The following is a 230,686-nucleotide window of genomic DNA, read 5'->3' on the forward strand; positions in this document are numbered from 1 at the left end:
GCTCGTTGTGCAGCACGGGCACGCCGCCGGAGTCGAGCAGCACCAGGCCGATCGGGCTGGCCTGCAGGACGGCGGTGGCCGTGGCGCGGGCGTGCTCGGCGCCGCGCTGGGCGGACTCGGCGCGCAGCACCGCGCGGGCCGACTCGTGCAGCGCGGCGGCGGCGACGGCCATGCCCGCCAGCGGCATCAGCAGGGTGGGCAGCAGCTCGGGCTGGATCACGTCCCGCGACAGCGCCGCGCCGAGGCCAGCGAGGTAGCAGCCGACGACCACAACGGCCTTGGCCCAGAAGCCGGTGTCCTCGGGGTAGAGGGCGCGGCGGACCGTGGCGCCGATCACGAAGCCGACGACGACCTGCGGGTCGGGCAGCAGGAGCAGCGAGGCGAACGCGACCACGCCCTCCAGCGGCGGGATCCACCAGGCGTCGCGGGGGACCCGGAGCCAGCACGCGAGGACGCCGACGACCAGCGCGGCCACCCCGATCGGGAGCGGCCCCTCACCGGTCGCGACGAGGCTGCCGATCGTGAGGACCCCGCCGAGCCAGGCGAAGACGGTGGTCAGCAGCCTGATCCGGTGCAGCGTCCTGCGACCGGTTCGGTGCGCCGAGCCCGAGGCGGGAGGCACGTCCGCGGCCACGGGAACGGGTGGACGTTTCACGCGAGCTTCCCCCAAGCCACGGCTCGTAGACCGAGTGCTCTCACATGCGGCGAAGTTGGCACTATCTGATCCTCGCACGGGCGCGACAACCGCCATCCGGGTGAGTCGACTGACCCGGTCGGCCCGATTTCCGTCCACTGTGGACCGGGCGGGGCCGTCAACCGGGGGTTCGAGCTTTTGCATCGTTGTAAGGCGGGGGTGAGGTGGGGGTGGCGGGAGCGGCGGTCCACTGTGGACTTCCGGGGCGTTTTCACCTGCGGAAACACGAACTTCTTGCGTGCGCCCGTGACAGAGTGTGCCCGGTGGGCGTGGACGCGTGACGATCGAAGCGCCCGACCGGTCGGCGGCCATGACGGTGACCCGCTAGGGCGGTGTGGGACGGAGGTGGGTGGTCGGAGACGAGGTGGCGGCAGTGCTGACGTGAAGCCGCAGAAGTGTGGTGACGGGCCAGCAGGACGAGGACCCGCTACCCGACCTGTTCTGACCGCCGCGCCAACTCCTCCAACAACGGCACCGCAGCAGCCGGTTCCGGCAACCCCAGCATCTCCTCCCGCACCGCGAGAGCCGCCTCCCGGTGCGCCCCCGCCAGCACCCCGACCACCGCCTCCCGCACCCCCTCCGGCGTCACCCCCACCGGATCCAGCCCGACCCCCACCCCGAGCCGCTCGCACCGCTCCGCGTTGTGCGGCTGGTCCGCGCCCATCGGCAGCAGCACCAGCGGAACCCCGTGCCCCAGCGCGCCCATCACGCTGCCCGAACCCCCGTGCGACACCACCACGTCGCACCCCGGCAGCACCTGCGACTGCGGCAGGTACCGCTCCACCCGCACCCGCTCCCCCACCCGGAACTCCGCCGGGTCCACGTGCTCCCCCACCGTCGCCACCACGTCCACCGGCAACCCGGCCAACCCCGCCAGCACCCGCGCGAACAGGTCCCCCGACTCGCTGTTGAACACCGTCCCCAGCGTGAAGCACACCGCCGTCCCCGAGGAGCGGCCGACCGGACCGACGACCGGGCGCACCGGGAAACCCGTTCCCGGCAGCGGGAAAGCCGGGTCGCGGAAGCTCGGGGGGAACGGGGACAGCAGCAGGTTCCGGCTCAGCATCAGCAGGTCCGGGTCGGCGGGCAGGCCGTGCGCCGCGCGCAGCTCCGCCAGCGGCTCCCCCACCACCTCCGGCCGCACGAACGACCCCGCCGCGATCACCTGCGCGTTGACGTGCGGCACCCCGGCGCGCTCGGCCGCGACCACGCCGCCGAAGTCGACCTCCTCGCACACCACCACGTCCGGCCGCCACGCCGCGAGCAGCTCCAGCAGCAGCGGCGCCCGCCGCCCCGCCTCGCGCCGGGCGAAGCCCTCGCGCAGGTCGTGGTCCTCGCGCTCCCGGTCCGGCGCGAGCAGCGGCAGCCGGGGCGGCGCGGCGGTGCTGCCGCCGAGGTCGAACACCTCGAACCCGGCCGCCCGGACCGCCCGCCGCCGGGCCGAGGCGCAGGCGAACGCGACCTCGTGCCCGGCCGCCCGGACGGCCGAGGCGGTGGGCACGAGCGGGAGGAAGTGGCCGAGGCCGCCGACGAAGGTGAACAGCACGCGCACCCGCGCCAGCGTAAGCGCTCAGGCCGCGAGCACCACCGGTTCGGTCGCGGGCTCGCGGACGCGGCAGGCCGTCCACAGGTTCGCCATCGCCACCACGACCACCATCGACCCGAGCACGTGCACCACCACGAGCACGGCGGGCACCCCGGTGAAGTACTGCGCGAACCCGACCGCGCCCTGCAGCAGCACCGCGACCAGCAGCACGAGGTACGGCTTGCGCACCCCGGCGCCGCGCAGCGCCCACCCGAGCGCGGCCAGCACGGCGAGGAACGCGTAGAGCAGCACCGAGTGGGCCTGGGCGAGCGACTCGACGGACGCGTCGAACCGGGCCACGTCGGCGTCACCGGCGTGCGGCCCGGCGCCGGTGACCATCGTGCCGACGACCATCAGCGCGGCCAGCACCATGACCGACGCGACCAGCAGCCGCTGCGCGAGCGCGCCCGCGACCGGCCGGGCGGGACCGTCCTCCTCGTCCAGGGAGCGCCAGAGCAGCACCGCGTACCAGGCGAGCACGGGCGAGACGACGAAGTGGAAGGCGACGGTCCACCACAGCAGCCCGAGGTTGACCGTGATGCCGCCGATCACGGCCTGCGCGAACACCCCGCCGGTCATCACGGCGGACAGCAGCAGCACGCGGGTGCGCAGCGGCCGGGACCACCAGGCGGCGAGCAGGCAGAGCACCCCGATGACGCCGACCACCACGGCGAGCAGCCGGTTGCCGTACTCGATCCACTGGTTGAGCATCGCCAGCTCGGGGTGCTCGACGGGCACGAAGCTGCCGGGCAGGCAGTGCGGCCACTCGGTGCACCCGAGCCCGGACCCGGTCACCCGGACGGTGGACCCGGTGCCCGCGATGACGACGTTGGCGACGACGGCCGCCACGGCGAGACCTCGGTGGGACTGGACGATCCGCTGCTTCCAGGTGGGCTGCACGACGGGCAACCTACGTGACCGGAGCTGAGAACGGACAAATGGGGTCCACGGGCGTTGACTTCGCTCTACACTGAAGGAATAAATGGAATCAAGCAGATCCGGCACTGGACCAGGCACTGGATCCGGCGCTGATTGATCCGAACAGGTGAATCGCTCAAGAGGCCCTCAAGGAGCGGCGATCGAGCGCCGATGTTCAGGTCAGCGCAGCGAAGAGGGGTCCGGAGAACCGGGCCCCTCTTCGCCGTTCCGGGGCCTTCACCGTTCCTGGACCGCCCAGGCGTCAGCGCTTGAGCGCGTCGAAGTGCGGCTTGAGCGCCGGGTAGTAGTCCTCGAACGAGGGCGCCTCGCCCCCGTCTCGCGCGGCCACCAGCAGGTCCAGGTAGTACTCCCACCCCGGCCCGATCTCGCCGATCCCGCTGTCGTCCCCCAGGTGGTGGACCAACCGCAGCTCGGTCTCCCCGCCGTCACCGGGCACCACCAGCAGCTCGATCGGCCACGTCGCCCCGGTGCCCAGCATGGTCAGCACGAGCCTGCCCGGCGCCTCGCAGGCCTCCACCCGCAGGTCGCACGTGGGCCGCCCGTCCTCGAACTCCAGCCGCACCCGCACCGTCCCACCCGCTCTGCCCTCGCCCTCCCACGGCCCGAACCAGCGGGCCGTCCGGTCGGACTCGGTGACGGACGCCCACACGTCCCCGGCGTCCGCGCGGAACGTCCGGGTCAGCACGAGGTCGACGCCGCCGGGCGTCTCGGCGAGCGTTCCGGTGGCGGTCGGGGGCATGGTGCTCCTGTTCGTCGGGCTGGGAAGAGGGGGCCACGAGCCGGTCGCGACGAGCAGGGTAACCAGAGCGGTCGCGGGGGTGTGGGAGGGCGCGCGGGGCTAGTCGGCCGCCGCGAAGTCGTGGCCCTCCTGCGGCTGGTCGACCGACCGCAGCTCCCACACCGCGACGCCCAGCGCCACCACGACAGCGCCCGCCGCCGTCCAGATCGCCAGGGACACCGCCGTCCCGTAGTCCTCCCCCGTGTCCGCCAGCACCAGGTAGAACAGCCCGGCCAGCGCGGCGCTGCCGATCGCCGCGCCGATGCGCTGGCCGGTCTGCAGGGCGCCGCCCGCCGCGCCCGCCATGCGGACCGGCACGTTGCGCAGGGTCAGGGTGGTGTTCGGGGAGATCACCCAGCCGCCGCCGATCCCGCCCACCAGCAGTGCGCCCGCCGCCCACCACCCGGCCAGGTGGGGCGGGGCCAGGCGCAGGAGCAGGCCGGTCGCCACCAGGCCCGCCACGACCAGGGCCAGGCCGAGCACGGTCAGCTTGCGGCCCCAGCGGCTCACCAGCCTGCCGCCGACCAGCGCGGACGCCGCCGAGCCCACCGCGAACGGGGTCACCGCCAGGCCCGACTCCAGCGGGGTGTAGCCGAGGCCGGTCTGGAAGAACAGGGCGAACACCAGCCAGATGCCGCTGAAGCCGACGAAGTAGCAGGTGCCCAGCAGCAACCCGGAGGCGTAGCCGGGGACGGCGGTCAGCAGGGTCACGTCCAGCAGCGGGTCGCCGCCGCGCGCGGCCGTGCGGCGCTCCCACACCACGAACGCCGCCAGCAGCGCCGCGCCCAGCGGGAACAGCCACCACAGCGCCGTCAGTCCGCCCGACTCGGCCAGCACCAGCGGCAGGAGCACGGCCAGCACACCGGCACCGAGGAGCAGCACGCCGAGCAGGTCCAACCGGCCGCGTCGACCGCCTTCGGCCCTCGGCAGCAGCCTGGCCGCCAGCACCAGCGCGACCAGTCCGATCGGGACGTTCACGTAGAACACCCAGCGCCACCCGTCGTCCTCGCCCGCCACGGCCAGGATCGCGCCACCGGCCACCGGGCCGACCGCCGTGGAGATGCCGACCACCGCGCCGAAGAAGCCGAACGCCCGCGCCCGCTCCGCGCCACGGAACAGCTGCTGGATCAGGGCCGAGTTCTGCGGGGCGAGCGCGCCCGCCGCCGCGCCCTGCAGCAGCCGGGCGACCACCAGCACCTCGGTGGTGGGCGCCAGCCCGGCCAGCGCGCTAAACCCGATGAACCCGGCCAGCGCCAGCAGGAACACCCGGCGCCTGCCGTACGCGTCACCGAGCCTGCCCGCCGTGACCAGGACCAGCCCGAACGCCAACGCGTACCCGGAGACCACCCACTGCACGCCCGCCGGTGACGTGCCGAGACCGCGCTGCATCGACGGCAGGGCGACCGAGACGATGCTGACGTCGAGCAGGCCCATGAACCCGGCCACGAGGCTGACGGCGAGGGCTTTCCAGCGGCGCGGATCGGGTTCGGTCACCTGGCCTGTCTACCCGGTTTCCCCGGAACGACACCGGAACGGCACCGAGCGGCACCGAGCGGCACCGAGCGGGCGGCGCACCCGGCGTTCGGGTGGCCGCCCGCTCGGGAAGAGGGGCGCGGTGGAGGGGATCAGGTGGTGGAGCCGGAGCCCGTGCCACCGGTACCGGAGCCGGTGCCCGTGTCGGGGGTGGTCTGCTGGCCGCCGCGACCGGTGCGACCGCCGGGGAGCTGGCCCGCGCCGGACTGCCCGTCGCCCATGCCGGAGAACTGACCGGCGCCGCTCTGCCCGTCGCCTGTGCCGGGGAACTGGCCGTCGCCGGGGAACTGCCCGCTCGGCGCCTGCTGGCCGGTACCCGCGCCGCCGTCGCCGACCGCGAGGCCGACGCCGAACCCGCCGAGACCGGCGACCACGGCGACGCCCAGCGCGCCGACGACCAGCGCGGCCCGGCCCCTGAGCCACGCGGGGCGCTTCGAGGCGACCGGCGCGGGCGGCGGCGCGCCCCACGTCGGCGCGGTGGCGGCAGCGGTCTCGTTCGTGGCGCCCGCCCCGGTCTCGACCTGGTCCTGCGGGCGGCTCATCTGCTCGGTGCTCACGGTGGCTCCTGCCGGTTCGGGACTCCCCTGCTCCGGGACCACCCCGGTGGGACACCACCAACGATCGGCCGGGACCCTGTGGACTTCACCAGCGACCGCTGTGCGTCTCCTGTGAGCGCCCCGCGCCCGGACCGCCGCCACCCGCCCGCGCGAGGGGCGGCGGCGGTCCGGGGTCGCGGGCGCCGTCACCGCGTCCCGGCCACCGCGTCGGCGACCAGCGACCCGCGCGCGGTGGTGTCCCTGGACGCGAACAGCCTCGGGTGGGCCTCCCGGATGCCGCCGACGACCCGCTCGTACGGCACGTCGTCGAACTCGCCGTGCGAGCGCACGAACTCCATGTGCCTGCGCCCGTCCTCGTCGAACGGGTGGTACATGCTGTCGGTGACGCCGTCGAAGTCCAGCGGCTTGATCCGGTACAGCGCGCACAGCATCTTGTTGAACACCGGCGTCGCCCGCACCCACCTGCCGCCCAGGTGCACGGTGGTGAGGCTGTGGTAGGTGAAGATGTTCCCGCCCATCAGCTCTTCGAGCTTGGGCGACGCCAGGTGGTTGCGCACGTCGCCGTAGTAGATGCGGCTGGGCACCCCGACCGCGCGCACCGCCGCCGCGTAGACGATCGACTTGTGCACGCAGAACCCGGTGCCCCTGGTGATGGTGGAGCTGGCCCTGAGCCCGTCGCGGGACAGGTCGGCGCCGTACACCTCGTAGTGGATGCCGTCGCGGACCGCGTAGTACAGGGCGATGGCGCGCTCGGCCGGTGTCATCGACTCGGGGTCGGGCAGGGCCTTGGCCACGAGCGCCCGGACGGCCTCGTGGTCGTGGTCGAGGAACTCGGTGGCGGCCAGCAGGCGCTCGTCGGGCGCCTGGGGCTCCGGGGCGGCCGGGACGAACGCGGTCGCGGCGAGCAGCTCGGCGACCGGGCTGGGCTCGACCGCCGGAGCTGCGGGGGTCGGGGCGGCGGCGGTCAGGACGGGGGTGGTCTCGGTGCTGGTCATGGCTGCTCCTCAGAGTCCGATCATGCTGGCGATGCGCTGGCGCTGGACCTCGGACGTGCCGGAGTAGATCGTCCCGGCGACGGCGTTGCGCAGGTCCTTCTCCAGGCCGTACTCGGTGGTGTAGCCGTACCCGCCGAAGACCTGGACGGCGGCGAGCGCGGAGGCGAGGTTGCCCTCGCTGGCGACGAGCTTGCTGATGGCCAGGTCCACCGTGACGTTGCCGCCGTCCTGGAGCTTGCGGCCGGTGTCGTACAGCCACTTGCGGGCGCTGTCGACGGCGATCCGCATCTCGACGAGCTTCGCGGACACCGCCTGGAAGGAACCGATCTTCTTCCCGAACTGGGTGCGGGTGCGGGCGTACTCCACGCAGCGCTCCAGCCGGTGCTGCATCTCGCCGACGTTGATGATGAAGGAGCAGAGGATCTCCCACTTCATCACGTGGTCCATGATCAGGAACCCGGCGCCGACCGAGCCGATCACGTTCGCCGCGGGCACCCGGCAGTCGTCGAAGAACAGCTCCGACAGCGGCGAGGTGCGCAGCCCCATCTTCGAGACGGGCCCGCCGACCACGAGCCCCGGCGTGTCCCGGTCCACCAGGAACGCGGTGATCGCGGCCGGGCTGCCGCGCTTGCCGGTGCGGGCGTAGACGACGAACACGTCCGCGACCGGGCCGTTGCTGGTGAACGCCTTGCTGCCGTTCAGGACGAAGTGGTCGCCGTCGCGGACCGCGCTGGTGCGCATGGACATCACGTCCGAGCCGCCCTCGGGCTCGGTGATGGCGTGCGCGCCGATCACCGCGCCCTCGCACACCTTCGTCAGGTAGCGGTCCTTGAGGTCGTCGCTGCCGAACCGCTGGAGCGGCACGCCGGTGGACACCACGTGCGTGGACACCGAGAAGTTGAACCCGCCGTCGCGGCAGGCGTAGCCGAGCCCCTCCAGGACGTGCATGGTGGTGAGCAGGTCCTGGCCGAGGCCGCCCCACCTCTCGTCGAACGGCAGGCCGAGCAGCCCGGTCTCGCGCAGCGACTTCCACGCGGTCTCGGGGAACTCGGCGCGCGCGTCGCGCCCGATGTGGTCCTCGCCGAGGGCGGCGCCGATCTCCTCGACGGCGGCGCGCAGCTCCCGCTGGTCCTCGTTCCACTCGATCATGCGGTCACGTCCTCTCCTTGGTCGCGGTCGAACCGGTGGCCAGCAGGGCCCTGCGGTCGACCTTTCCGGTGGTGGTGCGGGGAAGGGCTGCGTCGCCGACGTCGAACGCGCCGGGGATCGCGGTGCGCGGCAGCGCCGAGGCGCAGTGCACGCGCAGGTGCAGGCCGTTGAGCCGGGAGTCGGGGGCGCGGCGGACGACGGCGCGCAGCACGGAGCCCGCCAGCTCGTCGGGCACCGCGACCACGGCGGCCTCCAGCACGTCGGGGTGGTCGAGCACGACCCGCTCGACCTCGGCGAGGTTGGTGCGCACGCCGCGCACCTTCACCTGGTGGTCGGTGCGCCCGCTCAGGTGCAGCAGGCCGCGCTCGTCGCGGCGCACCAGGTCGCCGGTGCGGAACCAGCCGTCGCTCCAGCGCTCGCGGTCGAGCGCGGCGTCGTGGTAGCCGAGCGCGCGGAACGGGGTGCGCACGACCAGCTCGCCCTCGGCGGGGCCGGTCAGCTCGCGGCCGTCGAAGTCGGTGACGCGGACCTCGACGCCCGCGATGGGCGCGCCGATCGGCAGGGGCTCGGTGGAGGCGGGGTCGATCCGGTGCAGGAAGCTGTCGTTGGTCTCGGTGCAGCCGTAGACGTTCCACAGGCGGGCCGACGGGAACGCCTCGGCGATCTCGCGCAGCAGGGCGGCCGGGGTGACGTCGCCGGTGAGGAGGACGTCGCGGACGCCGGGGAACGTGCCGCCGGTGGCGGTGACCTGGCGGAAGAACAGCGGCACCGCCTGCACGACGGCGGGCTCGCGGTCCCGGCACAGCGCGGCCAGGTGGGCGCCGTCGGCGGCGTGCGCGGGGTCGACCAGGTCGACGCGGCCCCCTGCGGCGAGGGTGGCCCACACGTCGAGCAGGCACAGGTCGAAGTTGAGCGGGGCGTGGTTGAGCACGGCCGTGCCCGGCTGGATCGAGAACGCGGCGGCGGCCCAGGCGAGGAACGCGTCCACGCCCTCCTCGGCCAGCACGACGACCTTGGGGGTGCCGGTGGAGCCCGAGGTGGTGAGCAGCAGGCCGGGACCGGGCAGGGTGGTCGGGGCGAGGTCGGTGGCGATGGCGCTGGGCGCGCCGCCGGGCGCGTCGGCGGCGGTGAGCACGTGCGGGCAGCCGACCTGCTCGCACAGCCTGCGCAGGGCGTCCGCGCCCAGCTCCGGGGAGGGCAGCAGCACCCTGAGGCCCGCGCGGAAGCAGGCGATGAGCAGGGCGATCGTCTCCGGGGACTTGGTGGCGGGCACGCACACCGGGGCGCCGGGCGGCAGGCCCGCCAGGAGCGGTTCGGCCTGGTGGGCCAGCGCGTCCAGGTCGGCGTAGCCGAGCTCGCGGTCGTGCCAGGTGAGGGCGGGGGCGTCGGGGGTGGTCGCCGCGGTGGCGGCGAAGGCGGTGAGGAAGGCGCGGGTGGGCATGGTCGGGTGTCCTCTCGCGGTGGGCCGCGGTGGGGAGGCAGGGGACGCGCGGGAGCCGCGCGGGTGGGCGGGCTCGGCGCGCGGGGCGGGCGCGGTGGCGCGGGAGAAGTGGCGCCGGGGAGGGGCGCGGGGCCCGCGCGGGCCCGGACGGGGGCCGCGCGGCGCCGCGATCGGACCGGGGCGGCGGGAGCGGGGTCCCGCCGGGCCGGTCACGGGGTGGCGCCCGCCGCAGGGTGGCGGGCTCCGGGTGGTGGCCGACCGAGCGGGTCGGCCACCGGGGGTTCAGCCGGGTCGTCTGGGGGGTGGGGCAGGCGGGTCAGGGCAGGCGGGTCAGGACGCGGCGGCCAGCAGGGTTCCCCCGCCTGGCACGGTCGCGCTCACCCCCGCCAGGTCGAGCAGCCGCCACAGGCAGGCCTGGTTGCCGGTCACCACCGGCACCCCGAGGCGCTGCTCCAACCGCTCCACCGCGCCCCACGAGCGGAACCCGCTGCCCGGCATGAGCAGGCTGTCCGCGTCGGCGGGGAACGCGTCGGCGACCTGGCGGCACACCTCGTCCGGGTCGACCTCCCAGCGGGCGCCCCGGTCGAACGCCAGGTGCGCGACCACCGAGTCCCAGTCCCGGTCGAGCCGGTACTGCACGAGCCCGGCGGGCGGGAGGCCCGCGCGCTCCAGGTAGGCCGTGGTGGCGGTGAACGTGGGCGCGGTGAACCAGGGCGGCGCGACCACCAGCGGCCTGCCGACGCCGAACCGGCGCAGCGCCTCGACCACCGCCTGACCCGCCGTGTACACCGGCACGCCCGCCAGCTCGGTCCCTGCGGCGCTGAAGCCCTCGTCGAAACCGGGTTCGCCCAGGAAGCTCGCGGAGGCGAAGCACAGGCAGATCGCGGTGGCCCCGAGCTGGCCCAGCTGCACCAGGCCCCGGCGCACGTCCGGCTGGGCGATCAGGTGCTGCCAGGTCTCGGTGGTGTACTCGGCCCCGGTGCTGGTGGGGCTCTCGAAGCGGGCGGCGTGCACGCTCACCCCCGGCGGGGCCATCCGCGCCAGCTCCGCCTCGGGCACCGGGTCGTTGTGGATGACCAGCACGCCCAGCCTGGCCGCCCACGGCGCGTCCGCGCTCACTCCCCCTCACCCCGGACGTGCTTGCGGTGCGCCAGGCCGAACCAGGCCAGCACGGCGCCCGCGAGGGCCGCGATCGCGGTGGTGGTGAAGGCCCAGCCGAAGTCGCCCGCGTCGGGCGAGGGCCCGAGCACCAGCACCAGGACGGCCACGCCGAGCGCGCCGCTCATGTACTGGGCCGTGGTCATCAGCGCGCTGCCGGTGCCCTGGTTGCGGTCGTCCACGTCGGCGGTGCCCGCGATGAACATGGCCACGTAGGTGACGCCGTGGGCGAAGCCGGTGACGAGCAGGCCGGGCAGCAGGTGCAGGACGTAGCTGTCGCCGTGCACCTGGAGCGCCAGGAGCAGCAGCCCGGCCGCGTCGGCGACGAACGCGAGGGTCAGGGTGAGCCGGATGCCCAGCGCGGCCACGACCCTGGCCGCGACCGAGTTGGCGACCGCGATCGCCACCGCCATCGGCAGGAACGCCAGCCCCGCCGCGATCGGCCCGTAGCCGCGCAGCTGCTGCACCAGCAGGGTCACCACGAAGAACTGGTTGCCGACGCTGGCCATGTAGAGCGCGGTGGAGCCGCAGCCGACCAGCAGCGAGCGGGTGCGCCGCAGCAGCGGGTCGACCAGGGGCTGGGCGCTGCGCCGCTCCTGGAAGGCGAACGCGCCCAGCAGCACGACCGCAGCGCCGAAGCAGGCCAGGGTGGTCGGCGCGGTCCAGCCGCTCGCGGACGCCTCGGTGAGCGCCATCGCGGCGGACAGCACGGTCCCGGTGCACAGCACGGCGCTGGGCACGTTCAGGCCGCCGCCGGAGCGGGCCGCGCCCGCCTTCGGCAGCAGGCGCGGGGCGAGCAGCGCGCACACGACCGCCAGCGGCAGGTTGATCAGGAACACCCAGCGCCAGGACACCGTGGTCAGCAGGCCGCCGATGACCACGCCCGCCGCGAGGCCGGACGCGCCGACCGTGCCCCACACGCCCAGCGCCCGGTTGCGGGCGGGACCCGCGGCGAAGGTGGTGTTGATCAGGGCGATGACCGCCGGTTGCAGCACCGCGGCGGCGACGCCCTGGGCGGCGCGGGCCACCAGCAGCAGCGCCGAGCCGGGGGCGAGGCCGCCCGCCAGCGAGGCGACGCCGAACAGGAGCATCGCGACGATGAACAGGGTGCGCGGGCCGAACCGGTCCGAGGCGCGCCCGCCGACGACGAGGAAGCCCGCGAAGAACACGGCGTAGCCGCTGACGACCCACTGCACCGAGCTCTCGCTCAGGTGCAGCTCGCCACCGATGCTGGGCAGGGCGATGTAGACGATGGAGTAGTCGAGCGCGATCAGGAACTGGGCGACCGCGAGGATCGCGAGCGCGGCGGACGCCGAGCGGGTTCCGGTGGGTTTCGGGTTGGCGGTGGCGGTCATCGGGGTCACCCTTGTGCTCCGAGGTGGACGGGGGCTGGCAGGTCGGTGGTGGGGCCGGGCTCGGCGAGTCCGGGCGCGGTGGGGTCGGCGGTCAGCCCACGGCGGTCCGCGCGGGTGGCCGGGAGGAGGGCGGCGACGCCGTCGCGGACGTCCAGGGCGCCCGCCTCCCTCAGCTCGGCCTCCGTGGCGACGCCGGACAGGACGCCCACGACGGGCATCCCGGCGGCGCGGGCCATGTACACGTCGTCGACGGCGTCGCCGACGACCAGGCAGTCGGCGGGCGCGGCGCCCAGCTCGCGGGCGGCGAGCAGCGCCAGGTCCGGCTGGGGCTTGCCGCACGGGGTCATGCCGTGGCAGGCCAGCACGTCGAAGTGGTCGATCAGGCGGGTGGCGCGCAGCAGCTCCACCGCGCTGGCGCGGACCTTGCTGGTGACCACGGCCAGTCCGCGCCCCTCGGCGCGCAGGTGCTCCAGCAGCTCGACGGCGCCGGGCAGCACGAGCTCCTCGGCGCGCGGGACGACCTCCCTGGTGAACAGGGCGCGGGCCCGGTCCGCCGCGCGCTCGGCGGCGGGGTCGCCGGGGGCGAGGTCGAGCAGCAGGGCGAAGGAGGCGACCAGCGGTCGGCCGACGGTGGCGCGCAGCCGGTCGTCGCGGATGGCCATGCCGTGCTCGGCGACGACCGCGCGCAGCACCCCGGTCATCGCGCCGGGGGTGTCGACGAGGGTGCCGTCCAGGTCGAACAGGACCGCGGCGCCCGGCTTCCCGGCGCTCACGACACGACCTCCAGCTCCGGTGCGGCGGCGGCGCGGCGCTGCTCGGCCTTGAGGGCGACGGCGAACTCGGCGGCCAGCGCGCTGGTGGACAGCAGCACGGACCGGTTGGCCTCGCCGGTGCGCCCGCCGGTGGCCTTGCCGACGGCGGACAGGATCGCGGGGGTCATGTCCTTGCCGCGCACCCCGGCCGCCTCGGCCTCGGCCTGCTTGCGGCGCACCAGCTCGTACACCTCGGCGGACGGCAGCGCGTCCGCCTCGCCGATGGGGTGCGTGACGACGAAACCGGTGCCGCCCACCAGGTCCCAGTGCAGGCGCACGGCGGCGGCCAGCTCGGCCAGGTCGTCGATCCGGCGCGGGTTCCGCTCGCCGCTGGAGACGCTGTAGTAGGCGGGGAAGTCGGTGCAGCGGTAGCCGACGACCGGGACGCCCAGGGTCTCCAGGTACTCCAGGGTCAGCGCCGGGTCGAGCAGCGACTTGGCGCCCGCGCACACCACGGCCACCCGGTGGCGGGTGAACTCGGGCAGGTCGGCGGAGATGTCGTAGCTGCGCTCGGCGCCGAAGTGGACGCCGCCGATGCCCGCGACGGCGAACACCTCGACGCCGAGGCGGCCCGCGGCGACCAGCGAGGCGGACACCGTGGTGCCGCCGTGCCCGCCGCCCGCCAGCACCGCGCCGATGTCGCGGGTGCCGACCTTGGGCACGGTCGGGGTGGTGGCGAACAGCTCCAGCTGCTCGGGGGACATGCCGACGGTGAAGCGGCCGTCGACGATCGCGGTGCGGGCCGGGACTGCCCCTGCGGCGCGGATGGCGTCCTCCATGTCGAGGGCGGTCCGCAGGTTGAGCGGGTGCGGCAGGCCCTGCACCACGCCCGAGGACTCCAGCGCCACCACGGGCAGGCCGGACGCCAGCGCGTCGGCCACTTCCTCGGACACGGCGAACAGCTCGTCGTGGGGGGACATGCGGGTGCTCCTCTCGGCGGTTCAACGGTGTGCGGCGTGCTCCGGCGGGGGCGCCGGGCCGCGATCGGTCCGGGGTGGCGCGGGGGGGCCGGTGCCCCCCGCGCTGCCCGGTGGTGCGGTGGTGCGGGAAACCGCCTAGTAGTGGGAGAACTCGTCGGCGTCGAAGTTGTGCCGCTCGTCGCCCTTGATGGGCGGGTTGAACACGCTGATCAGTTCGAGGTCGGCGTCGGCGTCGGCGATCAGGAAGTGCTCGTCGTGCTGGTCGAGCGCGTAGATCACCCCCGGTTCGATCTCGTGGGTGGTGCCGTCGGAGGTGATGACCTGGCCCTTGCCGGAGATGCAGTAGCAGGCCTCCAGGTGGTTGCGGTAGTGCAGCGGGGACTTCGACCCGGCCCGCACCACGGTGTGGGCGAGCGCGAAGCCCATGCCGTCCCGCTCCACGAGCATCCGGTAGCTGAGGCCGTTGCCCCACTCGACGCCGTCGACGCCGCTCCTGGTCCGCACGATCATGGCTGTTCCACCTCTCCTGTGTGATGGCGCTGGTCTGCCGGTCCCGCGAGCCTCAGACGAGGCTGCGGGTGTTGCGGACGAAGGCGGCGATGGCTTCGACCGAGCTGAAGTCGGCGGGGGAGATTCCCTGCTCCTCCACCGGGATCTCGTAGCGCTCCCCCACCCAGGCGATCAGCCGGAGCAGCCCGAGGCTGTCGACGACGCCGTTGTCGAGCAGGTCCAGGTCGTGGGGGAGCTGGTCGGGGGTGAGGTCCTGGGCGAAGGTGGTGACGACGAACTTCGCGACCTCGTTCTCGATGGACACGGGAAGACCTCCGGGGGGTGGTGGGCTGAGGAGTTCGACCAGCAGGACGTGGTCGGCGTCGGTGCGACCGCGCCCGCCGCCGACGAGCACCTGCCGCAGGTCGCCGCTCGCGGTGTCGCGCTGGGCGGGGTCGTCGACGAACACCCGGTGCGCCTGCGCCAGCAGGACGGGTGGCAGGGGCGTGCCGGAGGCGTTGACCAGGACGGCGCCCTTGGACAGCCGGGGCGGTCGCGGGCGGTGACCGGGGTCGATGGGGTCGGTGACCACGACCAGGTTGGCGCCGAACGCCGCCTCGGCGGCGGAGCGGGCGCAGGACAGCTCGACGCCGTCCAGCGCGAGGCGGGCGGTGAGCGCCGGGGGCAGTTCGCGGCCGTCGAGCAGCCGGACGGAGACGTGGCTGACGTCGGGGACGTCCCTGGTGAGGACGTCGAGCTGCGAGGCGACCCGCGCGGCCCCGCCGATGACGGCGGCGGTGACCACGCCGGGCGTGAGCAGGTGCCGCGCGGCGAGGGCGGTGACCGCCTCGACCGGCGCCTGCCCGAACGGCAACCCGGCCATGAGCCGCCGGGCCAGCTCGTCGACCGCGCCACCGGCGGGCGCGGTCCCGTCCTGGTCGCCGTCCCCGCCCCGGACCTGGTTCCCGTCCCCGTCCCCGTGCATCCGAACCGCCTCCATCCCGCTCCGTTCGCCGGTCCCGCTCTCGACGGGGACAACGTTGCGGGAGAGCGCTGTCGATCGGCTTTTGAAGCGCTATCGGTGGGGCGGGCCGGACCTTAAGCAGTGGAAAGGCCGACCGATGGCGGCGGCGGGTCTAGTGGTGACAGCAAGCGGAACCGGCCGGGACCGGCCACCTTGAGGAAGAGGCGAAGAGATGAGCGGCGGCACCGTGAAGATGGCTCTGAGGAACCTGGTCGCGTCGGGGGCGCTGGGAGTGGCCCTGGTCGCGGGCGCGGTGCTGCTGCCGGGGGTGGCGGTGGCCCAGGAGGAGTGCGCGGAGGACACGCACTGGAGCGCGGACCTGGCGAAGTGCGTGGACGACGACACACACTGGTGAGACTCAACCCGGCACGGAAGCGGCCCGGTCCCCTGTGGGGCCGGGCCGTTGGGTTTGCGGGTGGGTTGTCAGAGGCGTTCGGGACGGCGCCTACGCCACCACCGCGTCCCCCGCCCCGCGCTCCAACCCGCGAGCCGCCAACCGCTCCCCCAGCTCCCCGGCCTCCGCCGAGTCCACCTTCTCCAGCAGCTCCACCCCCCGCCGCACCGCTCCCCCGTCCCCCTCAGGCAGCAGCAACAACGTCCGCGCGTACCACACCGCGGCCCCCAGCTCGTCGAACAACCCCAGCGCCGCGCCCAGGTGCGCCCCGGCCCCCACCGAGTCCCCCCGCTCCAGCGCGACCTCCCCGAGCGAGTACCTCGCCTTCCCCTCCACCATCCGCTCCTCCAACCGCCGCGCCAGGTCGAGCGCGTGCACCAGCGTCGTCTCCGCGCTGTCCAACCGCCCCTCCCGCTGCCGCAGCACCCCCAGCCCGTACAGCGCGTGCACCTCCCCGATCCGGTCCCCGGTCGCCCGCACGATCCGCAGCACCCGGTGCAGCGCCTCGCGCGCCTCCTCGATCCGCCCCTGCACCAAATGCAGCTCCGCGTACCGGTGCACCACCTGCGCCTCCACCCGCAGGCACCCGGTCTCCCTGCTGATCGCCAGCGCCACGTCGAGCTTCGCCGTCGCCGCCTCGGTGTCGCCCTCGTCCAGGCTGTGCTTGGCGGTGCTGCGCAGGATGTGCGCCTCGCCGATGCGGTCGCCGACCTCGCGCATGATCCGCAGCGACTCGTCGTACTTGGCCAGCATGCTGCCCGTGTCCCCGGACACCCCGTCGACGTGGGCCGCGTTGCGCAGGACCAGGGCCCTGCCGTGGCGCTCTCCCACGGCGTCGAAGCCGGCCAGCGCCTCGGTGAAGCAGGCGCGCGCCTCGGCGAACCTGCTCTGGAACACGTGCAGCGTCCCCAGCGAGTAGCGCATGGCCGCCGCGCCGACCGCGTTGCCCGCGCGCTCCGCCGCCGCGAGCGCGACCTCGGCGCACTCGCGCCAGTCGTCGAAGTACCCCTTGGCCTCGAACAGGGTCACGGAGGTGAGCGCGAGGTCCCAGCACAGCTCGTGCAGCCCGGCCGCCGCCGCCTGGCGGACCGCCGCGACGAGGGCCCTGCGCTCGCTCTCCCACCAGTCCGCCGACGCGCCGATGTGGTCGGCGACCTCGTGCTCGGCCAGCCGCCACCTCGGCGCGTCGCCGTGCAGCACCGTGTAGTCGCCGCCGTACTCCAGCCGGTGCGCCTCGTCGGCCAGCGCGAGCCAGCCGCCGAGCAGCCTGCGCAGCGCGGCGTCGCTCTCGTCGGGCGGCTCGTCCTCGGCGAGCTTCTCGGCGGCGTACACCCGGATCAGGTCGTGCAGCCGGTACCTCGGCGAGGCGTCGGAGTAGTGCGCGATGTCGACGAACTGGGCGTCCACCAGGCTCTCCAGCACCTCCTCCGCGTCGTCCGGGGTGGTGTCCAGCAGGGCGGCGGCGGTCCAGCCGGGGAAGTCCGGGGCCCCGACCAGGGAGCAGCGGCGCAGCAGGGTGCGGGCGCGCTCGTCCAGGGTGCGGTGCGTGAGCCCGATGCTGGAGCGCAGCTCCAGGCCGTGGTGGGCGAACTCGTCGAGCCTGCGGGCCTCGTCGCGGAGCCTGCGCACGAGCCCGGACAGCCGCCAGTGCGGGCGCGACGCGAGCCGGGCGCCCGCGATGCGCAGGGCGAGCGGCAGGCCTCCGCACAGCGCGACCAGCTCGACGGCGGCGCGCGGCTCCAGCGCGACCCGGTCGTGGCCGATGACGCGGGTGAGCAGCTCGACGGAGTTGCCCTCGTCGAACACCTCCAGGTCGATCCGGTGCGCGCCGGGCAGGCCGCTGAGCCTGATCCTGCTGGTGGTGATGACCGCGCACGACGGGCTGCCCGGCAGCAGCGGCAGCACCTCGGCCTCGCCGGGGGCGTCGTCGAGCACGAGCAGGACGCGCTTGCCGGACAGCTTGCTGCGGTACAGCTCCTGCCGCTCCTGCTCGTCGTCGGGGACGGCGGTCGCGGCGACGCCGAGCGCGCGCAGGAAGCGCGCCAGCAGGGTGGCGGTGTGGTCGTTGCCCTCCTGGGAGGACAGGTCGGCGTGCAGCTGGCCGTCGGGGTAGCGGGCGGCGAGCTGGTGCGCGGCCCTGGTGGCCAGGCTGGACTTGCCGACGCCGCCCTTGCCCGAGATGGCGACCACGGGCATCCCCCAGCGGGGTTCGCCGCTCTCGTCGCCGAGCAGCCGCACGATCTCGGCGAGCTGCTCGTGGCGCCCGGTGAAGTCGGTGACGCTGGCGGGGAGCTGGCGCGGCACCACGACGGCGGTGGGCTGGTCCGGTCTCGGCCTCGGCGCGGCGCCGCCCGATAAGCCCTCGGCGGACCGGGCGGTGGCCTTGTCGGGGACCGCGCCGGGGTGGGTTCGGGGGTCGGTTCCGGGGCCCGCGCCGGTGGCCGCTCCCGCAGACCCGACCGGCACGTCGTCCGGGGCGGTGCGGGGGCGCGGCGGCGCGGTCACGTCGTGGCGGTCGGGTTCGCCCAGCGCGGGGTCGCGGCGCAGGATGGCGCTTTCCAACCGCTGGAGCTCGCGCCCCGGTTCGAGCCCGACCTCCTCGACGAGCACGGCGCGGGCCCGCCTGCCCGCCTCCAGCGCGTCGGCCTGCCTGCCCGCCCGGTACAGGGCCAGCATGAGGAACCCGTGGAGGCGCTCGCGCAGCGGGTGCTCGGACACCAGGGCGTGCAGCTCGCCGATGACCGAGGCGTGCCCGCCGAGCGCGAGGTCGAGCCGGACCCGCTCCTCGACGGCGGCCAGCCGCTGCTCCTCCAGCACGGTCGCGCTGCGCAGCGCGAGGTCGCCGGGCACCCCGGACAGGGCCGTGCCGCGCCACAGCGCGAGCGCGTCGCGGAGCGCGGCGGCGGCCTCGGCGGTCTTGCCCGAGTCGGCGAGGACGCGCGCCCTGGCGACCAGCGCGGCGAACTCGACGGAGTCGACCTCGTGGGGGTCGAGCCGCAGCAGGTAGCCGGGGGACTGGGTGGTGATGGCGCCCGCGCGCCCGGCGTCCGCGAAGAGCTTGCGCAGCGCGGAGATGCAGATCTGCACCTGGCTGCGTGCGGTGGACGGCGGGGCCTCCCCCCACACGGCGTCGATGAGCTGGTCGACCGGGACGACCCGGTTGGGGTTGAGCCCGAGAACCGCGAGGACCACCCGCTGCCTCGGACCCCCGATGTCGACGGACCGCTGGTCGAGCACCAGCTCGACCGGTCCGAGAAGCCTGAGTCTCAACGCACGCCCTCCGCGATGTCGGGGTCGCCGTTGTCCCCGTTGTCCCCGTTTCCGGGCCGCCATGTTACGCACGGCCACTGCCCTTTCATGGTTGCCGAGCCCCACCGGACTCGGTAACTGTGCGTGCACGGTTCATGCGGAATTCCGCAGCGTCCGGAAAACTCAAGTTGACCTTGGTCGACGCTTCGCGGACCATTGCCCCTCCACCGGCCGGAGCAGCGCGCGGCAGCCCTGCGCCGGGCCTCGTGATCACTCTGCGTGCCCGCCGAAGTCCCGGGCCGGTGTCCCAGGACTCTCCCGCACCGGGACCTTCGACCGTGTGTCGGCCACCCGCCCGGTAAGAGAGTGGGATCTCCTCGGATATCTGACGAGCGGTCCGCCGGGAGGCAGGAAATGGTGCTGGGGCTGACCAACGACGAGGTGACGGCCGCGCTGGAAGCGGCCTCCCTCGCCCCTTCGGTGCACAACACGCAGCCTTGGCTGTTCCGGGTCGCGGAGGACCGGATCGAGCTGCACGCCGACACCTCGCGCGCGCTGCGCGCCACCGACCCGGAGGACCGCGAACTGCGGTTGTCCTGCGGCGCGGCGCTGCTGAACCTGAGGGTGGCGCTGGAGGGCGCGGGGGTTCGGACGACGGTCGCGATCTCGCACGAGCCGGGGTGCGGCGCGCTGGCCGTGCTGCGCCGGGTCGGCGGCGCGGCGCAGCCGGAGCCCGCGCTGGTCGCGGCGATCCCGGAGCGGCGCACGAACCGCAGGCCGTTCCGGTCGGAGCCGGTGCCGCTGGGGTTCCGGGTGGCGCTGGTGCGCGCGGCGGAGCGGGAGCGGTCCTGGTTGCACGTGGTGACGGACCGGGAGGAGCGGACGCGGTTGCGCGGGATGGTCGCGCGGGCGCACCGGGCGCTGGACGCCGACCCTCGGGTGAAGGCGGAGCTGCGGCGGTGGACCGGGCTGCGGGTGGGCGCGGACGGCGTGCCGACCAGGGCGGCCGGGCCGCGCCCCGCCGCCGGTGACGAGTGGGCGACCAGGGACTTCCTGGCGCGCGGCCTGCCGGAGCGGGTGGGCGCGGCCGGGTCCGGCGGCGGCGAGCTGGTGGCGGTGCTGTGCTCGTACCACGACGGCCCGGCGGCGGAGGTGCAGGCGGGGCAGGCGATGCAGCGGGTGCTGCTGACGGCGACCTCGCTGGGGCTGTCGGCCTCGTTCATGTCGCAGCCGGTGGAGGTGCCCGCGATCCGCGAGGAGGTGCGCGGGCTCGCGGGCGGGCCGTTCCCGCAGACGGTGCTGCGGCTGGGCTTCGGCGAACCGGCGCCGCCGACGCCCCGGCGCTCGGTGGCCGACCTGCTGATGGACTGAGCGCACGCGCGGGATCACCCGCCGGGGCCGTTCGGAGCACCGCCGGGCACGGCGCGGGCGGCGGTCCGAACGGCCCCGAAGCGCGCCCCCGTGACACCGCTCACAACCGGCCTCGACGGCGCGGGGCGCGAATCCCCAGGTCGCGTCGTCCGGCGCGACCTTGGACGTCGAACGCCGCGCCGGTTTCATACCGAAGGATGACGTTCACGAGACTCTTGACTGAGCCGGGCCTCAGGTTGGGTGTGGAACTCTTCCGCCATCCACCCCGCCAGTCCCAGGACGAGGCACCGAAGCGCAGTGCTGCGCCGGAGCGCGGAACGGCGGCGGGGGGTGGTCCGCACCTTTCCCCGTTAGGAGATCCGCACATGTCCGTGCTGGCTCGGCTCAGCCTGGCCAACCGGGGGCTCGTCGCGCTGCTGAGCCTGGTCGTCCTCGGTTTCGGGGTGCTGGCGCTCCCCTCGCTCAAGCAGCAGCTGTTCCCGTCCATCGAGCTGCCCGCCGCGGCCGTGGTCGCGCCCTACCCCGGCGCCTCCCCCGACCTGGTGGACAGCCAGGTCGCCGAGCCCATCGCGGCGGCGGCGCGCGGGGTCGAGGGCGTCGAGCAGGTGCTGACCCGCTCGGCGGAGAGCTCCGCGACGGTGCAGGTGATGTTCACCTACGGCACCGACCTCGACTCGGCGATCTCCCAGCTGCAGCAGGCGGTGAACCGGCTCGGCTCGCGGCTTCCCGAGGGCGTCGAGCCCACCATCGTGCAAGGCAGCACCGACGACCTGCCGGTGATCGCGCTGGCCGCGACCGCCGGTGACGACGACATCGCGATGGCGGCGAAGCTGCGCGAGCGGGTCGTGCCGGAGCTGGAGGCCATCCCCGGCGTGCGCGAGGCCACCGTCAGCGGCGAGCGCGAGCGCCAGGTGACGGTGACCGTCGACTACGCGAAGCTCGCCGCCGCGCGGCTGGAGCCGACCGCGCTCAGCGCGGCGCTGACCAGCGCGGGCATGACCATCCCGGCGGGCACCGTCACGGACGGCGACCGCTCGCTGACCGTGCAGGTCGGCGGCCCGGTGACCTCGGTCGAGCAGCTTCGCGCGGTCCGGGTCAACCAGCAGGTCACGCTCGGTGACGTGGCGACGGTGGAGTCCGCGCCGCTGCCCGCGACCTCGATCACCCGCACCGACGGCGAGCCCACGCTCGGCATCAGCCTGACCATGGGCTCGGACGGCAACGCGGTGCAGATCTCCGACGAGGTCCGCGCGAAGCTGGACGAGCTGGGCTCGGCGGTCGGCAGCACGCTGACCGTCTCGTTCGACCAGGGCCCGGCGGTCGCCAAGGCGATCAGCGGCCTGACCACGGAGGGCCTGCTGGGCCTGCTGTTCGCGGTCGTGGTGATCCTGCTGTTCCTGATGTCGCTGCGCTCGACCCTGGTGACGGCGGTGTCGATCCCGCTGTCGGTGGTCGTGGCGCTGGTGGCGCTGTGGGTGGGCGACCTGTCGCTGAACCTGCTGACGCTGGGCGCGCTGACCATCGCGATCGGCCGCGTCGTCGACGACTCGATCGTGGTGCTGGAGAACATCCAGCGGCACCTCGGGTACGGCGAGGAGAAGCAGAAGGCGGTGCTGGAGGGCACCCGCGAGGTGGCGGGCGCGGTGACCGCGTCGACGCTGACCACGGTCGCGGTGTTCCTGCCGATCGCGTTCGTGACCGGCATCGCGGGCGAGCTGTTCAGCCCGTTCGCGATCACGGTGACCGTGTCGCTGCTGGCGTCGCTGCTGGTGTCGCTGACGATCGTGCCGGTGATGGCGTTCTGGTTCCTCAAGCGCCCCGAGGCGCCGACCGACCCGGCCGAGGCCGAGGCGGCGCGCGCGGCGGCGCTGGAGAAGGAGGAGCGGAGCAGGCTCCAGCGGGCGTACGTGCCGGTGCTGCGGTTCGCGACCAAGCGGCGCGGGGTGACCGTGGCCGCGTCGGTGCTGATCTTCGTGGTGACGCTGGGCCTGGCGGGGACGCTGCAGACGAACTTCATCGGCGACACCGGTGGCGACGCGCTGCAGGGCACCCAGGAGCTGGAGCCGGGCGCGAGCCTGGCGGCGCGCGACGAGGCCGCGAAGAAGGTCGAGCAGGTGCTCGCCGACACCGACGAGGTCGAGACCTACCAGGTCACGCTGGGCGGCGGCGGGATGCTGGCCGGGTTCGGCATGGGCGGCAGCAGCACGCAGATCACCGCGACGCTGCGCGAGGGCTCGGACATGGAGGCGGTGCGCGAGCGGCTGACCGAGCGGCTCGGCGAGGTCGACGGCACCGGCAAGGTGGACTTCAGCGCGGGCGCGGCGGCCGGGTTCTCCAGCGACGGCATCGAGGTCCTGGTGACCGCGCCCGACGCGGAGCGGCTCAAGCAGGCGGCGGACGCGGTGCAGCGCGAGCTGACCGGTGCGCCGGGCGTCGGCGAGGTCGCCAACGACCTGGCGGTGAGCGCGCCGCGCGTGCAGGTGAGCGTGCGCGAGGACGCGGCTCGGGCGACCGGGCTGTCCAACCAGGTCGTCGGCCAGTTCGCGATGCAGGCGCTGCGCGGCACGCCCGCCGGTGAGCTGCCGATCGACGGGGCGACGCAGCAGATCGTGCTGCGCTCGGGCGTCGCGCCGACCGACGTGGCGGCGCTGCGCGAGCTCCAGCTGCCCGGCGGCGTGCGGCTCGGGCAGGTGGCGGACGTGTCCGTGGTGGACGGTCCGGTGCAGATCCGGCGCACGGACGGCGACCGCAGCGCGACCGTGACAGCGAAGGCGACCGGGTCCGACCTGGGCACGGTGACCACGGAGGTCACCAACCGGGTGAACGCGGTGGAGCTGCCGGAGGGCGCGGAGACGTCGATCGGCGGCGTGAGCGCGGACCAGGCCGAGACGTTCGCGGACCTGGGTCTGGCGATGCTGGCGGCGATCGCGATCGTGTTCCTGATCATGGTGGCGACGTTCCGCAGCATCGTGCAGCCGCTGATCCTGCTGGTGTCGATCCCGTTCGCGGCGACCGGCGCGATCGGCCTGCTGCTGCTGACCGGCACCCCGCTGGGGCTGCCGTCGCTGATCGGGATGCTGATGCTGGTCGGCATCGTGGTGACGAACGCGATCGTGCTGATCGACCTGGTGAACCAGTACCGGGCGGCGGGCATGGGCGTGGTCGAGGCGGTGGTCGAGGGCGGCAGGCGCAGGCTGCGGCCGATCCTGATGACCGCGGCGGCGACGATCTTCGCGCTGCTGCCGATGGCGCTGGGCATCACCGGCGAGGGCGCGTTCATCGGCAAGCCGCTGGCGATCGTGGTGATCGGCGGGCTGCTCAGCTCGACGCTGCTGACGCTGGTGCTGGTGCCCACGCTGTACACGATCGTGGAGAACCGGAAGGAGCGGCGCGCGACCAAGCGCGCGGCGAGGCGCAGCGAGGAGCCGGAGCGGGAGACCGCGTCGGTGTAGTCGCTCGACACGCAGTCCGGTGGTGCTGAAGCGCCCCCGTCACCCGAGAACCGGGTGACGGGGGCGCTTTTTGCGTTGCGGGGGATCCAATCTCACGGCTTCTTCCCGCCACTCTGCGGAAAACGAGCAGAACCGCATTTGTGCGGCACGTGGAACTCCCCCGTAACAAGGTGCTCGATCCGGCCGACAGTCACGGCACAAGCACGGGACCAAGGGGGCGGGATGTCCGAAGAGGACAAGGTCCACACGCACACGCAAAAAGTCTTCGTCAGCACGGCGCACGCCGACAGCGCAGTCGCCGACCGCCTGCACAAGGTGCTGACCGAAAACGGGTACGACGTCTACCCGAAAACCACATGTGCAGGCAACTCGATCTCCGAGTGGCACCGCGAGCAGATCAGGGGCTCCGACACCGTGCTGCTGCTGGTGCCGAGACCCGACACCGTGAACTCCCAGCTCTTCTCCGACCTGGCAGAAGCGCTGGAGGCCCAGAAGACCATCATCCCCGTGCTCGTGGACGCCCGATCCAGGACGCCAGCGGTCCTGCAAAGCCGTCAAGCGGTCAAACTCGTCAACGAGGAGGACTGGGAGAACCGTCTCCTCACGATCGTGGACAGCATAGAGAAGAAACCCCCGAACCCGGTGGACGCCAACGCGGAACTGCAGCGGATACGCACCCACGAGAACACCCTCATGAGCGAGTTCAGGACGAGCCTGGAAACGCTGGACAACACTCGTAGGAAAGACGCGGACATCCTGCTGGAGGCGAGCAAGTTCTCCTCGACCATCGCGAGCGGGCTCATAGTCGGAACGGTGCTCGGCTTCGGCCCCCTGGTGGGGATCGCTGCTGCGGGACTGGCGAGCTACGCGGTGAAGAGCGCGCTCCGCAGACGACGGCGGCGCGGGGACGTCGCCCACCGCAAGGCCGAAGGGCAGGGCGGACCGGACCTGACCGGTTCGCGGGTGACCGATGGCGAATGAGGTCAAGGCCGCGGTGCAGCTCGCCCAGGCCGAGGAGCGGCTGCGCCAAGAGGCGTTGATCGCGGACGAGAACCTGGCCCACGCCAGAGCGATGCGCAGGGTCAAGGTCGCGGCGAGCTGGACGGCCGTGCTGGTGATGCCGTTCGTGGCTTTCGCCTGCGTCTACGTCCTGACCAACTACGAGGACTTCCCCGCCCAGCTCATCACCACCGCCTCCGCGACGCTGTTCGTCGGCGTGTTCGGCGTCGCGAGCGCCGCCTACCGCTCGATGGTCGTCCGCAAAACGCCGGAGTCCCCGCTGAGACCGACGACGGAGGCCCCGACGCTCAGGTCGGCACGGTGACCAGGAGCAGTCCGCTCACAAGACCGGGTGACGCCCCTCACCGGAAGGACGTCACCCGGATCAGCACCGGTCAGAACGGCTCTACAGCGGGATGTAGACGCCGAAGTCGCGGGACGCCGTGCGGAAGTCCTGGAAGCCGATGCGGGCGCCCGCCGTGCGGGTCACGGTGCCCTTGGCGATCACGCCGCCGTCCGACGACGGGCCGTAGACCGGGCCGCCGCTGTCACCCGGTCGGGCGGCCGGGCGGCCGTTCATCTGCTCGCCCTCGACCAGGTCCTCGCGGTCGGCGTAGAAGAACAGGACCTTGATGTTGCAGACTTGAGAGCCGGTCTCGCGGGCGCTGGTCACGCCGGACTGGCACAGGTACTCGCCGACGTAGACGTCGCCCCAGCCGCGCACGACCTCGGTGCTGTTGCTGTCGCCGCCGCCGACGTACTGGCGGTTCACCACGTTCCCGGTCGGGATCAGCATGATGTCGTGATCGCCGTGGCGCGCGCCCGCGTTGCCGATGTACTCGCCGGTCGGATCGGTCACGCGCACCCCGGACTGGCCGCAGTGCGCGGCCGTGAGCAGGAAGCGGGCGTTGTCGCCGTTGCGCACCGAGAAGCCGGAGGTGCAGGCGGCGGAGTTGTTGAGCACGATCGTGGCGCCGCCCTTCCACGGCGGTGAATCGTTCTGTCTGGACACCGGCACGAGCGGTTCCTCCACGACCGTGCGCACGGGCACGTCGGCGGTCACCGCGAGCGAGCGCGCGACGACGTCGGACCGGGTGCCGAGCACCAGGCCGCTGCCGTCGGCGGGGACCTTGATGGAGTGCACGGCGGAACCCGGTCCGCGCCGCGCTTCGAGGTCCTTCGCGGCGGCGCGCAGCTCGGCCTCGGAGTGCGCGGCCCGCTCGATCTCGACGGGCGCCTTGGCGGAAGCGGCGGCGACGGCGTCGGTGATGGCGGCGGGCGGCGCGCCCTTCCACCACAGGGCGACGTGGTCGTCCTCCAGGGCGATCCCGGCGAACCCGTCGGCGTGCCCGCCCCGGTCGACCTCGGCCTTGATCACGTCGGCGGCGGCGATCAGGGGCTGCTGGGCGAGCATCCGGTCCCAGTCGCCGGGCCGGGCGTCGGCCAGCGCGGCGGGGGCGGTCCCGAGCGCGGTGGAGGCGGCCACGACGGCCACCAGCGCCAGGGCACTGCGTGCTGTCCTCACGTGCGACAACTCCTTCGAGTCGCTGGGGTGCGGGCAGCGGCGGAGCACCGACCCTATGGTCCAGACCAAAAATCTGTCACTGACAAGATCGGACAACCGACCCCTGAATCGGGTGCGGACCCCCTACCCGTGCGCCACCCCGCCGGACCACCGCTTTCCCCCGCCCCGTGTGGGAGCATCCGGGGATGGGGCGCAGCAGCGACGACGACGACCAGACCTACCGCGTGCACAACGTCGTCCGGGGCGACGTCAGCGGCCCCGTCGTGCAGGCGGGGCGGATCGACGGCGGGCTCACGCTGCACGGCGGCGGGTTGCAGCCGTCGGCGCGGCCGAAGCGGTTGGCCGAGCCCCACGAGGTGCTCGACTTACCCGACGCCGACGCCCGGCGCGCCCTGCTCGACAACCGGGACCGCACGTTCCTCGCCCGCGCCGCCGACCACGACCCCGACCGCACCGTCGAGCTGCTCGCGGGCCTGGGCGACGACCAGCGCGACTCCGTGCTGCGCCGCACCCGCGACCTCCCCGGCTGGCTCACCGAGCTGACCGCCGCGCTCGCCGACCTGGAGGCCGCCGCCCGCACCTGGGGCGACTACCTCGGCTCCCCCGTCGACCTCGCGCACCGCGAAGGCCCCTCCCCGCACGGCACCACCGGTTACGGGCTGCGGTTCCAGCGCGGTTCGGCGCTGTGGTGCTCGGACGCCGGACCGCGCGCGCTGCTGCCGGGGATGCACGCCCTGCACCGCGCCCAGGGCGGCGCGTCCGGCTGGCTCGGGTTCCCGCTCGCCGACGAGCTGAGCGTGACCTCCCCGCACCGCACCGACGGTTCCGCGCAGCGCTTCCAGGGCGGAACGGCCTACCAGTGCGGCGAGCGCGCGTTCGCGGTCCGGGACACCACGGGGGCGCTGTTCGAGCGGCACGGGTTCCCGCTCGGGTCGCCGCTGCGCGACGGGAGCGGGTGGGTGCAGGAGTTCGAGGGCGGGCAGGTCCGGCAGCAGTAGCCGGGACTGGCGCGGTCGGCCGAAGCGGACTGGACCGGGTGTCGGCTGTGGCAGCATCCCGGACATGGACGGGCAGCAGGGCGGCCACAACGCCTTCGACAACAGCAGCGCGGAGAACGTCGTCCAGGCCGGGATCGTCAACGGCGGCGTGCACGTCAACAGCGCCAGGCCACCGCTGGCGAACCTGTCCCCGCAGGCCGCAGCCAGCCAGCTGGTCACCATGAAGCCCGGTGACGCCGCCGACGCGCTCGCCGCCTCGCCCTACCGCACCGCGCTGCTCACCGTCCTCCTTGCCGACCACGAGGCCGCGGCGGTCGGGCTGCTCGCCGACATGGAGCGGGCCGTGGCGCACGACCTCGTGAACGCGCTGCCGTCACCGCCGGACTGGCTGGACGGCCTGCTCACCGCCGCCGCCGGGTTCGCCAACACGTCGCTGGGCCGGGCCAGGTCGAAGCTGCGGCGCGCCGAGACCTCCCCGCAGGGCTCGACCGGTTTCAGCCGCGACTACGAGCACGGCCGCGCCTACTGGAGCGCGAACACCCAGTTCCAGTCGGTGTCGCGCCCCTTCCTCGACGTCCACGACCGCAGGCGGGGCACGGCGGGACCGCTCGGCTTCCCCACCCGCGATCCCCTCTGGGCCTACACCGAGGACAACGCGGACGGTCTGCTGCTCCAGCGGTTCGAGGGCGGCGTGATCTACGAGAGCACCCCGCCGCTGGTGGTCCGCGACCCGGACGGGGCGCTGTTCGAGCGGTTCGGCTTCCCCACCGGCGAGGAGACCGGGCTCGGCACGTTCTTCGACGACGTCAAGGGCACGTTCCAGCCGTTCGAGCGCGGCACCGCCTACTGGGTCGACAACGTGGCCCTGGTGCGCGAGGGCGGGTCCAGCGTGCTGTTCGGGGTCCGCAAGCCCTAGCCCCGCCCCAGCGCCCCCACCACCGCCTCCAGCGCCATCTCCAGGCGCGGCGCGGAGTCGGCGGGCACGCACCCGGTGCTCACCGTGAGCGTGAGCCCGCGCGCGCCGTTCAGGTTGTAGGTCACCCCGGACTCCCCGTCCGGGTCCCGGCCGTACCCGCGATCCGGGTCCAGCCCGGCGGCGGCGCGCAGCGCGGTCCGCACGGCCTCGGCGTCCGCGTCGGCCATCCCCCGGTCCTCGACGGTCGTGCTCACCCGCACCCAGTGCGGGCTCGGCCCCAGGATGACGCTGTTGACCCGCCCGCACCGCTCCCGCTCCACCACGTGCGGCAGCTCCACCCCGGCCGGTTCGGCGAAGGTCGCGACGCGCTGCAGCGCGGTGACCGCCCGCTCCGGGTCGTAGGTGCGGCTCTGCAACCGGTCCAGGTCCGCCAACTGCGCACCCAGGTAGAGCACGGCCATCCCCCAGGTCACCACGAACGCCCCGAGCAGCCCGCCGGGGACGCCGAGCCTGGGCGTGTGGTCGCGGGCCGGGAGCGCGTCGTCCACCCCGTAGTCGAACTCCAGGTCGGGCCGGGCCCGGCGCAGCAGGTCGGTGAACTCGCCGTGCCGCTCGGCGTCCTTCCAGCGCAACCGGCGCCTGCGCCCGTCGGCGGTGCTGATCTCCACGACCTCGCGCTCCATGCTCTGCGGGCTCTTGGCCAGCACGAGCAGCCCACCGACCACGGAGACCGGGAACAGCAGCGCGAGCCAGAACGGCTTGGCCGACGACGGCCCGTAGCGGACCCCGGTGATCGCCGCGTAGGGGACGCGGTGGCGGCCGACGACGAGCGCGTCGGGCTCGAAGCGGGCGGTGAACGACCAGCGGGCGCCCAGCCACCCGCACAGCACCGCCACCAGCACGTCCAGCGCGGTGATCACCCGGTAGACCGACCGCTCCGGGGTCTCCGGGATCGCCGCGCCGTGCCACAGCGCGGCGGCCAGCGCGGCGAGCGCGACCGCCCAGAGCACGAGCGGGGCCGTCGTCAGCGGGATGCGCGTCGTGCTGCTCATGCCGGGTGGACGACACCCGCTCGCGGCCGGTTCCGGGGCGCCCGCCTTGTTGGCCGGTTGTTCACCCCTCGAACGGTGGGGTGTCACCCCACCCGGTGAAGCGCCCCGATCAGCTGATCGGGGGTGATCGCGGCGGGCCGGTCGCTGACCTGGCCGTCCCCCAGCTCGACCACCCGCCAGCCGCCGTCCTCGGCCAGCACCAGGTCGACGGTCGCGAACCGCAGGTCGACCGCGCGCACCAGCGGGGCGAGCGCGGTCAGGTCGGGGGTGCCGGGCAGCTCGTCGGGGGTGTCCGGGTGCGGGCCGAGCAGGACGCACTCGCCGTCCACCCACCAGGTGCGGACCTCGCCGCGCCGCCACCGCTCGAACTCGCGCAGCACGAACCCGCCGACGCAGTCCGCGCCGCGCAGCTCCCGGAACCGCAGCGCCACCCGCCACGCCGCGTCACCGTCCGCCACGTCCGGGATGAACGCCGCCTCGTCCCAGTGGTGCTTGAGCGACTTGGTGTAGTCGCGCAGCACGGCCGGTCCGCTCCCCAGCTCCGCGCGCGCCCGGTCGAAGTCGGTCCGGTCGTACCCTGCGGTCCACGCCGAGCGCGGGGTCAGCGGCGCGAGGTGGTCGTGCCACCCTGGAAGCTCGTGCGCCCTGCGGTAGCGCGACGGGTCGGTGCGCAGCGCCGCGCCCCGCTCCGCCAGCGCCCGCGCGAGGTCCGCGTAGTGGCTGCCGCGCACCATCCACCCCCGGTAGACGACGTCCTCGCCCTCCGGGACGCGGGCGACGGCGCGCGCCGGGTCGGTCGGCAGCGCGTCGTGGTCCAGGAGCGCGACGGTGATCCCGAGGTCGCGGGCGGCGGCGGCCTCGGCGGCGAAGTGCTCGTCCGGGCGACGGGGGCGCAGCGGGTCCGAGGGCACCAGCAGGATCATGGCGACAGTCTGCCCACCGGGCTGATCCGGTCGTTGCGCAGGTGCTGGTAGACGACCGAGGTGCGCACGTCGGCGACTTCGGCCCGTTCGGTGAGCTTGTCCACCACGAACTGGTAGAGGTGGTCGTTGTCGGGCACGGCGACGTGCAGCAGGAAGTCCTCCGAGCCCGACGTGACGAACACGCCCAGGGTGTCCGGCTGGGCGATGGCCCAGGCGCGGAACTCCTCGATGACGCGGCGCGCGGGCGGCCGGACGCGGACCGCGATCAGCGCCTGCACGGGTCGCCCGATCGCCGGGAGGTCGACGTCCAGGATCGCGCCCTTGATCACGCCGCGCTCGCGGAGGGCGCGGGTGCGGTCGAGCGCGGTGGTGGGGGCGACGCCGACGGCGGCGGCCACGTCCCGGTTGCTGCGCCGTGCGTCGACCTGCAATTCGCGCAGGATGTTCGTATCAAGTTCGTCCACGGCGGCCTCCACGGGCGTTCTGCCGAATTATCAACGGATGACTGGGCTTGCTTCCGAGCATGTGCATACCATCGTGGCACAAGTTCGCACGTTGCACGGAGGAAGTCAGCCATGAGCACCGAGTCCCCGCAGTCCCCGGTCGGGTTCGCCCCCGACGAGATCGACACCTCGGCCTCCACCCGGTCGGCGCGCCTGAAGTGGGTCGTCGTGGTGGACGAGGCGCTGCCCGCCGGGCGGGCGGTCAACGCGGCGGTGTGCGTGGCGGCGGCGACCGGCGAGGCCGTTCCCGGACTGCTGGGGCCGGACGCGGTGGACGGGTCCGGGTCGGCGCACCCCGGCCTGCCGTGGGCGGGCTGCACGGTGCTGGCCGCGTCCGGCGAGCAGCTGGCCGAGCTGCGGGCCAAGGCGGCGGGCTCGTTGGGCGTGCACGTGGTGGACATGCCCGTGGCCGCGCAGGAGACCAGGGTGTACGACGAGTACCTGGAGAAGGTGGCGGCGAGCGAGGCCGTGCCCTACCTCGCGGTGAGCCTGATCGGGCCGCGCAACCGGGTCGACAAGCTGGTGAAGCGGCTGTCCCTGCTGCCGTGACCCCACCGCCCCCTGCGACCGCTCGGCGGGCGCTCCGGACCCCGGCTTGTCGGGGGTTGGGCCTAGCATCGCTGGTTCAACGGGAGTCGGGCGGGGCGGAGGGGTCGTGGTGGGGCGGGACACGTCGGTCGCCGGGGTGGTGCAGGCCCGCTGGGGCGTGCGCCCGGAACCCGCGATCGCCCGCTACGCCGAACCGGGCTGGCAGCTGTCGCCGCTGCCGGTCGAGAAGTCCTGCCCGACCTGCGGCGGGGAGCTGCACGGGCTGTACCGGGCGCACCCGAGCGGCGGGAAGCAGCAGCTGCAGGCGGCCGTGGCGTGTCCGGGGTGCCCGGCGACGTTCACGCTGCGCGAGCTGAAGCTGGCGCAGCGGGCGGTGGTCGGGGAGCTGAAGCCGGAGGCCGTGGCGCGGCGGATGGCGGAGGACGCGCAGCTGGCGTCGCTGGCGCTGGAGGTGGACGAGCGGCCGGTGGAGCCGGTCGAGCCGGAGCGGCCGAGGTTCGTGCGCGCGGCGGACGCGCCGGAGCTGCCGGGCCCGTGGGACGTGGAGCCCGCGAACCCGTGGGCGGACGAGCCGCCGGAGCGGGAGCCGGAACCGCGCGGGTTCGCGCCCCGGCGGACGGTCGAGCCGCCGCCGGAACCCGAGTACCCGCTGGACCTCGGCTACCCGGTCGAGCGCCCCGCGCCGCGCGAGGAGCCCCCGCGCGCCGCGCCGACGCCCGAGCCGAAGCCGCGCTACACACGTCCCAGCCAGCGCGCGGGAGCCGAGCAGGACACCCCGGTGGCGCGCCCGCGCACCCGGCGACCGCTGAAGTTCGAGCGCAAGAGCAGGCTCCGGCCGGACGACTTCGCGCGGCCTGCGGGGGACGCGCCCGCAGCTGGGAGCACGCCTGCGGAGCGGGCCGACGCCAACCCCTTCGCGGAAGCGGCACCCGCAGGACGGGCATCTGTCGAGCAGGCGTTCGGCGGACAAGACCCCGCCGGGCAAGACTCCGCCGAGCAGGCGCGCGCCGAGCGAGGGCACGCCGAGCAGGCGCACGCCGGACCAACGCCTGCTGAACCAACGCCCGTCAACCCCACGCCCGTCGACCCCGTGCTTGCCGAGCAGGCGCCCACCGAACCGGGGTGGGGTGGGCGAACGCGCCCCGAAACCGCCCTGGTCGAGCCCTCGCAGCGCGAGGACGTCGAGGAGAGCGCTCCCACACCCCTCGCGTCCGACACCGCCGAGCCCTCCGCCCGGACCAGCCCAGCCGACCCCGCCCGGCATCCCGGCCCGGCCGACCCCGCCCGGCGCCCCGCCCCGGTCGTGCCCACCACCAGGCCCGAGCCCGTCGAGCCGTCCCCGCACCCCACCCCCTCCGGCCCGGTCCTCGGCCCCCAACCCGCGCCCGCCCGCCGCACCGCCACCGCCGTCGTCGCCGCGCGCATCCGCGCGATCCTGGCCACCACCCCGGTCCCCACCGCCGCCGCCGAGGAGTTCCCCGCCCTCCCCCACCACCTCCTCGCCGACGCGGGCACCGTCCCGGTGTGGTGGTGCAAGACCACCGACCCCACCCTCAAGCCCCCGCCCGCCCCACCCGGCGCGGACCTGCGGGTGCTGCTGCCCGCGCACCCCGACTTCGCCGACCTGCGCACCCTCCTCCAGTCCGAGGGCGTCCCGTTCCGGGAGCTGCCGCACTGGTTGGAGCAGGAGACCGTCACCTCCCTGGACGCCCCGCTGCGCGCCACCGCGCACCTGTCCGAGGTCGGCGGCGTGGTGGCGGAGGCGTGCGAGCCGGTCGCCGAGGACGCCGCGCTCGCCGCGCGCCTGGCGTTCCAGGTGGTCTGGGACCTGCACGAGCCGCCCGGCCCGACCCCGCCGCCCGCCCCGACCGCCGACCTGGTGCCCGAGCACTGGCTGCCCTACCTGCCGTTCCCGGTGCTCAACCCGGCGCAGGCCCAGGCCGCGCCCGCGATCGTGGGCTCCGACGAGCACCTGCTGGTCACCGCCCCCACCGGCGCGGGCAAGACCACCATCGGGATGCTCGCCGTCCTGAAGGCGATCCTGGACGAGGGCCGCAAGGCCGCCTGGCTGGTGCCGCAGCGCTCCCTCACCGACGAGCTGGACCGCGAGCTGCGGGCGTGGCGCGGGCAGGGCCTGCGGGTGGAGCGGCTGTCGGGCGAGCACGCGGTGGACGTGGAGCGGGTGCGCGCGGCGGACCTGTGGGTGGCCACGACGGAGAAGTTCGAGGCGGTGTGCCGGGCCGCGTCGTTGCAGGCGGCGCTGGGCGAGGTGGGCTGCCTGGTGGTGGACGAGATCCACCTGCTCGGCAGCCCCGGCCGGGGCGCGCTGCTGGAGGCGCTGCTGGCGCGGGTGCGCGGCGCGGACTCGCCGGTGCGGATCGTCGGGCTGTCCGCGACGGTCACCAACGCCGCCGAGGTCGCCGAGTGGTTGCAGGCCCGCATGGTGGCGACCGCGTGGCGGCCGTCGAAGGTGACCTGGCAGCTGCCGACCGTGCCCGCGACGTCCGGGTTCGCGGCGGCGTCGCGGGTGCGCGAGCAGGTCGCGGTGGACCTGGTCGGGCGGCACACCGCCGACGGCGGCAGCGTGCTGGTGTTCTGCGGGTCCAAGCGGAACGTGCTGTCCACGGCGATGGCGGTCGCCGCCGAGCGCGGGGCCGAGCTGCCCGCGCCGGACGACCTGGACGCGCTGGAGGCGGCGTGCGCGGCGGTCGGGGTGCGGATGCACTACTCGGACTACGAGCACAAGCACGCGGCCGAGCGGGCGTTCCGGGCGCGCGAGTCGGACGTGCTGGTGGCGACGTCGACGGTGGCGGCCGGGGTGAACCTGCCCGCCCGCGCGGTGGTGGTGCGGGACAGCTCGATCGGCGGCGAGCCGATGGACACCTCCACGGTGCTCCAGATGTTCGGCCGGGCCGGGCGGATCGGGGCCGGGGAGACCGAGGGCTGGTCGTACCTGGTGGTGGACGAGTCGCAGCGCGCGGCGTGGCAGGCGCGGCTGGTGGCCGGGTACTCGGTGTACTCGCGCATCCGGGAGAGCCTGGCCGACCACGTGCTCGCCGAGGTGCTCCAGGGGCGGGTGACGACGGAGGCGGACGCGCGGGCGTGGTGGGTGCAGACGCTCGCGCACGCGCAGGGCGACGACGACGAGTCGGTCGTGGTGGAGGCGGTGGGTTTCCTGGTGGAGCAGGGCTACCTGACCCGCTCCGGGGACGCGCTGGCCACGACCGAGCTGGGGCGGTTGACCGCGCGGATGATGGTGCCCACGAGCACCGGGCAGCGGCTGCGGTCGGCGCTGGCGCTGCTGCCGGTGCCGACCGACGCGGACGACGCCGAGGACGCGCTGGGCCTGGTGCTGTCGGTGGCGGTGCCGGAGCTGGCCGGGGTGGCGGTGCCGGAGCGGGTGCGGCCCGCGGTGGCGACGGCGGTGAAGGCGCGCGGGGTGACCTCGCGGCTCACCGGGGCGACGTCGGTGCGCGGCCTCGGCTCCTCGGCGACGACCGCGCCCGGTGACCTGGCGTGGGCGGCGCTGCTGCTGGTGGCGCGCTCGCCCTCGGCGTTCGCGGGGGCGCGGCGGGCGGTGGCGGGCATCCCGCTGTCGACGCTGCACCAGGTGCTGGAGCAGGCCCCGCGCTACCTGTCGTGGCTGGCCGCGCAGGGGGTGCACGGGACGGTGCACCCGTGGATCGCGGTGGTGGCGGCGGACCTGGACCAGCGGGTGCGCTGGCGGGCGCTGGGGCCTGGGCGCGGGGCGGGGCGGTTGCTGTGGCTGTGCGAGCGGATGGCGACCAGGCAGCGGGCGCGCGAGCTGGTGCCGGGGCTGTGGCGATCGGCGACGGCGCGCGGGGTGCGCTCCCCGGACTGGCGCGCGGGCCGTCCACCGGCCGGGTGCGAGCTGGACCGGGTGGGGTACACGGCGCTGCTGCGCGAGCGGGTGACCGGGGCGGAGCTGGTCGACGGGCCGGAGGCGGCGCGGGTGGCGTGCACGGCGGGGGCGGTGGCGATCACCTGGCGCGGCGGGGAGACCGGGCCGCCGGTGCTCACGGGCGGGACGCGCGAGCTGGCGTACCCGGAGCCGGTTGGGAGCGGCGAGGCCGGGGGTGGGGCGGCGAGCGGCGGGACCGGGGTTGGAGCGGCGAACGGCGAGGCCGGGGCTGGGGCGGCGAGCGGTGGGGCCGGGGTTGGGGCGGCGGTCGGGGTGGCGGTGTTCACCCGGCGCGGCGACTACCGGGCGACCGGGTGGTTGGCGGCGTACGACGCGCTGGCGGCCGGGGAGGAGGCGCCCGCGCCGGAACCTACGCCCCGGCGGCGGGGGCTGGGCATGGTGTGACGGCGGGGGTGAGCGGCGCGCGGTCGCGCGGGTGACCGGTGGGGGCGCGGACCTCGGGCAGTGGCGCGTGGTCGGCAGGAAACACCGGGCGGCCTCAGGCAGCGGCACGCGGGCGGCCGGAAACGCCAGGTGGCTTCGGGCAGGGGCGCGCGTTCGGGCGGGGACGCCGGGGGCCTCGGGCAGCGGCGCAGCCAGCCAGGAACGCCGGGTGGTGTGCGCGCGGGTGCCCCAGCAGTGGTGCGCGCGGGTGCCCTGGTGGCGGTGCGCGGGCCTGTCGGCAGCGGTGCCGGGCGTTCCCGCAGCGGCGGGTGCGGGTTCTCCGGCGGTGGCGCGGGTGTTCCGGCGGCGGTGCGCGGGGTCTGGCCGCGTGGGCGCGTGATCTGGCGGCGTGGGCGCGCGGGTGTTCCGGCGACGGTGCCGGGGGTGCGTGCCGCGCTGGTGCGACGGGGCTCCTCGGTGGGCGGCCCGTCCGGGCTCCGGCGGCTCGGTGGTTCCCGGCCGCTCGCCCTGCGCTGCTCGCCTTGCGCACTGGTCCTGCGCACCGGGCCTGCGCCGCGCTGCGGCGATCACCGTCCCGCGCTGCCCGGTTCCTGTGCTGCTCGGTCCTGCGCCACTCGTCCTGCGCCGCTCGGGCGCCCACCCGTCGAGCGCTGCCCGCCGTCGGAAGTCGTCGCGGGTCGTCGGTCTCGGCGTGGCGCGGTTCGGCGCGGCGAGGGCCGCCGCCCTCCCGGTTCGCGGGGGCGGCGGTGCGGGGTCCACCCGCTGAGCGGAACGGACCGCTCGGCTCCGGGGTGTCCCGAGGTGTCCGGGTCCGGGCCGGTCGTCGGGCCCGGATCAGCCGTTGCGGTGGTGGGACAGCACCTGGCCGAGCAACCGCACCAACTCCTCCCGCTCCTCGGGCGCCAGCGGCGCGAGTAACTCGTCCTGCACCTTGGCGAGCCGCCGCTCCTGCCTGCGCAGCTGCCTGCGGCCCGCCGTGGTGAGGGTGATGGTGTTGCGGCGCCGGTCGGTCGGGTCGGGGTCGCGGTGCACGAGACCGCGCTCGGCCAGCTCGTTGATGGCCGCCACCACGTCGCTGAGGTGGATGCCGCTGGTCCGCCCGAGGGTGGCCTGGCTGACCGGCCCGGTCTGCTCCAGGGTCGCCAGCACCCGGTAGTGGTGCCCGCGCGCGTCCACGGCGGCGAGCCCGTCGGCCACCAGGCGGTGCGCGTGCAGCGCGGCCTGCGTGATCAGCCAGGTCGGGTGTGCGGCCCACTTGGCCGCTGGATCGTGGGGGCGCGTCATCATGTTGATCACCATAGCGACGCGCCGCACTCCTTCCCGGTATTCGGAAACCCCTAGCGCACCGGGGACTACGGCATTGCGCCGACGTCGGTGCGGGGTCGCCCGGCGCGGCGCGGGCGGGCGAGCAGGAGCAGCGCCAACCCGGTCACGGCCATGACCGCGCCGATCGCGAACGCGGTCCGGTAGCCGTTCGCCTGGGCCAGCGCGAGCAGCGGCCCGGACAGCATCGAGCCCGCCTTGCCGGTGTTGGTGAACAGGGTCGTGGCGCGGCCGGGGAAGTCCGGGTCCAGGTCCTGGAAGTAGGAGATGCCGATGCCCTGCAGCGCCGAGATGGCCAGCGCGTGCAGCAGCTGGGCGGCGATCACGTGCCACACCTCGCCGCTGACCAGCATGACCGCGTGGTACGACAGCGCGAGCACCGCGCCCGCCAGCACCAGCAACCGGTTGTCGATCTTGGCGGCGACGAAGCCGAGCCACAGCATCATCGGGATCTCCAGCGCCGCGCACACGCCCATCGCGACGCCGGCGTTGCCCGCCGTGCCGCCGAGGTCGTCCACGACGAACAGCGGCAGCACCGCGACGCTCAGCGCCGTCGTGCCCTGGAGCAGCACGAACGCCACGGCGGTCAGCGACAGCTCGCCGCGCGCCCGCGACGGGACCGCGACCGAGTCGGGCATCAGCACGACCGGTTCGGGCTTGGGCAGCGCGGGCAGCCGGTACCAGGCGGCCAGGGCCGCGAGCGCGTACATGACGGCCGCGCCCGCGAACACCCAGGTGAAGCTGGAGCGCTCCACGAAGATGGCGGCCAGCGGCGGGGCGATCGCCCAGGACAGCGACAGCAGGGTGCGCAGGGCGCTGGTCGCGAGCGGCCCGCGCGAGGAGCCGCTGGCGGACAGCGACTGGCGGGCGTAGGCGAAGCTCTGCGGGACCATGATGCTGCTCAGCGCGGCCAGGGTGACCGAGACCAGCAGGAGCAGCAGGTACTCGCGGGAGAGCGCGAACACGACGTACGCGGCGGTGCCGCTGAGCGAGCCGACGATCAGGAGCTGCTTGCGCACCGCGCGGCGGTCGGAGAACCGGCCGACGGCGGTGCTGACGGCGAGCGCGGCGAGCGCGCTGACGAGCATGAACGACCCGACCTGGAACGGGTTCGCGCCGAGCTCCTTGATCAGGAACAGGGAGAGCAGGGGCCCGACCAGCGCGTAACCGGCGCCGCCGAGGACCACCACGGTCGCCAGGGGGAGGAGCTGCTGCTTCAGGGAGGTGGGAGGTGTTCGGGGGGTCGTGATTACCACGGTGACCATGGTCTTCCCCGGCCCCCGTCCGGCGAAATGTGTTTTTCACCCCCGTGCCCCCGATCGGGCGCGGGATGATGCGGGGATGCGCTCTGCGGTGGTGACCGGTGCGGCGGGCGGGCTGGGCGAGCGGATCGCCGCGCGCCTCGCCGGGCGCGGGTACGCGGTGGTGGTGGCGGACGTGGACGAGGTGGGCGCGCGGGCGGTCGCGAGGGCGGTCGGGCGGGGTGCGCGGGCCGTTGAGCTGGACGTCGGCGATCCGGGGGCGTGCGAGCGGGTCGCGGCGGGCGCGCCGGACCTGGCGGTCTGGGTGAACGGCGCGGGGCTGCTGAGCGCGGGGCCGGCGTGGGAGGAGCCGTGGGCGCGGCGGCGGGCGCTGCTGTCGGTCAACGCCGAGGGAGTGGTGAACGGCACGTTGGCCGCGCTGGGGGTGATGGGCGACGACGGGCACGTGGTGAACGTGGTGTCGCTGGCCGGTCTGGTCGCGGCGCCCGGCGAGGCGCTGTACTCGGCGAGCAAGCACGCGGCGCTGGCGTTCAGCGTGGGCGTGCAGCACGACCTGCGGCTGGCCGGTCGGGGCGCGCGGGTGAGCGCGCTGTGCCCGGACGGGATGTGGACGCCGATGCTGTTCGACCGGGCGTCGGACCCGCGCGCGGCGGCGTCCTGGTTCGGGACGCTGCTGCACCCGGACGAGGTGGCGGACGCGGCGGTGGGGCTGCTGGACCGGCCGAGGCCGGTGCTGGCGGTGCCGAGGTGGCGGGGGCCGCTGGTGCGGCTGCTCGCGGCGTTCCCAGGGCTGGGGATGCGCGCGTCGGGGCCGATCATGGCGGTGGCGCGGCGCAAGCAGCGCAGGTTCGCGAAGCGGGTGCTGTAGCGGCGGGGCGGTGGCGCGCCCCGCCGCCGGGCGGTCGGCTCCCGGTGATCACCGCGAGCCGACCGGCGCGAGCAGATCGGCGCGAGCAGATCGGCGCGAGCAGATCGGCGCGAGCAGATCGGCGCGAGCCGATCAGCGCACGTGCACCATCATTCGCTCGACGCCGTGCACGACCGACACGGTCCGGTAGCCGGGCAGCTCGTCGGCCAGCCGCAGGTTCGGGAAGCGCCGCAGCAGCGCCGGGTAGGCGGCCCGCAGCTCCAGCCTGCCCAGCTCCGCGCCGACGCAGCGGTGCGCGCCGTGCCCGAACGCGTAGTGGCCGCCGGGGGCGGGCACGCGGGTGTGGTCGAAGTCCACGCCCGCGTGGCGGTTCGCGGCGACCAGCGAGCAGACGACCGCGTCGCCCTCCTTGATCCGCGCCCCGCCGATCTCCATGTCCTGCTTGGCGAAGCGCGGGAACGCCACCTGCACCACGCTCAGGTAGCGCAGCAGCTCCTCCACGACCGGCCCGACGGCCGCGTCGTCCTCGCGCACCGCCCGCGCGGCCTCCGGGTTCTGCAGCAGCACCGCCGCGCCCAGGGCCAGCATGCTGGCGGTGGTGTCGAACCCGCCGGTGAGCACGCCGTCCGCGAGGCCCGCGAGCTCCTCGTCGTCGACCTGGTCGCCGTGGTTGCGGATGATCATGCCGATGAGCCCGTCACCGGGTTCGACGCGCTGGCGCTCGACGACCTCGCGCAGGTAGTCCAGGGACTCGGACACCGCGCCGAGCGCCGCGTTCGCGCCGCCGAACACGTCGAACCGGGCCGCGGCGAGCCGCTGGAACAGCTCGCGGTCCTCGTAGGGCACGCCGAGCAGCTCGCAGATCGCCAGCGACGGGATGGGCAGCGAGAACTGCTCGACCAGGTCGACCGGGCCGGGCGCCGCGTCCATCGCGTCCAGCCGGTCGGCGATGATCTCGTCGATGCGCGGGGCCAGCCTGGCCAGCCTGCGCATGGTGAACTCCGGCGTGAGGAGCTTGCGCAGCCGGGTGTGGTGCGGCGGGTCGGCGAACCCGAGGCCGCCGGGCGAGCGCTCGATCTTGACGAAGCCGGTCTGGCCGATCCGCGCGTAGTCGTTGCTGAAGGCGTTGCCGTCCGCCAGGACCGCGCGCGTCTCCTGCTCGCCGGTCACCAGCCACACCCCGAACCGGAACGGGGTCTGCACGCGGTGGATCGGCCCGTCCGCGCGCATCTGCTCCATCTCGGCGACGGGGTCGAGCCCGTCGCGGCGCAGCGGCAGCATCACCCCCTCGGGGAGCATCGCGAGCGCGCGCGCCCCGTACTTCGCCAAGAGCCACTTGGCGACGGCCCTCCTGGCCACCCAGGCGACCACCCCGTCACGCACCGCCGCCATCGTCGCAGTCATCCTGGTCCTCCACCCCGATCGTGCACCGCAACCTACGAGCGCGGGGCTGCACAGCCCTGGACTCCCCGCTGGTACCGGGCGTCGAGCAGCCCGAAGGGGACGGCCGACGAACCGGCCACCACGACGCGAGAAGATCGAACCCGGTAAGGCCGACCCTCCCACCTCGGGCAGGTCGCGACGACGCGCGCCCCCAGAAGACCCCTGGTGAGCACTCGAAACCGCCCCATCGGGGAATTCAGCCGCAAGGTAGCGTAATCCACTCGGTTCGGTCGACCGAATCGACGACACGATCAAGTTCGGCCAGCACCCCGTCGAGGGTCTCCGGGGCTTCGAGGTAGTTGATGACACCCCGGTAGAAGGCCGAGCGCAGGCGCGGGGGCATGAGGTCCGAGGCGTCGAAGCACAGGGAGGCCCCACGGGTGAGGACTTCGGCGATCCGCCGGTCCACCTCGTCGCCGTATCCGGAGGGGGGTACCCCTTTGTGCGCGGAGTATGCGCCGCCCGAACCCGGCCAGACGCGCTGGCCGTCGGCCCCGGCCAGGTGGGCCAGGAGCCTGCTCGCGGCGGGCGAGTCGGTGAACAGCCCGGCCAGGTCGGCGGACACCTCCCAGCCGTCCCAGCCCAGGTCGGGGAAGTCCGCGTAGGCGCCGTCCCGGCCGAGCTCCCGGTAGACCGCGCGGGCGAACGAGCCGAGGTGGTCGAGCCCGCAGCCCTGGGGGCGGGTGAACATCTCCGCGCCCGCGTCGTCGAAGTCGGTGAGCAGCGCGCGCTCGACGGGGACGCCCGACACCAGCGCGCCCCAGGTCTCCCAGGCCCGGCGCACCTCCGGCGAGGTCCAGTCGAGCTTTCCGGAGGACCACCGCCGGTAGGCGTCCGGGCCCGCCTGGTGCAGCAGCAGGTCCTCGATCCAGTCGGTGCCCGGCCAGCCCGCGTCCGGCGACGAGCCGAGGCCGAGGCACCAGGGGGCGCCGCCCGCGAGGAGCTGCTCGGCGTTCGCGGGCGGGCGCACGTCCGAGTCGGGGTCGTACCAGATGAGGCTCTTCAGGTCGGCCTTGACGATGACCGCGTGGGTCCGGTCGGCGCCCGCGCGCGCGAGGTCCTGCCACAGGGGCGCGTAGTCGGTCCCCGGCAGCGGGGGCAGTTCGCGCAGGTAGCCGTCCCGCGCGTACTCGGCCAGCTCGCCCAGGCTGGGCAGGACGGCGATGTCGGGCGGGTCGCCCTGCTGCACGCGGGAGCGCAGCACCTGGCCGAGCGCGCGGCTGCCGGTGTAGTCGTAGGGCACGCCCGCCCGGTCGAGCACGGCCTTGAACCTGGCCTCCTCGGCGCCGGTCCACGGGCCGAGGACGCGCACGAGGGCGCGGTCGGCGGGCGGGGCGCAGCCGGGGGCGCAGGTCAGGAGCAGGAGCGGGACCAGCGCCCGCAGGACCGCGTGGCGGGTGGTGGGCCTCATCGGGGCGCTCCTGTCGGGGTCGTGGTCGTGGTCGTGGGCGTGGTCGGGGCCGTGGGCGTGGTCGGGGTCACCGGGGCCGGAACCGGTGCTCGTCGAGGCGCGGGTGCAGCCCGAGCAGCACCAGCGCCGCCAGCAGCGCCCCGCACAGCGGGCCCAGCGGGGTCCACGCGCCGTGGTCGGCGTCGGCCAGCTCGGTGCGGGCGGTGAGCGCCCGGTCGGTGAGGTCGGCGCCTTTCTCCAGGGTCGCCGCGCCCGCGGGCGGGTCCACCCCGGCGACCTCGGCGACCGTGGGCCCGCAGGCGTCGACGCAGCCCGGCCCGAGCATCGCGAGCAGCTCCGCCCTGGCCCGCGCGGTCGCGTCGTCGGTGCGGCGCTGCCAGCCGTCGGCGACCGCGACCACGTCGGCCGAGGCCGCCTCCACCCGCGCCTGGGTGTGCGCGCCCCACAGCGCCAGCCCGGCGAGCGCGGTGGTGAGGGCGGTGGCGGCGAGCAGCGGCGGGTTCCAGGTGCGGCGGAACCGGCGGGACAGGCGTGCCTGGGCCACCACCAGGAGCGCGGCCAGGGCGAGGACGGGCAGCAGCAGGGCGAGGGTGCCCGAGGCGGTGGTCGTGGTGGCGGCGAGCAGGGCGTCGAGGGCGGTGCGCTGGTCGGTGAGCAGCGCGTCGAGGTGCCGCAGGACCCCGGAGTCGGGGGTGGTGAGCACGCGCGAGGCGTACCAGAGGTCGGTGGGGCCGAGCAGTCCCGCCGGGTCCCGGTGCAGGTGCGCGCCCGCCTGGCCGATCCAGCCCGCGTAGGCGGAGATCAGCTCGACGGAGAGCTGGATGCGCGCGCTGGCCGTCGGGCCCGCGACGTTGTCCTCGGCGACCTGGTTGAGGTACTGGCCCGCCAGCGCGAGCCGCTTCTCGTACTCCTCCCCCGGTCCGGTCAGGAGGGTGAGCGCGGGCGCGGTCCCGTCCCGCGCGTCCCGCACGGCCGCCGCCAGCACGGTGACGGCCTCGAGGTGGGTGTCGGCGAGTGCGTGCCGGGCGGTGGCGGCCTGGAGGACGGCCGGGGCGGCGTGCTCGCGCACCGAGGTCGCGGTGGCGGTGGTGGCGGCGAACGACCAGGTCACCGACCCGCAGGCCAGGGCGGTCAGCAGCAGGAGCGCGGCGCGCAGGCGCAGCAGGCCCCGCCGGGTGCTGCGGCGCGCTCCCCCGGCGCGGGCCGGGCTCCTGGGCCCGGCCCCGGCGCGCCCTCGCGGGGGCTCGACGCGCCCTTGCGGGGGCTCGACGGGCGCGACCCCGCCGACGTGCAGCGGAACGGCCCCCGGCAGCGCGGGCGGCCCGCCTCCCCGGTCGTCCCCGCTCACCGCGCCGTCCCCTCGAACGGGTGACGGCAGCGCGGGCAGAACCGGCTCCCCGCACCGGAGACACGCCCGCACTCCGGGCACCGCACGTCCGGCCCGGCGGGCGGCGCCGGTTCGCGCTCGGGCGCCCCCGGCGCCCAGGTGGACCGCGTGGAGCTGAGCGCCGCGATGTGCATGTCCTTCACCGCGAGGTCGGCCCGCACCCGCACCACCCCGTCCTCCGGCGCCCCCACCACGTCCACCAGCCACCGCAACCGCCGCAGCGACGCCTCGTTCCCGAGGCGCGCCGCCAGCGCCACCGCCCGCCCCCACGCGGCCTCGGCCCCACGCCCGTCCCCCGCGTCGTACGCCTCGCAACCGGCCAGGATCAGCTCGCCCAGCTCGGTCTCCCTGGTGTAGTGGGCGACCTGCCCGTCCAGCACCCCGGACCGCAGCGGGTCGTCGGTCGACCGGACGAGCACCGCCGCCGGTTCCGCGAGGGGCTGCCCGGAGGCGTCGACCAGGTCCACCCGCGCGGCCTGCCTGCGCTCCCCCACCGCGAACCCGGACAGGTCCACCCGCAGCGTCAGCAGGAACGCCCGCCGCTCGTCCCCCCACGTCCCGGTGCCGAACCGGGTCACCCGCTCGCCGTCCGGCCTGCCCGCCAGGTCGACCTCGGCCGGGTACACCTGCCTGGCGCGCAGCAGCGCCGCGTGCGGGGCGAGGCGCACGCGCAGCCCGAGGTCCGCGACCACCTTGCCCATCGCGGCGTCCGTCAGCCGCCGGAAGTCGGCGGGCAGCTCGTCGGGGTCGCGCACCGCGTCGACGTCCCCGTGCAGCGCCTCGGCGACGTGCCGCAGCTCGTCCGGCGCCCACCCGTCCCCGATGCCGCGCGCGTCGCAGGTGAACCGTCCGGCGCAGCGGGCGAGCACGGCGTCCAGGCGGGCGCGCGGCTCGCCGTTCATGCCGTCGGTGAGCAGGATGGCGTGCCGCACCGCGTCCGGGTGGTCGTCGAACAGGTCGGAGGCCAGCTCCAACCAGGCCCCCATCGCCGTGCCGCCGCCGGTGACGAGGCGGCGCGCGGCGGCCTTGGCCTCGGCGCGGGTGCGGTCGTCGGCGGGCACGAGCGCGCGGTCGGGCGGGTAGACCATGCGCGCGACGTGGGTGCCCTCCACGACGGCGAACCGCACCCCGTCCCGCAGCGCGTCGACGGCGGCCTCGGTGGCCAGGCGGGCGGCGGCGATCTTGGTGCGCGGGTGGGCCATGGAGCCGGAGCAGTCGACGGCGAGCACCTCGGCGAGCTCGGGGGTGGAGGTGGCGCGCAGGTCGGAGGCGATCACGGAGACGACGGCGTCGACCTGGCCGTCGTCGGGTGAGACGTGCTCGTTCTGGCTGACGGCGAGGCGGAACCCCACGCGCTTCTCCCCTCGGTGCCGGGTGGTGGTGGTTGGAGGCGGCTGGCGGCGGTTGGCGACGGCGGCAGTTGGCGGCGGCGGCGGTTGGTGGTCGGCAGCGGTTGGTGGTCGGCGGCAGTTGGCGGCGGCGGTTGGCGGCGGCGGTTGGTGGTCGGCAGCGGTTGGTGGTCGGCAGCGGTCGGTGATCGGCGGCAGTGGTGGTTGGCAGTGGTGGCGGTTGCCAGTGGTACTGGCGGTTGGCGGTGGTGCCGGGCGGGTGCTGGGTAGTGGTGGTGCCAGGCGGTGGCGGCTGGCGGTGCTGGCATAGCTGCTGGTGCTGGTGCTGGTGGCCAATCAGGTCCTCGTCCGAGGCCGAACGTCATTGGCGAGGTCGACCAACGCCCCGTGCTCGGCGGCGGTGCGGGCCTGCCGGGCGAGATCCCGGTAAGCCCGCTCACGGGCGGCACTCCCGGTGGACGGCTCAACCTGATCGAGGACGTGGGCCACGAGCCGGTCGTGCGCGTCACCGTCGAGCGCGAGGTCGGCCAGCGCACGCAAGGCCTCATCCCGACGCCCGTCCCCGGCGAGCACCTTGACGGCGGCGATCGCGGCAGCCTCCCGGTGCCGCGACACCTCAGGCACCTGGGCGAGCACCCCGAGCGCCCCGGCAGCGTCACCCCTGGCGAGCCGAACCCTGGCCAACCCGAACGCGGCACTCCCCTGCGACCGATCCCGCCCCCAGGCCGACCGGAACCTCCGCTCAGCCTCATTCAGATCACCGCACTGCTCGGCGCAGAGCGCCAGGGCGAGCACGGGCGCGGTCTCACCGGGAACCTCGCGGTGAACGCGAACGAAGTGCGGACGGGCGTCACCACCGTCAACGAGCGCGGCAACCCCGAGAAGCCAGTGAACCCGCCAATCAAGCGGATCAGGCCGAGCCTCCAGGACGGCCCCCCACCCCAAGCCACCCCTCTCTTCCTTGTCCCGCCCCTCTTCCCCCAAGCCTGCCCTGGCCACTCCCCCGAACCGCCCCACCCCACCCCCCCGCCACACCCCCACTCGGGTAACCCACCTCCAAGCAGCAGTCCCCCAACTCCGCCACCGAACCGTCCTGAACACCCCCCAACTCCCCACCCCCTCCGAACGACCTCCTAACTCACCCCGCACCACACCCTCACTCCCAGCCACCCCACGACCTGCCGCAACGCTTCCCCCAGCCACCACACCCCCATCCGTTGGCAGCCCTCCACCCACTGCCGCACTTCTCCCACCTGCAAAACCACCACCCGACGCCTCCTCTTTCCCAGCTCCAGGACCACCAGCCGGTGCGACACCCTCACCTGCCGTAGTGTCGCCACCAAGCGAAGCCCTCCCCTTCGCCGGAGCACGGCGTCCAGGCACACCGATCTGCCGGAAGTCCTTCTCCTGCAAGGCATCACCCCCCTTCTGGGTATCCCCCCTCTGCCGGGCCACCCCCTCCTGCCGGGTGTCCATCCCCTGCCGGGCGTCCCGCTCCTGACGCGTGTCCTCCTCCTGCTGAGTGATCCACTCCTGCCGAGTCCCCCACCTCACCCGCTCGTCCCACCCGTCCCGCGCACCCCGCAAGCCCTGCCCCTCCAACGCATCCCGCGCGATCGGCAAGCCCTGCCCACCCCACTCCGCCTGGCCGGTCACACCGCTTCCCCCGGCTTCCACCGGCCCACCCACGCTCAACAACCCCCGCGCCCGCCCGGTACGCCCCAGCCCCACCAAGGCATGCGCCCGCAACAAGTTCGCCTCAGCCGTGTCCGGCAGCGCGCGCAACAACGCGTTCGGGTCCCCCAACCGATCGATGTCCAAGTCCCACCGAGGACTCGGCAACCCAGCCGCACAATCCCGACCGCTCGGCAACACCCCCTCCCCCATCCCCTCCGCGCCTTCCGTCCACCGCACCCCCTCCGCTGAACGCGCCCCTTCCCCCAAGCGCGCTGCCTTCCCCAAGCGCGCCCCCTCCACCCAGCGCGCCCCCTCCACCCAATGCGCACCCTCCACGCCACGCGCCCCCTCCACCCAATGCGCCAGCGGCGGCACCGCGCCCAACCCCGCGTCCACCAGCGCAGCCGTGGGCTCGAACAGCTCCGACACCACCGGCCGCTGCCGCCCGTCCCGCAACGACGCGATCTCCCGCAGCACCCCGTCCAGCTGCCGGTCCATGTCGACCGCCGACGCGAACCGCCGCGCCGGATCGGGGTGCGTGGCGCGGTCCAGCGCGTGCCCGAACGACTCCAGCCCCGACCGCAGCTCCCCCGGCTCACCGACCGTGTCGGCGCTCGCCGCAGCCAACCGCCGCAGGGTCTGCCCGAGCGCGTGCAGGTCCGAGCGCGGGGTGACTCCGTCCGCGGCGATCTCGGCCGCGTCGACCTGGAACCCCTCCGTGCCGATGATCCCGACGCGCTCACCGATCCGCCGCACCGCGCCCAGGTCGATCACCTTCACCCGACTGTCACCACCACCCACCCGTCCGGGGCGCAGGATCACGTTGTCGGGCTTCATGTCGCAGTACACCAACCCCCGCCCGTGCAAGTACCCGAGCGCGGCCAGCACCTCTCGCCCGATCGTGACGACGTGCTCGGCCCGCAACCGCTCACCGAGCGCGACCCCCGTGGCGACGTCCTGCAGCACGAGCCCGTCCACGAACTCCATCACGATGTACACCCGCTCCTGACCGGACCGCCGATCACGGTGGGTGACGAAGTTGACGATCCGGACGATGCTCGGGTGGTCGACGGCGGTCAGCGCCCTCCGCTCAGCCTCGGCGAGCGGCGTGTCCCCCGCGCTGATCATCCCCTTGAGGACCACCAGGTTGTCGTCCAACCGCCGGTCGCGGGCGAGGTAGACCCAGCCGAGCCCGCCCTGCGCGAGCGGTCCGACGACGCGGTACTGGCCGCCGACCTCGTCGTCGCGGTGCAGCGCGGGCAGGAACGAGTAGAAGTGGCCGCACTCCGGGCAGTACCCCTCGGGCAGCGCGGGCTGACCGGCGTACCCGGAGCCGATCTTCGCCTCGCACCCGCCGTTCCCGCAGAGCCGTGCCCTGGTGCGGGTGCGCGGGTTCTCCTGGACGCGGCTGAGCGGTTCGGGGAACGAGAAGACCGGCAGGGACAGGTGTTCGCGCCCCGCCCCAGACGGTGGCACGGCCCGTGACCGCTGCCCCTCGGAAGGGTGAACCCGAACGGGAGCACGGGCCTCCCTGCCGCAGGTGTCGCAGAACCCGGTGGCCTCGATCGTCCCGACGCAGCCGGGGTGGGAGCACGCGGTCACGGCGCGACCTCCTGACGGGTGAACCCGTTGTCCCCGAAAGGTAATCGCGTGACCACTCCGACGGCAGCCGCCGAACGCGGGGCGATCACGTCTTCCCCATGACCGCGTGCAGGTGCGCGAACACGGCCGTGTGACACGCGTCCGGGTCAGCCGGGAGACGGGAGAGCGCCGCGCGGGCCCGCCGGTACAACTCGCCGAGTTCGAGGTCCTCCTCGTGCCCGTGGTCGGCGGCCAGCTCGGCGGACGCGTCGAGCAGGCGCCGCAGGCCCTCCAGCTCGCGGACGGCGCGGGCGAGCCGCCCCTCGGCCTCGATCCCGTACCGCCACACCCGACGCTCCAGCGACACCAGCCCGGCCTCGTCCAGCGAGGCCCGCAACCCCATCAGGTCGACCCGCAACCAGTGCGCCTTGACCAGCCCACCGGCCGCGCGCTCCAGGTGGGCGAGGTCGCGAATGCGCGCGCCGAGCGCGGTGAGCCGCCCGGAGTGCTCGTCGGCCTGCCAGGCGCGCACCGAGGCGAGCGCGGGCGCGTCGTCCCGGTGAAACCCGAGCGCCACCCGACTACCACCCCTGACCAGCGGTTTCACCACGTGCTCAAGCAACCCGCCAGGATCGGTGGCCGCGTCGACCCCGCTGACGACCACGGTCACCGGCCCACCACGCCCACCACCGATACCGCCGACACCGGAAGCACCAGCAGCACTCGCACCAGCGGCCCCAAATCCCCCTGCGGTCGCCCTCACTCCGAACGCCACACCGCCACCAGCACCGCCACCACCGGCACTGTTACCGCCGCCACCGGCACCGGTACCACCGGAACCGGTACCAGCACCGCCGCCACCACGACCGGCACCATCGGCAGCAGCACCGCCGCCACTACAACTATCGGCACCGCCGCAAACATCGGCTCCGGCACCGGTACCGGCACCGGCCGAAACGTCCACAGGGGCAATCGCACCGGCATCGGGAACAGCCGCGTCACCACCGGAACCGATCACATCGGCCCCAGGAACACCCCCGCCCCCACCACCATCACCCCCGGTCATCACCCGCCCGTCCGGGTGTCCCCCACTCCCCCGGAACCACCCCATCTGCGCCTCAAGCCGCCGGTGCACCTCGTCCACGCCCAACCCGGTCGCGTCCACCGCGAAGTCCACGCTCCCCACCTCGGGCACCGCCCCCACCGCCCCAGGCACGACCCCCGCCGACGATCCCGACGAGGTCGACCGCAGGTCCCGACTCCCCAGCACCGCCAACCACCGCAGCACCGCGAGATCGGCCCCCACCAGCACCAACAGCCCCCGGTCCCGCGCCAACCAGTCCACGACCCGCCGCGCCGCCGCCGTGCTCCCCGGCGCGCTCAACTCCCGCTCGGCCTCGCTGTCCTCGGCCACGAACCCCGCCGTGGACGGCAGGTGCGCCAGCACCGTCTCCACCGGCAGCATCCACGCCAGTCCGACCTCCCGATCGAGGTCGGCGCTCACCACGATCCCCACCACGTCACCCGTGAGGTCGTCAGCCACCCCGGCCCCGCTGAACCCGGCGGTCACCGCCCGCTGTCGCGGCAGGGTGTTCATCTGCACCCACTCCTGCCCCGGTCCGGCCCCGGCGGCGAGCGTGAGGCTCGTCCACACCCCGTCCGAGTAGCGGTGGGGGTAACCGAACGTGCGCACCACCCGCCCCCAGCTCACCCCGACCCGGTGCAGCAGCGTCCCGCTCCCCTCGGGCGCGAGCCGGACGAGCTCCAGCAGCGCGACGTCACCGCGCTGGTCGTCCTGCGGCAGCACGACCCGCACCCGCCGAGCCGCGATCCGCTGCCCCACGACGTCGACCAGCACCGGCTCGGCACCCTCACCGACCACGTGCGCGCAGGTGAGCACGGTCCGCCGGTCGTCGAGCAGCACACCCGCGCCGAGCACCCCTCCGGAGGCGTCGCACAGCCGCACCCGCCAGGACGGGTTGGCAGCGCTGCCAGGGGTCACGGCCGGGAACATACTCAGCGAACTGCCCGTGACGTGCGGCTTTCCGCGCCGTGAACCCTCGAACGGACCAGTGGCGCTCAGTGGAACCACCCTGTTCGGTCCGCCGTTCACCCGCTCCAATGACAGCGGGTGAAACAGCAACCACCGGGAGTCGCCGTGCTCTTCCGAACCCTCGCACTGGCACTGGTCCTGACCACCACCCCCGTCCAGGCGTCCCCCACCGGGGAGAGCCCGGCACGACCGGTACACACGGCCGTGTTCGACGGACCACTCGACCGAGCAGGCACTCCGGAGGCGGACGCAGTTCAGCCGCACCCCGAGCCGGAAGCCTCGGCACACCCCGCCCCGCCCGGCAAAACACCAACCGGTGAGGCGCACCAGCCCCCCGTACGTGGCGTCAAGACGCTCACCACCTCCGCGCACAGCGACGAGGCAGCACCCGCCCGCCCACACGACGGTGAGGCAGCACCCGTCTCGGCGCACGAAAGCGAAGCACTACCCGCCTCCACGTATGACGACGAGGCGTCCCCCTCCTCCGCGCACGTCGGCGAAGCACTAACCGCCTACCCACACGTCGGCGAGGCGCTCCCCTACTCCACGCACAATAGCAAGGCACTCCCCACCTACCCACACGTCGGCGAGGCGCTCCCCTACTCCACGCACAACAGCGAGGCACTACCCGCCTACCCACACGTCGGCGAGGCATTACCGTCCTCCGCGCACAACAGCGAGGCGTCACCCACCTCCACATACGACAGCGAGGCATCCCCCGCCTCCGCGCACAACGGCAAGGCATCCGCCGCCTCCGCGCACGACGAGGCGTCCCCCGCCTCGGCACCACCCCACTCCCCCCAACCGCACCCCGACCTCCCCGACCTCGCCACCACCGCCTCGCGCGAGCACCTGGAGACCGACCGCACGGCCCGCCCCGTCGCGCCCGGCGTCGAGCTGACCTCCTTCGACTGGTACCGCGCGGACGGCTGGGTCCGGGGTGACGCGCTCACCGTCGACCTGACCGGCGGCGCGAAGGTCGACTACCTCGACCCCGGTTCCGTCACGTCCGCCGCGCCGCTGTCCGAGCAGGCCGACCGCACCCGCGCGGTCGCGGCGGTGAACGGCGACTTCTTCGACATCAACAACTCCGGCGCCCCCGAGGGCGCGGCCGTGCGCGACGGCGTGCCGGTCAAGTCCGCCTCGCCCGGTCGGGAGCGCGCGGTCGGGATCGACGCGGCGGGCCTCGGTCGGGTGATGGAGGTGCTGTTCAGCGGCACGGCCGCGCTGCCCGGCGGTAACGTCGCGCTGAACCGGCTCAACAGCGCCGAACTGGAGCGCGACGGCATCGCCCTGTTCACTCCGCTGTGGGGTGAGTACACCCGTTCGCGCGCGGTGCGCGACGCGGAGCGGGTGCGCGAGGTGGTGGTGCGCGACGACGTCGTGACCGAGGTGCGCGACGCGATCGGCGCGGACCGGGTGCCCGAGGACGGTTACGTGCTGCTCGGCCGCGAAACCGGGGCGACCGCGCTGGCGGTCGCGCCCGGTGATCACCTGACCGTGCGGTACACCGCCCGTGCGGGTGATGGGGGTTCCGCGCCGAGGGCCGCGATCGGCGGCGACCAGGTGCTGCTGCGCGACGGCGAGGTGGTCGCCCCGGACGACCCGGCGCACCCGCGCACCGCCGTGGGCTTCTCGGCGGACGGCAAGCGGATGTTCCTGCTCACCGTGGACGGCAGGCAGTCCGCGCACCTGCTCGGCCTGAACCTGAAGGACGTGGCCGAGGCGCTGCGGGACATGGGCGCGCACAACGCGCTCAACCTGGACGGCGGCGGGTCGAGCACGCTGGTGGCGCGCGAACCGGGTGGCGACACCGTCCGGGTGGAGAACAGTCCCTCGGACGGTGGGCAGCGGCCGGTCCCGAACGGGCTCGCGCTGTACGCGCCGGGCGGCAGCGGTCACCTGACCGGGTTCTGGGTGTCCACCACGACCGACCCGCGCACGGCCCCGACCTCGGGCGCGGTGCCCGGTGGCCGCCCCGATCGGGTGTTCCCAGGTCTCACCCGGAAGATGACGGCGCAGGGGTACGACGAGACCTACGGCCCGGTCGCCGACGAACGCCCGGTGTGGACGTCCACGAACCCGTTCGTCGGCACGACCAGCGGCAACGGCGTGTTCCGGGCTGCGGCGGCGGGAACGGCGCGGGTCGTCGCGCGCCAGGGCCGGGTCGAGGGCTGGCGGGAGCTGACCGTGCTCGGCGCGCTGGAGCGGCTGTCCGCGACCAGCGGTCGGGTGAGCCTGCCCGACGTCGGCGCGGACGCGCGGGTCGGGATCGTCGGCTACGACCGCGACGGGTTCAGCGCGCCCGTCGAACCGGCCGACCTGGCGCTGTCCTACGACCGGTCCGTGGTCGAGGTCGGCGAGCGCGAGGGCGCGCTGCTGGTGACCGCCCGCGCGCCCGGCGCCACCACGATCGTGGTCACCGCGCAGGGGCGCACCACCCGCATCCCGGTCACCGTGGGCACCGAGGAGCGCCTGCTGGCCGGGTTCGACGACGCCGCGCGCTGGACGTTCGGCTCCGCGCGCGGCTCGGGCTCGGTCTCCCCGACCCCGGACGGGCACACCGGTCAGGGTTTGACGCTGCGCTACGACTTCACCCAGTCCACGGGCACCCGGACCGCGTACGCGAACCCGCCGCAAGCACTGGAAGTGCCGGGAAAACCGCTGGCGCTGAGCGCGTGGGTACGTGCCGCCGGTCGGGGCGAGTGGACGGCCTTCACCGTCGTGGACGCCCAAGGCCTCACCCGGTCGCTGTACGGCCCCTACCTGACCTGGGCGGGCTGGCAGCGGCTGGAGGTGCCGGTGCCCGGCGAGCTGTCGTTCCCGATCAAGGTGACGCGCTTCTACACGATCGAGACCGCCGCTGACCGCCAGTACACGGGTGAGGTGGTGGTGGACGACGTCACCGCCGTGGTCCCGCCCGACGCCGAACCGCCGCCGCGCGAGGTGGTGCGCGACGACGTGGTGGTGCGCGACGGCACCGTCGACGGCAGCCCGTGGCGGTTCGCGGTCATGTCCGACGCGCAGTTCGTGGCCCGCGCACCGGACAGCGAGCTGGTGCGGGCGGCGCGGCGGACGCTGCGCGAGATCAGGGCGAAGCGGCCGGACTTCGTGGTGGTGAACGGGGACCTGGTGGACGAGGCGGCGCCGGAGGACCTGGCGCTGGCCAGGCGGGTGCTGACCGAGGAGCTGGGCGACGCGGTGCCGTGGTTCTACGTGCCGGGCAACCACGAGGTGATGGGGCCGGGCACGATCGACAACTTCCGCCGCGAGTTCGGGGCGACGAACCGGGTGTTCGACCACCGGCGCACCCGGTTCGTGCTGCTGGACACCTCGCTGGGCACGCTGCGCGCGGGCGGGTACGCGCAGGTCGTGGCGTTGCGGAGAGCGCTGGACCTGCACGAGGAGGTGGACTCGGTCGTGGTGCTGGAGCACCACCCGACCCGCGATCCGGGACCGCTGCGCACCAGCGAGCTGTCCGACCGGATGGAGGCCGCGCTCGTCGAGCGGTGGCTGGCCGACTTCCGGGCGTCGACCGGGAAGCCGGTGGCGTTCGTGGGCGCGCACGCGGGCCTGTTCGCCGCGTCGCGGGTGGACGGCGTGCCGTACCTGGTCAACGGGAACTCCGGGAAGGCCCCGTCGGGTGACACCGGAACGGGTGGGTTCACCGGGTGGAGCCTGATCGGCGTGGGACGGGGTGGGATCAGCGCGGAGGTGCGGGCGCACGTGGACGCGCTGCGGTTGAGCGCGCCGAGCGCGGTGCCGGTCGGTGGGACGGGCGCGGTGTCGGCGGAGGTCGAGCAGGCCGGGCGGCGGGTTCCGGTGGTGCACCCGATGAGCGCGGACTGGTCGGGGTCGGTCGGGCTGCACGTCGGCGGGGCGGACGGGGTGCGGCCGTGGCACGTGGCGCGGCTGGACGTGGACACCGGGGTGCTGACCGGGTTGCGGGCGGGGCGGGTCTCGGTGGTGGTGGCGGTGAACGGGGCGCTGGCGCGGGCGGACGTGGTGGTGGGCGGCTGACTTCGGCCACGAAGAAACCCCGCACGCGCGGAGTGGACCTCCCTGGGCCGGGCGGGTTGACTCTCCCGCACCGAGGGACTGCGGCGCGCGGCTGCTCGGTCCGCGCGCGCGCCGACCTCACCGGACTCCGGGGGACGACTTCACCATGGTCAAGATTGGCGCGCGCCCGCTGGCGCGTGGTTCGGCCGTGCTCGCGGCGGCCGTCTCGAAGTGCTGGTCACCGGCCGGACCAACTGGTGGCACGGACCGGGGACGGCCGCGTTCCGGGCTTACTCGATCGGGGAGAACGACGAGAGCAACAACCGGGCGTCGCAGCCGGTGCCGATCCTGGTGCCCGACGAGCACCGCTCCTCGGTCGAAGGCGTCCTGCGCATCGACCGGGACGGTGACAGGACGCCCGGCGCGGACGAGGTGCTGCCAGGGGGCCTGGTGTCGCTGTACGGCCCCACGCTGTCCCCGCCCGCGACGATCACCGACGCGAACGGCCGCTTCCGCTTCACCGACGTGCCCGCCGCCGTGCACGGCCTCGGGACGAACGGCAGGATCGGTGGCTGGCAGACGCCGGAGACGAAGATCGCGGTTCGCGCGGACACGCGGGTCGACCTGGTCGCCGTCCCCGGCTACGAGGAGCGGTTCGCCGCCGAGCTGGCGCTCACCTCGGGCGAGTACGCGCCCGGTGACCGGGCCGAGGCCGTGGCCACCCTGACCAACCTCACCGGGTCGGAGATGACCGGGGTCCGCGCGTACTGCCCGCAGGGGAGCGGGTCGCAGGCCACCGAGGTGGACCTCGGCGCTCTGGCGACCGGGGGCACGGGCGTGACGATCCCGGCTGGGGCGTCGCTGGCGTTCCCGATCACCGCCACGGTTCCCGCCGGGGCTCCCCGGTACGGGGCGGTGGTGCTGAGCTGCCAGTTCGGCCCCGGTGCGCGCCAGGACGAGCGGGTGGTCATCACCTTCGCCACGGCATCGGTGCCCGGTCCCCCCGGCAGCTGGTCCGGCACGTACTTCCACGACGCGAACTTCAACACCTTCGTGGACGCGGATGAGCTGGTGACCGGGTTGGCGGTCAGCCTGGTGTCGGAGCGCACCGGCGTGGTCGTGGCGAGCGGCGCCACCGACCTGGCGGGGCAGGTGGCCTTCGCGGACGTGCCCGCCGGGCTCTACCGGGTCGAGCTGGGCGGGCCGTGGGACACGATGACGAGCCCCGAGCACCACTACGTCGGCACCTGCGGCTGGGGTTGCAACGGCGGCAGCACGATCAAGGTCCACCCCCTGGGGTGACGGGTCCGGGGCGGGCCACCCGGTTTCCGGGTGGCCCGCCGTCGTCCGACCCGGTCAGCGCGTCGCGGCCAGCGGCAGTTGCAGCTCGGTCACCCAGTCGGCCCGGCGTTCGGGGGCCTCCAGGGTCACCTCGCGCGGGTAGCCGTCGGCGTGGTGGCCGTGGGCGTCGACCCAGCGCTCCAGCGCCTGCGCGGTGGGCACGACCTCGTCCATCGACCCCCGGTGCACGATCACCGCGGCGCGCTCGACGGCGGGCAGGTCGACCACCTCGAACCCGGCGTCGCCGCCCGCGCCCTCGGCGTTCGCGCTCCGGCCGAGGTCGGCGTCGGCGACGGGGAACGCGGCGTACGCGGTCACCGCGCCACCACCGGCGTCCGCGTAGAGCGCGATCCCCGGTCCTGCCAGGGGAATCCCGGCGTCGGAGAGGAGTTCGCACAACCGCTTGAACAGCGGGCTGACCACCGGCCCGATGTCCTCGGGCGCGTAGCTGCGCGAGATCGCGGACAGCCGCGCGACGCGCTGGGCGGGCAAGGACTTGATGACGACGTCGTGCTCGGGCATGTGCCCCTCGCTCTCGATGGACCGGAGCCTCACCTCGACGCGGGCCAGCCGCGCGGTCGCCTCGGCGACGACGGCCTCCAGCTCCGCGCGCCGCCCCCGCAGCATCTCCCGCAACCGGTCGACGCCGACCCGACCGTCCACGATCTCCTTGACCTGGTTCAACGTGAACCCCAGATCCTTGAGCGCGACGACCCGGTTGAGCAGGTCGAGCTGGTCGGCGGTGTAGTGGCGGTACCCGGTCGCGGGGTCGGTGCGGGCAGGGCGCAGCAGCCCGGTGGCGTCGTAGTGGCGCAGCATCCGGACCGAGACGCGCCCACGTCGGGCGAACTCTCCGATGGTCAACATGGCGCCACCGAGTCCAGTCCCTGACACGGTGTCAGAGTCAACCCGCCCACGACCGACCACGGCAGACCGCCCCCACCGACGCACCGCTCAGCTCGCGGTCGACGCACCGGTCCCGCGCAGCGAAACCCCAGCGCCCCAACCCAAGCGCTCCAACTCGGACACCCCAACCCAAGCGCCTCACCCCAGGTGCCTCGTCCCAAGCGCCTCACCCCAGGCGGCTCACCCCAAGCGGCTCACCCCAGGCGTCTCGTCCCGAACACTTCGCCCCAGGCAACTCGCCCAGCCCTGTCGACCGGGCCGCGCCCGCCCAGGCGTCCGCTCCGGACGTCCCACCCCCGCGAGCCTCAGTCCGCCGCGCGCTGCCCCTCCTCCCGCTCGACCCCTTCCTCGTCCACCACCACGGTCCGCACCCCGACCGCCTGGAACGGCTCCAGCGCGCCCGGCTCGGCCGCGACGTCGGTGACCAGCGTCCAGCCCGGTTCCAGCCGCGTCCACGCGTGGAACGGCTTGCGCCCCAGCTTGTCGGCGTGCGCCAGCACGTACACCGAGTCCGCCCGCCTGGCCATCAGCTCCTTCAACCTGGTCTGGTCAAGGTCGGCCTCGTTGATGCCCCGGTCGGCGGTCACCCCGTCCGCGCCCAGGAACGCCCGGTCGAAGGTCAGCCGCTCCAGCGAGGCCTCCGCGAGCGGTCCGACGAAGCCCTGCGACACGTGCCGCAGCGTCCCGCCGAGGCACTCCACGCGCACCTCGTCCACGTCGGCCAGCGCCTGCAGCGCGGTCAGGCCGGTGGTCACCACGGTGAGCGGCGGCGCGGCGGCGCGCAGCTCGTGGGCCAGCGCCCCGACCGTGGACCCGGCGTCGAGCAGCACCGTCTCACCGGGCGCGACCTGCCTGGCCGCCCACCGGGCGATGCCGCGCTTGGCCTGGTAGGCGTCCCCGACGCGCTGGCGGAGCGAGCTCTCCAGGTGCGTGGCCAGCGCGATGGCTCCGCCGTAGGTGCGGGCGAGCTTGCCGTCCGCGGTGAGCTGCGCCAGGTCGCGGCGGATCGTGGAGGCGGTGACGTCGAACTCGCCCGCCAGCTCCTCCACCGACGCCAGCCCGCTCGTGGTGGCCAGCTCCACGATCTGCGCGCGCCGCCACCTCGCCCCCCGGTGCTGGGGGTACTGGACGTCCCACGAGACCACGCCTGCCTCCTTCAGCTCGTGGCTGCCGCCGGGCTCGGCGACATCTGCGCCGCCTGGCGCAGCGCCTCGATCATGCTCCGCACGTCAACCTTCCCCGTTCCGGCGATGTCGAACGCGGTGCCGTGGTCGACCGAGGTGCGGATGACCGGCAGGCCCACGGTGATGTTCACCCCCGCCTCGATCCCCAGCACCTTGACCGGGCCGTGGCCCTGGTCGTGGTACATGGCCACCACCAGGTCGTAGTCACCGCGCCCCGCGACGAAGAACGCGGTGTCGGCGGGCACCGGGCCGCGCGCGTCGATGCCCGCCGCGCGCAGCGCCTCGATCGCGGGGGCGATCTTCTCCTCCTCCTCGCCGTAGCCGAACAGCCCGTTCTCGCCCGCGTGCGGGTTGATGCCGCACACGGCGATGCGCGGGTTGGGCACGCCCGCCCGCTCCAGCGCCTCGTGGCCCCGGCGGACGGTGCGCTCGACGAGACCGGGCTCGATGCGGTTGACCGCGTCGATCAGCCCGATGTGGGTGGTCACGTGGATGACCCGGACCTTGGGCGTGCTCAGCATCATCGACACCTCGGGCACGCCGCAGAAGTGCGCGAGCAGCTCGGTGTGGCCGGGGTAGCGGTGACCGGCGGCGTGCAGGGCCTCCTTGTTCAGCGGGGCGGTGCAGATGCCCTGGACCTCGCCCTTCATCGCCAGCTCGGCGGCGACCCTGATGTACTCGTAGGAGGCGTTGCCCGCGACCTCGGACAGCCGGCCCCACGGCAGGTCGGCGGGGAGCAGGCCGAGGTCGATGACGTTGATGCGGCCGGGGGTGAACTCGGCGTCGGAGACCTTCTCGACGGCGACGACGTCGGCGTCGAGCCCGAGGACCTCGGCGGCGGCGCGCAGCCGGGCGGCGTCGCCGACGACGACGGGTCGGCAGTCGTCGCGCGGCTCGACCAGCGCGCCGACGACGACCTCGGGACCGACCCCGGCGCCGTCGCCCATCGTGACGGCGATCAGCGGAGTGGTTGCGGTGCTGCTCATGGGTGTCGTGCCTTCCGTCGGGTGGTTCGCGCCGCCGCTCAGCGCGGCGGCGATGCGGATCAGCGAGTCCGGACCGCCGAAGCTGCCCGGACGGGTGACGACGAGCCGTTCGTCGTCGGCGAGGGCGAGGACGGCCCCGTGGTGCACGGAGCCGAGGGGGCGCAGGGAGCGCACGCCGAGCGCGTCGAGCACCCGCCGCGCGGTCTCGCCACCGGTCAGCGCGAGCGGGGTGGTGGTGCCGCGCACCGCGTCGGCGGCCACGCGGGCCAGCGCGACGGACAGCGCGCGGGAGCGGGCGGGGTCGACGGGCGCGTCGCGCGCGGGTCTGAGCACCACGGGTCCGAGGCGCAGCGCCTCGGCGACGGCGACGCGGAGGGCGTCGAGCGGGGAGGTCCCGTCGACCGCCGAGCCCTCGGCCTCCGAGCCCCCGGCCTCCGGGGTTGACCCGCGGGTGACAGCGCCGAGGGGGGCACCTGGTGCGGCGCTGTCACCCGCGGTGGCGACCGAGCCGGGCTCGACCGCGTCCACGTCGGCGCCACCACCGGCTCGGGTGTCGCCCGCCCGCTCGTCTCCGGGCTGGATTTCACCGAACCGGGTGTCACCGGTCAGGGGGTCAGGGTAAATGGCCCCGGTTGCCAGGTCCGCTGGATGGAGCAAGCGCTCGGTCACACCGGTCGCCACCAGCGCCCGCACCTGCGCGTCCGCGGCGGGTTCGGCGCTGCCGACCACGATCAGCGGGTGACTGCGCGTTCCGCGCAGCCGCGCCGCGCCACCTGCGGTTTCCCCCTCCGGGCCAGCGGCGCCGCAGCCCTCGACCGACCGCAACCACCGCCCGACCGCCGCGGCGATCCCACCGGACCCGGCCAACGCCACTCGATCAGGCGTGGCAGCCACCACCGCGTCCAGGTCCTCGTCGGTCTCCGCGTCGCACACCGGCACGACCCCGTCCGCGACCAGCGCGGCCAGCACCTCCCGCAGCCCGTCCGAGCGCACCACGTCCACCGGCACCACCCGCGTGACCAGCGGTTCCAGCGCCTCGGGCACCCCGGCGGGCGCCCGCGCGCCCTCGGTCGCCCACGCGGCCGACTCCCCCAGCGGCCTGCCGTCGACGAGCACCGCGCCGCCGCGCACGACCCGCCCCAGCGCGGGCAGCGCGGTCGCCACCACGACCGGTCCGACCGCCCCGACCAGCTCGGGCAGCGGCCCGCGCAGCAGCGAGTCCAGCTTCACGAGCACCCGCGCGCGAGGCGCGAGCGCGACGGCGGCACGCGCACGCGCGGACACCTCGGCCCCGGTCAGGTGCCTGGCGTCCAGATCGGTCACCGCGACCGGCCCGACCGGCGCCCCGGAGAGCACGAGCGCGGCGGCGCGATTGCGCGTTGTGAGCAGCGCGGCGACCTCCGCCGCGCCGGACAGGTCGTCCGCGAGCGCGTGGAGGAGCACCTCCTCCACGGCCCCGCCGACCGGATCGGCACTGTTCATCGCGTTACCGTCGTCTTCCCGTCGTCGTGGGCGGGCCCCGGTGGCCGCCCGTTCACAGAGTGGCACAAATTGCACGGAACGCGCTAGGTGCTTGCGCGGAACGCGCAGAAGTGCTTACCGTAGTGACCAGGGCAACACCGCCAGCCGCATTGAAGCGAGAGGTCGACGATGACCCCACCAGGACCCCGGCACGGGCACTCCCGCCGTTCGTTCCTGCGCCTAGGCGCCCTCGTCGGCGCGGGCGCGGCCCTCGGCCCCGCCCTGTCCGCCTGCGCGGGCCCCGCCGGGGCCGCCGGGCCGGGCACCCTGAGCCTCGCGCTGAACCGCTCGCTGGTGAGCCTGGACAACAAGCTGAACCAGTTCGACGCGGCGGTCACCGTGCAGCGCGCGGTGCGCCAGGCGCTGACCAGGATCGACGGGGACCTCGGCGTGGCGAACGTGCTGGCCGACCGCTTCGAGCTGACCACCCCCACGCAGTGGACCGTGCGCCTGCGCGAGGGGGTGCGCTACTCGGACGGCAGCCCGGTCGCGGTGGCCGACGTCGCGACCGCGCTGGAGCTGTACCAGCAGGTCCAGGGCTCGTTCCTGGCCGCGTTCTTCCCGGAGTGGCCGGTGCTGGAGCAGCGGGACGAGCGCACGTTCACGCTGGAGACCGAGCGCCCGTTCCCGGTGCTGGACTACCTGATGGCGAACATCCTGATCACGCCGTCGGCGGCCAACCGGGCGGAGGAGCTCCAGTCCGGCGTCGGCTCCGGCCCGTACGTGGTCACCGCGTCGAACCGGGGAACCGGGGACTACACCCTGCGCCGCAACGAGAACTACTGGGGCGCCCGCGCGCCGGTGGACGAGGTGCGGGTGCGGTTCGTGCCCGACGAGTCCAGCCGGGTGGTGTCGATCCGCTCGGGCGAGGTCGACGTCATCGACACGATCTCCCCTGACTCGGCCGACCAGCTCGCCGGTCTGCCCGGCGTGCGCGTCGAGTCGGTCGAGGGCACCCGCACCAACCAGCTGTTCTACAACTTCCGCAAGCCCGCCGACCACCCGCTGTCGAACCCGCTGGTGCGCGAGGCGCTGACCTACGCGATCGACCAGCGGGCGCTGGTGGAGGACGTGCTGGTCGGCTCGGTGCGGTCGGCGACGGGCGTGGTGTCGGCGACGCTGCGCGGCGCGACCGGCAAGCACGCGTACGCGCACGACCCGCGCAAGGCCAGGCAGATGCTGGACGCGGCGGGCGTGCGCGACCTGGAGCTGACCGTCATCTGGGAGTCCGGCGAGTTCGCGAGCGACGCGTTCGTGATGGAGGCGGTCACCCAGATGCTGGGCGAGGTGGGGGTGCGCACCAGGCTGCGCGAGTTCCAGCCGGGCGGTGAGATCTCCGCGTGGCGGCAGGGCAAGGCGGGCGACTGGGACGTGCTGGGCAACGGGTACGGCAACCCGACCGGCCTGGCGCTGACCAGCCTGCAGGGCATGTACGGCGGGACCGCCGCCAAGGAGGCCACCCGCGACACCTACCAGGGCTACGTCTTCCCGCACGTGGAGCAGTTGATCTCGGCGGCGTCGGCCGAGCCGGACGGCGCGCTGCGGGACGGGCTGCTGGAGCGGGCGCAGGACGCGATCTGGGACACCTGGCCGTGCCTGTGGGCGTTCGTGCCGAACGCGGTGCTGGCCAGGCGCGAGCGGGTGGGCGGCCTGGCGCTGGCGCCGAACAACTCCTACGACCTCAGCGCGACGAAGCTGGAGGGGTGACGTGTTCCGCTACCTGGCGCAGCGGCTCGGGCAGAGCCTGCTCACCCTCGGGTTGACCGTCAGCACGGTGTTCGTGCTGCTCAGGCTGGCCCCCGGCGATCCGGCGTACGCGTACGCCGGGCCGACCGCCACCACGGAGGAGCTGGACCGGATCAGGGAGCGGTTCGGCCTGGACGGGTCGCTGCTGGAGCAGTTCGGCGCGTTCCTGTCCGGGCTGGTCAGGGGCGACCTGGGCACCTCGTTCTCGTTCCAGGCGCCCGCGCTCGACGTGGTGCTCCAGCGGTTGCCGTACACCTTCACCCTGGCGCTGTCGGCGATCGCGGTGACCACGGTGGTCGCGGTGCCGCTGGGCGTGTGGATGGCGCGGCACGCGGGCAGCGCGCGCGAGTTCGGGGCGAACCTGACGACCGTGGCCGCCCAGTCGATGCCGGAGTTCTGGAGCGGCATCATGCTGCTCACGCTGTTCTCGGTGCTGGTGCCGGTGCTGCCCGCGTCCGGGTTCACCAGCTGGGGCGGCCTGGTGCTGCCGACGCTGACGATCGCGCTGCTCCAGGTGGCGCTGATCAGCCGGATGGTGAGCCGGGAGATGGGCGGGGCGATGGCCGCGCCGCACATCACGACGGCGCGCGGGCGTGGCCTGTCCGAGCGGGCGCTGACCTGGCGCTACGGCATGTCCAACTCGGCGATCCCGGTGCTGACCGCGCTGGGCACCCGGTTCGCGTCGATGCTCAACGGCGTGGTCGTGGTGGAGGTCGTGTTCGCCTGGCCGGGCGTCGGCTCACTGGTGGTGCGGGCGCTGGAGACCCGCGACTACCCGCTGATCCAGGCGACGGTGCTGGTCACCGCGACGGTGACGGTGCTGGTGCAGCTGCTGATCGACCTCGCCTACCCGCTGCTCGACCCGAGGGTCCGCCTGGCGAGGAAGGCGCCCGCCAGGCGCGTCTCCGGCACGGTCCACGTCAAGGAAGGAGCGACGGCATGACCGCCACCGCGCCAGCCCCGTCCGCCGCCGCCGAGCGGCCGAGCCGGGTGACCGAGGCGGACCTGCGCCGGGCGGGCGTGCGCCGCCGGGGTCGCAGCGCCCGCGTGAAGCTGTGGACGGGCGCGGTGTGCACGCTGCTCGTCGTGGTCCCGGTGCTGCTGGCCGGGGTGCTGCCGCTGCCGGGTCCGGACGTGCAGGACCTCGGGTCGCGGCGGTTGCCGCCGCTGACCGAGGGGCACCTGTTCGGCACCGACCAGATCGGTCGCGACGTGCTGTCGCGGGTGCTGCACGGTGGGCAGACGTCGCTGCTGATCGGTCTGCTCGCGGTGCTGGTGTCCGGGCTGATCGGGATCGCGCTGGGCTCGCTGGCCGGGTTCTTCCGGGGCTGGGTCGACGCGGTGGTGAGCAGGCTGCTGGAAGCGCAGATGTCGTTGCCGCTGCTGCTGATGCTGCTGCTGGTCGTGGCGCTGTTCGGGCCGTCGATCCCGGTGATCACGTTCGTGATCGCGATCGCGCAGTGGCCCGAGGTGGCGCGGTTGACCAGGTCGTTGGTGCTGGTGGAGCGGGGCAAGCCCTACGTGGCGGCGGCGACGGTGCTCGGCCTGCGCAAGGTGTCGATCCTGCTGCGGCACGTGGTGCCGAACGTGGTCAAGCAGGCCGCGCTCGTGGTGCTGCTGCTGCTCGCGCAGGCGGTGCTGCTGGAGAGCGCGCTGTCCTACCTGGGCGCCGGTCCCGAGCGGCCGTTCGCCACCTGGGGTCGGATCATCTCCGACGGTCAGGACTACATCACCACGTCGTGGTGGCTCGTCACGCTTCCGGGTCTGTTCATCGTGCTGCTGGTGGTGGGCGTGAACCTGCTCGGCGACGGTCTGCGCGACCGCACCGCCCGGTCGAAGAAGAAGGGGGCCTGAGGTGAGCGAGGACGGTGCGGCGACGCCGCTGCTGGACGTCGAGGACCTGCAGATCGAGATCATCACCGCGACGGGCGTGGTGCGCGCGGTGGACGGGGTGTCGTTCCGGGTGGACCGGGGCGAGACGGTGACGATCATCGGCGAGTCCGGGTCGGGCAAGTCGACCACGGCGATGGGCGTGCTGCGGCTGCTGCCCGACGACACGGTGGTGTCCGGGCGCGTGCGGTTGTCCGGGGTGGACGTGGTGGCCGACGCGTCGGCCGCGGCGCGGTTGCGGGGGCACGCGGTGGCGCTGGTGCCGCAGGACCCGATGACCGCGCTGTCGCCGGTGCACACGGTCGAGCGGCAGATGGGGGACGCGATCAAGGTCGCGGGCGGCACGTCGAACCGGGCGGAGCGGCGGGCGCGGGCGCTGGAGCTGCTGGAGGCGGTGCGCATCCCGAACCCGGCGGAGAAGCTGCGCTGCTACCCGCACCAGTTCTCCGGCGGGCAGTTGCAGCGGGTGCTGATCGCGATCGCGCTGGCCGGTGATCCGAGGCTGCTGGTGGCGGACGAGCCGACGTCCGCGCTGGACGTGACGGTGCAGGCGGGAATCCTCGACCTGCTGATGGAGCTTCAGGAGCGCACCGGGGTGGGCATCTTGATGATCACCCACGACCTGGGGGTGGCGCGGTTGGTGTCGGACCGCATCCACGTGATGAGCGGCGGGCGGTTCGTGGAGTCGGGGGCGGCGGCGCAGGTCGTGGACGAGCCGCGCGAGGAGTACACCAGGAACCTGCTGGCCGCGGTGCCCCGGTTGGGCGAGTTCGACGATCGTGGGACGGCGGGCGAGCGCGCGGGGCGGGTGGCAGGCGGGGGCTCCGGGGTCGACGCAGGCGGGGCTGCGCGCGGCGGGTCCGCCGAGAGCACCGAGAACACCGAGCGAGCCGGGAGCGCACGATGACGCCGCTGCTGTCCGTCGAGGACCTGGTCGTCGACTACGGCGGGTTGCGCGCCGTGGACGGCGTGAGCTTCTCCGTCGCCGCCGGGTCGACGCTGGCCGTGGTCGGCGAGTCCGGGTGCGGCAAGTCGACCGTGGCCAACGCGATCATGCGGTTGGTGACGCCGACGTCCGGGCGGGTCGTGCTGGAGGGCACCGACATCGCGCGGCTGCCCGAGCGGAAGCTGCGACCGCTGCGGCCGAGGTTCCAGATGGTGTTCCAGGACCCGTACGGGTCGCTCGACCCGCACCTGACCGCCGAGCGGATCGTGGCCGAGCCGCTGGGGCACCTGCCGCGCGCCGAGCGGGTGAAGGAGGCGGCGCGGCTGCTGGACCTGGTGCGGTTGCCGTCCGGGGTGGCCGAGCGGCGGCCGTCCGAGCTGTCCGGCGGGCAGCGGCAGCGGGTCGGCATCGCCCGCGCGATCGCGACCAGCCCGAAGCTGCTGGTGTGCGACGAGGCGACGTCCGCGCTGGACGTGAGCGTGCAGGCCACGGTGCTGAAGCTGCTCGCCGACCTGCAGGCCGAGCAGGGGCTGGCGTACGTGTTCATCTCGCACAACCTGGGCGTGGTGCGGGAGATCAGCCAGGAAGTGGTGGTGATGCGCGCGGGCCGGGTGGTGGAGTCCGGGCCCACCGCCCAGGTGCTGGCCTCGCCATCGCACGAGTACACGCGCGCGCTGCGCAGGGCGGCGCTCGATCCGACGACCATGCGCGGGGTCAAGCCGCGCGAGCACGTCCGCGCGGCGGGAGGAGCACGATGAGGCAGGCGGCGTTCGAGGTGCCGGGAGCTCCGGTGGCCCCGACGTGGTTGGTGCTGGGCACGATGACGTTCGGGGACACCGTCGACGCGGCGGGCGCGGCGGCGATGCTGGACGCGGCGCTGGACCTGGGGGTGTCCAGCGTGGACACCGCCAACGGGTACGCGGGCGGGGAGACCGAGCGCATCCTCGCGCCGCTGCTGCGCACCAGGCGCGACCGCGTGGTGCTGGCGACCAAGGCGGGCATCCCGCACCCGGACGCCGGTGAGCACGCGCCGCTGTCGGCGGCGGGGCTGCGGGCCTCGCTGGAGGGGTCGCTGCGCAGGCTGGGGGTGGACCGGGTCGACCTGTTCTACCTGCACCAACCGGACCGCGCGACGCCGCTGGAGGAGACGCTGGCGGCGGTGGCCGACGCGGTGGGGCGCGGGCAGGTCGGGGCGCTGGGGGTGTCGAACTTCGCGGCGTGGCAGATCAGCGAGGTGAACGCGGTCGCCGACCGGGTCGGGTGCCCCAGACCGGTGGTGGCGCAGCAGCTGTACAACCTGGTGGCGCGCAAGGTCGAGGCCGAGTACCTGGAGTTCGCGCGCGTCAGCGGGCTGGCCACGATGGTCTACAACCCGCTGGGCGGCGGGATGCTGACCGGCAGGCACTCCCCCGAGGGCGCGGGCGGCGGGCGGTTCGGCGACTCGCGGCTGGCGGCGATGTACCGGGAGCGGTACTGGCGGGACGACCTGTTCGCGGCGGTGTCCAGGCTCGCCGGGATCGCCGAGGGCACCGGGCTGTCGCTGGCGGAGCTGGCGCTGCGCTGGCTGGTGACGTCCCCGGACGTGGGGGCGCTGCTGCTGGGCGGTTCGAAGGTGGAGCACCTGCGGCAGAACGCGGCGGCGGTGGCGGCCGGGCCGCTGCCCGCCGACGTGGTGGCGGCGTGCGAGGAGGTGGGGGCCGAGCTGCACGGTCCGATGCCCGCTTACAACCGGTGAAACCGGTCGGTCGGCGGGCTGGACGACCGCTGATCACGCGCTGTTCCGCACTGCTGTCCGTTGCCCTGTTGTCGTGCTGTCGTGCTGTCGTGTTGCCCCGTTGTCGTGCTGAGGAGAGAACCTGTGTCCGATCCCCGTTTCACCTCTTTCGCCCGTGCGCTGCGCGCCCGTGAGCGCCGGTTGGGGTACTGGGTGGTGCTGGACAGCCCGGTGTCGACCGAGCGCGTGGCCCGCGCCGGGTGGGACTACGTGGCGCTCGACGCCCAGCACGGGCTGCTGGGGTACTCCGGCGTGCTGGCCGGGTTGACCGCGGTGGACGCGGCCGGTGGTCCGGTCGGGCTGGTCCGGGTCGAGGCCAACGACCCCACGTACATCGGCAAGGCGCTGGACGCCGGGGCGGGCGGGGTGATCGTGCCGCTGGTGGACGACGCCGAGGGCGCGGCGGCGGCGGTCGCGGCCACCCGGTACCCGCCGGTGGGCAGGCGCAGCTACGGGCCGATGCGGTCCGGGCTGCGGGTGGGCCCGGTGCCCGCCGAGGCGGACGCGGCGGTGGTGGTGCTGGCGATGATCGAGACGCCCAGCGGGTTGGCGAACATCGCGGAGATCTGCGCGACGCCGGGGCTGGACGGCGTGTACGTGGGCCCGTCCGACCTGTGCATCGCGGTGGGCGGCGCGTTCCCCGGCGACCCGGCGGTGGCCGAGCGGTTCGAGGCCGCGCTGGTGACCGTGCGGGAGACGGCGGCGGCGGCCGGGATCGCGGCGGGCATCCACACGCCGTCCGGCGCCCAGGCGGCGCGGCGGTTGGCGGAGGGGTACACGTTCGCGACGGTGGCCTCGGACCTGGTGCACCTGGAGCAGGCGGCGGCGAACCACCTGAAGGAGGCGCGTGGGGACAACAGCTGAGCACAGCTGAACAGCCGGACGGGCTGGGCGGGCGGCTGGCCGGGCGGGCGGGCTGGGTGGGCGGCTGGCCAGGCGGTCTGGCTGGCCCGGCGGACCGGGACACCTCAGGTGGGGCTGGCTTGGCCTGGCCTGTGGTGGCCGGTCCGGTCGGGGGTTTGCGCCTGGTTCAGGTGGTCAGGTCCGGGTCAGCGGGATGTGGGGGCGGCTCCCGGAGTGGCGTTGGGTGGGGTGCCGTTGGTCGGAGGTGTTCCGGTGCCCGGCGGGGTGTTGCCGCCGCCTCCGCCCGGCGGGGTGTTGCCGCCGCCTGGTGGGGTGCCACCGCCCGGTGGGGTGCCACCGCCCGTGGGTTCGGTGCGGGTGTCCACTCTCGCTTGCAGGGTCACCCGGTAGCCGCTCGTCGTGCTGCCGGTGACCGTGGCCAGCTGTGACTCGCCGCCGTCGTCGCCGAACACGTTGTCGGTGTCCAGGGTCAGCTCGGCCAGGTTCGGCGCCGACTTCTCGTAGCCCGCTCCCGCGTACACGGTGTCGCACACGCCCTTCGGGAGGGCCACCTGGGAGGTCGCGATGGCGTTCGCCGAGTCGGTGATGCTCGCCTGGTCCGGGTAGACTTCGAAGTGGACGTGCGGCCACCTGCCGGTGTAGCAGGCCGGGAAGACGCTGGTGAAGGTCACCTTGCCCTCGGCGTCCGCGATCTGCACGCCGCGCAGGTAGTTCTCGTCCTCCAAGCCCTCGCTGTACATCGAGTAGCCGCCCGCGCGGTCGCAGTGCCAGACGTACACCGCGACGCCCTCGAACGGGACGTCACCACCCGCGATGTCCACGATGGACAGCTCCAGGGTCATCGGGACGCCCTCTGCCACCGCGCTGCCGGTGCCGAAGCTGGAGCGGATGTCCGAGCGGATGATCCCCGACTGCTCCAGCACGTCCGGGCCGTTCGAGCCGTCGCCGGGGTACGGGCCCGCCGTCTCGTCCGGGATCTCGCCCGTGGCAGGCGCGGTCGTCGTGGTGGCGCCGGTCGTGGCCGCCGTCCCCGCCGCGCCGCAGGCGGTCAGGCCCGCGAACACCGCGCCCACGCCGAAGATCCGCAGTGCGCGGCGGCGGTCCAGCAGGGTGGCCACGTCGAAGCTCAGGCCCTGGTCCACCAGCTCCTCGTGCGGGCGGGGCAGGCGGCGGCCCTGGTAGGTCTGCTCGTCGTCTCGCATGGGGTCCACCCTGGTCGGGCGGGCTGTGCGTGGTCTGTGCGACGGCTGTGGAACCGCTGGACGAGCGGAGCGCTCAGCCCGCGACGTGCCTCAGCGCCGACAGGAGCACGTCCGACAGCGGGCGGTCCGGGTTCTCGATCCAGTGCTGGGTCGCCGCCCTCAGCGTGGTCAGGAACGCCGCCGACAGGACTCGGGCGCGCAGCGCCGACTCGGGGTCGTCGGCGGGCATCCGGGACGCCAGCTCGTCGGCCAGCTCCCGCTCCACGGCGCTGTGCGCGGCGACTTGGTGCACCACCAGGCTCGGGTGGCCGCGCACGAGCCTGCGCTGCGCCACCAGCGCCGGGTCGAGGCCGTCCAGCTCCGCCGAGAAGGCACGGGCCGCGTCGAACAGGGCCATGCGCACCGGCACGTCCGGCGACTGGGCGCGCAGCAGGTCCACGATCGCGCGCAGCCTGGCCCGGTGGCCGTGGAAGATCGCTTCTTCCTTGTTCGCGAAGTAGTTCGAGAACGTCCGGCGCGACACCGAGGCGGCGTCGGCGATGGCCTCGACGGTGAGCCGTTCGAGGCCGTGCTCGATCGCCAGCCTGAGGGCGGCCTCGTGCAGGGCCTGGCGCGTGGCGGCCTTCTTGCGCTCGCGCAGCCCGACGGTGGTGTCCAGATCGACCGTGGTGTCCATTTCGGCGTCCAGGGTAGCCGCAGTCACACAAACTTCCCAATGAGCAAACTTGCACAATGCGCAAGTTGCCCTGATACTTGTATGGGGCAACCACTCAGGGAGGGCTCATCGTGGACGCCAACCCGCGCCACTCCGAGATGCAGGACCGCATCCAGGACCTCATGAAGACCGTGCGGATGCTCAAGCAGTCGCACGCCGAGCGGGCCACCGGCGTCCCGACCGGGCTCATCACGACGCTCAAGCTGATCAGCAAGATCAGCGACGACCTGTCCGGCTGCCACGCCAAGCAGCTCGCACACCAGGCCGCGCTCGACCCGTCGACGGTCAGCCGCGCGGTCGCCGCGCTGGTCAACCAGGGACTGGTCGAGCGCCAGGCCGACCCCGGCGACGGGCGGGCCAGCATCCTGGTCGTCACGCCCGCCGGGCAGGAGGCGCTGGACCGCGCGCGCCGCTGGTACGAGGACCTGATGGACCGGGCGCTCGCCGGGTGGACCCCCCAAGAACTCGACGCGTTCAACGACGCGCTGGAGCGCTTGAACGCAGACGTAGCAGGAGCCATCGGCTCCCCGAGCACAGCACTGGAGGACGCGCGATGAGCGCACCCGCCACCACGGCGGACACCCGGACCCACCAACCGGGCGAACCGATGAACCACCGGCAGATCATGGAGGCGCTCAGCGGCCTGCTGCTCGTCCTGTTCGTCGCCATGCTCAGCGGCACGGTGGTCTCCACCGCGCTGCCGCAGATCATCGGCGCGCTGGAGGGGACGCAGACCCAGTACACCTGGGTGGTCACCGCGACCCTGCTGACCGCCACCGCGAGCACCCCGATCTGGGGCAAGCTGGCGGACCTGTTCAACAAGAAGACGCTCGTCCAGTCGGCGATCGTGCTGTTCATCATCGGCTCGGTGATCAGCGGTTTCGCGCAGAGCGCCGGTCAGCTGATCGCCGCCCGCGCGTTCCAGGGCATCGGCGTCGGCGGCCTCCAGGCGCTGGTGCAGGTGGTCATCGCCGCGATGATCCCGCCGCGCGAGCGGGGCCGGTACAACGGCTACCTGGGCGGCGTGATGGCGCTGGCCACGGTCGGCGGCCCGCTGCTCGGCGGCCTGATCGTGGACACCTCGTGGCTGGGCTGGCGCTGGTGCTTCTTCGTCGGCGTGCCGGTCGCCGTGGTGGCGCTGCTGGTGCTCCAGGCGACGTTGAAGGTGCAGACCGCGCGCCGGGAGAACGTCAAGATCGACTACCTGGGCGCCGGGCTGATCGCGGCGGGCGTGAGCGTGCTGCTGATCTGGATCTCGTTCGTGGACAGCTCGTTCGACTGGATCTCCTGGCAGTCCGGCGCGATGGTCGGCGGCTCGGTCCTGCTGCTGGGCCTGGCCGTGCTGGTCGAGCACAAGGCGTCCGAGCCGGTGGTCCCGCCGAAGATCGTGAAGGACCGCACGACGGCGCTCGCGATCCTGGCGAGCCTCGCGGTGGGCATGGCGATGTTCGGCGGCGCGGTGTTCCTCGGCCAGTACTTCCAGATCGGCCGGGGCTACTCCCCCACCGAGGCCGGACTGCTGACCATCCCGATGATGGCGGGCGTGCTGGGCGCGTCGATCATCTCCGGGCGCATGATCACCCGCAGCGGCAACGTGAAGCCGTACATCGTCACCGGCGCCGTGGTGCTGGTGATCGGGTTCCTGGCGCTGGGCACGATCGACCACCAGACCTCGCTGGTCCTGGTCGGCGCGGCGATGCTGCTGGTCGGCACGGGCGTCGGCATGTCGATGCAGAACCTGGTGCTGGCGGTGCAGAACACCGTGCAGCTCAAGGACATCGGCGCGGCCAGCTCGACGATCGCGTTCTTCCGCTCGCTCGGCGGCACGATCGGCGTGTCGGTGCTGGGCGCGGTGCTGGCCAGGCAGGTCAGCGAGCAGATCACCCGCGACCTGACCGCGGCGGGCGTGCCCGCGTCGGCGTCGGGGAGCGCCGGGGGCAGCCTGAACATCTCGGCGCTGCCGGGGCCGATCCAGGAGATCGTGCGCGCGGCGTACGGGGACGCGACCGGGCACATCTTCCTGATCGCGGCGGCGATCGGCGTGGTGGGCGTGATCGCGGCGGCGATGCTGAAGCCGGCGAAGCTGCGCTCCAGCCTGGACCTGGGCGAGCCCGCGACGGCCGTGGCGCCGGAGGCGGCGCTCCAGGGCGAGGCCGTGGTCGACGGTCACGTGGCCGGCGACGAGCCGCTGACGAAGTCGCGGCGGTAGTTCGGACGGAGGCGAAGGCCCCCGCGCCCAACCGGGTGCGGGGGCCTTCGCGCGTTCCGGGGCCTAGCGGGCGAACTCCACCGTCACCTCGACCTCGACCGGCGCGCCCAGGGGCAGGACCGGGACGCCCACGGCGCTTCGGGCGTGCCTGCCCGCCGGGCCGAAGATCAGGGCGAACAGCTCGCTCGCGCCGTCCAGCACGGCGTCCTGGTCGGTGAAGCCGGGGGCCGAGGCGACGTAGCCGACGACCCGCACCACCTGCACCACGCGGTCGAGGCCGACCGCCGCGTCCACCGCCGCGAGGGCGGACAGGGCGCACTGGCGGCTCAGGCGGGTGGCCTCGTCCAGGTCGACCTCGCGGCCCACCAGGCCGGTCGCGACGACCTCGCCGTCGATCATGGGGACCTGGCCCGCCGCGTGCACCAGGTTTCCCGAGGGCACGGCTGGGACGTAGTTGCCCTTGGGCGGGTTGACCAGCGGCAGGACGAGGTCGAGCCGGGCAAGGCGGTCGAAGATCATCGCGGCGCCCCTGGGTTTTCGGCCATCAGGGGGCGACGCTACCGCATCCGGGGCGGCTTTCCCCCTGATCGGCGGGCGGTGATCCGCGCGGGGGATCCGGAGCGCGCGGGGCTGGGCCTGTTGCCGGAGCGGGGTGAGGTCGAGCGGCGGTTCCGGGTGGGCGCGGCGCCGCCCCGAACCGCGTGAGCGCGGTCGGGGCGGCACCGGAGCTAGAGCGTCAGCGGCTAGATCGGCAGCACCGCCGGGAAGCGGTCCCACACGCGGTGCTCGGCCAGCAGGTCCACGACGCCGCCCAGGACCGCGCTCGGGCTGTCGCCGGTCACCACGCCGACCGCGTCCACCGGCACGCCCGCCGCCTCCAGGGCCGCCACGCCACCGCCCCACGCGCCGATCGCCTTCGCGTGCCGGAACGCCTCCTGGAGCAGCAGCGACACCCTCGGGTCGACCGCCGCGCCGGACGGGGCGCCCGCCTTCGCGTCGCGCGCGGGCAGCGCGTCCGGCGCGGGCGGCGGGGCCGTGGCCAGCAGGACGGCGTCGAACTCGACCGAGCGGGCGGTCAGGAACGTGCGCTGGGCGACCAGGCCCTCCCCGATCGGGCCGCCGTGCGGGGCGATCAGCAGCGGCACCATGCCCGCCGCGCCCACCTCCGCCACCACCGTGCGCGCGCCCTCGTGGTCGGCCGGGTCGACGACGACGCCGACGAGCCTGCCCTCCACCGGCCAGGAGCCGCCGATCTGGGACAGCGCCGGGCTCGGGTCGACGTCGCGCGCCGGGCTCTCCGCCTCCGGCGCGGGCAGCCCGAGGCCGGTGGCGACCTGCTCGCACAGCACCGGGTCCACGTTGGCCAGCACCTTGAGCTGCCGCTCCTTGATGGCCTGCTCGTAGCACTTGCCCAGCTCGAACGTGAACGCCCGCACCACGTGCTCGCGCTCCAGCGCCGTCAGGCTGCGCCAGAACAGCCTCGGCTGGGTGTAGTGGTCGGCGTACGAGGCGGGCGACTCGCGCACCTTGCGACCCGCCTCCACCGCCTGCGGGAACTCCACGAACGCGCTCATGTCCGCGCCCGCCTTGAACGGGCAGCCGCCGTCGAGCGTGTTCGGCTTGTACGGCGCCACCCCGCCGTGCACGGCGTGCTGGTGGAACCCGTCGCGGAGCATGTCGTTGACCGGGGCGTGCGGGCGGTTGATCGGGATCTGGCCGAAGTTCGGACCGCCGAGCCTGGTCAGCTGGGTGTCCAGGTAGGAGAACAGCCTGGCCTGGAGCAGCGGGTCGTCGGTGACGTCGATGCCGGGCACCAGGTGGCCGACGTGGAACGCCACCTGCTCGCTCTCCGCGAAGAAGTTGGTGGGGTTGCGGTTGAGCACGAGCGTGCCGACGGGCGTGACCGGGGCCAGCTCCTCGGGCACGATCTTGGTCGAGTCGAGCAGGTCGATGCCCTCGAACGTCTGGTCCGGGGTGTCCGGGAAGACCTGGATGCCCAGCTCCCACTGCGGGTACGCGCCGGACTCGATCGAGTCGTACAGGTCCCGCCGGTGGAAGTCCGGGTCGATCCCGTTGATCAGCTGCGCCTCCTCCCACAGCAGGGAGTGCACGCCCGCCTTCGGCTTCCAGTGGAACTTCGCCAGCGACGTGCCGCCCTCGGCGTTGACCAGCCGGAAGGTGTGGACGCCGAAGCCCTCCATCGTCCGGTACGAGCGCGGGACCGCCCGGTCGGACATCTGCCACATGACGTGGTGGGTGGCCTCGGTGTGCAGGGACACGAAGTCCCAGAACGTGTCGTGCGCGCTCTGCGCCTGCGGGATCTCCCGGTCCGGGTGCGGCTTGGCCGCGTGGACGACGTCCGGGAACTTGATGCCGTCCTGGATGAAGAACACCGGGATGTTGTTGCCCACCAGGTCGAACGTGCCCTCGGCGGTGTAGAACTTCGTCGCGAACCCGCGGGTGTCGCGGACGGTGTCGGCGGAGCCGCGCGAGCCGACCACGGTGGAGAAGCGGGTGAACACCGGGGTGCGCACGCCCTCCGCGAGGAACCCGGCCTTGCACACGGCGGCGGCGGTGCCGTGGCCGATGAACACCCCGTGCGCGCCCGCGCCGCGCGCGTGGACCACGCGCTCCGGGATGCGCTCGTGGTCGAAGTGCATGATCTTCTCGCGCAGGTGGTGGTCCTGGAGCAGCGTCGGGCCGCGCACGCCCGCCTTGAGCGAGTGGTCGGTGTCCGGCAGCCGCAGGCCCTGCGAGGTGGTCAGGTGGGCGCCCTGCTGGGAGTTCAGCTGCGGGGACGCGCCGGTGTCCGCGCCCGTGGGGGTGACGTGCGCGGGGGCGCCCTGGTCCGGCTTGGGGGGCAGCGGCTCGCGCGGCTCGGTGGGCTCGGCGAGGTCGGGCGGGGCCGACGAGGGCGCTCCGGGGACCGTGGGCGAAGTCGCCTGGGTGACCTTCTCCACGGCCTTCTCCAGCGCGTCCTTCACCACCTGAGCGGGTTTCCTGGCTTCCACGTGTCCTCCTCGACGATCGGGCCCGGCGGTGGTCCCAGCGCGAGTACCCGTGGAAGAGCGGTCCACGCATCGATCACCGGATCGTTTCCACTGACCCGGATGGAGCAATGTCCACGTCCTTTCGGAGGTGTTCGACCGGCGCAATCGAGCGCTCGCGGAAGGAGCAGGACGCGCGGCCTTCCGACGCGCCCCCTAAGGACCCTGCCGGAACGGGACGTCCGGCACCGGGTCTGGGACCTCTTCCTCTCTCCCCGACCCCCTTGTGAACGGGATGCTTTTACCAGCAAGGAACGAGTCGAGGAGGCGGCAATGACCGCGATCGCCAGCACCAACGAAGTCACTACGCGGGGGGACGTCGGTCAGAAGCTGATGGCGGTCCTGCGCATCTCGACAGGATTCGTCTTCCTCTGGGCCTTCCTGGACAAGGCGTTCGGCCTCGGCTACAGCACCGGGTCGGCGAAGGCGTGGATCAACGGCGGGTCGCCGACCAAGGGCTTCCTGAGCAACGTCGAGGTGGGCCCCTTCCAGGGGATGTTCCACAGCATGGCGGGCGCCTGGTGGGCCAACCTGCTCTTCATGGTCGGCCTGGCGGCGGTCGGCACGGCGGTCATCCTCGGCATGGGGATGTGGATCTCGGCGGTGTCGGGCTCGATCATCATGTTCATGATGTGGCTGGCGGAGTGGCCGATGGCCACCGTGACCTCGGCCGGTGAGCCGAGCGGGTCGTCGAACCCCTTCATGGACTACCACATCATCTACGGCATCATCCTCTTCGTCCTGGCGATCTACAAGAACGGTGAGACGTGGGGTCTGGGCAAGTTCTGGGCAGGCCTTCCCGTGGTCCGCGACAACGCCTGGCTCAGGTGAAGTCCGGAGCCCACCCCCGGAGGAGCCAGCCGCCCTTCCCCTGGCGACCGGCTCCTCCGCTTTTCACCCCTCGTTCCACGTGGCGAGTCGACCGCCCCGCCCCCGCTCAGGGGACGGGGCGGTTTTGCGCGTTCCGGGAAAACGACTGCTGCGTCACACCCCGCCTTTTGGCCGGGTCGGTTTTCACCGGATAGCTCTCCGATGATTCTTCCGCTATGCCTCCGGCGCATTGTCAGGCCCGTTCCGCTCATTTACGGTCATTCGGGTGGACGTGGTGAGCGACGTTGTGGAAGTAGCGCGCTGCGGGCGCGCCGTGCACGGCAGGGCGGGGTTCGACGGGCCGTGGCGGTTCCGGTTCTCGACCTGCCGGGGGGTGGGTTTCCACGTCCTGCTGCGCGGGAGCGGGTGGCTGGTGCCCGAGCGCGGCGAGCCGGTGCCGCTGGGGGTCGGGGACGTGGTGCTGGTGCCCCGGCGGGGCGGGCACGTGCTGTCGGACCTGCCGGTGAGCGAGGGCGCGGTGCCGTTCAGCGCGGTGGGGGCCTCGCGCGGCAGCGGGGAGGGCGGGGCCGTCGACCTGCTGTGCGGGGAGTACCCGCTGGACGTGGCCAGGAGCCACCCGCTGCTGGAGGCGCTGCCCGAGGTGGTGCACCTGCCCGCTCGGGTGGGCGGGCACCACGACCTGCGGGCGGCGGTGGACCTGCTGGGCGGCGAGGTCAGGGCGGGCCGGGTCGGGCGGGACGCGCTGGTGTCCGGGCTGCTGGACCTGGTGCTGGTGTACTCGCTGCGGGCCTGGCTGGAGGACAACCCGGACGGCGGGTGGGCCAGGGCGCTGCAGGACCGGGGGGTGGCGGCGGTGCTGGAGGCGCTGCACTCCTCGCCCGCCGAGCAGTGGCGGATCGAGGCGCTGGCCGACCGGGCCGGGATGTCCAGGGCGACGCTGGCCAGGCGGTTCACCGCGCTGACCGAGCGCTCGCCGATGGCCTACCTGGCGTGGTGGCGGATGGTGCTGGCCAGCAAGCTGCTCAAGGAGACCGAGCTGCCGCTGCACGGGGTGGCGCAGCGGGTGGGGTACAGCTCGCCGTTCGCGTTCTCGCACGCGTTCAAGCGGTACAACGGGGTGGCTCCCGCGCACTACCGGTCGGCGGCGGCGGACCTGCGGTAGGGCCTGCGGGACGGGCGCGACGGGACCGGCACGGCAGGACGGGCACGGCGGGACGGGCACGGCGGGACGGGCGCAGCGGGACGGGCGCAGCTGGTCAGGCAGAGCAGGTCAGGCGCAGCAAGTCAGGCCCCGGCGTCGGGCAGGCCGAGGTGGTGGGCGGCCACCTGGAGCATCTGCCGCGCCTGGTTCACCGTCCAGTCGACGAGCGCGTCCGCGTCGCCCAGGACCGGGGTGGCCACCTCGGCGCGAAGGCCGCCCTCGGGGCTCTCGCAGTAGCGGCCCGCCGAGGTCCAGCGCTGGAGGCCCTGCAGGACCGCCTCGGCCTCGGGGCCGGGTGGGACGGCGGTCGCCGGGGCGTAGTCGGCGGACGCGACGAACCAGTCGCCCCTGGTGCCCAGCTCGACCCAGGCCGAGCGGCCGTCCTCCAGGGCGACCCGCGAGATCGTCGGCGGTAAGGCCACGCCGGAACCGCCCAGCTCGGGCAGGCCGAGCGCGCCCGAGCCGACCACGGTGAGCTGGCAGGACGCGACCAGGTGGCCGAGCAGCATCCACACCTGGAGCGGTTCGGGGAAGCGGGCGCCGATGTGGCAGCCGAGCGCGACCTCCAGGGTCCCGTCGTCCGGGGAGCGGTAGGCGCGGGCCAGCGGCAGCCTGCGGTTCGCCCCGGCCAGGCGCTCCCCCGTCACCTCGGGCAGGACGTCGTGCGCGGTCAGGCGGAGCGCGCCCTGCTCGTCCACGGCGGTGACGGACAGGTCGCCGTCCGCGCCGGACAGGCGCAGCGCCGCGTACGGGACGCCCCGCGCGCTGGTGCGCGTCGAGTGCGCCACGCCCAGCTCGGTGAGCGACCGGAACAGCGGGGAGGTGGTCTCGTTCATCGAGCTCCGCCCTTCTCCGGGGCGCCGGGGCGCGGGGAAGGCGGCCCGCGTCGGGGACGCGTCGTGCTCGCGCTCCGCGCGGTCCAGGCCCAGGTGCATGGTCCCACTGTCACCCGGAGATCATTCCGCGCCAATGGGAGCCGGTGCGGCGGCTCGGGTGGCGGGTGCCGCCCATCGGGGCACGGGGGTGCGGTGCGCACGGCGGAAGGCGTTGCGCCGCAACGGGAAGCGCTCGGCGGCGGGGTGGCGGCGGGCGGGGTGGGGCGGGCGGTGGAACCCCTACGGGAAACCGCTGCCCGCACCCGGCCGCCGGGTGGGCGCCGAGGCCGTCCTGCTCTGGGCCGAGTCGGCCCCGGCGCCCGGTCTCAGCTCACCCCTCGCCACCGCCCACGACGTCCACCCAGGTGCGGCGGGCCGTGGCCCTGGTGAACTCGCGGACGTGCAGGCCCGCGCGCAGCCAGGCGTACGGGAACGCGTCGCCCGCGTCCCGCACCACCCGGCCGAACGCGTCGCGCTCCCGGTCCCGCGACGCCGCCGCCAGCTCCTCCAGCAGCACCGCCGTGGTGCGCAGGCCCGAGTCGCGCAGGACGTCCACGTCCCGCCCGGTCGACGCGACGCCCGCCACCGCCCGGCCGCCCAGGGTGACCCGGTGCAGCACGTTCTCCAGCGGTCGCAGCGGCGGTGGCACGGACGGGCGGGCGTCCTCGCCCTCGGCGGGCAGGTCGTGGGTCGCGCCCCGCGCCACGTGCGAGCGCTGAACGCGGTCAAGGCCCAGGTCGGCGCGCCCCTTCAAGGCCGAGGGCAGGTCGACGTCCCCGGACAGGGCCAGCGCGACCGCCGCGCCGGGCCGCTCGGGCAGCAGCCTGGCCACGACCTTGACCCGCAGGCCGTCCGCGCCGGAGAGCACGCGCAGGTTGTCCCTGGTGCGCTCGTCCCGCGCGACCAGGTCGACCCGGCCGCCGTCGACCTGCACGCGCAGCGCCGCGCCCACCGGCCCCTGCACGAGGCCCTCGACGAACAGCAGGGCGTCACCCGGCGGCCGGTGCGCCTCCGGTCGGGCGGCGGCCCGGAACGCCCGGTCCACCTGCTCGGCCAGCGGTTGCCGCCACAGCCCGGCCAGGGGCTCCTCGTCCCAGGTCGCGCCGGACGCGGCCACCGCCCGCACGGCCTTGCCCGCGCCGAGCCTGCGGTCCGGCGAGGCGGTGCCGCCGGACAGCAGCAGGCCGCCGCGCCCGAGCCCGGCCTGGGTGAGGCCGGACTCGCCGATCGCCACCGGTCCGCCCGCCGCCGCGACCACCCGCTCGCGGCCACCGGGCATGATCGCCGGGACGGTCCACAGGCCACCCCTGTCATCCACCAGGTGGGTGACCACGCCCGCGTAGCCGGAGCTGGTCACCACCGGTTCGGTGCACAGCCCGTACAGGCGCAGCGCCCCGATCGGGCGGTACTCGCGGCGGGCGGTGCCGCGCAGCTCCGCCGGGTCGGCGGGGACGTCCGCGCGCAGGTCGTGGCAGAGCAGGAGCAGCTCGACCAGCTCGGCGGTGAGCAGCTCGCGGTCGAACGCGGACGAGCCGGACCTGGCGTCCGCCAGCATCGAGGCGATCCGCAGGCCCGCCGCCGACGCTCGGTGCAGGCCCGCGACGCGGGCGACGTGCACCGCCCGCAGCAGTCCGGCCCGCACGACCGCCCCGCTGCCGGACGCGCCGGAGCGCAGCACCGTCGCGCACGCCTCCCACAGCACGTCGGCGGCGGAGCGCTCGTCCGCGCGGATCGGCGGCGGACCGCCCTCCTCGGCCACCTCCGCCGCGGCGGGCGCCTCGGCCTGCGGCTGCGCGTCGGGCGCCTCGGCGACGTCGGCGACCTCGGCCGCCGCGACCGCGATGCCCCGGTGCAGGCACTTGGGCGCGAGCAGGCAGGTGCAGGTCAGGTCGTCGGCCGACGCGAGCACCCCGCCGCGCAGCACCCAGGTGAGGGCGGTGTCGGCGTCCAGCTCGGCCTTCGCGCCGTCCCCGTCGACCACGACCTGCCAGGCCGCCGCCTTGTCGAGCGCGGCGTCGACCCGCTTGCGCAGGCGCGGCGGGAGGGCGTCGAGCACGTCGGCGACCACGGCGGGCGCCACCGGGGGCGGGGTCATCCGCGCACCTTCTCCCCGACCCAGCGGGCCAGCTCCTGCGGGCTCAGCGCGGCGACCGGCATCCCGGCCGCCACCAGCGAACCCGCGATCGACGTGGAGTAGCGGGGCTTGCCGGTGTCGTCCAGGCTCGCGCAGCCCAGCACCGTCACCCCGGCGGACACCAGCTCCCGCACCTGCTCGGTGAGCGAGGCGACCGGTCCGCCCTCCTCGAAGTCGCTGACCAGCACCACCATCGTCCTCTCCGGCACGGTCACCAGGTCACGGGCGTGCCGCAGCGCGCCAGCGATGTGCGTGCCACCGCCGACCCTGACCTCCAGCAGCAGCGACAGCGGGTCGGCGACCCGCTCGCTCAGGTCGACCACCTGGGTGGAGAACGCCAGGAAGTGCGTGGTCAGCGACCGCACGCCCGCGAACACGGACGCGGTGAGCGCCGCCCACACCGTGGACGCCTCCATCGAGCCCGACACGTCGACCACCAGGATGAGCCGCCAGTCGTTGGCCTTGCGGCCCCGGCTGCGGAACACCGGGCGCTCCGGGACGACCACGACCTTGCCGTGCTCGTCGCGGCGGGCCGTGGCCAGGTTCGCCCTGAGGGTGCGGGGCAGGTCGAGCTTGCCGCCGGGGCGGCGGGTCGGGAACGGCAGCTGCATCCCGGTCAGGGCCGGCCTGATCCGGTTGGCGAGCTGCTCGGCCAGCTCGCGGACCAGGCGGGCCACCAGCGGGCGCAACCGGGCGAGCGCGTCCTCGGAGAGGCCGCCCGCCAGGGACAGGACGTTGCGCAGCAGGTCGACCGAGGGCCGCACGGAGGCCGGGTCGATCTCCAGCGCGGCCTCCAGCCTGCCGCCCTCGGCGGCGGCGGCCAGTACCTCCTCGCGGACCCGGTCGCCGAACAGGGCCCGCAGCTCGTCGGACCACTCGCGCACGACGGGGAACGGGTCCCCGTCACCACCCGCGCTGCCGCCGAGCGAACCGCTGCCCGCGCCCTCGCCCCGGTCGTGGCCGTAGAGCTCGTCCAGGGCGGCGGCGTACCGACCGCCACCGGCCGGACGGTCACCGCGCGCGCCGAGCAGGAGCCGCCAGCGCAGCACCGGGGGGAGTTCGGCCGGTGCGGCGGGAGCGGTTCCGGTGGCGGTGGCGGTGGACGCTTGACCGGCCGGGACGGGGTCGGGGGCGGCCCCGGTGGGCGCGGCGACGTCGCCCTCGGTGGGAGTTCCTGCGGCAGGCGCGGTGGAACCGGCCCCCGTCGGCACGTCCCCGGACGAAGCGGCGGGATCGGCTCCGACCGACGCACCTCCGGTGAACGCGGCGGAGTCAGCCCCGGCCGACGCGCCCTCAGCGGACACGGCGGGGCCAGCCCCGGCAGGCACCCCCTCGGCGGACGCGGCGGGATCGGACGCGCCGGTCTCGGCGGACGCCCCTCCCCCGCTGCCCGCAGCGGGAATGGCGCTGGTGGGAACGGCGCTCGTGGGAGCGCTCTCGCCCGATGCGGGCGCGGCGACGCCGACCGCCGTGGCGGTCGCCGCCCCGACCGTCCGCGCCGGAAGCGCCGAGACGCCCGGCCCGCCCGCCGCAGCCCTGTTCACCGCAGCCCCATCAGCCGCAGCCCCATCAGCCGCAGTCCCGTCCGCCGCAGCCCTTTCCGCCGCAGCACCGTCAGTCGCAGCACCGGAGGGGGAAACGGCTTCGGGCCCGCCCGCCGCCGTCCCGGTCAGCCCGTGCAGGCGCAGCGCGTCCGCCGCCTCCCGCTCGGCCCCCAACCACAGCGCCAGCTGCTCGGGATCGGGCCCTGAAGCCCGGTCCACCCGCGCGCCGACCCGCTCCTGCACCACGGCCAGCACCCGCGCGCGGGCGGCCGGGCCGATGCTGGTGAACGCGCCGCGCAGCGCGGGCAGCCGGTCCAGGAAGTCCCGGTCGCCCAGCGACTCCACCCGGTCCAGCAGCGGGTCGAGGGCCTCGGTGGTCTCCAGCAGGGCGGTGGCCGCCGCGAGCACGCCGGTCAGCGCGCGCCGCAGCGAGTCCCTGCCCTCCGGGGTGCTCGCGGTGTCGATCCAGGACGCGACGCGCTCGCCCAGCTCGGCCGGTTCGGCCAGGCCGAGCAGGACCCTGGTGGCCCCGGCCGCGCCCGCGACGAGCGGGCCCGCGCCGTCCGCCAGCTCGCGCAGCGCCACCGCCAGCCGCACGCCGGTGCCGTGCGCGTCGTGCCGCTGGCCCAGTTCGACCAGCGCCCGCGCGTCGGCCGGGTCGTCGGACCCGGCCAGGCCCTCCAGCTGGGCGACCGCCGCCGTCTCCAGGTCGCGGGACAGCACCGGGTGCCCGTCCAGCACCTCGCCCGGCGTGCCGGGCAGGTGCCCGGCGCGCAACCGGTCCAGCAGGGACAGCGCGGCCAGCAGGTCGTGCAGGGTGCCCGAGGTGGGCAGCACGGTCGCCGCGTCGTCCAGAAGCACGCCGACCACGTCCGGCAGGCCGCACGCGGCGGCCTCGGCCAGGTCGGCGAGCACCGCGGCGGGGGTGTGGCCGCCGCCGCGCTCGCGCTCGGCGCGGCGGGCCATGAGCCTGCCGCGCGCCGCCACCTCCAGGGTCGCCCCCCACATGCCCGCGACGGGCAGGGTGGCGGCCGTGGCGGGCGTCCACGAGACGGTCCACCGGGTGCTCAGCGCCTCGCCGCCGCCGACGCCCGCCGTCGCGGTCTCACTGCCGTAGGGCACGCCGAGCGCGTCCAGCCTGCGCAGGGCGATCTCGCGGCGCGCGTCGAGCGGCGAGCGCAGCGGGTCGAGGCGCAGCTGCGCCGGTTCGGTCGAGCCCGGTCCCGGCAGCCGCAGCTCCGCGACCAGCGCCTCCACGGCGGGGGCCAGGCCGGAGCGCGGGGTGCCGGGGGCGAGCAGGCCGAGCCGCTGGCCGACCAGCACGTCACCGGCGGCGCGGGCCACGACCCGGCCGCGCCCGAGCGGTTCGGCGTGGGTGAGCACGCTCTGCACCGCCTCGACCAGCTCGCCCCGGCCGGGCGCGGGCAGTCCGCGCAGCTTGGCCAGGTCGACCGCGAGGCGCAGCGCCTCGCGCGCCTCGCCGGGCCCGGCCGGGTGGCCGAGCTCGCGCACGCGCGCGCAGATCCGCACGACGAACGCCGCAGCCGAAGCCTCCACGGCCGCCGCGTCGCCGCCCGACTCGTAGACGGCCTGCTGCCACTCCGGGTCGCGGATGCCCGCCGGGTAGCCGGAGCGCTCGTCCAGCAGCGCGAACCCGTACGGCACCAGCGAGGTCACCACCTCCGGCCCGCTGCCGGTCGGGCGGTCGCCGTCCGGGCCGCGCAGCAGGGCGGCGGCGTGGAAGGAGCCGATGACGGCGGCCGAGCGGCGTCCGGCGACGTCGGCGACGGCGTGCCGCATCCACTCCTCGCGGCGCAGGTCGAACCCGTCGACGCCGTCGCCGTCCGGGCCCTCGGCGTCGCGGCGCAGCGCCAGGCCGACCAGCAGCGCGGCGCGGCGCACCGACTCGGCCGACTGGCCGGGCGCGGCGGCCTCGACCAGGCGGTCCCACAGGTCGTCGCCGTCCCGGCCGGTGATGACCTTGCGCAGCGCGTCGGCCAGCGGGGTGCCGTGGTCGTGACCGGCGCGGTCGCCGTCGCCGCGCAGCGCGATCGGCAGGTCGCACGGCCGCACCTCGACGCCGTTGCGGCGCGCCCAGCGGATCGCGGCCAGCTCCGGGGAGAAGTCCGCGAACGGGTAGAACGCGAGCGAGCCGCCGTCGCGGGCCGCCCCGGACAGCGCGACCGGCGCGAGCAGGTCGGGGTCGGCCAGGTGCGGCAGCCACTCCCCCAGCTCCTGCGGCAGCTCCACCAGCAGGACCTCGGGGTCGGCGGCCTCCAGCAGCGCGGGCATCGCGGCGGCGAGCGCGGGCGAGTGGTGGCGGACCCCGATCAGCACGGGCTCGCGGTGGTCGGCCAGCCGGTCCGCCACCGCGAGGTCCGGCTCAGCCCTCGAGGACGTCACGGAGTTCCCACAGCCGTCGCCACGTGCGGGCACCGGACTCGGCGCGCCGCCGCACCGCGCCGTCCCAGTAGCCGCGCAGCTTCGCCGCGTCCGCCGGGTCGTCCTTGCGCACCACGCCCAGCAGGTGGCCGGGCAGCAGCGACAGCGGGTCGCGGTCGCTCGGGAAGTACGCGTCGGCCAGGCCCAGCGCGGTCGCCACCGACACCGCCTCGGCGGTGCTCATGACCGTGGACGGGCGCTCGACCGCCCAGCCCTCGCCGGACACCCCGTCGCGCAGGTCGCGGAACGCGGTGACCAGCACCTCCAGCACCACGTCGTCCACGGCGAACGGCGCGCCGACCCGCTCCAGGGCGGACTTGGCCTGCCTGCGCACCAGCTCGGTCTCGGCGGCCAGGTCGCCGATCGGGCCGACCGCCTCGAAGTTGAAGCGGCGCTTGAGGGCGGCGGACATCTCCGACACGCCCCGGTCGCGCAGGTTCGCGGTGGCGATCACGGTGAAGCCGGGGGCGGCGTGCACGGTGGCCGCGTCGGTGCCGGACAGCTCGGGCACCGCGATGCGGCGGTCGGACAGGATCGACACCAGCGCGTCCTGCACCTCCGGCAGGCAGCGGGTGACCTCCTCCACCCGGACCACGCCGCCGGTGCGCATCGCCGACAGCACCGGGGACGGCACGAGCGCACGCGGGCTGGGGCCCTCGGCGAGCAGCATCGCGTAGTTCCAGCCGTAGCGGAGCTGGTCCTCGGTGGTGCCCGCGGTGCCCTGCACGGTCAGCTGGCTGGTGCCGGAGACGGCGGCGGCGAGCAGCTCGGACAGCATCGACTTGGCGGTGCCCGGCTCGCCGACCAGCAGCAGGCCGCGCTCACCGGCGAGGGTGACCACGGCCCGCTCCACGAGGGCGCGCTCGCCGACGAACTTCGGGCTGATCACCAGCCGCTTGGGCAGGCCGTCGGCCTTCGCGCCCTTCGGGAGGGCGAGCGCGTCGCCGCCGCTGCCCACGATGAACGTGACGACCGCGCGCGGGGTGAGCCGCCAGCCGGGTGGCTTGAGGCCGTCGTCGTGCGCCGCGAGGAACGCGAGTTCCTCGCGGTGGGCGTCCTCGGCTGGTTCTACCTGCCTGGCGGGGGCGGTGGCGGTCACCGGTGTCCTCCGGTCCTGTGCGGTTCTGGGGTGGGCGCGTCCCCGTCCAGCACGCGCTGCCAGGCGCGGGCGAACAGGTCGGCGACGGGTTCACCGGGCACTGGCGCGCCGGTGCGCTTGGGGGTGTCCGCTCGCGCGGGGTCGAGCAGGTCGGCCTTCCAGGTCTCCAGCGGCGGGTGCGGCTTGCCGGGGTCGGAGACGGGGCCGGGGAGGAACAGGGCGCGACCGGCGCGGGGGCGGCGCGCGGTGACCACCAGGTCGGTGGCGGCGAGCTCGGCGCGGGCGCGCTTGAGGCGGTCGGGCTTCCAGCCGGTCCAGCGGGCGGTGTTGGCGTCCGTGGGGTCGGGGAGCGCGAGGAGCTGGAGGTAGAGGGCTGCGGCGTCCTGGGAGAGGCCGTGGGTGGCTGCCACCTCGGTGACCAGGTGCGGGACGGAGGTGGTGGGGTCCTGGAAGTGGGCGTCCGGGTCGGTGTCGGCGAACGCGGCGCAGGCTGCGGTGAGGGCGGGCTGGGCGAGGGCTTCCAGGTGGGCGGCGACGCGCCAGCGGACCGAGGGGGTGTCGAACTTCGGGTGGGCGGCTCGGGCGCGGAGGAGTTCGAGGGCTTCGGGCAGGCTCGCGCGGAGGGGGGAGGCGGCGGGGAGGCGGTAGGCGAGCCAGGTGAGGGCTTCGAGGGCGGGGCCGAGGTGGTCGGCGGTGAAGCCGTCGGGGTGGGGGGTGGAGGGGGCCGCGCCGGGGGCGGTCGGTTGCGCTCCGGGTGCGCCGGTGCGGCTAGCCCTGGTCAGGGCGGCGCTGTTCAGGGCTCCCGCGGACGGCCGGTTGGCGCGGACGCCGAGCGGGCGGCGGGGGCGGTTCGTGGTGAGCCAGGTGGCGCTGGTGGGGTTGGCCAGGTCGGAGAGCAGGTCGGTGGAGCGCTCGCCGAGGGCGAGGTGGGCGTCGAGCAGGACGTCGTCGGGGACCGGGGTGCGCCGCCCGCGCTCGGCCACCCACGCTCGGGCGATCGCGGCGGTGTCCTGGCCGGTGGTCCACAGGGCGGTCGGGTCCTCGGGGACGGCGGCGGCGAGCAGGGCGCGGCGGAACCGGTCCGGGGTGCTCTCCAGGGCGCGCCCGGCCATGGCCGCCTCGGCGGCGGACAGGCCGATCAGGAGGCGGTCCGGTTCGGGGAGGAAGTGCTCGGCGGGACCGTTGACGCCGGGCAGGCCCGCGAGCAGCAGCGCGGCCTGGGCGGTGCCGATGCCCGCGCGCTCGGCGAGGTCACCTGGGGCGTCGGGGTTCCAGGGGGCGGGGCCCCGGTCGGCGAGGGTGGTCAGGAAGGCGCGGACCGAGTCCGGGGTGAGGGTGGTGCGGACCTCGCGGGACTCGGCGAGGAGGGCGCGCGGGGGGACGGTGAACTCGCCGGGGGTGCGGGTGAACTGGAGGCCTTCGACGCGGCAGGTGCCGTTGCGGCGGACCTTGCGCTCGAAGAACGCGACGAAGCCGTCGGCGAGCGGGGTGGCGCGGTGCAGGGGCGGGGCGAACCTGGCGGGCAGCTCGAAGCTGACCACCCGCCAGCGACCCGAGCCGTCGACCAGGCCCGCGCGGACCAGGGACCGCAGGAACCCGACGAGGGTGTCCCGGTGCGGGGGCGGGGTGAGCGGGGAGGCGGCCCGGTGCAGGAGGGCGCCGAGGTCGGGGAGCGCGGCGTGCCAGCCCGCCGGGGCTGCGGGTGGGAGGGGGTGGGAGTCGGCGGGCTTGGGGGCGCGACCGGCGGCGAGGCGCGCGAAGCGCTGGCCGAGGGCGGTTCCGGTGGAGCCCAGGGGGAGGGTGGGGGGCTTGACCACCTCTGCGCTCGGGGGTGGGGCTGGGGTGGAGGCTGGGGGCTCGGCGAGGTCGCGTGTGGGCGCGGGTGCGTCGATGGTGGGCGCGGCGGTGGCAGGCACGGGCCCATCGGTGGCGGACGCGGGCCCATCGGTGGCGGACGCGGGCCCATCGGTGGCGGACGCGGGAGCGCTGGTCGCGGGCACGGGAGCGCGGGTGGCGAGCGCGGGGTCGGTGGCTCCGGGCGCGACGGCGGCGGGCGGTGTAGCAGTGAGGGCGGCGGCTGCCGAGGCCTCCGGGGCCTCGGAGGAGCCCAAGGCCTGCGGTGGTTCCGGTACTTCCGAGGGCGGCTGGGTGACCGGGGCCGCCGGGGGCAGGGGCATTGCCGGGGCCGCCGAGGGCGGTGGCGTTGCCGGGGTCGGTGCGGTCGCCGGTGGAGCTGCCTGGGTTTCCGGGGTCGCCTCGGCCGCGTTGTCGTGGGCGGTGACCGGCTTGGGCGGGGTTGTGGCCAGTTCGCCCAGGGCGGTGATCAACTCGGCCAGTGGGCGGGCGCCCTGGTGGCCCGGCCAGTGCGGGCGGCCGAACCAGAACAGGCTCGCGGCGAGCGCGGCCTCGGTTGTCGCCGTTCCCGTCGCGGGCAGGGCGTTCGGGTCCGAGGTGCGGGCCGCCTCGGCGATCGGGGCGAACGCGCGGAAGCCCGTCAGCAGGGTCGCCGCGTGACGGGCCAGTGCCGCCACGCCCGTGATCAGGGCCGGGTCGGTGAGGTCGGGGATCGTCGTCGTGACGGCTTCCACCACCGGGTCGGGGTGGCCTGGCCGGGTGGTGGGGTGGGTGGTCCGGGGCGGGAAGAGGCTGGTGCCGGGGAGGGCGTGGTCGCCGTCCGACAGGGCCGCCGCGAGGATCGCCTCCGCCGCCTGGGTGGTGACCTCGCGCAGTGCCGCCGAACCGACCTCGTCGCGCGGGCGCAGCACGTGCCACCACGCGGGCGGCGGCAGGAGCGGGGTGCCCGCCGCGTGGTCGCGGTGGTGGCGGTCGTGGTGGAGGTGGAGTTCGGCGCGCTCGACGGACTCGGGGTCGAGGAGGGTGAGCTTGCGGCAGTGCGGGGTCGACGGGCAGCGGCCCGCGTCCAGCACGGTGAGCCTGGCCCCGCCGGGGAGGTCGAGCAGGCCCAACGGGGGTGGGGAGGCGGCCGGGAGGTGGACTCGGGCCCCGGTGACGGACTCACCGGTCCACGAGCCGTCCGCGTTCCGGCGGAGTCGCCAGCCGTGGCTGCCCGCGGACTCGCCCAGCGGGCTCCCGGTGGTGGCCGGGGTGGACGGGCGCAGGTCGGAGTGGAGCAGGTCGAGTTCGGCGTCCTCGGTGGCGAAGTCGGTGAAGAACTCCGGCAGGGGCGCGCCTGGCAGGACGGTCGGGAGGGGCGCGGGGGGCTCACCCGTGATCACGGGCCACGGGGGCGCGGCGGACAGCGCGCGGTGGGCGGCGGTGGCAGTGGCGGGTGCGGGTGCGGGTGCGACTGGGCCGGGGACGGCGGCGGGCGGGGCGGCGGCCTTGACCGCGCCAGGCTCACCTGCGGGCGGTCCGGCGGCGGGCGGGACCGCGCCGAGCACGGCGGCGGGCGGTTCAGCGGCGGGTGTCGCAGGGCCAAACGCGGCAGCGGGCGATGGGGCAGCGGGTGCGACCGGGCCCGGCTCGCCAGTGGGCGTGGCCGTTTCCGGCGTGGCAGCGAGCGGCTCAGCAGCAGGTGTCGCCGAAGCGGGCGCGTCGGGTGTGCGGAGTGGGCTGGTCGGGTGTTTGGGGCGCTTCGCGCCTGGCGTTCGGGGGGTGTGCTCGGCCAGCACGGCGTCCGGGCCCACCACCGCGTAGGCCTCGCCCTTGCGCAGCAGCAGTTCCGGCCACTCGCCGCCGACCGCACGCACGCCCTCGCCCAGCGCGTGGGCCGCGCGGTCAAGGGCGGGCCAGCCCAGTTCGTCGAGCACGCCCGCGCGCAAGGTCGCCGCCAGCACGCCCGCGACGTCCGCCGCAGCCAGCGACTCGGCCGTCTCCGGGGCGTTCGCGAACACCTCGGGTCTGGCCACCGGGCGCAGGCGGTCCAGCAGTCTGGCCAGGTCGGGGAGGCCCTGCGGGAGGGGGGTGGACTGGGCGGTGATCCACTTCGTCAGGGCTCGGCGCAGGCCGGGGACCGCGAGGACCTCGCGCAGCGCGTCGGTCGTGGTCTGGCCCCGGTGGGCGGTGGCGCGCAGGTGGGCGTGCGCGGCCTCGCCCAGTGCGACGCCGTGGTCCGAGTCCGCCAGCGCTAGCAGGTCGCGGCGGCCCGGCTCGGCGCAGGTCAGCCAGCGGGCCAAGTGGTGCTCCGCGTCCACCGGGGCGGCCAGGTCGAGGGGGACGCCTCGGGTCAGGAGGAGGTCGAGTAGGTCGAGCGCGGCGAAGTCGGCGACGCGCACCGGCAGGGCGTCCGCGACGAGCCTGAGCGCCAGCTCCTCCACCAGGTCCAGCAGCGCCGGGACGCGGGGCGGGCCGTCCTGGGTCGCGGCGATCACCCTGGACAGCCAGTGCGCTGCGGGGATCGGGGCGGTTCCGGACGGGGTGGTGTAGGCGGCGGTGGCCCCGCAGGCCGCGACCGCGTCCAGCCACGCGGGGACAGCGTCGGGGATCGCGGGGACGGCGGCCAGCAGGTGGGTCCTGGTCTCCGGGGACCTGGCGGACAGGGTGGTCAGCGCGGGCTGGTGGTGGGTCCAGAAGGAGCGGGGCGCCCTGGTGGTCGCGGGGCTGGGCAGGATCGCCGACAGCAGGCGCTCCTGCTCGGCCCGGACGTCCGCGCCCGCCGCGCGCGCCGACCTGGCCAGCTCGGTGGGCATCGTGGGGTGCGGTGGGAGGCCGCCCCGGACGCGGTCCGCGCACAGGGCGAAGAACGACTCGTGGGCCCGAGGGCGGTCGGGGTGCTTGAGCAGGGACCTGGCGTGGGCGGTCAGGGCCTTCGCGGTGACCGCGCCCGCCAGGGAGAACTCCAGGAACACCGCCCGCAGGCGGTCCAGGTCGACGGGCAGGGCGTGCTCGCGCTCCGCCTCGCGGGCCCGGTCGAACATCGCTGCGGCGGAGGTGGGGCTGCCCGCCGCGAGGAAGACCCGGCCCGCCCGCTCGTGGAACACGGGCAGGAGGCTCGGGTCGGCGTGCGCGAGCAGGTCGCCCAGCTGGGCGAAACCCGCCCTGGCCACGCCTGCCCGGTTCCTGACCAGCGGGACCAGCCGGTCCGGGTCCGCGACCAGGTCCAGGACGTAGTCGACGTACGCGCGCGACGGATCAGCCTGGGCCGACCGGGCATCCGGGTCCGGGACACCTGGGGCTGGAACACCTGGGGTTGGGGCACCTGGGGCGGGAGTGCCCGGCTCGGGACCGCGCGACCCCGCGCCTGCCGGACCAGCACCGGCCAAACAGGCACCCGTCGAACCAGCGCCGACCGCCCCGGCGTCGCCCACCCGCCGCACCCGCGTGGGCGGGGTGAAGCCGAGGAAGCCCGTCAGGACCTCCTCGGCCTCGGCCAGCCACTCCGGCACGAGCCGGACCACGACGCGGTCGCCGAGCACCGGGTGGGTCCGGTGCCTGGCGGTGACCGCGTCGTGGGCGCCACCGGGCCGACCGCCGGGGGTCGCCCCGGACGCGGTCGGACCGGTGGCGGGGGACGTCATCGGCGGCTCCCGGTGCGCAGCTCCTCGTAGGCGGGCGCGTCGCCGTCGAGCACGCGCTGCCACGCGCGGGCGAACAGCGCGGGCACCGGTTCGACCGGGACGATCGCGCCGCTGCGCTTGGCGGGCTCGTAGCCGAAGGCCACGTCGAACATCGGGGCCTTCCACGTCTCCACCGGCAGGTGCGGCTTCTTCAGGTCCGACCAGCCACCCGGCAGGAACAGCGACCGCCCCGCCCGCGCCCGCTTGGCGCTGAGCACCAGGTCGGTCTCGGCCAGCTCGGCGCGCGCCTTCTTCAGCCGCGCGGGCTTCCACCCGGTCCACCGGGCCGTGTTGGCGTCGGTCGGGTCGGGCAGGGCCAGCAGCTGGAGGTACAGCACGGCCGCGTCGGCGGACAGGCCGAACCGCTCGGCCGCCTGCTCGACCAGGTGCGGGACCGAGAACGACGGGTCCTGGAAGAACACCTCGGGGTCGGTGCCCTCGGGCGCGACCGCCGCGCACAGCTCGGCCAGCTCGTCGGTCGCGAGCAGGTCGCCGCAGGCCAGCACGTCCGAGGAGTACGCCTGCTCGGCCAGCGCCTGGAGCACGGGGCGGTCCTGCGGGCGCACCCGCGCGGGCCACGCGATCAGGGTGCAGTACTCCTCGGAGGTGGTGACGACGTCCAACCACCCCCCGTGGTTCGTGATCGCGCCGACCGTGCGGTCGGCGCTGATGCCGAGCATCTTCTCCACGGCCACCGTCTCACGCCAGGTGCCGACCTGGATCGCCAGGTCCCGGCTGGCGTTGCGGGCGCGCACCAGCTCCAGCGCGACGGGCAGCCGCGAGCGCAGCGGAGAGGCCGCGGGCAGCCGGTAGGCCAGCCAGGTCAGCGCCTCCAGGGACACCGTCAGGTGGTGGCCGGTGAACCCCTCGCTCTCGTGCATCTTCAGGTTGTTCCCGACGATGTGCATCCGGGCGTCGGTGTTGAGCCACTCGGTGCGCTCGGGGTTGAGCAGCGCGGCGAGCGTGGTCTCCGGCGCGCGGTTCTCCAGCGCCTTGCTGGCGTCGAGCAGCACGTCCTCGGGCACGGACACGCGCCTGCCGCGCGTGCCCACCCACACCTGGGCGACGGCCTCGACGTCCGGGCCGCTCTCCCACAGCGCCACCGGGTCGGCGGGCACGGCGGCGGCGAGCAGCTCGCGCCGGAACCGCTTGGCGGTGTCGCGCAGGCCCTGCCTTGCGGCCTTGAGCTCGGCGGCGGACAGGCCGATGAGCTTGCGCTGCTCGGTGGTCAGGAAGCTCGCGCCCCAGGTCTCGATCTCCGGCATCCCGGCGAGCAGCAGCGTCGACACGGACGTGCCGAGACCGGTCAGCCCGGCCAGCTCCTCGGGTGCCTCGGCGCGCCACGGCGCGGGGCCGCGCTCGGCCAGCACGTCCAGGAACCGCAGCACGTCCGCGCCGGTCAGGGCGCCGCGCAGCTCGCGCGAGTAGGACAGGGTGGCCTTGGGCGGCAGGGCGAACCGGCCGGGCTCGGGGCTGAACTGGAGGCCCTCCAGCAGGTAGGTGTCGTCCTCGCGCGAGCCGCTGCTGCTGGTGAACGTGGCGAAGCCGCCGCCCAGCGGGAGCACGGCGTGCTTGGTCAGCTGGGTCTTCAGCGGCAGGTTGATCCCGACCACCCGCCAGCGACCGGTGCCGTCGACCAGCCCGGCGTCGGCGAGCGAGCGCAGCAGCAGGACCAGGGCCTCCCGCTCCGGCTCGGGGGTGAGCGGCGAGGCGGCGCGGTGCAGCAGCGCGGGCAGCTCGGGCAGCACCTCGTGCCAGGCGGTGCTGTCCGGGTGCGGCAGCTCCCTGGCCTGGACGGGACCGGCGGCGGCCTGGCCGAGCGCGGCGATCAGCTCGGGCAGCGTGGTCGCGCCGTTGCTGCTGGAGCGGTAGCGGTAGCCGCCGAACCAGTCGAGCGCGCCGGTGACGGCGTCCGCGCTCACGACCGGGCCGCGCGGGGCGAGCGCGTCCAGGTCGGTGGTGCGGGCCGCCTCGGCGACCGGCGCGAACGCCCGGTAGCCCACCAGCAGCTTCGCGGCCCGGCGCACCAGGTCGGACACGCCGACGACCAGCGCCGGGTGGGTCAGGCCGGGGAGCGCCTTGGCGACCGCCTCGGCGACCAGGTCGCGCTTGGTCTTCTCGCCGCGCACGCGGCTCAGCAGGGCGGCCAGCCGCCCCTGGTGGGCGGCGGGGAGCTCGTCGCGCTCCTCCTTCGGCAGCGCGGCCTCGGCGACCGCTGCGGCGAGCAGGGCCTCGGCGGCCTCGCGGGTGACCGAGCGCAGCGCCGCCGACCCGGCCTCGTCGCGCGGGCGCAGCACGTGCCACCAGCCCATCGGCGGCAGCAGCGGGGTGCCCGCCGAGTAGTCCGCGTGCTGCTGGCCGACGCCGTCCAGGGAGCCCACGACGACGCCGTGCTCGTCGAGCAGGTCGATGGTCCGGTAGTGCGACACGAGGGTGAGCTTGCCCCCGCCGGGCAGGGCGAGCTGCCCGACCGGCGCGTAGCGCTCGCCGTCGGTCAGGTGCACCCGCCTGCCGTCGACGCCCTCGGCCAGCCAGGACTTGTCGGCCTGGCGGCGCACCCGCCAGCCGTGCAGGCCGTTCGCCTCGCCCAGCGGGCTGCCGGTGGTGGCGGGCACGGACGGGCGCAGGGTGCAGGAGTGCACGTTCAGCGAGGCGCCCTCGGCGGCGAAGTCCTCCAGGAACGCGGGCAGGCTCGCCCGGCCGAGCTCGCCGGTGGCCGGGTCGACCTCGACCAGGCCCTGCCCGCCCTGGGGCAGGGACCCGAGGGTCCACAGGTTGGCGCCGTCGCCGTAGACCCGCCGGGGCGAGGGGATGTGCGTGTCGCCGCGCTGGAGCAGCCTGCCGCCGGTGAACAGGCCTGCGGGCGTGGTGATCGCGGGCTCCGGGGCCGAGTTGCTGTAGTAGTAGGTGTTCTCGCGGTTGGTCTGGAAGATCTTGCTGGGCGCGTCGCTCCAGTAGCCCAGCTCCTCGTCCGGCCCCTGCCAGCGCACCAGCAGCGCGCCGTCGTGCCAGGTGCCGGTGGGGTCGAACGACCACTTGTGGCGCTGGTCGGCGGGGATGCGGGCCTGGTGCTCGGCGAGCACGCCGTCCGGGCCGACGACCACGAACTTCTCGGCGCGGCGCAGCACGAGGACCGGCCAGGCGCCGCCCGCGAGGACGACGCCGGGGTCGTCCTTGATCTTCTCGGCCTTCAGCGCCCGGACCGCCTCCTCCAGCGCGGGCCAGCCCAGCTCGTCGAACAGGCCTGCGCGCAGGGTGTCGGCGAGGACCCCCGGGACGTCGGTGTCGGCGAAGGCCTGGGCGACCTCGGGGGTGTCGGCGAACACCTCGGGCACGGCCAGGACGCTGATCTGCTCCAGCCGCTCCCCCAGCGCGGGCAGGCCGCGCGGGGCGTCGTCGGCGGCCCTGGCGGTGTTCCAGGCGGCGAGCGCGGCGCGCAGGCCGGGCACGGCGAGCACCTTGAGCAGCGCGTCCACCGTGGTCAGGCCCTTGTCGGTGCTGACGCGCAGGCAGTTGTAGACGCCGTCGCCGAGCCGGTCGACGAACCGGGAGGCGGCGACGGCGGCAAGGTCGCGGGCGCCGGGCTCGTCGTCCCCCAGCCAGGAGCCGACCTGGTAGTCGATGTCCCTGCGCTTGGGCTCGGCGATCGGGACGCCCTCGGTGAGCAGCAGGTCGAGCAGGTCGAGCGCGTAGAAGCGCCAGCCGAGCAGCAGGCGCACCTCGTGGCCGTCGGCGACGAGCCTCGGGGCCATGGCCTCGGCCAGTTCGAGCAGCTTCGGCAGGCGCGGCTGGGCGCCCCAGTTCGTGTGGTTGACCGCGATGACGTCGGACAGCCACTCGGCGGCGGGCCGGGGGGCGGCGGGTGCGGTCTCGACCGGGTCGGTGTACGCGCGGGTCGCGCCGCAGGCGGTGACGATGTCCAGCCACAGCGGCAGGGCCGCCGCCGCGGACGGCACGAACGTGAGCAGGTGCGAGCGGACCTCGGGGTCGGCGGTGGCCATGCGCACCAGCGCGTTGCGGTAGTGCTTCCAGAAGCCCTGGCCCGCGCGCGGGATCGAGGCGCTGTCGAGCAGGGCGGTCAGCAGCCGCTCGTCCTGCTCGGCCTGGTCCAGCTTCGCGGCCTTGACCAGGCGCTTGAGGTCCTCGGGCATCCCGGTGTACGGGGGGAGGCCGCCCCTGGTGCGCTCGACGCACAGGGTGAGGAAGCCCTCGTACGCCTCCACCGGGTCGGCCCGCTTGAGCAGCACCTTCGCGTGCGCCGACAGCGCCTTGGCGGTCAGCGCGCCCGCGAACGCGAACTCCAGGAACACCTCGCGGGTGCGGGCGTTGTCGACCTTGAGGTCGTGCACCTCCTCCGCCTCGCGGGCCTTGCCGAACATGGTGGCCGCGTAGGTGGTGTTGCCGTGGTCCAGGAACGCGCGGCCGGCCTGCTCGTAGAAGGTGGGCAGGAAGTGCGGGGCGGAGCGGCCGAGCATGTCGCCGAGGGCGGTGAACCCGTCCTTGGCCGCGCCCGCGCGGGAGCGCGCCATCCTGGCCAGGCGCTGCACGTCCTTGACCAGGTTGAGCGCGTGGTGGCCGTTGGCGGGGTCGTTGACCAGCGCCCACGCCGGGAAGCCCAGCGCCTCGCGCCTGCCGGTGCCCACGCCCTCGACCCGGTCGGGGGCGCTGAAGCCGAGGAACTCGGCGGTCAGGTCCTCGGCCTTGCCGAGCACGCTCGGCACGAGCTTGACGACGACGCGCTCGCCGAGCGCGGGGTGCCCGTAGTGGCGGGCGGTGATCGTGTCGCGGTCCTCACCGGTCGAGTCGGTGCCGGGCAGCACGGCTCCTGCGGCGATCATCCTGGCGGCGGTGGCGGTCACCGGTCTCCTCCGGTCGTGAGCTGGTCGTAGGCGGGCGCGTCCCCGGTCAGCACGCGCTCCCAGGCGCGGGCGAACAGGTCGGCGACGGGTTCGGCGGGCGCGATCACGCCCGTCGAGTGGTCGGGGTAGGTGACGCCGCCGTACAGCGACGTCTTCCAGACCTCCAGTGGCAGCCGGGGCTTGCGCTGGTCGAGCCAGCCACCCGGCAGGAACAGGGAGCGCCCGGCCCTGGACCGCTTGCCGCCGACGACCAGGTCGGTGTCGGCGAGCGCGGCCCGCGCCTTCTTCAGGCGGGCGGGCTTCCAGCCGGTCCACCGCGCCGCGTTCGCGTCGGTCGGGTCCGGCAGGGCGAGCAGTTGCAGGTAGAGCGCCGCGGCGTCGGCGGTCAGGCCGTGCCGGTCGGCGACCTGCTCCACCAGGTGCGGCGCGGAGAACGTCGGGTCCTGGAAGTAGACCTGCGGGTCGGTTCCCTCGGGCGCGGTGACGGCGCAGGCCGCAGCCAGGCCGGGGTCCAGCGCCAGGCGCAGGCGGCCGACCGCCCAGTGGCCGTGGACGACCTCGGCGAGGGCGTCGAGCAGCGGCTGGTCCTGCGGCCGGATCAGGGCCGGGCGCACGAGCAGGGCGCAGAAGCTGAAGTGCGAGCGGGCGACCTCCAGCCACTCCCGGTGCCTGCCCACCTCGTCGACCGGGCCGACCTCGACGCCGGTCAGCTCGGTGATCGCCTGGGCGTCCTGGAGGTCGCGGAGCACGAACCCGAAGCCCTCGTGCGCCAGGCGCGCGCGGACCAGGTCGAGCGAGCGGGCCAGCGCGGGCCGCAGCGGCGAGGCGGCGGGCAGCCGGTAGGCCAGCCACGCCAGCGCGCCGGGCGCCCCGGACAGGTCGTCGTCGCCGAAGGCCGCCTTGTCGGAGGCCACCGCGCGGGCCTGCGCGAGGGTGGTGTCGCCGTCGACGTGCAGCCAGCGGGCCAGGTCCGGGTTGACCAGGTCGGAGACCCGGCGCTGCTCCTCGTCGTGCCACAGCTCGCGGTTGACCAGGACCTGGAGGTCCTCGGGCAGCGGGGCGCGCTTGCCGAAGGCGTCGGTCCACACCCGTGCGACGGCCTCGACGTCCGGGCCGCTCTCCCACAGCGCCAGCGGGTCGGCGGGGACGGCGGCGGCGAGCAGGGCCAGCTTCCGGCGGTCGGACAGCGCGCCGAGCACCGGGCCCGCCGAGGCGGTCTCGGCGCTGCTCAACCCGACCGTTTCGCGCTCGGCGGCGTCGAGGAACACCTTCGGCCGGAACCGCAGGCCGGGCATCCCGGTGAGCAGCGCCGTCGCGGCCACCCGGCCCGCGCCGGTCAGCTCGGCCAGCGCGGGACCGGCGTCCGGCCGCCACGGGGCGGGCCCGCGCTCGGCCAGCGCGTCCAGGAACCGCAGCACGTCCGCGCCGGTCAGCGCGGCGCGCGCGGGGTTGGCCTCCAGCAGGGCCATGCCGGGCGGCAGGGCGGGGTCGTCCGGTTCACGGGTGAACTGGAGAGCTGCGGCGTGGATGACGCCGTCGCCCTCGTCGCTCTTGCGGTAGTAGGTGACCAGAAAGCCGTCGGCGGTCGGCAGGGCGACGTTGGCCTGCGTGGTCTCCGGGCAGCGCACCACGACGTTCCGCCACCGGCCGGGCTCGTCGTGCAGGCCCGCCTCGACCGTGGCGCGCAGCACCGCGACCAGGGCGGCGCGCTGGTCGGCCGGGGTGAGCGGGGACGCGGCGCGGTAGAGCAGCGCGTCGAGCGCGTGCAGGTGGTCGGTCCAGTAGTGGCAGGTCAGGGGCGGTAGCGGGGTCGGCTCGGCGAGCTGGGCGGCTGCCGCGCGGCCCAGCGCGGTGATCGCGGCGGGCAGGCCGCTGGGCACCGGCGCGGTGGTGGCGCGGTACGGGTCCCGGAACCAGGAGAGCGCGTCGTCGACCTGCCAGTCGGTGATCGTGGACCCGGTCGCGGCCAGCGCGTCCGGGCCGAGCGCGCGGGCGGCGTCGGCGAACGCGGCGAACGCGGCGAACGCGCGGAAGCCCGCGCGCAGCAGGGCGGCGCGGCGCACCACGTCGGCCACGCCCGCGATCAGACCGGGGTGGGTCAGGCCGGGCAGGGCGGTGGTGATGGCCTCGGCGAGCGGGACGGCCTGCCCGCGCGACACGGCCGCGAGCCAGGCCTGCCGGTCGTGCCGGTCCAGCTCCTCGATCAGGCCCTCCTCGCCGACGGCGGCGTCGAGCATGGCGTCGACGGCCTCGCGGGTGACCGCGCGCAGCGCCGCCGACCCGGCCTCGTCGCGCGGGCGCAGCACGTGCCACCAGTCCAGCGGCGGCACGACCGGGCTGCCCGAGGCGTTCTCCTGGCAGGGCTCGTCGCCGAGCGCGTCGAGCCTGCCCAGCTCGGTGCCGTCGACGTCGAGCAGCCGCAGGCCGTTGTGCACGGCCATCAGCACGAGCCGCCCGCCCGAGGGCAGGTGCAGCAGCCCGGCCGGGATCTCGCCGGTCTTCGGCCTGCGCACGGCGCGGCCGTCGATCCCCTCGGCCGACCAGGAGCGGTCCGCCTCGCGGCGCACCCGCCAGCCGTGCAGGCCGTTCGCCGCGCCCAGCGGGCTGTTCGCGGTCTCGGGGACGGCCGGTCGCAGCTCGCAGGCCTCGTGGACGAGCTGCGCGCCGGTGGTGGCGAAGTCCTCCAGGAACGCGGGCAGGCTGGTCCGGCCCGCGTCGCCGGTGGCCGGGTCGATCTCGTGCAGGGCCCAGTCCCAGGCCTCGCCCCGGTAGGCCCACAGGTGCTCGCCGTCGCCGAGCGGGTCGGCGGGGACCGGGACGTCGGTGTCGCCGAGCCGCACGACCCGGCCGCCGGAGAACCGGCCGCCGCCGACCGCGATGGAGCCGCGCACGGGCGAGGACCGGCGGAACGGCGGTCGCCGGTCGTCCAGCGGGAAGGAGCTGCTGGGCGCGTGGCTCCAGTAGGCGCGCTCGCCGCCGGGGGCGTTCCAGCGGACCAGGAGGGAGCCGTCGTGCCAGTCGGCGCTCACCCGGAAGAACAGGCCGTGGCGCTGGTCGGCGGGGATGCGCAGCTGGTGCTCGTCGAGCACGCCGTCCGGGCCGACGACGACCAGCCGCTCACCCCGGCCGAGCACGAGCGCGGGCCAGCCCTCGCCCACGATCCGGGTGCCGTGATCGCCGGGCGGGAGGGACGCGAGGTCCCGGTGCGCCTGGTCGAGGGCGGGCCAGCCGAGCTCGTCGTACAGGCCTGCGCGCAGGGTGGTGAGGACGGCGGCGGTGACGTCGGTGGCGGCGATCTCCTCGGCGGCCTCGGGCACGTCGGCGAACGCCTCGGGGACGCCGACCACGCGCAGCTCGGCCAGCCGCTCGCGCAGGGCGGGCAGCCCGTGCGGGCCGGGGCCGGGCGAGCGGGTGGTGATCCACGCGCCGAGCGCGGCGCGCAGTCCGGGGACGGCGCAGGCGGCGACCAGGACGCCCGCGTCGACCACGTCGGCGCGCACGGCCCGCTCCAGGTGGACGACCAGGCCCTCGCCGAGGGCGTCGGCGAACTCGGAGGCGGCCAGCGCGCGCAGGTCGCGGCGGCCGGGGGCGTCGTCGGCGAGCCACTTGCCGACCGTGAGGTAGCTGTCGGGGTGCAGCGGGGGCGCGACGGGCACGCCGCCCGCGATGACCAGGTCGAGGACGTCGAGGGCGTGGTTGCGCCAGCCGCGCAGCAGCTCGACGGGGTGGCCGTCGGCGCGCAGGCGGGACAGCATCCGCTCGACGAGGTCGAGCAGGGCCTGGGAGCGCGGGTTGGGCTCCCAGACCGGGTGGGCGGTGGCGACGGCGGTGGCCAGCCAGTGCGCGGCGGTGACCGGGGGTTGCGGGCCGTCCGGGTCGGTGAGGGCGTCGGCGGCGCCGGACGCGGTGAGCACGTCGATCCAGGCGTCGAACGCGGCGGCGTCGGCCGGGACGAACTCCAGCAGCCTGCGCCGCACGCCCGCGTCGGCGCGCGCCAGGTCGACGAGCGCGGGCCGGTAGGACTTCCAGAAGCCCGCGTTCGCGCGGGTGACGGCGCTCGTGCCGAGCAGCGCGGCCAGCACGGACCGCTGCTCGGCGCGCTGGTCGAGCCCGGCGGCCTTGGCCAGCCGGTTCAGGTCCTCGGGCATCCCGGCGTACGGGGGCAGCCCGCCCTGGGTGCGCTTGACGCACAGCGCGCGGAACAGGGCGTAGGAGGCGGCCGGGTCGCCCCGACCTGCCAGGCCCCTGGCGTGCGCGGACAGCGCCTTGGCGGTCAGGGCGCCCGCGAACGCGAACTCCAGGAACACCTCGCGGAGGCGGTCGTGGTCGACCGCCAGGTCGTGCACCCGCTCGGCCTCGCGGGCCTTGCCGAACAGCACGGCGGCGAAGGCCGGGTTGCCCGCGGCGACGAACGAGCGGGCGGCCTGCTCGTAGAAGGTCGGCAGGAAGTGCGGGGCGGAGCGGCCGAGGCGTTCGCCGAGGGCGAGGAACTGCTCCTTGGCCTGGGTGGGCCGCCCGGACGCCTGCCGGGACACCCGCTCCAGGTCCTTGACCAGGGCGAGCGCGTGGTGGCCGTTGACCGGGTCGTTGACCAGCGCCCACGCCGGGAAGCCCAGCGCGACCCGCTTGGCCGCGCCGACCGGGCGGACGCGCTCGGGGGCGGGGAAGCCGAGGAACTCGGCGGTCAGGTCCTCGGCGCGGCCCAGCTCCTCCGGGGTCAGCCGGACCACGACGCGGCCTTCGGCGGCGGGGTGGCGGTAGTGGCGGGCCGTGGTGGTCGCGGCCTGGTCGGACCAGGGGTGGTCGGGCCCGGACCGGTCAGTGTCGGACCGGTCGGTGCCGGACCGGCTGGGCTCGGACCGGTCGGTGTCGGGCTGCCCGGCCCCGGTTCCCGGCGGCAGGACCGCGCCCGCTGCCAGGAGCGCGGCCGGGTCCGTCACGACTGCCCGTCCTTGTCGTCCACGACGCGACCGGCGTGGATCGCCGAGGCCATGCGCATCCCCTCGGACCAGGCGACCGGGCCGACCTCGGCGAGCGGGACGGAGGCGCCGTCCTCCAGCGCCCACGCCAGGTGGCCGGTCCAGGTCTCGCCCTCCGGGTAGTCGGAGCCGAGCCAGAAGCGGGCCTCCACGACCCGGCCGCCCTCGAACGCCGCGTAGACCGCGTCGCCGCCGCGCACCGGGTAGCCGAGCGTGCGGCAGCGGCTGAGGGCGTGGTTGAGCTGCTCGAACTTGCCGCCCGCGAAGTCGTCGACGGCGTTGCGGCCCTCGGGGAACGACTCGGGCTTGACGAACGTCTGCCGGAACAGCTGCTGCGCCTTCTGCTCGACGCCCAGCTCCGCGCCGAACTCGCGCAGCTCCTCCAGGTCAGCCAGCAGCACCGGGTGCGGGATGTCGACCGCCTCCGGCGACAGCCGCAGCGTCTCGCCGTCGAGGTTGACCACGCCGAGCCCGCGCTCCGGGTCGGCGTCGCGCAGGAAACCGGTCTCCCCGTCGGCGGTGACGACGAGGTCGCGCAGCGCGCTCGCCCACGCCTCGTCCGCCCACACCTCGGTGAGCAGCGCGGTCGGCACCGGCAGCGAGCGCACCATCCAGCCGTCCACGGTGGACAGGCACTCGGCCTCGTGCCTGGTCAGCCACTCGGTCAGCTGCCGGAGCTGCACGACCTGCGGATCGTCCTTGATGGACGCGGGCACGGAGGACAGGACCTTGCCCTTGGCGTTGCGGCACTGCACACGCCCGTTCTCCCCAAGCCGCACCTGGTACCCGGACGCGGCGTCGAGCCAGCCCACGTTTCCTCCCTGCGTTGTCGGTCTTGCGGTGTGTGACGTCGGTGTCGACGTGATGTGGCGGACGTTAGCGATGGGGTCCGACAAAAACCGTCGAGCGTGTTGTTCCCAACTGGGCGTAACGCCCCCGACCTCGGTGTTGCTCCACTTCGGACGTGAGCGGGGGGCGGTTCGTTCCACGGTTGGGGATGATCTTCGGGCGGGGTGGGCGGTGGGGTGGGGAGGTTGGTGGGGCGGGGCCTGGGCGGGGGGTGGGTGTCGGCGGGCGGTGGCTGGTGTCGGCGGGTGGCTTCGGGCAGGTGGTCGCGGGGCTAACGGCAGCGGGCGATGGGCAGCGGCGGGCAGCGGGCTGACGGTGGGCGGTGGGCTGTGGGCGGTGGGCGGGCGACGGATTAACGGCGGGCGGGTGATGGGCCTGCGGCAAAGCTGGCGGCGGCGGGCTTGGCCAACCGACTACGGAAGGCGCGGGCGGGAGCCGCACCGAGGTGTGAGCCGTCGGCGGGCCGGTCGCGGACTGTCAGCGGACCTTTCACAGGCGCCAACGGACCGTTCACAGGTGTCAACGGACCGGACACGGGCGGCGATGGCCCGTTCACAGGCGTCAACAGACCGGAAACGGGGTGTCAACGGACCGTTCGCAGGCGCGGCGGGGGTGGTCACGGGTGCCAACGGACCGTTCACGAGCGGCGGCGGGGTGGTCACAGACCGTCAATGAACCGTTCAGAGGCGGCGGTCCAGTCACAGGCGACGGCGGTCCAGTCACAGACGACGGCGGTCCAGTCACGGGTGGTGGCAGGGGACGCCGTGTTGTCGGCAGGGGTGTCGTCGTGCCGGTCGCGGGGGTGTCGGTGGGCCGGTCACGGGGGCTGGTGTCGTGCCGTCCGCCGGGACTGTCATTGGGCCGTTGGGTCCGCCACGATCGGGGAATCCGGAGCACGACGGGGTGAGTGCGAGGAGGCTGCGATGGGTCTGCTGGACGGAGCGGAGTGGGCGGGGCGGCTGTTCACCGGGGAGTGGGTCCCCTCGGGGGCTCGGCCGGTGGTGGAACCGGCGACCGGTGACCGGTTGGGCGAGGTCGGGGTCGCGGAGGTCGGGGACGTCGAGCGGGCCGGGGGTGTGGCGGCTCGGGCCGGGCGGGCGTGGGGTGGGTTAGGCGGGTTCGAGCGGGCCGGGGTGTTGCGGCGGGCGGCGGCGTTGTTCGAGGAGCACTCGGACGAGATCGCCGGGTGGGTGGTGCGGGAGGCCGGGTCGACCCGGTTCAAGGCCGGGGTGGAGGTGTCGGCGGCGATCGCCGAGTGCCTGGAGGCGGCGGCGCTGGCGACCGCCCCGCACGGTGAGCTGCTGCACTCGCCGATGCCGAGGTTGAGCGTGCGGCGGCGGGTGCCCGCGGGGGTGGTGTCGGTGATCTCCCCGTTCAACTTCCCGCTGGTGCTGGCGATCCGGTCGGTGGCGCCCGCGCTGGCGCTGGGCAACGCGGTGCTGCTCAAGCCCGATCCGCGCACAGCGGTGTCGGGCGGGGTGGTGGTCGCGCGGGTGCTCCAGGAGGCCGGGCTGCCCGAGGGGGTGCTGCACGTGCTGCCCGGTGGGCGCGAGGTCGGCGAGGCGGTGGTGGACCACCCTGCGGTGCGGGTGGTGTCGTTCACCGGGTCGACGGGAGCCGGGCGCGAGGTGGGGGCGCGGGCGGCGCGCGGGTTGACCAGGTCGGTGCTGGAGCTGGGCGGGAACAGCGCGCTGGTGGTGCTGGCCGACGCGGACCCGGTGGGGGCTGCGGCGTGCGGGGCGTTCGGGAGCTTCGTGCACGCCGGGCAGGTGTGCATGGCGGTCGGCAGGCACCTGGTGCACGAGTCGCGGTACGACGAGTACGTGGAGCTGCTGGCCGGGCGGGCGGAGGGGCTGCGGGTCGGCGACGGGCACCGGGAGGAGGTGGACCTGGGGCCGCTGATCGACGGGCGGCAGGCGGACCGGGTGGCCGACCTGGTGTCGCGCAGCGTCGCGTCGGGCGCGCGGGTGGTGGCGGGCGGAGGCCGCGACGGGCTGTTCCACCGGCCGACCGTGCTGGCGGACTGCGCGGACGCGACGCCGGCCTACCGGGAGGAGGTGTTCGGCCCGGTGGCGTGCGTGCGGCCGTTCCGGGACGTCGAGGAGGCGGTGCGACTGGCCTCGGACAGCGAGCACGGGCTCAGCCTCGGCGTGGTGACGGGGGACGTGGCGGCCGGGCTGGCGCTGGCCGACCTGGTGCCGAGCGGGGCGGTGCACGTGAACGACCAGACGTTCAACGACGACGCGAACGCCCCGTTCGGCGGGGTGGGGGCGTCGGGGTTCGGGCGGGTCGGCGGGGTGGCGGCGAACGCGGATGCGTTCACCGAGACGCAGTGGGTGACGGCACGACGAACGGTGCCGGGCTTCCCGTTCTAGACGGGGGTGGAGGGCGAGGGGAAGGGGGAGAGGGCGGTAGACGGGGAGGGGTGCGGGAGCGCGGCCAGCGGGAGGCGGGGAGGCGGGCGCACGGGCACGGGCGAACGCGGGAACGCAGGTGCGCGGGAACAAGGGCCGCCTGGGGATACGGGCTGCTCAGAGACGCGGGCTGCCTGAGGGCGCGGGCGCACGGGGGTACCGGCAGGCGGGAACACGGACACTCGGGGAAGGGCGAACGTGGGAACACGGCGCGGAGAACGACGGAGGGTGGAGGCGCGGGCGCACAGGAAGATCAAACGGACACAGCAGGCGGACACAGCAGGCGGACACAGCAGGCGGACACAGCAGGCGGACACAGCAGGCGGACACAGCAGGCGGAGAAAAAATACCCGGATACGGGTGCGTAGGCGCGCAGGCGCGGGGGCCGGGGCACCGGGGTTCGGACATGCGGACACGCGGGTAGTGGGGGCGGACACGGGCACACGGGCACACGGGCACACGGGCACACGGGCACACGGGCACACGGGAATGCAGGCCCACGGGAACGCAGCCGCACGGGCACACAGGAGCCGGGTCGAGTACCAAGCCGCCGGTTTCGCTCAGGCAGGCCTGAGCACAGCACGTCACGCCGGGGCGCGACGCCCGCCACGCCACGCGGGCGCCGCCCCCGGCGATCCGGTCAGTAGATGACGTACAGGTCCCAGTCCAACCAGCCCTCCGAGCACAGGTAGCGCTTCCAGGACCCGACCTCCTGCCCCCGCTGCCCCGCGTTCTCGCACTCGCTCCGGTTCCAGTAGTCGTCCACGAACGACCACTCCCCCTCGGCGCGAGTTGGTTCGGGTGCTGCGGCGGCTGGCAGAGCACCGGCAGGCAGAGCGGTGACCGTGCAGACGGTCAGCGCGGCCAAAACGGTCAGTGCGAGTCCTGCGGTGCGGTGAACGGTGGTGCGCACGGCGATGTCCCCCTTGAGATCGCTGAGTTCGCGTGAGGCCGCTCGGCGTGGTCGCCGGGGCCATCACCAAAGCTATTCGAGGTGACCTGGAAAAGTCGTCACTCAAAGGGGTTGACCTGCGACTACCTGGAGTCAACGCGGCAGGGCCGTGCCGCACGCGCCTTGTGTCGCGTCAGGCGCAGGGGGTGTGGGGTGTGGCCCAGCGCGGACGCGGGCGGCACGGCGTAGCGCGCGGGATCACGTGCTCCCGCGCACGTGTTTAGAAGAGGGCCGGATACGCCGCCGAATACCACCACCTTCGGCATCCCGAAGAGCGAGCACCGCCGGACCGGAAAACCTGTTCCGCTCCCGAACCGGCACCCCGCCCGCACCCGGCGGATCCGAACGTTGTCGCCGTCGGCACGGCGAACGCGCGGAGGACCTACCAGATGCGGATCATCCACAAGGCCCTCGTCGGCGCGCTGGTGGCGCTCGCCGCCGCCCCGGTCGCGCTGATCCCCGCGCAGGAGACCGTGCTCGTGGCGGCCGAGGCGATCCTGGCGGGCCGGAAGCTGACCACGGCCGGGTCGGTGGCCTGCACCGAGACCGGATACGAGCGCCAGGCCTGGAAGCTGAACGCCGCGTACAGCTGGTACTACAACGGCTCTGCCGCGCCGAGCAGCGTGAAGTCCACCGCGCTCGCCGCGATCACCTCGGCCACCGGCAACGCGGCCTCGGGCGCGAACCGCTGCGGCAAGACCGCCACCTCCGCCGCCCAGCAGAGCTACGCGGGCGCGACCACCAAGCTGTCCGCGCAGGTCGACTCGTACGGCCGCTGCCGGGGCAACGACGGCAAGTCGGTCACCTCGTGGGGCACGATGCCGGGCAGCATCCTGGCCATGACCTGCACCTACTACCGCAGCACCGGCGTCGTGATCGCCTCCGACACGCTGATCAACACCGCGAACACCTGGTTCACCACGATCCCGGCGAACTGCGCGAACGCGTTCGACCTCCAGTCCACGATGACCCACGAGCGCCTGCACACGCTGGGCCTGGCGCACGTGAGCCAGTCCGCGAACCCGACCGCGACGATGAGCCCGAACAACGCCCCCTGCAACACCGAGAAGCGCCTGCTCGCGCTGAGCGACTGGACCGGGTTGACCCAGCTCTACGGGGTCAAGAGGTAACCACCCCCCGCAACCGCCGCCTCAGGTGCCGCTGCTCGGCGAGGTTCGCGGTCACCGCGATGGCCCGCCGGTACGCGTCCGCCGCCTCCCCCGCGCGCCCGGACCGCTCCAGCAGGTGGGCGCGCACGGCGTCGAGCCTGGGCAACCGGGGGTGCCCGGCCTCCAGCGCGTCCAGCTCCCCCAGTGCGACCGCGTCCCCCTCCACCACGGCCTGCGCCACCACCCGGTTGAGGGTGATCGTCGGGTTCGCCCGCCCGGTCACCGCCTCCAGCACCCGGTACAGCGCCAGGACCTCGCCCCAGTCGGTCGCCTCCGCGCTGTCCGCCTCGGCGTGCAGCGCGGCGACGCACGCCTGGAGCAGGTACGGACCCGGTCGAGCGCCCCGGACCGCGCGGGCGACCAGCGCCGAGCCCTCCTCGATGAGCCGCCGGTCCCACAGCGACCGGTCCTGCTCGTCCAGCGGCACCAGGCCGCCGTCGCGGTCGACGCGCGCCGGGTGCCTGGCCTCGGTGAGCAGCATCAGCGCGAGCAGCCCGGCGACCTCCGCCGAAGCCGAAGCCGAAGCCGAAGCCGAAGCCCCAGAGGCCGGCACGGCGCGCAGCAGCAGCCTGGCCAACCGGATCGCCTCGGCGGCCAGGTCGGCGTCGCGGGGCGGCGCGCCGGTGGTGGTGTGGTGCGCCTCGGTGAACATCACGTACAGCACGTCCAGCACCGGCGTCACCCGCTCGTCGACCGGCCCCTCCCCCGGCAGCCCCAGTTCGGCGACCTTGCGCTTGGCGCGGGTGATCCGCTGCGCGATCGTCGCCTCGGGCAGCTGGTACACGTTCGCGATCCGCGCGGTGCTCAGCCCGGCCACGGCCCGCAGGGTCAGCGCCACCTGGCCCGACCGGGGCAGACCGGGGTGGCAGCACAGCTGGAGCACCAGCAGCGAGTCGTCGTCCTGCCCGGCCTGCGGCGGCTCCGGGTCGAGCAGCGCCGCCCGCGTCTCGCGCAGCCGCCGCCTGGCGTCGCCGCGCGCGTGGTCGGCGTAGCGACGGCGGGCCACCGCGACGAGCCAGCCCAGCGGGTCGTCCGGGAAGCGCTCCGGCCACTGGCGGTGCGCCTGGAGCAGCGCCTCCTGGACGGCGTCCTCGCACAGGTCGAACCCGGCGCGGCCGTGCGCGCGCAGCAGCCGGGCGAGGGCCCGCGGCGCGAGGTCGCGCCACAGGCCCTCGGCCACCGGGGAACCGGCGGTCACGCGTCCCCGAAGTCGGAGAACATCACCGGGCGCAGTTCGAGCGCGAGTCCGGGGACCCGCGCGTCCGGGATGCGCTTGGCCAGCTCGACGGCCCTGGCCTCGTCCTCGACGTCGACCAGGTAGTACCCGCCGAGGAACTCCTTGCTCTCCGCGAACGGCCCGTCCGTCACCTCGGGCCCGTCGGCGCCGGGGCGGATCACCTTGGACCGGCTCCGGTCGGCCAGCGCCTGGGTCCCGACGAACTCGCCGCTGGCCTTGGTCTCGGCCATGAACGCGGTGTGCCCCTCCTGGATCTCCCGCTGCTGGTCCTCGGTGAGCCGCTCCAGCACCTCGGAGTCGATCTGCATCATGATCAGGTACTTCACCGTTCGGCCTCCTCGTGGTGGACCACCCGTTCGGCAGTCCACCACGAGGTCGCCGCCGGACCCCTCGGGCACGACACGTCGCGCGGAGGAATTCCGGCGAACCGGCTCAGCAGTTCCGGACGCCGGTGACGGCCCCCCACACCACCCCGTACCGCTGCCACGAGGGCGCGGCGGGCATGTGCCAGCTGGCGCCGCCGACGAAGTACATGGTCGAGCGGGTGCCGGGGGTCTGGTTGTCCTGCCAGGAACCGACGCTCAACCAGGGGATGTGCTGCCACGCGCAGGAGTACAGGGCGAGGCTGGAGCCCTGGCCGTCCTCGCGCTCGTAGGCGCAGAACCAGCCGAAGTCGACCCACCCGCCCCGGCAGTGGTCGATCTGCCCGGCCAGCGACCGCGAGCGCTCCTCGCCGGGCACGGCGACGGTGAGCACCGCCCCGTCGCGCTCGACCCGGTTCGCGGCGACCTGCCTGCCGCCCCACCGGGCCAGGTACCCGTCCACCTCGTCCTGCAGCCGGGTGGTCTGCGCCTGGGTGAGCCCGGACGCCCTGGCCTGGACCGCGAACCCGGCCGCCGCCGAGGCGGTGGGCGCGGCGCCCAGCCCCAGCAGCAGCAGGAGAACACCGACAACCGCGAGTCTGCTTCTCGGCACCACCGCACCCCCAACCGGAGGGCGACGGCCGTGGCCGCCGCCGCTAGCGAGGACGGCGCCGCTGGCAGCGCCGGTAGTTCGGACCGTAGCAAGCAGCGCAGTGCCACGTGTTGACACTTTCAGGGGTACATCCATCGGGACTGAATGGACCACGGGACGGGGGTCAGACGCCGGAGCGCAGTTGCCCGCGCAGCGCCCCGCCGGGGAAGTCCTCGTCGAGGGCGGTGATGTGGAACCGCTCGGGGAAGTCCTCGATCTCGCGCACCAGGTCGACGTCCACGGTGAAGCAGCGGGTGAACAGGGACTCCCCGCGCGGCGGTTCCAGCGACAGCAGCAGCGGCCCGTTCTGCCCGGCCGAGCCCCGGCGCAGCTGGACGTCGGTGGGCGGCAGCACGCGGCGCAGGCTCACCGTCGCGCACAGCTCGCCCTCGGCGGAGTCGTCGCGCAGGCGCAGCTTCGCGCTGCCGTCGCCGTCCTCGTCGCCGGGTCCGGGCACCACGTCGGCGCCCGCCAGGTCGGCCCTGCGGTGCGCCCAGCCCGCGTCGGCCTGGGCGGCCCCGAGCGGCGCCAGCGCGGTCAGTGCCAGTGCCAGCGCCGCCGGGGCGGTGAGTCTGCGGGTCGGTGCCACAACGTCCTCCACGGGTGTAGGGGGCTTTCCGGTCTGCCGAAGTTAGACCGTTCGGCGCAACCGGTTCACCCCCTACACCCGTGCGGGTGAGGTCACCAGACCAGGCTCAGGTCCACGTCCGCGGCCCGCACGTACGCGACCCGGTGGCCGAGGAACACCTGGTGGTACCGGTCCTCCCCGCTGACCACCACGTGCGGCCCGTCCCAGGTCTGCGCGAAGTAGTAGTCCACCGGCGGGTCGACGTCGCCCACCGCGTAGCGCTGCCCGGCGGGGATCGCGTACTGGAGCGGCACCACCGACTGCGGTGGCACCCCGGTCCCCTCGTACGCCGCCTGTTCGGGGTACGCGCGGCCGTAGACGGGGACCCGGTCGAGGCCGGGCTTCGGCGTGACGACGAACGCGGGCCCGGACGGCAGGCCGAGCCGGGGCGCGGGGGTGCGGAACCAGGACTTCTGGCCGAGGTACCAGATCGCGGTCCACCCGCCGCGCCGCTCGGCGACCGCGAACCGCTGCCCGGCGTCGATCCTGGCCCCGATGTCGCTGACCGCGCGGGTGCTGGGCGAGCCGTCCGGGCGCAGGGCGACGTCCGCGACGAGCGGGGCGTCGTTCGAGGGCTCGGTGTGCAGCAGCAGCGAGGTCGAGCCGCGCGACGGGCAGTCCACGCCCGCGCTCTCGCACCCGGTGAAGCGCGGCCGGTTGGTGGCGAAGTCGGGGTTGGGCACGACGGTGCCGGAGTGCGGGGCGCTCCAGGTGGGCAGCGGCGCGCCGAGCAGGTCGAAGTAGTGCGACCAGTCCCAGTAGGGACCGGGGTCCCAGTGCATCCCGGCGACGGTTCCCGGCGTGGTGCCGGGGACGTTGTCGTGGCCGAGGATGTGCGCGCGGTCGAGCGGGACGTCGTACCGGTCGGCCAGGTAGCGCACCAGGCGGGCCGAGTTGCGGTACATGGCCTCGGTGTACCAGCTGCCCTGCGCCGCGTAGCCCTCGTGCTCGATGCCGATGGCGTGCGAGTTCACGAACCAGTTGCCCGCGTGCCAGGCGACGTCCGCGTTCTCCACGTGCTGGGCGACGTGCCCGTCGCGGGAGCGGATCGTGTAGTGCCAGCTGACGTACGTGGGGTCCTGGACGAGGTCGAGGGTCTGCTCGTACGAGGTCTCGGTGTCGTGGATGACGATGTAGTCGATCGACAGGTCGTTCGGCCGGTTCGCCTGGTCGTGGTTGCCGTACGCGCCGGGGTTGCTCGGGTCGTAGTTCTCGTACGGCGCGGGCACCCACTCGCAGCCGAGCCGGGCGGGGCACTCGGCGCCCGCTCGCGGCTGCGGCAGGCCGAGCGCGTCGAGCGCGGCGGTGTCCGGGCGGACGTCGGGTTGCGCGGCCAGGGTGGTCGTGCCGCCGTCGTCGGTGGCGCGGGTGACGCCGTCGCGGATGACCTCGTAGACGTCGTCGGCGAAGCGGCGGGCGGTGTCGGCGTCCTCGGCGCCGCTGTAGCGGGCGACCGCGCCGTACCAGGAGCCGGGGTCGTCGCCCGCGTCACCGCGCAGGGAGGCGAGCAGGGCCGCGCCGCCCCGGATGTTCTCCCTGCGGTCGGCGCGCAACCGGCCGGGGTCCTGGCCGGTCAGCTCGGCGGCGCGCGCCAGGGTGCCGGGGCGCTCGGCCACCGGGTCGGGGTGGCCGTCGACGCCGAGCGGTCTGGACGGGTCGCCCCTGGGGTCCTCGGTGTCGTGGTGCTCCCCCGGTTCGGCGGGGACGGCGTCGGTCAGGTGCATCGGCCCGTAGCCGCCCGCGCGGCTGGGCGAACCCGCGTGCGAGTCCCAGCGGGAACCCAGGTACGCGACGCCGAGCAGCACCGGCTCCGGGACCCCGAACTCGCGCGCGGCGTCGGCGTAGTCGACGTTGCCCGGCGCGGCGAAAGCGTTGCCGGGCGCGGTGACCAGGCCGGTGACGAGCAGTGTGGCGGCTAACGCGGCGGTGGCCGGTCGCATGGTCGTCCTCCGTTCTCGGAGCGCCAAGCTTCCACCCCGCGCCCACTCTGTGTAAACAGGCTTCACCTGCGGGTCATCGGCGCGTCGCCGGATGCGGTAAAAGAAATTCACCACATATACGACATTGTGGGGTATTCCTCACAAGCGCGCGCTGTTACCCATTGAGAGGTCCCCTGCTTCGCTCCTCACCGGAGAGGCCACCCCCATGCGCGCACCTCGGGCCCTGATCCCCGTTCTGCTGGCGCTGCTGGCGAGCACGCTGCTCGCCGCCCCCGCCAACGCCGCCGCGGGCAAGTACGTCGCGCTCGGCGACTCGTACACCACCGGTCCCGGCACCCGCACCTACGACAACCCCAACGACCCCTGCCGCCGGGGCCCGCTGTCCTACCCCCGGCTGTGGGCGGCGGCCAACCCCGGCACCGCGTTCGTGGAGGCCGCCTGCTCCGGCGCGGAGACCACCGAGGTGCTCGCGAACCAGGTGCCGCTGCTGACCCCGGACACCACGCTGGTGAGCGTTCAGGTCGGCGGCAACGACATCGGGTTCACCGACGTGCTGGTGACCTGCATCCTCACCCTGGACGACCGGGACTGCGTCAACCGGGTCGAGCAGGCCAAGCAGGTCGCGAACACGACCATGTCGGCGAACCTGACCCGGCTGTACGCGGCGGTGCGCGCGGCGGCGCCGTCGGCGAAGGTCGTGGTGGTCGGGTACCCGAGGCTGTACACGATCGGCGGCAACTGCGGCATCTTCGGGCTCAGCGACACCGAGCGCGCGTCGCTGAACTCGGCCGCCGACACGCTCGCGACGGTGATCTCGGCGCGGGCGGCGGAGGCCGGGTTCACGTTCCTGGACGCGCGGCCGGTGTTCAACGCGCACACCCTGTGCTCCACCGGGACGAAGTGGGTGACCAGCCTGGAGTGGGACAAGATCAACGAGTCGTACCACCCGAACCCGGCCGGTCACCGCGACGGCTACCTGCCCGCGCTGCGGCAGGCGTTCGCCGGGGCTAGCGCGCTGGCATAGCTTCACCGGGGGCGCTCGTGCGCTCGGGCGCCCCCGTCTCCCCCGCCAGGAGTTGGGTCGCGGCCAGCTCGCGGTAGAGGTCGTCCCCTCGCACCAGCTCGGTGTGCGTCCCGCTGGCCCGCACCTTCCCCTGCTCCAGCACCACGATCCGCTCCGCGTCGGTGACCGTGGACAGCCGGTGCGCGATGAGGATGACCGTGCAGCCCAGCGCGGCCCGGTCGACGGCCTCGCGCAGGGCGGTCTCGTTGCGGGCGTCGAGCTGGGCGGTGGCCTCGTCCAGCAGCAGCACGCCGGGGCGGCGCAGCAGGGCTCTGGCGATGGCCAGGCGTTGCCGCTCGCCGCCGGACAGCGCGACGCCGCGCGTGCCCACCTCGGTGTCCAGGCCGTTCTCCAGGTCGTCCACGAAGGACTTGAGCATGGTGACCCTGAGGACCCGGTCGACCTCGGCGTCGGTGGCGTCCGGCTCGGCGTAGAGCAGGTTCTCGCGCAGGGTCCCGGCGAGCACCGGGGCGTCCTGCTCGACGTGGGCGATCGTGGCGCGCAGGTGCGCCCTGGGGATGGTGGTGATGTCGACGCCGTCGAGCAGGATCGCGCCCGCGTCCGGCTCGACGAACCGCTGGAGCAGCGCGAACGAGGTGGACTTGCCCGCGCCGGACGGTCCGACCAGCGCGGTGCGGGCGCCGGGTTCGGCGGTGAACGACACGCCGCGCAGCGCTCGGGCCCGGCCGGGGTGGGCGAACTCGACGTCGCGGAACTCCACCGAGGGCGGCGCGGTCCGGGTGGTCCGGGGCGCCGGCAGGTCGACGTCGTCCTCCACCGGCATGGCGGCGACCTCGTGGATGCGGCCGACCGCGCCGAGCCCCTGCTGGAGCGCGCTGAGCCCGCCGACGAGCGAGGCGAGCGGCGCGGCGAGCGAGAAGACGTAGAGCAGGAACGCGATCAGGTCCGGCGCGGTGAGCCCACCGGCGGCGACGAGCGCGCCGCCGACGCCGAGGACCGCGAGGAACGCGCCCTGCACGGCCACCCCGGTCAGCACCTTCACCACCGCGACGTGCCTGGCCCCGCGCAACCCGGCCAGGTAAGCGCTCTCCACGGCGGCGTTGGCGCGCTCGGTCTCCCTGGCCTCGGCGCCGTTGGCCTTGACCGTGCGGGCCGCGCCGAGCACCCGGTCCAGCGCCGCGCCGATCGCGCCGACGGAGGACTGCGCGCGGGCGACGGCGGCCCGGATGCGCGGCAGGACCACGAGGAGCAGCAGCGCGACGGTCAGCAGCACGCCCAGGGTGACCGCGAGCAGACCGGCGTGCAGCACGCCCATGATCACGACGGCGCCGAGCGCGGTGATCAGGCCGTTGGCGACCATGACCAGGCCCTCGGTGGCGGCGTTCTGCAGCAGGGTGCTGTCGGCGGTGACGCGGGCGGCGAGGTCGCCGGGCGGTCGGCGGTCCAGCTCGGGGACGCGCAACCGGATCAGCCGGTGCACCAGGTCGCGGCGGACCTCGCGCACGACGCGCTCGGCGGTGCGCTGCTGCCACCAGGACTGGAGGCCGGTGAGCAGCGCGCCGACCACGACCAGCGCGGCCAGCAGGAGCACCGGGCCGAGCGCCCCGCCGTCGCCGCCGAGGCCGGACAGGACGTCGCGGGCCACCAGGGGTTGGGCGAGACCGGTGGCGCTGGCGATCAGGACCAGGGCGAGGCTGGCCAGCAGGACGGCCCGGTGCGGGCGGGCGTAGGCCAGCAGCACGCGCAGCGCGCCGGGGGTGGGGGCGGTCATGGGCGGGCTCCACGGGGTGAGGCGGGCGCGGTGGGGACGGGCGCGGTGGGAAGCGTTGGCGGGGAAGGAGGTTCGGGGCCGGAGCTGGAACCGGGATCGGGGGCGGGGTCGGGATCGGCTGGCGGCCAGGTCGGGCGCCTGGACTCGGGCCGCCGAGTCGAGCGGCGGGGCGGACTCGGGTGGCGGGGGCAGGTGGCCGAACCGAGCGGCGGGGCGGGTGGTGAGGACGAACGACCGCGCCGCGTGCAGCGGGCTCGGGTTCCGGGGGACTCGGGCGGCCTGGTCGGGTGGCGCGCCCGGCGGGGCAGGGGGTTCCGCCGGGCGCGCCGGGCGGTCAGCGGGCGACCGCGACCAGGTGGGCGGCCGCGGCGCTCGCGCCACCGGCCGCCCGGAAGCTGTCCCCGACGGCGCGGGCGGCGTCCCGGTGCCCGCCCGCCGGGTCGAGCACCGCGTCGACCCCCTTGCCGATCGCCTCGGCCCCGGCCCGGGTGAACCTGAGCCGCACCCCGGCCCCGGCGTCGACCACCTGCCCGGCGACGATGGGCTGGTCGTCGCGGATGGGCGCGAGCACCAGCGGGACGCCGTGCCACAGCGCCTCGCACACCGTGTTGTGCCCCGAGTGGCAGACGACCGCCGCGCACCGGGGCAGCAGCTCCAGCTGCGGGACCCGGTGCCGCACCAGGACGTTGTCCGGCACCGCCCCCAGCTCGCCGCCGGGATCGACGACCACCGCGCGCAACCCCGGCCGGTCCGCGAACGCCTCGGCGGCGGCGCGCAGGAACCGGCCGCCGACGCCGGTGTTGGCGGTGCCGAGGCTGACCAGCACCACCGGCCGCCCGTCCAGCTCGTCCCACGGGAAGTCCGCGCCCGGCCTGGGTTTCCCGAGCGCGGGCCCGACCAGGTGCAGCCCCGGCCGCTCGACCGGTCCGGCGAGCGCGGCCGTGGTGAACACCAGCACGCCGTGCTCCGGGTAGCGGGGATCGTTGCGCGCCAACGGGTTCCCGTGCCGCTCGCGCAGCGCGGCGAGCAGCCCGTCGACCCAGGCGGCGACCTTCGGCATGGACGCCAGCGGGTCGACCAGCTCCGCCGACGTCGAAGCCGACCCGACGCACGGCACGCCGCGCCGCTCGGCCACCAGCGACCCGGCGACCGCGTGCTGGTCGGACACCACCACGTCCGGCTCGAAGGCGTCGACGGCGGCGGCCACGCCGGGGGCCATCGCGTCCGCCAGCGGCACGAAGAAGTCCCGCCACAGGAACTGGAACGCGGACGGCCCGGTCAGCCCGGCCGGGCGCTGCGCGGGCAGGTCGTCGGGCACCTCGCAGGGGAACACCGGTTCCCGCGCGAGCGCGCCGAGCAGCTCGCCGTGCCCGGCCCAGGCCACCCGGTGCCCGCGCGCCACCAGCTCGCGCGCCACCCCGGTGAGCGGGTTGACGTGCCCGACCAGCGGGGGCGCGACGAACAGGAACCGGCTCACCCGGCGATCCCGCCGACGACGGCGTCCGGGAGGTCCTCGCCCGCGTCGTGCAGGCTCAGCACCCAGTCCAGCACCAGCTCGCGCACCTCGTGCGGGCGCTCGATCAGCACCGAGTGGCCCTGCTCGGCCAGCACCTCGGTGCGGAACCCGCGCGCCCGCAGCTCGGGGACCTGCGCGGCCAGCCCGGACTCGTCGCCGAACACCGCGAGCATCGGCCTGCCGATCTCCTCCAGCCCGCCGATGACCCGGCTGCGCGGCACGTCGGTGGCCAGCGTCGTGGACTGCAGGATCTTGTTGGCCCCCTTGGACAACCGGGCGGTGTGGCCGCCGTGGTTGGCCTCGATCCAGGCGATGGCCTCGGGGTGGCGCAGCTTGTCGTGCGCGTCGGCGAGGCCCTCGGCGATGTGCCCGGTCCAGGCGCGGGTGGGCGGCTCGGACTCCAGCATCGTGATGCCCGCGACCAGCTCCGGGCGCCAGGCTGCGAGGGCGCAGGCGATGGTGCCGCCGAAGGAGTTGCCGACCACGTGCACGGGCCTGCGCTCGTCCAGCGCGTCGAGCAGGGCGACCAGGTCGTCGGTGAAGTCCTCCAGCCGGTAGCCGGTGGCGGGCCGGTCGCTGCGGCCGTGCCCGCGCAGGTCGTACATCACCACGTCGACGCCCGCCGCCGCGAACGCCGGGCCGAGGGTGAAGTAGTAGCTGGCGAGGCTGTCGGTGAGCAGCCCGTGGACGAACACCACGACCGGCGCGCCGGGATCACCCCCGGCGGCGGGGAGCAGCTGGACGTGCGTGGTGACGGCCCCGGTGGCGACCCTGCTCACGGCGCCTCCCGCAGCGCGGCCACGACGTGGTCGACCAGCCTGCCGACGGTCAGCGCGATGATCTCGTCCAGCTCCAGGTCCGCGACGAACTCGGCGAAGTTGACCCGGTCGCCGTAGTGCTCGCGCAGCGCGGCGGACAGCGTGACCAGGTCGATGCTCTCCATCTCCAGGTCGCCGTGGAAGGTCGACTCGCGGGTGATCTCCGCGTCCTCCAGGCCGTAGTCGCCCAGCACCTCGCGGAGCATCCCGCTGAGGTCGGCCAGCACGGTGTCCGCGTCGGCGGCGCGCCCGGTCGTCGTCCCGCTGCTCATGCCTTGTCTCCCGTCCATGCGACCACGTACCGGCGTTCGGGCAGTCCCGGTGGGTTGGCGGTGTCGCGCAGCCGCACGGCGAACGCGCGTCCGTCGACCTCGACGCGCGCGGCGTCCTCGGTCGCGGCGACCACCCGGAAGGCGCGCGGCCTCCCGCCCAGTCCGGTGCCCAGCGCCTTCCCGACGGCTTCTTTTGCCGCCCAGAACCTGGTGAACCAGTGCGCGCGCTCGCCGGGGAGCCCGGCGAGCAGCGCGAGTTCGGCCTCGTCGCAGGCCGCGTTCTCGGTGCCCCGCGGTCGTTCCGCGACCACTTCGACGTCGACGCCCAGCTCGCCGCGCCCGGCCAGCGCCACGCCGACCTCGCCCGCGTGGGCGATGGACACGGCGACGCCGCGCGGGTCGTACCCGTGGACGCCGGTCAGCACCGGGCGTCCGGCGCCGTCGTTGCGGACGGCGATCTCGGCGGGGTAGACCTCGTCGTCGCCCTCGCGCCACAGCACGGTGCGGGCGGCGTCCTTGGCTGCGATGCGGCCGAGCAGCCAGTGGCGGCGGCGGTGCGGGGGCTGGGCGGTGTAGTCGGCGCGCTCGGCGCCGCCGAGGACGTTGCGCATGACCAGCTCGCGGGTGGCCAGGTCGGGCCAGCGCTCGTGCACGACCGCGAGGTCGCCGTCCACTGTGGACAGCGTGTGCCTGCCGGGCCAGCGGTCGACCAGGCGGATGCCGGGGTCGGTGTCGAAGCGGCGGTCGGACCAGCCGGTGAAGCGCGCCCACACCCGGCCGCCCGCCGACAGCTCGGCGTCGGCGGTGACGCTGGTGGGGGTGACCTCGGTGATGCGGACGTGGCAGTGCAGCGGGCCGTCCGGGCGCTCGCCGTGGAAGGCGATGTGCCGCACCCGCACCGGGAACACGGTGGTGCGCTCGGGCAGCTCGGTCATCACCCAGTAGCCGAAGACCTGGCCGACGTTGTCGAGCAGCGCGCCGGGGTCGGTCAGCGGGGCGATCGTGCCGCGCACGTGCCGCTCCCCCACCGCGATCAGGTCGGTGACGCCCTGGAAGCGGGGGCCGTGGAACATCCAGCGGTCGCCGTAGAAGCGCTCGGCGGTGAGGTCGGGGACGCGCTCGTCCCGGTCCAGCGGCCACGGCTCGGGCGCGGCGGGGCTCCGGTCGGCGAGCTCCACCTCGGCCTGCGAGCAGCCTTCGAGGACGACCCTGATCCGGTTGGGGGACAACGGTTCCACCCGGACGGCGACCTCGGTGGCCGGTTCGGCGACGATCCACTGCAGGAGCCGGACGTCGTGCACGGCCACGGCGCGCTTGCCGGGTGCGGCGCGCTCGGCCAGCTCCACGAGGTGGGTGATCACGGTGGTGGCGGGGACGACGGGCCACCGGTCGGCGTCGTCGGGCCAGCCATCGCGCTGGCGGAAGAAGCAGTGGTCGATCAGGTAGGGCATGGCGCGCAGGTCGAACCTGATCGAGGTCGGCACGGCGGGCTGCGGTGGTGCGGCCTGCGGTGGTGCGAGCGGGAATCGCTGCGGCGCGGCGGTTCGGCCCGCGCGGGTGACCTGGGCGGCGGCGTCGGCGGTCTCGCGCAGCAGCGCGGTCAGCTCGGCGGCGAGCGGGCCGTCGCCGAGGTCCGGCCCGCGCGGCGCGGCGGCGGGGGTGAGCGGCGCGCGCTGGTCAAGGGGCAGGGACACCAGCGCGCCGCCGAGGTCGAGCTTGACCGGGGTCCGCCGCCGTGCCGCGATCCCGTTGGCGGGCGACGGCTTCACGTCCAGCAGCGGGGTCACGTCCGGCTCCGCGCCGTGCGCCCACAGCGCGGTCACCACCCGCCGCAGCTGGGCCAGGCCGCCGTGCGCGGACACCACGAGGTGCTCGTCGGCGGAGAGCCCGTCCGCGACCAGCGACCCGAGCTGCCCCGCGCCGAGCTGCACGAACGTGCGGAACCCCGCGTCGTGCATGGCCCGCACCAGCGGCCGGAACCGCACCGGCTCCAGCAGGTGCCGCACGAACAGCGCGCGCACCTCGTCCGGTTCGGCGGGGAACGGGGACGCGGTGGTGGCCGACCAGACCGGCACGCGCGGCGGGTGCAGGGTGAACCGCGCCGCGCCGTCCCGGATCGGGCCGAGGTAGGGCGCCAGCATGGGGGTGTGGAAGCCGGAGCGGAACGGCAGCACCCGGCTGATCACGCCCCGGCCGCGCATCACCGCGACCACCGCCTCGACCTCGGCCTCCGGACCGCAGACCATGGACTGGCTGGGCGCGTTGTCGTGGGACAGCACGACGTCCGGGTGCTCGGCCAGCAGCGGCACGACCTCGTCGGCCGAAGCGCCGAGCACCGCGAACACCACGCCGGGCACCTGGAGCGAGGCCGGGTCGAAGCCGTCGAGGAACGCGTCGACCTCCTCGGCGGAGTGGATGCCGCCGACCGCCATGGCGGTCCACTCCCCCACGCTGTGCCCGGCGACGGCGTCCGGTCGCACGCCCACCCGGCGCAGGGCCGCGTCGAGCAGCCTGCCGACCTGGAACACGGCGGCCCCGTGGCCGCCGACGTCGCCGACGCGGGCCCCGCTGTCGCGCCAGGGCAGGCCGAAGCGGGCGGCGACGTCGGCCACCTCGGGGGTGAACTCGGCCTCCAGTCCGGGGAACAGGAACGCGGTGCGCCCGCCGAGCGGGGCCGGGGTGAACCAGATGTCGCTGCGCCCGCGCCACGGCGCGCCCTTGGCGACGGCGCGGCGGGCGAGCGCGAGCTTGCGGTCGGTGGGGTCGACGATCCCGATCCGGCAGGGCAGGTCGGTGCGCTCGGTCTCGGCGAGGGAGACCGGGTTCTCCAGCAGCGCCAGGAGTTCCGCCGGGTTCCGGGCGGCCAGCCGCAGCACGCGGGTCGGTTCCACGACCTGCGCCGGGCCGGTCTTCCCGTTGGCCCGCACCGGTTCCCGGAGGACGACGTGCGCGTTGATGCCGCCGAACCCGAAGGCGTTGACCCCGGCCCGCCGCACCCCGTCGCTCTCCCACGGCCGGGCCCGGTCGATCGGCGCGAACCGGGTGGCCTCCAGCGCCGGGTGCGGGTCGTCGCAGTGCAGGGTGGGCGGCAGCACCCCGTGGTGGAGGGCGAGCGCGGCCTTGACCAGCCCGGCGACGCCCGCCGCTGGCATGGTGTGGCCGATCATGGACTTGACCGAGCCGAGCACCGCGCGCTCGCCGTCCGCCGGGCCGAAGACCTCGGCCAGGGTCGCCAGCTCCGCGCCGTCACCGGCCGGGGTGCCGGTGCCGTGCGCTTCGAGGAGCCCGATGGCGCCGGGCGCGCGCGGGTCGAGCCCGGCGGCGTCCCAGGCCTGCCGCACGGCCCGCGCCTGGCCCTCCTGGGCGGGGTTGAGCAGGCTCGCGGAGCGGCCATCGCTGGCCACCCCGGTGCCGGAGATCACCGCGTACACCCGGTCGCCGTCGCGCTCGGCGTCCGCGAGCCGCTTGAGCACCACCACGCCGGTGCCCTCGCCGATCAGCACGCCGTCCGCGTCGCGGTGGAACGGCCGCACCCGCTGGCTCGGGGAGAGCGCGCCGAGCTGGCTGAACACGCTCCACAGCGTGATGTCGTGGCAGTGGTGCACCCCGCCCGCCAGCACCACGTCGCAGCGGCCGGTGGCCAGCTCGCGCACCGCGTGGTCCACGGCCACCAGCGACGAGGCGCAGGCGGCGTCGACGGTGTAGGCGGGGCCGCGCAGGTCGAGCCGGTTGGCCACGCGGGACGCGGCCAGGTTCGGCACGAGCCCGATCGCGGCCTCGGGCGCCTCGGGGCCGATCTGCTCGGTGAACGCCGCCCGCACCCGCTCCAGGCGCGCCTCGTCCAGCTCGGGCGCCAGCTCGCGCAGCGTGGTGACGAGCTGGGTGGCGGTGCGCACCCGCTGGTCCAGCCGCACCAGACCGGGCGTGAGGTAGCCGCCCCTGCCCAGCACCACGCCGACCCGCCGCCGGTCGGCGGGCAGCGCGGACTCGCCACCCGCGTCGGCGACGGCGTCGGCGGCGACCTGGAGCGCGATGAGCTGGTCCGGTTCGGTGCCGGGCACCGAGCGCGGCATGACGCCGAACCCGGCCGCGTCCACGGCGGCGTCCACGAACCCGCCCCTGCGGCAGTAGACGCGGTCGGCGCGGCGGGTGCCGTGTGCGTCCGGGTCGTAGAAGCCGGGGTCCCAGCGGTCCGGCGGCACCTCGGTGATGGCGTCGACGCCGCCGACGATGTTGCGCCAGTAGGCGTCCAGGTCCGGCGCGCCGGGCAGCAGCACGGCCATGCCGGTGATGGCCACCTCGGTCACGCCGGTCACCAGCCCGACGCGGTGTAGACGACGGCGTGCCGGTCGTCGGCGCCGTAGGCCAGCTCGCGCAGCAGGCTCAGCGGGCCTTCGTCGGGGTCGATGAGCGCGATGCCGCGCGCCGCGTAGGAGCGCATCAGCTCCGGCGTGACCATGCCGCCACCGGCCGCAGCCCACGGTCCCCAGTGGACGGTCAGGCCGCGCCTGCCGGGCTTGCTCCAGCGGCGGGCCAGCTCTTCGAGCGCGTCGTTGGCTGCGGCGTAGTCGCACTGGCCCCGGTTGCCCAGCGCTGCGGCGATGCTGCCGAACAGGACGGCGTGGCGGGGCGGTTCGGGCAGGGTGTCGACCGCGTCCAGGAGGGTGCGGGCGCCGTCGACCTTGGTGCCGAAGACTCGGCGGAACGACTCGACGCTCTTGTCCGCCACCAGCTTGTCCTCGATGACGCCCGCCGCGTGCACGACGGCGTCCAGGCGGCCGTGCTCGTCGTGGACGCGCTTCACCGTGGTGCGCAGGGCTTCCGCGTCCAGCACGTCCACGGCGTGGTAGCGGGCCTCGCTGCCGAGGTCGGCCAGCTCGGCGAGGGTGGCGCGGACCTCGCGGGCGGCCAGCGCGGCGGAGACGGCGCGCTCGACCTCGGCGGGCGAGGTCATCCCCCGGCTCAGGAACGCGCCGCGCAGGGCGGTGCGGTCGTCGGCCCCCACCAGGTCCGGGTCCTCGGGGCCCGCGGGCAGCGGGGTGCGGCCGACGAGTTCGAGGCGGCAGCGGGAGGCGGCGGCGAGGGTCTTGGCGAACCGGGCGGTGATGCCGCGCGCGCCGCCGACCAGCAGCACCACGGCGTCCCGGTCCAGCCCGGCGGCGAGCGCCTCGGCAGTGCCGTCACCGGCCGGTCCGGCGCCGGAGGCGGCGACGGGGCCGAGGTCCTCCATGGCGAGTTCGAGGGCGTGCCGGGAGTCCGGGCCGTGCAGGACGACCGGGTGGCCGGACGGGGCGGTGAGCTCGGCGGCGATCGCGGCGACCGGGTCGGCGGACTCCAGGAGCGCGCAGGGCAGGTCCGGGTACTCGCGGGCGAGGGTGCGGAAGAAGCCGCGCAGGCCGGTGACCGAGCCCTCGCCGCGCCGGTCGACGGCGAGCAGGGCGCGGGGCGCGGCGGTCAGGACCTCCTGGAAGCGCGGGAACTCCTCGGGCAGCGGCGGTTCCGCCGGGTCGAGCGCGCCGAGGTGGACGACGACCGCGCCCGCCGGGGCGTCGACCAGGGTCGCGCCGAGCGCGGTGAGGCGGGCGGGGATCTCGCGGTCGGCTCCGGTGAGCTGGTCGACGCCGACGAGGTGCACGCGCGCGCCGGTGAGGTCGGTGGTGGCCGGGAGGGGCAGGGGGACCTCCCGGAACACCAGGCGCTTCGGGGCGATGACGGTGGCCTCGGCGGGGGTCGGCGCAGCGGCCTGCGCGCCGATCGGCAGGGCGGGCGTGCCTGCGGTCGGCACGACCGCCGGGGTTGCGGAAGTCGTTGCCGCGCCTGGGATCGCGGCGGGCGCGGCGCCGGTGATCAGGGCGGCGATCGCGGCGGCGGTGCGGGCCGCGCTCAGCTCCTCGACGCGCGAGCCGTCGCCGACGTCCAGGCCCAGCCTCGTCGCGACCTCGCCCGCGATCTCGGCGCGCTTGATCGAGTCGACGCTGAGGTCGGCCTCCAGGTCCAGCTCGGGCTCGACCATCTCCACCGGGTAGCCGGTGCGCTCGGCGACCACCTCCACGATGGTGCGCAGCACGTCCGGCCCGGTGGCCTGGGCCGCCGCGACGGCGACGGGCGCGGTGGGCGCGGTCTGCGGGAGGCGGGCGCGCAGGGCGTCGGCGAGCGCGGTGGCGGTGCGGGCGGCGGCGAGGTCGTCCAGTCCGCTGTCCGCGTCGAGCGCGAGGCCGAGCTTCTGGGCCAGCTCGCCCGCGATCTCCACCCGCTTGATGGAGTCCACGCTCAGGTCGGCCTCCAGGTCGAGGTCCGGCTCGACCATCTCCACCGGGTAGCCGGTGCGCTCCGCGACCACCTCCACGACCGCGCGCAGCACGTCCACCACCGGCGCTGGCTGGACGACGGCCACGGTCGCCTGCGCCACCACGGTTTGCGCCACCACGGTCTGCGGCACCACGGTCTGCGGCACTGCGGCAGCAGCCGCCGGTTGCGGCACTTGTTGCAGCACAACGGGTGCGGGCGCACCGGCCGCGCCGAGGTAGGTGAGCAGCACGTCCCGCTGGGCGGAGATCATCTCGCGGCTGGTGCGCAGGAACTCCGCCACCAGCGCGTCGGGCGTTCCGGTCTGGGCCTGCGGCTCGGGCACGATCAGCTCCGCGGTGACTCGGTGGGCGGGGCGCAGCGCGCCGGGCTGGATGCTCCCGTCGGCGCGTCGCACGAGGTGGCCGTCCACGGTCCAGCCGGGGACGGGTGGCGCGTCGGCCGGGTCGACGGCGTCGCGACCGCGCACGAGCGGTCCGGCGAGCACGTCCGCGCCGGAGACCGCGAGGACGGCGAGCGCGGTGAGGAACCCGGTGAGCCCGCCGTCGAGGGTGACGACGCGGTGCGGCCGGTCGCCGAGCACGGCGCGGACCAGCCCGCGCAGCACCCGGCCCGGCCCGACCTCCACGAACACCCGCGCCCCGGCGTCGTGCATGGCCTCCAGCTGCTCGGCGAACCGCACGGGCGCGCCGATCTGGGCGGCCAGCTCGGCGCGCACGGCGTCCGCGTCGGCCGGGTAGGGCGCGGCGGTCCGGTTCGCCCACACCGGGATCTCGGGCGCGCGCAACGACATGCCGTCCAGCACCCGCCTGAACTCCTCCCCCGCGCCCGCGACGAGCGGGCTGTGGAAGGCGCAGGCGACCGGGATGGCCTTGGTGCCGAGCTTGGCCGCGCGCAACCGGTCCTCGGCCTCGCGGACGGCGGCGGTGGGGCCGGAGAGCACGGTCTGCTTGGGGGAGTTGCGGTTCGCGGCCACCACGGGCAGCCCGTCGACCAGCCGCTCGACCACGTCGGCGGGCGCGGTGACCGCGATCATCGTGCCGGGGTCGCCGGAGCGCACCTGGTCGAGGATGGCCCCGGCGCGGGCGGCGCTGGCGGTGAGCAGGTCGGCGGGGGTGAACACCCCGGCCGCGGCGAGCGCGGCCAGTTCGCCGTAGCTGTGGCCCGCGACCAGGTCGGGGCGGACGCCGAAGGTGGCGAGCAGCTCGGTGGCGGCCAGCTCCACGACGCCGAGCGCGGGCTGCGCGGTGGTGGTCTCGGTGACGCGCTCCCGCTGCCGCGCCCGGGTTTCCTCGTCGAACGCGGCGGGCGGGTACATCGCCTCCGCCCAGCGGGCGCCCAGCCGCAGGTGGCCGCGCAGCTCGGGGAACGCGACGAGCAGCTCGGCGAGCATCCCCGGCTTCTGGCTGCCCTGGCCGGGGAACAGGAACGCGAGCTTGCCCGGTTCGGCGGCGTCGGCGGTGAACACGCCCTCGGTGTCCGTCCCGGCGATGCGGGCGCGCAGCTCGGCCGTGCTGCTGGCGAGGATGGCGGTGCGCACGGGTTCCCCGCGCCCTGCGGCGACGTCGGCCCGCGCGGCGGCGAACCGGGCCAGGTCGCGCAGCCGCGCGCCGGGGTGCCGGTCGGCCCGCTCCACGATCGCGGCCCCGGAGTCGTTGCCGCGCAGCAGGAACAGCTCGACCGGCCACTCGTCCAGGGCGTGCCTGGCCGGTGGCTGGTCGTGGGCGCGCAGCACCACGTGGAAGTTGGTGCCGCCGAAGCCGAACGCGCTGACGCCCGCGACGCGGTCGGCGGGGTCGGCTGCCCACGGGCGGGCGGTGGTGTGGAAGGCGAACGGGCTGGTGTCGCGGTCCCAGGCCGGGTTCGGCTCGGTCAGGTGCAGGGTCGGCGGGGTGACGCCGTGGTGCAGGGCGAGCGCGGTCTTGATCAGCCCGGCCAGGCCCGCCGCGCACTTGGTGTGGCCGATCTGGGACTTGACCGAGCCGACCGCGCACGAGCCCGGTTCCGCGCCCGCCTCGGTGAACACCTCGGTGAGGGTGCGCAGCTCGGTGCGGTCGCCGACGACGGTGCCGGTGCCGTGCGCCTCGACCAGCCCCACCCGCGCCGGGGAGATCCCGGCGGCGCGGTAGGCGCGGGTGAGGGCGGCGCGCTGGCCCTCGGGGCGCGGGGCGGTGAGGCCGAGCGCGCGGCCGTCGCTGGCGCTGCCGACGCCGTCGACGACCGCGTAGACCCGGTCCCCGTCGCGCTCGGCGTCCTCGAGGCGCTTGAGCACGACGCAGGCGACGCCCTCGCCGAGCGCGATGCCGTCGGCGGTGCGGTCGAACGTGGCGGAGCGGCCGGTGGGCGACAGGGCGTGCACGGAGGCGAACATCAGGAAGTCGTTGATGCCGTTGTGCAGGTCGGCCCCGCCGCACAGCACCAGGTCGCTGCTGCCGGTGACGAGCTCCTTGCAGGCCACGTCGACGGCGGTGAGCGAGGAGGCGCAGGCGGCGTCGACGGTGTAGTTGGCCCCGCCGAGGTCGAGCCGGTTGGCGACGCGGCCCGCGATGACGTTGGCGAGCACGCCGGGGAACGAGTCCTCGGTGAGCCTGGGCAGCTGGGCGTCGAGCGCGGGCGGCACGGAGCCGAGGTAGGCGGGCAGGGTGGTGCGCAGGGTGGTGGCGCCGGACAGGTCGCTGCCGGACTCCGCGCCGAACACCACGGAGGTGCGGGAGTGCTCGGTGCTCGCGTGCGGGTAGCCGGCGTCGACCAGCGCCCTGCGGGAGGCTTCGAGCGCGAGCAGCTGCACGGGTTCGATCGCGCCGAGGGAGGCGGGCGGGATGCCGTAGGCGAGCGGGTCGAAGGCGATGGGCGGCAGGAAGCCGCCCCACTTGGACGGGGTGCGCTCGCCGTCGCCGTCCGGGGCGTAGTACAGCTCGGGGTCCCAGCGCTCGCGCGGCACCTCGGTGACGCTGTCGCGCCCGGCGAGGACGTTGGCCCAGAAGGACGGCAGGTCGGGCGCGCCGGGGAACATGCAGGCCATGCCGACGACGGCGACGCGCAGCGGCTTCGGCTCGGGGGCGGTGCGGCGCGGGGCGGCGGCGCGGACCTCCTCCGCGCGCCGCGCCAGGTGCGCGGCGGAACCGGCGGTGACGTCGGCGTGCAGGTCGGCGATCGTGGTGGTGGCCGAGCGCAGCACGCTGACCTCGCCCGCCATGAACATGCCCTCGGCGGCCTGCCGGTCCCGGTCGACCTCGCGCAGCTCGGCGCCGACGCGCTCGACGCCCTTGCTGGCGACGCGCAGGCGGCCGACGTTGAACTTCTCCAGGCGCTCCCAGGCTTCCCGGTCCGGGACGGCGGCGCGGGCGAGGTCGGCGCGCAGGGCGGCGAAGTCGCCGGTGAAGCCGCTGGCTACGCAGCGGGTGGCGTGGCCGGGGGCGGTCTGGAGCAGGTCGGTGCGGGTGGCGGTGACCACGTGCCGCTGGAAGACCTCGCCGATGGCGCCCGCGTCGACGGCCTCGGCGGTGAACAGGTAGGCGGTGCCCATGAGGACGCCGACCTCGACGCCCGCGCGGACCAGCGGTGCGGCGAGCGCGGCGACCATGGCGGCCGAGCGGGCGTCGTGCACGCCGCCCGCGAAGAGCACGGCCGTCCCGGCGCCCGCCTTGTGCTCCAGGAGGACGTCCACTTGGGACTCCCAGAGCGGGAAGCTGTTGCGGGGCCCCACGTGCCCGCCGCACTCGGCACCCTCGAAGACGAACTTGCGGGCGCCCGCCGCGAGGAACTGGCGCAGCAGGCCGGGTGAGGGCACGTGCAGGAAGGTGGAGACGCCCTTGGCCTCCAGCGCGGCGGCCTGCGCGGGACGGCCGCCCGCGATGATGGCGTGGCTGGGCCGGACCTCCTCCACGACGGCGAGCTGCGCGGCCCGCACGTCCTCGGCGGCGAACCCGAGGATGCCGACGCCCCAGGGCTTCCCGCCCAGCTCGGCGCGGGTGCGTTCGAGCAGGGCGCGGGTCTGGTCGGCCCCGGAGAGCGCGAGCGCGACGAACGGCAGGCCGCCCGCGCCTGCGACGGCGGCGGCGAAGGCCGGGCTGTCGCTGACCCGCGTCATGGGGCCCTGGGCGATGGGGAGGGCGGTGCCGAGAGCGCTCTCACTTTGCAGGGCTTCGGGTCTGGGGGAGGTTCGGGCATCCGGCCGGACGGCGGGCGGCGCGGCGCCTGCCGGAGGCGCGGCGCCAGCGGCACTCGCGGTGTTTGCCGGACTCGCGGCGCCAGCGGCACTCGCGGCGCCAGCAGCACTCGCGGTGTTTGCCGGACTCGCGGTGCCAGCCGGACTCGCGGGGTTCTCGGCGGTCGCGTCGCCCGTGGCGCCCGCCGGGCTCCGGTCGCCGAGGAGGGCGGTGCGGGCGGCGGCGTCGGCGAACGCGCCGGTGATCGCGTCGCGCACGCCGCGCACGGCGGCGGCGACGGTGGGCCAGCGGCGGGTGAACGCGGTGGCCAGCGCGACGTCCTGCCCGACCGGCAGCAGCCCGCGCGCCGGGTCGTGGTGCAGCAGCGCGGCGGGGTCGTCGGGCAGCGCGGTGGCGCCCGGTCCGCGCCGGTGCAGGAAGTGGACGCCTTGGTGCACAACGGTTTCCGACCCGTCCAGCCCGCGCAGCGCCTCGGTGGTCGCGACGGGCAGGCCCGCGTCGTCGTACAGCGCGAACTGGGTGTCCAGCAGCACGCCGGCCGCGCCACCCGCGACGGCGGCGGCGGCGGTGTGCGGCCCGATGCCGCCCGCCGCCCACACCGGGACGTCGCCGATGTCGGCGAGCAGCTGCTGGAGCAGCACGAACGTGCTCAGCTCGCCGACCCGGCCGCCGGACTCGCGCCCCCTGGCGACGAGCCCGACCGCGCCCGCCGCGAGCGCCGCGCGGGCTTCGGCCAGGTCGGTGACCTCGACCAGGACCTCGCGGTCGGCGAACTCGGCCGGTGAGCGCGCGGGGTCGGCCAGCAGCACGACCTCGGCGGCCTCGGGCAGCGGTGGCACGGCGACGCCGGGTCGAACGCGCACGCCGAAGCGGCCCGGTGTCCAGCGGGCGGTGTCGGCGAGCGCGCGGACGGCCCCGTCGACGTCGGTGGGCAGCTCCAGGACCGCGAGCGCGCCCGCTCGCGCGGCGGCGGCGGTGAGTCGCGGCGCGGACCGGTGGACCGGGTTGAGCGCGATGACCAGTTCCGAACGAACCACTCGCATGAACGTCTCCCGGCACGGCGAGTAGGCGACCCGATGTTCGATCAGCCGTAGTCAAGAGAAGAAGGCAGGACGGGGTCAACACCCCCCGTTCGGCCGGCAGGAAACGCTTTCGGAAAAGGATCGGAGACAAATTGTTCGGAAGCGCACGGCGGCTGAACTGGGCAGTAACCTGGCAGATCGAAAATTTCTGCCCGCCCAGGTCACGACCTCGTCATGCATCCGACACCAAAGCATTACGGCTCACGCAAAATTTGTGAGAAAGATCACAACCATTCGGTGTAGTGGTGGATACACCAGCAGCCCCACCGCATTCGTCCGACGATCCTTACCCCTCAGGGGAAGCGGGTACAGCCCCACCACGGCGCACAGGCGCGGCGCTGAATAAGTCGACAACAACCGATAAACACTCAATTCAGCGTTGACGGAAGTCCCCGATCGCCGTATTGCGCAACCCCGATTCCGCCCGCAGCACACCCCCGGTCAACACCTCGTCCGCCCAAGGAAAAATCCGCGCCCGTTCAGCCCCGCGCGACCACGACGAGTTCACCCGAGGGCGAGCCCACCCCCTCCCCCCGCCACCCTCCGTGCACGGCGACGACCTGGAACCCGGCCCGCCCGACCGCCGCCCGAAGCTCCGCTTCGGTCCGGAACCGCAAGGCGGCCCGCCCGTCGACGGGCCCGTCCGGCAACCCGAACCGGCACCGGTACCGGGCACGAGGGCGCGGCGCAGGTCGGTGAGCACGGCGGCGAAGGCGTCGTCGCTGAGGGGGAACCGCACCACGTGCCCGGCGAGCACGGCGGCGTCGGGCAGCGCGGAGGAGGTGCCGAGCACCCGGTCGACCCGTCGGCACCGGGCTTGGCCCGCGCGGCGTCGAGCGAGGCCCGAGCCGGGTCGCCCCAGGTCGCCGGGCGCCACCGACGACGGCGTCACCGACGACGAACCCCCAAGCGGCCCAACAACTCCCTGGCCTCACCCCGGCACACCTCGCTCCACCGCGCGAGCTCCCGAGCGGCCTGGACGCGGACGTGCCTGGCGACCGCGCCGTCGAACGCGACCGAGCGCACGACGGCGGACGCGGCGTCCCGCTGGTCCCGCCGCACGGCCACCATCCCCTGGGCGCACCGGAGCCTGACCACTCCCGAGGCTCCGCGGGCGAGCGCCCGGAGCTCGCGGACGGCGGCGGCCGAGTCGAACTTGCCCAGCCGCAGCAACACCTCCCGCCGCTGGAGCGGCGTGCCGTCGAGCCCGAGCAGGAGCTCGGCGACCTCCCGCCGGCGCGCCCGGCTCACCACGCCGAGCAGGCAGGCGGCACGGGCGCGGGCGGTGACGGGCAGCGCGGCGTCGAAGGCGATCGACGAGGCCCCGTCCTCGGCGAGCCGCTCCCCGTTCTCCCCGAACCACCGCAGCTCCTCCACCGCCCGAACGCGGAGCGCGGCCCGCTGCCCGGAGTCCCGAACGACCTGGTCGAGCACCCGAACCGCCAGCGCCCGATCGCAGACCTGGAGCTCCCGGACCCACCGCGCGACCTCGACCCGAACAGCGGCCCCGGCGGACTCATCGGCCAGCACGACCCGCAACCGCGCGAAGTCCTCGCGCAGCCGGGAACCCCAAGCCCGCCGGTACTCCCCACCCCGACCGGGGACGAGCACCTCACCGGCCGGAACCCCCATCCCCACCAGCGTCTCGACGTCCCGCCACCGCGTCGCCCCCTGAAGCCGCGCCCGCACCACCTCCCACTGCCCGAGGCAGAGCCCGGCCAACTCCGCCCACGCCCCCTCCCGCTCCAGCACGACGGCGGCCTCGCGCCTGGACGACCGCCGCAACCCCACCGCGGCCTCGACGACCTCCCGCCGACCGCTCTCCACCGCACCGAGCACGTCCCGGATCTCGGCTTCGGACTCACCGGCGAGCGGAAGATCACCCCAGGCGTCGAGCACCGGCAACCGCTCCTCGACCGACCGGGACCGGTCGCCCAGCAGGGCGCGCTCGGCCTCGATCCGCTCCTCCGGCCGGAGTTCGACCAGCACCTCCCGCCCCCGGACCTCCGGGTGGCGCACGAGGGCCGCCGCCGGATCAGCCGCCGCCCGCTCGAACGGGTCGGTCAGCCTGCCGAGCCACGTGACCGCCTCCACCCGCTCCTCCAGCAACCCCGTGGTCGCCATCCGGCGCAGCACAGCGGCGACCTCCCCGGCGCACGCCCGATCCAGCAGCACCAGGTGGTAGCTGGCTTCGGCGCTCCCCTCCCGCATCCGACGACGGCACCACGCCACCGCCTCCGCCCGACTCCCCGGATCGGTCTCGGCCAACTGCCGCACCACCGCGAACCGCTCCCGTAAGCCGAGGTTCTCGTCCTGGGCCAGGGCACGCAGTTCCGCGACGCAGCCTGCGATCGCCGCAGCCGTCACCCTGGCCCGACACCCCGTGTCGGGATGACGCGCGACGTCCTCCAGCGGGACGGCGACCCCGAGGTCCAGGAGTGCCAGCAGACCGGCACGCCAGCGCCAGGACCCGGAAGCACCCGCGAGCAGCACCGAGGCGGAAGCCCTCTCCGGGTCCCGCTGCGCCAGGAGCACGGAGGCTTCCCCGCGAACGAGCGCGGGCACGGCCGGATCGGTGACGAAGGCGGTCAAGCGCGGCGAGGGAAACCCCAGCACCTCCACCGCCTGGTGCGCCTCCCACACCTGCCCGGCGGTGCTCCACGGATCGGCGATCACCTCGTCGAACGCCTCGGCCACCTGCCCGCGATGCCCTGCGCTCGCGCCGATGAAGCCCCTGACGTGGTAGTAGGCCTTCCAGGGCAACGTGGTCCGCACCAGCTCGCCGAACCCGGCGATCCCCACCCCTTGGTGCCGCAGCGAAACCAATGCCCGCGCGGCTTTGAGCCGAGGCAAATCGGAAAGCCCCGCGCCCCGCACGACTTCTTCCAGCGCGGCGGGCAGGTGTCCGAGGTCGAGCCCGTGGCAGGAAGTCGCCACTTCCATCGCCACGTCCCGTTCCGCCAGCAGATCGGCCAGGCAGGTCAACGCGCGTTCCCGATACCCGTTGCCCAGCAGCAACAACTGGCACCACGCCTGCGCTCGTGCCTGCGGACCGCCGAATTCCACCGCCGACTCGAAGTGCGCGATCACCTCGGGATGGAACTCCGGCCCGATCTCGGAGAGGTGCTCGGCGGCCCACCCCCTGAAGTGCGGCGGAGCGGAGTGGTCGGCCACCGCGGCGCGCAGCGCGGCGACCGCTTCCCGTCGGTGGCATCCACCGAGCGTGGCCAACTTGCTCAACCCCGACAACCGGATTCCAGCGGTCAGAAGTGGCGAGCGGGCCACGTCCACGAGCCACTCGGCGGCTTCGTCGTGGTGCTCGGGAGCGAAGTCCGCGAGCGATTCCGCAGCCCACGCCGCGGTCTGGCTGTCGGTCGTCGGATCGGCCAAGTGCCCCACCAGAGCGCTGAACGCGCTCTCCTCAGCCTCGAACCCGACGCAGTGGGCCAGGTACAGCGCGCTCTCCTCCCGTTGAACCCCCTGCTCCCCCAGCACTTCCCACACCAGTCGCTCAGCGACCTCGCGGTGCCCGGCTCCGAGTTCGGCGAGCACCAACGCCGCCTTGATCCGGTAATAGCGGTTCCGCCCGTGATCCCCGATCAGCGCCCCCAGCGCCTCGACCGCCACCCGCTCCTCCCCCAGCGCCACCAACCCCAGAGCCGCGTCCCGGACCCCGGCCGTGCTGTGCACCCGGTCCCGCAGCACCCCGGTGAACACCTCCACCGCCCGCCCCGCGAACCCCCCGTCGATCTCCACCACCCCGGAAGCGAGCTCCACCAGATCCGCGTTGGCCGTGAACGGGTCCCCCACCAGCTCCAGCAACCGCCGAGCCGCCCGCCCTGCGGCCTCCCCACCGAATCCCGCCAGCGTCACCGCCGCTTTCCGGCACTGCTCCCCGTCCGCCCGCGCGTCCACCAGCACCGCCCACAACCCGCCCTCCGCGAACCGCGCCTCCTCACCGCCCCACTCCGCCAGCGCCTCGGCCGCCGCCAGCCGGTCCCCCACCGCAACCCCCTCGTCCCCCACCGCCGCGCACAGCACCTCCACCGCCGCACCCCCCACCCGCAACCGCACCGCCAGCGCCGTCGCCGCCTCCACCCGCGAGCGCCACGGCGCGGCCCCGTCGTGGACCAGCCCGGTCAGCCAGCCCGCCAGCCCCGGGTGCCGCGCCCGCCCCACCTGCTCCAGCACCTCCGGCTGCTTCGCGGTCATCGCCCAGCCCCGCGCGGTCACCAGGAACTCCTCCACCGCCTCCGCCCCGGCGGGCAGGTGTCCGGCCAGCAACCGCGCCGCCAGCAGGTGCTGCTCCCCACCCCCGCCGTTCAGCAGCCGCAGCAACCCGTCCGCCCGCTCCGGCCACAACCGCGCGTGGTGCAGCAGGACCGTCCGCGCGTACCGCCCCCGCTCGCGGGGCAGCGCCGCGTGCAGCAGCCGCCCGAACCCCACCCCGTCGAACCCGTCGCGCGGCAGTTCCCGCGCCTGCGCCGTGGCCGACAGGTGCTCGGCGAAGCTGTGGTGCAGGAACTCCAGCCCGCCCCCGCGCACCACCAGCGGCCCGACCGCGACCAGGAACTCCGCCAGCTCCTCCCGCCACCCCACCCCCAGCACCTCGCCGGGCACGGTCGCCCCGACCCACGCCACCGCCGCCCCGCCCAGCTCGACGTCGGTCTCCCGCCGCGTCCGCCCCAGGTGCTCCAGCAGCGGCGCGCGCCACGGCTCGAACACCCCGCCCCCGCCCCGCAGCACCCCCAGGTACGCCTCGAACAGCTCGTACCGGCTGTCCGGCAGCGGCCGGTCGCCCCACCGCTCGAACAGGATCGCCGCGATCGTCGCCAGCAGCGGCAACCGCACCAGCTCCACCAGCCCGGCCGCCCTGACCTGCCGGACGAACCGCCGCCCGACCTCCGCCCCGAACCAGTTCCCGGCGAACACCCGCAGCCCGGCCTCGTCGAACGGCAGCAGCTCGTACCGCAGCGCCCCCACCCGCCGCAGCGGGTCGGCCCCGTCCACCGGTCGCGTCGTCAGCAGCACCCGGTGCCCGCCCGCCGACGCCCACAGCGCCAGCACCTCGGCCAACCGCTCCCGCCGCGCCACGTCGGCGACCTCGTCCAGCGCGTCCACCAGCAGCAACCACCGGCACCCGCCCACCCGCGACGCCAGCACCGAGGGGTCGACCGCCCCGCCCAGCAGCGCCCCGTACTCAGCGTGCGCCCCGAGCGCCAACGCCTCGAAGAACGGCAGGTCCAGCCGCGCGGCCAGCTCGCGCGCGGTCACCCGCAGCGGCACCACGGCCTCGGCCAGCGGGTCGCCCTCGCCCTCCCACCGCCGCGCCACGTCCGCCGCCAGCCGCAGCAGCAACGTCGACTTGCCCTGACCGGCCCCACCGGTCACCACCAGGTGCGCGTCCCCGTCGAGCACCTCCCGCAGCGGTCGCGCGGGCGGTCGCACCACCTGCCCGCCCCACGTGGGCGCGGCGACCTCCACCACCCCGCCACGCCCGTCGGGCACGACCCGGCGCCGCTCGGCCGGGCCCCGCTCCGGCTCCTCCGCGAACACCCCGAGCTCCTGCCGCACGTGCACCGCAGCGAGCGACGACCGCGCGCCGGGCAGCCGGTACGGGAACCGGTGCTCGGCCTGCGCCTGGGCGCGCAGCAGCGCCCGCACCCCGGCGGGCAGCCGCGCCGACCAGTCCCCCGGCCCGTCGGCGTGGGACGCCGAGGGCGCCGTCGCGTGCACGTGCACCCCGCCGTGGACGACCCCGGCCTGCACCACGGTCCCGTCGACGTCGCCAACCCGGTTGCCCACCACACCGGAGATGCTCCCACCGCGCCGCCGAACGAATCCGCAGTTCAGCGGCCCCACCGTTCAGCGGCCCCGCGCCACCCTCAGGCGTTCCCCTCCCGCTCCGGCACCCGCCCCCGCCGAGCCCCAGACCCCGACCCAGACCCCGAAGGCGGGGTCCGCTGCTGCGGCACCGGGGTGGTCACCCGCGCGGCCAGCAGTCGCACCGTGCGCGCCTCCACCAGCTCCGCCGCCGTCAACCGCACCCCCCACCGCGCCGCGACCTCGTCCCGCAGCCGCAGCAGGTCCACCGAGGTCCCGCCCAGCGCCGCGAAGTCGTCCACCGCCCCCACCAGGTCCACGTCCAGCAGCACCGACCACAGCGCCGCCAGCTCCCGCTCCACCTGCCCGCGCGGCGCCACGTAGTCGTGGCCCAGCAGTGGCCGGGAGCGGTCCGGTGCGGGCAGGGCGGCGTGGTCGACCTTGCCGTGCGCGGTCAGCGGCAGGCGGTGCACGGGCACGAACACCGACGGCACCAGGTGCTCCGGCAGGGTCTCCTTGAGGAACGCCCGCAGCTCCGGCACCGGCACCGCCCAGTCCGTCTCCAGGTGCGCCACCATCCCGCCGCGCCCGTCCGCCGTCACCACCGCCCCGGTGATCATCGGGTGCCTGCACAGCGCCGCCTCGACCTCGCCCGGCTCGACCCGGTGCCCGCGCACGTTGAGCTGCCGGTCGATCCGCCCGATGAACTCCAGGTCCCCGCTGGGCAGCAGCCGCGCCAGGTCGCCGGTCCGGTACATCAGCGCGCCCGGCCGGTCGGAGTGCGGGTCGGTCAGGAAGCTCTCGTCGGTCTGCTCCGGCCGGTTCACGTACCCGCGCCCCACGCCCGGCCCGCCGATCAGCACCTCGCCGACCTCGCCGGGCGCGGCGGTCGCGCCGTCCTCGCGGCGCAGCAGCACGGTCACCCCGCGCAGCGGCCTGCCGATGGTGGGCCGCTCGCCCGGCGCGCACGCGCCGATCGTCGCGCACACCGTGGTCTCGGTCGGCCCGTACGCGTTGACCAGCCGCACCCGCCCCGCCCACCGCTCCACCAGCGCCTGCGTGACGGGCTCGCCGCCGGACACCAGGGTCCGCAGGTGCGGCAGCCCCCCGGTGGGCAGCGACGCGAGCAGCGACGGCGCCGCCGACAGGTGCGTGACGCGCAGCTTGCGCAGCACGCGGGCCAGCTCGACCCCGGCCAGCACGGTCCCGCCCGGCGGCAGGCACAGCACCCCGCCGGACAGCAGGCTCATCGCCAGCTCCCACACCCAGGCGTCGAAGGTGGGCCGGGCGAACTGGAGCACGCGCGCGCCGTCCAGGTCGCCGAAGTGCTCCGCGACGGCCAGCGCCAGGTTCACCACGCCCTCGTGCCCGATGGCGACGCCCTTGGGCGAGCCGGTCGACCCGGAGGTGTACAGCACGTACGCGAGCGGTCCTGGCACGTCGGCGGGTTCGGCCGCGGTGCCAGGGCGGTCGACGCGCAGCAGCTTCGGGCCCCTGACCGGCGGCGACGGCTCGTGGTCCGCGATCACCAGCGGGGCGGACGTGTCGGTCAGCGCGATCCGGGCGCGGGCGCGCGGTTGGGCGGGCGGCAGGGGCACGTACGCGGCCCCGGCCCGCCACACGCCCAGCACGGACACCACGAACTCGTACCCGCCGCCGATCAGCAGCCCGACCGCGTCGCCGGGCTGGACGCCGGAGGCCGCGATCCGGGTGGCGAGCGCGTCCGCGTGCCTGCGCAGCGCGCCGTAGGTGACCACCTCGCGACCGTCGTCGACGGCGGGCCGCGACGGGTCGTCCTCGGCCCAGCGGGCGAACAGGTCGTAGCCGCTCAGCGGCGCGCTCACGAGGCTTCCAACCGGTCGGCTGCCACCATTTACGGCACTCCCATCCGAAGGACCTCGCGGGCATTCCGGTGAGCGCGCGGGAAAGCGCCCGAGCGGCGCCGACCGGGCGCGTCCCCGGACGGGCGGTCCCCCGGTCAGCCGACCTGAACGCCCTGCTCCCGGTTAGTACCCCGCCCCCTGGACCGCAGCAACCGAGAGCCACCCGGTCGGGTGGAAAGCACGGGCTAACCGGTCGGGGTGTTGAGGCTCGCGGGCGCCCCAACCGACAATCCCTGAGACCGCACAAGCGGTGTTCCCCGCGCTCGACCCCATCGCGCCGCCGGTCAGGCGGAGAAGCCCCGCGAGCGGAGGCAGCCCATGCCCGCAGCCCTGACCTTGCCGCACCCGCCCGGCCCGCCGGTCCGCCTGGAACCGCCCGGCGAGCGCTCCGGCCTGACGTCGGTGGGCGTGCCGTTCGGCGCCGAGGCGTGGCTGGTCACCCGGCGCGAGGACATCAGCGCGCTGCAGGACGACCGCCGGTTCACCAGCGCGGCCGAGAGCAGGCCGCCGCTGCTGCCCGGCCGGGTCGTCCCGCCCGCCCGCGAGCGCGACGACGGGGACCGCGCGAGGCTGCGCAGGGTGCTGGCCGACTGCCAGGTCCCGGCCGGTCCGGTGCTGGCGGCGCAGCGCCCGAGGCTGCTGGGCATCGCGGACACCCTGCTGGACGGCGTGCTCGACGCGGGCGGCCCGGCCGACCTGGTGGAGCGCTTCACCGCGCCGCTGAGCGCGGAGGCGACCTGCGAGCTGGTGGGCGTGCCGTACGCGGACCGCGCGGTGTTCCTCGACTGGTTCACCGCGTTCGCGGTGGGCGGCGACACCGGCCGCTCCCGCGACCTGGTCACCGCGTACACGGACCGCCTGGTCGCCGAGCGCAGGGCGCACCCGCGCGCGGACCTGGTCACGGCGCTGGTGCGCGCGGAGCCGGAGCTGACCAGGGGCGAGCTGCTGGAGGTGGTCGGCGGCGTGCTGCTGGCGGGCGACGGGGTGGCCACGCAGCTGGCGAACTGCGCGTACGTGCTGCTGGCGCACCCCGAGCACGCGCGCCTGCTGCGCGAGGAGCCGGAGCTGATCCCGCTGGCCGCGCAGGAGCTGCTGCGCCGCGTGCCGTTCCCGCCCGGCGCGGCGTGCGCCCGCTACGCCACCGAGGACGTGGAGCTCGGCGGCGCCCTGATCCGCGCCGGGGACGCGGTGGCGCCCGCGTCGGCGCCGGGCGCGGACGCCCTGGACTTCCGCCGCGAGGCGGGCCCGCTCCCGACCGGGCACCACTGCCTGGGCCCCGGCGTGGTGGCGGAGCTGCTGGAGGTGGCGCTGACGGCGCTGCTGCACCGCGTGCCGACCGTGCGGCTCGCGGCGGAGGAGGTGCTGGACTGGCGCCGGGACCTGCTGGTGCGCCGCGTGGTGCGCCTGCCGGTGACCTGGTGAGCGCCCCCCGCGCGGTGCCGGGGTGACCGGCCGGGCCCGCAGGGGCGGGTTCCCCCGGTCCTCAGCCCTACTCGGGGCTGCGGCTGCGCGGGATGCGCGCCTCGGGCGCCTGGACCGGCGCGGGGTCGCGCCACAGCCCGTGCAACCGCAGCCCGCCCGCCACCGGGTGGGTCCACAGCACGTCGAAGCCGTGCGCCCGGTAGAACGGCAGCACCTCGTCACCGGCGGTCCACAGGTAGGCGGGCGTGCCACCCTCGTCGCACCACCGCAGCCCCGGTTCCAGCACCGCCGAGGCGAGCCCGCTCCTGCGCCGGTGCGGCACGGTCGCCAGCGCCCGCAACCGGTGGTGCGGCAGGGAGGGCTCCCGCTGCTCGGCCAGCGCCACCGCGCGCTCGTACCGGGAGGCCCCGAACGGCCCGATCTGGTCGGCGACCCACCGCGCGGTCTCCAGCTCCTCCACGGGGTCGGGCCGGTGCTCGGCGTGCGTCCACACGGCGGCGGCGGACCGGCACGGCGTCAACCAGGCCCGGACGGCGGGCAGCGGCGGCTCGGTCAACCAGTCGGCGACGACGGCCCCGAACTTGAGCTCCAGCACCTCCCGCCGCCGCGCGCCGTCGGGCTCGTAGTGCTCGGCCAGCGGGCTGTCGTGCAGCCCCTCGGCCAGCACCGCCCCCAGCTCCCCCGCGTCCAACCCGGTCGCCTCCACCGTGGTCCCGATCACCGGGCTCCCCCTTCCCCGCGAGCGGACCCCCGCGACCGGATCACCCGCGCCCTCAGGGGCGCGGAAGCGCCCACCAGTGTCCATTGAGGACGGAGATTCCGCCATGCCGAGACGAGTGCACCTGGTCGAGCTGGACGAGTGCGCCGAACCGGGCGACCAGCGGTCGGCCCCGACGTTCGAGTTCCACCGGAACGACCGCTCGGCGCTGCTGACCACCCTGGACGAGCCGTTCGCGGTGGCCCTGGCGGCGGACGGGACGGAGGTGGAGCTGGCCCGCGAGGTGAAGCGCCTGTTCCCCCGGTGCCACGTGGTCGTGGGCGGCGAGGCCGAGCAGGCCTTGGTGGACGCCCCGTGGGTGGACGTCCTGGTCCACGGCCACACCGCCCGCAGGGTCCCGGCCGTGCTGCGCGCCCTGGCCAAGGGCTGCGGCCTGGGCGAGGTGCCCGGCATCAGCTTCTGGGCGGACACCGGCTGGGAGCGCACCGTGGTGACGACCGTGATGCCCACCCCGCGCGTAGGCGGCTGACCGGAGGGGTGGGAGGGCCAGCCCAGCCGCCCCCCACCCCTCACCTCTCACCCCAAATGCACCACAGGCGCGCTCTCGACATCGGCCCGCTGCAAAGCCCCCTTGCCGACCAGAACCGAAGCCAGCACAGCCGCGACGCACAACAGCACCGCGGCACTGGCGAACACCGCCGAATACCCCGACACCACCCGCTCGACGGCCCCAGGCCCCTCGGCCCGAGCCACCACGCCCGCGTAGATGGCCGTGACCACCGCGAGCCCCACCGACCCGCCGACCTGGTTGGCGGCCGTGGCCGTGGCCGCAGCGGCCCCTGCGTCCCGAGCCTCGACCCCGAGCAGCGCGAGGTTCTGCAACGGCACGAACGTGAAACCCATCCCCACCCCGAACAGCACCAGTCCGGGCAGCACCTGGGCCCAGTACCCGCCGTCAGCCGTGATCAGCCCCAGGTACCCCACCCCGCAAGCCGCGAGCACCGGCCCGAGCACGAGCTGCGCACGCGGCCCGACCCGCTCCAACATCCGGGTGGCGAACGGCACGGTGACCGTGATGCTCGCGGTGATCGGCAACGTGCCGAGCCCGGCGAGCAGCGGCGACAACCCCAACACCCCCTGCAGGTGGAACGTCAGGTACAGCATCGCCCCGATCATCACCGCCCCGGTGATCCCCTGGATGAGGAACGCCGCGACCCGCCCCCGATCAGCGAACACCCGCAACGGCAACAACGGGTGCGCGGTCCGCGCCTCCACGACGACGAACGCCCCCAACAACACCACCCCGAGCACCACGAACCCCACCGCGGAAGCGGAAACCCAAGACTCCTCGGCAAGCGTCAGCCCGTACACGAGCGCCCCCAGCCCCCCACTGACCGCGACCGCCCCGAGCACGTCGTACCGCCGATCCCCGTCCGCCCGCGACTCCCCGAGCAGCAGCCCTCCGGCAACCACCCCGACCACCACGAACGGCACGTTCACCAACAGGCACCACCGCCACGACAGGTACTCGGTCAGCACACCCCCGAGCAACAACCCGATGGCCGCACCCGCACCGGAGATCCCCCCGAAAACAGCGAAGGCGACATTGCGCTCACGCCCGGAGGGAAACGTGACGGTGACGATCGCCAATGCGGCAGGCGCCATCAACGCCGCAGCAACCCCTTGCAACCCCCGAGCTACGAGCAACTCCGCACCACTACCCGCAAGCCCACCCCACACAGACACAACACCGAACAGCGCAAGCCCAAGCAAGAAGGCCCGCCGCCGCCCCCAGAAGTCCGCGATCCGCCCACCGAGCAACAACAACGCCCCGAAGGCCAGCGCGTAAGCCGTGACCACCCACTGCCGAGCCCCGTCCGACATGCCCAGGTCGACCTGAGCACTGGGAAGCGCGACGTTGACGATGGTCCCGTCGAGGACAACCAGCAACTGCGTCAGTGAGACAACCGCGAGAACCCACCAGTTCCGCCTACCCGCAGGCACACGAACAACAGGGTTGAACCGAGCAAAAATGGAGTGCCTCCACCACGAACACGCCCGAGGTTTCCAGCCCCGACCGGGCAGCACACACCCCCGACCACCCCGGCAACGCGCCGGTCAGACCCCCCGACCCTAACAAACCACCCCACCCGACAGCCCAGCAAAACCCCCAAGTGCCATCCTCACGCAGGCCCATACAGGCCCACGCAGGCCCGGACCAAACGCACCCGCCCACGTCCCCGCACCCGCCCACGTTCCCGCACTCGCCAGCTTCACGTACTCGCGGGCTGCGGGGCGAGCGAAGCGAGCCCGCAGCCACCCACTCCCGCGTCCCTCGTCTCCGTTTGGCCTGGCGAAGCCCGAGCGCGCTCGTCAAGATGCCGCCGCACTGCCACGGCAGACCGCACAGTCATCCGGCGTCTTGACGAGTGTGCTTGCCTGAAAGGAGGCCAAACGGAGACGAGGGACCCGGACCACCGCAGGGGTAAACCGCACCACCAGCGAAACAGTCACCGGCCGGCAGAGCCTGTCTCCCTCGTTTTTGGAGGCCTGCCCCGCCGGCGAGGCGAGCTTTTCAGCTCTTCGCCCTTCACCTTCCCCAGCCACCCACAAAAAGCGCCGGGGCCCACCGCCTCTGCCCCAGGCGGCGGACCCCAGCCGAAGGTGGTCACCGACAGGCCCCCGCCCACCCAAGCCACCACGGGGAACACCTGCACTACAAGACATCGCCCCAACCGCTACGCCATTAGCCCCAGAGCAACTAGACCACTCAGACGAGTACCCACCCCCACCTCCACCCCGCCCACCCCCACCCCCACAAACCACCCCCTGACCAGCACGTTCCCCCAACCTCCCCCACCCCGTTCCCCCGAGTTAACCCCACGTTCGAGTCACCCTTCTAAGTTCCGGCGGTGGCGGTCGGTGATGATCTGGACAGATACCGGTTGATCCGCTTGCTGGGCCGAGGCGGCATGGGCGAGGTGCACATCGCCGAGGACACCTCGCGGGACAACCGCAAGGTGGCCATCAAGCTGCTCCCGACCGACGTGCTGCGCGATCCCGAGCTCGAAGAGCGCTTCCGCCGCGAGTGCGCGCTGGCCGCGCGGATCGACCACCCGAACGTCCTCCCGGTCTACGACTACTCCGTCGGCGCCCGCCCCTACATCGTCATGCGCTACGTGGAAGGCACCGACCTGGCCACCGAGGTCGCCAAGGGCCCCCTCCCCCCGGAACGCGCGGTGAGCGTCGTCGAACAGGTCGCCGCAGCCCTGGACGCCGCACACCGCAAAGCCCTCCGCCACCGCGACGTGAAACCGTCGAACGTCCTCCTGGAGCAGGGCGCCCGCAAGGGCACCGACCACGCCTGGCTCTTCGACTGGGGAATCGCCCAACCGATCACCGCCCCACCGATCACCCGCCTGGGCCAGGTCGTGGGCACCCCGCACTACATCGCCCCCGAACGCCTGGAAACCTCAGCCTCCGACCACCGCGCGGACGTCTACTCCCTCGCCGTGGTGCTCTACGAGTGCCTGGCGGGTCGCAGACCGTTCGACGGCGACGAGGTCCAAGTCCTGATGGGCCACCTGAAGGGCGAAGTCCCCCAACTCCCCGCCGACATCCCTCCCGCGATGCAGGGGGTCGTGGAACGCGGCCTGGCCAAGCACCCGGACGACCGCCACCAGTCCGCAGGCGAACTGGCCGCAGCAGCACGCGAGGCGCTGGAGCACTCCGAAGTCAACACCCAGGTCCCGGAACCACTCCCCACCACCCCCGAACCCGCACCCCACCGCTCACCTTGGACCGCCCCCGTGGTCACCGGCGTCCTGGCAGGCGGGACGAGCCTCGTGCTGGGCTCCTTCTTCCTGGAACCACCCCTCTGGTCCCACCCGGCCCTCGCCGTGGCAGTCGCGCTGCTCACCTACGCCGTGCTCGGCAACACCCCCTCCCCTGAACCCCCCACCCCCTCCGCCCCGCCCGACCCCTCCACTCCCTCAACCCGCCCCCCAACACCAGGCGACGAGACCAGGGACGTCGGCTCGGGAGGGTTCCCGAGCCCACGCCCCTAACGTGGCCGACGTGGAGCGCGCAACGTGGTGATGCACTTCCTGGAACCCCGAACCCCCAGCCTGCTGCGCCGGGAACCCCTGATCAGCGGCGCCCCGGCCCCGCGCGGAACCCTCTTCGCCCTGGGCGAGGACGGCGGCTACGCCGCGACCCCCTCCCCCGGCGCCCTTCTTCTCCTCGGCCGGAACAGCCCCGACGTCCACGTGACCGTGGGCTCAGGCGACTGGCACATCAGCCGCGAGCACGCCGCCCTGCGCCGCGAGAGCACCACCTGGCTGGTCCGCAACAACGGCCGCCTCCCGATCAACCTCCCCGGCCACCCCCCACTGCTCAGCGGCCACGAGACCGCGCTGGCCCCCGGCTACACCCCGCTGCACATCCGGGGCTCCCGCCTGCACCTGGTGGAACTCCTGATCAGCACCGGCGGCCCACCCGCAGGCCAGGTCCGCCCGGACACCGGCACCCGCGACCTGGTCTGGCCGCTGACCGACCGGGAGCGCCTGGTGCTGGTGGCCCTGTTCCAACTGGCACTGCTGGGCGCCCCGGACGCGCGCCCGCTGTCCTGGAACGAGACCCGAGCCGCGCTCGACGCCGTGCCGGGCCAGCCCGCCTGGACCGACCGCAAGGCCGAGCACGTGGTGGACGTGGTGCGCCGACGACTGGCCGCCTCGGGTGTGCCGGGGGTGACCGCCGACTCGGCGCCACCGGACGCGATCAAGAACAACCTGCTGCGGGTGCTGCTGGAGACCGCGACCCTGGTCCCACCCGACCTGCGGCTGCTGGACACCGGGATCGGGGGCGGGTGAAGCGTGCGCGGTAACGCGAACAGCACCAACACGAACAGCACCATCACGAACAGCAACAGCAACAGCACCAACGCGGCAGGCCGGTTGGCCGCGCTGGTCGTCGGCGTGGCGATCATCATCGTGCTGGTGGTGGTAGTCGTCGGCCAGAACAACAACCCGAGCCCCGGCAGCGCCACAACCGGCTGCACGGCGGACACCGTGCGGGTCAAGGGCCTGATCGGCTCCGAGAAGAAGCCCTACTTCGACGACCCGGACGTGCGGGACCGGTTGCGCTGCCTGGGTTTCGAGGTGACGGCGAACCCGGCGGGCTCCCGCGAGGACATGCTGGTGCAGCTGGAGCAGGACCCGGAGCACGCGTTCGCGTTCCCCTCCAGCACCGCCACCGCGGAGAAGATCAAGTCCGAGACCGGCGCGAAGACCGGGATCGCGCTGTTCTCGTCCCCCATGGTCGTCGCGACGCACCGCCCGCTGGTGGAGGTGCTCACCCGCGCCGGGATCGTGCGGCAGGACGGTCCGGGAGAACCGCTGGTCGACGTCGAGGCGCTGCTCGGCGCGGCGCGCGACGGTCTCAAGTGGAACCAGCTCCCGGGGAACCCGAGCGGCCCCAACAAGGTCGTGTCGCTGAGCACGACCGACCCGAAGGACTCCAACTCGGCGATCATGATGCTCTCGATCGCCTCGCACGCGGCGAACGGCGGCGCGGTGGTGACCAGCGACGCCGAGATCGCGCGGGTCATGCCGGACCTGTGCTCGATGGTGCTCCAGCAGGGCCAGCAGTCGGCGACCAGCGAGGTGCTGTTCAACGACTACCTGCGCGACCCGCAGGGCGGCCGGATCCAGCTGGGCCTGGTGTACGAGGCCCAGTTCCGCTCGACCAAGCCCGCGCCGGGACTGCCGGAGGACGCCGTGGCGCTGTTCCCGAACCCGACCGTGTACTCGCGGCACACGTTCATCCCGCTGGAGGGGAAGGACGACGCGCGCAGGCTCGGGGAGGCGCTGGGCGGTGACGACCGGTTGATCGAGCTGGCGGCGGCGCACGGGTTCCGGCCGGAGCGCGCGTCGGCGCAGCCGAGCGGGGCCCCGGAGGCGCCGAGGTTCGTGGTGGAGGCGCCGTCGACGGCGGTGCTGGAGCGGATGCTCGACGGGTTGGCGGAGATCCAGCGGAGCGGTCGGGGGTGCGGGCGGTGAGGTTGCGGTTGACCCGGAACGTGGTGGTGCCTGCGGTGCTGACGCTGGTCGCGCTGGTCGCGCTGGCGGGCTGCACGGCGGAGCAGGCCGAGCCGAGAAGCGAGGACACCTCGCTGCGCGGCGTCCCGACGACGTTGCGGGTGCTGGCGGGCAGCGAGCTGGCCGACATGGCGCCGGTGCTGGAGGAGGCGGAGCGGGCGACCGGGGTGAAGGTCGAGTTCACCTTCACCGGCACGCTCGACGGAGCGCAGAAGGTCGCCGAGGGCAAGGCTGACGGCGCGCACGACGCGGTGTGGTTCTCGTCCACCAAGTACCTGCGGAGCCTGCCCGAGGCGCGCGGCAGGCTCGGGGCCGAGGTGCAGGTGATGTCGTCGCCCGTGGTGCTCGGGCTGCGGCAGTCGGCGGCGCGCGAGCTGGGGTGGGCGGACGGGGACGTCACCTGGGGCGGGATCGCCGAGGCGGCGGGCGCGGGGCGGTTCACGTTCGCGATGACCGACCCGGCGGCGTCGAACACCGGGTTCTCGGCGCTGGTGGCGGTGGCGACCGCGCTGGACGGGAGCGGGCGGGCGCTGGACACCGGGGCGATCGAGCGGGTCGCCGGGCCGGTGTCGGGGTTGTTCACCGGGCACCGGATCACGGCCGGGTCGTCGGACTGGTTGGCGGACGCGTTCGTGAAGCGGGCCAGGGGCGAGGACGCCGGGGGGCCGGTCGACGGGTTGATCACGTACGAGGCGTCGTTGAGCTCGTTGAACTCGGGCGGGGAGCTGCCCGAGCCGCTGGTGCCGCTGTACCCGAGCGACGGGGTGGTGAGCGCGGACTACCCGCTTGCGGTGCTGTCGGGGGCGGATGACGCGGCGCGGGACGCGCACCGGCGGTTGACCGAGTACCTGCTGCGGGACGAGGTGCAGCGGGAGATCGTGGCGAAGACCGGGCGGCGGCCCGCGGTGGCCGGGTTGGAGCTGCCCGCAGGGGCGCGGTCCGGGTTGGTGGAGATCCCGTTCCCGGACAGCCAGGCCGTGGTGGGGGCGTTGTTGAACGCCTACTACGACGAGCTGCGGCGGCCGTCGCGGACGGTGTACGTGCTGGACGTGTCCGGGTCCATGGAGGGGGACCGGATGGTGCAGCTGAAGCGGGCGCTGAGCAGGTTGACCGGGTCCGACGACTCGTTGACTGGGCAGTACTGCCGGTTCCGGAGCCGGGAGGAGGTGGTGCTGCTGCCGTTCAACCACGCTCCGCTGGCGCCGTTGGAGTTCAGCGTGGACGCGGGGGCGCCGGGGGTGGCGCTGGAGCGGATCAGGGGGGCCGTCGAGGGGCTGGTCGCCGGGGGTGACACGGCGGTGTACGACAGCCTTGAGGGTGCTTACGGGCTGCTGGGGAGTTCGCCGGAGCGGTTCACGAGCGTGGTGCTGATGACCGACGGGGAGAACCGGCGGGGGCGGACGTTGGCGGAGTACCGGGAGTTCGCTCGGGGGAAGGCGGTGCCGGTGTTCCCGATCGTGTTCGGGGAGGCTTCTCGGGTGGAGATGGGGGAGATCGCGGAGATCACCGGTGGGGCGGTGTGGGACGCGAACTCGGAGTCGTTGGAGCGGGCGTTCTGCCAGATCCGGGGGTATCAGTGAGTTGATCTTTGCTTGGGGATGGCCACGCGGCCGGGGGGCTCCCGGTCGCGTGGCCTTTTTGGGGGTGGGGGGTTAGCGCCTGCTGGTGCGGTGCAGGGCGGTGAGGGCGGTGCCTGTGATCAGGAAGGTGGTGGCCAGGCCCAGGAGCATCGCTGTTGGGGAGCCTGTGCCTGCCAGGGGGCGGGTGGGGGGTGTGGTGGCTTGGTCGGTGGTGGTTCTTGTGGGGGTGGTGGGGTCCGGGGTGCCCAGGAGGGTTGCCGGGGGTTTTTCGGGGGTGGATGCGGGTGGATCGCTGGTCTGGGGGGTGGTTGTGGCTGTGGTCGTGGGGTCGGGTGGGTCGGTGATGATCGGGTCTGCGGTCACCGGGTCGATCAAGCCTGGAGCCGTGATGAGGCCGCCCCTTAGCGGGGTTCTTGATGGGCTTGGGCGCTTGGTCGTGGTGGTGGCTGTGGTGGTTGGGGCGGCTGTTGTGGTTGGGGCGGCTGTTGTGGTTGGGGCGGCTGTTGTGGTTGGGGCGGCTGTTGTGGTTGGGGGAACGGTTGTCGTGGTTGGGACCGGTCCTGTGGTGATCTGAGCTGCTGTGGTGGTTGGTGGCAGGGCTGTGGTGGTGGTTGACGGCGCGGTGGTCAGCGTCGTCGGAGGTGCTGTGGTGGTTGGCGGCGCTGTAGTTGTCGGCGGCACGGTGGTAGTTGGCGGCGGCGGGTCTGCGGTGGTTGTGGGCGCCGGTGTGGTGGGTGGCTGACCCGTCGTGGTCGGCGCCGGGTCGGTGGTCGTGGGAATCGGCTCCGTCGTGGTCGGCGCCGGGTCGGTGGTCGTGGGAATCGGATCTGTCGTGGTGGGTGCCGGGTCGGTGGTCGTGGGGGCCGGGTCCGTCGTGGTCGGCACCGGGTCCGTGGTCGACGAGATCGGATCCGTCGTGGTGGTGGGAGCAGGGTCCCCAGTGGCGCAGGTGGTCACGACTTCCTGGAACGGCGCGTAGTGCACCTCGCCGCCGCTCCCCGAGTCCGGGCCGCCCATGGTGAGGGTGCGGGCGATCAGGTCGCCTTCGACGTTGCCCGGGCTCACGTCGAGCACGTGCGCGTTCGGGGCGTAGAGGGTTCCCCAGAGGGTGCCGGTTTCCGGGGGGAGGGTGAGGGTGCCGGTGGTGGTGAAGTTCCACAGGACGTGCCTGGACGCCGCGTTGCCCTGCCAGGTCACGTTCGGCAGGTGGAGCGCGCGGTCTCCGGTGAACGGGACGTTCACGATCAGCCACGCCCCGCTGCCGTCGCCCGGTTGGTTGTAGCTGGCGAGGGGGTTGAGGGTGGCCAGCTTGTCGAGCTGGTCGGGGGTGAGGGTGAGGACGTTCTGGCCTGGGCGCAGGCCCAGGGTCGCGGTGGGGTCCTGGCCGTTCCACGGGTTCTGGCCGTTCTGATCCCGGAGTTCGGCTGTGGACGGGCAGGCCGCCATGCCCGCGTTGAGCTTGCGGTAGGTGGTGAAGAGGGCGGGCAGGTCGAAGCCCGAGGGTGTGGTGAGCGAGGACGCGGGTTGCGGGGTGTGGACCTGGAGGACCGGGGCCGGGCGGCCGACGGGGAAGATGTCGGTGGTGCTGACGTTCTCCACGGCGGTGGCGTTGGAGAGGTCGCCGAACTTCGCGTAGGACGCGTTGAGCAGGTCGAAGCGGGCGGTGGGGGTGCTGTTGGGGTAGTCGAGCTTGCCGCCGACGACGAGGCTGGTGGGTTGGGCGTCACCGGGGAGGACGTAGGTTCCGGGGTGGTTCGAACCGGCGCGGAAGTCGCGGAAGCTGAGGTTGCCGCCGATCGCGACCGGGCCCTCGACCTCGTTCTCGCGGAGGTCGGCGTTCTGCTCGACCAGCACGATGAAGCCGTGCGCCGGGTCTTGGTAGACGTCGGAGGGGTTGATCGTGCGCACCGGGTTGACGACCACGCTGGCTTGGGCGAGCGCTGGTCGGACCTGGGTCGCGGCCACGCCGGAGGCGAGCGCGAGCACGAGACCGGCTGCGGCGACCGCAGCTGGGCGGCTTCGCCCTCGTCCGGCGGTTCTGTTCACGGCATCCCCTGATCGAGTGACGGCAGTACCCGACCCCTATCGACCGGCGGGAGGGTGGGGAGAGGCATCGACTCGGGAAATCTTCGGGGTTGGGGTTTGTCACCTGATGGGCTCGATGGTGTGTCACTCGGATGGGGAGAGTGTGGCGTTTTAAGTGGGCGTGCAACCGGAAAGCAACCGTTTCGGGGGAGTCAGCGCTACTCGGGGTTCCCATGCTGATCCGGCATGAACTCACAGCCGACGACCCCCAGGGGGTAGCCATGAACAGCGTCACGGTTCCTGATCCGGACGGCACAGCGCTGAACTGCCCCCACGGCTGCGGGATGACCACCGTGTTGGCCGATCTTGGGGATGGGAAGCTGAACCGGGTGCACGGGGGGACTTACCGGGCGCAGTGCCCTGGGCGGACGGCTCCGGTGATCGCGGCCAAGTGGGTCGACTTCGCCAGACCGGTTGCGGCTTGAGTTGGGTTTTGGGTGTTGGAAGAGTCAGGGGTTGAGATCAAGAGCTTGAGGGCTGAAGCTTGAGATCAAAAGCTTAAGAGCGAAGAGCTTAAGATCAAAAGCTTAAAAGCTCGCCTCGCCGGCGGGGCAGACCTCCAAAAACGAGGGACACAGGCTCTGCCGGCCGGTGACACTTCCGCTGGTGGTCCCGTTTACCACTGCGATGGTCCGGGTCCCTCGTCTCCGTTTGGCCTCCTTTCAGGCAAGCACACTCGTCAAGACGCCGTATGACTCGGGCAGTCTGCCGGGCAGTGCGGCGGCATCTTGACGAGCGCGCTCGGGCTTCGCCAGGCCAAACGGAGACGAGGGACGCGGGAATGGGTGGCTGCGGGCTCGCTGCGCTCGCCCCGCAGCCCGCGAGTGCGGGAACGTAGGCGGGCGCGGCGAGCTGGCGGGCGCGGCGAGCTGACGGGTACGTGAAGTTGGCGCGTGCGGTGAGCTAGCGCGTGCGTGAAGCTGGCGCGTGCGTGAAGCTGGCGCGTGCAGTGTGCCGGTTGGTTACTCGTACTCCTGGCCGCAGACCAGGACCTCCGTCAGGTCCAGCCACGACAGCACGGTCATGCCCCTCACGCCCTCCGGTTCCGGATGCAGGGGTGTCACCTCGCCCTGGACGCGGACTCGTGCTGCCCCCTCCGGGACTCGTGCTGCCCCCTCCGGGTCCCAGCCGCCCAGGGCTCCGGCGATCGCGCACTCCAGGTAGCTCTCGACGCGGTGGTTGTACCAGCGAGGGGCGGTCGCGCGTTTGCAGTTCTCCGGTCTTGGGGCGTCCACGCCCAGTTCCGGGTAGTACAGCTCCGGGCCCTCCGCCAGGTCGCGCAGGTCTGCCACCTGGGACTGGATCACGCGTTCCCAGACGTCGAACTCGCTCGTCCCCTCGGCCACGGACAGGTCCGCAGTGCGCCAGGACGGGTCGAACGGGGGCGCCGGGGCGGTTGTCGCGGTCACCAGGAGGGTGAGGGCCACCTCCGCCGGTAGTTCCTGGCGGGCGCGTTCTGCTCTTGCCAGGTGCCACAGCGTTCGCAGGTACTCCTCCAGCGAGCGCTCCACGCCTTGGGCGGCTCGGCCCACCGACTCGTAGAACTCCTCGTTCGTCAGCACCGCTCCCCCTGCCACGAGCATCCACGTCCTCCTTCTCTGTCTCCTGGGACAAGTGCACCACCGGGGTCTGACAAAAACCTCGGGGTGGGGGGACGGGAACGGGGCGGCTCACCCGAAGGTGTGGCCGCCCCGTGTCCGGTGCCCCTGCGCGGGCCCGGCTTCAGGAGCCGGGGCCGCCGGGGGTCAGTCGTTCGCTCGCTTGCGGACCATCAGGACGCCCACCCCGGTGAGCACCAGGCCCAGGAGGAGGACTCCCTGGACGTCGAAACCGGTCCACGCCAAGGGGGGCAGCTGGGGTTCTGCGGCCTGGACGTCGGTGGTGACGGACGCGGTGTCGTCCGGCTGGGACGGGGTTCCGGGGGTGGTGGGGGTGCCCGGAGTTCCGGGGGTGGTGGGGGTGGTGGGTTCTTCGCCGGGCTCCTCGCCGCCGGAGACGACCGTGGCGGTGTTCGTGACCTGGCCGGTGACCGGCAGGACCGCGCTGACCACCAGGGTCGGCCTCTCGCCCGGCGCCACGGTTCCCACGTCCCAGCGGCCCGAGGAGGCGTTGAACACGCCCTTGCTCGCGTTGGTCGCGGTGAAGGTGTAACCGCTCGGGAGCTGTTCGGTCACCACCACGTCGGTCGCGGTGGACGGGCCGCCGTTGGTCACCTCGATGGTCCAGGTGACGATCTCGCCCGCGGTCGCCTGGAGCTTGTCCACCACCTTGGTGATCTTGACGTCGGTGACCCTGGTGAGCGCTGCGGAGGCGGTGACCGCGTTGTCCGCCAGCACCGGGTCCGCGGTCGAGGAGGTGACCGTCAGGGTGGTGGCGGCGGTGTCGCCCGCCGCGTCCGGGGCCAGCCTGATCAGCAGGCGCAGGGCGCGCTTCGCTCCGGCCGCGATCGTGCCGAGCCTGCAGGTCACGACGCCGTCGGTGGCGGTGCAGCCCTCGCCGGAGACGAGGACCGCGCCCTCGGGCAGGCGCTGCACCAAGACCACGTCCAGCGCGTCGGACGGGCCGTTGTTGGTGATCTCGACGTTCCAGGCGGACTCGGCGCCCGCGACCAGCTGGCCTTCGGGAGCGGCCGTCAGGGTCAGGGCGGCCGAGGTGCGGACCGCGACCACGGAGGTGGCCAGGTTGTCGGCCGGGTCGATCTCCGGGGTGCTGGAGGTGACCGACGCGGTGTTCGAGACCTGGGCCGTCGTGCTCGCCTTGACCCTCGTCTCCACGACCACGGACGCCACGTCGCTGGCGGACAGGTTCGGCAGGGCGCAGTCGAGGCGGGCGCCGGTGAGCGTGCAGCCCGCCGGGGTCGCCAGCAGTTCCACGCCGTCCGGGATCAGGTCGGTCAGGACGATGCCCCGTGCGGTGGACGGGCCGTCGTTGGTGATGACGATGATCCAGTCCAGCTTGTCGCCCGCGACGACCTCGGTGGCGCTGGGCGTGCTGACCACGCTCAGGTCCGCGTCGGCCGCCGACGAGCCGACGATCGAGGCGGTGTTGTTGCCCTGGTTCGGGTCCGCCACGGCCGAGGAGATCGACACGGTGTTGCTGACCGTCTCCGGCGCGAAGTCCGGGGACACCAGGACCACGGCCTGCACGGTCACCTGGTCGCCGGGGGCGAGGGTGCCGAAGTCGCAGGTCAGGACCTGGCCGTTGATGGCGCAGTCGCCTCGGTCGGTGGTGAAGCGGACCGGGGTGAGGCCGTCCTCGAACGAGTTGGTGAGCTGCGCCAGCGGGGCCGCCGACGGGCCGTCGTTGGTGATGGTGAAGGTGAAGAACGCCTCCTGGCCGGGGATGATCGGCTGCGGGGCGAGGACCTGGGTGACGCCCAGGTCGGCGCCAACGCCCACGTAGGTGGTGGTGGTGACGGTGTTGCTGTCCGGGTCGGGGTCGCTCGCGGACGAGTCGACCACGGTGGTGTTGACCAGCGGGCCGCTGAAGTCCGGGTCGACGAGCGCGGTGATGGCCACCGACACGTTCTGCGTCGAGGGCAGGACGCCCAGGTCGCAGCGGACGATCCCGCTGTCGAAGGTGCAGCCCGCGCTGGCGGACACGAAGGTGACGCCTGCGGGCAGGGTGTCGATGAGGACCAGGTCGGTGACCTGGGACGGGCCCTCGTTGGTGACCGTGTAGGACCAGGTGACCTGCTCACCGGCGGTGCCCGTGACCGGGGCGGTGCCCCGGATCTGGACGTCCGCGCTGGCGCCCGTCGCGCTGATGAACGTGGCGGCGTTGTTGGCGGGGTCCGGGTCCTCGGCCGAGGTGCCCGCCGTGGCGGTGAACTCCAGCGCGCCCGCGTAGTCGGCGGCCAGCACCGCGTCGATCACCACCTCGGTCTCCTCCCCCGCCGCGAGGTCGCCGAGGGCGCAGGCGACGGTGCTGTCGCAGCCGGCGCCGGTGACCCGCACGTTCGTGAACGCGGCGGGCAGCGGCAGGGCGAGGGTGGCGGCGAACGCGGTGGCCGGGCCGGTGTTGCGCACGACCGCGCGGACCTGGACCGGTCCGCCCGCGACCAGGTTGTCCGGCGTCACCGAGATGGCGGCGCTGACGTCGGCCGCGCGCAGCACGGTCCTGGTGACGGTGGTGGTGTTGTCGGAGGTGTCCGGGTCGGGGGTGTCGGACGTGGTCGTCGCGGTGAAGTCGGCCGCGTCGGCGGTGAACGCCGGGGTGATCCGGACGGTCGCCTTCACCTGGACGCTCTGCCCGGCGGGCAGCGAGGTGACCGAGCAGCGCAGCGAGGTGTCGCAGTCGACGCCCGGCGGCGCGGTGACGTCCACGACCTCCATGCCGGTGGGCACCGGCAGGGTGAAGACCACGCCCGCCGCGTCGGACGGGCCGGTGTTGGTGAAGGCGGCGGAGATCGCCACGTCGGCGCCCGCGACCAGCACGTCCGGGGTGATGGTGACCTGCGAGGTCAGGTTGGCCTCGCGGGTCACGGTGGAGCCGCCCGCCGCGCTGTTGTCGGACAGGTCCAGGTCCTCGGCGGACGAGGTGACCGAGCCGGTCAGCTGGAGCTGGTCGGCGGTCGCGGTGGACGGGACGGCGATCGCGAAGCGGAGCGCGAACCGTCCGACGCGCAGCCTGGGCGCGGAGCAGGTGACGTTGGTGGCGGTGGTGTCGCAGGTGAAGTCGGCGGGCACGTCGATCGGCGTGACCTGCGCGTCCTGCGGCACCGCCATGGTGAACACCACGTCGCCCGCGTAGGACGGGCCGTCGTTGGTGATGGTGGCGGTGGCCTCCGTGGTCTCACCGGCGGACAGCTGCGGCACCGCGAACTCCAGGCCGAGGTTGGCGCGCGCGCCGACCGGGCTGGTGAACGAGCCGGTGTTGTCGCCCTGGTCGGCGTCGCCGGTCGCGGAGGTGACGGTCGCCCTGATGTCGAGCGGGCCCTCCGGCAGGTCGGCGGGCATGGTCGCGGTGTAGAGCAGCGACGCGGAGTCGCCCGCGGCCAGTTCCGCGATGGTGCAGCGGGTGCCGCTGCAGGTGACGCCCGGCGGGGTCTCGACGACGACGTCGGTGGCCCCGGCGGGCAGGACCAGGTCGACGACGACGTCCCGCGCGGTGGACGGGCCGGAGTTGGTGACCACGACCGCGAAGTTCGCGGGCAGGCCGGGCACGATCGAGTCGTCGGTGGCGATGACGCTGACCGAGACGTCCGCCCCCGGCACCACCTGGGCGGTGCTGGTGGTGGCGCGGCCGTCGTCGGCGCTGCCGCCTGCGGGTTCGGCGACCGGCGAGTCGAGCGCGGCGGAGACGGTCACCGACGGGTCGGTGCTGTTCTCGTCGAGCACGCCCGTGAGGGACACGGTCACCGGCGCGCCGGAGGTCACGGACCCCAGGTCGCAGGTGATCTCGCCGGAGACGATCGTGCAGGAGCCCTGCGACGGGGTCGCCACGATCTGGCCGAGGCCCGCCGGGACGGTGAGCTTGAGGGTGGCGGGCGCGTCGGACGGGCCGGAGTTGGTGGCGGTGTAGGTCCAGGTCGCCGGGACGCCGGGGGTGATGGCGGCCGGGGCGGACGCGGTCAGCGAGAGGTCGGCGGAGCCGGACACGCTCGCGGTGGAGGTGGCGGTGTTGTCCGCCGGGTTCGGGTCGTCCGCCGAGCCCTGGAGGGTGACGCCGAGCACCGCGGTGTCACCGCTGTAGGACGGGGCGACGCTGACCGGGAGCCGGACGGTGGTGGTGCTGCCCGGCGGGAGGGAGCCGAGGTCGCAGACCACGCGCCCGCCGACGACCGAGCAGGCGCCGAGGTCGGTGCTCGGGCTGCCGTTGAGGGTGATGCCTGCGGGCAGCGGGTCGAAGGTCAGGGTGCCGGTGGCCGCCGACGGGCCCGCGCTGGTGACGGTGGCCGTGTAGAGGGCGTTCGTGCCGGGCACGAGCGGCTGCGGGTCGGCGTCGAAGGTGACCGACAGGTCGGCGCTGCTGCCGACGCCGATGGTGGTCACGACGGAGTTGTCGCGGCTGTCCGGGTCGCCCGAGGTGCTGGTGACGGTGCTGCGCACGGTCAGCGGCGCGCCGGTGTAGGCCGGGTCGACGGTGCCGGAGATCGTGACCGTGATCGACTCGCCGGGCGCGAGGTCCGGCAGGGCGCAGTCGGTCGGCGACGGGCAGTCGGGCCGGTCGGTGGAGGCGCCGAGCACCTGCGGGGGCACCACGCCCTCGAGCTTGACGCCGGTGGCCACCGAGGGGCCCGCGTTGGTGATGGTGACGGTGTAGCTGAGCGGCTGGCCCGCGACCGCGTCGCCGGGGGCGCTCGCGGTGACCGAGAGGTTCGACGAGGTCGTCGCCGAGGAGGTCGTCGAGGAGGTGTTGTCGCCGGTGTCCGGGTCGGGGGTGTCGCTGGTGACGGCGGCGAGGTTGGTGACGCTGTCGCCCGCGTCGAGCGCGAGGGTGCCGCGCACGGTGACGGTGACGGTGGGCGCGCCCGCCGGGATGTCGCCGAGGTCGCAGCGCAGGTCCCTGCCGGTGATGACGCAGGTGCCCTGCGGGGTGGTGGCGGTGGCGTTGGTGACCGACTCCGGCAGCACGTCGGTGAGGACGACGCCCCGCGCGTCGGACGGGCCCCGGCTGGTGACGTCCACGACGATCTCGATCGGGGCGCCCGCGACGGGCACGCCCGAGGTGACCGAGGCGGCCACGGAGAGGTCGCCGCTGGGCGTCACCTGGCTGGTGGCGGTGGCGGTGCTGTTGGAGTCGTCCGGGTCGTTGGTGGGCGAGGTGATGCCCGCCGTGGTGTCGAGGGTGGTCGCGGTGGAGTCGGCGGCCAGGGTGCCGGTCACCGTGACGGTGGCGGTCTGGCCGTCGGCGAGGGTGCCGACGGGGCAGGTCACCTGCTGGCCGGTGACGGTGCAGGGGCCGCCGGGGCCGGTGGCGGTGATGCCGCCGACGCCGTCCGGCAGGGTGAAGCTCGCCTCGGCGCCGGTCGCGTCGGACGGGCCGAGGTTGCGCACCTGGAGCGTCCACGTGGCCTGCTGGCCGGGGGTGAGCGCGGTGGGCGCGGTGAGCTCGGACTGGAGGTCGGCGGAGCTGACCGAGGCGACCGAGCTGCCGCCCGAGTTGTTGGTGGTGTCCTGGTCCGGGGTCTGGGCGGTGACCGAGGCGGCCACGTCGACCGGGGTGGTGTTGGACGGCGAGACCGTGCCGGTGATGGTCACCGGCACCGACTGGCCTGCGGGAACGACGCCGACCGGACAGGTGGCGGTGCCGCCGGAGATGGTGCAGGTACCGCCGGGCCAGGTCGCGGTGACGTCCTGCAGCGAGGCCGGGACGTCGGCGGTGACCACGACGCCCTGGGCGTCGGACGGGCCGGACGAGGTCGCGGTCACGGTCCAGGTGGCCTGCTCGCCCGCCGTGGTGCTCGCGGGCGCGGCCACCGTGACGCCGAGGTCGCTGGTGGGCGAGCTGGCGCTGTCGGAGGTGGCGGTGTTGTCGCCCTGCGCCGGGTCGGCGGTGGACGAGAACGCGGTGGCGGTGGTGCGCACCGACGGGGTGGTGTAGCCGCTGGTGACCAGCGCGGTGATGGTCGCGGTGGCGGTCTGGCCGGGCGCGACGTCGCCGAGGTCGCAGCTGACGCTGTCGCCGGAGACCGTGCAGCCCGCGCTCGCCTGCGGCACGACCCCGGCCGGGAAGGTCTGGGTGACCACGACGCCGCGCGAGGTGGACGGGCCGGAGTTGGTGGCGCTGACCGCCCAGGTGGCGGTCTGGCCGGGCACCACGTTCGCCTGGCCCGGCGTGACGGTCACGGCCAGGTCGGCGCTGGTGTTCGAGTCGGTCGTGGTGGACGTGGTGTTGTCGCCGGGGTTCGGGTCGGACGCGCCGTTGGCGATGGCGGTGATGGTGTTGGTGACCGCGCTGCCGGTGAAGTCGGCGGCGAGCACGCCGGTGGTGGTGACGATGACGCTGCCGCCCGCCGGGATCGCGCCGACCGGGCAGGTGATCGCGCCGCCGGAGACGGTGCAGGTGCCTGCGGTGGTCTGGCCGTCGTCGAGCGTGACGCCGTCCGGGGCCGGGTTGCTCAGCACGACGTCGGGCGCGCTGGACGGGCCGGTGTTGCGGATCGTGGTCTGCCAGGTCATCCGGCCGCCCGCGACCGGCGCGCCGGAGATCAGCACGGTGCTGAGCGAGACGTCGGCGACCGCGCCGGAGGTGCTGCCCGCCGTGGCGCTGTCGTTGCCGGGCGACGGGTCGGGCTGGGACGAGGAGGCGCGCACGGTGTTGCTGACGCTCGTGCCCGCCGGGGTGGCGCTGTCGACGGTGAAGGTGAGGTCGGCGGACACCGACTCGCCGACCGCGAGCTGCGGCCAGGTGCAGTCGACGACGCCGGACACGACCTGGCAGGTCCCGCCCGAGGTGGGCGTCGCCGAGACGAAGACCAGGCCGCTCGGGATCGGGTCGGCCAGCAGGACCTGCCTGGCCAGCGCCGGGCCGTTGTTGGTCGCGCCGACCCGGTAGGTCACCGGGCTGCCCGCGACCACGGCGCCGGACACCACGGAGGCGGTCGCGGACAGGTCGGAGCTGGCGGTGACGTTCTGGGTGGTGGACGCGGTGTTGTCGGCGGTGTTGCCGTCCGGCACCGAGGAGGTGCTGGTCACCGTGTTGGTGAGCGAGCCGGACAGGTCCTGGGCCAGCAGGACGGTGATCTGCACGGTCGCGCTGGCGCCGGGGGCGAGGTCGCCCAGGGCGCAGTCCACCGAGGAGGCGCCGCTGGTGCAGGCGCCCGCCGTGGTGGTGACGCCGGTGACCGTGGCCCCGCTCGGGAGCTGGTCGGACACGCTCGCGCCGAGCGCGGTCGACGGGCCCGCGTTGGAGACCTGCACCAGGTAGGTCTGCTGCACGCCCGCCTCGGCGTTGCTGGAGGAGGCGGACACGGTGGTGGTCAGGTCGGCCTGCGAGCTGGTCGTGGAGGACAGCTCCAGGCGGCGGTTGTCCGGCGACGGGTCGGCCTCGGCGCTGCCCGCCTGCGCGGTGAGCACGAGCGCGGTGCCCGCCGGGGTGGTCGGCGGGACCTGGGCGGTCAGCACGACCGTGACGGCCTCGCCGGGCTCCAGCGCGCCGAGCGCGCAGTCGACGGTGCGGCCGTCGGCGCTGGTGGTGCAGGTGCCGCGCTGGGCCTGCACGCCGCCGGGCAGCAGGGTGAGGCCGTCGGGCAGCGACTCGGTGAGGGTCGCCCCGGCCGAGCGGGACGGGCCGGTGTTGGTGACGGTGACCGAGTAGGTCTGGGCGGTGCCCGCGCGCACCGGGTCGGCCGACTGGCTGCCGGTCACGACCAGGTCGGCGACCTGGGTGACGGGGGTGTCGAGCGCGGTGCTGCTCCCGGCCGGGTTCGGGTCGGGGGTGCTCGCGGTGAGGGTGGCGTTGGTGCCTGCGGTGCCGGTGGCGTCCGGGGCGACCTGCACGACCACGGTGACCGTGGCGGTGGAGCCTGCGGCGAGCTGGTCGATCGAGCAGTCCACGCCGCCGTCGGCGGTGCTGCACGAGCCGAGGGAGGTGCTGGCCGAGATCACCGTCAGCGGGGCCGGGAACTGGCTGCCCAGCAGCACGCCGCGCGCGTCGGACGGGCCCGCGTTGGTGATCGTCGTGGTGTAGGTGGCGCGGGAGCCCGCGACCAGCGGCGAGGTGTCGACCTGCTGGGTCAGCGACAGGTCGGCCTGCGCGGTGACCTGCGTGGTGCGCGTGGTCGTGTTGTTGGCCGGGGTCGGGTCGTTGGTGGAGGAGCTGGCGGTGACGGTGACCTGCCGGTCGCCCGGTGGGCTGGACGGCACGATCTGGCCGGTGGCCGTCGCGGTCGCCGAGGCGCCGGGTGCGAGGGTGCCGACCGGGCAGGTGATGCGGGTGCCCTGCACGGTGCAGGGGGCGCCGTTGATCGTGGCGGCCAGGTCGGCGACCCCGGTGGGCAGGTCGGCGACGAGGACGGTGTCGCGGGCGTCGGACGGGCCCGCGTTGGTGATGCTGATCGAGCGGGAGAACGACTGGCCCGCGATCAGCGGGGTGGTGAAGTCGCCGCCGGTCAGCCGCACGTCGGCCTGGGTGGTGACGGTGGTGGTGATGGCGGCGGTGTTGTTGGAGGTGGTCGGGTCCGGGGTGGTGGCGGTGGCGGTCGCGCTCACCGTCTCCGTGCCGGGGTCCTGGTTGGCCGGGACCGCGACCTGCAGGGTGACGTCGGCGCTCGCGCCGCCCGCGAGGGTGCCGATCGAGCAGCGCAGCACGCCGCCCGCGTCGGGGGCGCAGGCGCCCTGGGTGCTGGTGGCCGAGGTGGCGGTGAACCCGGCGGGCAGGCTCGGGGTGAGCACGATGCCGTCCGAGGTGGACGGGCCGTTGTTCCTGGCGGTGAACCGGTAGGTGAGGTTCTGGCCGGTGGTCACGCTGGCGGGCTGGGCCTCGCCGGTGACCTGGACGTCGGCCTGCGCGGTGACCGAGGCGTTGTAGCCCGCCGTGTTGTCGGCCGGGTTCGGGTCGGTGCTGCTGGAGGCGACCGTCACCGAGTTGGCGAAGCCGCCCGCCGGGACGGTGCCCGGCGTGCTCGCGGTGATCTGGACGGTGGCGGTGCCGCCCGCCGGGATCTCGCCGAGGTCGCAGGAGACGTCCTGGCCGGTGATGGCGCAGGTGCCCGAGGACGCGGTGGCGGCGGTCGGGGTCAGGCCCGCGGGCAGCGAGTCGGTCAGGGACGCGCCACCGGCGGCCGAGGGGCCCCGGTTGGTGATGGTGGCGGTGTAGGTGACCGGCTGGCCCGCGACGATCGGCTGCGGGGTGGCGGCCAGTGCGACGCCGAGGTCGGCGACCCGCTGCACCGTGGTGGTGGCGGTGTCGGTGTCGTCGTCGGTGGTCTCCTCGTTGGTGGTGGTCGCGGCGTTCGCCGTGACGCTCAGCGGGCCTGCGGGCTCGGAGCCGTCGATGGCGAGCCTGAGCGTGACCACGTCCTCACCACCGGCGGGCAGCGCGCCGAAGTCGCAGGTCACGGTGCCCGCGTTGATCGTGCAGCTGCCGGACTGCGGTGAGGCGCTGACGAAGGTCGCCCCCGGCACGGCCGGAATCGTCACGGTGACGTTCTGCGCGTCGGAGGGGCCGGAGTTCAGCAGGGTGACGGTGTAGCCGGTGGTGGTGCCCGCGACCGGGTTCGGGTCGTCGGCGGCGACCGTGGTGCTGATGTTGGCCAGCGGCGCGACCGGCACGGACGCGGTGGCGCTGTTGTCGGCCGGGTTGGCCTCGGCGGTGGTGGAGCTGCCGGTGGCCGTCATGGTCAGCGAGTTGCCGGTGTAGCTGGACGCGAGCGCGAGCACCACGTCCGAGCTGACCTGGGCGCCGGGCGCGAGGGTGCCGCGCGGGCAGGTCACCAGGTTGCCGTTGGCGGTGCAGGTGCGGGAGGAGACGAAGCGGGTGCCGTCGGGCAGCTGCGTGCTCAGCGTCGTGCCGTTGGCCGTGGACGGGCCCGCGTTGGTGGCGGTGATCGTCGCGATGGCGCGGCCACCGGGCAGCGCGGACGGCGGGGCCAGGGACAGGCCCACCCTCAGGTCGGCCAGGCTGGTGATCGTGCTCGACGCGGTCGCGGTGTTGTTGACCTGCGAGTCGTCGGCGGTGGCTGCGCCGACCCGCGCCGAGTTGACCGCGACGGCCGACTGGATCGCCGGGTCGAGGTTCGCGACCAGGCCGATGGTCAGGCTCGCGCCGTTGGCCAGGGTCGGGGTGGTGCAGGTGACGACCTGGCCCGCCGCCGAGCAGGTGGTGTCCGCCGGGGTGGTGGCCGAGTTGAAGGTCGCGCCGGACGGGAGGTTGTCGGTGACGACGACGGTGCTGGCGTCGTTCGGGCCCGCGTTGCTGACGTTCAGGGTGTAGTTGGCCGTGCCGCCGGAGTTCTGGGTGGGCGTGGCGACGGTCTTGGTGATGCCGAGGTCGGCCAGCGCCTGCACGGGCGTGACGGCCGGGGTGCCCGCGAAGGTGAACGAGCGGGAGAGGACTCGGGCGGTGTAGTCGAGCAGCGGGGTGTTGATGATGGTGGTGCCCGCGGCGGTGCGGTTGACCGTGGCGCGGAAGCGGACGACGGAGCTGGTGCCGGGGGCGACCGAGCCGCCGGTCGTGGCGTTCGCTCCCGTGCCCACCCGCACGCGCACCGTTCGGTCCGACGCGGTGTAGTCCCCGACGTCGTCGCCGGTCGCGTCGGTGACCGGTCCGGTCCGGCCGCTCGGGTCGGTGACGATGGTGGTGCTGCCGGGGACGTAGGTCAGGCCCGAGGGGACGACGTCGCGCACGACGGCCGCGTCGGCGTAGTCCGCGCCGGAGTTGGTGAAGTTCAGCCGGTACTCGATGACGTCGCCGGGCTGGGCGGGGTTGTTGCCGTTGAGGTTGGTCGCGGTCTTGCTGATGGAGTTGAACTGCGGGGTGTAGAGGTCGATCTGGCTGGTGACGATGCCGGGGTAGTAGGCGTCGCCGCCGGTGGTCAGGTTGATCGTGGTCGACGTCGCGCCGTTGGGGATGATGTTCGTGGTGGCGACGCTGCCGATGTCCACGCCGAAGTTGTTGAGGTAGCCGGGGGTGCGCCCGGTCTGGTCGGCGCCCGCCTCGGTGATGCGGGAGTCGAAGAAGTTGTTCGCCGGGCGGGTGGCGTCGCTGAGCGTGGTGCCCGCGAGGCGCAGCGCGTCGCCGGTGGTGCCGAGGTCGCCCTCCCACGCCACGAAGCCCACCGAGGCGTTGACCGTGCCGGTGGGCGGGGTGAGGAAGCCGGTGAGCGGGATGTCCAGGGTGTTGTTGAGCGCGGCCGAGTTGACGTCGGCGAAGCCCTCGAACACGCGCAGGTTCCGCATCGGCAGCGCCGGGTTGCGGTAGGCCACGACCAGGGACCAGCCCGCGTAGCGGTCGAGGGCGTTGAAGGCGGCGCCGATGTCGGCGACGGTGTAGACGCCGTTGCCGCCCGCCGCGACCTGGGCGGTGACGTCGAGGGAGGCCTGGTAGGGGCCGTTGTCACCGCTGGCGACGAGGGCGGCGGGCTGGGTCAGCGCGCCGGTCACCGTGGTGTAGGCGGCGGCGTTGGGGGTCTTGAACTTGACCGTCTCCAGCGCCTTGGTGGGCGCGGTGCCGCTGCCCGGCACGGTCCGGCCGCCCCAGACCAGCTTCGCGTAGAGCACGGTGGAGCCCGCGGGCATCGCGAGCGTGGCGGCGGAGGAGTTCGACGTGGACGGGTCGGAGTCGACGTCGACGAAGTTCATCGTGTAGCCGTTGTTGTTCAGCGCCGCGCCGCTTCCGCTGCCGCTGCGCGAGGCGACGCACCCGGAGGTCGCGGTGGGGCAGTCCATGGAGGACGAGCCGATGAGCGCGATGCCACCGGTGTCGTCCGTGCCGTAGGAGGTGGTGAACGGCGAGCGGATGAGCGCTTCGGCGGGATCGGCGGTCACGAACGGCACCAGCGCCGCGATGAGGGTGGCCACCAACAGGACTAGACCCGGACGCCGTGCCTGTGTCGGTGTCGGTGTCGGGGCTGCTGGCTGGTGCGACATTCATGTCCTCCATTGACGCCCGTGTTGTCGAGAGGCTAAATGCGCTGATCTTTCGCGGCCTGGGATGGCCACCATGGTGGGATTCGTGATTGATGGGGTTTTGTTCTCCTGAATGGGTGAGGGGATGTGGTTTTTGTCGCTCGGCCGGGGAGGTTTTTGCGGGTTTGTGGTGGGCGGAGGGTGACGATCTCGCACGAAGGGGGCGCACCTGCCGCCCGACGCCCGTGCGGGTGAGTCGCACGGGCGGGTGGCGGGGAGGTTGCTCGGGGTCACCACGTCGGGGGTTGGTGCGGCCGGGGGTTGTGATCGTCGACGGCGCGGAGCGGCCCGGCCGGAAGTGGGGCGACGGGTGGTGGGCGGTGGCGGGTTCGGCGAGTGGCTGGCGGGGTGGGCACCGCGAGCGGCAGACGGGAGTGGGCGCCACGAGCGGCAGACGGGGGTGGGCACCGCGAGCGGCTGGCGGGGGTGGGCCGGGCGGGTGAGCGGCGGGAGTGGCCCGGTGGGTGGGGTCAGCGGAGGGGCGGGTCGGGTGGTCGGTGGCAGCCGGTCCGGCGGGGGTCGGCCGGGTGGGTAGGTCCGCGTGGGGGCGCTCGGGGGAAGCGCGGTCGGGCGGGTGGTGGTGCGGGGGCGGCCGGGTGCGGGGTGTGGTGCGGCCGGGTGCGGGGTGTGTTCTCGGTGGGGGTGGGTGGGCAGGACGGCTTCGGGCGGGGACGATGTGGGGGTGGTGTGCGAAACCTGCCGTGAAGCCCTGTCGGCCCGGATGGACGGGGAAGTCGAGCACGTGCCCGCCGCCGAGGTGGACGCGCACCTGGCCGGGTGCGCGGACTGCGCCCGGTGGCAGGCGCGGGCGCAGGCGCTGACCAGGGCGTTGCGGGTCCGGCCCGCCGAGGCGTCGCCGGACCTGGTCGGCGCGGTGCTCGCGGACGTGCCGCCGCGCCGGGTCGCGGTGTGGCAGCGGACCGGGCTGGCCGGGGTGGCGCTGGTGCAGGTGTGGCTGGGGCTAGCGCAGCTGCTCGGCAGTGGTGGCGGTGGCGGGGTGGACGGGCACGCCGGGTCGGGGCACCTGTTCACGGAGAGCGCGGCGTGGAACCTGGCGCTCGGCGTCGGGCTGCTCGTCGCGGCGCTGCGGGAGGCTCGGGTGGGGGCGCTGCTGCCCGCGCTGGGTGGGTTCGTCGCGGTGCTGGCGGCGTTCTCGGCCTACGACCTGGCCACCGGCGTGGCGACCGTCGAACGGGTGGCGACCCACCTGCCCGTGGTGGCCGGGCTGGTGCTGCTGCACCTGGTCGACCGGGCCCACCGCGACTCGGCCCCGCCCGGCGGGCGCGCGGGCGCGGACGACGACGCGCGCGGCCGGTCGGACGACGAGCCCGGCGAGCGCGGCGGCCACGCGGGCGGCGGACGCGGCCCCCGACCGCTGCGGCCCACGGCGCGGCACGTCGCCTGAGCGGCCCGACCTCGCGGGGCGCCGCACCTGAGCGACTCGCCCCAAGGGGCACGTCGCCCGAACCGCCCGCCCCGTGAGCCGCGCGACCCGAGCCACCCGCCCCTGCGGATCACCTCGCCTCAGCGGCCCGCGTCTCGCGAGACGCGGGCGCTGCGGGAACGGGGGCGGGTCAGAGCGGCCGGTACGCGCGGGTGCTCCCGTCGTGGTGGTCGCGGGGGGCGCCTCCGCCGTGGTCGAGACCGGGCGCGGCTCCCCCTTCCCGGCTCGGGGCGTCGCCGTCGAGCACCACGCCCGCGCCGAGCAGGCCGGAGGTCTCCGGGGCGGTCGCGGTGAACGCCGCGCCCGTCAGGTCGGTCGGGACCGGGTGGGTGATCTGGGCCTGCGCGGGTGCGACGGGGAGGGTGGCGAGCAGGGTCGCCGCGGCGGCGGCAGCGGTGGCCCTGAGCAGCGCTCTGACGAGTCGGGGCAGCACATTTCCTCCAGGTTGGTCCGGGCCGGGAGGTCACCCGGCGCCACCGGGGAAGTTAGGGACGTCCGGGGTCGGGGGGTCCGCAAAACCGCGCGCGAGCGCGTGGCGCCACCCGTCGGCGCGGCCGATCGACCCGACCGCCGAACCGGCGCCACGGCGGGTGACGGCCGAAGTCGGGTCCTCGCCCCCGGTTTGACCCGATCGGGAGTGGGTACCCCTTCGTGGATCTTCACCCGCCGGGAGCCGCCGATCGTGCCGCCGCGTCCCGCTCGCGTCCCACCAGCGCGGTGTTCTCCCAGCTCAGCGGGCCGGGAACGTCCCAGCGTCCCGCACCGCCTCCGGTCACCGCCACCTCCCCGGCAGCCGTGCGAAGGTGTGCCGGTCAGCGCAGGCGAAGATCGGGAGGAACACCCCATGAGCACCAGCGGAAGACCCGCCGACCGGACCTGGCAGGGGTCGGCCCAGGCGCACGACGGCCGCTGAGCCGAGCACCGGCGACGGGCGGCGCGCCTCCGCCCCAGCCGCCCAGCCGTCCAGCCGGGAATCCGGCCCCCGGAACCAGCGCCGCTACTGCAACGCCGCCTGGCAGGCCCGCCAGTCGCCGAAGTCGCCGCGCGCCGCGTACAGCCGGTACGCGGCCTGGATGTTCCACTCCGGGTCGAACGCCACCAGCGGGGTCCCGCCCAGCTCGCGCAGCCGCCCGTCCGAGATCTGGAAGACCCCCCAGTTCCGGCTGCCGTTGGTGTTCGGCAGCACCCACAGCGGGTCGAGGAACGAGGTGCAGCGGGCGATCGCCACGGCCGCGTCGGGCGCCTCCGCGAACACCTCGCGCACCCGCCGCTCGACCCGCTCCGGGGTCCACGTGGACATGTCGACCCGCCCCGCGTAGAGCGCGTCCTTGGTCCCCGCGTCGACCACTCCCCTGGGCTCCACCCCGGCGAGCACCTGGAACGCGGTGAGCCGCCGCAGCGTCTCCGGGCCGAACGAGCCGTCCACGGACATCCGCGCCCGAGCCCGCACGAGCAGCCGCTGCAGCTCGCGCACGCAGTCGTCGTGCTGGCCCATGACGACCGCGTCGCACGCCGGGGAGAACAGCAACCGGTCGTCCGCGTCCACCGGTCGCTCGCGCGGCCACAGCACCACCGCCAGCGCCAGCAGCGCCACGACGGCCAGCGCGGCGGGCGCCAGCACCCAGCGGGGCGCCCGGCGCCGCCGCGCGCGGGGCTCCGCTCCGGTGAGGCTGATGACCTCCGGGTAGCCGGGCGCCACCACGGCCTCGCCCGCACCGCGCGGAACCCCGGTCGCGCGCGGTTCCCCACCGGTTTCCGACGCTTTTCCCGCCGAACTCGCGGACGTTCCCCCGGCGGTTCCCGCAGTTTCAGCTCCGCTGATTTCCGGAACGCCGTCGGATGACCGATCCTCAGGTTCCCCGACAACACCTTCCGCGCTTTCCGCGAACGCGCCGGACGATTTCCCTTCGGACTCGCGCAACGCAGGCTCGGGAAAACCGCCCGCACCGTCCGCCGAGTCCCCCCGGCTGCTCCTGACCAGGTCGGCCAGCGCCCACAACCGGTGCAGCTCGCGCTGCTCCTCGCCGGTGGCCCCGCACACCTTGGCGAAGCTGTGCACGATCCGGTAATCGGCGGGCACGCTGGCCCCGGAGCAGTACCGGTGCAGGCTGGAACCGCTGACCCCGGCCTGTTTGCCCAACCGGTCGAATCCGCGCCCGCTCCGCTCCTTGAGCATTCTCAGGTAGGCGGCGAACCGGGCGTCCGGCTGCACGGGTGTCACGCGAGCCTCCTCGCCCTTCCGCTGATGACGGGGAAAAGCTAGCACCGCGCAAACGAGCCGGAAACGGGATGAGCCCTCGCCGCGAACCGCGCGTTCCACCGCTCCCGCGAGCGGCCCGACCACTACCCCCAGGCGCCGATGACGTCGGTGGCGACCACGGGGATCGAGAACATGGGGTAGTCGAAGCGGATCGCGTTCTCGTGCTCGGCGCGCGAGGTGGCGGCGACGCAGTCGGTGACCGTGTGCACCCGGTAGCCGTTCTCGTAGGCGGTGCGCATGGTCGACTCGACGCAGCAGTTCGTCAGGAACCCGCCGAGCACGACGTCGGTCACGCCCTTGCTGCGGAGCATGAAGTCCAGGTTCGTGCTGGCGAACGCGTCCAGCCCGCGCTTGCCCTCCACGACGATGTCACCGGCCCGCGGCGCGAGGTCGTCGACGATCGCCGCGCCCCAGCTCCCCCGCACGAACGCCTTGCCGTCCACGACGCCCTTGAGGATGCCGTACGGGGTGGCGGTGATCTCGTGGTAGCCCTCGGCGAACGCGATGGGCGTGTGCATGACCACCGCGCCTGCCGCGCGGGCGGCGGCGACCAGCTCGACGGTCTTGGGCAGCATCCCGGTGTCGCCCATGACGGGCGCGACGGCGTCGTGCAGCACGCCGCCCCGGCTGGTGAAGTCGTTCTGGTACTCGATCAGCACCACGGCGGTCCTGGCCGGGTCGAGCGCGAGCTGGGAGGACATCGGCGGCGCCCCTCACGTCGGCGGTCGCCCCTGAGCCGGGGCGGTCGCATTCAACGGCGCGACGGCGGTCGCGGGCAATGCGGCACGCGGGTGGTCTTGCCGAAGGCACCCGGCCGGGGGCCACGCGGACGCGAACAGGCCCCGCCCACCCCCTGGAGGGCGGACGGGGCCTGTTCCCGGTCCGGCTCAGGCCGCTCCGGTCACTCGTCGTCCTTGCCCGAGCCCGCCGTCGCCTTGAGCGAGCCCGGCGAGGCCTTCGCGTCCGGGTCGTTGCGGGTCTTGATCAGGCTCGCCACGGTCACGATCACCAGGATGCCGATGATGACCACGAGGCTGATCGGCGTCGGGATCTCCGGGACGCTCGGGTCGATGTCCACGTGCGCCCAGTGCAGGATCAGCTTCAGGCCGATGAAGCACAGGATGATCGCCAGGCCGGAGGACAGGTAGACCAGGCGGTCCAGCAGGCCCTTGACCAGGAAGAACAGCGCCCGCAGGCCGAGCAGCGCGAACGCGTTCGCGGCGAAGACGATGAACGCCTCGTCGGTCACGCCGAACACCGCCGGGATCGAGTCGAGCGCGAACAGCAGGTCGATGCTGCCGATCGCGAACAGCACCACCAGCAGCGGCGTGGCCAGGCGCTTGCCGTCGACCTTGGTGGTGAGCTTGCCGCCCACGTACTCGTTGGTCATCGGCAGCATCCGGCGGACGGTCTTGACCGCGATGTTGTTCTCGACGTCGGGGTCCTCGTCGCGGTGCCGGTAGAGCTGGACGCCCGTGTAGATGAGCAGCAGGCCGAACAGCAGGAACATGAACGAGAACAGCGACAGCAAGGTCGCGCCGAGGGCGATGAAGATGCCCCGCATGATCAGCGCGAGCACGATCCCGAACGTGAGCACCTTGTGCTGGTGCTCCTCGGGGACCGCGAACGTCGACATGATGATCACGAAGACGAAGAGGTTGTCGACCGACAGGCTCTTCTCCACGATGTAGCCCGCGAAGTACTGCGCCCCCGCGTCGCCGCCGTAGGCCCAGGCGAACCACGCGCCGAAGGCGATCGCGACCGCGATGTAGAACACCGACCACGCCGTCGCCTCGGCGAACCGGACGCGGTGCGGTCGCGCGGCTGCCAGGATGAGGTCCACCGCGAGCAGGGCCACCACCAACCCGATGGTGACCGCCCAAGTGAGCGCGCTGATCTCCAGCACCCAATGCCTCCGCTCAGTCCGAAGAAGAGAAAACACCGTTGAAACGGACATTATGCAGATATCACCCGGACGGTGCACCGAACTGGACCATCCGGGAGGGCTGGACGGCGCATCGGCTCCCCAGCGGGTTGACCTGCCTCGACCGCCAGAAACCATGACATCGTTGACAATGCGGCGCGGATCACGTTCCAGGCGCGCGGAGAAGTCCCCCGCCAGGGTTACCGGCGGGGGACTGGACGTCACCTCGTGTTCAGCCGTTCTTCACCTGGCGAGGGTCCTCCCCCACCGGGTGCCCGGTCTCACTGGAAGATCACGTCGTTGCAGAAGTAGTACGACTGGTCCGAGTGGCTGGCCTGCCAGATCACGTAGACGATGTGCCGCCCGGTGCGCGAACCGGCGTTGACGGCCACCTGGTACGTCCCGGCGGGCGCGTACCTCCCGGTGGAGGCGACCTGCTCCAGGTCCGCCCACCTCGGTGAGGTGGTGAGCGGGTTGAAGCCCTGCTTCGTCACGTAGACGCGCAGGTAGTCGGCCCCGTGCTTGGCCTGGTCGGTCACCGTGAGGGTGAACTGCCTGGGCTTGGTCGCGGCCGTCCACGCGCCGGGCACGTCCATCGCCGCGTACCGGCCGTTCTCGGTGCGGCCCGCGCTGCACAGCTGGCCGTCCGGGATGGCGGCCTGGTGGTTGCCCGCGACGCCTTCGCGGTAGAGGCCGTTCCAGTTCCACATGGCGTTGGTGTCGCGCTGCCAGGCCTGCCAGCACATGGGGTCGCGCTGGGCCATGGTCGGGTTCTGGAAGTCGCTGCCCCAGCGCTGCCAGCAGCCGTAGTTGCGCGAGGGCGGGTCGGTGGTGGAGCCGTGCGCGCCGGCGACCCCGGAGAGCAGGCTCACCATGAGCACGAAGGCCCCGGTGAGCGCGATCAGGGTCTTGCGGGCCAGCCGCGTCCCGGCAGGGGCGGGTATGAGCGCCACGCTGTCCTCCTCGTTGAGGATGCGAACACTGACTGGGAGCGCTCCCAAAACCCACTGTAAACACGGCGCACACCGTCTGTGAACCCCTGTGCGGGGCGAACCGGGCCGGTCGGGTACCGGAACCGCGTCGGTGCGCGCCGGGACGTGCCGCCGAACGCAGCAGCGACCGGGGTCACAGCCACCCGAACAGCTGTCCACCTCACAGGTGACATCAGGCACAGGGGCACAAACCGGGCGTGTCGTGGGCGTGTCGCGCGCACGGCAGCGGCCCGGACCGAAGGGGTCCGGGCCGCGCGCCGATCGGGGCTGGGGTCAGGCCGTGGCCAGCTCGGCCCAGACCGTCTTGTGGTCGTTGTACTGGTCGACGCCCCACTGCTCGGACAGCCGGGCCACCACGACGAGACCGAAGCCGGACTTCGTGGTCGACGTGCCGGGCGGGGACAGGACGGGCAGCCGGTGCGGGCTCGCGTCGTCGACCTCGATGCGCACCCGGTCGCCGTGGCGCTCCAGGCGGACGGGGCGCGGGGAACCGCCGTGCCGGTAGGCGTTGCTGACCAGCTCGTTGCCCACGAGCAGCACGTCGTCCAGGCGCTCGTCGCCGACGTCCGCGAGCGCGGTGGCCAGCCTGCGGCGCAGCGTGGCCAGCGGGAGGACCGAGCGCAGGGCGAGATCGACCTGGGCTTCCTCTGGGGGCGCTTCTGCAGCAGTCACGGTGTTCCGTCTCCTCTCTCGGACACAGACGTGGTACCTCCGGAGGCGAGGAGCGAAACCGGACCCGAGTTGCCGTGACCGTGCTGTTGCGGTCGGGACGTCCGAAACCACCCGCAGCGGGGACGGGGCCTCACCGCGGCGACCGCAGGAACGCCTCCAGCGCCCGCCGGTACGGCACGACCGTGGTCAGGTCGGCGTGCTCGTCGGGGCCGTGCTGCCCGTCACCGCCGATGCCGAAGATCACCGCGCCCACCCCGCGCCGGTGGAAGAACCGCGCGTCAGCCGCCCCGTGCTTGCGCAGCAGCTCCCCCGCGTACCCCTGGCTCAGCGCGGCCTCGCGCAGCGCCAGCACGTGCGGGTCGTCGGGTTCGACCCGGTGCGGGGGCTCGACGTGGTCGACGACGACCTCGACGTCCGGGCACAGCAGCTGCAACCGGGACACCGCGTCCGCCTCCTGCGCGGGGAACCGCACGTCCAGGTGTGCCACCGCCTCGTCGGGCACCTGGTTGAGCGCGGTGCCCGGCGTGTCCACGCGGGCCACGTTGACCGTCGTGCACCACCGCTCGGCGGTGGGCACCGGGTGCTCGGCCAGCACCGCGCGCACCGCGTCGAGCACCCGCAGCAGCGCGTTGTCCCCCAGCCACGGGTACGCCCCGTGCGCGGACCGCCCGCGCGCGATCAGCCGCACGCCCGCGATGCCCTTGGACTCGGTCACCACCCGCAGCCCGCTGTGCTCGCCGATGACCGCGAACCCGGCCCGCACGCCCGCGTCGAGCTGGTGCCGGGTGCCGTCGCGCCCGCCCACCTCCTCGTCGGTGACCAGCTGCAACCCCAGCGGGTACGGCAGCTCGGGGGCGAGGTCGCGGAACACCGAGGCCAGCACGAGCGCGGACAGCTTCATGTCCTGGGCGCCGCGCGCGTGCAGCCGGTCGCCGACCCGGCGGGGCCGGAACTGCTCGGGCGCGCCGGGGACCACGTCCAGGTGTGCGTTGAGCAGGACGCGGAAGTCGCGGGAGCCGGGGGCGGTGGACACGAGCGCGCTGGGCTTGCCGCCGGAGCTGAACCGCTCGACGTGGAAGCCCGGACCGACGAAGTCCAGGACGAGCTCCAGCGCGCGGTGCAGCTCGTCCGGCCGGTCGGCGGTGGAGGGGATGGCCAGCAGGTCGAGCGCGACGGGCAGCAGGTCGTCCAGCTCCACGTCCCGGCTACCTCCTGGCCGCGACGGAGGCCATCGCCTCGAACAGGGTGGGGAACACCGCGACCTTGGCCTCCAGGTCGGTCATCCGCAGCGCGCGCAGCACGACCCGCTGCTCGGTGGCCAGCGCGAGCGCCACGCCGGAGCGCTCGGAGGCCTTGATCGCGCCGATGATCGTGTCCACGCCCATCGAGCCGAAGAACGTCACGCCGCGCAGGTCGAGCACGACGCCGGAGGACTTGCGGGCGATGGCCGCGCCGAACGCGCCCGCGATGAGGTCGTGGCCCGCCATGTCCACCTCGCCGTCGACCTTGACCACGACGACGCCGTCCACCGAATCGGTCTCGACGTCGACCGGCGGCGTCCGGTCCTCTGCGCCTGTGGTCATGGTTGCTCCCGGCGTGCGGCGGCGGCGGTCTGGTTCTGATCCCTACCCGTTTCCGGCGCGCGCGAATCCCCCGATTCGCCGGGCGCGCCGGTTCCGCCGTCGGGCGGTGCGGGGGTGATCGGTTGTCGGGGTCGGGTCGTCGACATCGCCACAGCCTCGGAGAACGCCCGCCGCCGGGTCAAGCGGGCGTGCCGGGGAAATGGCGGGTTTCACGGGAACGGGAGCCGCGCGGGACATCCGACGTGAACACGCGGGTAACGGTCCCGCAATTCTTCGCGCGCGTCCCCGGTATTCACAGTTGCGGGTTTTCCCGGTTCCGGAAACGGGGCAGGGGCCCGCCCTCGGCGAGGACGGACCCCTGCGGTCGTCGGGACGGGGATCAGGAGTGCTGGACGCGCACCGACCACTCGGCGACCCACTTGCCGTCGCCGAAGTCGAGCTTCGCGACGCACTTGTAGCTGTCGCCGTCGCAGGTCAGCTCGGCCACGTCGACGGGGGCCTCGCGCGCGTCCTCGTCCTCCTTGCCCTCGTGGGCGACCCAGGCGCCCCACTCGGCGGTCCAGCCGCCGTCGCCGAAGTCCAGGTTCGCCGTGCACGTCCAGGTGTCGCCGTCGCAGGTCACCTTGGTGACACCGACCGGGGAGCGCTGCTGGACGAGGTCGTCGACGTGCATGACGCCCGCGCCCCAGGAGGCGGTCCAGCCGCCGTCGCCGAAGTCCAGGTTCGCGACGCACTCGTAGGTCTGACCGTCGCAGGTGAGCCCGGTGACGTCCACCGGGTCGGCGGCGGCGGGGACGACGGCGGCGAGCAGGGAGGCGGCGGCCAGCGAGGTGGCGGCTGCGATCCTCTTCGTGGTGATGTTCACGAGCAGGAACATTCCCCAGCTATTCCAAGCACACCGGAATTGTCGCCACACCGTGGAATGACGTCACTTGATCCAGTGAACAGCGCACCGCCGCGCTCACCCGTGGTGAGCGCGGCGGTCGGGAACGTGTCACGCGTCGGTGTTGTCCGGTCCCGGCTTCACCGGGCCGACGCGCAGGAACGGGCCGTTGAGCGGCGGCGCGCAGGCGTAGGTGTCGTCGGGCACGAAGGCCGCGGCGGTGTTGCCGGGCGGGTAGATCCGCAGCCCGCGCACGGGGACCTGCTGGCAGTCGGGGGTCTTCTGCGGCGCGCTGGACAGGAAGACGCCCGCAGAGGCGGTCTCGCCGGGGTTGAGGGTGACCAGCGGGCCGTTGACGTCGCGGGTGGCGGGCTCGCCGACCTGCTCGCCGTTGTCGCCGGTCACGTAGGACACGCCGGGCGCGCCCTGCAGGGTGCAGGCCGCCTGGCCGGTGTTGGTGAAGCGCAGGGGCATGTGCGCGCCCTGCATGTCCGCGTTGCCCTGACCGAACTCGATCTTGAGCTGGGCGGTCTGGCACTGGGCGGGGCCGCTCGCGGGCGGCGGGGTCGCGGGCTCGGGGGTGGTGGTCGCCGGGGGTGGCTGCGAGCCGGTGGGCGCCTGGCCGGACGTGCCGGACGTGCCGTCGGAGGGGACGACCTCGATGCTCGGCACCTGGCCGCCGCCCTGGTCCGATCCCCCCGAACCGCACCCCGCCGCGAAGGCCGCGACGAGGCAGGCGCCGGTCACCACGATCGTGCGCAACGACATCCTGCTCCTCCTCTGATCGCCGTTCCCTGGGTTCCGCCGGGTGGCGAGGTCCCAAACCAGGCGATGCGCGACGTGGCGAGACCGTTGCGTACCGGTGACCCCGGTCACAGTTTTCCCGCGCGCTGGAATCGGCCGTCCGGGGCGGGGTGGCGAGGTTATAACCTGAACCCGAGGAAGCCACATGAAAGCTGTCTTGCTGCGGCGATGTTCCCACTGAGGTTATAAGGACTGCGATGACCAACCCCGCGCCAGTGCCCGTGACCAAGAGCGAGCTCGCTTACGCGCAGGTGCGCGCACGGGTCCTGTCGGGCGCGCTCGCGCCGGGCGCGGCGGTGAACCAGGCGGCGCTCGCGGTCGAGCTGGGCATCAGCACGACCCCGCTGCGCGAGGCGCTGAAGCGGCTGAGCGCCGAGGGCCTGGTGGAGCTGGGCGCGCACCGGGACGCGCGGGTCGCCCCGCTGAGCGGCGAGGAGGCGCGCGACCTGCTGGAGGTGCGCAGGGCGCTCGACCCGCTCGCGGCGGGGCTGGCGGCCGAGCGGCGCACCAGGGCCGACGTCGCCGAGATCAGGCGCGCGCACGACGCGCTGCGCCCGCTCGGCCGGGGCGCGTCGACCGACGACCTGGCCACGCACCGCAGGTTCCACGCCGCGATCTACCGGGCGTCGCAGAACGAGGTGCTGGTGGCGTCGCTGGACGCGCTGTGGGACAAGTCCGACCGGTACCGGGCGCTCGCGCTGCGGGAGGGGCGGGACGCCGAGGAGCTGGCGCGCCGGGCGGCCGAGCACGCGGCGCTGGTCGACCTGGTGGTCGAGGGCGACGCGGCCGGGGCGACCGCGCTGATGCGCGGGCACGTGGACACCAGCCTGGGCGCGCGGGCGGCGCTGCGGCTGCTGGGCGGTGACCGCTGATGGGGCGCACCGCGCTGGTCGCGCTGTTCGCGCACTCGGCGCTGACGCAGGTGGTCACGTTCATGCTGCGCCCGACCATGGCCTACCGGGCGCTGGAGCTGGACGTGCCGCCCGCGTGGCTGGGTCTGCTGTCCGCCGGGTTCGCGGTGGTGCCGCTGGCGCTGGCGCTGCCGCTGGGGCACTGGGCGGACCGGGTGGGCGAGCGGTGGCTGCTGGTGTCGGGCGCGGCGCTGCTGGTGGCGGCGGGCGGGGCGTTCCTGCTGCTGGGCGACAGCGCGCCGGGGTTGCTGGCGGCGACGGCGGTGCTGGGCACGGGGCACCTGTGCGCGGTGATCGGGCAGCAGTCGCTGGTGGCGAACAGCTCGACGTCGGGGCGGTTCGACTCGGCGTTCGGCTACTACACGTTCGCGGCGTCCCTGGGGCAGCTGGTGGGGCCGCCGCTGATCCCGCTGCTGGGCGGGGCGCGGGCGATCCCGGACACGGCGGCGGTGTTCACCGGGGCGACGGCGCTGGCCGGGGTGCTGCTGGTCAGCTCGCTGTTCCTGCCGCGCACCGGGGTGCGGGCGCCCGCGAAGGGCGACGAGGGGCCGACCGGGCTGGGCGGGCTGCTGAGGCTGCCGGGGCTGCTGCGGGCGCTGATCACCAGCTGCGTGGTGCTGGCGGCGGTGGACATCTCGCTGGTGTACCTGCCCGCGCTGGGCACCGAGCGGGGGTTGGACGCGGGCGCGGTCGGGCTGCTGCTCGGCCTGCGGGCGGCGGCGTCGATGACCTCGCGGCTGTTCCTGGGGCGGATGTCGGGCTGGTGGGGGCGCAGGAGGCTGCTGCTGGGCAGCGTGGCGCTGGCGGCGGCGGGGATGGCGGCGGTGGTCGCGCCGCTGCCGCTGTGGGCGCTGGCGGTGGCGGTGGTGGTGGCCGGGCTGGGGCTGGGCGTGGGGCAGCCGGTGACGATGTCGTGGCTGGCCGAGTCGGCGCCGCCGGGGTTGCGCGGGCGGGCGATGTCGCTGCGGCTCACCGGGAACAGGGCGGGGCAGGTGGTGATTCCCGGCGCGGTGGGGTTGCTGGCGGGTGGACTGGGGGCGGCCGGGGTGCTGGGGTTGACGGCGGTGTGCCTGGCGGCGGTGGGGGTGTCGGCGCGGAAGTTGGCGGTGGATTCGCCGGAGGCAGAGCCGGAGGGGTGAGGCGGGCGAGGGGGTGTGCGGTGCGCGGCCGGTTACCGGAGCCGCTCACTGAGACCAGAGCCGGTTGCCGGAGCCGGCCGCCGAGGCTGGGCCCGGTCACCGGAGCCAGTCGCCAGAGCCGATCGCCGAGATCGGGGCCGTCCGTCAGGGCTGGTTGCCGGAGCCGGCCGCCGGAGCCCGTCGCGCACGGCGCCGGGCCCCGCTCCCCCACCGGCACCCCGAAGTCATCACGAAACACTTGAGACTCCAACAAGACCAAACTTATTCCACCCAACAGCGGGTAAGCCCCCCTGCTTTTGTGCGCTCTTGGTTCGGTTGTTGAAAACTTTTGTTGTCTTCTGGTTACCGGCGTGCGTAGATCAGTCCTGGCTTGTGAGCGCTCTCACAGCCAGGACCGAGGAGAACCGCCATGTTCCGCTCCGTCACACGGCTACTCACCCTGCTCTTGGCCCTCATCACCGCCTCCGCACTCCCCCTGCCCCTCGCCGCGGTCGCCTCGGCGGCGCCCGCCGTGCACGGGCTCAAGGGGGAGTACTTCGCCATGTCCGCGCCGGGCGCGCGCGACTTCGCCGTCCTCGGCGGGTCCGCGCTCGACCCGAACGTCGAGTTCGGCAACCTCGTCCCGACCTTCCAGGCGCTGACCGGCAAGGGCGAGCACACCACCGCCCGCTGGACCGGGCAGCTCACCGCGCCGACCACCGCCGACTACACGTTCCACGCCATCGGCGACAACGGGTTCCGGCTGTTCCTCGACGGTCGACCGGTGATCGACCACTGGGTCGGCGACTGGGACGTCGAGCAGCGCAGCGCCCCGGTCCGGCTGGAGGCGGGCGTGGCGCACGAGTTCCGCCTGGAGCTGTTCCAGGACACCGGTGGTGCGAACATGTTCCTGCGGTGGTCGACTCCGGGGGTGGCCAAGTCCGTCGTCCCGGAGAGCGCGTTCACCCCGCCCGCCGACTTCGAGGTCTACCCGCTGGCGCTGAGCACCCCCGCCAACGGCAAGTCGGTGCTGGCCGAGTTCGACGGCAGGATCACCTCGCTGGGGCAGTTCCGCGAGCACGTCGCCGTCGAGGTCGACACCGTGCCGTTCCCGATCGCGTCGGTGAACCGCAAGGACGACGACAAGCTGGTCATCACGCTCGGCGAGGCCGTGCTCAAGGGCCAGAAGATCCGGCTGCGCTACGACGGCGCGGGCGGGCTGGCGGTCGGCGGGCAGCAGGTGCCGAAGCTGTACCGCAGCGGGATCAACGACTCGGTGCAGCGGTTGACCACGCCGTGGACGAACAAGGTCAACAAGAACCAGCCGCTGCCGGAGTACCCGCGCCCGCAGCAGGAGCGGCGGAAGTGGTCGAACCTGAACGGGCAGTGGGAGTTCGCGGGCGCCGCCGCCGGTGAGCAGCCGGTGTTCGGGAAGGCGCTCGCCGAGAAGATCACCGTGCCTTACCCGGTCGAGTCGCTGCTGTCCGGGATCGAGCGGCACGAGGACCACATGTTCTACCGGCGCACGTTCACCGTGCCGCAGGACTGGAACGTGGGCCGGGGGCAGCGGTTGAAGCTGAACTTCGGCGCAGTCGACTACCGGGCCACCGTGTGGGTGAACGGCGTCAAGGTGACCGAGCACGAGGGCGGTTACACGGCGTTCACGGCGGACATCACCGACGCGCTCGGCGGGCGGCGGCAGCACGAGCTGGTCGTGGCGGTCACCGACACCACCGGCGCCGAGCAGCCGGTCGGCAAGCAGACGCCCAACCCGAGCGGGATCTTCTACACCGCGTCGTCCGGGATCTGGCAGACGGTGTGGCTGGAGCCGGTGCCGGACAGGGCGATCGACGACGTGGTGAGCACGCCGGACATCACGGCGGGCACCGTTTCGGTGACGGTCCGCTCGGCGTCGTCGTCCGGTCGGGTGACCGTGACGGCGAAGGAGAAGGGCGGCCGGAAGGTCGGCAGCGCGACGGGGGCGGCGAACTCGGCGCTGACCGTGCCGGTGCCGAAGGCGCGGCTGTGGAGCCCGGACGACCCGTACCTGTACGACCTGGAGGTCGTGCTGGAGGACGGGCGCAGCAGGGACGTGGTGTCCAGCTACTTCGGGATGCGCTCGATCGGGATCGCGCAGGTGAACGGGTTCCCGAAGCTGGTGCTCAACGGAAAGCCGGTGTTCTCGCTGGCGCAGCTCGACCAGGGGTTCTGGCCGGACGGGTTGAACACCGCGCCCACCGACGCGGCGCTGGAGTTCGACCTGAAGGCGCAGAAGGACCTCGGGTTCAACGCGGTGCGCAAGCACATCAAGGTGGAGCCCGCGCGGTGGTTCTACCACGCGGACCGGCTGGGGCTGCTGGTGTGGCAGGACTTCGTGTCCGGCACGTTCAACACCGAGGCCGGTCGCGCGGCGTTCCAGCAGCAGGGCGCGGCGATCGTGGATCAGTTCCGGTCGTCGCCCTCGGTGATCGGCTGGATCGTGTTCAACGAGGGGTGGGGTGAGTGGGACCGGGAGGAGACCGGTCGCATCACCGAGCGTGTGCAGGCGTCCGACCCGTCGCGGGTGGTCAACGCGCACAGCGGCGTGAACTGCTGCGCGTCGAAGGGCGACTCCGGCAAGGGCGACGTCATCGACCACCACGACTACAACAACGACTCCCCGCCGTGGCCGGACGCGACGCGGGCGGCGATGGACGGCGAGCACGGCGGGTTCACGCTGCGCACGCCGGGCCACCAGTGGCCGGGCGCCCCGACGGCGATCTACAGCGGGGTGGCGAGCAAGGCTGAGCTGACCGCGAAGTACGTGTCGAACACCGAGCAGCACTACCTCCAGGCGGCCGGGGCTGAGCTGTCCGGGTCGGTGTACACGCAGGTCACGGACCTGGAGACCGAGCTGAACGGGTTGTGGACGTACGACCGGAAGGAGATCAAGGTCGATCCGGGGCCGGTGCGCGAGATCAACCGCCGGGTGGTCGAGGCGGGGGCTGCGGCCGGGACGTACCGGTACCCCGGCAAGGGCTCGTGGTCGCTGGACGAGGGCCGGGGCGCGGTGGGTCGGGACGGTTCCGGCGGTCGCAGCGACGTGACCGTGACCGGGGCGGGCTGGACCGAGGGCCTGCGCGGCAGCGCGCTGTCGTTCAGCGGGTCGAACCAGTACGCGCAGACGGCCGGTCCCGTGGTGGACACCAGGTCCGACTACACCATCTCCGCCTGGGTGACCCTCGACGGAGTGCCCGGCAACTGGGTGACGGCGGTGAGCCAGGACGGCCGCAGGCGCGAGAACCCGTTCTACCTCCAGTACGGCCAGGGCGGCTTCGCGTTCAGCGGTCCCGGCGGCCACCGCGCGGTCTCCGCGCCGGTGACGCCGGAGGCGGGGCGGTGGTACCACCTGGTGGGCGTGCACGACGCGGCGAGGGCCGAGTTCCGGCTGTACGTGGACGGCGCGCTCGCGGGCACGACGGCGGCGGGCGAGCCACACCTGAGCACGGGGCCGCTGTCGATCGGGCGGGCGAAGTACGCGGGCGGGAACGTGGACTTCTGGAAGGGGAAGGTGGATCAGGTCCAGGCGTTCGGGAAGGCGCTGACCGGGGCCGAGGTGGCGGAGCTGCACTCGGCGCGGTGAGGGGCTGAGAGGCGACCGGACTGAAAGACGACCGGGCTGAGAGTCGACCGGGCTGACCGGGGCCGCGGCGGGTCGGGGATTCCCCGGCCCGCCGCGGCGCGTTCGGGCCGGGGGTGGGGAGGTGGGGATTTGGCCGGGGCCGGGGTGATGGCGCGAGGTTGGCTGCGGGGTAGGAGGGCGGTTACCTGCGGGATGGCGGCGCAGTTGCCTGCCGGGTGGGTGCACGGCTAACTGCCGGGCGGGGTGGCGATTACCTGCTGGGCGGGCGGCGCAGTTGCCAGCCGGGCAGGAGCACGGTTACCTGCCGGGTGAGCGGCACAGTGCCTACCAGGTGGAAGCGCGGATAACTGCCTGGTGGCAGCGCGGTTGCCTGCCGGACGGAAGCGCGGTTGCCTGCGGCACGTTCGGGCAAGAACCTCGGACGGCCGAGGCCCTGGGAGAGGGTCTCAGCATGGTCGTTGAGCGGGGTGCTCGTTGAGCAGGGTGGTCGTTGAGCAGGGTGGTCGTTGAGCAGCATGGTCGTTGAGCAGGGTGGTCGTTGAGCAGGGTGGTCGATCGAGGAATCCGACGGAAAGCGCTTTCAACTCTGCGGTGCGGCGGTGAGCGCGCTTGGGGGCACTGCGGATGTTCGAGAGTGTTCCGGTGGGAGCGCTCTCCAGGGCTGGCCGCCCCTCGCGAGCACCCGCCCAGGCCCGCGTCACCCGCGCCCGCCCCACTACCGCTCGTCTCACCGCAACCCGCTTCGCCACCGCAACCCGCTTCGCCACCGCTTATCCCGCGCTACCCGCCCCCGCACCCGCCCGGCCACCACCCATCCACCACACGTCCACCCGGCCCTACCCCCACTCATCCGCCTCCCCCACCGCCGCGAGCGCCGCCTCCGCGCTCCCGTGCATCTGCAGCACGTGGTGCAGCCCCACCGAGCTGAGCACCCGCCGGATCTGCCTGGTCACCACCAAGTGCAGCGCCCCGGCCCGGTCCAGCAGGCGGTCGTGGGCCTGGACCAGGGGTTCGATGCCCCAGGACGTGAAGAAGTCCACGCCCGTCAGGTCCACCACGACCACGTCCGCCCGCGCGCCCTCCAGGGCCGCGCGCAGGACGGGCGCCGTGGCCACGTCCACACCGCCGCGCACGCGCAGCACCACCACCGAGTCGTCCACCCGCACGGTGGACGTCGACAGAGTCTGGTCTCCCCACACGTACGGGCTGGTACCCCTGAACGTGGTGTTTCACCCTTCGGTGGGCTTGCGACCTTCCGGGACCCGCACGTCCAGGGGCAGCTCGATGCGCACCGTCGTCCCGCCCTCCGCCGACGGGGTCAGGAACACCGCACCGCCGTGGCGCTCCGCGATCGCCCTGACCAGCGCCAACCCCAGCGCCGACCCGGCGTGCTGGTCGGCGCCCGCCGCCTCGCGCGGCAGGGTGGTGAAGAGCCTGCCGCCCGCACCACCGAGCGGCACCTCGTCGGTGACCTCCATCGACCACTCGCCGTGACCGCCGACCGTCGACGTCACCCGCACCGACGCCGACGGCGGCGAGGTCGCCACGGCCGCCGCCACCGCGTGGTACGTCATGCACGAGAGCAGCTCGCCGTCGCCGCGCGCCTGGGTCGGCAGCACCGGCGTGTCGACCTGCACCCGCACCTCCCTGGCCTCGGCCGCCGCCTCCACCGCGTGCGCCCCGTCCCGCACCAACCGGTCCAGGTCGACCGACGCGATCTCCAGCTCCTCGCTGTGCGACTCGACCTTCGCGAGCAGCAGCAGCGTCTCCACCAGCCCGGCCATCCGGTTCACGTTCCGCTCCACCGCCTCCGCCACCTGCCGCTCGCCGTCCCGCCAGTCGGCGACCAGCAGCGGGGTGAGCGAGGTCAGCGCGGTGAGCGGGGTGCGCAGCTCGTGCGAGATGGTCGAGATGAACTCGGTCTTGAGCGCGGACAGCCGGGACAGCTCGGCGTTGCGCGTCTCCAGCGCCCGGCGCAGCGACACCTGGTCGGTCACGTCGCGCAGCACCCACAGCTGCCCGAACAGCTCGTTCTCCCCGCGCACCTGGAGGAAGTCCACCTCCAGCACCCGATCGGGGCCCAGTGGCACGGCGGTGGCGTGAACCGGCTCGGTCGCGGTGACGCAGCGCATCGCCAACCGGTCCAGGTGCTCGTAGTCCTCGGGCGGCCTGCGGCGGCGCGGGCCCATCTCGCGGCCGGTCATCCCGATCAGCTCGCGCGGCTCGCCCTCCAGGTCGAGCAGTTCGAGCACGGTCGTGTTGACGGTGAGCACCTTGCGGTCGTTGTCCTGCAGGATCACGCCCACCCGCAGCGCGTCGATCAGCATGTACAGCCGGGCGCTCGTCACCCGGCCGTGGTACTGCGCGTCGTGCAGGTCGGTCATGTCGCGGGAGAAGGTGACCAGCCCGCCGATGACCGGGTCGTCGATCCGGTCGAGCACGATCACGTCCACGAAGATCCAGTCGCCCTCGGCCCCGCGCACCCGCGCCTGCACGCGGGCGCTGCCTCCGGGGTCGGCGACGTGCAGCCCGAGGATGGCGTCCAGCACGGTCTTCCGGTCGTCGGGGTGGACGCCCTCGGCGGCGGTGTCGGCGACGTGCTCGCCGTACACCAGGGCCGTGCCGTCCATCCACTTCCTGGTGTTGCTCCAGCGCAAGTACCCGTCCGCGTCGAACAGCGCCACCATCGAGGGCATCTGGGACACGATGGCGTCGCGCAGCGCGACCTCCCGCGCGGGCGGTCCCACCCCGTCGAGCGCGGCGGCCACCGCGTCGGCGATGATCCGCAGGCGCTCGGTGACCGGTTCGGCCTGCACGACCACCGCGCCGCCGCGCTCCAGCGGCACCACGACGTCACCGCGCCACGGCGGCCCGTCCTCCCGGACCATCGCGGACAGCACGCCGGGGAGCGCGAGCAGCACGCGGACGGCCTGCTCGGGGGCCCGTCCGGTGTAGCCCGCGCGGACGACCGAGCGCACCACCGCGGCCACCTCGGCCGGGTCGACCGCCTGCGCCATGGGCTCTCCCGTCTCGCGACACGCGACACAGCACACCGCGAATCGTGCGGCGTCGTGGCGCGGCGTGCCCCTTGCGGAGCAGTGTCCACTCGAAACGGTGAAAAAGGGCGTGGTCGGCGCGATCGCCGGACGGACGTGGCGGGCTCGCTCGTATCGTGGCAGTCCGGACGGGTCCGCCCCTCCACTGTGGACCGACCGGGTGAGAGCGCCCGCACCGAGGAGGCGACATGAGCACCGTGCTGGTCGTGGAGGACGAGCCGGACATCGCCCTGGCGCTGCGGCTGAACCTGGAGCGGGCCGGGCACGAGGTGCGGGTCGCCTCGGACGGCAAGCAGGGACTGCGGGAGCTGCACGAGTCGCAGCCGTCGCTGGTGCTGCTGGACATCGGCCTTCCCGTGCTGGACGGCTGGATGGTGCTGGAGCGCATCAGGGACGTGAGCGACGTGCCGGTGCTGCTGCTGACCGCGCACGGCATGGAGGCGGACAAGGTCAGGGGCCTGCGCGGCGGCGCGGACGACTACCTGACCAAGCCGTTCTCGGCGAAGGAGCTGCTGGCCAGGATCGAGGCGATCCTGCGCAGGGCCGAGGGCGCGACGGCGGCGAGCAAGGCCGAGGTGTACGACGACGGCCTGGTGCGCATGGACCACCGGGCGCGGCGGGTGTACGTCAACGGCGAGGAGGTCGACGTCAACGCCACCGAGTACCGGCTGCTGTCGGTGTTCGTGCAGCACAAGGGCGCGGTGCTGTCGCCGGGGCAGCTGCTGGACAAGGTGTGGAACGACCCGACCGGGATCGGCGCGGAGCGGGTGAAGTTCGCGGTGATGCGGTTGCGGCGCAAGCTGAACTGGTCGGCGGACGAGTCCCCGATCCGCGCCGCGCGCGGCATGGGCTACCGCTACGACCCGCCGCGCAAGTAGTCGGGCTCGGGTGGCGCGAAGCCGGGCCGGGCAGGCCTGCGCCACCCCCGGCGCGCTCCCCCGGCAGCCAAGTGACCAGGGGCGGGAGCGCTTTCCCCGCTACGCCCCGGCGCGCGGGGCCCCGACCTCGGGGTGATCCGGCTCGCTGACCGGGAACGGGTCGGGGCGGCGGTGGCGGTGGCGGTGGCGGTGGCGGGAGAAGAACAGGGCGGCCTCCGCGCCGTTGTGCAGCAGGCCCACCACGCCGACCAGGATCGCGACCAGCAGCAGCGGGTGGCCGTCGCCGGTGAGCACGACCACCAGGGCGCTGACCATGACCACGACCGCGATGGTCAGCTTGAAGACCTGCCCCTTCACCCCGAGCTGCCAGTCGTGCTCGTCGCCGGTGAAGCCCAGTTCGCCGAACCGCCTCTCCCACGGCCGCTTGCGGTGCTCGGGCACCGGCAGGTCGGCGCCCGCGATCCAGCGCAGCGCACGGCCCTCGCCGACCACGCCCGCGCGCTCCAGGAACACCGCCCACCGCTCGACCGCCTCGGCGCCGATCGTGTCGTCGTCGGTGTAGCCGACCTGCTCGGCGGCCTCGGCGGCGGCGCGCAGCGCGGTGTCGCGGTCGATCCCGAGCGCCTCGGCGACGGCGAGCGGGGTCTCCGGCTGCTCGAACACACCGACCACCCGCCCGTCTCCGCGCCTGACGTGCGCCCTGGCGTGCCGCTCGTCCCAGGACAGCGCGACAGCGGGCACCGAGGGCGTCGCCGTCGCGGCCTCGGCGGCGTCCTCCAGCTCGGCCACGACGACGGGCGCGGGCCCGAGCAGGAACACGCCGTTCGCGGTCGGCACGAGCCTGCGGGGCCGCCCGGCCCTGGTCCGCAGCCGCTCGCGGACCTCGTCCACCCCGCCGGGAACCCACACCACCGCGCGCACCGCGCCCCCCAAGATCAACCTGTTGGGCGGATAGCAGGGGGTGCGGCGGGCAGCGCGGGGGCGATAGCCCATGTTCCCCCTGGCAGCCCCGCGTCAGCCCACGCTGAGCACGACCTTGCCCCTGATCCGCCCGCGCTCGCCGTGGACGTGCGCCTCGGCGGCCTCCTCCAGCGGGAACACCCGCTCGACCTCCACCCGCACCTCCCCCGCGTCGATCAGCTCACCGATCCTGGCCAGCGCGGGCGCGTCCGGCTCGACCAGGTACGAGCTGGTGCGCAGCCCCAGCTCGGCGGCGCGGGCCGCGACCGCCTCCGACACCCCGCCGGGCACGCCGACGAGCAGACCGCCCGGCTTGAGCACGGCCAGCGAGCGCAGGTCGGTGTCGTCGTGCCCGCCGATCAGGTCGACGACGACGTCGACGTCGCGCACCTGCTCCTCGAACCGCACCTCCCGGTAGTCCACCAGCTCGTCCGCGCCGAGCCCGGTCAGCCACTCGTGCCGCCCGGCGCTCGCGGTGCCGATGACGTGCGCGCCGAGGTGCTTGGCGAACTGCACCGCGAAGTGCCCGACCCCACCGGCCGCCGCGTGCACGAGGACGCGCTGGCCCTTCTCCACCCGCGCGGTGTCGACGAGGACCTGCCACGCGGTGAGCGCGGCCAGCGGCACGGCCGCCGCCTCCTCGTGGGTGAGGGTCGCGGGCTTGCGGGCGAACTGGCGCGACGGCGCGGTGACGTACTCGGCGTACGCGCGGGCGGCGCGCGGGAACCACGGCATCCCGTACACCTCGTCGCCGGGCGCCAGGGTGGTCACGCCGAACCCGACGGCCTCGACGACGCCGGACACGTCCCAGCCCAGCACGTGCGGCGCGTCGCCGAGGTGGCCCGCCATGCCGTGGCCCTCGCGGCTCTTCCAGTCGACCGGGTTGACCCCGGCCGCGCGCACCCGCACGAGCACCTCGGTGGGCAGCGGCTCCGGCTTGGCGACCCGCTCGACGCTGAGCACGTCGGGCCCGCCGAAGGACCGCTGGACGACGGCGCGCATGGTCTCGGACATCTTCGCTCCCGGTGATCTCGACCCCGGCCGGGGAAGATCGACCCCGGCCGGTTCCGAACGTATCCGGGAGGTAGTACTTACCCGCAAGGGCGACTGCTACCCAAAAGGAAGCAAGCAGCTCAGGACTCCAGCGGCAACCGGTCGAGGTTGCTCTCCACCCACTGCCGCACACCCCGCAGCGGCACGGCGGCGTCCAGCCCCAGCTCGGTGAGCGAGTACTCCACGTGCAGCGGCACGGCCGGGACGACCTCGCGGTGCACGAGCCCGTGCTCCTCCAGCCGCCGCAGGGTCTGGGTGAGCACCTTCGGGCTCACCCCCTCCAGCCGCCGCTGGAGCTCGCCGAACCGGAGCACCCCGTCCTCCAGCGCGCCGATGGCGAGCGCGGACCACTTGTTGGCCAGCAGGTCCAGCATCGACCGGCACGGGCACTGGGCCTTGTACACGTCGTGCACCGAGTGCGCGCCGCTCTCGCAGACGACCGCCACGGGAACCCCCTGAGCAGGAAGCTTCCCAACGGGAAGCAGTGACCGGAAAGCGCCACAGTACGCCGGTCGACACCACCCGGAAACGATCTTCGCGCGCGCGGGAAACCTACTCCCACCAGGCCGGGAACCCAAGTCCTCTCACCCGTTGGACACAAATCCAGGCCACCGGAAATCACCCTAAGGTGAGCGCCGCTCGCCCCCCTCAAGGTCAGGTGCCCGTTGTCAGAACCCCTACGCCCCACCGCGGTCCGCTCGCTGCCGCGCGCCGTCCTGTCGGTGCTGCGCCACGACCGCTGGGCTCGCGCCGGAGCGATCACCATCGCGCTCCTCGGGCTGCTCGCCCTGTCCGCCGACCTGCTCGGCGCGCTCACCGGCCAGGACCCGTACACCTACCGCACCGAGGCCCTGGACCCGGCGACCGGCGCGCCCGCCGGGGCGCTGGGCGGGGTGAGCGCGACGCACTGGTTCGGCGTCGAGCCGCTGACCGGCCGCGACCTGTTCGCGATCGTCGCGCACGGCGCGCGCACCTCGTTCCTGATCGGCCTGGCGGCCACGGCGGTGTCCGCGCTGGTCGGGGTCGTGCTCGGCGCGCTGGCGGGCTACCGGGGCGGCTGGGTCGACCAGCTCGTCACGCAGACCGCCGACGTGCTGCTGGGCTTCCCGTACCTGATCTTCATGATCGCGCTGGCCGCCGTGGCCCCGCCGGACGTGCCGCGCCCGCTGCTGCTCATCGTCGTCATCGGCTTCTTCGGCTGGCCCTCGATCGCCCGCATCGTGCGCGCCCAGACCCTGGCGCTGCGCTCGCGCGGCTTCGTCTCGGCCGCCCGCTCGCTGGGCGCGGGCCCGTGGCACGTGTTCCGCACCGAGCTGCTGCCCAACCTGTGGGGTCCGATCATCGTGGTCTCGACGCTGTCCATCCCCGGCAAGATCGGCCTGGAGGCCGCGCTGTCGTTCCTGGGCGTCGGCATCCCGCCGCCCACGCCCAGCTGGGGCCGGGTGATCAGCAGCGCGGTCAACTGGGTCGGCGCCGACCCGATGTTCCTGGTCTTCCCCGGCGCGGCGCTGCTGCTGTCCACCTGGGCGTTCACCGTGCTGGGCGACGGCCTGCGCGACGAGCTCGACCCCCGGACGGCGGTGCGGGCCTGATGCGCACGGCGTTGTTCGTCGGCAAGCGGGTGCTGAGCGCCCTGCTGGTGCTGCTCGCGGTCGCCCTGTTCACGTTCGCGGTGTTCTACCTGGTGCCCGCAGACCCGGCCGAGGCCGCGTGCGGCAGGCCGTGCACCGAGCAGAACCTGGCGCTGGCGCGCGAGTTCATGGGCTTCGGCGACCCGTGGTGGTCGCAGTTCGGGGACTTCCTCGGCGGCATCCTGGCCGGTCGCACGTTCGGGGTGGGCGCCACCTCGATCGAGTGCTCCGCGCCGTGCTTCGGCTACTCGTTCCAGCAGAACACCGACGTGCTTCAGCTGATCGGCGAGCGCCTCCCGGTGACGTTCTCGCTGGCGATCGGCGCGGCGGCGCTGTGGTTCGTGGCGGGCGTGGGCACCGGCGTGCTGGCCGCGCTCAAGCGGGGCACGGCGGTGGACCGGATCGCGCTCGGCGCGTCGGTGGCCGGGGTGTCCGCGCCGGTCTACCTGACCGGCCTGCTCGGGCTGCTGCTGTTCGGCTTCACGCTGGACATGGTGCCGGTGGGCGGGTACGTGGCGTTCACCGAGGACCCGGTCGACTGGTTGTGGCGGATGGTGCTGCCGTGGGCGGTGCTGGCGTTCGCGCACGCCGCCTACTACACCCGGCTGACCCGCACCCAGATGCTCGACGCGCTCGGCGAGGACTACGTGCGCACCGCCCGCGCCAAGGGCCTGACCGAGCGGAAGGTCGTCGGCAAGCACGCGCTGCGCAACGCCCTGCTGCCGGTGGTGACCCTGTTCGGCGTCGACCTGGGCGCGCTGCTCGGCGGCGCGGTGATCACCGAGCGGGTGTTCGGGCTGCCCGGCGCGGGCGCGCTGCTGGTGGACGCGGTCAACCAGCGCGACCTGCCGCTGCTGCTGGGCTGCACGCTCTTCGCCGCCGTGCTGATCGTGATCGCGAACGCGCTCATCGACCTCGGCTACGGCGCGCTCGACCCGCGAGCCCGCCTCACCTGACCGGGCGCCCGCCCAGGAGCCTGCCCCGGACCGCCGGGGCGGGCGCCCCACGAACCCCCGGCCCGCGCCGGACCGAAGACCTCCACTCCCCACTTCCCCGCTAGGAGAGAGAACCGCCATGACCAGAAGTCGGACCTCACGGGTGGTCGCCACGGCCACCGCACTCGTCGGCGCGCTCGCGCTGACCGCGTGCGGCGCCAACGACCAGCCCCAGCAGGGCGCGGCCGACCAGGCCAAGGCCGAGCGCGGGGGCGTGCTGCGCATCCTCGGCGAGAGCCAGTCGCTGAACTTCGACCCGGCCAAGAGCTCCTCGCTGCCGATCACCTCGCTCGCGCTGGTGCACCGCAGGCTCACCGGCTGGCTGAACGAGCCCGGCCAGGACGCGAAGGTCGTCCCGGACCTCGGCGACACCGGCAAGACCGACGACGGCGGCAAGACGTGGACCTTCACCCTCAAGGAGGGCCTGAAGTACGCGGACGGCACGCCCATCAAGGCCGACGACGTCAAGTGGGGCGTCGAGCGCTCGTACGCGCCCGCGTTCTCCGGCGGCCTCGGCTACCACAAGCAGCTGATCGAGGGCGGCGCCGACTACCGGGGCCCGTTCGAGGGTCAGCGCCTGGACTCGATCAAGGTCCCGGACGACCGCACGATCGTGTTCACCCTGTCGCGGCCGTACGGCGACTGGCCGTGGGTGGCGAGCACCCCGGCGTTCGCGCCGGTGCCCAGCGGCAAGGGCGCCGAGGCCGACTACAGCGACCACGCGGTCGCGTCCGGCCCGTACAAGGTGGAGAAGTACCGGAAGGGCGTCGAGGCGCGCCTGGTGCGCAACGAGAACTGGGACTCGGCCACGGACGAGCTGCGCGGCGGCCTCCCGGACGAGATCCTGTTCCAGCTCGGCCAGGACACCTCGGTGATCTCGCAGCGGCTCACCGCCGACTCGGGCGACGACAAGTTCGCGTTCGGCTCCTCGTTCGTGTCCCCCGCGCAGCTCGCGCAGCTGGCGGGCAACCCGTCGGCCAAGCAGCGCCTGGTGACCTCGAAGACCGGCGCGCTCGCCTACCTGGCGCTCAACACCCAGAAGGCGCCGTTCGACAACCCCAAGGTGCGGCAGGCCGTGCAGTACGCGGTCGACAAGACCTCGTACCAGATCGCGTCGGCGGGCAACGCCGAGCTGGCCGGTGACGTCGCCACCACGCTGATCACCCAGGGCATCGCGGGCCGCGAGCAGTTCGACCTGTACCAGACCAAGCCGTCCGGCGACCCGGAGAAGGCCAAGGCGCTGCTGGCCGAAGCGGGCTTCCCGAACGGGATCTCGGGCCTGGAGTTCCTGGTGTCGCAGACCAACAACTACCCGGAGAAGGCCGAGGCGATCCAGGCCGCGCTGGTCAAGGCGGGCATCCAGTCCGAGATCCGGGTGCTGGAGAGCGACGCCTACACCGCCGAGTCGCGCGCGGACAACCCGAACTACGCGCTGACCCTGTCCTCGTGGCAGCCGGACTTCCCCAGCGCCAACGCGAACATCCAGCCGCTGTTCGACTCCAAGGAGATCGGCCAGGGCGGGTACAACCTGTCCCGCTACAGCAACCCCGAGGTCGACCAGCTGATCGCGGCGGCGCAGGCCACCGTCGACCCGGTCGAGGCGGGCAAGAAGTGGGTCGAGCTGGACAAGAAGATCCTGGCCGACTCGCCCGTCGTGCCGCTGATCTACACCCGCAACTCGTTCCTGCACGGGTCCAAGGTCGCCGACTTCCGCATCGCCGACTTCCCCGCGTACCCGAACTACGCCCGAGTCGGGCTCCTGAAGTGACGGGGCCGCTGCTGGAGCTCGACGCCGTCGGCGTGGAGTTCACCGGCGGCGGCGCCACCACCGTGGCCGCCAGGGACGTGACCCTGTCCCTGGCGGCCGGTGAGGTGCTCGCCGTCGTGGGTGAGTCCGGGTCGGGCAAGACCGTCACGGCCATGTCGCTGCTGCGACTGCTGCCGTCGACGGCGGTGCTGTCCGGCCGGGCGCTGCTGGACGGCGAGGACCTGTTCGGCATGGGCGCCGACGCGCTGCGCGCGGTGCGCGGCGGGCGGATCGGCGTGGTGTTCCAGGAGCCGATGACCGCGCTGAACCCGGTGTTCACCATCGGGCACCAGCTGGCCGAGGCGGTGCTGGCGCACCGGGAGGTGAGCGGGCGGCAGGCCCGCGCGCGGGCGCTGGAGCTGCTGGAGCTGGTGGGGCTGCCCGACGCGGAGGCGAAGCTGCGCCGGTACCCGCACGAGCTGTCCGGCGGCCAGCTGCAGCGGGTGGTGATCGCGATGGCGGTGGCGAACGAGCCCGCGCTGCTGATCGCGGACGAGCCGACCACGGCGCTGGACGTGACCGTGCAGGCCGAGGTCGTCGAGCTGCTGCGGGACCTGCGGGACCGGTTGGGCACGGCGATCCTGCTGATCACCCACGACATGGGGGTGGTGGCGTCGCTGGCCGACCGGGTCGCGGTGATGAAGGACGGCCGGGTCGTGGAGCAGGGCGGGGTGGAGGCGGTGTTCGGCGCGCCCGAGCACGAGTACACCCGGAGCCTGCTGGACGCGGTGCTGTCGCTGTCCACGACGCCGTCGGCGGGCGCGGTGGCCGAGGTGGTGTCGGAGTCGGGGCCGGGGTCGGAGTCCGCCGAGGTGGCGGGCGCCGTCGAGGTGCTCGCGCCGGACGTGGACGCGGCGCTGGTGGTCGACGACCTGACCGTGGTGTACGGCGGCGGGTGGCGGGGCGCGGGCACGCGCGCGGTGGACGGCGTGAGCCTGCACGTGGGGCGCGGCGAGGTGCTGGGGCTGGTCGGCGAGTCGGGGTCGGGCAAGACGACGCTGGCGTCGGTGGTCGCCGGGCTGCGCGCGCCCACGTCCGGGTCGGTGCTGGTCGGCGGGCAGGACGTGGCGCGGCTGCGCGGGTCCCGGCGCAAGGCCGCGCGGGGGCGGGTCGGGGTGGTGTTCCAGGACCCGACGTCCTCGCTGAACCCGCGCGCCCCGGTCTGGCGGGCGGTGGCCGAGCCGCTGGTGCTGCACCGGGGGCTGCGCGGGGCCGAGCTGGGGCGGCGGGTGGACGAGCTGCTGGAGCTGGCCGAGCTGTCGCCGTCGCTGCGGGAGCGCTACCCGCACGAGCTGTCCGGCGGGCAGCGCCAGCGGGTCGGGATCGCGCGGGCGCTGGCCCTGTCGCCGGACCTGCTGATCGCGGACGAGCCGACGAGCGCGCTGGACGTGTCGGTGCAGGCCAGGGTGCTGCGGCTGTTCGGGGAGCTGCGGGCCGAGCTGGGGTTCGCGTGCCTGTTCATCAGCCACGACCTGGCGGTGGTGGAGCGGCTGGCCGACCGGGTGGCGGTCATGCGCGGCGGGCGGCTGCTGGAGCTGGGGCCGGTGGGGCGGGTGCTGGCGCGTCCGGCGCACCCGTACACGGCGCGGCTGCTGGCGGCGGTCCCGGTCGCGGACCCCGTTCGGCAGCGGGAGCGGCGGGAGCTGTGGCGGGCGGTCGCCGCCGGGTGAGGCCTGCGGTCGGGGTGGGGCGGTCGAGGCGCCCCACCCGGCCGCTTCCCGTCAGCTTGGTGATCAGCGCGGGCTGGCCGAGGAGCACGCCCGCGAGCACGAACAGCAGGCCGATCCCCTGGCGGCCGGTGAGCGCCTCGCCCGCGAGCGCGGTGCCCAGCAGGACGCCGGTGACCGGGTTGAGCAGGCCGATCAGGCCGACCGAGCCCGCGTCCAGGTGCTTGAGGCCGGTGTACCAGGCGGCGTAGGCGACGGCCGTGCCGAAGAGCGAGACGTAGCCCATGGCGAGCACCGCCGGGCCGTCCAGCGCCGGTGGCGGGCCTTCGACGGCGAGCGCGGCGACCAGCAGCACGGCGCCGCCCGCGACGAGCTGCCAGGCCGCGACGGGCAGGACGCCGACCGAGCCCTTGGCGCTCCAGCGCTTGGTGAGCAGGTGGCCGAGCGCCGAGGTGAGCACGGCGGAGGCGGCGACGAGCACGCCGAGCGGGTTGATCGCGCCGGTCCCGGCGGCGACCACCAGGACCACGCCGACCACGCCCGCGATGCCGCCGAGCAGCGCGGTGGGGCGGGGTCGCTCGGCCAGCAGGGGCCAGGCCAGCGCCATCATCGCGAGCGGCGAGGTGGCCATGATCGCCGAGGCGGTGCTGGTGGGCAGGAGCTGCGCGGAGGCGTAGACGAGGGCGAAGAAGACGCCCATGGTGAGCGTGCCCAGCACCGCCGAGCGCCACCACCAGTGCCCGCGCGGCAGGCGGCGGGAGATCGCGAGCAGCAGCAGTCCGGCCGGGAGCGCGCGCAGGGTCGCGCCCCACAGCGGGGCGTCGGCGGGCAGGAAGTGGTGGGTGACGTAGTAGACCGAGCCCCAGGCCAGTGGGGCGACGGCGGTGATCAGGGGCCAGCGCCAGGTAGCTTCCCTGGAAGTAACTTCCACGGAAGCAATATAGCTTCCACGGAAGCGCTAGCGTGACGAGCCGTGGACCACACCCCCGAGCAGGGCTTGGACCGGGTCGCGCGCATCCAGGCGGAGTGGGCGCGCGAGCGGCCGGACGTGGACGTGTCGCCCCAGGGCGTCATCGGCAGGCTGCACCGGTTGGCGGCGGCGCTGATGGAGGAGATCTCGGTCGTCTACCGGCGGCACGGGCTCGGCGAGGGCGAGTTCGACGTGCTGGCCGCGCTGCGGCGGGCCGGGGCGCCGTACGAGCGGGCGCCGGGCGAGCTGGCGCAGCACACGATGGTGACCACCGGGGCGATCACCAAGCGGTTGGACCGGCTGGAGCGCGACGGGCTCGTGACGCGGCGGATGACCGACGGGGACGGGCGCAGGCGGGTGGTGGCGCTGACCGAGGCGGGGAAGCGGGTGTTCGACCGGGCGTTCAGCGAGCACATGGCGAACGAGCGGCGGTTGCTGGACCTGCTGGACCCGGAGGAGGCGCGGGTGCTGGAGGGGTTGCTGGAACGGTGGTTGCGGCACTTCGACTGAGGTTCAGGTAAGGCTTTCCTAATGGGATTGCCGGATTCCTCTGAGTGGTTTGAATTAATTTCATGAAATTTGCTTCTTGGTGGCTTGAGCAGCGGTTATGCTGTTCTTTGGGCGTTCAGGTTAGCCTGTCCTAAACATTTTCGACTTGCCGTGGTCGTGTCGGAGTGGGAGGTTGTTTCCACCGAGCCGACTAGACACTGAGGAAACGGTCATGACGACAATGGATATGCCCGCCGTCCACGAGTGCACCGTGACCGGCTGCTCGTACAACCACGACGGCTGCCACGCGTTCGCGATCACCGTGAGCGGGGTCAACGGGACCGCCGACTGCGGCACCTTCGTGCCGCTGGACACCAAGGGCGGGCTGCCGAAGGTGGTCGCGCAGGTCGGGGCGTGCTCCCGGTCGGACTGCTCGCACAACAAGAACCTGGAGTGCTCGGCGTCGAGCGTGCGCATCGGTCCCGGCAAGGGCGACCACGCGGCGAACTGCCTGACCTACACCACGGGCTGATCCCCCGGCCGCTGGTCGACGAGGGCCCCGCACCCGCTCCGGCGGCGCGGGGCCTCGTCGTGTGCGGGCGTGCTCGGGATCAGTCGTGGACGTGCTCGGCCAGGAACGCCGCGAACCCGTCCGCGAGCACCCGCGTCCCGCCGTCGCCCAGGTCGTGGTCGGTGGTGCGGACCTTCCCTGCGGGGTCGAGGAAGAGCGGGTTCCCGGCGGGGTCGACGCCGAAGACGAGCGCGTTCCCCACGCCCGGCCACCCGTCGTCGCGGAACCGCAGGGTGAGCGCGACGACGTCGACGTCCTCCAGCAGCGCCGACCCGCCGAACGCGTGCACGGGAACCCCGACGAAGCAGGCCCCGAACCGCTCGGCGAAGCGCGCGTAGTCCGGGTCGAGCGCGATCCCGAGCCGCGCCTCGACCTCGGGCAGCCGCTCGGGCGGGACCGGGGTCCCGCGCCCGTACCGCGCGACGGCGCGTTCGAGCGCGGCGATCAGCTCGGGTCCCAGCACGGGGTCAGGCTAACCGGCGGTCCGCCGGGCGCACCGCCCCCGGCTCGCCACCCCCGCCGTCACCCCGCGAGCAGCTCCGCGATCCGCGCGACCGCCAGCGCCCGCGACGAGGGCGCCGTGGGCACCGACAGCGAGTCCGACATGGACCACCGCCCCTGCCCGTCCACCGCGACCGCCATGCTCACGTTCCCCTGCGGCGAGCCGATCTTCAGCAGCACCGAGGACTCCCGGTCGCCGCTCAGGTGCGCGTCGAGGAAGCGCCCGGCCTGGGCGCTCGCGGTCACCCCCGGTTCGAGCAAGCGCACGTCCCACCCGCCCGAGCCGTCCGGGCACAGCCGGAGCTGCCCGCGCGGCCCGCTGAGCAGGTGCGTCAGCACGGGCAGGTCGCCCCGCCAGCCGAGCATCCTGGTGATCCGGTCGGCCGTGGCGGCGGCCTCGATCACGGCGGCGAGCCGGGGCGATGGCCGGAACGCCCGGCCGGTCCGGGTCGCCAGCCCCCGGTGCACGAGCGAGTCGAGGCCGTCGAGCGGGGCGCGCGGCGCGGGCAGCGCCAGCTCCTCCCGCACCCCGGCGAGCGCGGGCGGTCTGACCCGCAGCAGGAAACCCAGCTCGGCGGTGGCGAGCACGAGCCGATCGACCACGCGGACCTCCTCTTGGTCTGCACGGATGCGGTGTCCGTTCGCTGTCTCGCATCGCGGCCCCCGGTTCCGGCGTTGCACGGCCTCTCCGCACGAAAGCGGTCGCACAAGCCCCCTCATTAACCCGAAAGGTTTAACCCGAACCGACGAACGCGACCACTGACAGCGCTACTGCGGACTCCATCCAGGGCAATCCCCCGCCACGGAGAATATTCACCCTGCTCCACTCCGGTGACAGGCCGGACCGGAGGCGTTGCGGGTTCCCGAAGAAAGCGTTTTCCAAATCTCACCCGCACGGGGGATGCAGTGGGTTCACCCGGCCGCGAGAGCCCACCACCGGGTGGTGGTGCCGCTCCCGGATGGCCCCACGACGGCTTGCCCCGAACGTGAGCGCACGTCCACGAAGCTGCCAGCGACGAGCACTCCCCGTCGCCACGAGCACGGGTCGCCCCCGGCACGCGGTCCGCCGCGCTCTGCGGAACTGGCGCGATCACCCGCGTGAACGAGCGCTTCCCCACCGACGTCATCGCCTCCCGGACGCTGCTCGGGCCGAACGGCCCCGTGCGCCTGCTGGTGGGACGTCCCCGGCCGTTCGACGACGAGGCCCCCGAGGGCGACCACCACTGCCCGATCCGCATCGAAGGCCTGGAGGACGAGCCGGTCGAGCTGGCCGTGGCGGGCGTCGACTCGCTCCAGGCCCTGATCCTCGCGCTCGGCGCGATCGGTGACCGGATCGGTTCCGCCCGGCAGGACCTCTCGTTCCTGGGGCAGCCCGAACTCGGCCTCCTGGCGTCGCAGCGCCTCGCGCCGGACTCGACGGTGCTGAGCGTGCGGATGAGCACCGCCTGACCGCACGCGCACGGGGAACGGCCCGGTCCAGCGTCACTGGACCGGGCCGTTCCACTACCGCGCGTCAGCTCAGCGGGTGAGCTCCAGGACGGCCTCGACCGCCAGCCAGACGCCGAAGAGGAAGAACAGCGCCGACGCGCCGTACCGGATCGTCTTCTCCGGCAGCGCCTTGCCGAGCGCCCGGCCGACCACGATGGCCAGCGCGTCCGCCGCGACCATGCCGAGCGTGGAGCCGATCCAGACGCCGAACCAGCCGTAGTCGGTGGCGAGGGTGATGGTGGCGAGCATGGTCTTGTCGCCAAGCTCGGCCAGGAAGAACGCCGTGCCGACCGCGATCACCGCGGAGCGGGTCACGTTCTGCGCCTTGGACTTCTCGTCGTCGGTGAGCGAGTCGCCGCGCAGCGTCCAGAAGCCGAAAATCACGAACGCGATCGCGGCGGCCAGGTTGATCCAGCCGGTGGGCAGCGCGGCGCCGAGGCCGAAACCGATGGCGACCGAGGCGAGGTGCACGATCGCCGTGGCGATGGTGATGCCGAGGATCACCGGCCAGACCTTGAAGCGGGTGGCGAAGGTCAGCGCCATGAGCTGCGACTTGTCGCCCAGCTCGGCGACGAAGATGACGCCGAACGACACGGCGGTGCTGAGGAGTGCTGCGTCCATGGTGGCTCTGTCCGGTCCCTGTGTGTCCGGTGCCGGACCAGGAGCGCTTCAGGGCGACCTCGACCCGACACGCGTGCGTGTCTGGATCGAAGGTCTCGCCCGCCCCGGAGACCGAGGCCACCCGACCGGACCCGCGAGCGGGTCAGTGTGTCGATCGGGACGTTGGGGGGCTACTCCCCTTCGCTTGCGGTCCGAACGGTACAGAGTGTGACGTCGTTGGGCCAAGTCGGCGTGACCGGCGACACCACCGGCGTGGCACTTCCGGCGGGCGCGCGCCCGGTGTGACGACGGGTCAGGTCCGCGCGCCGAGGTTCGCAGGGGTGGCGGGTTCCGGGCCGGTCTGCACGGGTTCAGCGGCCGGGTCGTCGGCGGCGCGCTCGGGGCGGTCCAGTTCCCCGGTGGCGCGCGGGGCGCGGGTGCCCGCGTAGACGGCGAGCAGCACGGCCGCGCAGCCGACGAGCTGGACCGCGTTCGGGCGCTCGCCCATGAGCGCGATGCCGAGCACGACCGACCCGACCGGCTGGACCAGCATCAGCGCCGCGCCCGTGGACGAGGGCATCCTGGGCAGCGCCGCCGAGATCAGCAGCCAGCCCACGATCTGCCCGATGAGCGCCAGTGCCGCCAGCCAGCCGAGTGACGCCCAACCGGGGGTGAGGTCCAGCTGGCCGGTCGGGACGCCGAACGCGACCGCGACCGCCCCCGCCGAGACCGTGGCCAGCAGCAGCGCCCGCACGCCGCCCCCGCCGCGCCGGACCAGCAGCAGGTAGAACGCGTACGCCGTGCCCGCGCCGAGCGAGGCCAGCGCGCCGCCGAGCGGGTCGGCGCCGGTCACCGGGGTGCCCGCCAGGCCGCCCGCCAGCACCACGCCGAGCAGCAGCACCGGCACGGTCGCGACGAACCGGCGGCTGGTGCGCTCGCCGTGCAGCAGGTACGCGGCGGTCGGCACGATCACCACCTGCACCGACAGCAGGACCGTGGAGATGCCCGCGCCGACCATCCGGATGCCCTCGGCCCACAGCACGAAGTCCACGCCCAGCGCGGCGCCCGCCAGCAGCGGGACCAGGGTCGGCTTCGGGCCGGTTCCCGCGCCCGCGCGGCGCTCGGTGCGGCGTTCGCGCGCGTAGAGCGCGAGCAGCACCGGGAACGCGATCAGGCAGCGCCAGAACGCGCTGGTCGGCGCGGGGGTGTTCGAGAAGTGGATGAACATCGAGGCCAGCGAGATGCACAGCCCGCCGAGCACGGCGGTCAGCCTCGGGTCCACGGTCGTCAAGCGGCTCACCGGATTAGTTTGAGCAGGACAACTAACCAGCACAAGTAATTGTTTTTCAGCAGAAAGCAGTAGATTTACTACCGTGTTCGGGTTGGAGAGGTTGCGGGCGCTGCACGCGGTGGCGGCGCACGGTTCGGTCGCGGGCGCGGCGGCGGCGCTGCACGTGACGCCCTCCGGGGTGTCGCAGCAGCTGGCGAAGCTGGAGAAGGAGGCGGGTCAGCCGCTGCTGGAGCCGAGGGGCCGGGGCGTGCGGCTGACCACGGCCGGGCACGTGCTGGCCGGGCACGCGACGCGGGTGCTGGAGCAGCTGGCGCGGGCGCGGGCCGAGCTGGACCTGCTGCGGGAGGACGTCACGGGGACGCTGCGCGTGGGCGCGATCCCGACCACCCTGCAGGCGCTGCTGCCACCGGCGCTGGGGGCGCTGCGGGAGCGGCACCCGGAGCTGGCGGTGGTGCTGCGGGAGGGCGAGGCGGAGGAGTCGCTGCCCAGGCTGGTCGCGGGCGAGCTGGACGTGGCGGTCCTGGACAGCTGGGACCACCTGCCGGTGCGGGTGCCGGAGGGGGTGGTGTGCGTGGAGCTGATGGCGGACGTGGCGGACCTGGCGCTGCCCGCCGGGCACCGGCTGGCGCACCGGCGGGTGGTCGACCTGGGCGAGGTGGACGACATCGGGTGGATCGGGTGGAGCGTCGGGTCGGGGTGCCACGGGTGGCTGGAGCACGTGCTGCGCGGGGAGGGGCTGGGCGGGCGGATCACGTGCGCGGTCGGCGGGTACCCGACGCAGCTGGCGCTGGTGGCGGGCACGGTGGGGGCGGCGGTGGTGCCGAGGCTGGGGCGGGTCGTGGTGCCGGAGGGCGTCCGGATGATCGCCACCCGGCCGGTGCTGGGGCGGCGGATCTTGGCGGTGACGCGGGCGGAGGACGTGGAGCGGGGAGTGGTGCGGGCTTGCGTGGACGTGCTGCGGGAGGTGGCGGACCGGTTCACGCAGGGGGAGGTGGGGGTGGGGCGGTAGGTGGGGGTGCTCGGTCCGGGTCGATGCGGGGGGCGGATTCGTCGACATCGGTGAACTGGTGGTCGGTGACCGGTCGCCCGCCGGACGTCTGTACAAAGGCACGCATGTGCGCTAACCGGATGAGCGGATACGATGACGCTTCCCGACTAGAAAGACTGCGTGACGCCTTCCCCGGTGCAAGCCGGGTAGACCTTGGCTCAGCTTCTGTCGATCACGTTTCCGGACTCTACGAAGCGGCTGGCTACGAAGTAGGGTCAGAATTGCGTGAATTTCTCGAAGAGTATCGAGAGTGCTCCATTTCGTGGACGTACCGCGAATTGGAGGGCGGCGTGCAAATCGACGCAGAAAAGGCTCTTTCTTTCTACCCTGGCAACATTCGCGTATTTTCCCGGAGGGTAGGTCGCCCTCTGGTTCCCATCGGCTCTGCGTTCGAGACCGAAGAAGTGGTATTGATCGCGAGCGGTGGAGACGTATTTCTCGCTGGAGATGCTGGAATGCAGTACGCCGGTAACGGGTTTAAGCAGTCTATGCAGGCGCTGATTTCCGGAACTTGGGACAAGACGTTCTTCTGAAGCCAGGTCCAGGCCCCCTCAGCTCCAGGCGACCGGCAGGGACTCGGGAGCGCCGTGGCGCCACTGGACCTGGTCCGCGTCCACGGCCAGTCGCAGGCCTGGGAAGCGCGGGAGCAGGGCGCCGATCGTCACTTCCAGGTCCATGCGCGCCAGGCGCGCGCCCACCCAGGACGGCGCCGGGCGCGGGGTCGGCGTGGGGCCGGTGGCCAGGTCGGAGACGTGGACCCGTTCGCCCGCCCTGATCACCACGCCGCCCAGTTCGACGTCCGCCTCGGCCAGTGCCGGGCCCCGTGGACGGCGGGTCGGGGGTGGCAGGGCGTCCAGGGCCTCGGGCAGGGACTCGGGGTTGTGGCGCAGCCAGGCCAGGTCCGCCGGGTGGGTGAGGAGGGTGTGGGCGGTCGCGGCGATGCGGTGGGTGGTCGTGCCGTGCGCCGAGGTCAGCAGGAGGGCGCCCAGGTCCGCCAGTTCGTCGTCGGCCAGGCGGTGGCCGTCCACCGAGGCGGTGGCCAGGGTGCTGATCAGGTCGCCCTCCGGGGTCGACCGGCGGCGCCTGGCCAGTGCGGCGAAGTAGCGGTGCAGGTCGGTGTCGGCTCGTGCGGCGCTCCCCCGGCGCCTCGGTTCGGACGGGGCCAGGGTCAGGCGCTTCAGGGGTGGGCGGCCCCGGTCCCGCGCGGTGGGCAGCAGGGCTGCCCGTTCGGTGTCGTCGGCGCCCCGGACCACCGCGTCCCAGGCGATCCGGCCGTTCGTCGCGTGGTCCCCGGCGGGGCGGTCCTCCAGCGCCCACTCGGCCCTGGCCGCCGCCGCCCAGCTCGGCACGCCACCGGTGGGTGCGGCTTGGGCCCGGTCGGCGGGCGTCGGACCGGGCAGGTCCAGTTCGGCCCGCGCGATCTCGGCCCAGCCCTGGCCGGCTTCCGCCAAGCCGGCCTTGGCCGCCCCGCCTCGGACCGCGACCCGCTCCGCCCCGCCCGCGTGCAGCTCCCCCACCAGCTCCCGCAGCTCGGCCCGGTCCCGCTCCGGAACGCCGAGCACCTGGCACGCGGTCGCCACCGCCAGCCTGCGCGCCACCCCGGCCACCAGGTCGACCGGCTCGCCCCCGTTCGCCATCAGGTCCAGCAGCGCCTTCGCCGTGCTCGTCGTGCGCGGGCGGGCTCGTTCCACGTGCCGCGCCGTCAGCACCCGCGCCGCGAAGCGCCTCAGCCCGGCGTGCTCGCGCGCCTGCGCCGGGTCCGGCGGGGGCTGCTCCGGGGGCGCGGCGGGGGTGGTCGGGCGCAGGCGCGGGTCGGCCAGGGCCGCGCGCGCCTCGGCCGCGCCTATGACGAGCCACGCCCCGCGCCACCGGGTGACCTGCGCGGGCGCCAGGGAGGTGGCCTGCGGGCGGCGCAGGACGCGGTGCGCGGGGAAGGGCATGACCTGGCGGCTCCTCGTCGGGCTGGAGCGCCTCGGTCCACTGCGGACCGGCGCTCCGCCGCCCGGCGCGGTCCGGTGCGGCGTTGCGCAGGAGGCTGGTGCCCACGGGGGTGTCGTTACACCTCGAACGGCCGATGTTCGCCGGATGGTGTGAACTCGATCGTTCCGCACGGGTGAATTCCGGGGCCGGGGAACGCGCAGCATCCGGGAAAACCCTGTGTTTCCACTGTGGACATCCGGGATTCCCATCGTCCCGCAGGAAACCCGTTCCGGGGAAGGGATTCCGACTCGGCACTTCGCTGCGTAGTTCTTGTCCCCCACCATTCACCGTTACGGCGGCTGGTGTTGCCCGTCCGAGTGGCGGCAGGGTGGGCCGCACACCGGAGGTGGAATTCGGACGTCCCCCGGCTCGCGCGCCGCGCCCGCACCGCACCTCGACGCGGTCAGGGCGCGCGCGTTCCGAACCGCCTGTCGGCCCGATCCGCCGCCCGCCCCCTGGGGGTGCGGGCGGCGGGTCCCGTCACCTCAGGCTGATCACGTGCTTGCCGCGCACCCCACCGGCTTCCAGTGCGCGGTGGGCGTCGGCGATGCGCTCCAGCGGGTGAACGGTGTCCACGACCGGGCGGATCGCGCCGGACTCCACGTAACGGGTCAGGTCGGCGAACAGCGCGTGCCGGGGGTTGCCGCTGAAGAACTTCAGCGGCCTGCCCGGCAGCAGCGGCGCGGCGGCCAGGTACGCGACGTCGGCGACGCCGCGGAAGGCCACCGCGACCATCCGGCCGTTCGGACCGGCCAGCCGCCGCCACTCCCACGGGCGGTCGCCGAAGGTGTCGAGCACGACGTCGTAGGTCCCCAACTCGGCGGTGGGCGTGCGGTAGTCGACCGCCTCGTCCGCGCCGAGCCCCCGCACGAAGTCCAGGTTCGCGCGGGACGCCAGCCCCGTCACGTGCGCGCCGAACGCCTTGCCGAGCTGGACCGCGGCGGTGCCCAGCCCGCCGGACGCGCCCCTGACCAGCAGCCGCTCCCCCGCCTTGAGCCGCGCCTGGTCGCGCAGGGCGGTGATCACGGTCGTGCCGACGCCGGGCAGCGCGGAGGCCTCCACCAGGTCCACCCCCTCGGGGGCCCGCGCGAGCAGCCCCGGCCGCACCACGACGTACTCGGCGGCGGCCCCGCGCGTGGTCCGGCCGAGGAACCCCCACACCCGGTCGCCGGGCGCGACCACGTCCACGCCCGCGCCGACCTCGGCCACCTCGCCCGCGAAGTCCATGCCGATCGCCTGCGGGAACCGGAAGCCGGTGATCAGCCTGATCCCGCCCGCCCTGGCCTTGGTCTCGCCGCCGTTGACGCTGGAGCCGTGCACCCGCACGAGCACCTCGCCCGGTCCGGCGACGGGCCGGGGAACCGTCGTCGCGTACAGGACCTCGGGAGGCCCGTATCGGTCGTACCGGGCCGCGCGCATCTCGCTCACCTGCGAAAACCTTCCGGGAAACGGATAAGTGGAGTGTGTTCTCCGCTTAGTCGCCACGCTAGCGGAGAAAGCGGAAGGCACGTTCCACTTGGGCTAAAGTGAGAGGAGTGCAGACTGCGGACTCCCAGTTGACCGCCGAGCGACCAGCCGCTGAACGACCGGCCGTCGAACGGCGGTCCGTCGAACGACCGACCGCCGGGCAGGCGCTCTCCGGGCAGGCGCTCGCGGACCAGCCGCCCGCCGACCAGCCGCCCGTCGACCGGTTGCGCTCCGACGCCAGGGACAACCGCGACCGCATCCTGGTGACCGCCCGCGAGGTGTTCGCGAGCCGGGGCCTGGACGCGCCGATGACCACGATCGCCCGGCGCGCGGGGGTCGGCGTCGCGACGCTGTACCGGCGGTTCCCGACCAAGGGCGCGCTGGTGTCGGCGGCGTTCGCGGACACGCTCTGCGAGTGCGCCGAGCTGGTCGATCACGCGTTGGAGCTACCCGATCCGTGGGACGGGTTCTGCTGGCTGCTGGAGCAGGTGTGCCTGAAGCAGGCCGAGGACCGGGGTTTCACGGCGGCGTTCCTGCGGATGTTCCCGGACGCGGTGGACGACGCGGCGCGGGACCGGGCGCTGGAGCGGTTCGCCGGGCTGGTCGAGCGGGCGAAGGCGGGCGGCAGGCTGCGGGCCGACTTCGAGATGCACGACCTGACGATGGCGCTGATGGCCAACAGCGGCCTGGTGACCGACAGCCGGGAGGCGGCCGAGGCGGCGTCGCGGCGGCTGGTGTCCTACCTGATCCAGGGGTTCGCGGCGCGCGACCCGCTGCCGCCCGCCACGCCGCTGGGGCTGGAGCACGTGGTGCCCTACGGGACGTGACGAACCCGGCCGCACTCCCCCTCGCGGGGTGAACACGACCGGGTCACGGGGTCAGCTCTCCTGCTCCTGCTCCACGCTGCGGTTCCACTCCGCCTTCCCGGCCTGCCAGCCGTCCTCGTCGGAGCCGATCCGCCAGTAGCCGGAGATCGACAGGTCCGCGCGCGCGACGCCGCGCTCCAGCCGCAGGTGGCCGCGCAGCTCCTTGACCATGCCCGCCTCGCCGTGCACGAACGCGTGCACCCGACCGGCCGGGAACTCCAGCTCCCGCACCGCCGCCGCGACCCGCTGCCCGGCCGAGCGGTGCAGCCAGCGCACCGGGACGGCCGACGGCTGCTCGTCCTCGGGCCCGTCCACCTCGACCAGCACCTCGGCCCGCGCGCCCTCCGGCAGCGCCTCCAGGGACGCGGCGATCGCGGGCCAGGCGCTCTCGTCACCGGCCAGCAGGTGCCAGTCCGCCTCGGGGTCCGGGGTGTACGCGCCGCCGGGGCCCGCGAAGTGCAGCAGGTCGCCCGGCTGGGCCTTGAGCGCCCACGGCCCCGCGACGCCCCGGTCGCCGTGCACGACGAAGTCGATCCACAGCTCGGCGCCGTCCCAGCGGCGGACCGTGTAGGTGCGGCTGTGCGGCCACTGCTCGCGCGGCATCGACTCGCGGATCGCGGCGACGTCGAACGGCTCCGGGTAGGTAACGCCCTCGCGGGGGAACAGGAGCTTGAGGTAGCTGTCGGAGTGCTCGATCTCGGTGAGGCCGTCGACGTCGGTGAGCACGACGCGGACCAGCGCGGGCGAGAGGCGCTCGGTGCGCAGCACGCGGGCGGTCTTGGTCCTGGCCTGACGGCGGGGGGAGGGGGTGGTCACGGTCCCAACGTACCCGCGCCGCTGCTCCAGGCGGGTGAAGCGGGCAGGCCCGGTCCGGCTTTCCAGGGTGGGCCGCACCCACCCTCCGGGGGCCGCGCGCGCCTAGCCTGGGAGGCATGGACGGCAGCAACGCGCTCGGCACCTTCCTGCGCGCACGGCGCGCCCTGGTGCGGCCCGAGGAGGTCAGGATGCCCGCGAGCGGGACGCGGCGGGTGGCCGGTCTGCGACGCGAGGAGGTGGCGGAGCTGGCCGGGGTCAGCACCGACTACTACACGCGCCTGGAGCAGGGGCGGGAGAAGCACCCGTCCGAGCAAGTCCTGGACGCGATCGCCGGGGTGCTGCGGCTGGAGGAGGACGCGGTGGCGCACCTGCGCGGCCTGGCCAGGCCCGCGCCGCGCGCGCGGAGGCGGGCGGCGAAGCGCGAGCAGGTCAGCCCGAGCCTGCTGCGGATGCTGGAGAGCTGGCCGGACACGCCCGCGCTGGTGCTGGGCGAGCGGTTCACCGTGCTGGGGCACAACGCGCTGGGCCGGGCGCTGTTCGCCGGGCACGAGCACAGCGACGACCTGGTGCGGCTGGTGTTCCTCGACCCGGACGCGACGACGTTCTACCCGGACTGGGAGCGGATCGCGCTGAACACGGTGGCGGGCCTGCGGGCGACGGCGGACGCGAGCGGGCGGCACGACCCGGCGCTGGTGGACCTGGTGGGCGAGCTGTCGCTCAAGAGCGCGGCGTTCCGGCGGCTGTGGGCGCGGCACGACGTGCGGCGGAAGTCGACCGAGCGGAAGCGGTTCAACCACCCGCTGGTGGGGATGCTGGAGCTGACGTACGAGGCGTTGGCGGTGAACAGCGCGCCTGGGCAGCAGCTGGCGGTGTACCAGGCGGATCCGGGGAGCCGGTCGGCGGAGGCGCTGGGGTTGCTGGGGAGCTTGGCGGCGTCGGAGGGGTCTGAGCGGGGGTGACGCGCGCGTCCCGATCCCGGCCCCCGCTCGGGCGAGCGGGGGCCGGGACGGGGGAGCGCGGTCAGAGCACGTCGAGCCTGGGCGCCGAGGCGGCCGACGCGGCGGCGTGGGCGACGGCCTCGGCGTCGGACCTGGCCTGGACCTTGACGGCGAGCGCGGGCACAGCGCGCTTGGTGCGCCTGACCGTGTAGACGGCGAACACCTTGGTGGTCCGGTCGTAGACGACCTCGCGGGCCTCGTTCCAGCGGACCTGGAGGAACTGCCTGCGCAGCAGGCCGACGAACAGGAACAGCAGCCGCCGGTCGGTGCAGACCAGCACCCCGGTGCCCTCGCCGAGCGCGCCGGTGAGCGCGAGCACCCGCTCCTCGGGCTCCAGGTGCTCTTCGAGGAGGTTGACCTCCTTCCTCGCCCCGACCAGCAGCCCGCGCACCCGGTCCACCGCCTGAGCGATGTCGGGCCGCAGCGCGACGGCGGGCCGGACGGGCTCGGGTGCCGGCGCGGTGGGCCGCTCGACCCTGGCCACGGCGGTGTGGAACGTCCAGCGCAGCCCGTCCCAGTAGCGGACGAGCGCGGGGTCGAGCGGGTCGGGCAGCCACCCGGCCGGGCGATGCGGCGCGGTCACGGTCACTCCCCGCCGTCGTCGGAGAGGTCGCCGTCCGCGCCGCTGTCGACGCCCGCGACCGGGCCTGCCCCGCGCCGCGCCGGGTCGGACGCCCGCCACTCGACCGCCTCGGCCGTGGTCGTGTACTCCAGCACGTGGTCGTCGCCGAACTCCACGAGCAGCGACCGCACCTGCTCTGGCGTGGCGTAGAAGAACTCCCGCCGGTGGTTGACCGCGTTGACCCGCCGCTCGGCGAGCGCGTGGTGCAGCCGGTTCTCCAGCGCGACCGCGTCCTCGGAGAAGAACAGGGCGTGCACGTCGAACCGGAACGGCACCGACGCGTCGCCCAGCTCGCGCACCCGGTCCATCGGGTCGAGCCTGCGGGTCATGCCGATCTTGACCACGTCGGGTCCGAACGCGCCGATGTTGGAGATCACGTAGACGTACCCGGCGCGCACGTTCGCGGCCCGGTCGCGCACGCCCGCGATCGCCTCGTCCACCCCGGCCAGCTGCTCGCGCGCCTTCGCCAGGCCCGCCTCGTCGCCGAGCTGCTCCAGCTTCGCGACGACGGCCGCGTAGTGCGACCGCTCCTTGGTGAGCTTGGCCTGCTCGCGCTCGATCTCCTTGAGCACCTTGGCCTCCTCGCGCAACCGCTCGCGCTCGGCCCGCGCCTCCTCGCGCTCGGCCTCCACCTTGGCCAGGTGGTCGGCGGTCAGGTCGATCTCCAGCAGCCGCAGCCGGTGGTACTCGACGGACACCGCGATCCGCATCAGCACGCCGAGCTTGCCGATGGTCTCCCTGGTGGAGGTGAGCTTCTTCTTGACCGCCTCGCGGGTGTGCGGCTTGACCCCGCGCACCGCGTTGTCCGCCTCGGCGTTGTAGGCGCGCAGCATCAGCTTGGCCATGTCGCGCCCGAGCTTCTGGCCCTCCTTGACCGACCCGTTGACGGCCCAGTCGACCTGGCAGCTGACGGCGTCGCCCCTGGCCAGCTCCTTGATCCGCCGCTTGAGGTCGGCGAGCCGGTCCTTGTAGGCGAGCGCGTCCTCCAGCGGGTGGGCGTACTCGTAGACGCCGACCTGCTGGAGCAGCGCCGTCTCGCGCGTCTCGACCAGCTCGCCCTCGGTGCGCCGCAGCTCGGCGGCGACCCGCACGCGCGCGGTGACCAGCGCCGCGTGGTCGGCCCGGCCGCGCTCGACGGCCGCGTTCAGCTCGCGCAGCTCGGCCTCCAGCGCGGGCGTCCCGGCCCCGCGCAGCTGCCCCACCCACGCGCGCAGCTCCGCCGAGCTCGCCTGCTCCGCCGCGAGCAGCTCCCGCAGCTGGGTGACCTCCGGCTTCTCCTTGCCGCCGAACAGCGCCATTCCACTCCCCCGCCAGGTTTTCCACTCGATGGGGAATCGATGGTCACCGGCGGCTCGTTAACCACCGGTCCGGGTGTTCACCCGTTCGACCGGTCGCCGCCGCCTCCGCCACGCGGCGCGCCCGAGGTGACCGCCTCCCCGGTGCTCGGCGCCACCGTGGAATCGTGAGCCCCATGCGACCCCGTTCTCCCCACCGGTGTGGCGTTCGTTGTAGCGAAAGCGCGCGATCGGGCGATGACCTGACCATGATCACCTCATCCGCGCGCTCCACCGGACCGAGGTGGTGGTGATGCGGATCGTGCACGCCGCCGACGTCCACCTCGACAGCCCGCTGCGGGGGCTGTCCCGGTTCGCCGACGACGAGACCGCGCACGGGTTGCGGCGGGCCTCGCGGCGGGCCCTGGAGAACCTCGTTCACCTCACGGTCAGCGAGGGCGCGCAGGCGCTGGTCCTGGCGGGTGACGTCTACGACGGGGACTGGCCCGACTACGCCACCGGGCGGTTCTTCGCGCAGCAGATGGACGTGCTGCACCAGAACCGGGTGAAGGTGTACGTGGTCGCGGGCAACCACGACGCGCAGAGCGTGGTCACCAAGGCCGTCCGGTTGCCCGACAACGTCACGGTCATGGCCACCGACAAGGCGCAGACCGCGATCGACGACGAGCTCGGCCTCGCCGTGCACGGGCAGGGGTTCGCGCAGCGGGCGGTGACCGAGAACCTCGTCCTGGCGTACCCCGAACGGGTGCGCGGGCTGGTGAACGTGGGACTGCTGCACACCGCCGTGGACGGGGCCGAGGGGCACGCCACCTACGCGCCGTGCACCCCGCACGACCTCGCCCAGTGCGACTACGACTACTTCGCGCTCGGGCACGTGCACCAGCGCCGCGTGGTCAACGACGGGCAGCGGGTGGCCGCGTTCCCCGGCAACCTCCAGGGCAGGCACGCGGGCGAGACCGGCGCGAAGGGCGCGCTCGTCGTCGACGTCGAGCACGACCAGCGGGCCACGACCCGGTTCGTGCCGCTGGACGTCGCCCGGTGGGAGCACCTGAGCGTGGACGCGAGCGGGCTGCGCACGTTCGACGAGGTGCTCGACGCGGTGGACTCGGCGCTGGACGACGCCCGCGCCTCGGCCGACGGGCGCAGGCTCGTCGCGCGCGTCACGGTCACCGGCAGCACCCGCGCGGCGGGCGCGCTGGGGCGGCGCGAGCACTTCCACGAGCAGGTGCTGGGGCTGGCGCAGCGCAAGCACATCACCCTGGAGAAGGCCCGGTCGCGGGCGCTGGCCCCGCAGGAGGTCAACCCCGCTGACCGGGAGCTGCTGGAGGCGGTCCTCGGCAGCCGGGCGGACTTCGCCGAGCTGGCCGAGGTGGTGCGCCCGCTGCAGCGCGACTTCGGCCGCCACCTGCGCGGCACCGAGCTGGACCTGGACGACGACGCGGTGCTGGAGCGGCTGGTCGGCGCGGCCGTGGACGGGCTCGTCGCGCGGCTGTCGGCGGAGGAGGGCTGATGCGGATCACCCGGCTGGTGCTGGAGCGGTACGGGGCGTTCGCCGACCGCGCGATCGACCTCGGACCGGGGTTGACGCTGGTGCTGGGGCCCAACGAGACGGGCAAGTCGACCGCGCTGGACGCGCTCGCCGACCTGCTGTGGTCGATCCCGCAGCAGTCCGGGCGGGCGTTCCGGTACCCCCGCAAGGAGCTGCGGGTGGGCGCGCGGGTGCTGCTGGGCGGGGTCGAGCACGAGGTGGCGCGGACGGCGTCCGGGCTGGTCGGGTTCGCGGACGGCGGCGGGGACGAGCCGTGGCGCGGGGACGGGGACGACCGGGCGCGGTGGCTGACCTCGTTCGGGTTGTCGCACGAGATGCTGCGGCTCGGCGGGCAGGACCTGTTCGAGGCCAAGGGCGACCTGGCGGCGCTGGTGTTCCGGGCGCGCAGCGGGCGGTCCGTGCACCGGCTGCTGGACGAGCTGACCGCGCGGGCCGACGCGCTGTACAAGCAGCACCGGGGCAGTCGGAGCGTGGTGACCCGGCAGGCGCTGGAGCGGTACCTGGAGGTCGACGGGAAGATCGCTGGGGCGATGGCCGACGCGACCCAGGTGCGCAGGGCCGAGGAGGACGTCGCGGCGCTGGCCAGGCGGGCCGAGACGGCGGCGGTGGAGCTGCGGGAGGCCGAGGCCGGGCACGCGGGGGCCGCGGCGCGGGTGCGGGTCGCGGAGACCGCGCGGCGGTTGGCCGCGACCCGGCGGCGGGTCGCGGAGCTGCACCGGGCGGGGGCGTTCCTCGGGGTCGAGGGGATCGCGGCGTGGAGCCGGGCGACCGAGCGGTTGGAGAAGTTGGCGGGGGTCGCGGAGGACCTGGCCCGCGAGGTCGGGGAGACCGGGGCCGAGCGGGACGCGGTCCTGGTCGACGAGGCTCTGCTGGCCGACGCGGAACCGGTGGGGCGGCTGTACCGGGACCACGCGGCTCGGCTGGACGACGCTCAGCGGGCCGAGGGCGAGGAGGCGGACGCCGAGGCTGCGGACGCGCGCGCTCGGGTGGCGTTGGCCGGGTTGGTGGAGCCGGGTGAGGTTGCCGGGGGCTGGGACGAGGGCGGGGGCGAGGGCGAGGGCAAGGCCGCAGGTAGGGACGAAGGCAGGAGTGCGGGTGCTGGGCCAGCGGATGCAAGGGTTGCGGATGCCGGGTGGGGGGACGTTGAGCAGGCAGGTGCGGAGCAGGTAGGTGCCGTCCGGGCGGACGTTGAGCAGGCGGGCACCGGGCAGGCGGGGGTTGAGCAGGCTGACGCCCGGCAGGTAAGCGCTGGTCAGACGGGTGCCGGGTGGGCGGGCGCGGAGCGGGCTGGGGTTGGGCACGCGAACGTCGGGCAGGCAAACGACGGGCAGGCGAACGTCGGGCAGGCGAGTGCTGAACAGGCGAACGCCAGGCAGGCAAGTGCCGGGCAAGCAGGCACCGGTCAAGCAGGCGCCGGGCTGGTTGGCCTGACGGGTGCCGGGCGCACGGGCGCGGACCGGGCCGGGGGCGGGGTTCGGTCCGTTGCCGAGTTGTTGGCCGGGCTCTGGGTCGGGGACGACCGGGCCGCCGAGCTGGACGTCGCGGCTGAGGCGTTGGACGACGCCGAGGCCCGGCTCGCCGAGCGGGCGCGCGACCTGGACGGGGCCGAGGAGGGCGTTGAGCCGCTCGACGTGCCCGACGACGCCGTCGCGGACGCGGTTCGGGAGGTCGTCGCGGCGGTCGAGGGGCCGGGGTCGGCGTTCGGCGCGCTGCGGCAGGCGCGGCAGGACGAGGCGGACGCGGAGCGGGAGCGGGTTTCGCTGCTGGCCGCCGTCGGGTTGGCCGCCGACGCGCTGGACGGGGTGTCCGCGGTGCCGTCCGCCGAGGCGGTGCGGGTGGCCTCGGGCGAGCTGCTGGAGCGGCGGGGCGCGCTCGCCGACGCCTCGCGGCTCTTGGAGGAGGGCGAGAAGCGGGTTGCCGCGCTCGTCGCGCAGTTGGCCGACGCGGCGACCGGGGACGTCCCGGACCCCGGCGCCGTCGCCGACGCCCGCGCCGAGCGGGACGCGCTGCTCGCCCGCGCGCTGGGGGCGTGGCTGGCGGGGACGGCGCCCGCTGGTGAGCCGGAGCTGCCGGTCGCGCTCGAACGGGCCGTCGCGGGTGCGGACCGGATCGCCGACCGGGTCGCGGCGGACCGGGAAGCGGCGGGCAGGCGCGCGGTGCTGGTGGCCGACCACCGGCACGAGAGCGCCGAGGTCGAGCGCTGCCGGGGTGCGCTGGAGGCCGCCGCCGAGGCCGAGCGGGACGCCGGGCGGGCGTGGGACGCGGTGTGGGCGGGGGTCGCCGCGCCGCTGCCGCAGGACGGTGGCGCGTTCCGGGAGCGGCTCGCCGGGGCGCTGGACGCCGCAGGGCGGGCCGGGGTGGCGCGGGCTCGGGCCGAGGTGGTGGCGGTGGACGTCGAGCGGCAGCGGGGGTACCTCGCGGGGGTGCTCGCCGACGCCGGGCGGCCGAGGCCGGACGCCGACCTGGAGAGCCTGCTGGTCGCCGCCCGGACGGTGGTCGACGAGCACGAGCGGGCGCGGGCGGTGCTGGCCGTGGCGCGGGAGCGGCGGGCCGTGCGGGAGCGGGCGCTGCAGGACCTGGACCGGTTGCGCGAGGTCAGGGACGACGCGGCCGGGCACTGGCTGCGGTTGCTGGGCGAGGCCGGGTTGGCGGACATGCCGCCGGTGCGGTGGCAGCGGCGGCGCGAGGTGGTGGAGCGGGCCCGCGAGGAGCACCGGCGGGCCGAGGCGCACCGGTCGGCGGCCGAGGTGCTGCGGCGGCGGTGCGCGGAGTTCGCGGCGGAGCTGTCGCTGGTCGCGGCGCGGCACGGGGTGCCCGACGGGGCCGGGGCGGCGGAGGAGCTGGCCGAGCGGGTGGCCGCTGCCCGCGACGGGCTGGCCCGCGTGCGCGGGTTGGACGAGCGGCTGGACCGGTTGGCCGGGCGGGTCGCGGAGGTCGAGGCCGAGCGGGGGCGGTTGACCGCGCTGCTGGACGGGTTGCGGGCCGAGCACGACGACGACCTCGACGCCGCCGCCGCGCGCGGGCGGGAGCTGGTGGAGCTGGCCGAGGACGACCGGGAGCACCGGGCGGTGATCTCGGCCGCGCTGCCCGACGTGGACGTGGACGACGTGGTGGAGGAGATCGCGGGCACCGACGACGAGGCGCTGGGAGCGGCGGCTCGGGTGGCGCGGGTCCGGTACGACGAGGCGGTCTCGCGGCACCAGGAGGTGCGGGACCGGTTGGCCGAGACCAGGGTCGGGCACCAGGAGCTGCTGTCGCGGCCGGGGGCGGCGGAGCTGCACGCCCGCGCCGGGGAGCGGTTGGCCGAGGTCGCGGACCGGGTCGAGGACTACGTGGTGGTGGAAATCCAGCGGCGGTTGCTGCGGCGGGAGCTGGAGGCGTACGAGCGCAAGCACGCCTCACCGCTGCTGGAGGCGGCCGGGCGGTTGCTGGAGCGGTTGACGGAGGGGCGGTACGTCGCGCTGCGGACGCACCAGGACCGGTCTGCGGCGCTGGCGGTGGTGGGGGCGGACGAGCGGGAGCGGTCGCCGCAGGAGTTGTCCGAGGGGACGGCGGACCAGGTCTTCCTGGCGTTGCGGCTGGCCGGGATCGCGTCGTTGCAGCGGGAGCGGGCGGGGCGGGGGTTGCCGGTGCTGCCCGTGGTGCTGGACGACGTGCTGATGACCTTCGACGACGCTCGGGCCGGGGCCGCGCTGCGGGTGATGGCGGGGCTGGCGGAGGAGTGGCAGGTGATCGTGCTGAGCCACCACGGGCACCTGCGGGACGTCGCCGGGGCGGTGGACGGGGTGTCGGTGGCCGAGCTGTCCTCGGCCCCGGAGCTGGAGGTGGCGCGCAGCGCCGAGGAGGTCAGGGACGCGGTCCGGCAGGCCGCGCCCGCTCCGGTGGGGGCGGTGCGGGCGGTGTCGCCGAAGGCGGGCGGGGTGAACGTGGCGGCGGTGCGGGAGTGGGCCCGTGCGAACGGGCGGCAGGTCGCGGACCGGGGGCGGATCCCCGCCGACGTGGTGGAGGCCTACGAGCTGGCGCACCGGTAGGGCGGGGGCGCCTGCGGGGCGGGGGCACCGGCAGGGGCGGGACGGTGGGCGCTTCAGTGGCGGGACCGGGGTTCCGCCGCCGCCTGGCGGACGTCGATCTTCTCGATCAGGTCCCTCGCCAGCTCCTCGTCCAGGTCGTCGTCGCGGACCGCCGTGCTCAGGGCCTGGCGCTGCCCGTCGAAGGTCCCGTGCTGGGACACGAGGTCCTCCGCCCACTCGCGCATCCGCTCGGTCGCCGCCCGCTCCTCGCGGACGTCGAACTCCAGCGCCCGCGCCAGCGGGCCGATGGTCGGGGCCTGGAGCAGGAGGGTGCCCAGGGTGACCAGGAGGGCGATCGCCTGCACGGCGTCCCGGCCGGGGACCGACTCCGGGACGGCTGAGGCCGCCGCGAGGGTGAGGATGCCGCGCATCCCGGTCCAGCCGACGAGCAGGTTCTCCTTCGCGGTCGGGGCGCCGAGGCGGGGGCGCCTGCGGCCGGGCGTCCTGGCTTCGCGGCGGCGGGCGCGGGCTCGTTTGCGCGGGGAGCGGGCGGCCAGGTGGAGGGACAGGGCCCAGCGGCCGAACAGGGCGTAGACGCCCGCCAGGCGCAGGGTGATCGCGGCGACCAGGAGGACGCCGGAGGCGAGCAGGACCGCCGCCAGGTCCTCCTGCTCCGCCAGGACGAAGCGCAGGCGCAGGCCGATGTAGGCGAACACGAAGGTCTCCAGGAGGAAGTCCACCACCGCCCAGACGGACTTCTCCTGGATGCGGGTCAGGTGCGCGCCGGGGTAGCGGTGCCTGGGGTCCAGGGTCATGTTGGCGGTCACGACGAACGACGCCACCACCACCGCGATGATCCCCGACGCGTGCACCTCCTCGGCCGCCAGGTAGACGGTGAACGGGAGGAGCAGGACGAGGGTGGTCTCCAGGGTGGTGTTGCCCAGGCGCTTGCGGACGGCCAGGGTCGCGGCGGCGAAGACGCCGCCCACCAGGACGCCCACGGTGAGCTTGTACGCGAACTGGGTGATGCCGCCCGCGATCGTGGCGTGGCCGCCGTCCACCGCCAGCAGGGTGATGCTGAACAGGGTCAGCGCGGTCGCGTCGTTGACCAGGCTTTCACCGATGAGGATCGACGTCACCCTTCTGGGGAGGCCGATCCGCTCGCCGTGGGTGACGGTGGTGATCGTGTCGGGAGGGGCCAGGACGGCGCCGAGGACGAAGGCCACCCCGCCGAGGGACGGCAGGACCCAGGACGCCACGAAGCCCAGCGCGAACGTGGTCAGCACGACCAGCACCACGCCCAGGTGCACGATCGGCCTCAGGTTCGCGCCGAACCCGGTGAATGCGGCCCCCCGCGCGGCCGAGTACAGCAGGGGCGGCACGACGATCGCCAGGATCAGGTCGCTGTCCAGTTCCAGCTTCGGCATCCAGGGCAGGAACGAAGCGGCTGCCGCCAGGACGACCACGATCAGGCCCGGTTCCACGCCCCTGCGCCGCGCCACCGCCGTGATCGCCAGTCCCGCCCCGACGATGAGCAGGACCTGGACGCCGTTCACCCTCGTTCACCCGGACGCACGTGGGCGGACGCTACGCGCGCGCGGGCGGTCCGGCCCGGCCGCCGGGTGGAGGTAATTCGACCAGGTGATGGTGTCGCCGTTGCTTCGGTACGCCGCAATTCACGGGGGCGGGTGAGCGTTCGCCGTCCCTACACTGATCGAATGCGGCAGCAAGATCGGTTTTCGCTCATTCTCGATCGGCTGAACCACAGCGGTTCGGTCACCGTGGGCGAGCTGTCCGGGGCGACCGGCGCGTCCGCCGCCTCGGTCCGGCGGGACCTGCGGTCGCTGGAGGAGCAGCAGCTGCTCAAGCGCACGCACGGCGGCGCGGTGTCCACCGAGGTGATCTACGAGCTGCCGCAGCGCTACCGGGCGGGGCGCAACCAGCAGCAGAAGCGGCGGATCGCCGAGGCCGCGGCGGCGCTGGTGGACGAGGACGTGCGGTCGGTGGGGCTGGGCGGGGGCACGACGACCACCGAGCTGGCCCGGCTGCTCGCGACGGGCAAGCCGCTCAAAGTGGTCACCAACGCGCTCAACATCGCGGGTGACCTGTCGGTGCGGCCGTCGATCGACCTGGTGGTGACCGGGGGCGGGGTGCGGCCGGACTCGTACGAGCTGGTGGGGCCGATCGCGGACCGGGCGCTGGCCGGGATCAGCGTGGACCTGGTGTTCCTGGCCGCGGCCGGGGTGGACTCGGTGCTCGGGGTCAGCTCGGGCGACGAGATCGGGGCGAACACCGACCACAGCCTGATGTCGACCGGGCGGCGGGTGGTGGTGCTGGCCGACCCGGAGGTGGTGGGGCGGCGGGCGTTCGCGCGGGTGGCGCCGGTGAGCGCGGTGTCCGTGCTGGTCACGGGCGCGGCTGCGGACCAGGACGAGCTGGCCCGGCTGCGGGCGGCCGGGGTCGCGGTGGTCATCGCCTGAGGACGCGACCGTGAGCGCCTGAGGTCACGGCCGTCATCACTTGAGGACGCGGCGGGGGCGGGACGCGGCGGGTTGGGCGTTCCAGGGCTGGGCCGGGCGTGGCGTTGCTGGGCGTTGCGGCCTGCCTGGCGCGTGCCCGAATGAGCACCGCTCGGTTTGCCAGGTGTGCGCGAATGCGCGGTTGCCGGGTGAGCGCTCGTGCGCGTCCACGCTCGGGTGCCTCGCCCGTGGTCCGCTCAGGTGCGGTCGGGGCGGGTCGTTGTGGCTGGGGTCGGTCACGCGAGACACCGGGAAGGTGTTCCATGCGCCTGCGCACCACCAAGCGAAACCTCGTCGCCTTCTTCGCCGCCCTGCTCGCGACGGTCGCCATCGCCGCGCCCGCCGCCGACGCGGCTCCCCCGACGTGGCGCCCGGTGAAGGCCGACCGCTGGCAGTACCAGCTCAACCCCGCCTCCACCGGCGCGGGCACGGCGGGCGGGATCACGATCAGCCCGTGCAGCCGGTCCGCGACCAGCGGGCCCCCGTGCGTGAAGCCGACGGTGTACGAGATCGACCTGTACGGCCCGGACGGCCGGACCCCGAACACCGCCGCCGTGCAGGCCATCCACGGGGTGGGCGCGCGGGCGGTCTGCTACGTCGACGGCGGCACCTGGGAGGAGTGGCGGCCCGACGCGGGCGCGTACCCGGCCTCGGTCAAGGGCGCGGACATGGACGAGTGGCCGGGCGAGAAGTGGCTGGACGTGCGCAACACCGCCGCGCTGCTGCCGATCGTGGACGCGCGGGTGGCGAAGTGCGCCAAGGCCGGGTTCGACGCGGTCGAGTTCGACAACGTGGACGGCTGGGCCAACGACACGGGCTTCCCGCTGACCGCCGCGCAGCAGCTCAAGTACAACCGCTCGATCGCGGCCGTGGCGCGGAAGTACGGCTTGGCGGTGGGCCTGAAGAACGACCTGGACCAGGTGAAGGACCTCGTCGGGAACTTCGACTTCGCGGTGAACGAGCAGTGCCAGCAGTTCGACGAGTGCGGGCTGCTGAAGCCGTTCCTGGACGCGGGCAAGGCGGTCGTGCAGATCGAGTACTCCGACCAGGGCGCGCGGGCTGGCGGGTTCTGCGCCCAGGCGAACGCGGCCGGGCGCAGCGCGGTCCTCAAGCAGCTCTCGCTCAAGGCCGCCCCCTGGACACCCTGCCGCTAGCCCCGTTCAGGGGTGCACCGGCTGGACCGCAGGGGTCACCGACATTGTCGGCGGCCCCTGCGGAGCCGTCCCCACCCCTCCTGCCACGAACAGCGCCGAGACCAGGACCGCCCCCGCGACCGCCGACCCGAGCGACAACCGGACCAGCGACCTCAATCGCAGCGTGATGTACATCCCGAACCCCCGTTCACGAGAATTCCCCCGATTTCCATGATGACCACCCGAACGCGCCACAGTCCAAGTCGACTTGCGGTAGCGGACCGGAGTGAGCGGGTCCACTCGGGTAACACCGGGTGGGCGCACCCGGATATCCACCCCAGAACGCGGGAGCCGACTCGGGTCCCCTCTTCCGGGTGACCGGAGAAAGGCCGGGGAGAATGCCGGAGTCCAATACAGGGGTGGTTGACGGGCTGGACGACCTCGGTCCGGTGCTGCGCGACATCGGCACCGGCATGATGGCGCGCACCAGGGCCAAGCTGGCGAACAGCCCGGAGACGCGGGCGTTCCTGGAGATCGGCCTCGACCTGCTGCGCGAGGACCTGATCCAGCACACCGGCCCGGACTTCGACCACGGGACGCCGTCGCGGCTGTTCGACTCGCTCTCCCGCGAGCGGGTCCTCGCCCGGCCGGAGGCGCAGGAGCTGCTGCTGAGCGTGAACATGTTCCGGCACCGCTGGGAGCGCAAGGACCGGTACAGCGAGGACCTCATCTCGTACGCGTTCCGGCTGACCCCGCAGCTGAGGCGGATGGACGGGGTGCGCGCCGCGACCACCGCGCTGATCGGCCAGGTCAGCCTGGGCGAGCTGGTCAGGCTGCTCGCGCGGGCCGAGCTGGAGGCGCTGCGGAGCGACCCGCTGGTGTGCGTGCAGGCCATCCTGCAGAGCGCGCTGCCCAACCACACGCGGGTGCGCGAGTTCTGCAAGGCGCACCTGGACGAGCTGCTGCCGCGCTGGGCGGACCTCTACCGGGACGTCGCGGTCGCGTACGGCCTCGCGCTCCGGCCGGGGCGGACGTGGCTGGACGTCGCGCTGCTGTTCAACACCGCCATCGTCGGCGAGCTGCACTGGACGCGGGTGTCCGCGCGCCCCGCGCTCGCGAACGGCGAATCGGTGCTCACCGGCGCGCTGCTCGCGATGATGCCCGCGCTGGTCGACGGGATTTCCGACGACGTCGACCGGCAATTCGCGCGCTGACCCCGATCGCCGGGACCGGCGCCGGAATGCGGTTTCACCCGGTTTCCCCGAGAACGGCGGAGATATCACTCGAACGGGCAAGCTCGGACTCGGTCCGGTCGAGCCACAGCACGTGCGTGGTGATGTCGTCGTCGAGGGCGAAGCACCCGTACAGGTCCCGCACGCCCTCGGCGCTCTCGGCACGGGTGCGGTGGTTGTCCTCCACGCCGACCGCGTCGGCGTGGTCGGCGAACTGGAGGCCGTAGGCGGCGATCTCGCCGTCCTCGCCGTCGCCGTACTCGTAGGCGATCGCGAACAGGCGCGGGGCGAGCGCGCGGGCTTCGCGGGCCAGCACGTCGAGGTAGTCGCTGCGGGTGTCGGTCACGGGAACGCCTTTCGGTCAGGTCGGGGGGACTGACTATTCCGGCAACACCACCCGAAGCAGTTGATCACGTCGAGCACCCTCAAGCCGGTTCGCACACCGTCCGAAGAGGAACGTGTCGCCTTGAAGATCCCCACGCACCCTGGGAACCTCTTGCGACAGAATATGAGGACTTGCGCAAGATCAGAAGTTCCAACGCAAGTTTTGGCCACCCCGATCGGGTGAATCTGCGGAATGGGGAGCGGGAGCGTCGGTGAGCACGCCAGCGAAGAAGGCACAGGGCCTCGGTGCCCAACTCAGGGTGATCCGCAAGCGCAGCGGCCTCTCCATGAAGGAGGTCGCCGACCGGATGGGCTGGAGCGAGGCCAAGGTCTCGCGGATGGAGACGGGCAAGCGGCCGGTCGACTCGGAGGAGGTCAGCGGCATCCTGGCGATCTTCAAGATCGTCGGGGTCGAGCGCGAGCGCCTGATGGCGATGGCCAGGACGCCGGAGGAGCCTGCCTGGATCGAGACCATCCGGGCTGGCCTGCCGAACGAGTCGGTGACGCTGGCGACCTACGAGAACGAGGCGGTGTCGATCACCAACTGGTCTCCGCTGCTGATCCCCGGCCTGTTGCAGACGATGGAGACCGCGTCGGCGTTCATGCAGCTCGACGGCATCCCGGACCACGACATCGGCGCGCGGCTGATGGGGCGCTCGCACCGCCAGCGGATGCTGGAGCGGGTCCGCTACACCGCGATCATCGACGAGACCGTGCTGCACCGGCGGCTCGGCGATGAGCACACGCACCGCGCGCAGCTGCGCCACCTGGTCGACGTGGCCGAGCGGGAACGCGTCGCGATCCGGCTGATTCCCGTCAACTCCGCCAGCCACTCAGCCTTGATCAGCCCTTTCATGCTCCTCGAATTCGATCACCAACCGCCGATCGTGCACGTGGAACTCTCCAGGTCGGGCGCGTTCTTCGTGGATCCGGCGGAAACCGACGTCTACGTTCGACAGCGCGCCCAGCTTCTGTCAGTTTCGATGGACGAGGCAAACTCTGTACGACTGATCCAGAAGCTGATCGAGGAGAAGGGTCCCTAGGCATGGCTCAACCGACGTCGCCGCAGTGGCGCAAGAGCAGCAGGAGCGGCTCTCAGTCCGACTGCGTCGAGGTGGCAGGCAGTTTGGACCGGCTGCGGGACAGCAAGGCGCCCACCGCCGGGGTCGTTCGGACCTCTCCCGCCGCGCTCGGCCGGTTCCTGGACGCGATCCGCCGGGACCGGTTCTAGCGTCGGCGTCGAACGGGCCGGGGCCGCGCTGGGTTCCGGCCCGTTCGGGGTTCGCCGGGCGCTCGGCGCGCTGGAAGCTCTCGGTGCGCTAGAAGGCCTTGCCGGGGTTGAGCAGGCCCGACGGGTCCAGTGCCGCTTTGACGGCTCGGTGCATGGCCAGCACCTCGGGGGACAGCTCGGCCGCCAGGCCCGGTCGTTTGAGCAGGCCGACGCCGTGCTCGCCGGTGACCGTGCCGCCGAGTTCCAGCGCTGCCGCGACGATGTCGTCGAAGGCGGCTTGCGCTCGGGCCCGCGCGTCCTCGTCGCCCGGTGGGGTGACGAGGAGGGGGTGCAGGTTGCCGTCGCCCGCGTGGGCGATGTTCGCGATGGTGACGCGGTGGCGCTCGGCCGTGCGCTCGATGCGCCCCAGCATCTCCGGGACCTTGGACTTGGGCACGCAGACGTCCTCGGTGAGGACCGGGCCCAGGCGTTCCAGGGCCGGGTAGGCCAGGCGTCTGGCGGAGAACAGGGCCTCGGACTCGGCCTGGTCGGTGGAGCGGGCGGCCCAGGTGGCGCCTGCCGCCTCGAAGCAGGCCAGCATCCGCTCGGCCGCCGCGTCCGCCGCCTCGCCGGGGTCGTCGAAGCGGGCCAGCAGGACGGCGTCCGCGTCGGCGGAGACGCCGGTGCGCTTCCACTCGTCCACGGCGCGCAGGCAGTGGCGGTCGACCAGTTCCAGCGCGGCCGGGGTCAGGCCTGCTTCGGCGGTCGCGCGGACGGCTTCACCGGCCGTGACGACGGACGGGAAGTAACCCGCCACGGTGACCGCCGGAGGTGGAAGGGGGCGCAGGCGGACGGTCACCTCGGTGACCACGCCCAGGGTGCCCTCGGAGCCGACGACCAGGCTGGTCAGGTCGTAGCCCGCGACGCCCTTGGCGGTGCGCCTGCCCAGGCGGACCAGGTCGCCCGTCCCGGTGACGATCTGGAGGCCCAGGACGTAGTCGCGGGTGACGCCGTACTTGACGCAGCACAGGCCGCCCGCGTTGGTGGCGACGTTCCCCCCGATCGTGGACCACGGGGAGCTGGCCGGGTCCGGCGGGTACCACAGGCCGTGCTCGGCGGCGGCCTTGCGGAGGTCGTCGTTGATCACGCCGGGTTGGACGACGGCGAGGCGTTCGAGCGGGTCGATCTCCAGGACGCGGTTCATCCGGTCGAGGGCGATGACGACGCAGCCGTCGACGGCGTTGGCCCCGCCGGACAGGCCCGTCCCCGCGCCGCGCGGCACGATCGGCGCGCCGTGCTCAAGGCAGGCGCGGACGACGTCGCGGACCTGCTCGGGGGTGCGCGGGCGGACGGCGGCCAGCGGGGTCCCGACCGGGGCCCACTCGGCGTCGTCGTGGCTCAGGCTGGCGAGGACGTCGGGGTCGGTGAGGGCGAGGTCGCCCAGGGCGTGCAGCAGGGTCACAGGTCCCCCAGGAACGCCAGGATCTCGGCGTTCACCCGGTCGGGCTGGTCGAAGTTGGCGCCGTGGCCGCAGTCGTCGATGACGACGGCCCGGCCGTTGGGGTTGCCGGTGACGGCGGCCTCGGCGTGCTGCCACGGCCAGAGCTGCGAGTCGCGACCGGCGAGCATGAGGACGGGGACGTCGCAGCGCTGGACGACGTCGCGCCAGTCCTGGTGGGCGTGGTCGTGCAGGAGCGGCCAGGTCTCCTTGCCGGGGTCGTTCGGGACGGCGCCCATGCCCGCCTTCTTGACCAGGCGGGCGGCGGACTTGAGCGACTTGGCGGCGGAGTAGCCGCGCCCGGTCTTGGGGACGCCCTTGGCGAAGAAGTCGCCGGAGTTCTGCTCGGTGAGGCCGTAGAAGCCGTAGGGCCAGTCCGCAGAGTTGATCATCTTGGGGGTCTGGTCGACGCTGACGACGCCCCGCACGCGGTCGGCGCCGAACAGGCTCAGGCAGGCCCAGATCGTGCCCGCGCCCATGGAGCCGCCGACGAGGACGGCGTCGCGGAGGTCGAGGGCGACGAGGGCGTCGTGGAGGTCCTTGCCGTGGCGGGAGAGGCGGTGGCCGTGCGGCGGTCGGGCGGACTCGCCGTGCCAGCGCCGGTCGAAGCCGAGGACCCGGTGGCCCATGGCCAGGAGCGCCTCGGTCTGGAAGGCCCAACTGGTGGCGGGCGCGCCGTAACCGGCGACCAGCACCACGGGCGAGCCGGTCCCCTCGTCGGTGACGTGGAGGTCCACGCCGTCGTTGGTCGTGATCGTGGGCATGGTGCCGATGGAAGCACAGGGGGGCGGGGCGGGCCACGAGGGAAGCGCCACTTCGGGGAGGGGTGGGGGGTGGGGTGCCTGATCGTGTGGGGCGGCGGGGTGCGGGGGCGGGGTGCGGGGGCGGCGAACGCGGGTAGGTGGCGGGCCCAAGCGGGTGGTGAGCGCTGGCGGGGTACAGGGACGAGGGCGCACGCAGGCGGGAAGGTGCACGGGCTGAGGCACGGGCGGAGTGCTGAGCGCGAGCGGGTGGTGGGTAGGGGCGGGCAGTGGGTAGGGCGGGTGCGTGGCGGCAGGCGGGCGGCGGCTGTTGGCCAACAGCGATGGTCGGCAGGCGGTGGGTGGTGGCCCACAGGCGGCGGCCAGTAGGCAGTGGGCGATGACCAGTGGCCAGCGGTCGGCAACCAGCGGTCGGCGGTCAGCAGTCGGCGGGCGGCGGTCGATGGCCAGCGACCAGCAGCCAGTGCCCGTCGACCAGCAGTCAGTACGCGGTGGCCAGCGGTCGATGGCCGGTGCGCGGGTCGGGCAGGTTCAGGTAGGCAGGTCCAGCCAGTCAGGGTCGGCGCAGTCAGGGCCGGTCCGGTCAGGGCAGGTCCAGCCAGCCAGGGTCGGCGCAGTCAAGGCCGGTCCGGTCAAGGCCGGTCCGGTCAGGGCCGGTTTGGTCAGGATCAGCGCGATCAAGGCCGGTGCGGCACAGGCCCGCGTGGTGGGGGTGGTGCTTACTCCCGGTTCAGTTTCGTTCCACACTGAAGGAATAGAGTGGAATAGCGCCGGCCCTGCTGGAGCAGCGCCCCTCCCCCTGCGGTGACCGCCGGTCCACACCGGGGTGCGCGGGGTCGTCGTCCGGGTCGGACGGCTCGTCCGACCGGAGTGCGCATCGGGGTGAGGCGGTGTCGGTGGTCACGGATAGTGTTCTCACGATCACCACAGCGAGTAGGAGCACTCGGAACAATGGTTCTGCGCGAGCGGGTCGAGGCGTTTCTCGACGGCCCGGCCTTCCAGCGGTTCATCATCGTGGTCATCGTCGTCAACGCGGTGACCCTGGGCTGCGAGACCGTCCCCGCACTCATGGACTCCCACGGCGGCCTGCTGCACGCGGTCGACCGGTTGGCGCTGGCCATCTTCGTCGCCGAGCTGACCGCCCGCCTCTACGCCGAGCGGCTGCGGTTCTTCCGGGACCCGTGGAACTGCTTCGACTTCGTCGTCGTCGCCATCTCGCTGGTGCCCGCGACGGGCGTGCTGACCGTGATCCGGTCGCTGCGCATCCTGCGCGTCCTGCGGCTGATCTCGATCGTGCCCAGCATGAGGCGCGTCGTCACCGCGCTCGTCCGCTCGATCCCCGGCCTGCTCTCGCTGACCGGCCTGATGGTGCTGCTGCTGTACGTGGGCGGCGTGATCGCGATCAACCTGTTCCGCCCCACCGGTGACGAGCGGTTCGCCGACCTCGGCAGCACGGTGCTGACGCTGCTCCAGATCACCACCGGCGACGGCTGGTCCGACGTGATGCGGGACCTGATGGAGCGGCAGCCGCTCGCCTGGATCTTCTTCGTCTGCTACCTGCTGGTGGGCACGTTCACGATGCTGAACCTGTTCATCGCGGTGGTGTGCAACGCGATGGAGCACGAGCTGAGCCCGGCGCGACCGAACGCGACCGCCTCCCCCGAGCCGGGGACGGCCGATCAGGTGGTGCTCGCGGAGCTGCGGGCGCTGCGTGCCGAGGTCCAGGCGTTGCGGCTCACCTCGGCCGGGGACCGGGGGTAGTCGGGGCGCGCGTAGGGGGTGGGCGGACCGGGAAACCGGCCGCGCACAGCGCCCGACGAGCGGACCCGAGCACCGGTCCCGCCGGGAACCCGGCCGCGCGCGTGGCGCCCCCGTCCCCCGGCGAAGGGCAGTTCCGTGACCCGGTCCGTTTCCCGCAGGTCCTTCCTCGCAGGCGCAGGCAGCGCGGCGCTGGGCACGGCGCTCGGCGCCACCGCGCCCGCCGCCGCCCACTCCCCCACAGCCCAGTCCCCCGCAGCCCAGTCCCCCGCCGAAGTGCCCGACGGCGCGCGCGTCCCTGCGCTCGTCGTCGGCTCCGGCTACGGCGGCGCGGTGGCCGCGCTGCGCCTGGCGCGGGCGGGCGTGCCGGTGCACGTGGTCGAGAAGGGCAGGTCGTGGGACGAGCCGGGGTGGGACGGCAAGGTCTTCGCGAACATGCTCAACCCGGACGAGCGCTCCTACTGGCTGCGCACCTGGACCAAGCAGCCGCTGAGCAACTTCCTCGGCCTCCCGGTCGACCGCGCCGTCCCGCGCCGCACCGGCATCCTGGACGCCGAGGAGTTCGCGGGCATCACCGTCTACCAGGGCCGGGGCGTCGGCGGCGGGTCGCTGGTCAACGGCGGGATGGCGGTGACTCCGAAGCGGGAGCGGTTCGCGGCGATCCTGCCGAACGTCGACCCCGAGGAGATGTACTCCACCTACTACCCGCTGGCGAACGCCGAGCTGGGCACGGGCCTGGTCGACCCGGACTGGTGGGAGCAGGCCGAGTGCTACCGGTACGCCAGGGTGGGGCGTCGGCACGCGGAGCGCTCCGGGTTCCCGTTCGAGCTGGTGCCCGGCGTGTACGACTGGGCGCACCTGGAGCGCGAGGAGGCCGGGACCGCGCCCCGGTCGGCGCTGGCCGCCGAGGTGATCTACGGCAACAACCACGGCAAGCTCTCGCTGCCCAAGACCTACCTCGCGCGGGCGCTGGCCACCGGTCGGGTGACGATCTCGGCGCTGCACGAGGTGACGAGCGTGCGGCCGGTCGGCGGCGGGTACGAGGTGCTGCTCGACGTGCTGGACGGGGACGGGCGGGTGAGCTCCACCAAGCGGGTGGAGGCGGAGCGGGTGTTCTTCGCGGCGGGGAGCGTGGGGACGAGCAAGCTGCTGACCCGGTTGCGCGACACCGGGCTGCTGCCCGCGCTCGGCCCCGAGGTGGGGAACGGGTGGGGCGAGAACGGGAACGTGATGGTCGGGCGGGCGAACAAGGCGTCCGACCCGACCGGGGCGCTCCAGTCGTGCATCCCCACCGGCGGGATCGACAACTGGGCGGCGGGCGGGGCGTTCGCCGAGGTCGCGCCGCTGCCCACCGGGGTCGAGACGTTCACCTCGTTCTACCTGGCGATCACGGCCAACCCGAGGCGCGGGCGGTTCGCCTGGAACCCGGAGTCGGGGCGGGTCGAGCTGGACTGGCGGCGGGAGTGGAAGCAGCCGTCGGTCGACATGGCCAGGACGATCTTCGACCGGATCAACTCGGTCGAGGGGACGGTGTACCGGGCCGACCTGTTCGGGGTGGGGAAGGTGTGGGGCGACGGGCTCACGTACCACCCGCTGGGCGGGGTGGTGCTGGGGCGGGCGACGGACGGGCACGGGCGGTTGCCGGGGTACCGGGGGCTGTACGTGGTGGACGGGTCGCTGATCCCCGGCAACACCAGCGTGAACCCGTTCGTGACGATCACGGCGCTGGCCGAGCGGAACCTGGCCGCGATCGTGGCGCGGGACCTGTAGCGGGGGCGGTGCGAACGGCCGGAGACGTGGGCGGCCGGGCGCGCCGTCAGCCCTCGTCCGGGTCGTGGGCCCAGGTGCGCAGGGGGTGCAGGCGGACCTCCCAGGGGCCGAGGCAGTCGGCCAGGAGGGTCGCGACGAGGGAGCCGCAGGGGCAGGCCAGGTTGGGGCCGTTGCCGCCGTGCGGGCCGCAGCAGCCCTCCAGGTTCGCGCCGCTCGACCGCTCGCGCAGGGTCGGCGCGTCCTCCGGGTGGAGCAGGCGGACGCCGGGGGCGGCGCGGGGGACGGCGGGGGCGTGCGGGTCGTCCGAGTCGGGGACGAGCGCCCAGGAGCCGCGTGGGACGGTGGGCGGGGCGTGGTGCGCGCGGTCCCGGTGGTCCAGGTCGGCCTCCGGGACCTCGGGCAGGCGCGTCAGGTCCGGGGTCAGCTCGCCGCCGCACTTGGCGCAGTAGAAGAGCACACCCGGTTCTAGCCGAGGGCGGGGTGGGCGCGCACGGGGTTTTCCCGCGCGCGCCCGGCCGCGCTCAGGCGGACTTGAGCGAGCCCGCGTCGATCGCCCAGTTCTGCCCGATGGCGCTCGGCAGCGTCGGGGAGGCGAGCAGCAGGATGGCGCGGGCGATCTCGTCGGGCTCGATCAGCACGCCGGTGAGCATCCCGTTCTGCGCGGGCATCGCGGCGAGCAGCTCCGCGTGCTCCACGCCCAGGTGGGTGGCGACCCTGGCGATGTAGCCGTCCGGGTCCGCCATGATCGCGGTGCGGGTGCCGCCGGGGGTCACCACGTTGACCCGCACGCCCTGTGGGGCGAGCTTCTCCGCCAGACCCCTGGAGAACGCGTTCAGGGCGGCCTTGGCGGCGGCGTAGTGCAGCGGGACGCCCTGGGGCTGGCGGGCGGTGCTGCTGCTGGTGTTGACGATCGCGCCGCGCGCCTCGATCAGCGCGGGGAGCGCGGCGCGGGTGGTGCGGAGCGCGGCGCCGAGGTTGAGGCCGAAGGAGTGGAGCCAGGTCGCGTCGTCGCCGTCGAGCAGGTCGGCGAGCGCGCCGTCGGGCAGCTCGCCGCCGCCCGCGTTGTTGACCAGCACGTCCAGGCGCGGGTCGGCCGCGAGGGCGGTCTCGACGGCGTGGCGCGGGCCGTCCGGGGTGGACAGGTCGGCGGCGACGAACTCGACGCCGGCGGCCTCCAGCTCGGGGGTGGTCCTGCGGGCGACCGCGACCACCGACGCGCCCTCGGCGAGGAAGGCCCGGACGGTGGCCAGGCCGATGCCCTTGCTGGCGCCGGTCACCAGGACGCGCTTCCCTGCGAGGTTGAGGTCCATGTTCCGCTCCCGTTGTTCAGTGGATCAGTTCGCCCTTCAACTGAAACATCACTGTCGCACTTAAGTCAAGAAGTGGGTAGCTTTGCTCTCAGGACGACGGGAAGTAGGGTTGCCTTGTGGACCGGGGAGGTGGCCGATGAGCGTGGAGGACGCGCCCAAGCGGGTGCGCGCGGACGCCGAGCGCAGCACCGCCCGCATCCTGGAGGCGGCGCAGTCGGTGCTGACCGACGACCCGAACGCGTCGCTGGAGCGCATCGCGGACGCGGCAGGCCTGGCGCGGGCGACCGTGCACCGGCGGTTCTCCTCGCGCAAGGCGCTGCACGACGCGCTCGTGGCCGACATCGGCGAGCGCTACCGGCAGGCCGTGCTCCAGGCGCGCGTGGCCACCGCTCCCCCGCTGGTCGCGCTGCACCGGCTCGCGCAGGTGGTGTTCGAGCTCAAGGTCAGCCACCGGTTCGCGGTGGAGCTGGCCTCGGACGAGGAGTGCGGGCCCGTGCTGTCGGGCGAGGTGAAGGACGGGATCGAGCTGCTGTTCCGCAGGCTGCGGGAGGTCGGGGCGATCACCGCCGAGGACCCGCTGTGGTGCAGGCAGCTGCTGATGGCGGTGCTGCACGCGGTCCACGTGATGCCGCCGGACTCGCCGGTGCTGGGGCGCGGCGCGGCGGGCGCGGGGCTTGCGGGCGAGGAGCTGGCGGGCGCGCGGGCCGACCTGCTGGTCGAGACGGTGACCAGGGCGCTGGGCGGCGCCACCACCACGGCGGGCTGACCCCCGGCGCACCCAGCGCGGAAAGCGCGGAAAGCGCTCGGCCCCGGTGTCCGCAGTGGACACCGGGGCCGAGCGCTCAGCTCAGGGGGTCACAGGTGCTCCCCCCTCCGACGCCTGCCCATCACCAGCGCGCCGAGACCGGCGACCAGCAGGGCCAGACCGCCCAGGACCATCCCGGCGACCTGCACACCGGTCCACGCCAGCGGCTCCTGCGCGGGCGGGGCCGGGGTGGCCACCGCGGCGGGGGGAGTCGTCGTCGTGGTGGTCGGCGGCGTGGTCGTGGCGGGCTGGGCGATCTCGACCGCCACCACGGCCACGTCGTTGTCGGTGTTCGTCTGCGACACGCCCACCGCCGGGACGACCTCGGCCACCGCGTCGGTCGCGGTCATCGGGGCCGTCGCGGTGCTCACCACGGTCACCGGCGGCAGCGAGCCGCCCGCCGGGACGACCGCCTCGGTGGTGCAGGTGACCACCTGGCCGGTGATCTCGCACTCCCAGCCGTCGCCCGTCGCCGTGACCGGCTTCAGGCCCTCGGGCAGGGTGATCGTCGTCGTGGCGCCCACGACCGGCACGTTGCCGTCGTTGCTCACCACGTCGGTGAACGTCACCGTGTCGCCGACCTGCGCGGCGGGCTTGTCCACGGTCAGCCCGATGGTCAGGTCGACCACCGAGCCGATCAGGGCGGCGTCCACGTCGGTCAGCTGGCTGATCCGGCCGCCGGTGATGGCGATGGTCAGCGGGGCCGAGGTGGCGGTCGTCTGGTCGAAGTCGGAGTCGAGGGCGCGGTCGGCGCCCTGGCCCGGCTTGGCCAGCGTCGTGCCGGTCGGGGACAGCACGGTCACCAGGTACTGGCCGGGGGCCAGGCCGGTGAAGCCGTACTCGCCGTTGGCGCCGGTGGTCACGCGGGTGATCTCGGCGCCCGAGGCGTCCTTGAGCACCACGACCACCCCGGCGACGCCCTTCTCACCGGCGTCCTGGATCCCGTTGCCGTTCTCGTCGTCCCACACGTAGTCGCCGATGAGGCCGAGCTGCTCGCCGAAGTTCGCCACACCCGTGCCACCGGCGGGCACCGTCACGGTGACCTCGGCGGGCGTGGTCGACCCGTAGCCCGCGGGCTGCGTGATGACCACGGTGTAGGTGCCCTCGGGCAGCAGCGTGAACTCGTAGGCGCCGTTGGCGTCGGTCGCCGCCAGCTCCAGCTCCTGGCCGGTCGAGTCCTTCAGGGTGATCACGACGTCGGCCAGGCGCGTGGTCTCGGTCGGGTCGATCACCCCGTTGCCGTTGGCGTCGAGGAAGACGACACCGCCGATGGAGACCTCCTCGCCGGGGTTGCCGACCCCGCCGACGTCGCCGATCTCGCCGAACAGGTAGCCCTCGCCGGACTGGCCCGCCGCGAGCTGGACGTTCGCGATGCTGTCCGGCGGCACGAGCGTGCCGCCCGCCGAGCCGATGGTCTCCTGGCCGTCGTCGTACCCGGTGGGCGTGGTCTCCACGATCGTGTAGGTGCCCGGCGGGAGGCCCGCGAAGGAGTAGGAGCCGTCGTTGGCGGTGGTGACCAGCAGGTCCACGTCCCCGGCCGCGTCGGTGAGGGTCACCGTCGCGTTCGGGATGCCGACCTCGCCCGCGTCGCGGACGCCGTTGCCGTTGGCGTCGTAGTAGACCGCGCCGGAGATCGAGCCCTGGACCTCGGCGAACACGTAGCCCGCCGCGACCGTGCCGGAGTTGATCACGATGCCGCTGAACACGTCGTTCACCGAGGCGTCGCCGCCCGCCGTGCCGACCGTGTCGGGACCGTCGCCGTAGTTCGCGGGCTGGGTCTCGGTCACGGTGTAGGTGCCCGGCGGCAGGTCGGTGAAGGCGTAGCCGCCGCTGGCGTCGGTGACGACGGTGGCGGTGGTCGGACCGGTCAGGGTGATGGTCACCCCGGCGATGCCGTTGCCCGCCTGGTCGACGACCCGGCCGGAGATGCCCGCCTGGGCGGACTCGCCGAACAGGTAGCCGGTGGCGTTCTGGCCGCCGCCGAGCGCGATGCCGGTGATCGAGTCCGGCGGGGTCGCGGTCCCACCGGCGGTGCCGGGGGTGTCGGCGCCGTCGAGGTACCCGCCGGGCTGGGTCTCGGTCACGGTGTACGTGCCGCCGACCACGCCGGTGAAGGTGTAGCCACCGGCCGGGTCGGTCAGGACCGTCGTGCTGACGGGCCTGCCGAGGGCGTCGGTGCCGGTCAGGGTGACCTGGACGGAGCCGATGCCGGGCTCGCCGCTGTCGCGGGCGCCGTTGCCGTTGACGTCCTCGTACACCGATCCGGCGATGGAGCCGCGCGTGTCGGTGAAGTCGTAGCCGGTGGCCCTGGTGTCCGAGCCGAGCACGATGCCGTTGATCTGGTCGTTGACGTCGGTGCCGCCACCGGCCGAACCGGCGGTGTCGGGGCCGTCGCCGTACCCGTTCGGCTGGGACTCGACCACGGTGTAGGCGCCGGGCACCAGGCCGGTGAACGAGTAGGAGCCGTCGGGGCCGGTCACGGTCGTGGCCGTGGTCGGGCCGTTGAGGGTGACGGTGACGCCGGGGATGCCGTTGCCCGCCTCGTCGGCGACGCGGCCGGAGAGCGAGGCCGCGACCTGCTCGCCGAACGTGTAGCCGGTGGCGTCGTCGCCCGCCGCGAGGTCGATCGCGGTCAGCGAGTCCGGCGGGGTGACGGTGGCCCCGGCGGTTCCGGGGGCGTCGATCCCGTCGAGGTAGCCCGCGGGCTGGGTCTCGGTGATGGCGTAGGTGCCGGAGAGCAGCCCGTCGAACAGGTAGGACCCGTCCGCCTCGGTGAGCGCGGTGCGGTTGACGTCGGCGCCGGTGTCGTCGGTGCCGGTGAGGGTCACCGTGACGCCCGCGACGCCGTCCTCGCCCGCGTCGCGCAGGCCGTTGCCGTTGGCGTCGACGTACACCGAGCCCGCGAGCGAGCCCGCCTTGTCGGTGAAGTCGTAGCCCGCGCCGACCGTGCCGGAGCCGACCGTGATGCCGCCGATGACGTCGCCGGTCGGGGTGCCACCGGCCGAGCCGACCGTGCCGCCCGCGTCGGCGTACCCGGTGGGCTGGGTCTCGGTGATCGTGTACTGGCCCGGCTGGAGGCCGGTGAACGAGTACGACCCGTCGGGGCCGGTCGTGGTGGTGGCCGGGGTCGGGCCGTCGAGGGTGATGGTGACGCCCTCGATGCCGTTGCCCGACTCGTCCACGACGCGACCGGACAGCGTGCCGCCGATCAGCTCGCCGAAGGTGTAGCCGGTGGCGTCGGCGCCCGCGATCAGGTCGACGCCGGTGATCGAGTCCGGCGGGGTGGGCGTGCCGCCCGAGGTCCCGGCGGTGTCGATGCCGTCGAGGAACCCGGCGGGCTGCGTCTCGGTGACGGTGTAGTCGCCGGTCAGCAGGCCGGTGAACGAGTAGCCGCCCGCCGTGTCGGTGACCTGGGTGAGGCTGACGTCGCCGTTGACGTCGGTGCCGGTCAGGGTCACCGTGACGCCGCCGATGGCGGGCTCGCCCGGATCGCGCACCCCGTCGCCGTTGTCGTCCTCGAAGACCAGGCCCGCGAGGGACCCGCGCTTCTCGGCGAACACGTAGCCGCTCGGCGCGCTGCCCGAGGTCACCGGGATGTCGACGAACTCGTCGTTGATCGTGGTGTCACCGCCGGCGAGGCCGGGGGTGTCCGGGCCGTCGCCGTACCCGGCGGGCTGGGTCTCGATCACGGTGTAGAGGCCGGGCACCAGACCGGTGAAGGTCCAGGACCCGTCCGGGCCGGTCGTGGTGACGGCGGTGGTGCCGGTCGCGCCGGGGCCGCTCAGGCTCAGGCCCACGCCCGCGATGCCGTTGCCCGCCTCGTCCACGACCCGGCCGGTGATGCTCGACGCCACGTAGTCGCCGAACAGGTAGCCGGTGGCGTCGACGCCCTCCGCCAGGTCGATCGCGGTGATCGAGTCCGGCGGGGTGACCGTGCCGCCCGAGGTGCCCTCGGCCTCCGTCCCGTCCAGGTAGCCGGCGGGCTGGGTCTCGGTGACCGAGTAGGTGCCCGAGAGCAGGCCGGGGAACAGGTAGGAGCCGTCGTCGGGGTCGCTGACGACGCTGGCGGTGACCGGGTTGCCGAGCGCGTCGGCGCCGGTCAGGTCGACGGTGACGCCGCCGATGCCCGGCTCACCCGGATCGCGCACGCCGTTGCCGTTGTTGTCGACGTACACGGCGCCCGCGAGGGAGCCGCGCTTCTCGGCGAACACGTAGCCGACGGCGGCGGTGGCCGAGTCGATGGTGATGCCGGTGAACTCGTCGTTCAGCGAGTCGTCGCCACCGGCGGTGCCGACCGTCTCGGGGCCGTCGCCGTAGCCGACCGGCTGGGTCTCGACGATCGAGTAGCTGCCGGGCAGCAGGTCGGCGAAGGCGTAGGAGCCGTCGGGACCGGTCGTGGTGGTGGCGCTGGTCGGGCCGGTCAGGGTGATGGTGACGCCGGGGATGCCGTCGCCCAGCTCGTCCACGACCCGGCCGGAGATCCCGGCCGCGACGGACTCGCCGAACAGGTAGTCCACGGCGTCGGCGTCGACCGGCAGGGTGATCGCGGTGATCGAGTCAGGCGGGGTGATCGTGCCGCCCTCGCTGCCCGGTGTCTCCGCGCCGTCCAGGTACCCGGCGGGCTGGGTCTCGGTCACCGCGTACGTGCCCGAGAGCAGGCCGGTGAACGAGTAGTCGCCGGTGGCGTTCGTCGTGGCGGTGCGGTTGACGCTCGCACCGGTCGCGTCGGTGCCGGTCAGGGTGACCAGCACGCCCTCGATGCCGGGCTCGCCCGGATCGCGGGAGCCGCTGCCGTTGACGTCGGTGTACACCGCGCCCGAGAGCGAGCCTCGGGTGTCGGTGAAGTCGTAGCCGGTGGCGGCGGTGCCCGAGTCGACGGTGATGCCGCCGATGGTGTTCGGGTCGGTGCTGGCGCCACCCGCCGCGCCGACCGCGCCCGAGCCGTCGCCGTACCCGGCGGGCTGGGACTCGGTGAGCACGTAGGTGCCGGGCAGCAGGTCCGTGAAGGCGTAGGAGCCGTCGGGACCGGTGGTCGTGGTCTGGGTGGTCCCGGAGCCGTTCGGCCCGGTCAGGGTGACGGTGACGCCGGGGATGCCGGTGCCCGCGTCGTCGACGACCCGGCCGGAGATGCCCGCCTGGACGGTCTCGCCGAACAGGTAGGCGGTCGCGGCGGTGCCGACCGGGAGGGTGATGGCGTCGATCGTGTCCGGCGGGACGAGCGTGCCGCCCGCCGTGCCGACCGCGTTGATGCCGTCCAGGTACCCGGCGGGCTGCGTCTCGTCGATCCGGTAGGTGCCCGAGAGCAGGCCGGTGAACGAGTAGTCGCCGTTGGCGGCGGTGGTGGTCGTCCGGTTGACCGCCGCGCCGAGCGCGTCGGTGCCGGTCAGGGTCAGCAGCACGCCGCCGATGCCGGTGTCGCCGGGGTCGCGGGCGCCGTCGCCGTTGCGGTCGTCGTAGACCGAACCGGCGATCGCGGACCGCGTCTCGGCGAAGACGTAGCCGGAGGCGGTGGAGCCGGAGGTCACCGGGATGCCGGTGATCGTGTCGTTCGGCGAGTTCGTGCCGCCCGCCGTGCCGACCGCGTCGGGACCGTCGCCGTAGCCGACCGGCTGGGTCTCGGTGATCGTGTAGCTGCCGGGGGTCAGGCCGGTGAAGGCGTAGGACCCGTCGGGACCGGTGGTGGTCGTGGCGGTGGGACCGCCCGCGCCGGGACCGGTCAGGGTGATGGTGACGCCGGGGACGCCGTTGCCCGCGTCGTCGACGACCCGGCCGGTGATGCCGGACGGGCTGCTCTCGCCGAACAGGTAGCCGGTCGCCGCGTTCCCGGCGGGCAGGTCGATCGCGGTGATCGAATCCGGCGGGGTGGCCGTGCCGCCCGCCGTGCCCGGCGTGTCCGCGCCGTCCAGGTACCCGGCGGGCTGGGCCTCGTCGACCCGGTAGTCGCCGGAGAGCAGGCCGGTGAACGAGTACCCGCCGTCGGCGGCGGTCGTGGTGGGGCGGTTGACCGCGTTGCCCGCGTCGTCGGTGCCGGTGAGGGTGACCGCGACACCGGCGATGCCGGTCTCGCCCGCGTCGCGGGCGCCGTTGCCGTTGGCGTCGACGTACACCGACCCCGCGAGGGAGCTGCGGGTCTCGGCGAAGTCGTAGCCGGTCGCGGCGGCGCCGGAGGTCAGCCGGATGTTGCCGATGACGTCGCTGGTGACGATGTTGCCACCCGCCGAGCCGACCGTGTCCGCGCCGTCGCCGTAGCCGGTGGGCTGGACCTCGACCAGGGTGTACGTGCCGGGCGGCAGGTTCGCGAACAGGTAGCTGCCGGTGGCGTCGGTGGTCGTGGTGAGGTTGGTCGGGCCGAACAGGTTGATCGTGACGTTCGGGATGCCCGCTCCCGCGTCGTCGACGACCCGCCCGGCTATGCCCGCGATCACCGTGTTGCCGAACAGGTAGTCCGTGCCCGCGACGCCGGGGGGCAGCGAGATCTGGGTGATCGAGTCGGGCGGGCTGACCCGGCCGCCCGCCGTGCCCGGCGTGTCGCGGCCGTCGATGTAGCCCGCCGGGGCGGTCTCGGTGAGCGTGTAGGTGCCCGCGATGAGGCAGCAGAAGAAGTAGCTGCCGTCCTGGGCGGTGGTCTCGGTCCGGTTGACCGGGGCGCCGAACGCGTCGTTGCCGGTCAGCGTGACGGTCACGCCGCCGATGCCGACCTCGCCCGGCTCCCGGACGCCGTTGTTGTTGTCGTCGCGGTAGACGGTGCCCGCGAGCGAGCTGAACGCCTCGGCGAAGTCGTAGCCGGTGGCGGCCGTGTTCGAGGTGATCACGATGCCGCTGATGACGTCGTTCGCGGAGTTGGCGCCCCCCGCCGAGCCGACCGTGTCGGGGCCGTCGCCGTAGCCGGTGGGCTGGGTCTCGGTGACCGTGTACGTGCCGGGCGGCAGGTTCAGCACCGAGTAGGCGCCGGACGCGTCGGTCCGGACCGTGGCGGAGAAGCCGTCAGTGTTGGTGACGGTGATCGTGGTGTTCGGGATGCCCGCGCCGAGGTTGTCGACGACGCGGCCCGCGATCGAGGCGGCGATGGTCTCGCCGAACAGGTAGCCGGTGGCGTCGTAGCCCGCGGGCAGGTCGATCGCGGAGATGGTGTCCGGCGGGGTGAGGAAGCCGCCCGCGTCACCGGCGGTCTCCCGCCCGTCGAGGTAGCCGGCGGGCTGGGTCTCGGTGAGCGAGTACCGGCCGCCGGGGATGTCGTCGAACAGGTAGTCGCCGCTGAAGTTGGTGCGGGTGGTCTGGTTGACCGGCCTGCCC

152 protein-coding genes and 1 pseudogene (2 of these 153 running past the window's edge) are annotated in these 230,686 nt (G+C 74.2%); 58 read left to right on the forward strand and 95 right to left on the reverse strand.

Annotated elements, in window-relative coordinates; genetic code table 11:
• The 15 genes from LV78_RS01970 to LV78_RS02040 form a co-directional block, all read right to left on the reverse strand.
• Positions 1-655, reverse strand: partial view of a putative bifunctional diguanylate cyclase/phosphodiesterase gene (locus LV78_RS01970; RefSeq protein WP_253842851.1) — the beginning only. 1,517 nt of this gene lie to the left of the window's left edge; 655 of the gene's 2,172 nt are visible here — the first part of the coding sequence; it begins with the start codon at positions 653-655; its stop codon lies off the left edge, out of view.
• Between the two features lie 466 nt (positions 656-1,121).
• Positions 1,122-2,246, reverse strand: a complete 1,125-nt coding sequence (locus LV78_RS01975; protein ID WP_253842853.1) for a glycosyltransferase — start codon at positions 2,244-2,246, stop codon at positions 1,122-1,124.
• A gap of 18 nt (positions 2,247-2,264) precedes the next feature.
• On the reverse strand, positions 2,265-3,179 hold the full coding sequence (locus tag LV78_RS01980; protein ID WP_253842856.1) for a COX15/CtaA family protein: 915 nt from the start codon (positions 3,177-3,179) through the stop codon (positions 2,265-2,267).
• A gap of 280 nt (positions 3,180-3,459) precedes the next feature.
• Positions 3,460-3,957 carry an SRPBCC family protein gene (locus LV78_RS01985; RefSeq protein ID WP_253842858.1) on the reverse strand — a complete coding sequence of 166 codons (498 nt, stop codon included), beginning with the start codon at positions 3,955-3,957 and terminating at the stop codon, positions 3,460-3,462.
• A gap of 99 nt (positions 3,958-4,056) precedes the next feature.
• The gene (locus tag LV78_RS01990; RefSeq protein ID WP_253843226.1) at positions 4,057-5,430 is read right to left on the reverse strand and encodes an MFS transporter; all 1,374 of its coding nucleotides are present in this window, start codon (positions 5,428-5,430) and stop codon (positions 4,057-4,059) included.
• 191 nt (positions 5,431-5,621) lie between these two features.
• The gene (locus LV78_RS01995) at positions 5,622-6,086 is read right to left on the reverse strand and encodes a hypothetical protein (protein ID WP_253842859.1); all 465 of its coding nucleotides are present in this window, start codon (positions 6,084-6,086) and stop codon (positions 5,622-5,624) included.
• Positions 6,087-6,271: 185 nt separating this feature from the next.
• On the reverse strand, positions 6,272-7,081 hold the full coding sequence (locus LV78_RS02000) for a transglutaminase-like domain-containing protein (protein ID WP_253842860.1): 810 nt from the start codon (positions 7,079-7,081) through the stop codon (positions 6,272-6,274).
• A 9-nt stretch (positions 7,082-7,090) separates the two neighbouring features.
• Entirely contained in the window at positions 7,091-8,230 is a 1,140-nt protein-coding gene (locus tag LV78_RS02005) for an acyl-CoA dehydrogenase family protein (protein ID WP_253842862.1), read from the reverse strand.
• 4 nt (positions 8,231-8,234) lie between these two features.
• A complete protein-coding gene (locus LV78_RS02010) occupies positions 8,235-9,671 on the reverse strand; it encodes an AMP-binding protein (protein WP_253842864.1) in 1,437 nt (478 codons plus the stop codon).
• Positions 9,672-10,001: 330 nt separating this feature from the next.
• A complete protein-coding gene (locus LV78_RS02015; RefSeq protein WP_253842865.1) occupies positions 10,002-10,790 on the reverse strand; it encodes a maleate cis-trans isomerase family protein in 789 nt (262 codons plus the stop codon).
• The gene (locus tag LV78_RS02020; RefSeq protein ID WP_253842867.1) at positions 10,787-12,184 is read right to left on the reverse strand and encodes an MFS transporter; all 1,398 of its coding nucleotides are present in this window, start codon (positions 12,182-12,184) and stop codon (positions 10,787-10,789) included. The genes LV78_RS02015 and LV78_RS02020 overlap by 4 nt, the downstream gene beginning before the upstream one ends.
• 5 nt (positions 12,185-12,189) lie before the next feature.
• Positions 12,190-12,957, reverse strand: coding sequence for an HAD family hydrolase (locus tag LV78_RS02025; RefSeq protein ID WP_253842868.1), 768 nt, complete (start codon positions 12,955-12,957; stop codon positions 12,190-12,192).
• Positions 12,954-13,916, reverse strand: coding sequence for a pseudouridine-5'-phosphate glycosidase (locus LV78_RS02030; protein WP_253842870.1), 963 nt, complete (start codon positions 13,914-13,916; stop codon positions 12,954-12,956). Before LV78_RS02030 ends, LV78_RS02025 begins: the two co-directional genes overlap by 4 nt.
• Positions 13,917-14,051: 135 nt before the next feature.
• Positions 14,052-14,426: an ectoine synthase gene (locus tag LV78_RS02035; protein WP_253842872.1), complete on the reverse strand. Its 375-nt coding sequence runs from the start codon at positions 14,424-14,426 to the stop codon at positions 14,052-14,054.
• Between the two features lie 52 nt (positions 14,427-14,478).
• The gene (locus LV78_RS02040; protein ID WP_253842875.1) at positions 14,479-15,390 is read right to left on the reverse strand and encodes a hypothetical protein; all 912 of its coding nucleotides are present in this window, start codon (positions 15,388-15,390) and stop codon (positions 14,479-14,481) included.
• Between the two features lie 211 nt (positions 15,391-15,601).
• On the opposite strand from LV78_RS02040, the gene LV78_RS02045 reads away from it, so the two are divergent.
• Positions 15,602-15,784: a tumor necrosis factor receptor family protein gene (locus LV78_RS02045; RefSeq protein ID WP_253842876.1), complete on the forward strand. Its 183-nt coding sequence runs from the start codon at positions 15,602-15,604 to the stop codon at positions 15,782-15,784.
• 90 nt (positions 15,785-15,874) lie between these two features.
• Here the strand turns inward: LV78_RS02045 and LV78_RS02050 are convergent, their stop codons facing one another.
• The gene (locus LV78_RS02050) at positions 15,875-19,093 is read right to left on the reverse strand and encodes an AfsR/SARP family transcriptional regulator (protein WP_253842877.1); all 3,219 of its coding nucleotides are present in this window, start codon (positions 19,091-19,093) and stop codon (positions 15,875-15,877) included.
• Between the two features lie 393 nt (positions 19,094-19,486).
• On the opposite strand from LV78_RS02050, the gene LV78_RS02055 reads away from it, so the two are divergent.
• The 4 genes from LV78_RS02055 (at position 19,487) to LV78_RS02070 (ending at position 25,219) form a co-directional block, all read left to right on the forward strand.
• Positions 19,487-20,443 carry an Acg family FMN-binding oxidoreductase gene (locus LV78_RS02055; protein WP_253842879.1) on the forward strand — a complete coding sequence of 319 codons (957 nt, stop codon included), beginning with the start codon at positions 19,487-19,489 and terminating at the stop codon, positions 20,441-20,443.
• Positions 20,444-20,808: 365 nt separating this feature from the next.
• A complete protein-coding gene (locus tag LV78_RS02060) occupies positions 20,809-23,895 on the forward strand; it encodes an efflux RND transporter permease subunit (protein WP_253842881.1) in 3,087 nt (1,028 codons plus the stop codon).
• Positions 23,896-24,117: 222 nt separating this feature from the next.
• On the forward strand, positions 24,118-24,876 hold the full coding sequence (locus tag LV78_RS02065; RefSeq protein ID WP_253842883.1) for a toll/interleukin-1 receptor domain-containing protein: 759 nt from the start codon (positions 24,118-24,120) through the stop codon (positions 24,874-24,876).
• On the forward strand, positions 24,866-25,219 hold the full coding sequence (locus LV78_RS02070; RefSeq protein WP_253842884.1) for a hypothetical protein: 354 nt from the start codon (positions 24,866-24,868) through the stop codon (positions 25,217-25,219). The genes LV78_RS02065 and LV78_RS02070 overlap by 11 nt, the downstream gene beginning before the upstream one ends.
• Before the next feature lie 81 nt (positions 25,220-25,300).
• Here the strand turns inward: LV78_RS02070 and LV78_RS02075 are convergent, their stop codons facing one another.
• Positions 25,301-26,419: a chymotrypsin family serine protease gene (locus LV78_RS02075; RefSeq protein WP_253842887.1), complete on the reverse strand. Its 1,119-nt coding sequence runs from the start codon at positions 26,417-26,419 to the stop codon at positions 25,301-25,303.
• A gap of 185 nt (positions 26,420-26,604) precedes the next feature.
• Between LV78_RS02075 and LV78_RS02080 the strand changes: the two genes are divergently transcribed.
• Both LV78_RS02080 and LV78_RS02085 read left to right on the forward strand, forming a co-directional pair.
• The gene (locus LV78_RS02080; RefSeq protein WP_253842888.1) at positions 26,605-27,417 is read left to right on the forward strand and encodes an LGFP repeat-containing protein; all 813 of its coding nucleotides are present in this window, start codon (positions 26,605-26,607) and stop codon (positions 27,415-27,417) included.
• 64 nt (positions 27,418-27,481) lie between these two features.
• Positions 27,482-28,333 carry an LGFP repeat-containing protein gene (locus LV78_RS02085; RefSeq protein WP_253842890.1) on the forward strand — a complete coding sequence of 284 codons (852 nt, stop codon included), beginning with the start codon at positions 27,482-27,484 and terminating at the stop codon, positions 28,331-28,333.
• On the opposite strand, the gene LV78_RS02090 is transcribed toward LV78_RS02085, so the two are convergent.
• From LV78_RS02090 to LV78_RS02100, 3 genes are all read right to left on the reverse strand, one after another.
• The gene (locus tag LV78_RS02090; RefSeq protein WP_253842891.1) at positions 28,330-29,385 is read right to left on the reverse strand and encodes a hypothetical protein; all 1,056 of its coding nucleotides are present in this window, start codon (positions 29,383-29,385) and stop codon (positions 28,330-28,332) included. The genes LV78_RS02085 and LV78_RS02090 overlap by 4 nt on opposite strands.
• Before the next feature lie 83 nt (positions 29,386-29,468).
• Positions 29,469-30,308, reverse strand: a complete 840-nt coding sequence (locus tag LV78_RS02095) for an ATP-grasp domain-containing protein (protein WP_253842893.1) — start codon at positions 30,306-30,308, stop codon at positions 29,469-29,471.
• Positions 30,305-30,772 (reverse strand): Lrp/AsnC family transcriptional regulator, encoded by a 468-nt coding sequence (locus tag LV78_RS02100; RefSeq protein WP_253842895.1) that lies wholly within the window; start codon positions 30,770-30,772, stop codon positions 30,305-30,307. Before LV78_RS02100 ends, LV78_RS02095 begins: the two co-directional genes overlap by 4 nt.
• Before the next feature lie 111 nt (positions 30,773-30,883).
• Here LV78_RS02100 and LV78_RS02105 point away from each other — a divergent pair, with 111 nt between their 5' ends.
• Both LV78_RS02105 and LV78_RS02110 read left to right on the forward strand, forming a co-directional pair.
• Positions 30,884-31,360 (forward strand): DUF2000 domain-containing protein, encoded by a 477-nt coding sequence (locus tag LV78_RS02105; RefSeq protein ID WP_253842896.1) that lies wholly within the window; start codon positions 30,884-30,886, stop codon positions 31,358-31,360.
• Positions 31,361-31,466: 106 nt separating this feature from the next.
• On the forward strand, positions 31,467-35,687 hold the full coding sequence (locus tag LV78_RS02110; RefSeq protein WP_253842898.1) for a DEAD/DEAH box helicase: 4,221 nt from the start codon (positions 31,467-31,469) through the stop codon (positions 35,685-35,687).
• Between the two features lie 834 nt (positions 35,688-36,521).
• On the opposite strand, the gene LV78_RS02115 is transcribed toward LV78_RS02110, so the two are convergent.
• Positions 36,522-36,974 (reverse strand): MarR family winged helix-turn-helix transcriptional regulator, encoded by a 453-nt coding sequence (locus LV78_RS02115; protein WP_041837700.1) that lies wholly within the window; start codon positions 36,972-36,974, stop codon positions 36,522-36,524.
• Positions 36,975-37,039: 65 nt separating this feature from the next.
• The gene (locus tag LV78_RS02120) at positions 37,040-38,275 is read right to left on the reverse strand and encodes a sugar efflux transporter (RefSeq protein ID WP_253842900.1); all 1,236 of its coding nucleotides are present in this window, start codon (positions 38,273-38,275) and stop codon (positions 37,040-37,042) included.
• Positions 38,276-38,351: 76 nt separating this feature from the next.
• Here LV78_RS02120 and LV78_RS02125 point away from each other — a divergent pair, with 76 nt between their 5' ends.
• On the forward strand, positions 38,352-39,140 hold the full coding sequence (locus LV78_RS02125; RefSeq protein WP_253842902.1) for an SDR family NAD(P)-dependent oxidoreductase: 789 nt from the start codon (positions 38,352-38,354) through the stop codon (positions 39,138-39,140).
• Positions 39,141-39,272: 132 nt separating this feature from the next.
• Here the strand turns inward: LV78_RS02125 and LV78_RS02130 are convergent, their stop codons facing one another.
• From LV78_RS02130 to LV78_RS02165, 6 genes are all read right to left on the reverse strand, one after another.
• Entirely contained in the window at positions 39,273-40,544 is a 1,272-nt protein-coding gene (locus LV78_RS02130) for a cytochrome P450 (protein ID WP_253842904.1), read from the reverse strand.
• Positions 40,545-40,779: 235 nt separating this feature from the next.
• Positions 40,780-41,994, reverse strand: a complete 1,215-nt coding sequence (locus LV78_RS02135) for an extracellular solute-binding protein (protein ID WP_253842905.1) — start codon at positions 41,992-41,994, stop codon at positions 40,780-40,782.
• A 67-nt stretch (positions 41,995-42,061) separates the two neighbouring features.
• The gene (locus LV78_RS02140; RefSeq protein WP_253842906.1) at positions 42,062-43,342 is read right to left on the reverse strand and encodes a hypothetical protein; all 1,281 of its coding nucleotides are present in this window, start codon (positions 43,340-43,342) and stop codon (positions 42,062-42,064) included.
• Positions 43,339-44,733 carry a vWA domain-containing protein gene (locus LV78_RS02145; RefSeq protein WP_253842908.1) on the reverse strand — a complete coding sequence of 465 codons (1,395 nt, stop codon included), beginning with the start codon at positions 44,731-44,733 and terminating at the stop codon, positions 43,339-43,341. The genes LV78_RS02140 and LV78_RS02145 overlap by 4 nt, the downstream gene beginning before the upstream one ends.
• A 333-nt stretch (positions 44,734-45,066) precedes the next feature.
• The gene (locus tag LV78_RS40500) at positions 45,067-47,883 is read right to left on the reverse strand and encodes a serine/threonine-protein kinase (protein ID WP_308208657.1); all 2,817 of its coding nucleotides are present in this window, start codon (positions 47,881-47,883) and stop codon (positions 45,067-45,069) included.
• 211 nt (positions 47,884-48,094) lie between these two features.
• Entirely contained in the window at positions 48,095-49,990 is a 1,896-nt protein-coding gene (locus LV78_RS02165; RefSeq protein WP_253842909.1) for a S1 family peptidase, read from the reverse strand.
• A 156-nt stretch (positions 49,991-50,146) separates the two neighbouring features.
• Here LV78_RS02165 and LV78_RS02170 point away from each other — a divergent pair, with 156 nt between their 5' ends.
• Positions 50,147-54,061: a phosphodiester glycosidase family protein gene (locus LV78_RS02170; protein ID WP_253842910.1), complete on the forward strand. Its 3,915-nt coding sequence runs from the start codon at positions 50,147-50,149 to the stop codon at positions 54,059-54,061.
• Between the two features lie 210 nt (positions 54,062-54,271).
• Positions 54,272-55,342, forward strand: a complete 1,071-nt coding sequence (locus tag LV78_RS02175) for a hypothetical protein (protein WP_253842912.1) — start codon at positions 54,272-54,274, stop codon at positions 55,340-55,342.
• A gap of 54 nt (positions 55,343-55,396) precedes the next feature.
• Here LV78_RS02175 and LV78_RS02180 read toward each other — a convergent pair whose 3' ends face one another.
• From LV78_RS02180 to pdxA, 3 genes are all read right to left on the reverse strand, one after another.
• Positions 55,397-56,248 carry a MerR family transcriptional regulator gene (locus LV78_RS02180; RefSeq protein WP_253842914.1) on the reverse strand — a complete coding sequence of 284 codons (852 nt, stop codon included), beginning with the start codon at positions 56,246-56,248 and terminating at the stop codon, positions 55,397-55,399.
• Between the two features lie 344 nt (positions 56,249-56,592).
• Entirely contained in the window at positions 56,593-57,432 is an 840-nt protein-coding gene (locus tag LV78_RS02185) for a DeoR/GlpR family DNA-binding transcription regulator (protein ID WP_253842916.1), read from the reverse strand.
• 11 nt (positions 57,433-57,443) lie between these two features.
• Positions 57,444-59,939: a 4-hydroxythreonine-4-phosphate dehydrogenase PdxA gene (gene pdxA, locus LV78_RS02190; RefSeq protein WP_253842917.1), complete on the reverse strand. Its 2,496-nt coding sequence runs from the start codon at positions 59,937-59,939 to the stop codon at positions 57,444-57,446.
• Positions 59,940-60,107: 168 nt separating this feature from the next.
• Between pdxA and LV78_RS02195 the strand changes: the two genes are divergently transcribed.
• From LV78_RS02195 to LV78_RS02225, 7 genes are all read left to right on the forward strand, one after another.
• On the forward strand, positions 60,108-61,685 hold the full coding sequence (locus LV78_RS02195; protein WP_253842918.1) for an ABC transporter substrate-binding protein: 1,578 nt from the start codon (positions 60,108-60,110) through the stop codon (positions 61,683-61,685).
• Between the two features lies 1 nt (position 61,686).
• Positions 61,687-62,667, forward strand: coding sequence for an ABC transporter permease (locus LV78_RS02200; RefSeq protein WP_253842919.1), 981 nt, complete (start codon positions 61,687-61,689; stop codon positions 62,665-62,667).
• Entirely contained in the window at positions 62,664-63,578 is a 915-nt protein-coding gene (locus LV78_RS02205) for an ABC transporter permease (protein ID WP_253842922.1), read from the forward strand. Before LV78_RS02200 ends, LV78_RS02205 begins: the two co-directional genes overlap by 4 nt.
• A gap of 1 nt (position 63,579) precedes the next feature.
• Positions 63,580-64,521 (forward strand): ABC transporter ATP-binding protein, encoded by a 942-nt coding sequence (locus tag LV78_RS02210; RefSeq protein ID WP_253842923.1) that lies wholly within the window; start codon positions 63,580-63,582, stop codon positions 64,519-64,521.
• Positions 64,518-65,318 carry an ATP-binding cassette domain-containing protein gene (locus LV78_RS02215; RefSeq protein ID WP_253842925.1) on the forward strand — a complete coding sequence of 267 codons (801 nt, stop codon included), beginning with the start codon at positions 64,518-64,520 and terminating at the stop codon, positions 65,316-65,318. The genes LV78_RS02210 and LV78_RS02215 overlap by 4 nt, the downstream gene beginning before the upstream one ends.
• A complete protein-coding gene (locus tag LV78_RS02220) occupies positions 65,315-66,295 on the forward strand; it encodes an aldo/keto reductase (RefSeq protein ID WP_253842927.1) in 981 nt (326 codons plus the stop codon). The genes LV78_RS02215 and LV78_RS02220 overlap by 4 nt, the downstream gene beginning before the upstream one ends.
• A 123-nt stretch (positions 66,296-66,418) precedes the next feature.
• Positions 66,419-67,198, forward strand: coding sequence for an HpcH/HpaI aldolase family protein (locus LV78_RS02225; RefSeq protein WP_253842928.1), 780 nt, complete (start codon positions 66,419-66,421; stop codon positions 67,196-67,198).
• 185 nt (positions 67,199-67,383) lie between these two features.
• Here LV78_RS02225 and LV78_RS02235 read toward each other — a convergent pair whose 3' ends face one another.
• Positions 67,384-68,400 (reverse strand): intradiol ring-cleavage dioxygenase, encoded by a 1,017-nt coding sequence (locus LV78_RS02235; RefSeq protein ID WP_253842929.1) that lies wholly within the window; start codon positions 68,398-68,400, stop codon positions 67,384-67,386.
• Positions 68,401-68,473: 73 nt separating this feature from the next.
• The gene (locus LV78_RS02240) at positions 68,474-69,076 is read right to left on the reverse strand and encodes a TetR/AcrR family transcriptional regulator (RefSeq protein ID WP_253842931.1); all 603 of its coding nucleotides are present in this window, start codon (positions 69,074-69,076) and stop codon (positions 68,474-68,476) included.
• Positions 69,077-69,186: 110 nt separating this feature from the next.
• Here LV78_RS02240 and LV78_RS02245 point away from each other — a divergent pair, with 110 nt between their 5' ends.
• Positions 69,187-69,672, forward strand: coding sequence for a MarR family winged helix-turn-helix transcriptional regulator (locus tag LV78_RS02245; protein ID WP_253842932.1), 486 nt, complete (start codon positions 69,187-69,189; stop codon positions 69,670-69,672).
• Positions 69,669-71,324 carry an MDR family MFS transporter gene (locus tag LV78_RS02250; RefSeq protein ID WP_253842934.1) on the forward strand — a complete coding sequence of 552 codons (1,656 nt, stop codon included), beginning with the start codon at positions 69,669-69,671 and terminating at the stop codon, positions 71,322-71,324. The genes LV78_RS02245 and LV78_RS02250 overlap by 4 nt, the downstream gene beginning before the upstream one ends.
• Positions 71,325-71,387: 63 nt before the next feature.
• On the opposite strand, the gene LV78_RS02255 is transcribed toward LV78_RS02250, so the two are convergent.
• Positions 71,388-71,843 (reverse strand): RidA family protein, encoded by a 456-nt coding sequence (locus LV78_RS02255; RefSeq protein WP_253842936.1) that lies wholly within the window; start codon positions 71,841-71,843, stop codon positions 71,388-71,390.
• 224 nt (positions 71,844-72,067) lie between these two features.
• Positions 72,068-74,335 carry a catalase gene (locus tag LV78_RS02260; protein WP_253842937.1) on the reverse strand — a complete coding sequence of 756 codons (2,268 nt, stop codon included), beginning with the start codon at positions 74,333-74,335 and terminating at the stop codon, positions 72,068-72,070.
• A gap of 309 nt (positions 74,336-74,644) precedes the next feature.
• On the opposite strand from LV78_RS02260, the gene LV78_RS02265 reads away from it, so the two are divergent.
• Positions 74,645-75,202: a hypothetical protein gene (locus tag LV78_RS02265; protein ID WP_253842940.1), complete on the forward strand. Its 558-nt coding sequence runs from the start codon at positions 74,645-74,647 to the stop codon at positions 75,200-75,202.
• A 265-nt stretch (positions 75,203-75,467) separates the two neighbouring features.
• On the forward strand, positions 75,468-76,364 hold the full coding sequence (locus tag LV78_RS02270; protein WP_253842943.1) for an AraC family transcriptional regulator: 897 nt from the start codon (positions 75,468-75,470) through the stop codon (positions 76,362-76,364).
• Between the two features lie 122 nt (positions 76,365-76,486).
• On the opposite strand, the gene LV78_RS02275 is transcribed toward LV78_RS02270, so the two are convergent.
• The 8 genes from LV78_RS02275 to LV78_RS02310 form a co-directional block, all read right to left on the reverse strand.
• Positions 76,487-77,338 (reverse strand): hypothetical protein, encoded by an 852-nt coding sequence (locus LV78_RS02275; protein WP_253842944.1) that lies wholly within the window; start codon positions 77,336-77,338, stop codon positions 76,487-76,489.
• A 271-nt stretch (positions 77,339-77,609) separates the two neighbouring features.
• The gene (locus LV78_RS02280; RefSeq protein WP_253842946.1) at positions 77,610-79,373 is read right to left on the reverse strand and encodes a hypothetical protein; all 1,764 of its coding nucleotides are present in this window, start codon (positions 79,371-79,373) and stop codon (positions 77,610-77,612) included.
• Positions 79,370-83,359 carry a DUF5682 family protein gene (locus LV78_RS02285; protein WP_253842948.1) on the reverse strand — a complete coding sequence of 1,330 codons (3,990 nt, stop codon included), beginning with the start codon at positions 83,357-83,359 and terminating at the stop codon, positions 79,370-79,372. The genes LV78_RS02280 and LV78_RS02285 overlap by 4 nt, the downstream gene beginning before the upstream one ends.
• Complete coding sequence (locus LV78_RS02290) at positions 83,340-84,497, reverse strand: ATP-binding protein (protein ID WP_253842949.1); 1,158 nt, start codon at positions 84,495-84,497, stop codon at positions 83,340-83,342. Before LV78_RS02290 ends, LV78_RS02285 begins: the two co-directional genes overlap by 20 nt.
• On the reverse strand, positions 84,494-89,974 hold the full coding sequence (locus LV78_RS40505; RefSeq protein WP_301305622.1) for a hypothetical protein: 5,481 nt from the start codon (positions 89,972-89,974) through the stop codon (positions 84,494-84,496). Before LV78_RS40505 ends, LV78_RS02290 begins: the two co-directional genes overlap by 4 nt.
• Complete coding sequence (locus tag LV78_RS02300; RefSeq protein ID WP_253843230.1) at positions 89,971-94,872, reverse strand: hypothetical protein; 4,902 nt, start codon at positions 94,870-94,872, stop codon at positions 89,971-89,973. The genes LV78_RS40505 and LV78_RS02300 overlap by 4 nt, the downstream gene beginning before the upstream one ends.
• Positions 94,869-99,812, reverse strand: a complete 4,944-nt coding sequence (locus LV78_RS02305; protein WP_253842951.1) for a hypothetical protein — start codon at positions 99,810-99,812, stop codon at positions 94,869-94,871. Before LV78_RS02305 ends, LV78_RS02300 begins: the two co-directional genes overlap by 4 nt.
• Positions 99,809-100,663 carry a DUF4132 domain-containing protein gene (locus LV78_RS02310; protein ID WP_253842952.1) on the reverse strand — a complete coding sequence of 285 codons (855 nt, stop codon included), beginning with the start codon at positions 100,661-100,663 and terminating at the stop codon, positions 99,809-99,811. The genes LV78_RS02305 and LV78_RS02310 overlap by 4 nt, the downstream gene beginning before the upstream one ends.
• A gap of 960 nt (positions 100,664-101,623) precedes the next feature.
• Here LV78_RS02310 and LV78_RS02315 point away from each other — a divergent pair.
• Positions 101,624-103,075: an aldehyde dehydrogenase family protein gene (locus LV78_RS02315; RefSeq protein ID WP_253842953.1), complete on the forward strand. Its 1,452-nt coding sequence runs from the start codon at positions 101,624-101,626 to the stop codon at positions 103,073-103,075.
• Positions 103,076-103,754: 679 nt separating this feature from the next.
• Here the strand turns inward: LV78_RS02315 and LV78_RS02320 are convergent.
• Positions 103,755-104,027, reverse strand: coding sequence for a hypothetical protein (locus tag LV78_RS02320; RefSeq protein WP_253842954.1), 273 nt, complete (start codon positions 104,025-104,027; stop codon positions 103,755-103,757).
• A 428-nt stretch (positions 104,028-104,455) separates the two neighbouring features.
• On the opposite strand from LV78_RS02320, the gene LV78_RS02325 reads away from it, so the two are divergent.
• Positions 104,456-105,196, forward strand: a complete 741-nt coding sequence (locus LV78_RS02325; RefSeq protein ID WP_253842956.1) for a matrixin family metalloprotease — start codon at positions 104,456-104,458, stop codon at positions 105,194-105,196.
• Here the strand turns inward: LV78_RS02325 and LV78_RS02330 are convergent.
• The 5 genes from LV78_RS02330 to LV78_RS02350 form a co-directional block, all read right to left on the reverse strand.
• Positions 105,186-106,433, reverse strand: coding sequence for an RNA polymerase sigma factor (locus tag LV78_RS02330; protein WP_253842957.1), 1,248 nt, complete (start codon positions 106,431-106,433; stop codon positions 105,186-105,188). The genes LV78_RS02325 and LV78_RS02330 overlap by 11 nt on opposite strands.
• Entirely contained in the window at positions 106,430-106,798 is a 369-nt protein-coding gene (locus tag LV78_RS02335) for a YciI family protein (RefSeq protein WP_253842959.1), read from the reverse strand. The genes LV78_RS02330 and LV78_RS02335 overlap by 4 nt, the downstream gene beginning before the upstream one ends.
• A gap of 106 nt (positions 106,799-106,904) precedes the next feature.
• On the reverse strand, positions 106,905-107,447 hold the full coding sequence (locus tag LV78_RS02340; protein WP_253842960.1) for a hypothetical protein: 543 nt from the start codon (positions 107,445-107,447) through the stop codon (positions 106,905-106,907).
• A gap of 163 nt (positions 107,448-107,610) precedes the next feature.
• On the reverse strand, positions 107,611-108,075 hold the full coding sequence (locus tag LV78_RS02345; RefSeq protein ID WP_253842962.1) for a CHRD domain-containing protein: 465 nt from the start codon (positions 108,073-108,075) through the stop codon (positions 107,611-107,613).
• 92 nt (positions 108,076-108,167) lie between these two features.
• Positions 108,168-110,054, reverse strand: coding sequence for a peptidoglycan recognition protein family protein (locus LV78_RS02350; RefSeq protein ID WP_253842964.1), 1,887 nt, complete (start codon positions 110,052-110,054; stop codon positions 108,168-108,170).
• 205 nt (positions 110,055-110,259) lie between these two features.
• Between LV78_RS02350 and LV78_RS02355 the strand changes: the two genes are divergently transcribed.
• Positions 110,260-111,078, forward strand: coding sequence for an SGNH/GDSL hydrolase family protein (locus LV78_RS02355; protein ID WP_253842965.1), 819 nt, complete (start codon positions 110,260-110,262; stop codon positions 111,076-111,078).
• On the opposite strand, the gene LV78_RS02360 is transcribed toward LV78_RS02355, so the two are convergent.
• The 8 genes from LV78_RS02360 to LV78_RS02395 form a co-directional block, all read right to left on the reverse strand.
• On the reverse strand, positions 111,062-112,849 hold the full coding sequence (locus LV78_RS02360; RefSeq protein WP_253842967.1) for an ABC transporter ATP-binding protein: 1,788 nt from the start codon (positions 112,847-112,849) through the stop codon (positions 111,062-111,064). The genes LV78_RS02355 and LV78_RS02360 overlap by 17 nt on opposite strands.
• 334 nt (positions 112,850-113,183) lie before the next feature.
• Complete coding sequence (locus LV78_RS02365; RefSeq protein WP_253842968.1) at positions 113,184-114,326, reverse strand: glycosyltransferase; 1,143 nt, start codon at positions 114,324-114,326, stop codon at positions 113,184-113,186.
• Positions 114,323-115,144 carry an alpha/beta fold hydrolase gene (locus LV78_RS02370; RefSeq protein ID WP_253842969.1) on the reverse strand — a complete coding sequence of 274 codons (822 nt, stop codon included), beginning with the start codon at positions 115,142-115,144 and terminating at the stop codon, positions 114,323-114,325. Before LV78_RS02370 ends, LV78_RS02365 begins: the two co-directional genes overlap by 4 nt.
• Positions 115,141-115,455, reverse strand: a complete 315-nt coding sequence (locus LV78_RS02375) for an acyl carrier protein (RefSeq protein ID WP_253842970.1) — start codon at positions 115,453-115,455, stop codon at positions 115,141-115,143. The genes LV78_RS02370 and LV78_RS02375 overlap by 4 nt, the downstream gene beginning before the upstream one ends.
• Entirely contained in the window at positions 115,452-119,771 is a 4,320-nt protein-coding gene (locus LV78_RS02380; protein ID WP_308208658.1) for a beta-ketoacyl synthase N-terminal-like domain-containing protein, read from the reverse strand. Before LV78_RS02380 ends, LV78_RS02375 begins: the two co-directional genes overlap by 4 nt.
• Complete coding sequence (locus LV78_RS02385) at positions 119,768-126,973, reverse strand: type I polyketide synthase (protein ID WP_253842972.1); 7,206 nt, start codon at positions 126,971-126,973, stop codon at positions 119,768-119,770. The genes LV78_RS02380 and LV78_RS02385 overlap by 4 nt, the downstream gene beginning before the upstream one ends.
• Positions 126,974-127,900: 927 nt before the next feature.
• Complete coding sequence (locus tag LV78_RS02390; RefSeq protein WP_253842974.1) at positions 127,901-132,817, reverse strand: NACHT domain-containing protein; 4,917 nt, start codon at positions 132,815-132,817, stop codon at positions 127,901-127,903.
• An 80-nt stretch (positions 132,818-132,897) separates the two neighbouring features.
• Positions 132,898-134,679 carry a non-ribosomal peptide synthetase gene (locus LV78_RS02395; RefSeq protein ID WP_253842976.1) on the reverse strand — a complete coding sequence of 594 codons (1,782 nt, stop codon included), beginning with the start codon at positions 134,677-134,679 and terminating at the stop codon, positions 132,898-132,900.
• Between the two features lie 357 nt (positions 134,680-135,036).
• Here LV78_RS02395 and LV78_RS02400 point away from each other — a divergent pair, with 357 nt between their 5' ends.
• Entirely contained in the window at positions 135,037-136,140 is a 1,104-nt protein-coding gene (locus LV78_RS02400; RefSeq protein ID WP_253842978.1) for a cytochrome P450 family protein, read from the forward strand.
• Between the two features lie 67 nt (positions 136,141-136,207).
• On the opposite strand, the gene LV78_RS02405 is transcribed toward LV78_RS02400, so the two are convergent.
• Positions 136,208-136,861 (reverse strand): GNAT family N-acetyltransferase, encoded by a 654-nt coding sequence (locus LV78_RS02405; RefSeq protein ID WP_253842980.1) that lies wholly within the window; start codon positions 136,859-136,861, stop codon positions 136,208-136,210.
• Positions 136,862-136,964: 103 nt separating this feature from the next.
• Here LV78_RS02405 and LV78_RS02410 point away from each other — a divergent pair, with 103 nt between their 5' ends.
• The gene (locus LV78_RS02410) at positions 136,965-137,387 is read left to right on the forward strand and encodes a hypothetical protein (protein WP_253842981.1); all 423 of its coding nucleotides are present in this window, start codon (positions 136,965-136,967) and stop codon (positions 137,385-137,387) included.
• A gap of 47 nt (positions 137,388-137,434) precedes the next feature.
• On the opposite strand, the gene LV78_RS02415 is transcribed toward LV78_RS02410, so the two are convergent.
• Positions 137,435-138,946, reverse strand: a complete 1,512-nt coding sequence (locus LV78_RS02415; protein WP_253842983.1) for an MFS transporter — start codon at positions 138,944-138,946, stop codon at positions 137,435-137,437.
• 857 nt (positions 138,947-139,803) lie between these two features.
• Here LV78_RS02415 and LV78_RS02420 point away from each other — a divergent pair.
• From LV78_RS02420 to LV78_RS02435, 4 genes are read left to right on the forward strand one after another with little or no spacing between them, the layout of a single operon-like run.
• Complete coding sequence (locus LV78_RS02420) at positions 139,804-140,925, forward strand: serine/threonine-protein kinase (protein WP_253842984.1); 1,122 nt, start codon at positions 139,804-139,806, stop codon at positions 140,923-140,925.
• 24 nt (positions 140,926-140,949) lie between these two features.
• Positions 140,950-141,729 carry an FHA domain-containing protein gene (locus LV78_RS02425; protein WP_253842986.1) on the forward strand — a complete coding sequence of 260 codons (780 nt, stop codon included), beginning with the start codon at positions 140,950-140,952 and terminating at the stop codon, positions 141,727-141,729.
• A gap of 3 nt (positions 141,730-141,732) precedes the next feature.
• Entirely contained in the window at positions 141,733-142,917 is a 1,185-nt protein-coding gene (locus LV78_RS02430) for a hypothetical protein (RefSeq protein ID WP_253842987.1), read from the forward strand.
• Positions 142,914-144,536 carry a substrate-binding domain-containing protein gene (locus tag LV78_RS02435; RefSeq protein ID WP_253842989.1) on the forward strand — a complete coding sequence of 541 codons (1,623 nt, stop codon included), beginning with the start codon at positions 142,914-142,916 and terminating at the stop codon, positions 144,534-144,536. The genes LV78_RS02430 and LV78_RS02435 overlap by 4 nt, the downstream gene beginning before the upstream one ends.
• 72 nt (positions 144,537-144,608) lie before the next feature.
• Here LV78_RS02435 and LV78_RS40510 read toward each other — a convergent pair whose 3' ends face one another.
• The 3 genes from LV78_RS40510 to LV78_RS02450 all read right to left on the reverse strand — a co-directional run bounded on the left by LV78_RS40510 (position 144,609) and on the right by LV78_RS02450 (position 160,084).
• Positions 144,609-146,582, reverse strand: coding sequence for a collagen-binding domain-containing protein (locus LV78_RS40510; protein ID WP_308208659.1), 1,974 nt, complete (start codon positions 146,580-146,582; stop codon positions 144,609-144,611).
• A 1,001-nt stretch (positions 146,583-147,583) separates the two neighbouring features.
• Complete coding sequence (locus LV78_RS40515) at positions 147,584-148,204, reverse strand: hypothetical protein (protein WP_301305625.1); 621 nt, start codon at positions 148,202-148,204, stop codon at positions 147,584-147,586.
• 162 nt (positions 148,205-148,366) lie between these two features.
• The gene (locus LV78_RS02450; protein WP_308208660.1) at positions 148,367-160,084 is read right to left on the reverse strand and encodes a hypothetical protein; all 11,718 of its coding nucleotides are present in this window, start codon (positions 160,082-160,084) and stop codon (positions 148,367-148,369) included.
• Positions 160,085-160,877: 793 nt separating this feature from the next.
• Here LV78_RS02450 and LV78_RS02465 point away from each other — a divergent pair.
• On the forward strand, positions 160,878-161,597 hold the full coding sequence (locus tag LV78_RS02465; RefSeq protein ID WP_308208667.1) for a zf-HC2 domain-containing protein: 720 nt from the start codon (positions 160,878-160,880) through the stop codon (positions 161,595-161,597).
• A 169-nt stretch (positions 161,598-161,766) separates the two neighbouring features.
• Here the strand turns inward: LV78_RS02465 and LV78_RS02470 are convergent, their stop codons facing one another.
• The 10 genes from LV78_RS02470 to LV78_RS02515 form a co-directional block, all read right to left on the reverse strand.
• Positions 161,767-162,069 carry a hypothetical protein gene (locus LV78_RS02470; protein ID WP_253842992.1) on the reverse strand — a complete coding sequence of 101 codons (303 nt, stop codon included), beginning with the start codon at positions 162,067-162,069 and terminating at the stop codon, positions 161,767-161,769.
• Between the two features lie 564 nt (positions 162,070-162,633).
• Complete coding sequence (locus tag LV78_RS02475) at positions 162,634-163,857, reverse strand: helix-turn-helix domain-containing protein (RefSeq protein ID WP_253842993.1); 1,224 nt, start codon at positions 163,855-163,857, stop codon at positions 162,634-162,636.
• A 122-nt stretch (positions 163,858-163,979) separates the two neighbouring features.
• The gene (locus LV78_RS02480; RefSeq protein WP_253842995.1) at positions 163,980-164,597 is read right to left on the reverse strand and encodes a cysteine hydrolase family protein; all 618 of its coding nucleotides are present in this window, start codon (positions 164,595-164,597) and stop codon (positions 163,980-163,982) included.
• A gap of 200 nt (positions 164,598-164,797) precedes the next feature.
• Positions 164,798-165,802: a TerC/Alx family metal homeostasis membrane protein gene (locus LV78_RS02485; protein ID WP_253842997.1), complete on the reverse strand. Its 1,005-nt coding sequence runs from the start codon at positions 165,800-165,802 to the stop codon at positions 164,798-164,800.
• A gap of 299 nt (positions 165,803-166,101) precedes the next feature.
• Positions 166,102-166,773 (reverse strand): lytic polysaccharide monooxygenase auxiliary activity family 9 protein, encoded by a 672-nt coding sequence (locus LV78_RS02490; RefSeq protein WP_253842999.1) that lies wholly within the window; start codon positions 166,771-166,773, stop codon positions 166,102-166,104.
• 312 nt (positions 166,774-167,085) lie between these two features.
• Positions 167,086-167,484: an ATP-binding protein gene (locus LV78_RS02495; protein WP_015801303.1), complete on the reverse strand. Its 399-nt coding sequence runs from the start codon at positions 167,482-167,484 to the stop codon at positions 167,086-167,088.
• 130 nt (positions 167,485-167,614) lie between these two features.
• Positions 167,615-168,682, reverse strand: coding sequence for a M20 family metallopeptidase (locus LV78_RS02500; protein WP_253843000.1), 1,068 nt, complete (start codon positions 168,680-168,682; stop codon positions 167,615-167,617).
• Positions 168,683-168,689: 7 nt separating this feature from the next.
• Positions 168,690-169,067: an STAS domain-containing protein gene (locus LV78_RS02505; RefSeq protein ID WP_253843001.1), complete on the reverse strand. Its 378-nt coding sequence runs from the start codon at positions 169,065-169,067 to the stop codon at positions 168,690-168,692.
• Positions 169,068-169,446: 379 nt separating this feature from the next.
• Positions 169,447-169,944: a hypothetical protein gene (locus tag LV78_RS02510; protein WP_253843003.1), complete on the reverse strand. Its 498-nt coding sequence runs from the start codon at positions 169,942-169,944 to the stop codon at positions 169,447-169,449.
• 117 nt (positions 169,945-170,061) lie between these two features.
• On the reverse strand, positions 170,062-170,718 hold the full coding sequence (locus LV78_RS02515; RefSeq protein ID WP_253843004.1) for a DUF4232 domain-containing protein: 657 nt from the start codon (positions 170,716-170,718) through the stop codon (positions 170,062-170,064).
• Positions 170,719-170,951: 233 nt separating this feature from the next.
• Here LV78_RS02515 and LV78_RS02520 point away from each other — a divergent pair, with 233 nt between their 5' ends.
• From LV78_RS02520 to LV78_RS02530, 3 genes are all read left to right on the forward strand, one after another.
• A complete protein-coding gene (locus LV78_RS02520; RefSeq protein ID WP_253843006.1) occupies positions 170,952-171,626 on the forward strand; it encodes a GntR family transcriptional regulator in 675 nt (224 codons plus the stop codon).
• Positions 171,626-172,804 carry an MFS transporter gene (locus LV78_RS02525; RefSeq protein ID WP_253843007.1) on the forward strand — a complete coding sequence of 393 codons (1,179 nt, stop codon included), beginning with the start codon at positions 171,626-171,628 and terminating at the stop codon, positions 172,802-172,804. The genes LV78_RS02520 and LV78_RS02525 overlap by 1 nt, the downstream gene beginning before the upstream one ends.
• Positions 172,805-173,213: 409 nt before the next feature.
• Positions 173,214-176,405 (forward strand): LamG-like jellyroll fold domain-containing protein, encoded by a 3,192-nt coding sequence (locus LV78_RS02530; RefSeq protein WP_253843009.1) that lies wholly within the window; start codon positions 173,214-173,216, stop codon positions 176,403-176,405.
• An 836-nt stretch (positions 176,406-177,241) separates the two neighbouring features.
• Here LV78_RS02530 and LV78_RS02540 read toward each other — a convergent pair.
• Together LV78_RS02540 and LV78_RS02545 are read right to left on the reverse strand one after the other, a co-directional pair.
• Positions 177,242-177,604 (reverse strand): STAS domain-containing protein, encoded by a 363-nt coding sequence (locus tag LV78_RS02540; RefSeq protein ID WP_308208661.1) that lies wholly within the window; start codon positions 177,602-177,604, stop codon positions 177,242-177,244.
• A 30-nt stretch (positions 177,605-177,634) separates the two neighbouring features.
• Positions 177,635-179,422, reverse strand: a complete 1,788-nt coding sequence (locus LV78_RS02545; protein ID WP_253843010.1) for a sensor histidine kinase — start codon at positions 179,420-179,422, stop codon at positions 177,635-177,637.
• Between the two features lie 227 nt (positions 179,423-179,649).
• Here LV78_RS02545 and LV78_RS02550 point away from each other — a divergent pair, with 227 nt between their 5' ends.
• Positions 179,650-180,339: a response regulator transcription factor gene (locus LV78_RS02550; protein ID WP_015801293.1), complete on the forward strand. Its 690-nt coding sequence runs from the start codon at positions 179,650-179,652 to the stop codon at positions 180,337-180,339.
• Positions 180,340-180,438: 99 nt separating this feature from the next.
• Here LV78_RS02550 and LV78_RS02555 read toward each other — a convergent pair whose 3' ends face one another.
• From LV78_RS02555 to LV78_RS02565, 3 genes are all read right to left on the reverse strand, one after another.
• A complete protein-coding gene (locus LV78_RS02555) occupies positions 180,439-181,251 on the reverse strand; it encodes a hypothetical protein (protein ID WP_253843012.1) in 813 nt (270 codons plus the stop codon).
• Positions 181,252-181,353: 102 nt separating this feature from the next.
• Complete coding sequence (locus LV78_RS02560; RefSeq protein ID WP_253843013.1) at positions 181,354-182,313, reverse strand: NADP-dependent oxidoreductase; 960 nt, start codon at positions 182,311-182,313, stop codon at positions 181,354-181,356.
• A 119-nt stretch (positions 182,314-182,432) separates the two neighbouring features.
• The gene (locus LV78_RS02565) at positions 182,433-182,798 is read right to left on the reverse strand and encodes a winged helix-turn-helix transcriptional regulator (protein ID WP_253843014.1); all 366 of its coding nucleotides are present in this window, start codon (positions 182,796-182,798) and stop codon (positions 182,433-182,435) included.
• A 219-nt stretch (positions 182,799-183,017) separates the two neighbouring features.
• On the opposite strand from LV78_RS02565, the gene LV78_RS02570 reads away from it, so the two are divergent.
• The 4 genes from LV78_RS02570 (at position 183,018) to LV78_RS02585 (ending at position 188,455) form a co-directional block, all read left to right on the forward strand.
• A complete protein-coding gene (locus tag LV78_RS02570; RefSeq protein WP_253843016.1) occupies positions 183,018-183,944 on the forward strand; it encodes an ABC transporter permease in 927 nt (308 codons plus the stop codon).
• Positions 183,944-184,939 carry an ABC transporter permease gene (locus LV78_RS02575; protein ID WP_253843017.1) on the forward strand — a complete coding sequence of 332 codons (996 nt, stop codon included), beginning with the start codon at positions 183,944-183,946 and terminating at the stop codon, positions 184,937-184,939. Before LV78_RS02570 ends, LV78_RS02575 begins: the two co-directional genes overlap by 1 nt.
• Positions 184,940-185,057: 118 nt before the next feature.
• A complete protein-coding gene (locus LV78_RS02580; RefSeq protein WP_253843018.1) occupies positions 185,058-186,746 on the forward strand; it encodes an ABC transporter substrate-binding protein in 1,689 nt (562 codons plus the stop codon).
• Complete coding sequence (locus LV78_RS02585; RefSeq protein WP_253843020.1) at positions 186,743-188,455, forward strand: dipeptide ABC transporter ATP-binding protein; 1,713 nt, start codon at positions 186,743-186,745, stop codon at positions 188,453-188,455. Before LV78_RS02580 ends, LV78_RS02585 begins: the two co-directional genes overlap by 4 nt.
• Positions 188,456-188,546: 91 nt before the next feature.
• On the opposite strand, the pseudogene LV78_RS02590 reads toward LV78_RS02585, so the two are convergent.
• A pseudogene (locus tag LV78_RS02590) lies at positions 188,547-189,383 on the reverse strand (EamA family transporter); the annotation flags it as partial.
• A 42-nt stretch (positions 189,384-189,425) separates the two neighbouring features.
• Here LV78_RS02590 and LV78_RS02595 point away from each other — a divergent pair.
• Positions 189,426-189,932: a MarR family winged helix-turn-helix transcriptional regulator gene (locus LV78_RS02595; protein WP_253843021.1), complete on the forward strand. Its 507-nt coding sequence runs from the start codon at positions 189,426-189,428 to the stop codon at positions 189,930-189,932.
• A gap of 211 nt (positions 189,933-190,143) precedes the next feature.
• Entirely contained in the window at positions 190,144-190,443 is a 300-nt protein-coding gene (locus LV78_RS02600; RefSeq protein ID WP_253843022.1) for a DUF1540 domain-containing protein, read from the forward strand.
• Positions 190,444-190,522: 79 nt separating this feature from the next.
• Here LV78_RS02600 and LV78_RS02605 read toward each other — a convergent pair whose 3' ends face one another.
• Complete coding sequence (locus tag LV78_RS02605) at positions 190,523-190,945, reverse strand: SMI1/KNR4 family protein (protein WP_253843024.1); 423 nt, start codon at positions 190,943-190,945, stop codon at positions 190,523-190,525.
• A gap of 59 nt (positions 190,946-191,004) precedes the next feature.
• Positions 191,005-191,586 (reverse strand): hypothetical protein, encoded by a 582-nt coding sequence (locus tag LV78_RS02610; RefSeq protein ID WP_253843025.1) that lies wholly within the window; start codon positions 191,584-191,586, stop codon positions 191,005-191,007.
• Positions 191,587-192,081: 495 nt separating this feature from the next.
• Between LV78_RS02610 and LV78_RS02615 the strand changes: the two genes are divergently transcribed.
• On the forward strand, positions 192,082-192,432 hold the full coding sequence (locus tag LV78_RS02615) for a DUF6968 family protein (protein ID WP_253843027.1): 351 nt from the start codon (positions 192,082-192,084) through the stop codon (positions 192,430-192,432).
• A 69-nt stretch (positions 192,433-192,501) separates the two neighbouring features.
• On the opposite strand, the gene LV78_RS02620 is transcribed toward LV78_RS02615, so the two are convergent.
• Together LV78_RS02620 and LV78_RS02625 are read right to left on the reverse strand one after the other, a co-directional pair.
• A complete protein-coding gene (locus tag LV78_RS02620) occupies positions 192,502-193,092 on the reverse strand; it encodes a TMEM165/GDT1 family protein (RefSeq protein WP_253843028.1) in 591 nt (196 codons plus the stop codon).
• Positions 193,093-193,384: 292 nt separating this feature from the next.
• On the reverse strand, positions 193,385-194,371 hold the full coding sequence (locus tag LV78_RS02625; RefSeq protein ID WP_253843030.1) for a DMT family transporter: 987 nt from the start codon (positions 194,369-194,371) through the stop codon (positions 193,385-193,387).
• A gap of 73 nt (positions 194,372-194,444) precedes the next feature.
• On the opposite strand from LV78_RS02625, the gene LV78_RS02630 reads away from it, so the two are divergent.
• Positions 194,445-195,371, forward strand: a complete 927-nt coding sequence (locus tag LV78_RS02630; RefSeq protein WP_253843032.1) for a LysR family transcriptional regulator — start codon at positions 194,445-194,447, stop codon at positions 195,369-195,371.
• A 119-nt stretch (positions 195,372-195,490) separates the two neighbouring features.
• Positions 195,491-195,943, forward strand: a complete 453-nt coding sequence (locus LV78_RS02635) for an SUKH-3 domain-containing protein (protein WP_253843034.1) — start codon at positions 195,491-195,493, stop codon at positions 195,941-195,943.
• An 18-nt stretch (positions 195,944-195,961) separates the two neighbouring features.
• On the opposite strand, the gene LV78_RS02640 is transcribed toward LV78_RS02635, so the two are convergent.
• Positions 195,962-197,350, reverse strand: a complete 1,389-nt coding sequence (locus LV78_RS02640) for a cytochrome P450 family protein (RefSeq protein ID WP_253843035.1) — start codon at positions 197,348-197,350, stop codon at positions 195,962-195,964.
• A 520-nt stretch (positions 197,351-197,870) separates the two neighbouring features.
• The gene (locus tag LV78_RS02645; protein ID WP_253843235.1) at positions 197,871-198,809 is read right to left on the reverse strand and encodes an NAD(P)-dependent alcohol dehydrogenase; all 939 of its coding nucleotides are present in this window, start codon (positions 198,807-198,809) and stop codon (positions 197,871-197,873) included.
• 116 nt (positions 198,810-198,925) lie between these two features.
• On the opposite strand from LV78_RS02645, the gene LV78_RS02650 reads away from it, so the two are divergent.
• Positions 198,926-199,684, forward strand: coding sequence for a TetR/AcrR family transcriptional regulator (locus tag LV78_RS02650; RefSeq protein WP_253843037.1), 759 nt, complete (start codon positions 198,926-198,928; stop codon positions 199,682-199,684).
• A gap of 51 nt (positions 199,685-199,735) precedes the next feature.
• On the opposite strand, the gene LV78_RS02655 is transcribed toward LV78_RS02650, so the two are convergent.
• Positions 199,736-200,539: a siderophore-interacting protein gene (locus LV78_RS02655; protein ID WP_253843039.1), complete on the reverse strand. Its 804-nt coding sequence runs from the start codon at positions 200,537-200,539 to the stop codon at positions 199,736-199,738.
• A gap of 116 nt (positions 200,540-200,655) precedes the next feature.
• Here LV78_RS02655 and LV78_RS02660 point away from each other — a divergent pair, with 116 nt between their 5' ends.
• A complete protein-coding gene (locus tag LV78_RS02660) occupies positions 200,656-201,498 on the forward strand; it encodes a helix-turn-helix transcriptional regulator (protein WP_253843040.1) in 843 nt (280 codons plus the stop codon).
• 61 nt (positions 201,499-201,559) lie between these two features.
• Here the strand turns inward: LV78_RS02660 and LV78_RS02665 are convergent, their stop codons facing one another.
• Positions 201,560-202,120, reverse strand: coding sequence for a DUF2510 domain-containing protein (locus tag LV78_RS02665; protein WP_253843042.1), 561 nt, complete (start codon positions 202,118-202,120; stop codon positions 201,560-201,562).
• A 2-nt stretch (positions 202,121-202,122) separates the two neighbouring features.
• Positions 202,123-203,457 (reverse strand): SNIPE associated domain-containing protein, encoded by a 1,335-nt coding sequence (locus LV78_RS02670; RefSeq protein WP_253843044.1) that lies wholly within the window; start codon positions 203,455-203,457, stop codon positions 202,123-202,125.
• Positions 203,458-203,746: 289 nt separating this feature from the next.
• Here LV78_RS02670 and LV78_RS02675 point away from each other — a divergent pair, with 289 nt between their 5' ends.
• On the forward strand, positions 203,747-204,964 hold the full coding sequence (locus LV78_RS02675) for a metallophosphoesterase family protein (protein ID WP_253843045.1): 1,218 nt from the start codon (positions 203,747-203,749) through the stop codon (positions 204,962-204,964).
• Positions 204,964-209,034: an AAA family ATPase gene (locus LV78_RS41955; RefSeq protein WP_301305626.1), complete on the forward strand. Its 4,071-nt coding sequence runs from the start codon at positions 204,964-204,966 to the stop codon at positions 209,032-209,034. The genes LV78_RS02675 and LV78_RS41955 overlap by 1 nt, the downstream gene beginning before the upstream one ends.
• A gap of 53 nt (positions 209,035-209,087) precedes the next feature.
• Here LV78_RS41955 and LV78_RS02690 read toward each other — a convergent pair whose 3' ends face one another.
• A complete protein-coding gene (locus LV78_RS02690) occupies positions 209,088-210,569 on the reverse strand; it encodes a cation:proton antiporter (protein WP_253843047.1) in 1,482 nt (493 codons plus the stop codon).
• 162 nt (positions 210,570-210,731) lie between these two features.
• Between LV78_RS02690 and LV78_RS02695 the strand changes: the two genes are divergently transcribed.
• The gene (locus tag LV78_RS02695; RefSeq protein WP_253843049.1) at positions 210,732-211,493 is read left to right on the forward strand and encodes a DeoR/GlpR family DNA-binding transcription regulator; all 762 of its coding nucleotides are present in this window, start codon (positions 210,732-210,734) and stop codon (positions 211,491-211,493) included.
• A 302-nt stretch (positions 211,494-211,795) separates the two neighbouring features.
• On the forward strand, positions 211,796-212,686 hold the full coding sequence (locus LV78_RS02700; protein ID WP_253843050.1) for an endo alpha-1,4 polygalactosaminidase: 891 nt from the start codon (positions 211,796-211,798) through the stop codon (positions 212,684-212,686).
• Between the two features lie 6 nt (positions 212,687-212,692).
• Here the strand turns inward: LV78_RS02700 and LV78_RS02705 are convergent, their stop codons facing one another.
• Complete coding sequence (locus tag LV78_RS02705; RefSeq protein WP_253843052.1) at positions 212,693-212,860, reverse strand: hypothetical protein; 168 nt, start codon at positions 212,858-212,860, stop codon at positions 212,693-212,695.
• Positions 212,861-213,084: 224 nt separating this feature from the next.
• Here LV78_RS02705 and LV78_RS02710 point away from each other — a divergent pair, with 224 nt between their 5' ends.
• Positions 213,085-213,879: a hypothetical protein gene (locus tag LV78_RS02710; protein WP_253843053.1), complete on the forward strand. Its 795-nt coding sequence runs from the start codon at positions 213,085-213,087 to the stop codon at positions 213,877-213,879.
• 34 nt (positions 213,880-213,913) lie between these two features.
• Here LV78_RS02710 and LV78_RS02715 read toward each other — a convergent pair whose 3' ends face one another.
• Positions 213,914-214,243 (reverse strand): hypothetical protein, encoded by a 330-nt coding sequence (locus LV78_RS02715; RefSeq protein ID WP_253843055.1) that lies wholly within the window; start codon positions 214,241-214,243, stop codon positions 213,914-213,916.
• A gap of 250 nt (positions 214,244-214,493) precedes the next feature.
• Here LV78_RS02715 and LV78_RS02720 point away from each other — a divergent pair, with 250 nt between their 5' ends.
• Together LV78_RS02720 and LV78_RS02725 are read left to right on the forward strand one after the other, a co-directional pair.
• A complete protein-coding gene (locus LV78_RS02720) occupies positions 214,494-215,324 on the forward strand; it encodes a helix-turn-helix domain-containing protein (protein ID WP_253843056.1) in 831 nt (276 codons plus the stop codon).
• A gap of 2 nt (positions 215,325-215,326) precedes the next feature.
• On the forward strand, positions 215,327-215,512 hold the full coding sequence (locus tag LV78_RS02725; RefSeq protein ID WP_253843058.1) for a DUF397 domain-containing protein: 186 nt from the start codon (positions 215,327-215,329) through the stop codon (positions 215,510-215,512).
• Between the two features lie 88 nt (positions 215,513-215,600).
• Here the strand turns inward: LV78_RS02725 and LV78_RS02730 are convergent, their stop codons facing one another.
• Together LV78_RS02730 and LV78_RS02735 are read right to left on the reverse strand one after the other, a co-directional pair.
• On the reverse strand, positions 215,601-216,953 hold the full coding sequence (locus tag LV78_RS02730) for an FAD-binding oxidoreductase (protein WP_253843059.1): 1,353 nt from the start codon (positions 216,951-216,953) through the stop codon (positions 215,601-215,603).
• A complete protein-coding gene (locus LV78_RS02735) occupies positions 216,950-217,753 on the reverse strand; it encodes an alpha/beta fold hydrolase (RefSeq protein ID WP_253843060.1) in 804 nt (267 codons plus the stop codon). Before LV78_RS02735 ends, LV78_RS02730 begins: the two co-directional genes overlap by 4 nt.
• A 948-nt stretch (positions 217,754-218,701) precedes the next feature.
• Between LV78_RS02735 and LV78_RS02740 the strand changes: the two genes are divergently transcribed.
• Together LV78_RS02740 and LV78_RS02745 are read left to right on the forward strand one after the other, a co-directional pair.
• Entirely contained in the window at positions 218,702-219,511 is an 810-nt protein-coding gene (locus LV78_RS02740; RefSeq protein WP_253843062.1) for an ion transporter, read from the forward strand.
• Positions 219,512-219,646: 135 nt separating this feature from the next.
• On the forward strand, positions 219,647-221,278 hold the full coding sequence (locus tag LV78_RS02745) for a GMC oxidoreductase (RefSeq protein WP_253843064.1): 1,632 nt from the start codon (positions 219,647-219,649) through the stop codon (positions 221,276-221,278).
• Between the two features lie 46 nt (positions 221,279-221,324).
• On the opposite strand, the gene LV78_RS02750 is transcribed toward LV78_RS02745, so the two are convergent.
• Entirely contained in the window at positions 221,325-221,735 is a 411-nt protein-coding gene (locus tag LV78_RS02750; protein ID WP_253843065.1) for a hypothetical protein, read from the reverse strand.
• A gap of 64 nt (positions 221,736-221,799) precedes the next feature.
• Entirely contained in the window at positions 221,800-222,588 is a 789-nt protein-coding gene (locus LV78_RS02755) for an SDR family NAD(P)-dependent oxidoreductase (protein WP_253843066.1), read from the reverse strand.
• 136 nt (positions 222,589-222,724) lie between these two features.
• Between LV78_RS02755 and LV78_RS02760 the strand changes: the two genes are divergently transcribed.
• Positions 222,725-223,354: a TetR/AcrR family transcriptional regulator gene (locus tag LV78_RS02760; protein WP_253843067.1), complete on the forward strand. Its 630-nt coding sequence runs from the start codon at positions 222,725-222,727 to the stop codon at positions 223,352-223,354.
• Positions 223,355-223,443: 89 nt separating this feature from the next.
• Here LV78_RS02760 and LV78_RS02765 read toward each other — a convergent pair whose 3' ends face one another.
• Positions 223,444-230,686 carry the 3' portion of an SdrD B-like domain-containing protein gene (locus LV78_RS02765; RefSeq protein WP_253843069.1) on the reverse strand. It continues 2,810 nt past the right edge of the window, so only the last 7,243 of its 10,053 coding nucleotides appear in the window; its start codon lies off the right edge, out of view; the stop codon is at positions 223,444-223,446.

The sequence above is a fragment of the Actinosynnema pretiosum genome (genome assembly GCF_024171695.1).
Classification (GTDB): Bacteria; Actinomycetota; Actinomycetes; order Mycobacteriales; family Pseudonocardiaceae; genus Actinosynnema; species Actinosynnema pretiosum.

What these genes read in the sequence shown, in the direction of transcription:
- LV78_RS02660 (WP_253843040.1), top strand. Translation starts at nt 200,656, where the DNA reads ATGGACGGCAGCAACGCGCTCGGCACCTTCCTGCGCGCACGGCGCGCC.
- LV78_RS02400 (WP_253842978.1), top strand. Translation starts at nt 135,037, where the DNA reads ATGCCCGCAGCCCTGACCTTGCCGCACCCGCCCGGCCCGCCGGTCCGC.
- LV78_RS02120 (WP_253842900.1), bottom strand. Translation starts at nt 38,275, where the DNA reads ATGGTCACCGTGGTAATCACGACCCCCCGAACACCTCCCACCTCCCTG.
- LV78_RS02315 (WP_253842953.1), top strand. Translation starts at nt 101,624, where the DNA reads ATGGGTCTGCTGGACGGAGCGGAGTGGGCGGGGCGGCTGTTCACCGGG.
- LV78_RS02675 (WP_253843045.1), top strand. Translation starts at nt 203,747, where the DNA reads ATGCGGATCGTGCACGCCGCCGACGTCCACCTCGACAGCCCGCTGCGG.
- LV78_RS02280 (WP_253842946.1), bottom strand. Translation starts at nt 79,373, where the DNA reads ATGACCCCGCCCCCGGTGGCGCCCGCCGTGGTCGCCGACGTGCTCGAC.
- LV78_RS02205 (WP_253842922.1), top strand. Translation starts at nt 62,664, where the DNA reads ATGACCGCCACCGCGCCAGCCCCGTCCGCCGCCGCCGAGCGGCCGAGC.
- LV78_RS40515 (WP_301305625.1), bottom strand. Translation starts at nt 148,204, where the DNA reads ATGCTCGTGGCAGGGGGAGCGGTGCTGACGAACGAGGAGTTCTACGAG.
- LV78_RS02510 (WP_253843003.1), bottom strand. Translation starts at nt 169,944, where the DNA reads ATGTTCCTGCTCGTGAACATCACCACGAAGAGGATCGCAGCCGCCACC.
- LV78_RS02035 (WP_253842872.1), bottom strand. Translation starts at nt 14,426, where the DNA reads ATGATCGTGCGGACCAGGAGCGGCGTCGACGGCGTCGAGTGGGGCAAC.
- LV78_RS02480 (WP_253842995.1), bottom strand. Translation starts at nt 164,597, where the DNA reads ATGTCCTCCCAGCTCGCGCTCGACCCGGCCAGGACCGCCGTGGTGCTG.
- LV78_RS02560 (WP_253843013.1), bottom strand. Translation starts at nt 182,313, where the DNA reads ATGTCCGAGACCATGCGCGCCGTCGTCCAGCGGTCCTTCGGCGGGCCC.
- LV78_RS02250 (WP_253842934.1), top strand. Translation starts at nt 69,669, where the DNA reads ATGAGCGCACCCGCCACCACGGCGGACACCCGGACCCACCAACCGGGC.
- LV78_RS02235 (WP_253842929.1), bottom strand. Translation starts at nt 68,400, where the DNA reads ATGCGAGACGACGAGCAGACCTACCAGGGCCGCCGCCTGCCCCGCCCG.
- LV78_RS02045 (WP_253842876.1), top strand. Translation starts at nt 15,602, where the DNA reads ATGAGCGGCGGCACCGTGAAGATGGCTCTGAGGAACCTGGTCGCGTCG.
- LV78_RS02215 (WP_253842925.1), top strand. Translation starts at nt 64,518, where the DNA reads ATGACGCCGCTGCTGTCCGTCGAGGACCTGGTCGTCGACTACGGCGGG.
- LV78_RS02000 (WP_253842860.1), bottom strand. Translation starts at nt 7,081, where the DNA reads ATGACCAGCACCGAGACCACCCCCGTCCTGACCGCCGCCGCCCCGACC.
- LV78_RS02325 (WP_253842956.1), top strand. Translation starts at nt 104,456, where the DNA reads ATGCGGATCATCCACAAGGCCCTCGTCGGCGCGCTGGTGGCGCTCGCC.
- LV78_RS02525 (WP_253843007.1), top strand. Translation starts at nt 171,626, where the DNA reads ATGGGGCGCACCGCGCTGGTCGCGCTGTTCGCGCACTCGGCGCTGACG.
- LV78_RS02375 (WP_253842970.1), bottom strand. Translation starts at nt 115,455, where the DNA reads ATGAGCAGCGGGACGACGACCGGGCGCGCCGCCGACGCGGACACCGTG.
- LV78_RS02515 (WP_253843004.1), bottom strand. Translation starts at nt 170,718, where the DNA reads ATGTCGTTGCGCACGATCGTGGTGACCGGCGCCTGCCTCGTCGCGGCC.
- LV78_RS02180 (WP_253842914.1), bottom strand. Translation starts at nt 56,248, where the DNA reads ATGTTGACCATCGGAGAGTTCGCCCGACGTGGGCGCGTCTCGGTCCGG.
- LV78_RS02670 (WP_253843044.1), bottom strand. Translation starts at nt 203,457, where the DNA reads ATGGCGCTGTTCGGCGGCAAGGAGAAGCCGGAGGTCACCCAGCTGCGG.
- LV78_RS02080 (WP_253842888.1), top strand. Translation starts at nt 26,605, where the DNA reads ATGGGGCGCAGCAGCGACGACGACGACCAGACCTACCGCGTGCACAAC.
- LV78_RS02385 (WP_253842972.1), bottom strand. Translation starts at nt 126,973, where the DNA reads ATGCGAGTGGTTCGTTCGGAACTGGTCATCGCGCTCAACCCGGTCCAC.
- LV78_RS02620 (WP_253843028.1), bottom strand. Translation starts at nt 193,092, where the DNA reads ATGGACGCAGCACTCCTCAGCACCGCCGTGTCGTTCGGCGTCATCTTC.
- LV78_RS02195 (WP_253842918.1), top strand. Translation starts at nt 60,108, where the DNA reads ATGACCCCACCAGGACCCCGGCACGGGCACTCCCGCCGTTCGTTCCTG.
- LV78_RS02090 (WP_253842891.1), bottom strand. Translation starts at nt 29,385, where the DNA reads ATGAGCAGCACGACGCGCATCCCGCTGACGACGGCCCCGCTCGTGCTC.
- LV78_RS02530 (WP_253843009.1), top strand. Translation starts at nt 173,214, where the DNA reads ATGTTCCGCTCCGTCACACGGCTACTCACCCTGCTCTTGGCCCTCATC.
- LV78_RS02010 (WP_253842864.1), bottom strand. Translation starts at nt 9,671, where the DNA reads ATGCCCACCCGCGCCTTCCTCACCGCCTTCGCCGCCACCGCGGCGACC.
- LV78_RS02735 (WP_253843060.1), bottom strand. Translation starts at nt 217,753, where the DNA reads ATGCCCACGATCACGACCAACGACGGCGTGGACCTCCACGTCACCGAC.
- LV78_RS02055 (WP_253842879.1), top strand. Translation starts at nt 19,487, where the DNA reads ATGGTGCTGGGGCTGACCAACGACGAGGTGACGGCCGCGCTGGAAGCG.
- LV78_RS02645 (WP_253843235.1), bottom strand. Translation starts at nt 198,809, where the DNA reads ATGCGCGCGGCCCGGTACGACCGATACGGGCCTCCCGAGGTCCTGTAC.
- LV78_RS02275 (WP_253842944.1), bottom strand. Translation starts at nt 77,338, where the DNA reads ATGCACCTGGGCCTGGACCGCGCGGAGCGCGAGCACGACGCGTCCCCG.
- LV78_RS02600 (WP_253843022.1), top strand. Translation starts at nt 190,144, where the DNA reads ATGACGACAATGGATATGCCCGCCGTCCACGAGTGCACCGTGACCGGC.
- LV78_RS02060 (WP_253842881.1), top strand. Translation starts at nt 20,809, where the DNA reads ATGTCCGTGCTGGCTCGGCTCAGCCTGGCCAACCGGGGGCTCGTCGCG.
- LV78_RS02505 (WP_253843001.1), bottom strand. Translation starts at nt 169,067, where the DNA reads ATGACCACAGGCGCAGAGGACCGGACGCCGCCGGTCGACGTCGAGACC.
- LV78_RS02220 (WP_253842927.1), top strand. Translation starts at nt 65,315, where the DNA reads ATGAGGCAGGCGGCGTTCGAGGTGCCGGGAGCTCCGGTGGCCCCGACG.
- LV78_RS02410 (WP_253842981.1), top strand. Translation starts at nt 136,965, where the DNA reads ATGCCGAGACGAGTGCACCTGGTCGAGCTGGACGAGTGCGCCGAACCG.
- LV78_RS02545 (WP_253843010.1), bottom strand. Translation starts at nt 179,422, where the DNA reads ATGGCGCAGGCGGTCGACCCGGCCGAGGTGGCCGCGGTGGTGCGCTCG.
- pdxA (WP_253842917.1), bottom strand. Translation starts at nt 59,939, where the DNA reads ATGAACAGTGCCGATCCGGTCGGCGGGGCCGTGGAGGAGGTGCTCCTC.
- LV78_RS02705 (WP_253843052.1), bottom strand. Translation starts at nt 212,860, where the DNA reads ATGTACATCACGCTGCGATTGAGGTCGCTGGTCCGGTTGTCGCTCGGG.
- LV78_RS02640 (WP_253843035.1), bottom strand. Translation starts at nt 197,350, where the DNA reads ATGCCCTTCCCCGCGCACCGCGTCCTGCGCCGCCCGCAGGCCACCTCC.
- LV78_RS02265 (WP_253842940.1), top strand. Translation starts at nt 74,645, where the DNA reads ATGACCGCGATCGCCAGCACCAACGAAGTCACTACGCGGGGGGACGTC.
- LV78_RS02085 (WP_253842890.1), top strand. Translation starts at nt 27,482, where the DNA reads ATGGACGGGCAGCAGGGCGGCCACAACGCCTTCGACAACAGCAGCGCG.
- LV78_RS02255 (WP_253842936.1), bottom strand. Translation starts at nt 71,843, where the DNA reads ATGATCTTCGACCGCCTTGCCCGGCTCGACCTCGTCCTGCCGCTGGTC.
- LV78_RS01985 (WP_253842858.1), bottom strand. Translation starts at nt 3,957, where the DNA reads ATGCCCCCGACCGCCACCGGAACGCTCGCCGAGACGCCCGGCGGCGTC.
- LV78_RS02020 (WP_253842867.1), bottom strand. Translation starts at nt 12,184, where the DNA reads ATGACCGCCACCGCCAACCCGAAACCCACCGGAACCCGCTCGGCGTCC.
- LV78_RS02520 (WP_253843006.1), top strand. Translation starts at nt 170,952, where the DNA reads ATGACCAACCCCGCGCCAGTGCCCGTGACCAAGAGCGAGCTCGCTTAC.
- LV78_RS02700 (WP_253843050.1), top strand. Translation starts at nt 211,796, where the DNA reads ATGCGCCTGCGCACCACCAAGCGAAACCTCGTCGCCTTCTTCGCCGCC.
- LV78_RS02760 (WP_253843067.1), top strand. Translation starts at nt 222,725, where the DNA reads ATGAGCGTGGAGGACGCGCCCAAGCGGGTGCGCGCGGACGCCGAGCGC.
- LV78_RS02040 (WP_253842875.1), bottom strand. Translation starts at nt 15,390, where the DNA reads ATGCACGGGGACGGGGACGGGAACCAGGTCCGGGGCGGGGACGGCGAC.
- LV78_RS02065 (WP_253842883.1), top strand. Translation starts at nt 24,118, where the DNA reads ATGTCCGAAGAGGACAAGGTCCACACGCACACGCAAAAAGTCTTCGTC.
- LV78_RS02125 (WP_253842902.1), top strand. Translation starts at nt 38,352, where the DNA reads ATGCGCTCTGCGGTGGTGACCGGTGCGGCGGGCGGGCTGGGCGAGCGG.
- LV78_RS02115 (WP_041837700.1), bottom strand. Translation starts at nt 36,974, where the DNA reads ATGATGACGCGCCCCCACGATCCAGCGGCCAAGTGGGCCGCACACCCG.
- LV78_RS02005 (WP_253842862.1), bottom strand. Translation starts at nt 8,230, where the DNA reads ATGATCGAGTGGAACGAGGACCAGCGGGAGCTGCGCGCCGCCGTCGAG.
- LV78_RS02695 (WP_253843049.1), top strand. Translation starts at nt 210,732, where the DNA reads ATGCGGCAGCAAGATCGGTTTTCGCTCATTCTCGATCGGCTGAACCAC.
- LV78_RS02550 (WP_015801293.1), top strand. Translation starts at nt 179,650, where the DNA reads ATGAGCACCGTGCTGGTCGTGGAGGACGAGCCGGACATCGCCCTGGCG.
- LV78_RS02135 (WP_253842905.1), bottom strand. Translation starts at nt 41,994, where the DNA reads ATGAGGCCCACCACCCGCCACGCGGTCCTGCGGGCGCTGGTCCCGCTC.
- LV78_RS02635 (WP_253843034.1), top strand. Translation starts at nt 195,491, where the DNA reads ATGAGCGGATACGATGACGCTTCCCGACTAGAAAGACTGCGTGACGCC.
- LV78_RS02030 (WP_253842870.1), bottom strand. Translation starts at nt 13,916, where the DNA reads ATGTCCCCCCACGACGAGCTGTTCGCCGTGTCCGAGGAAGTGGCCGAC.
- LV78_RS02130 (WP_253842904.1), bottom strand. Translation starts at nt 40,544, where the DNA reads ATGACTGCGACGATGGCGGCGGTGCGTGACGGGGTGGTCGCCTGGGTG.
- LV78_RS02355 (WP_253842965.1), top strand. Translation starts at nt 110,260, where the DNA reads ATGCGCGCACCTCGGGCCCTGATCCCCGTTCTGCTGGCGCTGCTGGCG.
- LV78_RS02755 (WP_253843066.1), bottom strand. Translation starts at nt 222,588, where the DNA reads ATGGACCTCAACCTCGCAGGGAAGCGCGTCCTGGTGACCGGCGCCAGC.
- LV78_RS02740 (WP_253843062.1), top strand. Translation starts at nt 218,702, where the DNA reads ATGGTTCTGCGCGAGCGGGTCGAGGCGTTTCTCGACGGCCCGGCCTTC.
- LV78_RS02360 (WP_253842967.1), bottom strand. Translation starts at nt 112,849, where the DNA reads ATGACCGCCCCCACCCCCGGCGCGCTGCGCGTGCTGCTGGCCTACGCC.
- LV78_RS02580 (WP_253843018.1), top strand. Translation starts at nt 185,058, where the DNA reads ATGACCAGAAGTCGGACCTCACGGGTGGTCGCCACGGCCACCGCACTC.
- LV78_RS02575 (WP_253843017.1), top strand. Translation starts at nt 183,944, where the DNA reads ATGCGCACGGCGTTGTTCGTCGGCAAGCGGGTGCTGAGCGCCCTGCTG.
- LV78_RS02095 (WP_253842893.1), bottom strand. Translation starts at nt 30,308, where the DNA reads ATGATCCTGCTGGTGCCCTCGGACCCGCTGCGCCCCCGTCGCCCGGAC.
- LV78_RS02725 (WP_253843058.1), top strand. Translation starts at nt 215,327, where the DNA reads ATGGCTCAACCGACGTCGCCGCAGTGGCGCAAGAGCAGCAGGAGCGGC.
- LV78_RS40505 (WP_301305622.1), bottom strand. Translation starts at nt 89,974, where the DNA reads ATGACGTCCCCCGCCACCGGTCCGACCGCGTCCGGGGCGACCCCCGGC.
- LV78_RS01990 (WP_253843226.1), bottom strand. Translation starts at nt 5,430, where the DNA reads ATGGGCCTGCTCGACGTCAGCATCGTCTCGGTCGCCCTGCCGTCGATG.
- LV78_RS02070 (WP_253842884.1), top strand. Translation starts at nt 24,866, where the DNA reads ATGGCGAATGAGGTCAAGGCCGCGGTGCAGCTCGCCCAGGCCGAGGAG.
- LV78_RS02350 (WP_253842964.1), bottom strand. Translation starts at nt 110,054, where the DNA reads ATGCGACCGGCCACCGCCGCGTTAGCCGCCACACTGCTCGTCACCGGC.
- LV78_RS02105 (WP_253842896.1), top strand. Translation starts at nt 30,884, where the DNA reads ATGAGCACCGAGTCCCCGCAGTCCCCGGTCGGGTTCGCCCCCGACGAG.
- LV78_RS41955 (WP_301305626.1), top strand. Translation starts at nt 204,964, where the DNA reads ATGCGGATCACCCGGCTGGTGCTGGAGCGGTACGGGGCGTTCGCCGAC.
- LV78_RS02240 (WP_253842931.1), bottom strand. Translation starts at nt 69,076, where the DNA reads ATGGACACCACGGTCGATCTGGACACCACCGTCGGGCTGCGCGAGCGC.